Here is a 230,686-nt window from a genome sequence, read left to right as displayed (position 1 = left end):
AATAATCATATTCAAATTAATTTAGTAGAAAATGCAGCAAGTATGGGGGCAAAAGTCACTGTAGAAACGCCAACGAAAAAACTAACAGATTGGTTGGTTACTGGAGAAGGTCTTGCTAGTGATCAAACTGCGTTATTAAATTTTGGATTAGGAGATGAAACTACGGTGAATAAAATTACAATCCAATATTCTAATGGTAAGGTAGATGAGCTTCTGAATCCTAAGGTAAATACCATTGTAGATGTTGAAAAAGAAAAATTGCTAGTACTGAAAATGATGCTAAAAGATACTATAAATCAATAGTATGAAAACTCTTTTAAAATCACTTTTCAATAAAAGACCAGATGCGTTTGATGAAACTCCAGCATCAGTATGTCCTAATTGTTGGGGAGACCAAGAATATGGGAATGTTATTCGCGAAAAATATAAGGACATTCAAATAGAGGTTAATAATAAAGAACGTAAGCACGCTTTTATCCAAGATTTTATAGTCACAAATTTAAGTGGTATACGATTAAAAAGTACGGTTAATGGTTTAGAGTGCCCAACCTGTCAATTGCGTAATGAAGATTAATAGTTATAGCCTAATTCTATTGTTACTTATTATAGGAACTATAGGAGTCGGAGGGCTTGTTCTAGAAGAAGTGCAAACAGGAAATGGCTGTCCTAAAATAGGAATGGTACCAGCATGTATTATTGTCTTGTTTTGTTTTTTAGTTCCTCTTGTAGCGCATTTAAAAAAGAAATGGAATGTGTTGTATTTCCTTTTTACAGGCTTAGCTTTTGTAATTGCAATAATCGCTTCGGTGATGCAATATTTAGGACATAGTGAGTGCCCTAAAACAGATGGGGGTATCCCTATGTGTTATTTGTCTTTTGCAATTTTTTCACTTTTAATTACGCTTAAAATTATTCAGCTTAAAAAATATTAAATTAATAACCAACGGTTCAAAAATGAAAACTTTTAAAATACGCAACCTTTTGTTATCGCTAACTGCGATACTAAGTTCCAGTTTAGTTTTTTCACAAGAAATTGAAAAAACTATTTACATGACAGGGAACACTTCAGATGTAACAAATACACATGTCCTTACTCAAATAGCGCTAGCGGCAAAAGCTGCAGAAAACCCTATGCTTCTTTTATTGGGTAACGAAGCTCCTAAAGAAAATTATGAAGCCTCACTTAATGAGCAACTCTTAATTATAAATGATTTTAAGAAAGAAGCCATATTTATAGGTGGCAATCAAGAATGGTCAAAAGAAGGCTACAAGCGTTTAAAGGATATTGAAAAGCATATCAATAAAAATAGTAAAGCTAAATTTTATCCTGATAATGATGAGCCTATAGATGCTTATGACATTTCTGAAAATGTGGTTTTAATTACCGTAGACTCTCAATGGTATTTAGAAGATTGGAATCAGAATGTATATATCAATGAAGATGCTGAAATTAAGAATAGAAATTTATTCTTTTTAGAATTCGAAAACAGAATTAAAAAAGCACAAGGGAAAATTATTCTTATAGCGATGCACCATCCTATAGAAACCAATACAAGACAAGGCTTATGGGCGAATATAGGTGGTTTTGATGTTAATGATTTTCAGAACGCACAATATAGAAGTTTAAGACAAAGGCTTAAAACTATAGCTAGAGGAGCAGATGATGTTATTTTTCTTTCTGGCCATGGTAAAAACCTACAATACCTTAATGCTGCAGTTCCTCAAATTATTAGTGGAGCGGCGGGGGATTTAGAAGCGGTAAGAAAAGAAGATAATGGGCAGTTTGCACTAGCAAAAAATGGCTACGCACGTTTAGATATTGGAGTGAACGGAAAAGTTGTCGTACATTTTTTTACACTTGAAAACGGAGTTTCAAAACAAGTTTTTACATCTACTATTTTAAAAGGTGGTTTGGAAGAAGAGACGGAGGCATATGCAACCAAAAGTAATTTTCCTTCTAAAAAATCTGCTGCAGTGTATACCAAGGAAGAAACAACTAAGAGTGGTGTGTATAAAGCACTTTGGGGAGATCATTATAGAGAATATTACGGGAAAGAAGTACATGTTCCTGTGGTTCTTTTAGATACGTTAAAAGGTGGATTAACACCTGTGAAACGTGGAGGTGGACAACAATCAAAATCACTTAGATTAGAAGATAAAAACGGACAACAGTTTGTAATGCGGGCTTTAAAAAAGAGTACCACTAAATTTTTACAAGCCAATGCTTTTCAAGACACGTATATTGGTGATGCTTTAGATGGTACCGTTGTAGATAAATTTCTTTCAGATTTTTATACCACTTCGCATCCATACACTCCTTTTGCTATTGGGGGCTTATCAGATGCTGTAGGGGTTTTTCATACCAACCCAGAGATTTATTACATTCCTAAGCAAAAAAGATTAGCAGAGTTTAATGATGATTTTGGTGATGAATTGTATATGATAGAAGAGCATGTAGGAGATACCCAATTAGCGTCAGAATCTTTTGGTACACCCGTTAAAATTTTAAGCACTGCTGATGTCTTACAAGAGATTAATAAATCTGGTAAATCTGTTGTAGATGAACCTTCTTATATTAAAGCCCGTCTTTTTGATATGCTTTTAGGAGATTGGGACAGACATGAAGATCAATGGCGTTGGGCACTTTTTAAAAATGAAGATGGTACAGAATACTGTAAGCCTATTCCAAGAGATCGGGATCAAGCTTTTTCAAAGTATGACGGTGCGCTTATAAGTTTTTTAACTAGAGCAATACCAGGTTTGCGTAAAATGCAAACCTATGATGATGATTTAAGAAGCGTAAAATGGTTTGCGTCATCTCCTTACCATTTAGATCTAACATTGATCAATGCTTCTGGTTGGAAAGAGTGGGAAAAACAGGCAAAAGCAATTCAAGAAGGGCTTTCTGATGCTGATATAGAAAAGGCTTTTGAAAATATCCCGGCAGAAATTAAAGGGGCTACAATAGAAGATATAAAAGAAAAGCTAAAAGGAAGACGTGAAAATCTTCTAAAAATTGCCAATGCATATTATTTGTATTTAAATAAATTTGAGGTAGTCACTGGAACACAAAAATCAGACGATTTTAAAATTACTAGGCTACCAAATGGTCAGACAAACATAAGAATAGACCGTAAAGATTTAGGAATTCTAAACCGTACTTTTTCCAGAGATGTTACTAAAGAAATATGGATATATGGTCTTGATGGTAGTGACACATTTGTCGTAGAAGGCGAAGGAGATCACCTTGTGAATATAAAAATAATTGGAGGTAAGAAGAATGATACCTATGACTTTAAAAACACCAAGAAAGTAAAAATATACGATTATAAGAGTAAGGAAAATACCATCGTCAATAAAAAATCTAAAAAATGGCTTGTAGATGATTATAGTATCAACAACTATGATCACAAGAAAGTAAAATATAGTTTTGATCAACTCTTGCCCATAATTGCGGTTAATCCAGATGATGGTCTTAAGGTGGGTGTACTAAGTAATCATACCTTTTATGGTTTACAAAGAAATCCATTTACCTATAAGCATAGTATTAATGCCGCTTATTATACAAGCACATCGGGTTTTGATGTTTCGTATAAAGGAGAGTTTTCTAATATTTTCAAGCACTGGAATTTTGGAATAGAAGGTTTGTATACGAGTCCAAATTTTGCTGAAAATTTCTTTGGGTTTGGTAATGAAACGGAGTATGATAAAGATGTTAATGATTTAGATTTTAATAGAGTTAGAATTCGTAAGTGGAATGCAGCTGTCTCTTTAAATTGGAGAGGTGCAAACGGAGGATACTTCCAGTTTAAACCTCTTGTAGAATCATTTGATGTTGAAAATACCGAAGACCGTTTTGTAGCAAACCTTCCAGAAGGCAATACAATTTTTGAGCATCAGATTTATGGCGGAGCTGAAGCCACCTACAGTTATGAGAATAAGGATAGCGCCGCTTTTCCTACCTTAGGATTAAATATGGGCTTAACAGCAGGATACAAAACAAATATTGATGATACCACAGCAGAAAATAGTTTTGGATACCTACAACCAGAATTAGCAATAAACCATAAGCTTACAAAAAGTGGGAGTTTAGTATTGGCTACCAAATTAGGCGGTGAAGTTATTATTGGTGATGATTTTGAATTTTATCATGGTGCTACAATAGGAGGAAACAATAGCCTTAGAGGGTTTAGAAATGAACGTTTTACAGGGAAACAATCTTTTTATCAGAATACGGATTTAAGAATACCCTTAGGAGGTTTAAAAACAAGTGTTATTCCTATTCGTTTTGGCGTAACAGGAAGTTTTGATTATGGTCGTGTTTGGACAACTGATGATAACTCTAACGTTTGGCATAACTCTGTTGGAGGGTCATTATGGGTCGTTGGAGCAGAAGCTTTAACAGCTAATCTTGGCTATTTTAATAGTACAGATGGTGGTAGAATTGTCTTTGTACTCGGATTCTCATTTTAATACTAAAAACCAATATACATATGAAAAAACCAATTGTTATTGCGCAAGTAAAATCATTAGAAAACAAAAAACCGGCTCACGCCTTAATCAATGGTCTTGATTTGGTCATTGTTAAGTTTGATGATGTGATATCGGTACTATACGGAAGGTGCTTGCATCGTGGGGCATTAATGTCTGATGGGCACATGGATGGTCATAACCTTATCTGTGGGGTTCATGGTTGGGATTATCGGTATGATACCGGTGTTTCTGAATATAATAATAACGAAGTGCTGCATAAGTTTACAACAAAAGTTGAAAACGGAGAGCTCTTCGTAGATGAGGTAGAAATTGATGCCTATTTAGAAAAGCATGCACAACCTTTTAATCGGGATGAATATTTAGGGGCTTACGCAGATACGCACCCTGAAGAAACAGAACCTTATACAGGGTATATAAAAGAATTGGCAAAAAACGGATTAAAAAATCTTGGACATCATGGTTTCTCTGCGTCTATGGGGGTAGATAGAAATACACTTCCAAAATGGAGTGATATTCAGTTTTTACCTGCACAATTAGCGAGTCGCCCTTTGTTAGATGAAGAAGATGTGGCTACTAAGGTGGTTATTGGTCCTAATGCCAAAAAACCATTGAGCTTAGATATTCCTTTGTTTGTTAGTGATATGAGTTTTGGTGCATTATCAAGAGAAGCAAAAATTGCATTATCAAAAGGAGCAGAACTTGCAGGTACGGGTATTTGCTCAGGAGAAGGGGGTATGCTTCCTAAAGAACAAGAAAATAACAGCAAATATTTTTACGAGCTTGCCTCTGCACAGTTTGGTTTTTCTTGGGATAAATTAGATCATGTACAAGCGTTTCATTTCAAAGGCGGTCAAGGAGCAAAAACAGGTACAGGAGGTCATTTGCCAGGAAGTAAAGTAAGTAAAGAAATTGCTGAGGTAAGAGGCTTAAAAGAAGGTGAAACAGCAATATCACCAGCAACCTTTCCAGATTTTCATGGCGTGAAAGATTTTAAAGCCTTTGCAGATAAAGTAAGAGTGCGTACAGGCGGAATTCCAATAGGATTTAAAATAGCGGCAAGTCATATAGAAAAAGACATTCAATTTGCCTTAGATGTGGGAGTAGATTATATTATTCTTGATGGCCGCGGAGGAGGTACAGGCTCTGCTCCTACCATTTTACGAGACAATATAAATGTACCCACTATTGCGGCTTTAGCAAGAGCACGTAAATATTTAGATAAAGTAAATGCTACGGGGGTAACCTTAATAATTACAGGCGGACTGCGAATTGCAGAAGATTATGGAAAAGCATTAATGTTGGGTGCAGATGCTGTTGCGGTTTCTAATGCTGCATTACAAGCTATTGGCTGTTTGGGAATGAGAGCTTGTGGAAGCAATAACTGCCCTGTAGGAATAGCCACCCAGAAAGAATCATTAAGAAGCCGATTAATTATTGATGCTTCGGCCAAACAATTGCATAATTATTTTGATGCGACCAATAATCTAATCAAAGTAATTGCAAGAGCATGTGGTTATGATGATATCTCTAAATTTAATCAGGAAGACTTATCAACCTTTAATAGAGAAATGCACCATTTAACAGGGATACCGTATGCTGGTACTAATCTTTAAAATTTACTCATGACAAATCAAATTCATATTGCAGCCCAATACCTAGCAACAGCCGGGATTAATTTCTTAGATAAAAAGGCAGATGATAGCCATACCAACCTCGGATTCAATACAGAAAAAGGTTCTTTGGAAACATGGCCTTTAAATGATAATGGCTATAGAATAGCGCTAGATTATCAGAATTTTTCACTCAGTTGGTTGCGCAATGAAGAGCAACTGGGGGTTATTTTTCTAGACGGTAAAACGCATAAAGAAATAGTGACATGGATACAGCATGTAACGGAAGTTTTAGAACGCAATGCAACCTATACCTATGCCTTGCATTATGACTTGCCTTATGAAAAAATAACAGCTGACTTTACATTTAAAAAACCAGCACAAGAAGAGCTTAATAGTTTGGTAAAGCTACGTACCATTGCTCAAAATTCTTTAGAGGCTGTTGTTAAAGAGCTAAATTTAGATACTACCATTCGAATTTGGCCGCATCACTTTGATAGTGGAGGTTTTATTACCTTGGATAAACCTGAAAATGTTAGTGTAGGTTTTGGTATGGCCATACCAGATACGCTAGTAGATGATTTTTATTTGTACACTAGTGGATACAGCGGGCATGATGGTATTAGTACGGAAGAATTTAAAAAATTATCTTTAGGAAATTGGAAAAATGAAGGTTTTAAAGGAGCTATAAACCCTATGAAAGATTTAGATGAACAAAAAGCAGGCGCATTTTTTAAAGAAACAATCTTAACGTATAAGGCATTATAATTTTGATAGAAAATCATTTTAAAGCTACAGAAGCGTTATCACTAGCTTCTTTTAAGGAGATGGATTACCTAGCGGTAGCGAAGTATAACTTGCCTATACCTTTAATGATGGAAAGTGCAGGTTTGCAATTAGCTAATTTGATTGCATTATCAGCTACTAAAACTTCTGCTATTTTAATAGGAGTAGGTAATGGTAATAATGGGGGTGGCGGTTTAGTTGCCGCGCGTAGGTTGGCAGCTTGGGGTTTTAAAGTGTATTTAGATATCCCTGTTGCAATTACCAAAGACTTGCCTGCAGCGCAATTAGAGCGTGCACTGCTGTTTGGAGCGAAAAAAGAAGTAATAGCAACACCTGATATTTGGGTTGATGCCTATTTGGGTTTCTCACAAAGGCTTCCATTGAGTGACGTATTTTTAAGTAGAATGCAAGCAGCTAATAGTTCTAATGCTTTTAAAATTTCATTAGATATTCCTATGGGGATTTCAGAGGATAGTACACAACCAATGTTCCAGGCTCATCAAGTGCTTACCTTGGCGGCTCCTAAGCAAATTCTTAATATACTTTCTCTTAAAACCGAAATTTTTATTGCAGATATAGGGATACCCTATGGTATCTACGAGAAATTTAATATTTCAATGCCTTCTTTTTTTAAATTATAAAATAGCTAATTTTAATCCTTATGGAGCCAAAAGATAAAAAAACACAAAAAGCAGAAAGTAAATATTTAATGGAAGAGCTCGATATTGATATGGACGGCTTAAAGGCATTAAAGAAGAAACTTGCGAAAGTAGAGCCAAGGTCAGAACGTGGTGCGGAAACCTTATTTCGCTTAGTTTCTAAAAATCAATACACGCTCAATACGATGATTGATAGAAAATCAAACATATTGATTTCTATAAATGCACTTATCCTTTCTATAATTTTAGGTACCGTCTATGGGCAACTAGATAAAGACCCTCATTTAATATATCCTGTGGTAATGATGTTGCTTACCAACATCATATCCATTGCATTTGCAATTTTTGCCACAAGGCCAGAATTAAAACACGGGGAGAAGCATACCAACAACTTATTGTTTTATGGGAATTTCAATACCATGAATGAAGAAGAGTATGTAACGCAGATGACGGGCTTAATGTATAAGGGAGATGAGTTATATGAAACTATAGCAAAAGACACCTATCACTTAGGTAAAACAATAGATCAAAAATTTAGACTCCTTCGTAAATCGTTTCATGTTTTTTTAATCGGAATTATTCTTTCGGTGATAGCGTTCATTCTTTGTCATTTATTATTCGGAACAATGGTTTAATACTAGGATTTTTCTGAATTTTATATATTTTTTTTCTAAACGGAAAAATAATATATACCCAAACTTTTATGCGTTATTTTACTGGTAATTAGCACCTAACGTTTTATAGTACAACCCAAGGAACATCTGTTTCCTTGGGTTTTTTAGTTTAGGTTAAAAAAAAATGATTTTTTTTCAGGAGTTTTAAAGAGATGGTTGTTTTATTAATATAACTGACGAAAAAGAAAAGATGATGAATGTACATGAACAAACCTACGGACTAAAAACAAATGGAATGGAAGAAATTAATGCAATCTTCACGAACTGTAATAAATTTATAATTGGTATTGGAGTAATTGCTATTATTCAATTTTCAATTCTATTTGTGATACTATAAATCTTGTAATTCTTAAACGGGCTGTATTTTGTTTCCCCCAACTTAATTTAGCCCTTATAAATTACAAGTGAATAGCTTTTAATTTTTTTGAAGATGAAAATTTTGGTTTTGTAATCCCCAAATTACGACATCAAGATGAGTAATTAATTTTTTGGTAATAACATTGAACAGACGGCATTATGAAAATAAATGAACGAATCTCTGCTCTAAAAATTACTCAAAATGAAGAAATGAAAACTATACTAGTTAAGTATAAAAAATTTCTAATTGGATTAGGCATTTTTGCTCTTATCCAATTCTTAATCCTACTTATGATATTATAAGATTGACAACTATTTATTAGGCTACACCGCTATTGTCCCCCCACAATGTGTGGCCTAATTTTATGGTCTTAAAAAATTAATTTCACTGTGGCATTAGGAGTCAAACCAAGAGAGCTTTGGTCTACTTTTTGTATGTTTTCAGAGGTGTCTAACCTATAATAAGAGGTCATAGAATTATCTCTGTTTAATATATTCCATAACGCTACACCTATTTCTAATTTTGTTTTTTCACGCCAATTAAATTGGTACCTGCTTGATACATCTAAGCGCAAATAATCACTTTGTTTATTGCTATTTGCTCCCCCGTAATTTATAGCCCCATTTTCCACTTCATTGCCCGCAATGGGTCTCGTAAACGGCTTTCCTGTGCGCCAGTTTAATCCCATAGCTAATAATAGGCTTTTTATCGTATAATTAGAACCGGCCGTAATGGTGTTTGTGATGTCAAAATTACTTGGAAAGCTTTCCTCTTGTAAAGTCTCAAAAGTATAGTCACTTCTAAGATAAGAGTAACTTATCCAGCTGCTAGAATTTTTTAATTGTTTTCTAAGCAAAATGTCTACTCCGCTTGCATCATAATCTCCAGGTTCTCTAGAGAATTCATATTCGCCTTTAAAACCTTGGCTTTGTGTGGTTATGCCTTGTACCTCTTTATAAAATGGAACAAAGTTTACCAACCATCCTTTTTGATTATGACTTAGGCCTAAAGATAGTTGTTTGCTTCTAATAACAGGAATAGTACTGTCATTGGATAATTGCCAACGTCTTTTTTCAATTCCTAAAAAATCGTTTTGAAAATTAATGATCTGTGAAGTATTTTGATGTTTAAATTCTCCTAGAACTTCTATATTAAAAGTGCTCCAAAAATCATGGTTAAAACTAATTCTCGGTTCCCAGAGTGTCTTATTAAATTTAGTGAGGTAGTTGTATCTAAGTCCTAAATTAAGATGGGTTCCCTTGTTTTTGGACGACACATTTAAGGTGCTAAAAACCCCGTGAGCTCTAAGAACCTCGGCCTCTAATAATATATATCTAGGGTCATCTACATCATCGAGATTAGAAACTTTGGTTTCTGCAAAATCATATCCATTGGTAACTGATAATTGAGGAGATAATTTTAATCTAGTTATAAGTTTTGCTCCAGTTTCAGAAACGGTGTTTTTTTGGAGGAAGCGTTGATTTTCTTGAATGTTTACATTGTTTCCTTTTAACAGATAGTCCGTTTCGTAAACGCTTAGTTCAGTTTTAAAAGCATCGGTCCAATTTCTATGGTAGTGTATGCCGCCAGCAATACTACTTTGCCTTAGATTACTTTGTTGTATTTCTTGAGCACCAAATGAATTTTCGGTTTCATTAAACACAACATTATTGGCAGTATGTATAAAATTAAATTGTAGTTGGTCTTTTTCAGAAGGCTTCACAAGTAAACGAAAAGAAGTGTCGTAAAAATCAAATATAATATCAGAATTGGTTCTAACAGATGCTTCATTTTCTATTTCTGTATCTTGAGAAATACGTTGGTAATATTTAGAGTAGGTGGGAGTCTCAATGAGATCACTAATAGATTTTCTTGCGGCAATTTGCAAGGATGCATTTTGCCCTAATGGGGTATCAATGTAGCCATTAACATCTAATAGATTTGCAGCAATACTTCCCTTAAATTTCTGATTGATGTATTTATCAGTACCCATAGAAATGGTTCCAGAAACCCCATCAGTATCTGATGCATTGCTGCCATTTTTACGAAGTTCTACTTTCTGGGTAATGTTGGGATTATACATAGAAATTAACCCAAAGAAATGACCAGATTGGTACATTTTAATACCATCCCAAGTAATTAGGTTTTGATCGTTACTGCCTCCGCGTATGTTTATATTGGATACGGTTTCATCTATACTTTGTACGCCAGGTAAGGCTTGTACCGCCTGTAATACGTCATTATCAATAAGGCCAGGAAGTATTGAAAATTTATTAAAATCTATTTGAAAGGTACCATTGTCTAATTTATCTACACCCCTAATTAAATAATCATAAACAACAATTTCTACTAATTGCTCGTGGTTGGTGACTAGGTAGATGTTCTCACAGGTATCACTTTTACTAAAATACCGTACCTGTCTTTGTAGAATTTTATACCCAAAATGGCGAATAAAAATTAGGTCATCATCAGAATTAACTTCTATCTCAAAATACCCCGCTTCATTGGTGAGTGTTCCTGCGCTTCCATTTTGGATGGTCACATAGGGCAATAGTTCACCAGTATCTTTATCTGTAATATAGCCACAGAGTTTCCTCTTTTTTTTTCTAATGGAGATGATTTTTTTTGAAACAAAGACAAAATCCAAATTAGCGTCGAGTCTTAAAGTAGCAATTGTTTCTTTTAATGATAGAGTAGTATCAATAGCATGGACAGTTACATTTTCTACCAGAGAAGATGCGTAGTTAAATTGTACATTAAAGCGAGGTTCTAGGGAACTTAGGATGCTATCAAGAGCTTGTTTTGTATTTGTTTCTTGAGCATATGTAGGTATACTATTGAAAAATAGCAGGATTATTCCTAAACAAAGAAAAGACTTCTTACTCACTAATAAGCAAACGTACTTTGTTTTGCTTTAGTATTTCATAGTGTAATCCTAGTGGCTCAGCTATAGCCATAAGTGCATCTTCTAAATTATCATGAACAAAACCACCTGTAAATAATTGTTCTGTATCTATATCTTGAGATGTTATTTGAATACCATATTGTCTTTCCAGTTCTGCAAGCACTTCATATACAGGAACGCGTTCAAACTGGCTCATATTGTCTACCCATTGCGGACTAGGCACCGTATGTTTACTTGTTTTAATCGTCTTGTTAATTTCAAGAAATTTATCTCCTACTTTCAATATTTCTGTTCCCGTTTCTGTAACTACACGTACGGTACCTTCGTAGCAGGTAACTTCAAAAATAGCACCTCTTTGTTTTACATTAAACTCAGTACCTAATACAGATACGGTTCCTGAAGGAGTAATGACATCAAATTTAGATCCTCTGGCAACATCAAAAAATGCTTCACCCTGTAATTCAATTTCTCTTTTTTCATCCCATTCACTAGCATTATATTTTACTTCAGAAAGTGCATTTAATACTACTCTTGAGGAATCTGGTAATTCTATAGTTAATTTTTGGGCAACACTAGTTTCAATATCCGTAAGGTTGTTATAAAAGAAACTATAGTAAAGACCAAAAAGGATGGTAAAAGCACTTGCTATTTTTAGTATAGGTGCAAACCATTGCAATTTTTTAACGGGAGTTTTGTCTTCTTCCACACGAGCTTTAAAAGTCTCGAAATCGGGCATTTTAGAAAAATTTGAAGCCTTGAAAACAGTAGCATCCTCGATAATTTTTGTATAGAAAGGAGCTTCGTCTAAGGCAGCGAAAACATTGTTTTCTTCTTCCGTTAGTTCGTCAGCCAACCATTTCTGTATCAATTTATTTTTATCCATGAGATATACTCGTTTATTATAAAACAACTAAGAAGCCAAAACTCCTGACTATTTTATCTTAAAATTTTCTAATTCTTTTTTTAATTGATCAAAAGCCGAATATATACGGTATTCTACAACTTTTCTTGTTACCCCTAGTAGTTGGGCAATTTCTTCATGCTTTTTACCTTCTACTTTATTAAGCATAAATGCAGTACGTTGATCTTCGGATAATTTAGCCAGCGCATTTTGATATTTTTTATAGTATTCATCTTGCTCAAGAAGAAATTCAGGAGTTTCATTGGTGTAGTCTTTTGGGGCTTCATTCTGATATTTTAGAACTACTTTCTGGTGCTTGTATTCATTCAGCATTAAATTATTGGCAACAGTATATAAAAAAGATTTAGCCTTCTCTAGGGTTACTTTTTTGCAATTTTCCCATAATTTTATAAACGCTTCTTGCGCTTTATCACTAGGATTTAAATTCTCTCCATACTTATAGTATAGGAAATCATGAAGACTTTTGGAGTATTTATTGTAGATATTGGCATATAATGTTTCATTACAAATATCTGCGTGGAGGTCTTTTTTCAATACAATATTTTTTTATTAGAAAATCTCAAAAACTTTTTTCTAAAATTTTCAGGAGTTTTTAACGTTGAGGTGTTATAGTAGTACACAAAACACATTAATTTTTCCTAACCATGAAAAACAGTAACGTATTAATAGGATTTTTATTACTTTTTCTAAGCCTACTAAATACCTCCTGTAGAAAAGAAGAGTCCGTCTTCGAGGGGGCTACTCCACAAGATAGGTTGCTTGTTGGCTCAAATGCTTACACGCTACTTACACAAACGGCCTTACATGATGGCTCTTATGATAATATTTTAGACCAAGCAAGTTGTATCGCTATGAAACTTCCCGTAGATGTTGTTGTTAATGGCGTAGCTATAGAAGTATTGAGTATTGAAGATTTGGATCTTATCAATGATGTTTTTAGTCTAGATGATGCTGATGAAGATAGCTTAGAAATAGTATACCCTGCCACCGTAATTTTTGCAGATTATTCAGAAGCTATAGTTTCAAATACAGCCGAGCTTGAAGTTTATAGGAATGCCTGTGGAGATGAAAACAGTAGTGATGAGGATATTGAATGTATTGATATTAAGTACCCCATAGGTATTTCTTTATTTAATACCATTACAGAAGTTCTGAGTGCAAATACGGTAAAGAATGATCATGAGTTGCTAGATTTTTTAGATAGTTTGACGGATAATCATGTGGTGAATATAGATTTTCCGATACAGGTCTTGTTAAAGGATGGTTCCGAATTAGAAGTCAACACTATGGAGCAATTAGAAGCCATTATTGAGAGCTCTAAGGATAGCTGTGATGAGGAAGATAATAATGTAGAAGATACGGAATGTGATGATTGTTCTGAGGAAGAAGTTGCAACTATTTGGTCTACCTGTGATGCCTGGGAAGTAGATAAGCTTTTAATTTTTGGCATCAATAAGACGGACGATTACGAAGATTTTTCATTCAATTTTAAAGCAGATGGCAGTGTTGAGGTGAGTACGGCTACATCAGAAACTTATACGGGTACTTGGGTTACTACGGAGTTAACGATCTTCACCTATTTAGAAATTACTATTCCGGAGTTATCAGATATTAGTGGTATCTGGACCATAATTGATCTATCTATCTTTGCGAATGATGAAGCAAGAAATAAGATAGAATTACTAAGTGGTTTAAGAAGTCTTAGGTTTAAAGATGATTGTAATGATGATGAAGATGATGATGAAGATGATGATGAAGATGATGATGAAGATGATGATGAAGATGATGATGAAGATGATGATGAAGAGGAGGATTAGTATCCCAACAAAATAGATAATAGAACAAAGATTCTTTACGAGTTGTCTCCAATAAATTAGAAAGCTCCATAAAATAAATTATGGAGCTTTCGGTGTAAAAAAACTAGTAAAAAAACTAAACTTAGTACCCGTTATTCTGTGTAAATTCTTTGGTGACATCCATAGTTTCCTGTGGAATAGGAAAAATTCTTCTATAGGGTTCTGTTGCTGGTTTAGCCGTGTATGCACTATCAAAAGTACCAAAGCGGATCATTTGAGGTCTTCTTTGCAACTCCCAATACAATTCAAATCCTATTTCTTTATACAGTTGTTCTTCATCTAAAGCCGTTAAGACTTCGCCAGGAGCATTGCTAAAAAGCGATTCTCTAGTTCGGCTTGTTCTCAACAGATTCACATCGGTTAACGCAGCTCCTGTTTGTCCGTTTCTAAAATAGGCTTCTGCGCGCATAGCATACATTCCTCCCAAACGGTATAGTGGAATATCAACCTTACTGCTACCATTTCCATTTTCTGGATCGTATTCAAACTTAAAAATACGTACCCCTCTGTTGATTTGATTTTGTGCAAAAACAGCCTGAGTGGGATTATCAAAGTTAAGTTCAGGAGTAAAATCCATGGGAGTAGCAGTACTTTTTTCCATCACTAATGGAGAGACTTCAATTCTACCATCGGCAGTCATAATAAAGCCTCCATTGCCATCTAAAATAGGTCCGTACTGAGGTCCGTTTAAGAAACCACTATTAAAATGAAACCAAGCATTGCTTTCTGAATCAGGAACAAAATCTTCAGCAGGAACACTTACATCTGTGCCATCATTCATAAACCAAGTGCCGTCACCGTATTGATATTTTCTAGAAAAACGAGGATCACTTTCATTACCGCTCCAAGTAGCAAAAAACTCCGGAGTAGTACAGGCCGCATTGGTTCCTCTATTTGCCGGAGAAGGTCTTTGATTTCTGGCTACAGAAACATACCCAAAATCATTATCTCCAGAACGCACTGCTTCAATTTCTTGAACAACAGCAAAAATCATTTCAGTACTTGAGCCATTATCAATTGAGAAATTAGAAAAGTAGTTGCTTTCCAAAGCAAATTTTCCAGAATTGATTAATAATGAAGTGTACTTAATTACTTGCTCCATATCATTACTGCCAGCAGTTAATGATGTTTCCGTAAAATCATAAGAAGAGCCGCTATTGTAGCGGTCTTTAAACACCGCTCTATTTAAGTACATAGTGGCTAGCAAACCGTAAGCAGCCTCTTTAGTAAAACGGCCATTATACGTAGCTTGTTCTCCTAAAGTAGCTAAATCTGGGATAATAGCTTCTACTTCAATGATTAAATCATCAATGGCATCTCCCGCTTGTAAAATTTGTATGGTTTGGTCTCCTCCATAAGGATCTCTATAGGGTGCTTGCCCGTAAAGATCTAAGGTGGTATAGGTATAGAATGCTAATAAACCCCGAGCTTCGGCTAAAAATAAATCTCTAGTACTTGCATCAGAAGTATAGATGCTTTCAACGGCGGTTAAAGAACGTGTAATTCCATTGGTAAGGTAATTCCAGTTGCCAGTGATGATACTATTGTCTGGTGCCCATGTAAACTCATGCATAGACCTCCATTTACCACCATCTCCCCAGTCACTACCTCGTGTAGGCAGCATGGCAATATCTGTAGTGTATTCTTGTAGTGCAAAAACACCACCATGATCTACAAAAGTTTTGTCGCCTAAACGGTCATAAGCAGAAGCCAATACTCCTTCTGGATCTGCTGTTTGTTCTCCTAATTCTTCATCAAGAACAACTTCTTCTAAATCTGTGCAACTACTAAAGAGTAGACTTAGCACTACAAAAGTAATGCTGAATATATTTAATTTTTTCTGCGTGTTCATAGTCTGTTATAATTTAAAAATTGCGCCTAAAATAAATGTTCGAGAACCTGGGTAGCTAGAATAGTCAATCCCTAAAGATTGATTTCCACCACTAGATTTTGGACTATTAATTAGTGGGTCATAACCAGAATAATTTGATATCGTTAAAAGATTTTGCCCTGTGATGTATAGATTTAATCCTTCTAACCAATTCACGTTATTCATTTGTAAATTGTACCCTAAACGAGCGGTATTCAATCGAATAAAATCTGATTTTTCTAAATAGAACGTAGATAGTTGAGGTGAGTTTGCTGGGTTTGCACCTGTTTCATAATAGGCCGTAGAAACATTCCTGTCTGACGCCAAATTATTAATGTTTAATGCGTTTAAGCCCGTGTTGTTTATTAAATAACCACCTGCTTGGCCAATTAAAGAGAACGAGAAATCAAAATTCTTATACTTCATTTGACTGTTGAAACCGTAAGTAAATTTTGGTAAAGCACCTTCTATAATGATACGATCATCTGCCGTAATATTACCGTCATTATTAGTGTCGTTAAAAACATCAAATCCGTCTTCATCAAAACCTGTATGCTCTAATAGATAAAAAGACCCAGCAGCATAACCACTTTTATATATGTTGGCTAAAACGCCAGATTGACCAGGTCCAGAAATAGAACCAGAAAGTATTTCTGATACGGGTAGGTTTTTAATTTCATTGGCTAATGTTGCGCCATTAACATCTACGTCCCAACTAAAATTTGTATTAGAAATAAGGTTAGAGCCTATCATAAATTCTAAACCAGAGTTTACAATTTCGCCATCTATATTTACCCAAATATTATCTGTTGGACTCAATACTTGAGAAGGGATGTTTAAAATTGCATCCGTAGTCGTTTTTTGGAAATAATCTAAGGAACCATATAGTTTTCTATTCCATAAGCTAAAATCTAAACCAATATTGTACTGCTCAACAACTTCCCATTTAAGATCCGGATTTGGAGTTCTTAATACGGATATTCCATTAATTAAAGCATCATTGCCATATAAGTAATACCCGTCTGCTCCAGAGAGTGCATAGCTAGCTTGCGTTATTTTGTTTTGTACTTCTTGGTTTCCTGTTTGGCCCCAACTTGCTCTTAACTTAAGACTTTCTACAGGACTATCTGCTAAAAAGTTCTCCTCAGAAATATTCCATCCTAAAGCAAAAGAAGGAAAATAACCATACTTGCTATTTTCGCCAAAGCGTGTAGAACCGTCAGCACGCATAGAAGCTGTTAGTAAATACTTGCTATCAAAAGAATAATTAAACCTTCCAAAATAAGACTGTAGTTCATTCTCTTGAGCAAAACCACCAACATTAATCTGTGAATTATTAGAAGTAGGACTGTATACAGGTTTAACGCCGTTGTCTTTTTCAGGAATATTATCTAAGCTAAAATTAGTTCCTGAACGTTCAAACTTCTGATAAGAAAAACCACCTAAAACTTCTAGTTTATGCTTTTCTCCTGCCAATAGAGTATAGGTTAAATAGTGCTCTAATAAAGTACTCTTAGATTCTAAATTATTTTGAACATACATTCCTAGCGGGTTCAAATCCGTAAGGTTAGGATATATAGTAGTGTTACGTTCCGCAATAGAGCGGTCTATTCCGTAATTCAGTTTATACTCCAAACCTTTAAAAAGGCGCAAAGAAGCTTCTATGTTTCCCAGAATACGAACTGTTCTGGTTTCGTCTTCATAAATGCTCAGCAAGTATGCTGGGTTATAATGCGCATTCATATTAAAATTGGTATACTCCCCATTTTCATCAAATACAGGTCTTGTAGGGTTTGCCATTAATGTATGTATGATCAATTGCCCGTTAGAACCACCATCATCACTAGTAGGTACTCCGTTATCTACAGTTTCACTGGCAGTAAGGTTTACTTTAATTTTTAAACGCTTATCGTCTAAAAAACTCTCAGCAACATTTATTCTCCCAGAGGTTCGGCTAAATTCACTGTTTCTCACAATACCTTCTTGATCCATGTTTCCTAAGGAAACATAGTAGTTTCCGCTCTCATTTGCTTTGGAGTAGGATAAGACATTACTTTTTGTAATAGCTGTTCTATAAATTTCATCTTGCCAATCTGTTGTGGCACCATGGTCAAAAGCATCATCAGTAATAGCAGTTCTATAGTCATCCGCATTTAGAAGATCCATTTTATTCGCTACCGTAGACATTCCTAAATAAGTATCTAAGGTTAAAGAGGCTTTTCCTGTTTTTCCTTTCTTTGTAGTGATGATTACGACCCCATTAGATCCTCTTGCACCATAAATTGCAGCAGCAGAAGCATCTTTCAATACATTTATAGATTCAATATCACTTGTATTTAAGAAATTTAAAGGGTTTTTGGCACTTGAAGAACCAAACCCCACATTAGATCCAGAAGGGCTTACATCATCATTGGTTAAGGGCACACCGTCAATAACGAATAATGGACTACTACCACTACGGATAGAGCCAACACCACGAATACTTACATCTATACCGGCACCAGGTTCTCCGCTTGTATTTACGACACGTACCCCAGCTACTTTACCTTGTAATAACCCATCAGGAGAAGTATTGATACCTTGTCTAAAGCTAGATTCTTTTAATTGCGTAACGGCTCCAGTTACATCTGCTTTGGTTTGGCTACCATAACCAATTACGACTACTTCATTAAGCTCTGCTGCATCTGGGGAAAGTTGTGCTCTAATAGTGGTAGAAGAAACAGTAACCTCTTCTGTTTTATATCCAATATAAGAGATTTTTAAAATACTTCCGATACTAGTTGCTATCTGAAACTCTCCATCAAAATTGGTAACCACCCCATTAGAAGTTCCTTTAACTTGTACGCTTGCACCGGGTAATGGAGCGTTGTTCTCATCCAAGACAACACCGGAGATGGTTTGCTGTGCTACTGTATTGGTGGTTTCAGGAGTTATTTTCTTTAAGAGTATTACCTTGTTTGTAATACGATAAGAGAAACCAGCCTTTGCCCCTAAATCTTTTAAAGCAGTAGCTAAGGAAGTATTGTGATAAGAAACCGTATACTTTTTAGCATCTTTTAGGATGTCTTCTCCATAACTAAAGTTATAGGAAGATTGTGCGCTTACTTCATTTAATAGTGTAATTAAATCTGCATTTGTATAATTAACCGTTATCGTGTTTTGGTTTTTTAGGGCATCATTTGACCATCCTATTTGGATGAAAAATGAACTTAATACTAAAAAAAGTATTGGTTTTAATTTAAAAGGAATATTTTTAAAATACATTTATTTAAGTGTTAGTGAATAATGCTTGAACATTTGCCGCAATTGTTCGTAGCAATTGCGGTTTTTTTAATTTTAATCAGTAGTAATTATTTCATTTTCATAGCGCAGATTTAAATTGGTTATATAGTTTATTTGACTTATAATTTCTTCAACACTAGCCTTTTTGCCGATAAATAGCGTGAGTTTTAGGTTGTTTATTTTGCTGTTTTTGATCGTATTTTTTACACCATATTTTAGCTGAATTAAGTGCAACACCTCATTAAGTTTTATCGCCTTCAGGGGTACATCTTGGTTATACCAATTAAGGCTCATAATACTTTTTAGCATTTCTTTTTTCAGCGCGTTACCCTTGGTGTGTACTTCTTCTCCAGGAATTAAATTTTCAATGTTGTTTTGGTAGCGCACTTCAACTTTACCTGTAACTACAGCTACGCTACATTCTTTTTCCTCCATTCGAATATGAAAAGACGTGCCCAGTACCTTCGTCTTTATTTTTCCTGATTGGATAATAAAAGGATGGTCAGGGTCTTTGGCGATATCAAAAAAAGCATTTCCTTTTAAAAGGGTTACATTTCGTTGCTTTCCTTTAAATGTTTCAGGATATTCTAAACTAGAGTTTGGGGCTAAATAGACCAGTGAACCATCGTTTAAGACAATAGAATCTAGGACGTTCGTTGTTGTGGCAACCAGCATATTGGAAGAAATAGTTTTGTATTGAAATACAATAATAAGAGAGGTGATGATGGCTATGGCCGCAGCATATTTTAAAAAAGTAAGGTTTATGGTTTTTACAGGAGTAATGGGGATTCCAGATCTAATCTCATCTTTAATCTCATTTTTGTTTCCCATGGTCTTTTCATCCCATGAAACAGTATGGTATATTTTTCTGAGAAGAATAGTGAGTAGTTTATCCTCTGAGGCATTCGTTTTTTTATGAATACTTTTCGAGAATAATTTTTTGAGAATAGATGTAGATTCTTGATGCATAAACTTGTTTTCTACTAGTAAGTACCAGAAAACAGCAATGCGTACTATCGCCAAATGTTACGATAAGTTTAAGCAAACATTAAGTAAAAAAGAAAATGAGATTAGTCCTAAAAATAACCAACTCAACTGTGTCAATTCCACTCTAATTTGTCTTAGAGCAGATGATAATTGATTTTTTACAGTTTGCTTAGAAAGTTGTAATTCTTCTGCAATCTGATCAATATTCATTTCCTGTAGCTTGTTCATTAAAAGAATTTCTCTCCGTTTTTCTGGTAGCTTGTCCAAGAGTGGATTTAAATATTCTACATAGTCTGATGGGGAATATTCAGGAGTGTCTTCTATAAGTTTTTCAAGGGTCTCATCAAGTGTCGTAGCATTGAATTTTTGTTCTCGATAAAATTTTAGAACCTGATTTTTTACCGCTCTAAATAGAAAACTTTCAATAGAAATAATCTTGACCTCACCTCTTCGTTCCCATAAGTTGGTGAAAACATCTTGGATTATGTTTTTCGAAAGGTTCGTATCTCCCGTCATTTTAAAAGCGAAAACATAGAGTTTTTCCCAGTAATTAGAATATATTTTTTCAAATTCTTGGGTTGTTTTCATTTGTGCGGTATAAGATTATATGGATACTGCAAAAGAAGAAAATCAAATTTCAATTTATTTTATGTGAATGTTATCTTATAATTAAATCAAAATTTTAATACCGCCTAATGTGCACTTTATTGCATTGTATTTTACATAAACTTAAAGTAATGATTATGGTTTTTTTGATAATTTATACCAACAAATTCTTTTAATTTACGGATTGTTTATACTGTAATTAACACCTTTCCGATTGGAATACAATAGTCTTTGAATTATGAGAATTGTTTACTTATTTTTATTTTTTATTGCTGCAGCTCATGTTACGGCTCAACCTTCACTTAAAAAAATTAATCAGGTTCAGGTCATAGGATCACATAACAGTTATAAGCAAGCAATACAACCTAAGCTTTATGAGTTTCTGGAAAATAGAGATACTACCAATTCTTTGAAAGGGTTGGAGTATGCCCATATTCCTATTCCTGAACAGCTAGATTTAGGTTTACGAAACCTGGAAATTGATGTTCATGCAGATCCCGAAGGAGGAAAATATGCAAGCCCCAAAGGGCTTACAGTAGCTTCTGATACTGAAGTATATGACAAGGACGGTAAAATGAATGCTGCGGGTTTTAAAGTCTTTCATATTATTGATATTGACTTTAGAACATCATTTTATACGTTAAAAGAATGCTTGTTGGCATTGCGTAAGTGGTCCAATGATCATCCAGATCATACTACTGTATTTATTACCTTAGAACCAAAGGATAGCGATATATCTGTTTTTGGTACACTAACAGAAGAATTTACGTTTGAACTTTTTGAAGCTTTAGATGCCGAGATATTTATGTATCTGGGAAAAGATAAAATTATAACTCCAGATATTGTACGAGAAGATTATACCACATTAGAAGAAGCTGTTCTTGATCATAATTGGCCCAGTATTGAAAGTGGGAAAGGAAAATTTCTTTTTATTCTAGATGATAATGATAGAAAAAAGGAGCTGTATAAAAAAGGACATCCTAATTTGAAAGGGAGGGTTGCATTTGTTAATGAAGCTGCCGGAAGCCCTTTAGCAGCTGCAATGATTTTAAATGACCCCAACAATCCTTTAATACCAAAGCTGGTTGAAAAAGGATACCTCATTAGAACCAGAGCAGATGCGGGCACAAAACAGGCGAGGACCAATGATTATTCTAATTTTGAAGCCGCTAAAAAATCTGGAGCGCAAATTATAACTACAGACTATTATTTCCCAAGTACACTGTTTAATTCTACCTATCAAGTACGTTTTGATGATGCTACTTATGAGAGAGTAAACCCCGTTACCAGCCTAAAGGAATAAAGGTTTTTTTCTTTTAATTTTAAAACAAATATAACAGTCAATTTTTGAATAGAAGGAGGAAGTATTTTAACTTCACTAAAAAATAGATATTATGGATTTAAAAGATAAGGTAGTTTATATAACAGGAGGTTCAAAAGGTATTGGTTATGGTACAGCTAAAGTATTATTAGCAGCAGGGATGAAAGTTGCTATCAGCGGCAGAACCTCAAAGTCGGTAGAAGATGCGGCGAAGAGTTTGGGAAAAGATAGTCATGTTATGGCATTAGAATCTGATGTTACTAAATTGATAGATGAAGAAAAAGCAGTGGCAACTATTCTTGCCAAATGGGGACAATTAGATGTGGTTTTGGCTAATGCTGGAGTTGGTAATTTTGCTCCGGTTGATAAAATGACAGAAGAGGAGTGGCATCAAATGATCAATACCAATTTAAACGGTGTTTTTCACACTTTGAAAGCCTCAGTAGAAGCGCTTAAAAGGTCAGAAGGCTATTATATTACACTTGCCAGCTTAGCTGGAACAAACTTTTTTGCCAATGGAGCAGGATATAATGCTACTAAATTTGGAGTAGTTGGGTTTACGCAAGCGGCCATGTTAGATTTAAGACAATATGGAATTAAGGTTTCTACCATAATGCCTGGTTCTGTTGCTTCAGAGTTTAATAATCATGTGCCATCAAAAGACGATGCATGGAAAATACAACCTGAAGATATTGGGGAGCTTGTTCTAGATGTTTTAAAAATGAATCCTAGAACATTACCGAGTAAAATAGAAGTACGTCCTACAAGACCTGATTTAAAATAGGTTATACTTCTTTTTCAATAAAAGGAATTTCAGGGTTAAAAATCTCCTGAACTAAAATATCTAGCACGCTTTTAAATTCTAAGAGCGTGCTTTTATTTATCTCCTCTGTTTTTGCTTCAGAGAAATATAAGGTTCCGCTATTTAAATTTTTAAAAGAAATAATACCTGCTTTTATAGTTTCTATGGGTTTCATGGTGTCTATCATGATGGCATAGCACAGCAATTGAAATGCTTTGCTCTTATCGTAATTTTCAATTACTTCATTCCAATCCGTGATTTTTACATTTCTAGACTCTACCTTTCCTGTTTTGTAATCTATAATTCTTGTTACCCCATTTACTTCATCTACACGATCTAATTTTCCTTTCAATCTTATTTTATTTGGAATTCCAGGTATCTCTAATTCTACATTTAACATCTGTTCTAAAGAGACTATCTTTATTTTTTGATGTTTAATTTCTTTTAATTCTAGTTTTATAAAATTTTCAATATAACGTAGAATAACCGTGTAAGCGATTAAGTTTTTACCCCTGGTAATATCTCCGTCGGCATAGGTCTTGGCAAAATTATGTTTTACGGTGCCTTCTATCTTTGGCAGTAGTGCTTCTAAAGATTCTTTATTTAAAAATTCACCAACAAAGGGTTGGTATAAGTCTTCCAGGGTATCATGTACAATGGTTCCAAAAGTATTTGCCGCTAAACTTTCCTCAACTTCATTGATGTCATTAATTCTTAAAATACTTTTTTTATAAAAATCGATTGGGTTTCTCACATAATTAGAGAGAGATGTTGGTGAAAAGCCTTTTTCAGATAAGGCTTTTAGTTGCGCTATAAGAGCTTTGCTTTTCTCAATGCGTTCAACAGGTACTGTAGGAGAGGATACCGCAGCAGAACCCGTAATTTCTTTTATGTTTTGTGATATCGTATCGTCTGTTAATAGTTGTGTTAAGAGCCTGCTTTTTTCATTTCCTTCAAGAACGTTTGGCTCTGTATTGTAAATTAAATAAACATTTTTAGCGCGTTGAAGTAACCTATAAAAGTGATAAGTATAGACGGCATCTTTTTCCTTATACGTAGGTAGTCCGTATATTTTTTTTAAGTCGAATGGTATAAATGAATTATTTGATTTTCCTGAAGGTAAGATTCCCTCATTCACAGAGGTAATAATGACGGTTTCAAAATCTAGGTTCCTACTTTCTAACATTCCCATGATCTGAGTTCCTTGTAAAGGCTCTCCTTGAAAATCTAAGGTTTCTGTACCAATTAATTCTTTATAGAGTGATTGTAAAGATTTTATATCCGTAATAAAAGCATGTTCATTAACCATTAATTCTAACTGATTGAACAGCGTATGGAAACGAAATAAATACTCTAAGCCTAAACTATTGCCTGATTCTTGAAATTTTTGTTTTAAAACATTAATCAGTTGTAAACTTCTTTTAATGAAGCTTTTTGGAGTTAAGGCAGTATCATCAAATAAAATGCCCGTCAATTCTTTTACGTCAGGAGCAGCTTTTTCTATTTGTTCTGTTTTTACAAAGATCCAGTTTCTAGCTTTTATTTTATTAGCTATAGCGCTGGCATTATTATTTTTTTCTGTTTGATAATATATTTGAAGGTAAGGATGTGCTAGTAGATTTAATAATTGTTGGTAAAACCACCCATTTGGTTCTTTGGTGAGCCATACTTCAAAATATAAATTGAAGAGTACAGCTATTGGTGTTTTATGAATAGGATACCCCATAGTAATATTGATACGGGCTATTTTTTCTGGAATAGCATTCAATATTGGATTTAAAAGATTTTCATCTCCTAAAACAATGGCAGTTTCTTTTAATAATAGGGGTTGTTTTTTTTGAATTTTTTCTAATAGGTTTCCTACGTATTTTGCTTGAGATACATTTTTAGGAACCCCTATAAGTTGAATATTTTTTTTAGTCTTGAAGTGTGCGCTAATTCCTTTAAAGGAATGTTCTTTAAAATAGCTCCAAGTTTTTTTATGTTGGCGAATAAATAGACTGGCATCATGCAGCGTATCGTTTAAAAAATAAGTGTCTATATCCCAGTAAATATCAGCATTCGATTTTTCTAGTAGCTGTTGTATGATATTTTCCTCCGCTTTGTTTAATGCGTTAAAACCTATGAAAACAAATTTCTTGTCTGAGGTCTTATCTATGTAATCAGCTATAGCTGTATTTGCTGTACGATAAGCATAACCTTGCGATGCTAAGTTTTTATCAATTAATGTTTGGTTAAAATTGGTATAGAGAGCCTCTAGATTGTTCCAAAATTTCACATAATCAGCAATCATCTGAGTAGGTTCATCTTGAAAATGGGTATTTAATTCTTGGATTGCAGATAAATGCGAAAATATAGATGCGGTATCCACCAAGTAACGATCTATTTCGTTAAAATCTTGTAATACTGTTTGTCCCCATTTTGAGAAGCTTAAAAAACTGTCTTTGTCTTTTTCGGGACTTGTTGCTAGGTATGACTTGTACAGGGTAAAGAGTTGCTCCGTACTTGAAGCATAATTAAGTCCTGATATTTGCTCAATAAAACTTTCAATACTATAGATGTCTGGAGCAAAAATTGTTTTCTGTAAATTTTTAGAAATAGTATTTTTTAAAAAAGTACCTGCCCTTTTACTAGGGAGTATGAAGATGGTTTCTGTAAAATCAGTACCGTTTTCTATTAATTCTTGAACTACTTCTTCTATGAAACTTTGCATCATATAAAAATAGAAAAAGCTCCGCAATTGCGGAGCTTTTAAAAATATATTTGAAGATAACTTTTAGTTATTATTTAACTAAGTTAATTTCAACTCTTCTATTTTGAGTTCTACCAGCTCTTGTACTGTTAGAAGCGATAGGCTTCTCTTCACCGTAACCAATTGCAGATAATCTAAATTCTTCGATTCCTTTTTCTACTAAAAATTCTTTTACAGAAAGAGCACGAGACTCAGATAAACTTTGGTTCAATTTAGCAGAACCAACGCTATCAGTATGACCTTCTACTGTAAATTTAGCATTAGGGTATTCTTTTAAGATTGTAATAATGTCAACCATAACAGAAGTAGACTCAGCTTTGATAGAAGATTTACCAGTATCAAATAAGATAGTTCTAGCATAATCATTCAATTGTTTCTGAACTTCTTCAGTAACTTCTGGACAACCTTTGTTAGCTACAGTACCAGCAACATCTGGACACATATCATCTTTGTCTAATACACCATCACCGTCTTTATCTAAGAAAGGACAACCTTTGTTAGAAGCAGGACCAGCTTCAGCAGGACACTCATCATCTTTATCAGCAACACCGTCACCATCAGCATCTGGACAACCTTTTAAGGCAGCAGTACCAGCTTCGTTAGGACAAGCATCATCTTTATCAGCAACACCATCACCATCAGCATCTGGACATCCGTTCATTTCTTTAGAACCAGCTTCATTAGGACAAGCATCTTTGCTATCTTCGATACCATCACCGTCAGCATCAGGACAACCATTGAAAGCTTCTAAACCAGCAACTTCTGGACAAGCATCATCTTTGTCATAAATACCATCACCATCTGTATCAGTACCACCAAATTTGATGCTAAGACCAGCTAAGTGCTGCATGTGAGGAGCTAAATAATCCTCGAAAGAATGCTTGTATTGAGTTTGTAAAGTTAAACCGATGTTCTCAGTAAACCATATGTTAACACCAATACCACCGTTAGCTGTACCAGCTCCGATTTCATCAATCCAAGTATAACCACCACCGATTTCAACGAAAGGATCAACTACTGTATTTTTTAAAATGTTGTATTTAATAGTACCATCAAGAGCGTAGTGAGATAAATCATCAACAGATACGTCACCTAACTTGTCGATTCTGTTTAAAGAACCTCTAGCTCCAACAGAAAATCCGTCACCTACGTATCTAGAAACAGATACATAAGAAATAGAAGGAAGGATATTCCAGTGATCAGTAGCGTTGAAATATTCATTTCCAAAAGAACTTACATCACTAGTTGGATAAACATCAACTGCGTTTACACCAAAACCAACTTGCCATGGATTATTCTCGTCTTGCGCTTGAATGCTGTTAAATCCTACAAAAAGTAGGGCAACAACCAATAATTTGCTAAGATGTTTCATTTTATTATATTTAAGTTTAAGGGTTTATTAGCTGCAAATGTAAGTTGTTAAGAATTATTAACAAAATCAATTTGTTATTTTTTTTAACACAAATAAAGCATTAAATGATGCATTTAGACGATTTTCAGCGTTTTTCCTACCTCCGTGAAGGCAGAAATTGCTTTATCTAAGTGTTTTTTTGTGTGTGCTGCGGACAATTGTACCCTAATTCTAGCCTTATCTTTAGGTACAACAGGGTAGAAGAAGCCTATTACATAGATGCCTTTCTCTAATAATAGGTCTGCCATTTGTTGTGATAACTTGGCATCATAGAGCATTACAGGTACTATTGCAGAATCTCCTTCTATAATATCAAACCCAGCGGCTTTCATCCCTTTTTTAAAGTAGCGTGTGTTTTCTTCAAGCTTATCTCTTAAAGAAGTATCTCTTTTTAACATTTCAAACACTTTAATAGAAGCACCTACAATCGCAGGGGCTAAGGAGTTTGAAAATAAATAAGGTCTGGAACGTTGGCGTAACATTTCTATAATCTCTTTTTTCCCAGTAGTATAACCGCCCATGGCACCACCTAATGCCTTACCAAGTGTTCCTGTAATAATATCTATTCTTCCTAAAACACCTTTTTCTTCTAAGGTACCTCTTCCGGTAGCTCCAATATATCCCGCAGAATGACATTCATCAATCATCACTAAGGCATCGTACTTATCTGCTAAATCACATATTTTATCTAAAGGCGCTAGAACACCATCCATAGAGAATACTCCATCGGTAACTATTATTTTAAAACGAGCTCCGTCTTTATTTGCTTTTTTTAATTGTTCCTCTAAATCGGCCATGTCATTATTTGCATATCGATAACGCATTGCTTTACACAATCTAACACCATCAATAATAGAAGCATGGTTTAAAGAATCTGAAATTATAGCATCTTCCGCACCAAGTAAAGGTTCAAAAACACCACCGTTAGCATCAAATGCAGCAGCATATAATATGGTATCTTCTGTTTGGTAAAAATCGGCTATCGTACTTTCTAGCGTTTTGTGTATGTCCTGAGTTCCGCAGATGAAACGTACAGAAGACATTCCAAAACCATGACTATCTAAAGTGTCTTTTGCTGCTTGCACTACTTCTGGGTGTGATGATAAGCCTAGATAATTGTTGGCGCAAAAGTTAATGACTTCTTCTCCAGTACTAATTGTGATCACTGCGTCTTGAGGAGAGGTAATTATTCTTTCTTTTTTAAACAAACCAGATTCTTTAATATTCTCTAGTTCTTCTGTTAAGTAATTTTTAATGTTTCCGTACATGTTTTAATTTTAAATAAATTCAGGTATTATATCTTTATTTATGTAAATGATAATTTTTTTATCAATGAGATACCCCATTTCTTTTATCGCATGAGCATACGTATCTACTTGGTCTTTATAAGATATGTTTCTTGAGCCCGTTTTATAGTCGATAATGCTCGCTTTATTGTTTTTAATTACTAAGCGATCTGGCCGCAAAATTATGCCATTTTTTGTGATTATATCGGTTTCATTTTTAACGATAGCATCTTTGGTATAGAATTCTTTTAAATCTTTATGTTCAATTATTGCTCTTATTTTTAATTCTAATGCAGGAACTTCTTCGGTATTTAAAGATCCTTTTTTTACCAATATTTCAAAGCACTCCGTAATATCGTCTGCTGTTTCTATTAAACTTAATATTTGATGTATCGTGTTTCCTTTTGAAAGCGCAGCTTCTGCAGAGGTATCCCATAGCATTCCAGATTTAGTAACTATGTTAAAACTAGTACGCTCTTTATAAGAGTATTGAAATTTTATTTCTTCTTGGTCGTTTGTTAGTTGGTTGTTGTTGCTGTTTTCATTGAGCTGCCCAAATTGATAGTGTAACTGCTCATCTTGCCAAACACCTCGTTGTTTTAAGTAACTCATAAAAAGTCCAGAATAGTAATCTGTTTTAGGGTTTTCTGTTTTTCCTTCGTATTCTTTCTTGGTAAAAACAAACAAACACTTTACTGCTCTGGTCAAAGCAACGTACAATACATTAAAGGCGTCTAACTCTAATTTTTCATGCTCTTCATTATAGATACTTTCTGCAGCTTCGCCATAATTTACAATTTCTTTATTTTTATTAATTAATAAATCCGTGAAGCCATTAAATTCCTCAGCTGCTACGGGCAACCAGGTTTTAGGTTTTATCTCCTTATATATATGGCTATTGGCATAGGGGAACAATACGACCTCAAATTCTAATCCTTTTGATTTGTGAACCGTCATTATTTGTACCGCATCCATTTCTAAGGGAGCACTAATGCTTAGTACATCTTGTTTTTTTTCCCAGTAATCTAGGAATAATGTAGCGCTGGCGCCTTGTTTGTACTCTACATCTAAGACTTCATCTAAAAAATAGGTGATGTATGCATCAGATTCATGAACTAAATTAAAATGTTTAACCGCTTGCTCAAACCCGTCATAAACACTAGATTGTTTTAAGGTGTTTATTTCAAAAGTATAGCGATTGGAAAGATGGCTTTCTAACTGATTGAGATTTTCAGAGATGTATTCATGTTTAGGTTGCCCTGATTGTTCTGATAAGTAAAACAAAATAGCATAAGCAGCTTCAAAATCTTCACTATCCACGCTAAATTTTAAAAGGTTGACGAGGAAGTTTACTTTTGGATTGTTTTTTAGTAATAGTGTTTCAGATGAAATGATCGGAATTTTGTTTGCGCTCAAAAAATCTGCCAATAAAATTCCATGTTTTTTATCCCGCACTAAAATGCAAATATCTTTTAGGGGGTATTTTTTCTCCGAGAGCGTCTCAATAGTTTGCAATACTTCATTACAATATAATTCATCTTCATTTTTATCTTCTTCCGTTATAAATGAAATTTGAATAAAACCACCCTCTTTGTGATTTACTTTTTGCTTGTTGCCCTCTTCAAAAAGTTCTTTATAAACCGCATTAGTAATATTGGCACTAATGGTAGAAAAGAAGCTATTGTTAAAATTAATTACCTCATGATAACTTCTATAATTAGCAGGGAGGTTTTCTACATTGGGAAAATGAACAAACGGATTTTTAGTTTGATTTACTAAATTTAGAAATTGTTCAGCTTTACCACCTCGCCAACGGTAAATGGCTTGTTTGGCATCGCCGACCAATAATAAGGAGCCATTATTGCCTTTTTCATCCTGACTTTCTAATGCGTTTCCAATCAGAGGAATTAGATTGCTCCACTGCAATTCAGAAGTATCCTGAAATTCATCAATAAAATAATGACGGTATTTTTCTCCTAGGCGTTCATATATAAAAGGAACAGGTTGGTTTTTTATTTCTTTAGAAATGATGCTATTAAAAGTTGCTAATGGAATTTCGTCCCGCTCTAATTCTAAATTTTTTAATTCTTTCTGTAAAGCATTCAATACCGTAAGTGGTACAATGTTTTTGTAGGCATTTTTTAAGAAAGACAATTCAAAAAAGCTACTTTTTATACTTTGAAAGTGCTGATTAAATGTTGGGTGTAACCCGTCAATAGTTGCTTTCTTATCCTCAGCTAGTGTTTTGGTGTATAAAGCGGTATTTTCAAAGTCTTGTTTCCAAGCGGCATTAAAGTTTATGGTTGGTTTTAATTCAGATACATCAATCATGAATTTTGAAAAATAAGAACTTTTAAAATCCTTAATCTCTAATCCGTTATCAGACATTAGCTGCAAGTTTGTTTTCCCCGCAAGCTGAATGTTGTCTTCTGCTCTTTTAATCTTTGTTTTTAATAGCTTTTTTAAAGCGTTAAAATCGCCAATATTTTTTTGTTCAATTGCTTCCAGTGCATCCTCGTACTTTTCTTTGAAAAGAAGTTCTCTCCCCATATCAAAAATATCTCTGGAAATGTCCCAGCTTTTATCTTCATTGGCTTTTTCTAAAGCAAATGCGATTAATACTTTTGTAAGTTCTGGCTCAGTACCAGCTTTATTGACCAAACGGTCTACGGCCTCGCTTAATAGTAAGTTTGTATCTAGAATGACTTCAAAGTTCTGTGGCAATTTAAGATCCTTGGCAAAAGTTCTTATCAATCGATGGGTAAACTTATCGATGGTAGAAACATCAAAAAATGCATAGTTGTGAAGAATCTCTTTGAGCCTTGTTTTTGACCTTTTTTGTAAAGTTTCAGTAGGGATACTTAATTCTTTTACAAGATCTAAAAACATAGAAGGGGCATCCTCGGCAGTTTTAACTTTTCCGAAATCGTATAAACTATGTATAATACGCTCCTTCATCTCCGCTACCGCTTTATTGGTAAAGGTGATGGCTAAAATCTCTCTGTAATTAGCAGATGTTGCGCTGGAAAGAATAATTTTCAAGTATGATTTTGTAAGCGTGTATGTCTTTCCGGACCCTGCTGAGGCATTGTAAATATTATACGATGTGTTTTTCACCTACTTTTTACTTGCAAATTACGTAATCTTATACAGTTCTTAACAAATTATTAGTGGAATTAGTTTCTTAAAACCTTAACTTTGTTAGACAACATTTTATTAACTTAAATACAAATATATTATGGCCTTTGATTTACCAAAATTACCATATGCATATGATGCACTAGAACCAAATATTGATGCTAGAACTATGGAAATTCACCATACGAAACATCATAATGGATATACAAATAATTTAAATAACGCTATCGCAGGTACAGATTTAGAGAACAAATCTATTGAAGTTATCTTAGATACTTTAGATATGAACAACGCTGCAGTTAGAAATAATGGTGGTGGTTTTTATAACCATTCTCTTTTCTGGGAAGTAATGTCTCCAAATGGTGGCGGTGAACCAACAGGAGAATTAGCAACTGCTATTGTAGCAGCTTTTGGTTCAGTAGAAGCTTTTAAAGATGCTTTTTCTAAAGCAGCAGCTACGAGATTCGGATCTGGATGGGCATGGTTATGTGTGCAAAAAGGTGGTAAGGTTGAAATTTGTTCAACACCAAACCAAGATAACCCATTAATGCCTGGTGTAGGTTGTGGTGGTTTCCCAATCTTAGGATTAGATGTTTGGGAGCATGCTTACTATTTAAACTATCAAAATAGAAGACCTGATTACATTAATGCATTCTTTAATGTTATTAATTGGGATAAAGTTTCTGAATTATATGCTGCAAACAAGTAGTAGAAAGTAAAATATTTTTTTTGAGTATAAAACCCACTAGTGAACGCTGGTGGGTTTTTTGGTTTATAAAAACAGAAAAGGATGGAGAAGTCTCCATCCTTTTCATCCCAAATCTTACCATAAACTTAACCTACTTATGCTATGGCTTTGCTAAGTTACTGGTATTGTGAGAAATATCAAAAGATATATGAAGATTTTATAGTGTAGAAGCTATAAGTTTTACGATAAAGAATCGATTAAATGCTATTTTTTGGGATAAAGTGCTGAGTATCAGAAATGAAAAAGGCGGAATATTATTCCGCCTTTTTCCCCCAAATCTTACCATGAACTTAACCTACTTATGCTATGGTCCTACAAAAGTAGGTTGAGATAGTATATTTTAAAGAAACTTTTAGATGAACGCCGTTAATCTAAGTTGAAATGCTCTTTTTAACTTTTTAGAAGTGTTTGCTGTGTTTTTTATGGCAAAAAAGTATAAAAAACAAAAAGGTGGAGTTAGACTCCACCTTTTATCCCCAAATCTTACCATGAACTTAACCTACTTATGCTATGGTTCTTCAAAGGTATGTTAACTATAGTGTTGTGCCCTAAAGTTTTAGATGAACACGCTATTATAAAAGCTGAAAGGTAATGAGTGGCGGAAGTTTTTTTGAAGTAATGATATAGTGTGGTTGGATTCGGAAAAGTCTAGAAATAAAAAAGGCGGAGTTAGACTCCACCTTTTTCCCCAAATCTTACCATAAACTTAACCTACTTATGCTATGGCTTTCTAAAATTACTCTTGCCACTCGTTGAAACGACTAATTTTACGCCAATCGGTTAATATTATCGATGAACTACACAATTTGGTGTATTTCGTCGATACTTATGGGTTAATATGCACGTTCGTTCTTTCCTTCGTAAAAATTAATAAATGCTCTGTTTACCACTCTATTTCCTCCTGGGGTTGGATAATCTCCTGTAAAATACCAATCTCCTAAGTTTTGCGGGCAAGCTTGATGCAAATTAGATATCGTTTGATAAATGATTTGTACCTCTGCATTAATCTCAGGGGAACTTAATAGCTCTCCAATTTTGTTTGATATCTCTGTAGCGGTAAAAGGTAAATAGAATTCTTTTACATAGTTGATTACATCTTTGTCTTTAGAATTTACCTGTGGTAGACATTTTTGATAGATTTCATCTACAATATGCATCGTGTTTCTGTCCTTGTGTAATTCTAGTGCTGCTCTAAAAGCAATGAAATCTTCAAGCTTCGCCATATCAATACCATAGCAATCTGGATATCTAATTTGTGGCGCAGAAGATACCACTACAATTTTCTTAGGATGTAGCCTATCTAATATTTTAAGGATACTTTTCTTCAGTGTAGTACCACGTACAATACTATCATCAATGATTACAAGGTTGTCTCCTTTTTTAACTGAACCGTATGAGATGTCATAAACATGCGCAACTAAGTCGTCTCTCCCGCTATCTTGTGCTATAAAGGTTCTAAGCTTCGCATCTTTAATTGCTACTTTTTCAATTCGAGGACGAACATCTAAAATTTCATGCAATTCTTCTTTAGTAATGTTTGAACCGATAGAAAGAATTTGTTCTTCTTTCTTTTTGTTCATATAATTTTGAGCCTCTTTCACCATTCCGTAAAATGAGGTTTCCGCGGTATTTGGAATGTATGAGAATACCGTGTTTTTTATATCTCCATCAATACACTTTAGTATTTGAGGGAATATAAGTTTTCCTAATTCTTTACGTTCTTGGTAGATTTCTTTATCACTACCTCTTGAGAAATAAATACGTTCAAAAGAACAAGCTTTACGTTCTGTAGGTTCTAAAATTTCTTTGATAATGGTGCTCCCATTCTTTTTTACAAGAATTGCATGTCCAGGATCTAATTCTTTTATATCTTCAAATTGAACGTTGAATACGGTTTGTATTGCGGGTCTTTCTGAGGCAACCACAACAACTTCATCATCCTGATAATAGTAAGCAGGTCTAATTCCTGCAGGATCACGTAATACAAAGGCATCACCGTGACCTAACAAGCCGGCCATAGTATAACCACCATCCCAGTTTTTTGCTGCTCTGCGCAAGATCTTAGCAACATTTAAGCGCTCTGCTATTAATGGAGAAGCTTCTTGCTTGCTAAAACCTTCTTTTTTTATTTGCTTGTATAGCTTGGCAACGGCATCATCTAAAAAGTGACCGATTTTTTCCATAACGGTTACCGTGTCTGCCATCTCTTTTGGATGTTGCCCTATTTGAATCAAATTATCAAAAAGCTCATCAACATTGGTCATGTTAAAATTTCCAGCAACAATAAGATTACGATGCATCCAATTATTTTGTCTTAAAAAAGGATGTACACTTTCAATACTATTTTTACCAAAAGTACCATAACGTACATGCCCTAGTAAAACTTCCCCGATATATGGAATGTGTTTTTTTTGAAGTGCAACATTGTTTTCATACTCCGGATTTTCTTTAATGGCGGTATTAACTCTGTCATTAATTTGAGCAAATATATCTTGAATAGGTTGCTGTGCGATAGAGCGTACTCTGCTCATGTAACGTTCGCCAGCCGCCATGTCTAATTTTATACTTGCAAAACCAGCACCGTCTTGACCTCGATTGTGCTGTTTTTCCATCATAAGGTACATTTTGTTTACGCCGTAAAAAGCGGTACCGTATTTTTCTTGATAATATTCTAGCGGTTTTAATAAACGTATTAAAGAAATTCCGCATTCGTGTTTAATGGCATCACTCATTTTCTTGTCGAAGTATATTAAAAAAGCCCTGAAAAGACAGGGCGTAGGTTTTTTTATTGTAATTCAATATCAAATTGGCTTAACTCTTTGAATTGATGTAATCTCTTCGTGGTTTCTTCCTTTGTTAATTTTTTCATGCGCTCGGTGCCAAATTTTTCTACACAAAACGATGCTAAGTTAGAGCCCTGTATAATAGCATTTTTCATATTATTGAAAGAGATATTTTGTGTCTGTGCTAAATATCCCGCAAAACCACCGGCAAAAGTATCACCAGCGCCAGTTGGGTCAAAAACTTCTTCTAACGGAAGCGCAGGAGCAAAGAAGACATTCTTCTCATGGAACAATAGTGCGCCATGTTCTCCTTTTTTAATCACTACATATTTTGGCCCCATTTTTTCAATTACAGCTGCTGCTTTAACTAAGGAGTACTCTCCGCTTAATTGGCGTGCCTCTTCATCATTAATGGTAATCACATCAATATGTTTAATCACCTCTAATAATTCAGGTAAGCTATTGTCCATCCAAAAATTCATAGTATCCAATACTATTAATTTTGGTCGTTTTTCCATCTGATTAATTACACTTAGTTGAACACTAGGGTGTAAGTTTCCTAACATAACAACATCGGCATCTTTAAAGCTATTTGGTACTACAGGATTAAAGTCTGCTAATACATTAAGTTCTGTTGCTAGCGTGTCTCTAGAATTTAAATCATTATGATATTTACCCTTCCAATAAAAGGTCTTGCCTCCTTTTACAATCTCTAAACCAGAAAGATCAATGTTTTTATCTTTTAAGAGAGTTAAGTACTCCTCTGGCATATCATCGCCAACAATAGAAACAATTGCAGATGCAACATTAAATTGAGATGCTGCTAAGCCAATATACGTTGCAGCTCCTCCTAATATTTTATCCGTTTTTCCAAAAGGTGTTTCAATAGCATCAAAAGCAACCGTTCCAACAATTAATAATTTACCCATTATGGTCTGTAATTTTGTGCAAATATAAGGGTAACTTTTGAGGTATGTAAAGCAGAATTAAAAAAGTATGAACAGTTTAACTAAGTTATTTAGAATGTAAATTTTAGGAGCATTGTGTGTTTTATGGGGTATGGTCTGCATCTATTTTAAAGCTTACGAACAGCATATCTGTAAAATTGATTATTTTTAGAATTCAATTTTTATAAATACGTGTATGAAAGCTATAAGTTGTCTTTTCCTGATTTCATTTTTATTTATTAATGCTGCTGCTTTTGGTCAAAGTAGAAAAATCCCTGTAGATACAATTATCACTACCAAAAACAAGGTGACTATAAATGGAACCTTAGTTAATTATACGGTACAAGCGGGAATGCAACCTGTTTGGGATGAAAGCGGAAAACCAATAGCGAGTTTGCAGTATACCTATTATACTAGAGATAATATAAAAGACCGTGCGTCAAGGCCATTGCTTATTTCGTTTAATGGGGGCCCGGGCTCTGCGTCTGTTTGGATGCACTTGGCTTATACGGGGCCTAGAGTGTTAAAGATTGATGACGAAGGATATCCAGTACAACCTTATGGGATAAATGAAAATCCCTATTCTATTTTAGATGTAACGGATATTGTATATGTAAATCCTGTAAATACCGGCTACAGTAGAACTATTCCTGAAACGGGAGATGATGTAGATCGTAAAAAGTTTTTTGGGATTAATGCCGATATAAAATACTTAGCAGAATGGCTAAACACGTTCGTAACAAGGAGCAATCGTTGGCGTTCTCCTAAATATATTATTGGAGAAAGTTATGGAGGTACTAGAGTTATGGGTTTAGCTCTGGCTTTGCAAGACCAACAATGGATGTATTTAAATGGTGTTATTATGGTTTCACCGGCTGATTATAAGGTTTTAAGAGAAGACGGACCTGTTTCAGGGGCTTTAAACTTACCGTATTACACGGCTGCGGCGTGGCATCATAAAGCGTTACCGGCAGAATTACAAAACAAAGACTTGAATGATATCTTGCCTGCTACAGAAGCGTATACCATAAATACTTTACTGCCTGCAATTGCTAAAGGCGGTTTTATTTCTGAAACCGAAAAGAATGATGTGGCTGAAAAGATGGCCTTTTATTCTGGCTTGTCTAAGAAAGAAATAATGGATCAAAACCTTATCGTGCCTACACAATATTTCTGGAAGAATTTATTAAAGGAGAAAAGTGGCCATACTATAGGAAGGCTAGATGGTCGGTATTTAGGAATAGATAAACAGTTGTCTGGAGATAAACCAGATTATAATGCCGAAATTACCTCTTGGTTGCACAGTTTTACTCCTGCAATTAATTACTACTTGCAAGAAGAGTTAAATTTTAAGACAGATGTTAAGTACAATATGTTTGGTCCAGTGCATCCTTGGGATAATAGTAAGGATAATACCCGTGATAATCTAAGACAGGCTATGGCCCAAAATCCATACTTAAATGTATTGGTGCAGAGTGGGTATTATGATGGCGCAACAACCTATTTTAATGCTAAATATACCATGTGGCAAGTAGATCCTAGTGGCCGTATGAAAGATCGGTTTGAGTTTAAGGGGTATAGAAGCGGACATATGATGTATTTGCGTAAAGAAGATTTAAAAAGTGCAAATGATGATATTCGTGCTTTTATCAGTAAAACTCAGGCTAAAGGTAAAAGCGCAAAATATTAATTGGTTATAAAGCCAGTGTCTTCTTTTAGATTACGTTCTTTTGATGCGGCAACAGCTAATGTGTCGCATCTTTCATTTTGTCGGTGGTTATTATGGCCTTTAATCCATTGGAAAGACACCTTTTGTTTTCTATACTCAATAAGGAAGAGTTTCCAGAGGTCTGGATTCTTTTTTCCTTTAAAATTGGTTTTCTCCCATTTTACGTACCATTTTTTTTCAACGGTGTCTACTACATATTTAGAATCTGTGAAGACTTTTACTGTAGTGCCCTCATTTTTAAGCTTTTTTAATGCTTCAATCACAGCAAGAAGTTCCATTCTGTTGTTTGTGGTGTGTTTAAAGCCTTCAGAAAATTCCTTTTTATAAGGTTTTCCTACCCATTCCATAACAATACCATACCCTCCAGGACCAGGATTGCCTCTTGCAGCGCCATCGGTATAAATATGTACTTGTTCGTTATCCATGTAATATTTGATCTATAACTTTAGGAAAGTGTTCGTATTCTAATTCGTGAATTTTTTTAGCGATATCATCCGGATTATCTTCGGGTGAAATATCCGTTTTTATCTGTTTTATAATCGCACCTTCGTCGTAATTTTCGTTCACAAAATGGATTGTAATGCCAGTTTCTTGCTCATTATTGTCTTTTACGGCATTATGAACATTCATTCCATACATTCCCTTACCTCCGTATTTTGGGAGTAGTGCTGGGTGAATATTTACAATCTTATTCGGGAAGTTTTTAACTAGTTTTTCAGGAATTTTCCAGAGGAATCCTGCCAATATAATTAAGTCGGGATTCATCCCTTTCAATATATCTAAGATACAATCAGTATCATAAAACGAGGTTTTATTAAAATATAAACCACTTATTTTCAGTCTATTACATCGTTCTAAAACTTTGGCATCGCTTTTGTTAGTAAATACAGAGGCGATAGTAACCTCGGAATTATCTTGAAAATAATGTACTATGTTTTCAACATTAGATCCAGAACCAGAAGCAAAAAGAACAATACGTTTCATAAGGTATTTTGGGGTTATTAAAGAGATAAAATCTTAGGCGAAAATAACACTCTTGTAATTAATTTGGTTAAAATCTGATACATTTTAACGACAAATAGTGTTATTAATCCAAAGTTTTTTATTTTTGCCACCAGTTAAATTTTTAAAACAAGAATAATTATGTCAGATATTGCATCAAGAGTTAAAGCTATCATCGTTGATAAATTAGGAGTTGATGAGAACGAAGTTGTTACTGAAGCAAGCTTCACAAACGACTTAGGAGCAGATTCATTGGATACTGTTGAGTTAATCATGGAATTCGAAAAAGAATTTGATATCCAAATTCCAGATGATCAAGCAGAGAATATTGCTACTGTTGGTCAAGCTATAAGTTATATAGAAGAAGCAAAGTAATTTTATGATATCTTAATTAAGATTATAAAATATCCATGTGGTAATTACTCCGCATGGATATTTTTTTTTAATTTACACCTACTTTTGATAAAGTTGTTTACTTAAATAAAATGAAATCAATGCAGTTAAAGCGAGTTGTAGTTACAGGAATTGGGGCATTAACCCCAATTGGTAATACTATTGAAGAGTATTGGGATGGTTTGGTGAATGGTAAAAGCGGTTCGGCTCCAATAACCTATTATGATAGTGAGAAATTCAAGACCAAATTTGCTTGCGAGCTAAAAAACTTCAATGCTGAAGATTTTTTTGATCGAAAAGAAGCAAGAAAATTAGACCGGTTTGCACAGTATGCAATAGTGTCTTCAGATGAGGCAATCAAAGACAGTGGTATCGATTTTGATACGGTTGATAAATTTAGGGTTGGTGTAATCTGGGGAGCTGGTATAGGAGGTTTAGAGACATTTCAAAATGAAGTACTAAATTTTGCTGCAGGTGATGGTACCCCAAGGTTTAATCCTTTCTTTATTCCTAAGATGATTGCAGATATTGCCCCAGGTAATATTTCAATTAGACATGGTTTTATGGGGCCTAATTATACTACAGTTTCTGCATGTGCATCATCTGCAAATGCAATTATTGATGCTTTAAATACGATTAGACTAGGGCATTGTGATGTTGTAGTTACTGGTGGTAGTGAGGCAGCAGTTACAATTGCTGGTATGGGTGGTTTTGGTGCAATGCATGCATTATCAACCAGAAATGATGAAATGGAAACGGCCTCGAGGCCTTTTGATGCTACTCGAGATGGTTTTGTACTTGGTGAAGGCGCTGGAGCGTTAATCCTTGAAGAATATGAACATGCAATAGCTAGAGGTGCAAAAATTTATGCAGAGGTTGCTGGTGGCGGACTTTCGAGTGATGCTTACCATATGACTGCTCCACATCCTGATGGAATTGGAGTTGTTCGTGTAATGCAAAACTGTTTGAAAGACGCAGGTCTTAAGCCAGAAGATGTTGATGCTATTAATACACACGGTACTTCTACACCACTTGGTGATGTTGCAGAATTAAAAGCAATATCTAAAGTTTTTGGTGAACATGCCCATAAAATTAATATCAACTCTACAAAGTCCATGACTGGGCATTTGTTAGGTGCAGCAGGAGCTATTGAAGCTATTGCCGCTATTTTGTCTATGGAACACGGAATAGTACCTCCGACGATTAATCACACACACGTTGATGAAAACATTGATCCAAAATTAAACTTAACGTTGAATAAGGCTCAAAAAAGAGATGTGAAAGTTGCATTAAGTAATACTTTTGGTTTTGGTGGACACAATGCATGTGTTATCTTTAAAAAAATAAGTTAATCAATTGATGAATTTTCCCTCAAATATATTTAATTCCCATTCTAAGGAGGATGGGGATTTTTTTTTAGGGATGACCCGAATTTTAGGTTTTAGACCTAAAAACCTGGCTGTTTATAAGAAAGCTTTTTTACATAGATCTGCTAATATTAAGGATGAAAATGGTACTCCTATGAACTATGAGCGCCTTGAATTTTTAGGCGATTCTATGTTGGGAACCATCATTTCTAAATATCTGTATAGTGAAGTTCCCTCTGGTGATGAGGGGTACTTAACTAAAATGCGCTCTAAAATTGTTAGTAGGGAGCATTTAAATGAGTTGGGTAAAGATTTAAATTTAATTCATTTTGTAGAAAGTAGAATACCTAAGTCGCATTTTGGAGACAATATCCACGGAAATGTTTTTGAAGCCTTGGTAGGTGCTGTTTATTTAGATCGTGGCTACAAGTACTGTCAAAAATTTATAGATAAGACAGTTATAGACCCTTATGTTGATATAGAACAATTAGAAGGCAAGGTTATTAGCTACAAAAGCCTTTTGATAGAGTGGTGTCAAAAGCAAAAAAAATCATTTTACTATGATATTTATGAAGATTCAGGTAATGATTCGGTAAAGCATTTTGCAGTTAAACTTCACATAAATAAAAAAATAGTTTCTAAGGCTAGAGCAACTTCAAAAAAGAAGGCCGAAGAAATTGCTTCCAAAAGAGCTTATTATGCGTTACAAAATAAAATAGATAAAGAATAGTGTTATTTTTTTAAATCTATAACGTTTTCGCAACTTTTCGCACTTTAAAAAAATGTTATCTACTAGTATTAGAGGAGTAGAAATCATATATTTACAACTTGATTTTTTTACTAGGCTATGGTCGCAATGCATAAAATGTCGTTGGATTTTTACGAAGATTCTTTTGCTTTGATTGCTTTGCATTGTAGTATGGAAGACTATAAATTAGCCTACACCATAAATAAATTTCTTAAATGTGGTTTTAAAAGGCGCAAGGATAATTTAGTGTTTTCTGATACAATTTCGCTTCCCGTTTTTGAATGGAAGGATACTATAAATGATCGCTATTGGATGCTGATTTCAAACAGCGGACAATCTGAAGAGAGTAATGATAATACAGGATTGTTTAATGATATGCCTTCTATTAAAAAACAACACTTAATTCCGGAATATAAAAACGTTGATTATTTCATAAAGTTAGAACAAGAAGATTTAAACGCAGAGACTGCTATCTTAAAATCAATATTGGCCATACCTAAAATAATTACCGCTTATACCATAAACACAGATACCTTAAAATCTAAAAATAATTTAATATTTTAAAATAATGCTGACTAAAAAAAAGACAAAGATTGTTGCTACATTAGGACCTGCTACAAGTAAGAAAGAAGTTCTAAGAGATATGATTAATGCTGGAGTAGATGTCTTTAGGATTAATTTTTCTCATGCAGATTATGAAGATGTTGCAGAGCGTATTAAAATGATTCGCGAGCTTAATGATGAGTTAGGATTAAACATATCTATTTTAGGAGATTTACAAGGCCCTAAATTAAGAGTAGGTGTGATGGCGGGAGAAGTTGTTGTTGCTCCCGGAGATGAAATTACATTCGTTACAGGAGAACCATTTGAAGGTACTGCTGAGCGTGTTTATATGAACTATGCTTCGTTTCCAAAAGATGTAAACCCAGGAGAGCGTATTCTTTTGGATGATGGTAAACTTATGTTTCAGGTAATCTCTACAAATAGAGAGAATGAAGTTTTAGCAAAAGTGATACAAGGTGGTCCACTTAAATCTAAAAAAGGAGTAAACCTACCAAATACGAATATATCGCTTCCAGCGCTTACAGAAAAAGATATCAAGGATGCCATCTTTGCAGTCTCTCAAAAAGTAGATTGGATTGCTTTATCATTTGTTCGTTTTAGTCAAGATTTAATAGATCTTCAGAATTTAATCAAAGAACATACGGATGAAAAAATTCCGATCATTGCTAAAATAGAAAAGCCAGAAGCTGTTGAAAATATTGATTCTATAGTTGCTTATTGTGATGGTTTAATGGTTGCTCGTGGAGATTTAGGTGTAGAAATTCCTGCACAAGAAGTTCCATTAATTCAAAAACAATTAGTGTTACGTGCAAAAAGAGCTAGAATTCCTGTAATTATTGCAACTCAGATGATGGAGACAATGATTACAAGTTTAACACCAACAAGAGCAGAAGTAAATGATGTTGCGAACTCTGTAATGGATGGTGCAGATGCTGTGATGTTATCTGGAGAGACTTCCGTAGGTAATTATCCAGTACAAGTAATTGAAAAAATGTCTAGCATCTTAGAGACGGTAGAAAATTCAAGCTTAATTAAAGTGCCACACGAAGCGCCACATGTAAGAACAAAACGTTTTATAACAAAATCTGTTTGTTACCATGCAGCTTTAATGGCTAATGATATTAAAGCAAAAGCAATATCTACATTGACAAATAGTGGGTACACCGCGTTCCAAATTTCTGCTTGGAGACCAAGTGCACACATTTTAGTTTTTACATCAAACAGAAGAATCTTAACGCAGCTTAACTTATTGTGGGGTGTTAAAGCATTCTATTATGATAAGTATGTGACTACCGATGAAACAATCGAAGATGTAAATAAAATGGCTTGTGAAAAAGGATATTTAGAAATAGGCGATATGCTTGTGAGTCTTGCAGCAATGCCAATGAAAGATAAAGGTATGGTGAATACGTTAAGAGTTACAGAAATAGAGGCTTCTCACATGTAACCACAAAATTATATATTTAAAAAACCTCAATCTTATTTATTTAAGATTGAGGTTTTTTGTTTTTATGCTTTATAAGGTGAAATTAAAATTGAACCATATTAATAGGTTTCAATTTAGTTATTGTTTGTGATCATTTGATTGGCAATACTTTTTGCAGAATAGATAGGCCAGTCATTTTGATGTAAGTAGCTTTCAGAAATAGCACTCTCATAGAGTAAATAAATGGCATTTGACAAACGTTCAGATTCCGCATTTGAGTTTTGCGGTATGTTTTTCTGAACTAAATCTTTTAAAAACTGCAAGAGATTATTTTTCTGATGCTGAATTTCTTCTCGAATGGTTTTATTTTCTTTTCCTATTTCAGAGATGCACTTACAGGCCCAGCAACCATTAAAATTTGAAGCCCTATAAAGCTCTCTTAGGTAATCAAAAATACCTAAAAGTTTAAGTCTTACATTATCTTGCGTTTCGATAAAAAGCGCTAATTCTTGCATAAACTTTGAGTTCATATCTTTTAGATATTCAATACAAAGTTCTTCTTTAGATTTAAAATGATTGTATAAAGTAGCTTTTGCAATATGTGCATTTTCAATAATTTCATTTATTCCGGTAGCGTTATATCCTTTTGAGTAGAATAGATCAGACGCAACTTTAATAATATGATTTCGTAATTCTAATTTTTTCATAAAAAAGAAACTGCTTTGAATGTTTTTATGGGGGGCTATCTTATAAATATAGGTAGGTTTTTATAAATTTAGATACACTTTTGTATATGTTTTTTAGGGTGGTATTAAAATTCAATACTAGGATGTATTTTAGAGGTGTAAGATTATTTTTAATTTCTGACTAATTAACCTACACTGCAAAATCAACTTCTATGAAATATGAATTCTATGATACTAATTTAGGTTCTATATTTGGGTTAACAGATGATATTAAGAAAGATGAAAAATCATTCAGAATTAATTCTTCTACCATTAGTTTTTTGTGGAATAGGAATAGTACAGCTTTAGAGCTTACCATTGATGATGCAAGCATCTTATTATTGCCCAATCAAATAGTAACCACGACCTACTTACATCATGTTTCCTTTTCTAAAACACAATTACCTTTAACTAGTTTCTTATTCAATAGGGAGTTTTATTGTATTGCAGATCATGATAGTGAGGTGTCATGTAACGGAATCTTATTTTTCGGCACACAAGACTTACCTATCATATCTATTCCCGAATCTCAGGAGAAAAAATTTGAAACACTTTATGAAATTTTCCAGGATGAGTTCACTACACCTGATAAAATTCAAGGAGATATGCTGCAAATGCTTTTAAAGCGATTAATTATTATTTGTACTCGTTTAGCTAAAGATCAACTTATCTTAAAAGATTTTGACAATGAACAAGTAGATGTCATTAGAAAATTTAATGTTTTAGTAGATACCCATTATAAAACAAAACGAAAAGTGGCTCAGTATGCAGATTTACTTTTTAAGAGTCCTAAAACATTATCTAATCTTTTTGCGAAATACAATCAAAAATCTCCTCAGCAAATTATTTTAGAACGGATAACATTAGAAGCAAAACGCTTAATGCAGTTTACAGACAAACAAAATCAAGAGATTGCTTTTGAACTTGGTTTTAATGATTCTGCCCATTTTAGTAGTTTTTTTAAAAAAATGACGAGTATCTCTCCTACACAATATCGTGAAAACAAGTCTATTTTAGGCTAAGGGGAAATTTCTACAACTCGTCGGGAAATTAGTGATAACAAAAAGCTTGATTCTCTCCGCATCTTTGTACTGTAATTAAAAAACAGCTAAAAGATGAAAACAAAAAATAAATCACTTTTCAATTTAATAGAGATATTCCGTAGCACACCAAAACAGCGTTTAGCACTTAATGCTATTCCGCAAACGCATTGTTCGGAGAAATTCCATCATGATTTTTATTGTGATACAGAGAAGCCTTTTATATCAATTTAATTAAAAAAAACATACTAGTATGAGCACATTTAATGTCCCTAAAAGAGAAGAAGTATCAAGTACTAATCAAGCGTTATTTGACAATTTAGAAAAAGGAGTAGGGTTTGTACCTAATCTATATGCAACCTACGCTTATAGTGAGAATGCTTTGCAAAATTATTTAGCCCTGAGTGGTGCAAAGACGTCACTTAAAGCAAAAGAAAAAGAAGTTGTAAACCTAGCAGTGAGTCAAGTTAATGAATGTTCTTATTGTTTAGCGGCACACACGGCAATAGGTAAAATGAATGGTTTTACAGATGATCAAGTTCTAGAGCTACGAGCAGGAAAAGCATCTTTTGACGCTAAATTAAATGCTTTAGCAGCATTATCTAAAAACATAACAGAAAACAGAGGTGGTACAGATGCTGCTGTTGTAGATAGTTTTTTTGCAGCAGGGTGGACAAAAGAAAACCTAGTAGACACCATTGTTTTAGTAGGCGATAAAACAATTTCTAACTATTTACACAAAACTACAGACGTACCTGTAGATTTTCCAGAAGTAACTATAGCACTTTAATATAAAATCATTTTAATAAAAATTAAGTAATCATTTAAATAAAACAAAAAAGCATGAAAAATTTAGTAGTAGTATTAGCCGTAGCATTAGGATCATTATTTTCAGTAAATGCACAAGACATGAAAATGGATAAAACAATTTCACTTGAGCAGACCAAAGGAGAGTTTACGCAAAAGCAAATTACCGTAGATGAAGGTACCTATACTTTTGAAATTGCAAACAATGCAGTAGGACATGATGTAGGATTTGTATTAGTTAAAAAAGGAGAAGATATTTCTAAACCAGAAAACCACATACAAACAGCATATGTTACAAAAGCTGTAGGTACAGGTCTAAAAGGAACGTCTAAGCCAACAACATTAACCAAAGGAGAATATGTTTATTTCTGTCCATTAAACCCAACGGCTACAGATAACATATTAACTGTAAAATAATTATTTAGTGTTTCTGCACAAAGCTCATAAATTAAGTTTTATGAGCTTTGTGTATTAAAAATCGAATTGTAATTGAATGGTCACCATTTTTTTCTCTTCGGTTTTTTCTTTTTTATCCGTATTTAAGTTTGCTAATGAAATCCCTAATAAGCGTACAGAGTTTTCTAATTTTTCCTGGTATAGAAGTTCTTTGGCCGTTTCTAATATTAAATGCTTATCCGCGATATAATAGCGTAACGTTTTACTCCGGGTTTGTAAGGTAAAATCACTGTACTTTATTTTTAGCGTAATTGTTTTTCCAGAAATAGTCGACTTTTTTAATCGCCGTTCTAGTTCTGTGGCGATATGCTCTAATCGCTCTAACATAAAAATTTCACTACTTAAGTTTTCACTAAAGGTTCGTTCTGCACCCACAGATTTGGGAATACGATGTGGTTTTACGGTACTGTTATGTATGCCGCGTACCACATGATAATAATACCCACCACTTTTACCGAAATTGTCAATTAAGAAAGCCTCTGATTTCTGTTTTAAATCAAAACCCGTAAAGATGCCTAATTTGTACATCTTTTCAGTAGTAACCTTTCCTACGCCATAAAATTTTCTAATTTCTAGCTTTTCTAAAAATTCAATGACCTCTTCTGGGTTCACCGTTTTTTGTCCGTTCGGTTTGTTATAATCACTAGCAACTTTAGCAATAAATTTATTGATAGAAATACCTGCGGATGCTACGAGTCCTAATTCATCAAAAATCCGTTGCCTAATTTCTTTTGCTATTAAGGAAGCAGAAGGATTGCCTTTCTTATTCACCGTTACATCTAAGTAGGCTTCATCTAATGATAATGGCTCCACCAAGTCTGTATAGTCATAAAATATTTTTCTAATTTCTTGAGAGATCTCTTTGTAGCGTTCAAACCTAGGTTTTACAAAGGTAAGCTGCGGGCAGTTGCGTTTTGCCATCACACCGCTCATAGCGCTGCGCACGCCGTACTTTCTTGCTTCATAGTTTGCAGCAGAAACAACACCTCTAATTTCACTGCCGCCAACGGCTAAAGGCTTCCCTTTCAAATCCGGATTATCCAATTCTTCCACAGAGGCATAAAAGGCGTCCATATCTACATGAATAATTTTTCTATTGGGCAAATCAATTGGCATACTGCAAAATTAAACTATATTTAGGTTGATGAAAAGAAAAGATAAGACAGCAATTATACTTGGGGCTACGGGGCTAACAGGAGGACTCTTGCTAGACCGGTTGTTGCATGATGAGCGTTATGAAAAAATTAAATTATTTTCAAGATCATCAGTAAAAATAAGCAACCCTAAAATTGAAGAACATTTAATAGATCTTCTAAAGCTTGAAGAACATAAGGCTAACTTTACAGCAGATGAGGTTTTTTGTTGTATTGGCACTACGAAGAAAAAAACTCCAGATAACGAAATCTATAAAAAGATAGATTATGGAATTCCTGTTGCTGCCGCAAAAGTAGCAAAGAGTAATGGAGTAAACACGTTTATAGTTATTTCAGCCTTAGGGGCAAGTGCTAAAAGTACTGTGTTTTATAACAAAGTAAAAGGAGAGATGGAAGATGCCGTTTTGGAGCAGAAATTTCCTAAGGTTTTTATTTTACAGCCTTCTTTAATTGGGGGAGAGAGATTAGAAAAAAGAACAGGGGAATGGATTTTTAAGAAAGTAATGAAAGTGGTTGATTTGGTCCTTGTTGGCTCGTTAAAAAAGTATAGAACTATCGCGCCAGAAACCATTGCAGAAGCAATGATCTGGTTAGCAAATAATGAATATGCCCAAACCAAAATAGAATCTGATAAAATAAAGGCCTTAGGGCAGTAATATGCTTGAAATAGAACGAAAATTTTTAGTGTTGTCTGATGATTATAAAAAAGAAGCAAGCACTAAGATTAGAATAGTACAAGGCTTTTTAAATACAGCTCCTGAGCGTACTGTAAGAGTTAGAATTAAAGGAGAGCTAGGTTTTTTAACCGTAAAAGGAAAGGGAAATGACACTGGTGTTTCTCGTTTTGAATGGGAAAAGGAGATTGCTGTTTCAGAAGCAGAAGCCTTGCTCAAAATTGCAGAGCCTGGTAGTATTGATAAATTTAGATACGAGGTGCAAGTAGGGAAACATACTTTTGAGGTTGATGAGTTTTTTGGTGAAAATGAAGGTTTGACAGTTGCTGAGGTTGAGTTGAACTCAGAGGGCGAAGTTTTTGAAAAGCCAGTTTGGTTAGGAGAAGAGGTATCAGGAATAACAAAATATTACAATTCTCAGTTGAGTAAGCATCCGTTTAAGGAGTGGTAGAAGTGAGTATATAATTGTTACCAAACATTGCCTATAATTGGACTAAGTTAAACGGTGAATTGTACCTCTATTTTCAGCAGATTTTCACGGTAATTAAATCAAAACTTCAAAAGGATTTTTGCCTATTGGTATGCGAAAGATTTTTACCCTTAAAACTAATAGTAATCACCAATCTTTACCATAGATAAAACCGGAAGCGTTACGTAGTCTTACGTTAGAATAAAAAACGTGTGGTAATAAACACTATCAGTAAAGTGGAGGTCTGGTGCATGATTAAATGATTTGTGTATATTTACTATGTCGCCAAAACAGTTTAATTCGACATTTAGAACGAAATAAAATTAAATACAAGTTCGATTCCGCACTACTCATAACTAATCGTTATTAAAAGCATAAATCCGAAGAATGAAGATAAGAACAAAAAAAGATGTTGAAAAATTAGATAATAAGATAAAAGAGGAACTTGGAATTGATGTGCAAAAGTACCGTAATGAAGAAGTTATCGAAAACTTTGTAGAATTATTAGTTTTCCCAAAATACATATTCAATTGCCTATTTCGACCAATTTTAATTTCGATTCTAATTTTCATCATTGGGTTCTTTGTTTTTGATTTAGTTCACATTGAAAATGTGATTTATGGAACGGTAGGCTTAATTCTCTTTTTAATTACTGGAATCTTAGTTGGATTACTTTTACTGATGTGGAAAATGAAATCCGATATGTGGGGAGTTGTAAACTATTCATTAGATATCATGAAATCGGCCGTGACTGATATGATTCAAGTTAATAGTCAGGTTAATAAAGAAAATAGAAAAGATGTGCTTGGTTTACTTTTCAAAGGGATAATTCATATTGTTACAATTCCTATGATTTCAAAAGTAATATCGGATAAAGTACCATTTGTTGGAGGGATTATTAAAAGGATAGTAAAAAAGATTTTAACCCTATTTTCAGATAAAGTTAAATTTGATGAAGAAAAGCTATCACAAGAACTTAATGAAAAAGAAGGTGAATCAAATGCGCTAAGAATTTATTCAAATTCAATTTCATCTGCTACAAAAGGATTAGAAAAAATCATGAATTTTACTTTTGGTGTTGCGCAATTTCCATTAAAAATAGTATTTGGAATTATATTATCAATTCTAATTCTATTTCTTTATCTAATAAATTAAAATAATTAGCAACATTTAAAAATTTAGCTTTTGTTTTATCCGAGTTGTTATCGCTTATGTTAAGCGCTACTAATCTTATATAAGATGTAGGCTTCCCTAATTAGGGGAAGCTTACAAAACCAATAAAAAGATCTATATTGAAAATTCAGTATTTTTAATAAATAGACTACTAGCCGTCGCGTTGCGTATTATTAAAAATTAGATAAATGAAAGATTTTAGTATTGAAACTTTTCCAAACATTGGATCGGTAATGTGCTAAAAAATGGTTGTGGAAGAAAACTATAAACCGATGTTTGTTTTTAGAGAAAAACAATCTAGCGAAAATGACAGTGGATGGAGGTTATTTTTGGGGTTTGAAAGTGAGGGTTATTCTGAAAATTCAGATAATTTTGGAATCTATGACCCAAAAAAAATTCTAAAACTGGGTAACAGTAGCTCAAAATTATTAGTATACAAAGGTATTGAAACAGTTTGGTAAAGAACAACAAACGCTGAATGGAATCAGGTTTTCGATTATCTGTTAGAGGATGATTTCATGACCAATTATCAACTGACGGAGCTTAAGAATTAAAAATCACTCTCTTTTAAATAGTCTTCAGTAACAATACCTCTTAAATGGGTGATAACAAGGTGTTCTAAAATTTCATCGATGGTATATGCTTCAAACAAATTAGAGGATATTGAACTTAGATTTTCTAAATTACCAAAGTATAGATTACAAGTAAGATCAATATTTATAGTAGATTGTATTAGATTTCTTTTTTGGGCTTTTACCAACAAATCCTTAATGTATTTATGTGTAAAACGTAGTTTGAAATCAGAATATAGCGTATTGGATTTTGGATAGTATTTTTTTAATCCGTTGATGTAAGCTGGACTAATGTTTTTTACAAAAAGAAACCCAATCCTGTAAATCTCAATAATAGACAGGATTGGGTTTGCTTCTTTATTAGTTGTAATTGCTATAATTTCAAGTTCAGTCTTCTTTAGCAGAAAATCTAAACTATCATTTACTATCGTTTCTTTTGTGTCAAAAGTTTCATAAATCGTTTTTTTAGAAATTCCCAGTTCATGAGCTAAATCATCTAAGGTGAATCTCTTGCATCCAAATCTGGTGAATTTTGATATGGCTATTTCTAAAAAACGATCTTTATTTATCATGTTTTGATAGCTGCTTATTTATTTCCATCCGCCACCAAGAGCTTCATATAAATCTACAATAGAAACTAATTGTTGTAGTTTACTATCTATGATATTAAGCTCTGCACTTAATGCGCTTTGTCTTGCAGTTAATAAATCTAAATAGTTTGCATATCCGTTTTTAAGTAACTCTTCAGAGTTTGCTTCTGCTGTTCGTAAAGCTTCAACTTCATTCTTTCTAAATTCGAATTTTTTAGTTTCAGCCTCATAAGTGTATAAAGCATTAGATACTTCACTACCTGCAACTAATAAGGTTTTTTTGAAATTTAATAAAGAGCTTTCTTGATTAGCTAGGGCAACTTCCTTTTGAGTTTGTAATTTTCTTTGATTTAGAAGTGGTTGTGTTAATCCACCTACTATCGTCGCAAATAATGAGTTGGCATTAAACAATTTATCTAACTCTAAACTTTGTAACCCACCAGAAGCGGTTAACGTTAGCGATGGATAAAAACTACTATTAGCTACATTGGTTAACTCAAAATCTTTAATTAAAGCATATTCTGCAGCCATAACGTCTGGTCTGTTTCTCAGTAATGTTGTTGGTACGCCCAGCTTCATTTCTTGATCAATGCTTTGAGTGTCTAGGCTACTTCTTTCAAACTCTTGAGGCGTTTTACCTAGTAAAATACTAAAAGTGTTTTCTGTTTTGAAGATAGCAGCTTCAATATCTACTTGCAGTGCTCTGGCACTATTATATTGCGCTACGTTTTGATCTACCGCAACTTGGGTTACTTGACCAGCATCTTTTAATGCTTTAATGGTTTCTACACCACTTTCTCTTGTTGCTATGGTTTCCTTAGTTACTTTTAATTGGGCGTCTAAAGCCAATAAGTTATAATAGGTATTTGCAATACTAGAAATCAATTGTGTTTTTACGGCTTGATGCCCTGCAACATTTTGTAAATAGTCTGCTTGTGATGCTCTTTTATTGCTTCTTATTTTTCCCCATATATCAGCTTCCCAAGATAAGTCTGCTGTTACGTCATACGTGTCTAAACCTCCAGTAAATAGAGACCCGAATTGGCTATTTTCTGAAAATTCTTGTCTTGTATAATTAGGTCCAACGCTTAATGTTGGAAAATACCCTGCTTTTCCTTGTTTTGCATATGCTTGGGCAGCTATCATTTGCTGAATAGCAATACGGACATCCATGTTGTTTTCAAGGCCCTCTTCAATATATTCACTCAGGTAGGAATCAGTGAACATCGTTTTCCAAGATACATCGGCCATAGAAATACTGTCCGTTGGTAAATTATCGGTGCGATAAAGTGCTTCAGTTTCTGCTAATTCTGGACGTTTGTAATCTTTTGCAACAAAGCAACCTTGAAGGGTTACTAAAACCACGCCCAAGAGCATGGTTTTAGTTATATTTTTACGGTTTATAATAGTTTTCATAATTTTTATTCTTCAATAGTTTGTACTTCGGGTTTACTAGAAATTTTTTCTTGCAACCACTGGAATAATATGAATAATATTGGGATTACAAAGACCCCTAAAAGGGTTCCTATAAGTAATCCTCCAACGGCACCTGTTCCAATAGATCTATTTCCTTCAGATCCCACACCTTTAGCTAATACTAATGGCATTAACCCTAGAATAAAGGCAAATGAGGTCATTAAAATAGGACGCAAACGAGATTTAGCGCCATCAATAGCTGCCTCAACGATACTTTCGCCAGCTTTCCGTTTCTGCAAGGCAATTTCAACAATAAGTATGGCATTTTTGGCGAGTAGTCCTATAAGCATAATTAAAGAAATCTGGAAATAGATGTTGTTTTCCAACCCTAATAATTTGGTACTTATATAGGCGCCAAATACTCCAAATGGCAATGATAAAATTACAGCAAATGGGAGTAAGTAACTTTCATATTGTGCACTTAATAAAAAGTATACGAAGAGAATACTTAAACCAAAAATGAAAATTGTTTGGCTTCCTGCACTTACTTCTTCTCGCGTTAAACCAGAATAAGCAATGGTGTAATTATTTGGTAAGTTGCTAACTTCCTCTTCAATAACTCTAATAGCATCACCTGTACTAAACCCATCATTGGTAGCACCAGTTATGGCTGTAGAATTAAATAGGTTGAAACGGGTAACTGATTGCGGCCCGTACACACGCTCTAGTTTTACAAATTGCGTAATAGGAGTCATCTCACCAGAATCTGTTCGCACATACATACTATTTAGATCATTAACATCAGCTCTGTCATCTGGTAACGCTTGAATATACACTCTAAATTGCTTCCCGAATCTAGAGAAATCCGAAGCATAAATACCACCTATATACCCTTGTAGTGTAGAGAAAATGCTGTTAATAGGTACCCCTTTTTCTTTTGCTAAAGGCACATTCACTTCCATTTCGTATTGTGGGTAATTTGTACTGAAAGAAGATTGCGCATATTTTATTTCTGGGTGCTTCATTAAAGCCATGGCAAAGTCTTTATTCGCTTGATCTAAATCTTTGAATTCTCCACCAAACTTATCTAATAAATTCACTTCAAAACCTGCCGAGTTACCAAAACCACGGATACTAGGAGGTGAGAAGAATATGATATTAGCTTCTTTTATTCCTGCAGCTACACCAAATAGTTTACCTGTAATGGCTTGTACTGAGGTTGCAGCATCTTCACGGTCTGCCCAATCTGCTAATTTTATAATTCCAAAACCATAGTTACTCCCTTGTCCATTAATTAAACTTCTACCCTTAATAAAGTTTACGGCAACAATACCTTCAATACCATTTATTTTACTGTACAAATCTCTAGAAACAGCATCTGTTCTATCTAAAGAAGCACCTTCTGGTAAGGCAATATTTGCAAAAATAATACCTCTGTCTTCATTAGGTACAAATCCTGTTGGTGTTGTTTGAGATGCCCAGTAAATACCTGCAACTGCAATCACTAATAATACCGGAGAGATCCATTTTCTTTTATATAAAAATTGAAGCGATTTTCCGTATCGGTCTATAGTAGCATTAAATCCGCGGTTAAAAAGCGTGTAAAATCGTTTTAATGGGCTTTTGCTTTTTAACTCTTCATCATCTTTATGTCCTTTTAATAATAATGCACATAAAGCAGGACTTAAAGTCAATGCATTTACTGCCGAAATTAAAATAGCTATAATTAAAGTAACCCCAAATTGCTCATAGAATACACCTGTAGGTCCTGTTATAAATGTTACAGGAATAAACACTGCTGCCATTACCAAAGTAATAGATATAATGGCGCCAGATATTTCATTCATGGCGACTAAGGTTGCCTTTTTAGGATTCTTTTCGCCTGCATCTAATTTGGCATGCACAGCTTCTACCACTACAATAGCATCATCTACCACAATACCAATGGCAAGAACTAACGCAAATAGTGTCAATAGGTTAATAGAGTATCCAAAAACATTCAAGAAAAAGAACGTACCTATAATAGAAACCGGAACCGCAATTGCTGGAATTAATGTAGACCTGAAATCTTGTAAGAATAGGAATACCACTAAGAACACTAATAGGAACGCTTCTAATAAAGTGCTAATTACCTTTTCTATAGAGGCATTTAAAAACAAACTAGTATCATAAGGCACAAAAATATCTAAACCTTCTGGAAGGTCTTTTTTTACATCTTCAAGTGTAACTTTGATATTCTCAATAATTTCTCTTGCATTAGAACCTTTGGTTTGGAAAATACCCATAAATACGGCAGGATTTCCCATACTCATAGCGTTAGCAGCATAAGATTGTGCATCTAACTCAATAGTTGCTACATCATTTAGTCGAAGAAACTCTCCATTACCTAAAGCTTTAATAACTATATCTGCATATTGTTGTTCATGTTTAAAACGTCCGCTATAGGTTAATGTATAGGAGAATGCTTCCCCATTATTCTGCCCTAAAGAACCTGCTGCAGCTTCTAAGTTTTGCTCGGCTAAAGCCGCAGTAATATCTGAAGGTATTAAACCGTATGTTGCTAATTTTTCAGGTTTCAACCAAATACGCATCGCATAATCTTGTTGTGAGAATAAACTAACATCTCCAACACCACTAATACGTTGCATTGCAGGTACCACATTTATTTTCAAGTAATTCTGAATGAATGTCGCATCGTAATTCTCATTTTCAGAATACATAGAGATAAACATTAACGCACTCGTTTCTTGCTTTTGTGTGATTACCCCGGTCTGTATAACCTCTTGTGGTAGTAATGCATTTGCTCTAGATACACGGTTTTGAACGTTAACCGCAGCTATATCTGCATCTACTTCTTGGTTAAAGTAGACGGTAATTTCTGCAGCACCTGTGTTAGATGCAGTAGAGGTAATATAACTCATACCTTCTACACCGTTAATTTGTTCTTCGATAGGGATAATTACACTCTCTAAAACGGTTTCTGCATTGGCTCCTGCATAAGACGCTGTTACCTTAATGGTAGGTGGCGCAATATCTGGATACTCCTCTATAGGTAAGCTTGATATACTGATGACACCAAGTATTACTATGATAATAGAGATTACTGTTGAAAGCACTGGTCTTTCAATAAATGTTTTTAACATAACTAAATAAGTTTATAATTTGTTAATTCTTAAATAAAACCTCTATTGGTTTAATAGCTTCATCAAATGGGGTGTCTTGTGGAGTAATGGCCATACCATCTCTTAATTTTCCAACTCCAGACACAACAAGTCTATCACCAGCTTTAAGTCCAGATTCTACCACATATAAATTACCCACTGTACCTTGTACTTTTAGAATAGTAGATTGTACTTTGTTGTCTTTATCAACTATAAAAGCAACAATGTCTTTTTGTTGTTCATATGTTGATGATTGGGGAAGCACAATAGCATCTTTATATTCTATTGGAAATCTAATTGTACCACTGTTTCCATTGGTTAAAATTTCATTTGGATTATTAAAAGCAGCTCTTATTTTTATAGTTCCCGTATTTTCATTGATCTGACCAGTACTGGTTTGAATACGTCCAGTCTCAGAATAAATTTTTCCGTTCGCTAAAACTAAGCTCAAATCTGGCGAGTTTTTAATACGTTCTGCTTTGGTAGTTCCTTCAGATCTTTGTAAAAGATCTATATACTGAGCTTCGTTAAAACTAAAAAAGGCATACACTTGACTAATTTCGCTAACTGTTGTTAATGGCATACTATCACTTGGACTAATTAAGGCACCTTCTCTAAAGTTAATAGCACCAACGTAGCCATCTACAGGACTTTTAATGGTTGCATAACCAACACTGGCAGATACACTGCTGTAATTTGCTTGTGCTTGTGCTAAATTTGCTTTAGCGGTTTCTAATTGTACAGGACTAATAATGTTTTTCTCTACAAGTGGAACTAATTTATCTACCTCAACTTGAGCGACATTAATACGTGCTTTTGCTGCACCTGCATCTTGACTTAAAGATTGTGTTTCTAATTTAAATAACACCTGACCTTTACGTACTTTTTGTCCTTCGTCTACTAATACTTTTTGAATATAACCAGATACTTTTGCTCTAACATCACTGTTTACAATACCTTCTATATTTGCTGGGTATTCTTGATATCCTGTTACGGTTTTAGTTTGCATTTCAACTACAGGGAAAGAAGGAGCAGGGCCTGCTGGCGCCGCAGCTTTTTGTTCTCCATTGCCTCCGCAACTTGAAACGACTAAAAGTAGGGTTATTGCTAGTATCGTTAATAGTTTATTATGTCTCATTTTGTGCTTAGTTTAAATATCGATTTGTTTGTTGTTTTTAACTTTAATTAATTTTACTCTTAATTCTTCAATAGAAGCAGAAGCGCCATCTATAAATTTTATATAATCGTTATGAAAATTTAAATCAAATTTTTCCTCTTTATTTTCAATACTTTTATTATTTTGATTGTCTTTGTAGTTTTTTATTTCTAGGTGTAATTCACGCACTTCTTTCCAATCAGTTATCATTTTATCAACATGCTGAATGATGGTGTCTGCGTTTATAATAAAATATTTTTTACGATCTCCGGTCTTTGTATAATACTCAATTTTTTTTAAATCCTGTAAGTGATTAATGTGTGTAGAAATAGTGCTCTTACTAGCACAAAGAATGGTTACCATGTCCTCAAACGTAGCTCCTTTTTTACCAGTTAAAATAATATAGGATAGGATACGTGCGGCAACCGGTGCCAGCTGTTCTCTATTTTCTAAATGCACCCCCAGTTTTTCAACTAAAGACATTTTTTCTTTACATATACTATTTGCCATTTTTAAATTTATTTCCTACTGTTTTTTGGGTATAAAAATCCATGGACAGTAAAATTCTGTGCAAATATATTTATTAGTTCGGAATAAACCGAACTAAAAGAACTTAAAAATGTATTTTTATGAAAATTTTAGGATTTACGGAGTGATTATCCCTTCTTTACCTATCAAAGGTATGGTTGTGAGTGCTTTACTGCTAATGGTATTTTTTTTGAAAATATATTTTTTGTCAAATAACCTATTATTGGAGAAAAAGGAAAGTGAAAAAATGTTGTCCAGAGCAAAGATTTCTTCTTGCAACGGTTCAAATTTTTTAAATGATTTGCCTTCTAAGGATCCTAAGCCATGTCTAATAGTGGCAGTCTTATCTGTATCATTAGAACCGTTTGAAACTATAATAGCCATTTCTATGGCAGTCTCTTTATTGTTGATTAAATAGGCGTTCCAAACTTTAGTCAACATTTCGTCATCCCATTCATAAACAATGGCAACGTAAACGTCTTCAACAACAGGGATATTAATATCTTTTTTCAAGAGTAGGTTCCTTTAGAAGGGTTTTTACTAAAAATATACTTTACTTTATGCTATAGTGCAGATTTAAATTGCTCTAAAAAGCGAACATCATTTTCACTTAAAAGTCGGATATCTGTAATTTGGTGTAGTAGCATTGCAATACGATCAATACCTACCCCAAATGCAAAACCAGAATATTCATTAGGATCTATGCCGCAATTGGTCAATACATTAGGATCTACCATACCGCAACCTCCAATTTCTAACCAGCCGGTTCCTTTGGTGATTCTGTAGTCTGCTTCTGTCTCTAATCCCCAGTACACATCTAGTTCTGCACTTGGTTCAGTAAAGGGGAAGTAAGAAGGTCTCAATCTAATCTTAGATTTACCAAAAAGCTCAGTAGTAAAAAACTGTAATGTTTGTTTAAGGTCTGCAAAAGAAACATTTTTATCAATATACAATCCTTCTATTTGATGAAAAAAACAATGAGAACGAGCGGAGATAGCTTCGTTTCTATATACTCTACCTGGAGAAATAGTTCTTATTGGAGGTTTATTATCTTCCATATAGCGTACTTGTACCGATGAGGTATGTGTACGTAGTAAAATATCAGGATTTGTTTGAATAAAGAAGGTGTCCTGCATATCACGTGCGGGGTGATACTCAGGAAGGTTCAATGCGGTGAAGTTATGCCAGTCATCCTCAATTTCTGGACCTTCAGAAACATTAAAACCTATTCTAGAGAAGATATCAATTATTTGATTTTTTACAATAGATATTGGATGTCTGGAACCTAATTCTACAGGTTCTCCAGGGCGTGTTAAGTCACCATAACCACCTTTGTCATCAACTTTATCTTCTATAGCTTCTTTAAGCTTGTTAATTTTTTCAGTAGCAATTGTCTTTAACTGATTGATGGTTTGCCCAAATTCTTTCTTCTGATCATTTGGTACATTTTTAAATTCCGTAAAAAAATCATTTAAAAGTCCTTTTTTACCAAGGTATTTAATTCTTAAGCTTTCTACCGCCTCTTTAGAGTCGGAAGTAAACTTTTCAATTTCAGCAATATGTTCTTTTATTTTATCAATCATAACAATGGACTAGCCGACAAATTTAAAACTTTTATGGGAGTAGTATAGCGAACTGCTTTAAAGTTTTTTAATCAGCAGTGAAATAGCGTGTTTTTAGTGTATTATTTTAAATAATTTAACTCTTAGAAAGGTAAGGGTTAAATGAAGTACTTTAATAGTGCGGTTTTTTAAGAAGTAACTGTAGTGTCTTTAATATTTTCTTTTACCCAAAGTAAACTTTCATTAAAGGTTTTGAAAATGTGTGCTTCAGGAATTAAATCTGGAATGACATCTACCCGCTCCATCATGTACCTTGGTTGTTTTAAAACTCCCACAAAGAGAATCGTTATATTAGATTTCTTTAAATCGATTAAAACATCTTCTAAGGTATATAATCCCGATTGATCCATATACTGCATACGGCCCATTCTAATAATTACGGTTGATGCTGTTTTTGGAATTTGGTTTGCTAGTTGCTGAAATTCACTTGTAGATCCAAAAAATAAAGGTCCCTTTAAATGTTTAATAAAAACTTCTTCTTTTAAGTTTTTAGGAAAATCAATTTCATCTGACCATGCTTTTTCTTCCTCTAACGATTTTACATCGGAACGTTCTGCCGTTAAATCACCCATTTTTTTCATGAACATTAATGAGGCAATTACCAAACCAATACCTACAGCATAAATTAAATTCCAGAATGTAGAAAGGAGCATTACTACGATCATAACAATAACTTCTGAACTTAATTTTATAGGTCCTATTTTAATATCTTTTGGTAAACTTGGGATTGCTTTTAATCCTTTATAATCCATAACGCTAATTCCAACTGTCACCAGTATACCCGCTAAAACTGCTGCGGGTATTTTTGAGGCTACTGGCCCTAAGGCTAATAGAATAAACAATAATAAAATCCCGGCCATCATTCCAGATAGCTTTGTTTTACCTCCAGAATTAATATTTACTACGGTTCTAATGGTGGCTCCAGCACCTGGTAACCCGCCAAAAAGTGCAGCAATACTATTTCCAATTCCTTGTCCTACCAATTCTTTATTTGGGATGTGTTTTGTCTTGGTCATGTTATCTGCTACCACCGAGGTTAACAATGAGTCAATAGCTCCAAGAAGAGCCAAGGTCAATGCAGAAAAGAAATACGGCATAACGCTCCCTAAACTAAATTCTGTGAAAATTTTAAAATTAGGCATAGGAAATCCTGCAGGGATCTGCTCTATTGGCCTATAATTCAAATCAAAGCCAAAGGCAATACCAGAAACTACGAGCAAAGCCACTAGCGTACTTGGTACTACTGTTGTTATTCGCTTAAAACCGTAAATAATAAATATAGTTGCTAATGCCAGACCAAATTCTAGCCAATTAATATTTTGTAATGCACGGGGGATAACCTTTAAAGCACCTAATGCACCTTTAGTTTCTGAATTAGCTAAAGTCTGTGCCTCTTTCTGAATACTTTCTGGTGTAATTTCATTAGATCTGTTGATCGTTTCTTCAAAGTTTTCTAAAACTAAAATACCTTCACCAGCTTCTTCTTTTAAAATATTTTTTAAAATAAATTCTTCTGCTTGTGGCTTATATTGATCTACAAATGCTATGTCATCTTTTGGATAATACCCCAAGGTAGGCAGTGTTTGCGTAATGATAATGATAAGACCTATGGCGGTCATAAAACCAGACACTACTGGATAGGGTATATAACGAATGTATTTACCGAGACCAAGTACCCCTAAACCTATCTGCATGATACCTCCTAAAAGGAAAACCGTTAGAATGGCGGGTAGCGCTTTTTCAACACTCCCATCATTAATTGCAATGATTCCTGCAATTATAACCATGCTTACGGCTGTCATTGGTGCAGTAGGACCAGATATTTGCGTATTTGTTCCTCCAAATATTGCAGCAAAGAAGCTAATAAATATAGCGCCATACAAACCTGCACTAGGCCCTAAACCAGAGCTGACACCAAAAGCTAGTGCTAACGGTAGTGCAACTATACCCGCAGTAATGCCTCCAAAAAGATCTCCTTTAAAATTAGAAAATAAATTCTTCATAGAAATAAATTTTGTGAAACTATAATGGCTTTATTTATAAACAATTTTGAAGTTTTCCCAGCGCTAATTATTTTTAAATTAAATACTTAGCTAATATTAGTCTAAGTGGTAAATCTCCATAATATTACCGAGAATACCTTCAAAATCAATTTTTAAATCGATTAATTTCCCTGTATGAATATCAAACACCCAGCCATGTACCTTTAAACCATGATCTCTATAAGCCTTTTGTACCGCTGCAGTTTTAATAAGATTTACGCATTGTTCTTCAACATTTAATTCTACTAGACGTTCATATTTTTCTAGTTCATTTTTAATCGCATTTAGCTCTTTTTTATGAATACGATATACATCTCTTATGTTTCTAAGCCATGGGTTAAGAATGCCTAAATCTTTAGACTGCATAGCAGCCTTAACTCCACCACAACCATAATGACCGCATACTACAATATGTTCCACGCCTAAATGCATTACTGCATATTCAACCACAGACATGGCATTTAAATCTGTTCCTATAACCATATTTGCAATATTTCTATGCACAAATACTTCACCAGGTTCTAGGCCCATTAAGTCTTCTGCGCTTACCCTACTGTCTGAGCAGCCAATGTATAATAATTCTGGGTTTTGACCTTTTCCCATTTCATCAAAATAATTGCTGTTCTCGCTTAACTTATCGTTAACCCATTTTTTATTGTTTTCGAATACAAAATCAAGATTCATTTGTTCAGGATTTATTGGTTGGAAAGATACTTTATTACATAAAATGACCTACCACAAACAAGGTAAGCCATTTTCAAATTACGAAGGTGTACTTAAGACTAATAAAAATCTACTTCACCTGTTGAAATATCATACATAGCACCAATTATTTTTATTTCGCCTTGCTTTTCCATTTCGTCTAAAATTTCACTGCGCTCTCTAACATTTTTAATAGTTTGTAAAACGTTTTCAGCAGAAACAGCATCTACAAACTCTAGATTTTTAGAATTTCTTAAACTTTCGTCTAGTGGTTCTTTAACGGCAGCTACAGCAGGCTCTATTTTATTTATCAAAGCGGTTAAGTTCCCCATTCTTGCATGGTCACAGGCTCCTTTTATCGCGCCACAACTGGTATGGCCAAGAACTACAATAAGTTTTGTTCCAGCTAATTTACTAGCAAATTCCATACTTCCTAGAATATCTTCATTTACAAAATTCCCAGCAATACGGATACTAAAAACATCTCCTAGTCCTTGATCAAAAACTAACTCGGCAGAAACACGAGAATCAATGCAACTTAATATGGTTGCAAAAGGAAATTGGCCTTCACTGGTATCATTTACTTGTTCTAGTAAATTACGATTTGCTTTTAAATTATTTTGAAACCGCTGATTACCTTCTTTTAAAAAATCCAATGCTTTTTGAGGAGTCATTGTGGATTGTGTTTCTCTGGTATGTGCTTTCATATTTTTTTATTATTAATTAATATCTTGTTGAAATAGGATTAAGGTAAATGAAGCTCTTTACTTCCTGTAAACAGTAAAGGCACGTTTATACTATTTATAATATCTTTTAAATTGGCTTGAATAGTATTAGATTTTTCGCCTTTGTTAGTCCTTCCAATACACAATAAATTTACATCATTTATAGCTACATATTTAGCGAGTGTTTCCGGTACATTTTCACAGGCATCGAAAACAAAATCAACCGTATTTAAAGTGTCTGTTTGTTGTCCTTCCGCAGCCTTTTCATTGTTTCTCATTTTAAATGATTTTAAAGGCTTTTTTATATGTGCCATTAATTCAGGAAGAAAACTTATGGAAGTTGGTAACTGTTCATAATTGAATAAACCTAAAGATAATTCGTTATTAGGCTCAAAACTATTTTTGAAATCTGCTATTAAAATAGCTCCTTTATGCTTTTGTAGCATGAAGGAAGTAAAGTTATCGCCTAAGGGTTTTAAAATTTTCTTTTTCTTTTTCCCCAAGACTACAATATCAGGATTTGTATCTTTTAAGTATTGTTTAATTTCACGCTTTACATTTCCGGAAGTAAACGAGTATTCAATAGCAATGTCATACGTCTGTGCAAGTTCCGCTGCTAAACCTTTTAGTTTATTTTCAGTAACTCTATATGCATCATTAATAGCTCTTTTTGCTGATAACTGACTTTCCATATCGACTAATTCGGTCGATTTTTGAACATGAAACAATTCAATTTTTGCGTTGATTATTTTTGCTAAACTTGCCGTACTTTTCAATGCTGCGGTATTAGAACTTTTTAAATCTAACAGCACAGAAATTTTATAGGTGGTCTTTTTCATAATAGTCTAGCTTAAACTTAAATCAGATTTTGGTCTTTCATTAAAGAACTCAATATAGCTCGTAGGGTTTTCTACAACGCCACGTTTCGAAATTAGCTTTATATCAATGCCTCTTTCTTTTGCCTTAATAGAAAAGTCTTCTAAAATTTCAATAATATCGTTATCTAAATAACGTGTTTTGAGAAGGTCTAATTCTAAATAGGTGTCTCTTGGTAAACTATCCAATTCTTTTAAAATGGCACCTTTATTAAAGAAGGTAACCTCTTCGGCTAGGGTCATTTTAATTTTATGCTTTCCATTACTATTGTCTTCAATATGTAAGAAGTGAGAATTCTGGTAGCTTTTTAAAAGAATAACGATGATACCTACAGCTAGGCCTAAACTTATCCCTACCAATAAATCTGTAAATACAATTCCAAAGACAGTCACGAAAAAGGGTATAGATTGTTTCCAGCCCATTCTATACATTTTTATAAATAAAGATGGTTTTGCTAATTTAAAACCAACAATAAATAAAATTGATGCCAATACAGAAAGCGGAATCATATTTAATAGGGTCGGAATAAGAATTACAGATATAAGGAGCAATAAGCCATGAATAATGGCAGATAATTTTGTTCTTCCTCCAGATTGAATATTAGCAGAACTACGAACAATTACTTGCGTTATTGGTAAACCTCCTATAAGTCCTGAAATGATGTTACCTGTACCCTGTGCTAACAACTCACGGTTGGTAGGTGTTACATTTTTGTTAGGATCTATTTTATCTGATGCTTCTACACATAATAATGTTTCTAAACTTGCTACCAGTGCAATGGTAAACCCAGTGATCCAAACTTCAGGATTTGTAATTGCTGAAAAGTTAGGAAATTTAAACTGCGCCAAGAATGATGCTGCATCTTCAGGAATAGGTACACTTACTAAATGTTTGGCAGAAATACCAAATGTCTCGCTATCCTTTGTGAATACAAAGTATAAAATACCAAGAACTACAGCGACCAATGGGCCCTGAATAATTTGGAAAAATTTACCTTTTTTAGAGAATACTTTATCCCATAATATAAGGATGGCTAAACCTGTGATCGCAATGATTGTTGCGCCTAAACTAATGTTATTAATTGCATTGAAAATTTCGGAAAAAGTATTTTCTCCATCTACTTGAAAGAAGGCAAAATCTCCCTCTGGATCTGGATCATAGCCAAAAAAGTGCGGAATCTGTTTCAAAATGATGATGATACCAATACCTGTTAGCATTCCTTTAATCACAGATGAAGGAAAATAGTACCCAATTATTCCCGCTTTAAGGAGTCCAAATATGATTTGAATCGCACCACCAATAACTACAGCGACTAAAAAGTTTTGATATCCGCCAAGCGTGCCTATCGCTGTTAGTACTATGGCTGCTAATCCAGCAGCAGGACCACTAACTCCAATTTTAGAGCCTGATAATGCTCCTACAACAATACCTCCTACGATACCGGCAATAATCCCAGCGAATAAAGGAGCTCCACTAGCGAGAGCAATACCTAAACATAAAGGTAAAGCAACGAAAAATACAACGACACTTGCAGGCAAGTCGTTTTTTAATGTTTTAAACATACATAATAAATTATGCCTTTATTCAGATTTGGAAAAGGCAGGTTGATAAAATAAAAAAATACTCGTGATTAAATAGAAGTTACCTCGGGAGGCGGGAGTATAATTTTAGCTGTATTTAGGGAATTGTTTAGTGTAGTTCTGTCATTGACAGAGGTATTTCTTTGATCAGAAATATAAAGACGATAAGAAAAATCAGAAGCGATAAATTTTTCTACTTCATTGATTTTTTTGCATTGATGCTGTTCTTGTTGCTCTTCTTCGCTCATATTATTCACAAGAATAGAAGATTCATCATCAAGAAAAGTAATAACAGTAGGTGCCGTCAAGGCTACAAGCCAAAATACGAGCAATATAAACTGAATAGTATTTCTTGAGATTCTTAACATAGCAGTTGCAAATATAATAGTAATACTATTAAAAAGTGTTAAGAAATGTTTAAAAATCTTTTAACAATTTAATTTCTTCAGAAGCAATCCACCCTGTTTTTCCGTCTGCAATCTTTATTTTGTACCAGTCATTTAAAGATTCTAAAACCATCACTTTAGTACCTTCGTGTAACTTAAAGGTCTCCGCGCTCCTAGAATTTGGCTCAGCTTGTATGCTACTTTCTTTTTCAAAAACAATAGCAGGTTTGTCGTCCTTAAATTCTCCATATTTTATATAGGCAAAAGCAATAGCAGCTATTGCAATGCATAAAAACACTAAGGAACTTATAAAGGAAATTCTCTTTAAAGTCGCACTAGCTGTAAAGTAATATGCTAGATAGGTTAGCACAAAAAGAATCATTAAAAGAACACTGACATAAGCCCATTGCTCAAAAGAAAAAAATGATGTTGTATTCTTAATATATTTTTTTAAGACCGGTTTCAGGTGCGCGGGAGTGATTGCATCTAAGGTCATATTTTGGGCGTAAGCCAAATTATTTTTTATATCAGAATCGTTAGGTTTTAGGAGCAATGCTTTCTCATAATAATAAATACTAGGGGCAATCTTGTTTTCTTTGTAATAGACATTTCCTAGATTAAAATAAAGCTCGGAGGATGCTTCGCCATTCGCTATTATTTTCAGGTACGTTTTTTCTGCTACTTCATATTTTCCATCATTATATGCCGTATTTGCTGCATCAAATAATTCTGCATTCTGGGAAAATCCTAGAAAATTAAAGAATAAAATGAATAGGAATAGTATTTTTTTCACTTTTATATATTTTATAATTGCTTATCCATTGATGAGATTACTTCACTTGCTGTGTTGTAATCTTGTTGCATCTGAACATTAGAAAAAGGGCTATATCGTGCCATTTCACAGTTTTTTAATAAGGCCATAAATCCATCTGTTGTAGATTGGTTTACTTGTTTCTCCTTTAGGAGTAGTGAAATTTTATCTTTACTAAATTCTGATGTTTCAATTTTCAATTTTGCTTTTAAATAATTATGCAATGCTTTCTCTAAGGCAACATAAAAAGCTTCTTTTTCTCCTAATGTTTTCTTTGCTGCAGATAAATATTTTCTAGAGAGTTTATTTGCTTTTTTAACCTTGTTTCCTTCAATATCTCCACGTATTGCTTCTCTTTTTTTACCAAATAAAATAGCTAAAGGAATCAAGATTAATGGCAGTAAAAGCCACAATAAATACCCTGTAGAACCAAAGAAATAGGTGTCTTCTTTTGGTTTCAATGTTGTTTTTAGTTTGATGAATTTAAATTGATTTCCCGTACTTACTACCTCTTGGCGGTTGGATGGGGTAGCGGAGTTATTTGAAGCATTTCCGTCAGTGGGTCCTTCAATAACATTTATTAATATTTCTTTAGACGCTAAGCTTACATATTTTTCCGCTTTTGGATCAAAATAACTAAAATTGATACTTGGTATAGGATACTTTCCTTTGTAGCTAGGTACAATGGTATAATTATTCTTTACACTTCCCTGCATTCCTGCAATGGTAGTTTTAATACTTTCATCAAACTCTGGTTCGTAAACTTCTAAGGCACTTGGAAGAATAGGTTCAGGTAGTTGGAAAAGTTTTAAATTACCCGCACCACTTACTTTTACTGAGGCCTGTAACGATTCTGATGCATTCAGGGCTTTTTTACTTGTGGTTACTGTAAAATCAAATGTACCAACAGCACCGCCAAAGTTTTCAGGTTTCCCTGCTAAAGGCAATTCTTTTACATTTAAGGTTCTACTACCCGCTGAAACAGTTTTATTAGTAGAAGTATACAATGGGCGACCAAAAAAGTCGCGTCTACTCGTGGGTACTTCTACAGAGACATCTAATGAAAGGGGTTCAATAGCTAACTTTCCGGTTTTTTGCGGATAGAGTACAATACGTTTTAAGATGACATATTGATAAGGTTTTCCTTGAAAAGTTCCTTCTTGTGCGCTATACTGCTGTACAGGCATATCTTGACTCCAGAAATTATTGTATTTAGGGCTGTCTATTGGTCTAAAGTTTGTTACTCTAATGGAGTTACTTACATAGAGTTTGTACACCACACTAACCGCTTCGTTGAGATAAGGATTGTTGTTAGAAACTTCAGCTACTAAATGAAGATTGTCATCTGCAATAGATGCTGCAGAAGGCGGTGCATTTGGATCTTCAACAGCTGCATTTACTTCTATATTTTTTGTAAGTGATTTATACGTTTTTCCGGCTACAACAATACTTGCTTGACCAATAGTAAAGGTGCCTCTTTCCGTAGGCATTAAGGTGTAGGAGTAACTTTTAGAATATGATCTTACGCCATTCGTCCAAGAATTTCTTATAGATTGCGCGGGACCCATAACGACACGAAATCCTGCAAAATCTGGAGGGTTAAAATTATCACCATCACGATTCATGGTAAAATCTACCCGTAGTCTTTCGTTTAAACCGAGCTTATCCTTGCTAACGGCCATTTCAAAAGTTACTTCATCTTCTTGAGCTTTTACTGCAAAAGTTAAGAATAGTAGTGTTAGTAACGTAATATATTTCTTAAGTGTAAATACCATTACCAGTCTTTTTCGTTTCTTGTTTTAACGCCTTTTACTTTTTGAGCGTCCATCTTTTCCTGTACTTTTTTCTCTTCATTTTGCATCGCTTCTAAGAGATTCTGTACTTGTTGTTTAGATAGTTGACTTGGTTTTTTTTGCTGCTCTCCTTTTTTATCTTCAGGTTTATCGCCTTTACTAGGGTCTTTCTTCTCTTCTTCCTTTTTATCTCCTTCTCCTTCTTTGTTGTCTTCTTTTTCGTCCCCTTTATCTCCTTCGTCTCCTTGATCTTTGTCTTTATCGTCTTTTTGGTCTCCTTCGTTTTTATCTTTATTATCTCCTTCTTTCTTGTCTTCGTCTTTATCTTTTTTATCGTCCTTATCCTTGTCTTGGTTCTTTTTGTCTTCGTCTTGTTGCTTTTTTAGCATTTCTTGTGCTAAAGCCAAATTGTACCGCGTTTCTTCGTCTGTTGGATTGTTACGAAGTGCTTGTTTGTAGGCTTCAACAGCCTTTTCGTATTGTTTTTCTTTCATGAAGACATTCCCCATGTTGTGGTAAGCTTTGTGTTTATCTTCTTTACTACTTGCCGTTTCTCCAGCTTGTTTGTAGCGGGTAAAGGCCTCACCGAAGCTTTCATTAGAATAATATGCATTTCCTAAATTATAGGGTGCAGAGCTATTCTCTGTGCTTTTGGCAATAGCTTTCCGGTACTCTACTTCAGCATTTATAAAATCTTTTTCGGATAATGCTTTATTTGCATCCCAGGTATAATTTACCGATTCCTGTAGCTGTTTTATTCGTAATTTTTCTTTCTCTTCCTTGTCTTCTTGTGCGTAAGAAAAAGTCGCAACAAGAAGTAATAGGTATACTAAGTTTTTCATGTTACTCTTTTTTATTTTCATTAAACAAATTCAATTTTCTCAACCATTTGGTTTTTTGATCCAATACAAATAAATCTAAAAACAATAATAGAAAACCACCTGCAACAAACCATTGAAACTGATCTTTGTATTCAGCAAATTGTTTTGCTTCAAACTCTTTTTTATCCATTTGGTTTAACTGTTCTTTTATATACTCAACAGCCTCATTCGTGTTATCTCCGTTAATGTATTCGCCGTTACCTTCTTCTGCAATTTCTTTTAGAATAACTTCATTGAGTTTTGTAATTACGACTTCACCATTCATGTCTTTTTTTAGACTCTCTACAATTCCATTACGTTTAATAGGGATGGGAGCTCCTTTAGCTTTACCTACGCCTATCGTAAAGATTCTAATACCTTCCTCAGTGGCTTTTTCTACAGCTTCTTCTGTCGTTCCTTCGGCATGGTCTTCCCCGTCTGAGATGATAAAAAGCACTCTATTGGTTTGTGTTTCATCGTCATAGTACGTAGATGCCAATTCTATGGCTTCATTTATTGCTGTTCCTTGTGAAGAAAGCATATCCGTATTCATACTTTGCAAGAACATTTTTGCAGCACTATAATCTGTAGTAATAGGAAGCTGAGGATAAGCTTGTGCAGCATAAGCTATAATACCAATACGGTCACTGCCCAAATGATTGATAATTTCTGAAACCAATCGTTTTCCTTTTTCCAATCTATTAGGCGCAATATCTTCTGCCAACATACTTTTGGATACGTCTAAGGCAAAGACAATATCTACACCTTCTCGTTTAACCGTTTCAAGTTTTGTTCCAATTTTTGGGTTTACCAAACCTACAATTAATAAGGCTAGTCCCGCTAAAAAGAGTACAAGTTTTAGGGTAGATTTAAAAATAGATCTTGAAGGCGTTAACCTTTTTAAAAGGCTAAGATCTCCAAATCTTTTCTGTGCTTTTCTTTTCCAGAACTGTAACAGCACAAAAACCACCACCAGTACTGGAATGGCAAACAACAGATAAAAATATATTTTTTCTTCTAATTGAATCATTTTAAAATTCTTGTTGTGCTAAAATTTACACTTATATAAAACTTCTAAATAGTGTGTTTCTCAATAACCACTCTACGAGTAATAAAATACCGGCTAGAAATAACCAAGGCCTGTATTTTTCTTCAAATCTGGTGTATTTAAACTCTTCTATTTCTGTTTTTTCTAATTTATTTATTTCGTCATAAATAGACGCTAAACTTTGATTATTTGTAGCCCTAAAGTAGGCTCCACCAGTTGTTTTAGCTATTTGCTCTAAAAGTGCTTCGTCTATTTCTACGGGTTTCATTCCGTATCTAAAAGAGCCATCACTATTAATTGCTATTGGAGAAAGTGCATTTCCATTTGTACCCAGTCCTATCGTATAGGTTTTAATATCATATTCTACCGCAAGCTCAGCCGCTGTTTGTGGCTCTATAAAACCAGAGTTATTTATTCCATCGGTAAGTAGAATAATAACCTTACTTAAGGCTTTACTTTCTTTTAATCTGTTAACAGAAGTAGCTAAACCCATACCTATAGCTGTACCATCTTCTAAACTACCATAGGTAATTTCTTTTAATGCATTTAGCACTATGCCTTTATCGCTAGTAATTGGTGTTTTAGTATAACTTTCACCAGCGTAGACCACTAAGCCTATACGGTCATTTGGTCTTTTTTTGATAAAGTCTGCAGCTACTTTCTTTAATGAGGCTAAACGATTTGGTTTTAAATCTCTAGCAAGCATACTAGAAGAAACATCAATCGCCATGACAATGTCTATACCTTTTGTTGTTTTTGTTTTTGTAGAAATGTCTTCTGTTTGTGGTCTTGCAAGGGCTACAATAATTGCAGCCAATGCTAACAAACGAAGTACAAATAGTAACGGCTTTAATTTAGGCAACAGACTAGAGGTAGAAAAACCTTTAATTGTTGCAATTTTTAATGAAGCTGTTTCTTGTCTACGCTTAAAAAAATACCAAAGCACAGCTACTGGAAGTAGTAAAAACAACCAAAAAAATTGTGGATTAGCAAATTGTATATTCTCAAGCATTTATTATTCTGTTTTTACATCTATGGTTGATAAAATACGGTCTACTATGTCTTTAGCGTACTGGTCATCTTCCAGCCAAGTAAGTATAATTTGCTGTTGAAAACCTTTGCCGCCAAATGTGATAATAGCGTATTCGCCATTTACAAGTTCTTTTGATCCGGATACTGAAAATTTGCCCGTACCATATGTCTTTATTCCTTTTACCGCACTTGCTGTAGTGAATTCTTCGGTCTTGGTAATAATATTTTTTGCGCCTTGTGTTTCAAATTGTTGTATTAAGGCATTTACAGACAATTCTGTATTTGGTTCTACGGGTTTAGTAAACGTAGTAGAAGATACTCCAACGCTAAATAGTCCAATAGAACTTCTATACATAAAAACCTGTACATTTTTAATGTCAGCTTTTAATTCAGGAGTTATCTCAAATTCTTGTCGGATTAAAACTTTAGGGGTCTCTATCGTAATAGGAGGGTAGCCATAAGTGCTTGTTATCCATTCCGTTTCTAATAACTCTTTTGTAGGATGCCCTAAAATGCTATCCTTTACATAACTAAACCCAAAATAACTTACTGCAGCTACCGTTGAAATTATTAAAACAGAGACCGCAACAACTACAGTAATAATAATTTTATTACGATGTTTTTTACGTGCTAATTCTTCTAGGTACTCTTCGCGTTGTAATAATTCTTCTTCTGTTGGAGGAGGAATTGCATCCTTTGTTTTTGTAACGATATTTTCAATAGCCTTTCTATCCTGTTCGGCAACCGAAGTATCTGGTTTAGATTTAGCGAATTTCACTAAATCTGATGTCTGTAATATATTTTTAAATTGTCGGATAGTGTCTTCCTCTAATTTCAAGTTTCCTGCATCTTTAAGCATCTCTAACTTGCTTATCAACTGGTCAGTAGTACTTTCTAAAGCAGATATATGAACATCTTCTTCTAAATAAGAACGAACAATATCCGTTAATTCAGAATAATACTGTTTGTACTCATCTTGAATTAAATACTTAGAATTCTCTAATTTTTTTAATTCAAGCATTGCTCTATCGTAGGGTGGCAATAACGCAACCTTTTCTTCTTCTGTTAAAGTCTTTTTTCTCCAGATAAAGAAATATAACAATCCGACTATTATTAAAATAGCTCCGATAATTATAAGCGTCCAAAACCATGGGAAACTACTTTCTTTTTCCACATTAATAATATCCTTGATATCAAATAGCTGTTGTGCTAGAGTATCTACAGGTATTGTGTTTACATAAATATTGACAGAATCTGTAGGAAATATTTTGTTGTTAATAATTATTTTTTGCTGTGGTAACGTATAGGAACCAGAATCAAACTGGGTTAGTGCATATTTCTTTATCAGTGTAAGTTTGCCATTTTCTGGAATGGTATCTGTAGCAAAAGCTTCTACCATTTCTAAAGGAGCAAAGGATTGTCCTTCAGGAAAGGTTACTTGGTCTATGCTATCAATACTTACATTAACAGTAAAATTTATTTGCTCTCCAATTTTGATGTCTTTTATATCAACATCAGAAGCTACCTTCGGATTAGATTGTGAGATTCCAATGGTGCTAACCAATAATAGGCATAGCACTAAGTTTCGTTTACACAACGAAAAGCAAGAAATAAGTATGTAATTAAAGTTTATCATTTTATCCTCTTCGCTTAAAATAGCCTAATAATTTTTTAACATAGCTTTCATCTACTCGGCATGCCAATACCCCGCAACCTGATTTTGAAAACGTATTTTGAAAATAGTCCACGCGTTCTTGGTAGTATTTGCCATAGCTAAGGCGCACTTTCTTAGATTGTGTGTTTACCAATTGTAATTGACCCGTTTCTGCGTCTTCCATTTGTACCATTCCAATGTTTGGTATGGTTTCTTCTCTTTCATCATAAACACGAATTCCGGTAACATCGTGTTTTTTTCCTGTGATGCGTAAGGTTTGCAGGTAGTCTTCCGTAATAAAATCAGAAAGAACAAAAACGATTGCTTTCTTCTTCATAACACTGGTCAAATATTTCAGTGCTACCGCTAAATCGGTTTTTTTACTTTTAGGCGTAAATTCTATTAATTCTCTGATGATTCTTAAAACATGACTTTTACCTTTTTTAGGCGGAATAAAAAGTTCTATTTGATCTGAAAATAAGATCAATCCAATTTTGTCATTATTCTGTAATGCAGAGAAAGCAAGGGTTGCAGAGATCTCCGTAATTATTTCATTTTTGAATTGATTAGAAGAGCCAAAAAGCTCAGAGGCACTCACATCTACCATAAGCATCATGGTGAGCTCTCTTTCTTCTTCAAAAACTTTTATGTAGGGTTCGTTATATCTTGCAGTTACATTCCAATCGATAGCACGTACGTCATCCCCAAATTGGTATTGACGTACTTCGCTAAACGTCATACCTCTACCTTTAAAAGTGGAATGGTATTCCCCTCCAAAAATATGGTCAGAAAGACGACGCGTCTTTATCTCAATTTTACGAACTTTTTTTAATAACTCTTTGGTATCCATTTTCCTCTCTCCCAACCCTCTCTCTAAATGAGAAAGGTCTTTTAAAAAATATAATTTTTAGCACCTCTTATAAAGTTCTTCCTTTTTTGAGGAAGAATTTAGGATGAGATTTAAGGCACTTCTATTTCATTTACAATTTTATTAATGATATCTACCGAGGTTACGTTTTCTGCTTCTGCTTCATACGTAATTCCAATTCTATGCCTTAAAACATCATGTACTACAGCTCTAACATCTTCAGGAACAACATATCCTCTTCTTTTTATAAAGGCGTAACATTTAGCGGCATTTGCTAAGTTGATACTCCCTCTTGGAGAGGCTCCAAAACTAATCAATGGTTTTAAATCTTCTAGCTTATATTTTTCTGGGTAACGTGTAGCAAATATGATATCTAAGATATATTTTTCAATCTTTTCATCCATATATACTTCTCTTACCGCTTTTTGAGCACTAAGGATTTGTGCGGTAGTAACTACTGCATTTACCGTTTCATAACTTCCCGTTAGATTCTGACGCATAATTAATTGCTCTTCATTCATTTTAGGGTAGTCAATTACCGTTTTTAGCATAAAACGGTCAATCTGAGCTTCTGGTAAAGGGTATGTACCTTCTTGTTCAATCGGGTTTTGCGTAGCCATTACTAAAAATGGTTTGTCTAAAACAAAAGTTTGATCACCAATAGTTACTTGCTTTTCTTGCATTGCTTCTAAAAGGGCCGATTGCACTTTTGCAGGCGCACGGTTAATTTCATCTGCTAAAACAAAGTTGGCGAAAATTGGACCTTTTTTAATAGAAAAATCATTCTCTTTCATATTAAAGATCATGGTACCAACAACATCCGCAGGTAATAAATCTGGTGTAAACTGTATTCTGCTAAAACTGCCTTTTACCGCTTTTGCTAAAGTGTTAATCGCTAAAGTTTTTGCTAATCCAGGTACACCTTCTAATAAAATGTGACCTTGACCTAAAAGACCAATTAGTAATCGTTCTACCATATACTTTTGACCAACAATCACTTTGTTCATCTCTAGCATTAATAAATCTATAAAAGCACTTTCTTGCGCAATTTTCTCGTTGATAGCACTAATATCGATTGAAGTATTTTCTTCCATATGTATTATATATTTGGACAAGCTAATAAATTGATACGCAAATTGAAAATTTATTTAGATATGGGCTGTTAACAATTGGTTAAAAATTAACAAAAGGGCTAAGTTTTATGAAGGCTTTAAGGTATTTATTTTTTAATTTCACATTCTGATGGCAAATACGACAAATTATTCGAAAATTATAGCGGGCACGATGACTTGGGGAAGTTGGGGGAAACAACTTTCTACAGAAGAAATGGTCGCTTTAATGGAGCAATGTTCAAGCCTTGGGATCACCACATTTGATCATGCAGATATTTATGGGGATTACGGAACGGAAATAGCTTTTGGGAAAGCATTTAAAGCGAGTAATCTTGATAGGTCTAAAGTGCAATTCATAAGTAAATGTGGAATTCAAATGACTTCTGGACGGGAAAATAAGGTAAAGCATTATCAATATGATAAAGATTACATTATTTCTTCAACAGAACAATCTTTAAAAAAGCTAAATACTGAATATTTAGATGTTTTATTATTGCATAGACCAAGTCCATTATTACAGCCAGAGGAGGTGGCGGAAGCTATTTTGAGTCTTAAGAATTCTGGGAAAATAAAAAAATTTGGTGTTTCTAATTTTTCACCCTCTCAAATAGCATTATTAGAAACGGCGGTTCCTGTTTCTGCAAATCAGGTAGAATTCTCCTTGACGCAAAATGAGGTAATGACCAATGGTACTTTGGATGATTGTATGGTACATAGAAGGTTTACCATGTGTTGGAGTCCTTTGGGGAGTTATTTTAGGAAGAAAGATGCTAAAACAGCTAGGATAAAGAAAATACTTATATCCCTTATAGAAAAATATAGTGCCACCGAAAGTCAAATTTTATTGGCTTGGTCGTTAAAACATCCAGCATCCATTTTTCCGGTAGTTGGCACAACAAATTTTGAGCGATTATCAGAATCAGTAGCCGCGATAGAACTAAATTTAGAAATACAAGATTGGTTTTTATTATTAGAAGCAAGCCAAGGAAAAGAAGTAGCATAATAAAAAAATAGAGATAAGCATGAATAAAACAGTATTGATAACAGGGGCAACCAGTGGTATAGGGAAATCTACGGCTATTTTATTCGCAGCAAATAACTATAATGTGGTGCTGTGTGGTAGAAGACAAGAGCGTCTTGATATTTTAAAACAAGAGTTGAGTAAAGAAACCAAAGTATATACGTTGAATTTTGATGTTCGGGATAAGAATGCTGTATTTGAAGCTATTGAGTCATTACCTTCAGATTTCTCAGATATTGATATCTTAATTAATAATGCAGGAAATGCACATGGTTTAGAGACTATCGATAAAGGAAATACGGACGATTGGGATGCTATGTTAGATATTAATGTAAAAGGTCTTTTGTATGTGTCAAAGGCTGTTATTCCTAAGATGACTGCAAAAAAAGCCGGCCATATTATTAATATAGGCTCTACAGCGGGCAAAGAAGTATATCCGAAAGGAAATGTGTATTGTGCAAGCAAACATGCGGTAGATGCTATAACAAAAGGAATGTTGATGGATTTGAATCCTTATGGAATACGGGTTGGAGCGGTGAATCCAGGTTTGGTGGAAACCGAGTTTAGTACCGTACGGTTCAAAGGAGATGAAAGTAAGGCAGAAAATGTATATAAAGGGTTTGAACCTTTAAAACCGGAAGATATTGCAGATATTATTTATTTTGTAGTGACAAGGCCTTATCATGTGAATATTGCTGATTTAATAGTGATGCCAACAGCTCAAGCAAGTGCTACCATCGTAAATAAAAATCTATGATTAATAAACGCTTGCTTGTAAAAAATCTTCTTGCTCATAATGACGAGAATAGTTTTTATGATAAAAAGCGTTTTATAACGATTGGGGAGCGTGAAGGGAAAGCTAAATTTCTAAAACATGTTTGTGCGTTAGCAAATAGTAATCCTAAAAACAATTCTTTTATCGTAATTGGGGTCGAGGATGAAGACAATAAAATAGTAGGAGTTGATTTTTTTGATGATAGTAAAATTCAAAACCTTGTCAACGCGTACCTAGATAACCCCCCTTTAATTTCTTATGAAAATATTCCTTTCCCACATTTGCCAGAAGGTAAAGTGGTCGGATTGGTGACTATAAAATCTGCAGGAAAAGTTTGCTCACTCCGTAAAAATATCTGGAAATATTATGGAGGATCTGTTTTTTTTAGAGAAGGGAGTATAAGTTTACCTAAAGCGTATGACATTGAATTAAAAGATCTAAATTCAGAAGCGGTGGCTACGATAGAGTTACATGCAAGGAATAATATTGAATTAACGCTAGATGGGGTTATCGACTTTATAAACAATCGTCATAAAGATTTAGGCAGTAACTATAAAGTATTTAAAGAGCAGTTTGTTGTATGTTGGGCGGGAAATAAGAAAAAGGTATCAAATGAAACCTATTATTCGCGGGTAGATATTGAGTTGATTAACGAACAAGTAAAACTTTTTTATTCCGCATTAGATGAAATAACAATTAGCTATGATGAGGATTCCTTCAGTACTGTAGAATATGTTCAATTGGGGTTGGGAGAACAGCAAAAGTATTATCCTTTAGAAAAGGTTAAAATAACGTTTCATGAAAACGGCACGTACACCATCCAGAGTAAATTGGTTTTTGAAGCGCCGCAGTATGACAAAAAGGTTTTGCATCATATTTATAATGGCAATGGCGTGTTGTTGAAAAAACTAGAAAAAAACAGCAAGTTGTCGGTTTCAGAAATGAATGATCTTGAGTTGTTACCGGCAACGTATTTAATTTGTTTTTTAAACGGATTTGAAGATGCAAAGGAGAAAATGGAACATGCACGACCACTCCTGAAAACAAGAAATGGAAAGGTGTATCAATCCCTGAAAGATTCGTTGCGGATTATGAGAAAAGTAAAGTATAATTAATAAGTACAAGAATTGGTGCTTTTTAAGGAATTAGGTATCTTGATAAAAATTAAATAAACACAAACCAAAATGGGACTATTTGACGAAATAAAGAAAAAACTGAGTCACGAATTTATAGATATAATTGAGTGGCTTGATGCTACAGATGATACGATTGTTCATAGGTTTGAACGCTATCAGAATGAAATAAAAAATAATGCAAAACTAATTGTTCGTGAAGGTCAGGTTGCAGTTTTTATAAATGAAGGGCAGCTCGCAGATGTTTTTAAACCAGGTACTTATACTTTGAGTACGCAAAATTTACCAATTCTTACTACTTTAAAAGGATGGAAATACGGATTTGATAGTCCGTTTAAAGCAGAAGTATATTTTGTAAATACCCATTTGTTTACGGATGAAAAATGGGGTACTAAAAATGCGATTATTTTAAATGATGAACGTTTTGGGTTAACAGAAATTAGAGCTTTTGGAACCTATAGTTTCCGTATTCAAGATGCGGGTAAATTTGTGGTAGATGTTGTAGGAACAGATGCTAATTTTACCAACTATGAGATAAACGAACATTTAAAAAGTTTAATTGTTACCCGTTTTACGGATACTGTTGGCGAAGCTAAATTGCCTATTGAACTTTATGCCGCCAATACCTCAGAATTATCAGAAACATGCCAAGAGGTAATGCAGCCAGAATTTGGTCGTGTTGGGATTTTATTAGAGAAATTCTATATCGAAAATGTATCGATGCCAGAAGAGCTCAAAAAAGAAATCTTCGAGTACTCTAGATTGGATAAGCTGGATATGGGTAAACTTACACAGTTTAAAACAGCAAAAGCTATTGAAGAAGCGGCTAAGAATGAAGGAGGTACCGCTGGTGCAGGCATGGGTATGGGAATGGGCTTTGTTTTGGCGCAACAAATGGGCGGAATGATGAGTCCGCAAATGACGCAACAGACAAGCCCTAATATGCAACAAGCTGCTGTACCACCACCAATGCCTATGCAGGTTATGTATCATTATGCAGTAAGTAGTTCTCAAATGGGGCCTGTGCCTTTTGAAAAATTACAAGAACTTTTTGCGAGCAGAGTGATAAATAAAGATTCGCTAATCTGGAAACAAGGAATGGCAACCTGGAAAGCCTTGCATGAAATTGAAGAACTTAAAACATTCTTAGGAGGAAATACACCTCCGCCGTTACCACACTAAAAATATATTTTGTACGAAATAAATTGTTGGCGTACAGTAGAGCAAATTTATCAATTAATGGTGATTCATGGAAGAAGCGTTTTCAACGGAACATAAAAAATCATGTGCTAATTGTGGTGCGGAGCTTAAATTTAAACCAGGTTCTAACCAGTTAAAATGTGAATATTGTGGCTATGAGGAATTTATAGAACAAGCCAAGAGTAGTTTTGAGGAATTAGAACTTCAGCACTATTTAAAAGTTGTTGGAGATAATGCCTATACCGAAACTATAGAATTACTTCACTGTAAAAACTGTGGTGCCAATCAACATGTAGAAGAAAATTATAAATCTTTAGATTGCGTGTATTGCGGAGACCCATTAATTAGAGAGGACATTGTAAAAGAAGGGTGGATTTTACCTGGGGCACTTGTGCCCTTTCAGATAGATGCAAAGAAAGCAAAAACTATATTCAAGAGTTGGGTTAATAGTCTTTGGTTTGCGCCAGACAAGCTTAAAAAAGCAGCTATAGATGCAGAGGGTTTGCATGGGTTATATGTTCCCCACTGGACTTTCGATGCTAATTTGTATGCTACTTATCAAGGGCAACGAGGAGATTATTATTATGTGACAGAGCGCTATAAAACAAAAAACGGAACACAAACAAGACAAGTGCGTAAAACGCGATGGTCAAGTGCATCGGGAGCAGTTAATGGTTTTGTTGATGACATTTTAATAAATGCTTCAGAGAAAAAAAGGAGAGACATACCCAGTAAAATAGCACAATGGAATTTAAAAGAATTGGTGGTTTTTAATTCGAAATATTTGTCCGGTTTTGTTACAGAAAAATATACGATATCCTTAAAAGAAGGACACCATCAATCTTTTCAAGAAGCAAAGAGAATAGCATATAGCTGGATAAATAAGGATATAGGAGGAGATGCACAAAGAATAGATCACACGGATATTAAATTATCAGAAGAAACTTTTAAACATATTTTAGTGCCTGTTTATATAAGTTCATATAAGTATAATGGTAAAGAATATCAATTTTATGTGAACGGGCAAACAGGGGCAATTAGCGGAATACGACCTTACTCTTTTTGGAAAATATTTTTTTTAGTTCTTTTTATCATCATTATTATAGCAGTTATAGCGATTTTTACACAATCATGAGAGTATTAGCCATAGGAGATATCCATTCAGGATTAAAAGCATTAGAGCAAGTTTTAGCCAAAGCAAAGGTAACTACAGAAGATCAATTGATCTTTTTGGGGGACTATGTAGATGGGTGGAGCCAAGCTACGGAGACCATAAATTTTTTAATTGAATTAAAAAAGACACATCATTGTATTTTCATTAGAGGTAATCATGATGAATTGTGTAGGTCTTGGTTAACAGAAGGAAAAGATAACCCTACGTGGTACCAACACGGTGGCGAGGCTACTGCAAATTCTTATGCGAAGTTAGATGAGCAAACCAAAAAGGCACACATAGATTTTTTCACTAAATTAGACGATTATTATTTGGATGAAGACAAGCGTTTGTTTCTTCATGCAGGATTTACTAACTTAAAGGGTGTAGATTTTGAATATTTTTCGAAAACTTTTTATTGGGATAGGACATTGTGGGAATTGGTCCTTTCTTTGAATCCTGATTTAACGCCAGGACATAAATATTACCCGCAGCGGTTAACACATTATTCGGAAATTTATATAGGACATACACCCGTGACAAGAATAGATAAAACAACACCTCAAAATGCAGCTAATGTATGGAATGTAGATACAGGCGCAGCATTTAAAGGTCCACTTTCAGTGATTGATGTTGCCACAAAACAAGTATGGCAAAGTGATCCAGTGTACACGTTTTACCCTGATGAAAAAGGAAGAAACTGATTGTTTAAAAATTGGAAAGGATTATACCCTAATTATAAGTATTATTATGAACTTTGAAAAAAAATAAAATATGTCAGCTAAAAATATTAGAATAGAAGTAATGCGGGCGATTGAGGATAAGGTGAATGGTTTTATTGATCAATACTTGATTCCAATTCAGGATATTTGGCAACCAACAGATTTTTTGCCGGATCCGCAAAGCGATGATTTTCTTGATGCTGTAAAGCAAATACAAGAAGAATCTAAAGATTTAGGATACGATTTTTGGGTAACTATGGTTGCCGATACCATTACGGAGGAAGCATTGCCAACATACGAATCTTGGTTGATGGATGTTGAAGGAGTGGATCAACATGGTGAGAATAAAAATGGATGGTCTAAATGGGTGCGTCATTGGACTGCAGAAGAAAACCGCCATGGAGATGTGCTAAATAAATACTTGTATTTATCCGGTAGAGTAAACATGCGTGAGGTTGAAATTACTACGCAATATTTAATTGCAGATGGTTTTGATATTGGTACCGATAGGGATCCATACAAAAACTTTATTTATACCTCATTTCAAGAATTAGCGACCAACATTTCACACAAGAGAGTTGGACAAATGGCTAAGAAAAAAGGAAATGTTTTGTTAGGTAAAATGTGTACTATCATTGCTGGTGATGAAATGCGTCATCATTTAGCGTATAGAGAGTTTGTAAAATCGATATTTGAGCACGATCCAAATCAAATGATGATGGCATTTGCTGATATGATGAAAAAGAAAATTGTTATGCCAGCGCACTTTTTACGTGAGTCTGGGGGCACAATTGGTTCTGCTTTTGAAAATTTTTCAAATTGTGCACAGCGTTTAGGAGTGTATACAGCTTTGGATTATATAGATATTCTTAGAAAATTAAATACGTATTGGGAGCTAGATAATATTCGTGCTTTGAATGATGATGGTGAGCGTGCAAGAGATTATTTAATGAAATTACCAGATAGATTAGAACGTATAGCTACAAGGATGAAGTTTCCAGAGGATCAATATCACTTTAAGTGGGTTGATGCGAATGGTAGGTTATAATAATAATAAAGGCGGTATTTGTAATACCGCCTTTATTATTTAATGTAGTTTGTGTCGCATGTGCTATTACAACTTACCATGTTTGTGTTCATCTTGCCATTTGGTCAATTCAGTCCATTTACCTTCGTAGCACATTTTGGCTTGCATAGGCCATGAGGCTGGATCGTGTATTTTATACCTATTCCCTCCACCATCAAGTATTTTTTGACAATCGCCAACAGAGGCATCAGAAAGTGCTTTCCATGTTTTTATACCTCCTTCTTTAAACATAGATTCAATCTTAGGACCAATGCCTTCCACTAATTTTAAATCATCTTGTTTAATCGTTTTACCAAATGCAGCTTTTGCAGCAGAAGCATCAAAGGCAACAATAGGTATTACAGGAGCTATTGGTGTTACGGGTATGCTTTCAGTAGTAACTGCAGCAGGAGCTTCGGGAGCAGCAAAATTAGAAACAGGAGCTGCCGTTGGCTTAGCTGTTAATTTCTGCTGGCAAGCATATAAATCTGCTTTTAAGTCTGCGTTTTTCTCTTCACACATTTTTAAATCTGCAGCGTTGTCAATGGTTGTGTTGCCTGATTTCCCTAAAAGGTAACCAAGGATTGCACAAATAATTCCTACTAAAGCAGGGATAATCCAACACCAAATATTTAAGTTTTCAAAGTTCATTTTAATATGTATTTAAGGTTTAGGTGATTATTTAGTTTAAAGTGATGACCGTTCTTCTGTTTTGACTGCGGCCTTCTTCTGTATTATTATCTGAGATAGGGGTATCTGGTCCTTTTGATGTTGCAATAATTTTTGATGCCATGATACCGTTATCAATAAGATATTGTTTTGCAAAATCTGCCCGCTCTTGTCCTAAGCCAATATTTGTTATTCTATTTCCTTGGCTATCCGTATGTCCAACAACACTGCAACTAGCATTTGCTACCTTATCAAGATATTTAGAAATAGCTACAATTTTTTGGCGCTCTTCTGAGGTAAGATTTATTGAGGCTTGTCCAGTGTTAAAGTTGAGAACTAATGGATCGGCTTTAATTTTATTATACAAAGCTTTCATCTCATCTTCGAGGTCTTCATGTTCATTTGAAATAGCGTAACTCGCAGGGCCTAAAAATACATTTTCAGGAGAACTAATCATATCATCATTTAATTCGCCTAAAATGTTTAGTGAGGAAGAAGGTATCCCTTGTGCTACTAAATGATTTTTAATTGCATTTGCTCTTGCAATTCCTAGATTTGGAAAAGCAGATTTGTTTGCTTCATCGCTTTTATAAAAACCAGTAATATCAAAAACTTTACCTGTATTTTGCTCTAAGTAAGATTTTGTACTTGTAATTCCTTCAGTAATGCTTGTAGATAAAGGCATTAGAATAGAAGAGGAAGATCGGTTGAAATTAAAATTATCATTGCTTTCGTAGGCAAAAGACCCATCAGAGAATTTAAATGGATACGCTGTTGCCTCAGGTAAGGTTTCTTCAATTATAATTTCAGTTTCGGTAATTTCGGAACTCGCCCCGCAACAACTGCAACAAGTAATAAAGAAATAGGTCCCGAGAAGAATCGTAATGATTATTCCTAAGAGGTAAATGGTTTTTTTTGTCATTGTTAATGGTTATTTAGTGTTAATCACACCAAAGTATTAAAAAAAACCTTAAAATAATGAATATTTCTATATTAAATATTCATTATCAAATAGATAACTGATGGAGAATGTTTTTAAAAGAGGTATTCCTAAAGCCTTAAAATTGTCAATTTATACAGTTTTTCCTACCAGTTGTACGAAAATAGAGCTATGTATCGTCTTTTTTTTAGAAATTAGAAAGGCAAAAAGAAACCCTTATTTCTCCCGACAAAGTTCCGGCATTGAAATAAGGGTTTTATAAAATAAATTATTAAGTGCTGTAAAGTGCCGCACTAAATATTTTGATTAGTTAGTTTTAAACCACGTTGTATTGCTTGAAGGTGCAACGTGGTTTTTTAGTATTTAAAGGTCAAATTTAATACCTTGAGCAAGTGGGAGCTCTGTAGTGTAATTTATTGTGTTCGTTTGTCTGCGCATGTATACTTTCCAAGCATCAGAACCAGATTCACGTCCTCCGCCAGTTTCTTTTTCACCTCCAAAAGCACCACCAATCTCAGCGCCAGAGGTTCCAATATTTACATTTGCGATACCGCAATCTGAACCTTGTACAGATAAGAAAGCTTCTGCTTCGCGAAGGTTATTTGTCATTACTGCTGAAGACAAGCCTTGGGCAACTCCGTTTTGAAGTTTTAATGCGTCATGGATATCTCCTGAGTATTTTAATAAGTATAATATCGGAGCGAATGTTTCGTGTTGAACAATTTCAAAAGAATTTTTAGCTTCTGCAATGGCGGGTTTTACATAGCATCCAGATTCGTATCCTTCACCAGAAAGTACGCCTCCTTCAACAACAATAGTTCCACCTTCTTCTACGACCTTCGCTAAAGCTCCTTCGTACATTTTTACAGCATCGGTATCAATGATAGGTCCTACATGATTATTTTCATCTAATGGGTTTCCAATACGTAATTGTCCGTATGCTTTTACAACAGCATTTTTAACCGTATCATAAACAGATTCATGTATGATTAAACGTCTTGTAGACGTACAGCGTTGTCCTGCGGTACCTACAGCACCAAAAACAGCACCAATAACGGTCATTTTAATATCTGCATCTGGAGTTACAATAATAGCATTGTTGCCTCCTAATTCTAATAAAGTTTTACCTAAACGGCCAGCAACTTCTTTTGCTACAATTTTACCCATACGAGTAGATCCTGTCGCAGAAATTAAAGGTACGCGAGTATCTTTAGTCATCATTTCTCCAACGGTATGATCGCCATTTATAAGGTTACAAATACCCTCTGGTAAACCGTTTGCTGCAAATACTTCTGCTGCTATGTTTTGGCATGCTATTCCGCACATTGGTGTTTTTTCACTAGGCTTCCAGATACAAACGTCTCCACAAATCCAAGCCAAAGCTGTATTCCAAGCCCAAACAGCAACAGGAAAGTTAAAGGCAGAAATAATTCCAACCACTCCTAAAGGATGGTACTGTTCGTACATTCTATGTCCTGGACGTTCAGAATGCATTGTTAAGCCATGTAGTTGTCTAGATAATCCAACTGCGAAATCACAGATATCAATCATTTCTTGTACTTCGCCTAAGCCTTCTTGATAGGATTTTCCCATTTCATAAGAAACCAGTTTTCCTAAAGCTTCTTTCTTTTCTCTTAGTTTGTCTCCAAACTGTCTTACAACTTCTCCTCTTAAAGGAGCTGGCTTTGTTCTCCATTCTTGAAAGGCCGCAGTTGCTTTCTCCATCACTTTAGCGTAATCTTCTTGCGTAGTTGCTTTTACTTTGCCAATTAATTTACCGTCCACTGGAGAATATGAAGCTATTTCTTCGCCTGAAGCAAAAAACTTTGATCCTGTTGAGGTGCCTAAATTATTAGCTGATACTCCTAAAGTCTTTAAGGCAGAATCAATACCGAAGTCTGTTGTTGTTTTTGACATTTTATAACTTTTTATTAGTTAAATGTTATATTTATTCAAAGTTACAATTAATAATTGTATCTCTGAACAACCAAAAAAATATGTTTATAAAAGTATGAGCGCAATAGTTAGTAGTGCAGGAACAGTCTGAACGAATAAAATTTTTCTAGAAACAGTCATTGCACCATAGCCACCTGCAATAGCTACACATGCAAGAAAAAATAGGGCAATATTGTTGCTCCACTCTAGGTTTGTGATAAAGAAAGTCCATAGCAACCCTGCTGCCAAAAAGCCATTGTATAAACCTTGATTGGCGGCCATAGATTTAGTGGGTTCAAATAAATCCTTAGGAAAGTTATTAAAAACTTTTTTTCCTTTGGTTGTCCAGGCGAACATTTCAAAATACATGATGTAGAGGTGTAAAAAAGCAATTACTCCTATTAAAATCTTAATTGTAATTTCCATAAATTATTCTTTTGCAATAAAACGTTCATCAACAGGCATTACGGTTCCGCAATTATCACACGTTCGCAAGGCCTCGGAACTATAAAAATGTTTAAAATGGGATAAAAAATCTTTTTCTATATCATTAAGCGTAAAGTATGCTTCGTATAGTTTGTGATTACAATTATCGCAAAACCAGAGTAAGCCATCATCTACATTCATATGATTGCGCTTTCTTTCAATCACAAGACCAATAGAATTCTCATGCCGTTCGGGAGAATGCGGAATTTTAGCAGGGTGTAAATACATGTCTCCTGGTCCTAAGGTCATTGTTTTTTTTATACCATCTTCCTGTACATGTACCTCTATATTACCTTCTAATTGGTAAAACAATTCTTCGGTTTCATTATAATGGTAATCTTTACGGGCGTTAGGTCCGGCAACAATCATTACAATATAGTCACCGGCATCTTTATATAGATTCTTATTGCCAACGGGTGGCTTTAAAGAAGCTCTGTTTTCTGCAATCCATTTGGTTAAATTAAATGGTGGAGTAATTGCCATAGTATAGTTTTTTACGAAAGTTAAAAAAACTATACTAAAACGGTACTAAAATCATAAATATAATCTTTTAGGTGCATCTTATTTTAAGATACGAAATGAACAAAGAGATCTTTGTGTACAGCGAAAACTATGGATGAGATTACTTGTAAAACAATTCGGTACAATAATATATGCCATTAACGTCTGCCTTGACACTTACCGCCGAATGAGTGAAATCTCCCTCAATAGCTTTTTTATGAATATTACTATTCATCCATGCCTTGAAAGTGGCTAGGGCATCTGCATAATTTTTTGCTACATTTTCGGATACTAAAGTAGCATTAACCTCAGATGTAAAACTAGAAGCTCTAGAACTAAAATCATCATGATTGGTGGTGCCTTTTGCGATCATGTAATCTGTATGCAAATTCGCATATTTGTATGCAATACTGCTGTATTCTAGTGTATTCAATCCATTTTCAATTCTGTAGTCGTTCACTATTGCCAGTAGTTCATTTTCAATCTCAGTGGCATTCTTAGACTCTAGGATTACTGTATTGTTTAATGACTCTGTATTGCAAGAGTAAATAACGAATACAAATAAAACCAAGATTGCCTGATGCATTCTCATTTTCATATAAGTGTTCTATTTGTAAGTAGTAAGAGGTAGAAAAGGGGGGTTTTCTAGTGTTCTATTGGTTCTCGTAAACCGTTCTTCTAAGATTGTTAAAATAAATTGAACAAGCAGTATAGAATTTCTTTTTTTCGATGAAATACAGTGTTTTTGGGTAATACTGCATTTTTTGTCATAAATAGTTGAAAGAAATGTAATAGAAGTTAAATTCTTATGTTTTAGTAATAGTCAATGCGGTAAATTTTCTAAAATTTCACGGTTTTCAGTGATTTAAGAACCTCATAAACGAAGTATATTTACAAGTAGTAAAAACCAACCTATGAAACTAAAGTATTTTCAAATTATTAGCTTACTTTTTCTTTTCCTTACAGGGTGTAATGAAAAAGTAAATACACTAGAGGATCAATCTGATAATCTTAATAAGTATCAGGAGTATGTGAGTGAAGTTACTCACGGAATTATTTCAGCAAGAAGTGATGTGAGGCTTGTTTTAAAGCAACCTGTAACTTCTTGGGAAAGTGGCACAGAATTGACAAATGTGTTATCGGTTTCTCCAAAAGTTGCTGGTAAGGTTGTGGTGTTAGACAGTCGTACGATTTCTTTTGTACCAGAAAAAGCATTTAAGCAAAATACAGAATATGCTTTTACCTTTAATTTAGGTGAAGTAATAAAAGAGGTTCCTGCGGATTTAGAAGAATTGACTTTTGTAATAAAAACCTTGGAGCAGCAATTTTCAGTGTATACCAATCCAATCCAGTCTTATTCCAAAGAAAAACAATATATAGAAGGGCAATTGAGGAGTGCAGACATCCTTTCGTTAGCTATAGCCAAGGACCTGGTGAACGTAACGCAAAATGGAAAAGATATAAAAGTGAAGTTTGATACTTCGGTAAAAGAAGGAACACTATTTCAGTTCAAAATTGATAGCATACAACGTTTTGAAGAAGATAGCGAGTTACAAATAGCATGGGATGGTACTAAGCATGATATAGATAATAAGGGAGAAAATAAAATAGTGATACCAGGAAAGAACAATTTTGTAGTTCTTGATGTGGTGGTAAAAGATACGCGGCAAAATCAAGTATTAATTAACTTTTCTGATCCACTGAAAAAAGATCAAAATTTTAAAGGGCTTGTTGTTTTAGAAGGTGATAATAATTTAAAATATAGTGTATCAGGGAATACATTAAAAGTATATCCTTCAATTGAAATAGAGGGTACCGCTTTGTTAGAGGTATTTGACGGAATATCGAGCACTAGCGGATTTAAATTAAAAAGTAAGTTTGAAGAAAAAATTGCCTTTGAGCAAATAAAACCAGAAGTAAGATTACTTTCTAATGGAACAATTTTGCCTTCTTCAAATAATCTAAAAATTAATTTTGAAGCGGTAAATTTAAAGTATGTTGATGTATCTGTATTGCGTGTTTATGAAGATAATGTTCTTCAATTTTTACAGAACAATAATTTAAACGGAAGCAGTTCTTTAAAACAAGTAGCAAGACCAATTGCAACTAAAAAACTAGAACTGGTTAATAATTTAAGTGCCAATACGGGGAAATGGTCTGCCCATGCCTTAGACCTAAAAGAATTGATAACTCCGCAAAAGGGAGCGATCTACAGGGTTGAATTTTCGTTTAAGCCATCGTATAGTACTTATAAGTGTGATGATACAGACTTTGAGACAGAAGAGGGTACAGAAGAAAATTATGATGAAGAGTCAGAGTCTAGTTCTTGGGATGGTGTAGAAGATTATTATGAGGACTACTATTATGATTATAATTGGAGTGAACGTGAAAATCCATGTCATTCTTCTTATTATTACGATAAAAAAGTAGGCGTAAATATTTTAGCTAGTGACCTTGGGGTTACGGTAAAAAAAGGATTAAATAAAAGTTACTTTGTGGCGGTGAGTGATCTTGTCTCTACAAGCCCAGTATCAGGAGCTAAAGTTACTTTTTACAACTACCAACAACAGGCAGTAGGTACTGTAACAACAGATGCAAAAGGGACTTCGTTTTTCGATGCCGAAAATAACCAAGCTTATTTTGTGGTAGCAGAGAATAACGGGCAAAAAACGTATGTAAAGATCAACGATGGTAATGTGTTATCGGTAAGTAAATTTGATGTTTCAGGCGTTTCTTTACAGAAAGGTATCAAAGGATATATTTTTGGAGAACGTGGTGTTTGGAGGCCAGGAGATAATATCTTCTTATCTTTTATGCTGAATGATAATGCAAATAAGTTGCCAGCAAATCACCCTGTTAAATTAGAATTAATGGATCCATATAATAAAGTCGTTCACCGTGAAGTGAAGACTTATGGACTGGATAATTTTTATAATTTTAATTTAAAGACAGATGAAAATGCACCTACAGGTAATTGGTTGGTGAAAATATCAGTGGGTGGGGCATCATTTACTCAAACCATAAAAATTGAAACGATTAAGCCGAATCGATTAAAAATTAAAACGGAATTTGATAGTGAGATTTTAGGAGGTTCAAGTCCTATTTATGGTGCAATGGAAGTGAAATGGCTGCATGGCGCCATTGCTAAAAATTTAAAGGCGGATATTACAGCAAAATTTAATGCCAAAACAACTACGTTTAAATCTTTTCCAGGCTACATATTTGACGATCCAACGCGTAGTTTTTCATCAGAAGATCAAGTTGTTTTTGATGGTAAAATAGATGGTGAAGGGAAAGCAAGTTTTAGTATTAATCCACAATTAAATGGAAATGCACCAGGAATGCTAAATGCCGCTTTTATTACTAAGGTCTATGAAAATGGAGGCGATTTTAGTACTGATGTATTTACAAAAACCTATGCCCCGTTTAAAACCTATGTTGGTTTAAATGTGCCTAAAGGAGATAAATCTAAAGGCATGCTTCTTACCGATGTTAAACATAAGTTTGAAGTGGTTACCGTAGATGAAAATGGAAAACCAAAAGCAACTAAAAACCTTAAGGTTTCCATACATAAAATAAGCTGGAGATGGTGGTGGGATAACTCAGCCGATAATTTATCATCATATAGCAGTAGCGAATATCATGAAAAAGTTTTTGAAGAAACGATAAGCACTTCATCCAATGGAAAAGGAACGTTTAATTTTGAATTAAAATATCCAGATTGGGGGCGTTACTTAGTTCGCGTTGAAGATGAATATGGCGGTCATGCAACCGGAAAAGCAGTTTATATAGATTGGCCAGGATGGGCAGGTAAGTCGCGTAAAAACGATCCGTCTGCGGCAACGATGTTGTTATTTTCAACAGACAAAGAAAAGTACAATGTAGGTGATGATGCTACCATTACTTTTCCAAGTTCAGAAGGTGGAAGAGCATTGGTTACGATAGAAAACGGAAGCGAAGTTTTAGAATCTTTATGGGTAGAGACCACAAAAGGAGAGACTAAATTTAAATTACCAATAAAGGAAATTTATACGCCTAATGTATATATTAATATTGCATTGTTACAACCACATGCTTCTACCTTAAATGACGCTCCTATTCGTATGTATGGTGTGGTAGGTATTGGCGTTGAAGACCCAAAAACGAAACTGGAGCCTCAGATAATGATGCCAGAAGTGCTGCGTCCAGAGGAAAGTATTACCGTAAAAATAGGAGAAAAGAATAGTAAGGCAATGACCTATACGATTGCCATTGTAGATGAAGGTCTTTTAGATTTAACACGTTTTAAAACTCCGGATGCATGGAGCACCTTTTATGCGAAGGAAGCATTAGGCGTAAAAACTTGGGATATTTATGATGATGTTATCGGTGCCTTTGGCGGAAAAATCAATCAAGTATTTGCCATTGGTGGTGATGATGAACTAGCAGGAGCAAAGAATAAAAAAGCCAATCGGTTTGAGCCTATGGTGGTTCATTTAGGACCTTTTACGTTAAAGGCAGGAGAAACCAAATCACATAAAATAGCAATTCCTAAATATGTAGGTTCTGTACGTACAATGGTAATTGCAGGAAATGCAGAAAGTGAGGCATATGGAATGGCAGAAAAAACAACTCCTGTTCGTAAGCCGCTAATGATATTGGCCTCATTGCCAAGAAAAATAACTCCAGGAGAAAAAGTAACGCTCCCTGTGACAGTATTCGCAATGGAGTCTAAAGTGAAAAATGTAACGATTAAAATAAAGAAAGACAAAGCATTTACCGTTTCTGGAGAGGCTACAAAATCACTTACATTTAGTCAGCCAGATGAGAAAATGGTGTATTTTGATTTAGATGTTGCCGATTTTAAAGGAATTGGAAAAGTAATTGTGGAGGCTTCGGGAGGAGGAGAAACAGCATCTTTTGAAATACCTATTGATGTGGTAAACCCGAATCCTATGACCTCAGAGATTCAAGATATAGTTCTTGATGCAAATGCAAGTCAGCAATTGAATTTGGAAACCTTTGGTATTGGGGGTAGTAATTCTGTTCAGGTAGAATTCTCAACCCTACCGCCAATGAGTTTTAATGGTCGTATGCAATATTTAATTAGGTACCCTCATGGGTGTGTGGAACAAACAACATCTGCAGCATTTCCGCAATTGTACTTGAGTGATATATTTGATTTGAGTTCAGCTAAAAAATCTGAAACACAGAAGAATATTGAAAATGCAATTAAACGATTAGGAGGCTTTCAGCGTCCTGGTGGCGGATTTTCTTATTGGCCAGGGTTAAATTCTACGGATGATTGGGGAACTACCTATGCAGGACACTTTTTGTTAGAAGCAGAGAAAAAGGGATATGTGATGCCTATTTCTTTTAAAACTAATTGGGTAAAATACCAACAAAGCACTGCTAAAAACTGGCGTTCAGGAAGTTCTTATTCAGATTTGGCACAAGCGTACAGGTTGTATACGTTGGCACTTTCAGGTAATGCAGACATTGCTTCAATGAACCGTTTGCGTGAAACAAGTGGAATTTCAGATGAAGGCAAATTTAGATTGGCTGCGGCTTATGGTTTAATTGGTCAGGCGAGTGTGGCACAACAAATTCTGAAAACAGCTTCGATTGATTTTCAAGCTAGTAAATATGATTATTATAGCTATGGCTCAATAGAGAGAAATAGAGCGATGGCATTAGAAACATATATTCTATTAAAAGACAAAGCAAAAGCTCAGGAATTAGCTAAAACTATTGCGGCAAGTTTAAAAGAACAACGTTGGATGAGCACGCAAAGTACTGCATACAGTCTTTTAGCCATGGGGAAATTTGCCGAAATGGTAGGAGGCAAAGGGATAAAAGCTTCAGTAACTGTTAATGGAAAAACGGAAAATGTTTCCACTAGTAAAACCTTAGCGAGTAGAACCTTAGAAATAAAGAAAGGAACGAACAGCATTAGTTTAAAAAACCAAGAAGGCAATGTGGTTTATGTTAGTATTATAAACAACGGAATTTTACCAGTAGGAAGTGAGAAAGAAATTCAACGAAATCTTGGGCTTCAAACGGTATTTAAAGGTCGTGATGGTTCGCGAATTGATGTTTCTTCAATTACACAGGGAACAGATTTTGTTGCAGAGGTTACTTTAACAAATACCACAAGTAGCGCTGTTAAGAATATGGCGCTATCGGAAATTTTTCCAAGTGGTTGGGAAATTGTCAATACGCGATTTACAGACTTCGGAGATTTTGCTCAGAATAATGTTACACATACAGACCTAAGAGATGATCGTGCTAATTTCTATTTCGATTTGAAAAAGAATGAAACCAAAACGTTTAGAATATTACTGAATGCATCGTATTTAGGAACGTATTACTTGCCGGGCATTCAGGTAGAGGCAATGTATGATAACGATTATGTTGCTAGAACAAAAGGACAATGGGTAAAAGTGATTCAATAGCAGAATACTTTTAAAGTATTTAAAAATGATATAAAAAGTGTATGTATAAAGTGTCTATTATTTTTAATAGGCACTTTTTTTTTGCTAAAGGATAAAAAATAGTTTGATAGCTAAAGACCTTCTTGGATTAATGCTAATCAGCGTCTTTGACTTATTGAACTGGTCTACTACATTGAAGAGAATAATGCTTAAGACATGCAGTAATACGCCTTTTTCGCAATTTAATTTCTAGAAGAGACTAAGCATTCTTTTTTAGCCCATTCAATAGCATCTGTTAAGTCAGTATAACGATAAATATTGGCGTTCATAAACAGCTTTTCTAATAAAGTATTGGAGTATCCTTTTTTAGAATACGTAACAATAACATAGGCTTTTAGCCTGTAACTACTTTTAAAATATTGTAACCATCCTACAGGATTTACAGAATATTTTTCCACTCTATTAGTAATATAAATTAATCCAGAACCATTTTCATCGTACAAATTTCCAATATCTTCGGTAACTGTTTTTCCATGATCTTCCCAAGAGAAAACAACACCTTCATTTATCTCAGCAACAACAAAACCAGCAAACAGATAAAACGTACCAAATGGGTAGGAAAGTTCATTAAAGGCTTCTTTGTAGTAGGGGCTGTTTTTGAGTTTTTGCAATATTTATGTTTTAGAAATTATCATATTAATAAAACAAAGGTACTTTGCAAGCCCTCTATTAACATAAAAGTTTCGTTGAAAGACAGGTTTACATGCCTGAAATCACCAAATTCTTAACTGGGACAGCATTTTTTGAAGAAAATTCGTACAAATTTAACTTAAACACTTAGCTTTCAGAAGGTTCTATTTTGAGTATTTTACTGAAAATTAATGCCCCAATAGCTTTTATAGGTTCATATAATTTTGACTCTTTTTTGGTTTCTTCGTTTATAAGATTAGCAGTTTCATTCATGGAATTAAGAAATAGTAGTAAGGCTCCCAAAATGATAGAAATTTTTAGCGCTCCAAAAATTCCTCCAGCTATTTTATTCAAAAGGCCGAGCATGGCAAAATCTGCTATTTTAGTGAGTAATTTTGCCGATAAATGTATCAATATAATAATCAGAATAAATGTGATCACAAACGAAGCGATGTTCATGTATTGTTCATTCCAGTCCATGTGCTCCGCTAAATACGCTCCAGTGAGGTACGAAAAATGAATGGCCCCATAGATACCGGCAATAAGAGCGATAATAGAAGCTATTTCAACAAATAATCCGTTTTTAAACCCGATGTAAAATCCCCAAAGAAGGATTAATCCAAAAACTATATCTAAAAAATTCATATTGTTCGCTTTAGCGCAAATATAAAACTTTGATTTGTACCTTTGAAAAGAATTGAAAATACTGTTTAATTATTAAAGGATGCGATTTTAATAGTTGAGATATGAAGTGCTATTTTTATTCAAAGGGATAAATTGAAATATAATGTCAAGAGATATACAATTAAAAGAACGCTGGGACGTGTTAATAGAAAAACTTTCAGCTCAGTTTGCTGATGGTGACGTTTTAGAATTAGATGCAATCATTTATTTGGTGGGCGTACAAGAATTAGGAAAATATCATAGAACCTATAAAAAAGACGAAAAATTAGACTTAATGCATATTGCAATTTGTCGTTTATTAGAACCTTATGGTTTTTATACGTTTGATTATTTTGATGAAGATGGTTGGCCTCACTATATTATGAAAGAAGAGTTGCCTCCGTTAAAAGCTGGTGAGCAGTCCGTTTTAATGAAAGAAGCCATTGTGAGTTATTTTATAGAAAAAGAATATATAAAATAATAAACATGGAAAAGCCTTATTATGCTGTAATATTTACATCGACAAGAACTGAAGGTGATAATGGATATGGAGAGATGGCTTATGATATGGAAGTTCTTGCAAAAAAAGAGCAGGGCTTTATTGGAATCGAAAGTGCACGCGAAGAAGTGGGTATCACCGTAAGCTATTGGGAAACCTTAGCGGCTATAACTAGTTGGAAAAAGAATATGGACCACGTATTTGCACAAAATAAAGGTCAAAAAGAATGGTATTCCTGGTATAAGGTGCGTATCTGTTTGGTGGAAAGAGAATACGAATTCAATACCCTTACTCCTTGAAAGAAAGAGTGATAAAGGTTCTAAAAAAGCATCCTAAAAAACTGTTAGTCTTAGCAGTGCTTTTAATTGCTTATTATTTTTGTTTACCCAAAGTGTTATTTAAAACCCCTACTGCTACCGTAATTGAAAGCATGCAGGGAGAATTGTTGGGTGCAAAGATAGCGGAAGATGGTCAATGGCGTTTTCCTGTAGTAGATAGTGTTCCTTTCAAATTTAAAATTTGTCTGCTCAATTTTGAAGATGCCCACTTTTATAGGCATCCTGGATTTAACCCTGTATCAATGTCTAAAGCTATCGGTGCTAACATTGTAGCAGGAAAAACAGTTCGTGGTGGGAGCACACTTACACAGCAAGTAATACGCTTATCTCGAGAAAATAAAAGAAGGTCCTATGCTGAAAAGTTCATAGAATTAATTCTAGCCACACGATTAGAGCTGAGGTATTCTAAAGAAGAAATCCTAGACCTTTATGCTAGCCATGCGCCTTTTGGTGGTAATGTAGTGGGCTTAGAAGTTGCTTCATGGCGCTATTTTGGGTTATTACCTTATCAATTATCGTGGGCAGAAGCAGCAACCTTAGCTGTATTGCCTAATGCGCCAAGTTTAATATACCCAGGAAAAAATCAGTCTAAATTATTATTGAAGAGAAATAGATTGCTGTTGAAACTTTTTAATCAAGGCCTCTTAGATAAAACAACTTATGAACTGGCATTACTAGAAGATCTACCTCAAAAACCATATGCCTTACCCAATTATGCATCGCATTTTGTTCAACACGTATCAAAAACAAAAAAAGGGGAACGTATTAAAAGTAGCATCAATCAAGAGTTACAGAAAAATGTAAATGCCATTGTTAAAAGGCAATACAACAATCTAAAGCAAAACCAAGTATATAATGCTGCTGTTTTGGTCCTAGATGTAAAAACAAGGAAAGTATTAGCGTATGTAGGTAATGCACCTACTGATAAATACCATGAGAAAGATGTAGACATGGTGCAAGCGAATAGAAGTACAGGGAGCGTTTTAAAACCTTTACTGTATTCGGCTATGCTTGATGCTGGAGAATTGTTGCCAGATATGTTAGTGCCAGATGTGCCCACGCAAATTGCAGGATATTCGCCAGAAAATTTTAATGAATCGTATAGCGGTGCTATTGAGGCGAAAAAGGCATTGGCCCGTTCGTTAAATATTCCGGCGGTTCGTTTATTGCAGTCTTATGGTCTAGAAAAATTTAGGGACCAATTGAATGTGTTTGAGTTAGGGGGACTTAATAAATCTGCAAATTATTATGGACTGACTTTAATTTTAGGCGGAGCAGAAAGTAACTTATGGGATCTATGCAAGACGTATGCAAATTTAGCAGCTACGGTAAATCATTTTAATGAAAGCTCAAGCGAATATTATGAGAAAGAATTTATAGCGCCTACTTACCTTCAGAATACAACGATAGATTTTGGCGCTAAATCTTTGAACAAGACTGTTTTTGATGCGGGAAGTATCTACTTAACCTTTGAAGCAATGAAAGAAGTGAATCGCCCAGAAGGGAGTGAGTCATGGGAATTTTATGATTCTAGCAAAGAAATAGCATGGAAAACAGGAACTAGTTTTGGCAATAAAGATGCTTGGGCAATTGGAATAACCACAGACTATGTGGTAGGTGTTTGGGTAGGTAATGCTGATGGGGAAGGTAGACCTAATGTTACTGGTGTATCTAGTGCGGCACCTATTTTATTTGATGTTTTTGATGTATTGCCAAAATCTGCTTGGTTCTCAAAACCCTTAGATGAGTTTGTTGCTGTTGATGTTTGTGCTCAAAGCGGCTATTTAGCCACCGAAAACTGTCCTATAAAAACAATTGACATTCCTAAAAAACAAAATTATGTAAAGGCTTGTGGATATCACAGGATAATACATCTAGATAAAAATAAGCAGTTTCAGATAAACTCATCCTGCGAAGAGTTGTCTAATACAATAGCTGAATCTTGGTTTGTTTTACCTCCTTTACTGGAATTTTATTATAAACGTACGCACCCAACTTATAAATCGTTACCCGAATTTAGAAGTGATTGTGTGAGCGTTTTAGTGCCAACAATGGAGTTTATTTATCCTAAAGATAGGAGTAGAATTATTCTAGCTAAGAATTTTGAAGGAAAAACAAATGAACTTATTTTAAAATTAGCACATGCTAAACCAGAAACAAAAGTGTTCTGGTATTTAGACAGTACCTTCATTAAGGAGACAAAAGATTTTCATGAAGCAGCTATTTTGCCAGACAAAGGTGATCATACTATTTCTGTGGTTGATGAATTTGGCAACGAGGCTAGTATTGTAATCAACATTCAATAGCTCCTCAATTAATCCAATTTATCAGTTAAATCTTTAAATACTTTCTTAGCGTTTTTATCATTATAAAGTATCTCATATACAGCATCTAAAATAGGTGTTTTAGACTTCTTTTTACGATCATTATTTAATTTATATGCACTTTTAGTAGCGTAATACCCTTCGGCAACCATTTTCATTTCCATCATAGCGCTTTTTACCGTGTAGCCTTTTCCTATCATGTTTCCGAACATTCGGTTTCTACTAAAAACAGAATAACCCGTCACTAATAAATCGCCTAGATAGGCAGAGTTGTTAATGTTGCGTTTCATGCTGTGTACTCTTTTTATATAGCGCTTCATTTCCCGAATAGCATTACTCATAAGGACACTTTGGAAATTATCACCATAACCTAAACCATGTGCAATTCCAGCAGCAATAGCATAGATGTTTTTCAACATAGCAGCATATTCTGTACCGATAATATCATCAGAAATTTTTGTTTTAATGTAGTCGCTACTCAAATGTTCTGCAACAATTTCAGCTTTACTTAAATCACCACAGGCAATGGTTAAGTAAGATAAACGTTCTAAAGCAACTTCTTCTGCATGACAAGGGCCACTAATTACACCTATATTTTTGTATGCAATTCCATACTTTTTATGCAGATGCTCTCCTACGATTAATCCAGTTTCAGGGACAATTCCTTTAATAGCGGAAAATAAAGTCTTACCTTTTAAGGAAACGGTAAGTTTAGACAGTTCCGTTTCTAGGAAAGCAGACGGAATTACAAAGATGATAATATCAGCATTGGTAACCGCTGTATTAATATCGTTGGTTAAGTGCAATTGCTTTGTATTAAACTCTACAGAACTTAGATAATTAGGATTGTGTCCCTGAGTTTCAATATGCTCAATAGCATCAGTATTTCGCATAAACCACTGAAGGCTATCCACGTTTTCTGTTAACATTTTTACAATTGCAGTTGCCCAACTACCACCACCCAAAACGGCAAATTTCAAATCTCTATTCATAATTCAATCTTTAAAAAATTAAAGTATTGTATTTTTCCAAGGTTTTAAAAAACCTTTCTGTCTCCTGCAAAATTAGTCAAAATCAGGATAATATAACATGATGATAATCAGGGTTGTGAAAATCTTGGCACGAGAATTGTTTTATGCTTAGCAACCATAAAATATTAAATTATGAAAATAAAATTACTATTCGGATTTGTATTCCTAGGATTATTAGCTTCTTCATGTTATACAGAAGTAATTGTAGAAGATGGTTTTATTGAAGAACCAGTTTTTAATGTTAACCAGGTTCTTGCATCAAAAGATTTGTGGTATGTAGATATTAACGCTACCCTAGGAAATGGAGAAATTTCATTTTTACAGCGAGCATTTACCGTTTCTTTTGTTAATGGAACACTGTACGCTAATAATAACCTAGTAGGTATTGGTAAATCTGGAAACGGATTTGGTATAGATGTTGGGGTCTATAATGGCGTTCGTGGTGTGTTAGAAATAGATCATGATGTAGATGGTTATTGGGATCTAGATGTTTTTGTAGTAGATAGCGCTACCATAGAACTATATCATAGAGGCACAGATACTTCTTATTTCTTAAAAGGGTATCAGCGTAGTAATTTTGATTACGATATGGTTTTCTACGAGAATATTCAGTATTTCTTACAGGAGTATGTTGCATGGGAAAAAGTATATACGAGTCAGGTTGGAGCAATAAATGATTTTGATAATGAGAATTTTTTACAATTTTTATCAGGCGATAATGGAGATTTCTTTAGGTCGTCTATAGATGGTCCTGGTACTAATTTTAATAATTTACAATGGGATTTTGAAGGAGATTACCAAGTGTATGATGTAGCAAATGATGCTTCACTTAAAGCATTAACCTTGAGTTATGATTTTATTGGAGATGATTATTTTGAGTTGTATGTAATAAATGATGGCACTATAGAATTATACCACCCTGATAGTGGAACCACTTATGAATTTAAAGGAAAAGGATATATAGAATACTTAAAGTCTAGTGATGCCGCAAAGACCAAAAAGAGAGTCAAGGTTTCAAACCCTGTAATGAATGTAACAAGACAGAAAAAATAGAAGAATTTTTAGTTGGTAGGTTGTTTAAACCGCTGTAAGGATAAGCCTTTGCAGCGGTTTTTTTCATATATTTCTTTCAGATTTATTTAGGAATTATTAAAAAGAAAAGGGCTAATCTGTTAATAATGTTATAATTAGTGATAGGTAGTATTGCGCAGTTGAAAAGTGGTACTTTTGCAACTTCAAAAAAATTAGTACAAGAAATGAATTTTATTAAAAAACTTACTTCAAATCCTAAAAACGATTTTTTCGCAGGAGTTACTGTGTCTCTAGCGATGATTCCAGAAGTGGTTGCTTTTGCTTTTGTGGCAAACATAGATCCTTTAGTTGCATTATCAGGAGCATTTATAATAGGATTAATTACTGCAATATTTGGAGGTAGACCAGGGTTAATTTCTGGAGCTGCGGGTGCTGTAGCTGTAATTTTCGTGAACCTAATTAAAGAAGGTCATGTAAGAGGTTTAGAGTTTGATATCCCTGTGGAAAATATGGGCTACTATTATTTATTAGGAGCCGTTATTTTAATGGGGTTAATACAAATATTTGCCGGAGTTTTAAAATTAGGCCGCTTTGTTCGTCTAATACCGCATTCCGTAATGATGGGATTTGTAAACGGTTTAGCCATTGTAATATTTATGGCTCAAGTTAAAATGTTTAGTCATAAGGTGCCAAATACAGACCCTGATGCCGTTGAGAAATATATGAGTGTATTTATGCACGGTCCTGAGTTATTCCTAATGATTGGGCTGGTGCTTTTTACGATGGGTATAATTCATTTTTTACCTAAGCTTACCACAAAAATTCCTGCTGCACTAACGGCTATTTTGATAACTACGTTTGGAGCTATTCTTTTAGATTTAGATGTAACCACTGTAGGTTCTTATATTAGAGAAGGTGGTGGAGATGGTTTAAGTGGTGAATTTCCGACTCCGAATAAAGAGTTATGGCAATTGTTACCCTTTGATTTAGATACTTTTACCTTCATTTTGCCTTATGCTTTCTTAGCCGCTAGCGTTGGATTAATTGAAAGTTTAATGACCTTGAATTTGGTCGATGAATTAACAGATAGTCGCGGTAGAGGTAATAAAGAATGTGTCGCACAAGGAATGGGGAACATCGCTAGTGGATTACTAGGAGGTACTGGTGGTTGTGGTATGATTGGCCAAACGGTAATTAACATCAACGCTAAGGGTAGAGGCCGTTTGTCAGGTATTGTAATGGCATTAACCTTACTTTCTTTTATTTTGTTTGCAGATACCTATATTGAACAAGTTCCAATAGCAGCATTGATTGGGGTGATGTTTATGATGGTTATAGAAACGTTTGCATGGTCTAGTTTTAGAATATTGAAGAAAATTCCTAGATCTGATGCCTTTGTTCTAATAGCAGTATCAGCAATAACTGTGTTTTTCGATTTAGCAATAGCGGTATTTATCGGAGTTATTATATCTGCTCTTGCTTTCTCTTGGGAAAATGCAAAACGAATTAGAGCTAGAAAAAGTACAGATGAAAACGGTGTTAAAACCTATGAAATATTTGGCCCATTATTCTTTGGCTCTACCACTGGTTTTACAGAAAAGTTTGATGTTGCAAATGACCCTGAAGAAGTAGTTATAGATTTTAAAGACAGCCGTATTGCAGATATGTCTGGGATTGAAGCAGTCAACAAACTTTCAGAACGTTATAAAAATGCTGGGAAGAAATTACATTTAAAGCACTTGAGTAAAGATTGTATTAAACTATTAGCTACGGCAGATGATATTGTAGATGTGAATGTTTTAGAAGACCCTAAATACAAAGTAGTTGCAGATGGTTTTAATTATGATGAATAAAGATTACCAGAATTCATAAAAATGATGTAGTGGGCCATATCCTTTTCCAAGGATATGGCTTCTACTTTTTATAATGGCAAGCTCTAAATAATTCTTTCCTTTTTTTACGGCATCTTCTAAAGAATTTCCTTGCGCTAAAAAAGTGGCAATAGCAGACGAAAGTGTGCAACCAGTTCCATGGGTGTTTTTAGAAGCTACTTTTTTTGAACTTAACATAAGTAGGGAGTCATTTTCATTGTTGTAAAAAACATCAGTTAAGAGGTCTAATTGCAAATGACCGGCCTTTAATAAAACAGAGGTGTTATGTTGTCTGCCTAATGCTTTAGCTAATGCTTTTAAATCTGATTTTTCATTTATTTGTTCGTCTAGTAATAACTCACATTCTGGAATGTTAGGAGTAATTAGCCTAGCCATTGGGAAGAGTTTTTTTTTCAAGACGGCAATGGCGTTATCCTCTAATAAGGAATCTCCTGAGCTGGCAACCATTACAGGGTCTACAACAATATTTTTTATAGGGTACTTTTTTAAGCAATGAACTACAGTTCGTATAGATTCTGAGCCGTGAAGCATACCAATTTTAACGGCATCGGCTCCAATGTCATCAAGAATGGCTTCAATTTGTTTTTTTAAATGTAGTGTAGGAATGGGGTGAATGTCAAAAACGCCAAGGGTGTTTTGTGCCGTGAGTGCTGTTATTGCAGAGGTACCGTAACCGCCACAAGCACTAATCGTTTTTAAATCTGCTTGGATGCCAGCACCGGCTCCTGAATCGCTTCCTGCAATGGATAGTACCGTGTTAAATTTTTTTAGAGCCATTGTTGTGCAAAGGTTTTGTCACAAAAGGAACGGCTGCTTAAATAACAGGTATGTTGTTATTTAGCATTACTCGTTTCCCTTCGTTGTAATTAAACAAATCAGGTTCAAAGGGTAATTTCTCAGCCCATAAAGAGCACCCCTAACGAACATGTATATAGCTAATAAGGTATATTATAAAGTTCTTAAATACTCGGCAATAGCTCGTGTATCGTCTTCAGATAATTTATTATCAAGCATTATAGCATTGTTATATTCTTTAAGTAATGCTTTTGCGATTGGATCTTCTTTTATCATTTCTGTTGGGTTGATGATCATGTTCATGACCCAAGAAGGATTTCTTCTTTCGTAAACACCAGATAAAGCAGGGCCTATTAATCGTTGATTGGGCATATGACATGCCGTACAAATTCCACTATATTTAGCTTCACCTTTGGCAGCCAATTCAGTATCTATCTCTGCAGGGAAAGAAATATTTTTAAAAGGACCAATACCGTCATTGTCCATATCTACAGGAACTTCTTCCTTTGTAACTTCAGTTTTCTTTTCTGTTTTGGCTCGGTTCATTTCAAAACCATCTTTTTTTTCTTCTTTTTTTTCACCACAACTAGCTAAAAGTACTGATAACGCTAAAATGCCAACTATTCTTTTCATTTCTAAACTGAGTTAATTAATGTACTAAGATAAGTATTCTAACTTATTATTAAAGTTCATTCAAAAAATTTAAACATCTTTTCTCTGTGTAGGTCGTATTTTTAACGCCATAAAAACCTACGTGACCACCAAAATTTGGGGTTTCTAGAAAAAGTTTTTTATTTTTTTCAGCTTCGGTATATGGGTAGCATTCTGGACCTAAAAAGGAATCATTTTTGCTATTTATAATCAGTGTTGGAATTTTAATATTGGGTAAAAATTGTAGGCAACTAGATTTGGTATAATAATCTATAGCGTCTGTAAACCCATGGGCTCTACTCGTATAAATGTCATCAAAATCTTTTAGTGTCTTAATACTAGCAATATCTATATCTGAAATTTTATCAGGGAAAAGTGCTTGCTTTGCCCGTAGTTTTTCTACCAAATGTTTTTTAAATCTCGCAGCATATAATGCATTCTTAGGGCGCAATAATTGCTTTAATGAACTATAGAGGTCACAGGGAACAGAAACAGCTACTGCTCCTTTAATTTCTTTGGGGATGATGCGATCTTCTCCTAAGTATTTTAAAGTCAAATTTCCACCAAGACTAAAGCCATTAATGTAAATGTCTGTGTATGATTTATTCTTTAATAGATGTTGAATTACAGCTTCTAGGTCTTCTGTTGCTCCAGAATGATATGATCGGAATAAGTTATTGGGGACACCGCTACAGCTTCTCAAGTTAATAGCGCAAGCATCATAACCGTTTTGATTAAAAAGCTTAGCGCTACCGGTTATATACGGTCTTTGAGCACTGCCTTCCAAGCCATGAATTAGAATAATAACTTTAGTGGATTTTTGTGCGGTAAAGCTCCAATCAAGATCTAGAAAATCATCATCAAATAAAGTAATGCGTTCTCTTTCCTGTACAACCCCATCTATCTTTCTAAAAATACCAGAATAAATGGTGGATAAATGTCCGTTTTTAAATAAAATGGGTGGGTTGTACGTAGAGGTTACTAAGGGCATATTTTTTTATTTCGGATATACTTCTAGAACTTTAATTTGTTCTTCAATGGCAGCTTTAAATTCAGTTTTAAGTTTAGAAATTAGTTCTGCTACAGGTTCAACATCATCAATCATGGCTGCACCTTGGCCTGCAGACCATATTGTTTTCCAAGCTTTAGCCTCAGTATCTAATTCTTTTCCAAAATCAATTTTTACATCTTTCTTTAAATCTTCTTCTGTAATCCCAGCAGCTTTTAAACTAGCGGCTAAAAAGTTGGCATGTACCCCAGAAATAGATGCAGTATAAACCACATCACTGGCGCCAGCATCAATAATCATTTTTCGGTATTCATCAGTAGCTTTGCTTTCCGTAGTATTAATAAAACGGGTGCCCATATAGGCCAGATCTGCTCCCATTTGTAATGCTGATGCAACATCTCTTCCGGTACTAATGCAGCCAGAAAGTAAAATAGTTTTATGAAAGAATTTTTTTATTTCGGCAACTAAAGTCATCGGATTGATGGTTCCTGCATGACCCCCTGCGCCAGCAGACACAAGAATTAACCCGTCTACACCTGCTTCTGCTGCTTTTTCTGCATGCCTCTTTTTAATAATATCATGAAATACAATTCCACCATAACTATGAATGGCATCTACAACTTGAGATACAGCTCCTAAGGAAGTTATGATTAATGGAACTTTATGTTTTACGCACAATTTTACATCAGCTTCTAACCTTGGATTGGTTGGGTGTACAATAAGGTTAACGCCAAAAGGGGCTGCTTTTTTTCCAGTTTCTTTTTCAAAATCTGCTAAAGCTGTCTTTATTTCTATTATCCATTCTTCGAATCCTTCACTGGTTCTTTGGTTTAATGCAGGAAAAGTACCTACAACACCATTTTTACAACATTCGATGACTAATTGCGGTCCAGATATTAAAAACATTGGGGCAGCAACAATTGGTAGCGATAAATTTTTGATGAACGACGGCTTTTGATCCATAAGATTAGATTTTGATACTATAAAAATACTACAATATTTTAGGACTTTTTTTCCTTGATTTATCAAAACTATGGTATTTTTACGATTATTATGCATGCATAACAAAAAAACTTTACAGGATGTATTTAAAAGATTTTGAAATTCGATGGAGTGACGTAGATGCCAATAGACATCTTGCGAACTCGGCATATTTAAACTTTATGAGTCATACGCGTATGGCGTATTTGATGGAATTAGGTTTTACACATAAAACAATGGCAGCACATGAAATTGGTCCTGTAGTGTTTTATGAGCATATTTATTATTTTAAAGAGGCTTTTATAGGAAAACCTGTTAGGGTTTCAATGGAAGTGGTAGGGATGAGTGAAGATGGAAAATTTTTCGAATTTCATCATAATTTCTATGATGATAAGGGAAGGAATTTTGCACATTGTGAAATGATGGGGGCTTGGATAAATTTAAAAACAAGAAGCCTAACAGCACTTTCGGATGACTTCTTAGCCGCTTTTAATAATGCAGAAAAGCCAGATAACTTTAGAGTTTTGACAAAAGAGGATACGCGGAAATTTGTAAAAATTCCTAAAGACTTGGTTTAACTTTTTTGCTTACCAAGTACACCCCTAAAAGCACTAATACCATTGCTGTAAGCTTAAGCATGTTTAATTTGTCTTTGCCAGATACAATGGCAAAGACTACGCCAATAAGTGGTTGTAAATATGCAAATGCACCTACCGTGGTCGCTTTTAATTGTGTCAATGCAAATCCATTAAATAAGTAGGTGCAAAAAGTAGTTCCTAGAATTACGAAAGCAATTGCTCCTAGAATATTAAAAGGAAGATCGGCCCATTGTATTTCTAAAAAGTCTGGTAAGGTTAAGGGTAAACTGATGAGTGTTCCTATTAGAAACAACCATTTTAGAACGCCAAAAGGATGGTATTTTGTGAGTAGTTTTTTTACTAGAATAAGGTAAATTCCGTAAGAAAGTGAATTTATAATAAACAGGAAATTACCTAAAGGGATATTTTTAGCATCGGTTCTATTTTCTGCTCCAAAAAGCACTAAGGTGAGCGCACCAATTAAGCCAATAAAAATTCCTACTCCTTTTTGCCACGTTATTTTTTCTTTGATAAATAATGCCGATAATACTACAACAATAATAGGTGTAACGGTGATCAGTACAGCGCTATTTATTGGTGTAGATAGCTCTAAGCCCTTAAAAAAGGAAAGCATGTTAATCCCCATTCCGGCAATAGCGCAAATAAGAAACCGGCCCCAATCACTTCGTTCAATTTTTTCATTAGGTATGAAAGGTGTCATGCACCAAAATAAAAAGGTGGCGCCTATCAATCTTAAAAAAATAAAACCAAAAGGTTGCACATAAGTAGGCATTACTTCTTTTGCAATCGTATGGTTAATTCCATAGATAAAAGTAGCGCCAAAAGCGGCTAATAATGCTAATGTTCTTTTACTCAATGGTGTATGTATTCAGAGGCAGCGGCTACTACTTTTTTACTGTTGCCAACAAAAATCTTATCATCCACGATGATTACGGGGCGTTTTAGAAAAGTATACTGTTCAAGAATTAGATTTTTATAATCTGTTTCTGTTACTACTTTTTCATTTAAACCTCTTTCTCGGTATAAGCGAGCTCTTTTACTAAACAGTGCTTCGTAGCTTTGAGTTAGAGAGTACATGTCTTCTAGTTGCTCTGGGGTGATGGCTTCTGTTTTAATGTCCTGAAAAGTAAAACCCTCTAAAGGTTGTAATTCCTTTATAATTCTTTGACAAGTATCACAGGTACTTAAGTGGTATATTTTCTTCATCGCCTTCTAAACAATTAAATTGATGTTAATCTTACTGCAAAGAAACCCAATTCTATAGAAATGTTCTATTTTTAAAACATAATTAAACAGAACATTTTGGAAAAGCTTTTTGATATTACCCTTCAGAACAGAAAAATCTTATATAAATTTTTAAAAGATACCCCTAGAGAGCAACTATTAAAAATACCAAAAGGTTTTCGTAATAATATATGGTGGAATATTGCGCACGTGGTGGTTACGCAGCAAGTATTAATCTATAAATTAAGTGGTGTGCCAATGCGTGTTTCTGATGAACTTGTGGAAAAGTTTAGGAAAGGAAGCGTTCCTGATGGAAATGCAACAGATGAGGAAATAGATCTAATTTCGGGTTTTCTATTTTCTACTGTAGAATGGATGCAAGAAGATTATGATAAAGGCGTTTTTAAGTCGTTTGCAGCATATACCACTAGTGTAAATATTACATTGAGTACAGTGGAAGATGCCATTGCTTTTAATGTATACCACGAAGGTTTACATATGGGGGCAATACTAGCTTTATTAAAAGTACAGCTGTAATCTACTTTTCTTTTTTTATTTTAATAGTGATGTAATTTTTAATCTCGTCATAAGGAAGTAACAATGTGATTGGCCCATCTGCATAAGAAGCTACTTCGTATTGGTTGTACACCAATAACATGCCTTTTTTAGTGAAGCCCATGTTGTTTGGAAGGTAGAAGATATCATTCTCGAACATAAATCCGGTACTGTTGATGTATCCATTTTGAGGAATATCTTCTTGGATTTTAAATTTTATTTCAGCCAAATGAATAAAACGATCTTTGTCTTTTATAAGTTGCCAGTTCTCTAATTGGTCTCCTTTTTTCTTGTCAAAATTTAGAAGTCTAGTAGCGCTATATCCGTGTGCTCCTCCTGTGAAAATATAGGTTTCTAATTTGATGGTAAGAATATCTTTGTTTTCAAAAATAATGTCTCCTTTGATAGATGCTTCCCAACTTAAAGTTTCTTCAGGATACATTTTTTTCAAATCTAAATATCCATTTTTAAAAGAGGTAATGGCTTCTTCAACGGTAGCCACTTTTACATCATCATCGTACAATAGTTCATTGATGACTTCTTTTTTGAGGCTTTCGTTTATATTTTTAGATAAATCGGAGTCGTCTTTAAATTCAAAAATATCAATAAGAACCTCTGGGCAGTCAGCACAATTCTCGCTTTTGTAGCTTAAGGGGCTAATGGTTAATTCATCTTTTTTTTTACATCCCACAACAAGTATGGAAAAGATTAAAATGGTTAACTTTAGTTTCATATTTATAAGAATTTTTTCTAAATCAGTACTGTGAATGCTGCGGCAAAGATAACAGTACATTTGTAAGTACAATCATGAGTTATGAACGAAAATAAAATAAAATTTAATACTAAGGTAATTCACGGAGGCCAAGAGCCAGATAAAGCGTATGGCGCTGTAATGCCTCCTATCTATCAAACTTCTACATATGCTCAAACCAGTCCTGGTGAGCATCAGGGTTTTGCTTACTCTCGTAGTGCAAACCCAACAAGATCTGCTCTTGAAAAATCATTGGCAAGCATTGAAAATGGAACCTATGGAGTAGCATTCGGGAGTGGTTTGGCTGCTATTGATGCGGTGTTGAAATTATTAGGGCCTGGTGATGAAGTTGTTTCTACAAATGATCTGTATGGTGGTAGTTACAGGTTGTTTAAGAAAATATTTGAAAAATACGGAATCGTATTTCATTTTATAGGAATGCAAAATCCAGAAGGGATTGAAGCCTATATAAATGAAAATACAAAATTGATTTGGGTAGAAACACCGACCAATCCAATGATGAATATTTTAGATATCAAGGAAATTGGGGTACTCGCAAAAAAGCATAAGGTGTTGCTAGCGGTAGATAACACCTTTGCAAGTCCTTTTTTACAGCAGCCCTTAGACCTTGGGGCAGATATTGTGATGCATTCTGCTACCAAGTATTTAAGCGGACATAGTGATGTTGTTTTAGGGGGCTTAGTAGTAAAGGACAAAGAATTAGCAGATCAGCTCTATTTTATTCAGAATGCGAGTGGTGCCATTTGTGGTCCTATGGATAGTTTTTTGGTGTTAAGAGGCATAAAAACACTCCATGTTAGAATGCAAAGGCATTGTGAAAATGGAGCGGCTGTTGCTCGTTTCTTAGATAAACATCCTAAAATAGAAAAAGTATACTGGCCCGGTTTTGAAAATCACCCTAATCATAGTGTTGCCAAAGCTCAAATGAATGGTTTTGGTGGGATGCTATCTTTTGTTCCTAAAGGGGGTGAAATGAAAAATGCTATGAAAATTATTGAGCAGCTTAAAATATTTACCATAGCAGAGTCGTTAGGAGGAGTAGAGAGCTTAGTGGGGCATCCTGCAAGTATGACGCATGCAAGTATTCCAAAAGAGGACCGTGAAAAGGTGGGCGTTGTCGATGCATTAATCCGATTAAGTGTTGGTATTGAGGATGTAAATGATCTAATTGCTGATTTAGACCATGCTTTACGATAAATATTTATTAAATTTTTAAAAAAAAAGGGTTCTAATTATGATAATAGTATAATTTTGCCGTTATATTTTAAATTCAATAAAATTGACCTTTAACGAGTCGAAGTTAGCAACAGAATCTATTTAAAGATATGGACGAAAAAATTAGAGTATTTATGGATGAGGTAAAGGCCAGAAACGGTCATGAACCAGAATTCATTCAAGCAGTGCAAGAAGTAGCGGAAACTGTAATCCCGTATATTGCAAATCAAAAAATCTACAATGGCAAGAACATCTTGTTACGCATGGTAGAACCTGAACGATTAATTTCTTTTAGAGTTGCCTGGGTAGATGATAAAGGAGAAATACATGTAAACAGAGGATATAGAATTCAGATGAATTCTGCAATAGGACCTTATAAAGGAGGATTGCGTTTTCATCCATCTGTAAATGCAAGTATCCTTAAATTCTTAGCTTTTGAGCAAGTATTTAAAAATAGCTTAACCACATTACCAATGGGTGGTGGTAAAGGAGGGTCAGATTTTGATCCTAAAGGAAAATCTGATGATGAAGTGATGCGTTTTTGTCACGCTTTTATGTTAGAATTAAACCGTCATATTGGGCCAAATACAGATGTGCCTGCGGGAGATATTGGTGTTGGCGCAAGAGAGATTGGTTTCTTATTCGGAATGTACAAGAAGATTAGAAATGAATTTACCGGAGTATTAACGGGTAAAGGGCGTTCTTGGGGTGGTTCATTAATCCGTCCTGAAGCAACTGGTTATGGTACAGTGTACTTTGCACAAAGTATGTTGCAAACGCAAGGAAAAGATTTTGCAGGTAAGAACGTAGTAATTTCTGGTTCTGGTAACGTTGCACAATTTGCTGCAGAAAAAGCATTGCAATTAGGGGCTAAAATATTAACCCTTTCAGATTCTCAAGGATATATCTATGATAAAGATGGTATTGATACAGAGAAGTTGGAATTTGTAATGGATCTTAAGAACAACCAAAGAGGTCGTATTTCTGAATATGCGGATAAATATGCTTCGGCAACTTTTCATGCAGGAAAAACACCATGGGAGGTTAGTTGTGATATAGCATTGCCATGTGCTACTCAAAATGAATTGAGTGGTGATGATGCAAAAACATTAATTAAGAATGGATGTATTTGTGTAGCAGAAGGTGCAAACATGCCTTCTACTCCAGAAGCGATACATGAGTTTCATGAAGCTCAAATATTATTTGCACCAGGAAAAGCGTCTAACGCAGGTGGAGTAGCAACTTCAGGATTAGAAATGTCTCAGAATTCATTACGTATAAGCTGGACAAGAGAAGAGGTTGATGGTCGTTTAAAAGATATTATGAGCGATATTCACGATTCTTGTATTCAATACGGAAAAGATGAAAATGGCTATTGCAACTATGTAAAAGGAGCAAATATTGCTGGTTTCGTTAAAGTTGCAGATGCTATGTTAGCACAAGGAGTAATATAATAGTAAAACCTTTATATATTTAAAAAGCGAAGTTTCTGTGAGGAAGCTTCGCTTTTTTTATGTCATTTTTTAAGTGAAATTTACTCGATACTAATTTCTCTTAAAAGAACACGTTTTTCAGCACCATCTATAACACCATCTGTACTTGAAATTTCTAAAGGATAGTAGTTGTCTAAAATTTCACTTAAATTAATCGTTGGATGATATTTACAGCTAATCTGCTCAGTTACATATAATATTTGTTCAGAGGTTGGCTCTAAGAAATTTATATATTTAGCTTTAATTTCAGAAGAAATTTCGACTTCCATCATTTCAAGGTCTTTTAAAAAATTCTCGTTTTTAATTACAATTATTTTAAAACAATCAAAACCAAGTATATTTTTTCGTATGTCTCTATATTCATAAATTCGAATATTTTTATTGCTTTGTTTAATAGGCATCGAAAATTTATAACTGTTTAAGGTCATAACGGAATCTTCTAAAGTATAATGGCTTAATTTTCCATTGGATCTATTTATTACTTCTATTTCATTCAATGTTTCTAGAATTGAATTTTGTTCTTGATATTTAATTATTGAATCTTCAAAAACATAAATATGTTTTATTGGCTCTCGAAAAGTATTTCTAGGATCAAGAACTAAATCTATGTATGGAATGAAATTAGTTTCTAAACTTAGATTTATAGCACTAGAGTCTATTTCAAGACCTTTTTGTCGATGTAAATCAAATGTCATGTCTCTAAATAAATTTAGTATCACAGGTTTTTTTAATTGTAAAGAAGAATCTAATTTTTGTTCATTGACAACAACCAATTGTTCCGTAAAAATCATTTTTCCTTTTTTAGGAGTAATTACTTGGGTTTGCCCACTTGCAAACCATGTAAGGAAGTAAAGTGAAACTATTAAAAAATTTATTTTCATGCTTATAGAGCCACAAGCCAGATTACAAAATAATCAGGCAAATATGGAAGTTATTTAATATTTGTTGTTCTAAATATAGCGATTAGAACGTTGTAATTATTTATTGAGTTCTTTACTAAAGCGGGCTATCCAACCATTTTCATGATAAATCTCTGATGTAAGCATTTCACTAATTTCAACTAAATTTATCTGTTCCCCGCTGGCGCAAGTGTCATGCATGTGCCCATGCAGTTTTTTCATAACTTACTAAAACATTCAAACAAGACTGATTTATATTTTTTAATTATTACTGTAAATAAGTTACGGGTATGAGCGAGACGCTCGCACTAGCGGGAGACTTTGCGGAGCGGGTTTATCAACCTTGTATTTTATGATAAAAAATTTAAAAACACTAGTGACACCTAATATACAATATAACTATGACTGGTCTTAAAAACATAATTCTTATTTTTTTCTTGATTAACTAAAATGATATAATATTCGTTTGCATAGTTAAAAGGTTTTTCATTGAATAAATGTACTATAGAGTCAAAAGATGTTTTTTTTATCTTTTTTAACTCTTCATCACTAATATCTCTTGAACCTTCAAGTTCAAAATTAATTTCTTCACTTTCAGATAATCTAATCCCAAAAACTTTTTTTTCTTCATTTAGAAATATGAATTTTTTCGGATAAATTAAGTTATCAAATTCATTTGTAGTATTCAAATAATCTTCTTTTAAATTAAAAACAAAATACACCTTTTTACCAGTAAATTCATCTTTGATATTCCCCCAATAAATTATTAACAATCCTATAAAGATTAGTGTCACGAAATAAAATAGCTTTTTTTTCATCTTTCGTATTTAATCTGTTGTTAGGCCTCGAGCTCTAAATATAATTATAGCGTCATTTATCATTTGATCTGTAATACTTGGGTCTCTTAGATTTACTGGAATTCCACGCCAAGCTAAATAAGTATATAATATATCGTCTTCCTGGTTATTATCAAAACTTTTCAGTGCATTTGCCATAGGAATTATATATTCTTGCGCCATTATTGTATGATGTATATCTTCCCCTTTTTCAATTTTCAAATATGCCTTAAAAATTTCATAAAAGGATTCTGAACTTGTTACTTGGTGCATCATTGTGTATGCATGTATACTTTCGTGTAAAATTGTTCTTGCAATTTCTATTGGTGCTCTATCATAAATATGTTCAGAATTAATAGTAATAATGTAACTAGTATTCGAAGTCTCACTACGTTTAGTACTTCCAGTTACATTTAATCTTTGTTTAGCTAATTTGTATTTCACATTGTTTTCGCGATATGAGTTTCCAAAAAACAAATGAATGTTTTGTAAAATACTAGATGTTCCAATAGTTTTGTAATCAAGATAGTTAAATATATCTTTAACAGGACCAGTAAGTTCATTAATAATCTGATCTTCAAAATTAATATTATCTTTTTCTAAACCATTCTTCAAAGCCTCCAAAGCCAATTTCGCAAACTCTATAGCCTTTGTACTATTGTTATTATTGGTTACATAGGTATCAATACTTTTTGCAATTTGCCAATTTTCGGGAGTTAACAAAAATATAATTCCTTCCTGGCTCAGTGGGTCAGAAGATAGTGTAAATGTGTTTAGTTTATTAATAAGTAGATTACTTTGTGTAGGAATATTAATGCCTGCGCCACCTAAAGTGGGGCATTTTTCTTCAAAAACTATATTTCTAGATGAAAGGCCATTGAGAGGGTTGCTATCTTCAATAATGTTAAATATTCTATTACTTTTAAGTATCCCATCATCATCAATATAAAGATCAAAATCATCACATCCTTCAGCAGGAGGACTGGTTTGATTCAAATAAAAGTTTAGTTTGCCTAAAAAATCTTTATCCTCAGAAGATAGTTTGTTTTGTTTTCTGCTCATTTCCATAGCTTCTCTGCCCAATGATAACATGCAATAATTTTTTCCTTTAAATTCTTCGATGCTATTTGAATAATCCTGAACTGAAAGATAGACTCCACTTACTATTTCTACCTCTATTTGGTAGCAGGCTTGGCCAACAATGTACCCGCCTCCAGAGCCTCCAAAATTTGTAGAACTATCTCCGCAAGAATTATCTTCACTATCACCAGAGTTGGGCCCAGCAGGATGATCAGTATCTGAATTGGGGCCGTTACATTCATAAGTGGTAGTTTTTATGGTAGGTGAACATATTTCAAGAATAGCTGTATTTTTACTTCCACCTATTGGGCTAGAAGGTGAAGAAGGCTCTTCTCTATCTTTGTTCTTAATTAGCGTAATTGTTGGGTTGAAGGAGCCACTATTACCTGAATTTGATAGAGGTAGAACAGCACAAGGATCTTCTTCTTTTTCATGATATCTTGCTGTTTTGGGTGTAATTTTTAATGGCAAAACCGTAGCTTCCCATGATATATTATTTATTGACTTTCCTAGAAGAGAATTTAAGGTTAGTTCATTTTCGTACCGGACTAAAAAAGGAGTTTCGTATGTGCCATCTGTCCTCTTTTTAATTACAACGTTGTAAAAATAAGGAAGTTCAAAATCAATTTTACCATAGAGCATACTATAAGACTTTGTTCCATTAGAGTCGGTGCGCTCCATAATGGGGTTCTGGTTCATCTCTAGGTTTATATCTTTTTTAGAATATCCAAATTTTGATAATTGATTTGTTAAGAGATTGGTTAGTTCTTTTTTTTCTGCATCATCAGCATATTGATAGTGGATTCTTTCAGGTATAAGACTTTCTTCAGCGCTAGTAGTCTCTGTAATTGTGTTTTCCTCATACTTTTGACAAGAGAAATTAAAAGCAATGAAAAGGAGTGTAAATGTTCTAAAAAGAGTAAAATTGCTCCACATTTAAGTTTTTTCTGTAAATATATGAATTATATTCTATATTTAATCTGCGCATGTAGTTCTCTTCACTTAAGTAGTGTTTTACTCTTGTGGTTATCTGAATATTCTAACCATTCAAAACCCTATCTTTGTGCTACTTTAAAAAGCAAGATGCAAGTCACCACCAAAGCCATAGTTTTATCCGCTTTAAAATATGGAGATACCAGTCTGATTGTGAAAATATTTACAGCATCAGACGGGCTGAAGTCGTATTTGCTTAAAGGGGTCTTGGCGTCTAAAAAAGGAAAATTAAAAACAGCTTATTTTCAGCCATTGATGCAATTAGAGTTAGTCGCGTATCATAAAAACAAAGGTACTTTGGAAACGGTTAGAGAAGCAAAGCCTAGTTATCATTACCAGAGTTTACATACTGATATCACTAAAAATGCTTTAACTTTTTTCTTGGCAGAAATGTTAAGTAATAGCATTCAAGAAGAAGAAGATAATGCTAATTTATTTGAATTCTTAGAAGCTTCGCTGCAATGGTTAGATACTAATGATGAAATCTCAAATTTTCACCTTTATTTTTTGATCCTTCTGACGAAGTATTTTGGTTTTTATCCAGATGCCACTGAAAGTAACGCCCCTTATTTTGATTTGTTAGAAGGAGCTTTCTCGTATTCAATATCGCTAAACCCAATGTTATTAGGGGAAAATTTATATTTCTTTAAACAGTTTTTGGGCATAAATTTTGATGCAATACACGCAATAAAGATGAATAAAAAGAAGCGTCAAGAGCTTTTGAAATCAATAATTCTTTATTATGAATTACATTTGCACGGATTTAGAAAACCTAAGTCACTTGCTATTTTAAATGAAGTTTTTAGTTAGCATGTATAAAACCATTGCAATTCTATTGTTCCTTATTTCGGTGCCTGTGCTGGGGCAGGAGATTACTATTATAGATATTGAATCTAAAGAGCCAATTGTAAATGTTGCTGTTTATAATGCTGATAAATCTAAAACGAGTATTACAGATTTTGATGGAAAATGTGATTTAAGCATTTTTGATGATAATGAACGTATTTCTTTTAAGCATCTAGCATATGACATTTTTAAGACGTCAAAGGCTGCGGTTTTAAAGAAAGACAATAAATTATATCTTTTTCCTAAAGCGCAAGAGCTCAATGAAGTTGTTATGTCTATTTCTAAATGGGAGCAACAAAAGAAAGATATTCCTCAAAAAATTGTATCTATAGATGCAAAATCAATTGCTTTTTCGGCACCACAAACCGCTGCCGATTTACTTCAAAATAGCGGAAAGGTATTTGTTCAAAAAAGTCAGTTAGGAGGAGGTAGTCCTATGATTAGGGGGTTTTCTACCAATAGATTGTTACTTTCTGTAGATGGGGTGCGCATGAATAATGCAATTTTTAGAGGTGGAAATATCCAAAATGTAATCTCCATAGATCCTTTTTCTATAAAAAATACTGAAATCATTTTTGGTCCAGGTTCCGTAATATATGGGAGTGATGCAATTGGTGGTGTCATGAATTTTTTAACTAAAAAAGTAGAGTTTTCTGAAACTGACGAAATGCTTTTTAAAGGGACTTCAAACTATAGGTATGCCACGGCAAATACAGAAAACACGGCACATGTCGATTTTAATATCGGTAAAAAGCAATGGGCTTTTTTAACGAGTGCTTCTTACAGTGATTTTGGAGATTTAAAAATGGGCAAACATGGCGAGGACTCTTATTTGCGCAAAAATTATGTGCAAACTATAAATGGTGAAGATGTTTTAGTAGCGAATACAAATGATAGGTTGCAAGTGCCAACAGGGTATAATCAAATCAACTTGCTCCAAAAAATTGCGTTTAAGCCAAATACAAATTGGGATATAAATTGGAGCAATTATTACTCAGAAACTTCAGATTATTCTCGGTATGATCGTTTGATTAGGCCAAATAGTGCGGGAGATGGTTTGCGTTCTGCAGAATGGTATTATGGGCCTCAAAAATGGTTGATGAGTAATTTGCAGTTTAATAAAAATGGAAAAGGTAAGTTTTATGATGGTTTAAAGGTTACTACTGCTTATCAGCATTTTGAAGAAAGCAGACACGATAGAGGTTTTCAAGATGAAATACGCTATAGCACGGAAGAAAAAGTAGATGCGTTATCCACAAATATAGATTTTGAAAATAAACGTATTGGAGATTTGCGTTTGTATTACGGTGGGGAATATATTTTTAACAAAGTGCATTCTTCTGGCAGTCAGGTAAACATTAATACTAATGAAACGGCAGAAACTGCGAGTCGGTATCCTGACGGTGCTACTTGGCAAACGCTGGCAGGCTATCTAAGTGCAGAATATAAAGCAAAACCTAATCTTTCCTTGCTTTCAGGAATACGCTATAGTCATGTGTGGGTAAATGCAGAATTTGAAGACACTTACTATAGTTTTCCATTTGATAATGCAGATTTGAGCACAGGTGCACTTACGGGTAGTTTGGGTTTAAGTTGGTTTCCTAAAGCAGATTTGCAAATAACAGCAAATGCCTCTACCGGTTTCAGAGCACCTAATATTGATGATGTGGGTAAGATATTTGATTCCGAACCAGGGTCTGTTGTAGTTCCTAATCCTGATTTAGAACCGGAATATGCCTATAATATGGAGTTGGGTATTCAGAAAAATATAAACGATAAAGTAATGTTGAAAGGAGCTACTTTCTATACGTATATGGTAGATGCTTTGGTGCGTAGAGATTTTGAGTTTAATGGCATGACTGAAATTGAATATAATGGCGAATTAAGCAATGTGCAGGCAATTCAGAATGCAGCTAAGGCGTATGTGTATGGTTTTGAGTTTGGTGTAGATGTAACGTTCTCTGAGCAGATGTCTTTGGTTTCTAACCTTACGATCACTAAAGGAATAGAGGAAGAAGATGATGGTACTGATTCTCCGGGAAGGCATGTGGCACCAACATTTGGAGATATTCATTACATCTGGAAAAATCAGAAATTTAAAACCGATGTATTTTTAAACTTTAATGGCGAAGTAGCTTTTGATGATCTAGCAGTTTCAGAACGAAGTAAAGAATATATCTACGCGACAGATGCTAATGGTGATCCTTTTTCACCGTCATGGTATACTTTAAATTTTAGATCTCAGTATTCGCTTTCTAATGCCTTGAAAACAACAATTAACTTAGAGAATATTACAAATCAAAGATATCGTAGTTATTCATCCGGAATCGTTGCGCCAGGAATAAATCTTATTTTGGCCCTAGAATATACTTTTTAAACGAAAAAATCCCTAACAAATAGTTTGCTAGGGATTTTCTAATGTATTGTAACTTATGCTTATTGCTTAATTTTAGCAGCAGCTTCTTCTGCACTTGTCTTAATTTCAGTACCTGCAGCTTTTGCGCCATCAACCGCCTTAGTACCTAATTCCTTAGCACCATCAACAGTTTTTGTTCCTAATTCTTTAGCTCCGTCTACTGCTTTTGTTCCAGCTTCTTTAACTTCCGTACCCGCCTCTTTAACTTTGTTTGCAGCGTCTTCGCCCATTTCTTTAGTACCTTCGATAGCTTTATCTCCAGCATCTTTCATATCTGTACCTATTTCGTCTGCTTTGTTAGCAGCATCTTCACCCATTTCCTTTAATTCGTCGCCAGTGTTTTCCATAGCATCTTCTGTAGCTTCTGTAGCCTCTTTTGCTTTGTCTGCAGCATCTCTACAAGAAACAAAACTTGTACTCAATGCAACCATCATTACGGCACTTAAAATAACTTTTTTCATGATTTAAATTTTTGTATTTATAATAGTTAATGGCTTGCAAGTTAACCATAATAATTAAGCTTTACTTTTTGCTGCTGGTTACCAAAATGTTGTCTTTTAAATTATTCGTGCATATCATTTGAAAGGAACACCTATTTATTCAATCTAAATTTATAATTTTGCAGGCTTAAAATGTAGTACCAGAAGTAGTTATTATGAAGTTTGCGGAATACAAAGGATTAGATTTACCAGTAGTTGCAGAAGAGATTTTAAAATACTGGAAAGAGAACGATATTTTTGAAAAAAGTATTGCTACTCGTGAGGGGAAAGAAAGCTATGTGTTTTTTGAAGGGCCACCTTCTGCAAACGGTATGCCTGGTATTCACCATGTAATGGCAAGAACGATAAAAGATATTTTTCCGCGTTACAAAACGATGAAGGGTTTTCAAGTAAAGCGTAAAGCCGGTTGGGATACTCATGGTTTGCCTATAGAACTTGGTGTTGAAAAAGAACTTGGGATTACTAAAGAAGATATTGGCACCAAAATATCAGTAGAAGATTACAATGCCGCTTGTAAAAAAGCAGTAATGCGATATACTGATGTTTGGAATAAAATGACTGAACAAGTTGGGTATTGGGTAGATATGGAAGATCCATATATTACGTATAAGTCCAAATACATGGAAACTGTTTGGTGGTTGCTAAAAGAAATTTACAATAAAGGCCTTATTTATAAGGGATATACTATACAACCGTATTCTCCAAAAGCAGGTACGGGATTAAGTTCTCATGAGCTTAACCAACCAGGTACTTATCAAGATGTTACAGATACTACGGTTACAGCGCAATTTAAAGCGGTAAAAGAAACATTACCCTCATTTTTTGATGAGATTGAAGGCGATATTTACTTTATTGCTTGGACGACTACGCCTTGGACCTTACCGTCAAATACGGCGTTAACTGTTGGGCCAAAGATTGAATATGTGCTTGTAAAAACATATAATCAATATACTTTTGATCCCATAAACGTGGTTTTAGCGAAGCCTTTAGTTGGAAAGCAATTTGCTGGTAAATTTAAAGCTGTAGAAACTGAAGCAGAATTAGTTAGCTATAAGGAAGGCGATAAAAAAATACCATATCTAGTTTTAGATACTATTGTAGGTAAGGATTTAGTAGGTGTAAAATATGAGCAGCTATTAGATTATGTATTGCCATATCAAAATCCAGAAAATGCATTTAGAATTATTGCAGGCGATTTTGTAACTACAGAAGATGGTACTGGTATTGTTCATACCGCACCTACTTTTGGTGCAGATGATGCTTTGGTAGCCAAACAGGCCGTACCAGAAATTCCACCAATGTTGGTGTTAGATGAAAATAATAATCCTGTGCCTTTAGTAGATTTGCAAGGTAAGTTTCGTCCAGAATTAAAAGAATTTGGTGGTAAGTATGTAAAGAATGAATATTATGATGATGGTGAAGCGCCGGAACGTTCTATAGATGTTGAGCTTGCTATTAAATTAAAAGAGGAGAATAAAGCTTTTAAAGTAGAAAAGTATGTGCACAGTTATCCTAACTGCTGGCGTACCGATAAGCCTATTTTATATTACCCATTAGACTCTTGGTTTATAAAGGTTACGGAAGTTAAAGACAGAATGTTTGAACTAAATAAAACCATTAACTGGAAGCCTAAGGCTACAGGTGAGGGTAGATTTGGTAACTGGCTAGCCAATGCAAACGACTGGAATTTATCGCGTTCTCGTTATTGGGGCATTCCTTTACCTATCTGGAGAACAGAAGATGGTAAAGAAGAAATTATGATTGGTTCTGTTGCAGAATTGAAAGGAGAAATGCAAAAAGCATTAGCAGCAGGAGTTCTTGAAAAAGATATTTTTGATGGTTTTGAGGTCGGTAATATGACTGATGAAAATTATGATAAAATAGATCTGCATAAGAATATCGTAGATCAGATTACGTTAGTTTCCGCTTCAGGAAAACCAATGAAACGCGAAAGCGATTTGATAGATGTATGGTTTGATTCTGGATCTATGCCGTATGCTCAATGGCATTATCCTTTTGAAAATAAAGAACTGATCGATGAGAATAAAACCTTTCCAGCAGATTTTATTGCAGAGGGTGTAGATCAAACGCGTGGATGGTTTTATACCTTACATGCGATAGCTACGATGGTTTTTGACTCCGTAGCTTACAAGAATGTGGTATCAAACGGATTGGTGTTAGATAAAGAAGGGAAAAAAATGTCTAAGCGTTTAGGAAATGCTGCAGACCCTTTTGACACGATGGATAAACACGGTGCAGATGCTACACGTTGGTACATGATATCCAATGCAAACCCTTGGGATAATTTAAAGTTTGATGTAGAAGGTATTGCTGAGGTGAAGCGTAAATTTTTCGGAACGCTTTATAATACTTATTCCTTCTTTGCACTATATACCAATATTGATAATTTCCAATATAAAGAGGAAGATATTCCTTTAAAAGATAGACCGGAAATAGATCAGTGGGTGCTCTCTGAGTTGCACACCTTAATTAAAACGGTAGATGAAGCTTATGCGGATTATGAGCCAACACGTGCCACACGTGCCATATCTGAATATGTACAAGAGAATTTAAGTAATTGGTACGTGCGTTTGTGTAGAAGACGTTTCTGGAAAGGCGATTACCAACAAGATAAAATTTCGGCATACCAAACATTATATACTTGTTTGTTAACGGTGGCGAAATTATCGGCTCCAGTAGCTCCATTTTTTATGGATAGACTTTACAAGGACTTAACCAATACAACACATACAGAAAACTTTGATAGTGTACATTTGGCCGACTTCCCAGTTTACGATGAAAACATTGTAAACAAAGAGTTAGAGAGCAAAATGGCAAAAGCACAAACAATTTCATCCTTAGTACTTTCTATTCGTCAGAAAGAAAAGATTAAAGTGCGTCAGCCTTTACAGAAAATTATGATTCCTGTTTTAGATGAAAAACAGAAGAATGAGATTTTAGCGGTATCAGATTTAATTAAGTCAGAAGTGAATGTAAAAGAAATTGAGCTTTTAGATGATGCTTCTGGGATATTAGTGAAACAAATAAAGCCAAATTTTAAAGTTTTAGGACCAAAATTTGGTAAAGATATGAAGCTGGTTGCCAGTGAAGTAGCTAAATTTACACAGGAGGATATCCAAAAAATTGAGCAACAAGGCGAAATTTCAATAGAAATTAATAATAAAAGTAGTATTTTACAGCTGCAAGACGTAGAGATTTCTTCTCAAGATATAGAAGGTTGGCTAGTGGCTACTTCTGGTCCGTTAACTGTTGCATTAGATGTGACAATTAATGAGGATTTAAGAAAAGAAGGAATTGCGAGAGAGCTGGTGAATAGAATTCAGAATTTAAGAAAAGACTCTGGTTTTGAAGTAACTGATAGAATTAATATTAAGATTTTGAAAGGTAGTTTGGTCGAGGATGCTGTTGCGAGTAATCTTGATTATATAAAAACAGAAACATTAACTGCTGAGCTAACTTTTGAAGAAAAATTAGAAAATGGTACGGAAATTGCCTTTGATGAGGTAAACACCAAATTGTTTATCCAAAAACACTAAAAACTATGGTTGAAGATTTAAAAGTTAGATACTCTGATAAAGACTTAGCAGAATTTAAGGTCCTTATTTCAGACAAAATTGAAAAAGCTAAAAGTCATTTAGATCTTTTGAAAAGTTCATATATGAATGATAGTGATAATGGTACTGATGATACCTCTCCTACATTTAAAGCTTTTGAAGAAGGTTCTGCGACAATGAGTAAAGAAGCAAATACGCAATTAGCTATTCGTCAAGAAAAATTTATTCGCGATTTAAAAAATGCAATGCTACGTATTGAGAATAAGACATACGGGATTTGTAGAGTAACTGGGAAATTGATTAATAAAGAACGTTTAAAATTAGTGCCGCATGCTACGTTGAGCATCGAAGCTAAGAATATGCAATAATTTTTTCTTCAATAAAAATATAAAACCTGTGTAATGTTACTTTAAGAGTGCATTGACATGGGTTTTTTTGTTTATATGAAAACTTAAAATGAGAGTTCTATTTGTTCTTTTTTTATTGGCATCAATGCAGCTATTACATGCCCAAAAAATAGTTCAGAAAACTATTTTTAATACTGAGGATACGGCAATTGAAATAGATGCTAGTAATTGCTATGCCATATTTGTTGAAACTACAAAAACCAATAAGGTGGTGGTTGAAGCAAAAATGGCGGGAGAATACAGTGATAATCTGGGGCTAAACATACATGAGGAAGGTAGTACGTTATTAATTGATACTAGTTTTAATTTAACTTTTGAAGCTCCTAATGATAAATTAAGTGCGCATAAGGTGGTATCAATTTCATTGCATATTAGTGTACCAGAGCATTTAAAAGTAAGAATTTTTGGCACCTATAGTAATGCAGATGTTTCAGGGTTGTATAGCAATTTAGAGATTTCGTTAAACGATGGTAATTGTGTGCTGAGGGATACAAGTTTAGAGACCAGTGTTCAAACGCAAAGTGGAGCAATAACAGTATTTGCTACATCAGGAAAATTTAGTGCCATTAGTAAATACGGAACATTGGATGCTGATGATATTAAGCTCGGAGAGGCTGTTTATAATCTGAAATCTGTTACAGGAAATATACATCTTAAGAAAATCAATTAATATAACTATTTTTGCACCACGTTTATAAAATAAGCATGAGTTTAAAAAAATCAATTCTACTAGTTCTAATAATTCTAGTTGTAGATCAAATAAGTAAAATATATGTGAAAACACATTTCACCTATAATGAAACCCTTGAAGTTTTTAGTTGGTTTAAACTCGTGTTTATAGAAAACTCAGGAGCTGCATGGGGCACTAAGCTTAGTGACTTTTTACCTATTTCGGAAGAAACAGGTAAACTTATCTTAACTGTTTTTAGATTATTTGCAGTAGTAGGTATTGGATATTGGTTGTATGATACGGTAAAGAAAAATTTATCAAATACCCTAGCAATAGCGGTTTCTCTAATATTTGCAGGGGCTCTGGGGAATATTCTAGATTCTGTTTTTTATGGTATGATTTTTAGTGAAAGCGTTTATGGTGGTGACCTAGCTACAGCTTTTTCTGGAGAACCTTATGGTAGTATTTTTCATGGTAAAGTAGTAGATATGCTTCATTTTCCATTTATAGAAAATGCTATTTGGCCAGAATGGGTTCCTTATTTTGGGGGTAATACTTTTAGTTTCTTTGAGCCTGTATTTAACATTGCAGATATGGCGATTAGTACTGGTGTAGGTATATTGCTTGTTTTTAATAAAAAAGCATTTTCTAAAACAGACGAAGAAGAAGCTATTGAGGCATCACAATCTCAAGAGGAGACTGTTTAAAACGTATACGTCTTATTTGGAGTAACACAATAGTCTAGCTTAATATCTGTAGGTAGCATGTCTGTGATTGTTTCTGTAGCTTCAAAAAAAGAAAGACCAATCTTTATGCAATTTTCTTTACAATCTGCCAGAAATTTATCGTAATACCCTTTACCGTAGCCTACTCTATTACCAAAAGCATCAAAAGCTAATAAAGGAATAAAAACAATATTTATAGTTGATGCAGGTATTTCTATCCCGTCTACAGGTTCAGGTACATTCCATTTATTTTTTTTGATTAAGGTATTGTCTGTAAGTAAAAAATGTTGGAGCGAATTTGTAGCTATCATTTTTGATAAAATGACGTTTTTATCTTTTCCTTGTAAAATAGAAAGTATAAAACTAGTGTCTATCTCTTTTTTCTCTGAGATAGAGAGGTATAAATGAAAATTAGTATTAGACCAAATGGGTAATTGAAGTAGATTATTCGCAATGGAAATGCTGTAATCTGTAATTTCTTCAGGGGAAAGTTTTTCGCGCTTAGCAGTGTGTATTAACCGAAGATCATTTTTATTCATGTGAAATCTTGATTAGTACGCAGTAATTAGGTTTAATTCAATGACTATTCTTTAGCTGAAACAGCTACATAAATTTTAAAGAAAAGCATCAATATTAAATAAGTTCCTAGAGTTATAATGTAATTATCCATAGCAGTATTAATTTTCTATGTCCTAAATGTAAAGAAAAAAACAACATGACTCTGCGAAGTGCAATGATAAATCGATGAAATGCACTCTTTTAATAAAAATTTATGATTTTGTAGGAAGTGTAGGAAGTTTTTCTCATTTAAAAATAGTGTTTAAAATATTGATAATCAAATTTTTAATAGAACTTTAAGGGGTGAATCTTATAGTGACACTATTTTTTTGAATTTTGCATTTTAATTTACAATTCCTTAATTGGAATCATAACATGCTAAAGTTTAGGAATAGTTTCCTCTTGAATAGGGTTTTAGGCTTAAGAATTTCAAGTTAAAACCTTTTAAAAATTATAGCTTTTGCTAAAAACAGAGTAATTTAACCGTCTTTACAAGAGATCCAAATTTTCAGATTAATTTAATGGAAGAACCTTCTTTAGAATTACAGCTAAGTACACTGCCTAATAACCCAGGAGTATATCAGTTTTATGATGCTGAAGATAAAATCTTATATGTTGGAAAGGCAAAAAACCTAAAAAAAAGAGTAAGCTCCTATTTTACGAAGAACCATGAAATTGGTAAAACAAGGGTTCTGGTAAAAAAGATTAGGAGTATTAAGCATATTGTGGTTGCTACAGAGTCTGATGCGCTTCTTTTAGAGAATAATTTGATTAAGAAATATCAGCCGCGGTATAACGTACTCTTAAAGGATGATAAATCATACCCATGGATTTGTATTAAGAACGAACGTTTTCCGAGGATTTTTCCAACCAGAAGACATATCAAGGATGGATCGGAATATTTTGGCCCATATACAAGTATGAAGACTGTTAAGACGCTTTTAGATTTAATAAAAAGTGTATACCCTTTGCGTACGTGTAATTACGATCTATCAAAAGAAAAAATAGAAGCGGGTAAATATAAAGTCTGTCTTGAGTATCACCTAAAAAACTGTAAGGGACCTTGTGAAGATCATCAAGATGTAGAAGAGTACCACAGACAAATAGAAGAGATTCGTGAAATTTTGAAGGGTAATTTTAAATCATCACTTCAGTATTTTAAAAATCAAATGAAAATTTTTGCTGAGGACATGCGCTTTGAAGAGGCCCAGGACATTAAAGAGAAGGTAGCTGTTCTCGAGAATTACCAAGTGAGAACAACGATTGTTAATCCTAAAATTAATAACGTTGACGTTTTTACAATAATATCAGATGAAGCTTTTGCGTATGTTAACTATTTGCAGCTCTCGCATGGTTCTATTATCCGATCCCATACCTTGGAGATGAAAAAGAAACTGGACGAATCTGATGTTGATTTGTTGGCATTAGCTATTGTTGAAATTCGTCAAAGATTTAAATCCCTAACAAGAGAAATATATGTTCCTTTTCAGGTAGAGGTGGCAGAAGATTTAAAAATTACAATCCCAAAATTGGGAGATAAAAAAAGAATATTAGAACTGTCTGAGCGTAATGCGAAACTTCAACGGCAAGAGCGCTTTAATCAGATAAAAATTATGGATCCAGAGCGTCATACCAATAGGTTAATGGCGCAGATGAAAAAAGATCTTAGATTGTCTGAAGAGCCTAGGCATATAGAGTGTTTTGATAACTCAAATATTCAAGGTACCCATCCTGTTGCTGCTTGTGTAGTTTTTAAAAATGGGAAACCATCAAAAAAAGAATACCGCCACTATAATATAAAAACAGTAGATGGCCCTGATGATTTTGCTTCTATGGAAGAAGTTGTTTTTAGGCGTTACAAAAGACTTTTGGATGAAGATGAGTCTCTACCACAGTTAATCGTTATTGATGGTGGTAAAGGGCAGTTGTCCTCTGCTTTAAAAAGTTTAGATATACTAGGCTTGCGAGGTAAAATAGCAATTGTCGGAATTGCGAAGCGTTTAGAGGAAATTTATTTCCCAGGAGATTCAATTCCCTTATATTTAGATAAAAAGTCAGAAAGCCTTAAAGTCATTCAATTTTTAAGAAATGAAGCGCACCGTTTTGGAATTACCTTTCATCGTAATAAAAGAAGTGCTAGTGCAATTTCCTCAGAATTAGAGGCCATTGAAGGTATAGGTGGTAAAACAATAGAAGATCTGCTGAAAAAATTTAAATCGGTAAAAAGAGTTAAAGAAGCTTCATTAGAACATTTAGCAGAAATAGTAGGGATGGCTAGAGCTAAAAAAATATACGAGAGTTTTCATTAATTTGAAAAGCAACACTATGAATAGAATTTTATTTTTGTCGGTTTTTCTGTTTTCTATTTTTGCAGTTGTAGCACAAGACAACCAAAAAATGGAAGATGTAAAAGTAGGACTTGTGCTTAGTGGTGGTGGTGCAAAAGGGTTTGCGCATATTGGGGCATTAAAAGTCATCGAGGAAGCTGGGGTGCAGATAGATTATATAGGAGGTACAAGTATGGGGGCAATTGTCGGTGCGCTTTATGCTTCAGGGTACTCAGCAAATGAGTTAGATTCAATTTTCAGGAACACAGATTTCACTAAATTAATTCAGGATAACTTACCCCGAAGTTCTAAAACTTTTTATGAGAAGGATGATTCTGAGCGGTATGCTTTAACCTTGCCATTTAATAATTTTAAAATATCGTTTCCTTCTGCAATTTCTAGTGGTCAGAGTATCTATAATGAGTTGGTAAGATTGCTATACCATGTAGATAATGTAGATGATTTTAGCAAATTACCTATTCCATTTTTTTGTATTGCCACAGATGTGGAGACAGGAAATGAAATCATACTTAATAAAGGGTACCTTCCGGAAACAATAATGGCAAGTGGAACTTTTCCATCCCTATTTGAGCCTACTGAAATTGATGGCAGAGTGCTAATTGATGGTGGTGTTATTAATAATTATCCCGTAGATGGGGTGTTAAAGATGGGTGCCGATGTAATTATTGGTGTAGATGTGCAGCACGGGCTTTCAAGTAGAGAAAATTTAGGATCTGCAACAGAAGTATTACTGCAAATAAACAACTACAGAACCGTCAAGGATATGGTAAAGAAAGTTGAGAAAACAGATATCTATATAAAACCAAATATAGATAAATACTCAGTAATAGATTTTGCTTTCTTATCGGAAATTGTAAATAGCGGAGAACTTGCTGCAAGAGAAAATTACATTGCGTTAAAAGAATTAGCAATCAAACAAAATAGAAAAGTTGTAAAAAGAATTCCTATAGTTTGTAAAGATACTTTACAATTAAATAACCTGATTATTAATGGGAGTGATAATTATTCTAGAGGATTTGTAAAAGGTAAATTGAGATTTCCATTAGATAATAACGTCGCTTTTGATAAACTGCAACAAGGTATCGGTAATTTATCTGCAACAGGAAATTTTAAAACAATTCGATACCGCCTGGAACCTAACGGTAAAAAAACAGATTTAGTCTTAGATTTAAGAGAGAGTAAAATTAAAACCTTTATTAAAATGGGGGTGCATTATGATGATTTATTCAATACTGCAGCAATTTTGAACTTGACAAAAAAGAATTTATTTTTTGATGATGATGTTGTTTCGTTCGATTTTATATTGGGAGATAATGTTAGGTATAATTTAGATTATTATATAGATAAAGGTACCTACTGGAGTTTTGGTTTTAATTCTAGATTTGTTGGGTTTGGTCAAACTATCGATTATCAAAATTTTGAATCTAATTTTGATGCACCTGCAGATCCTAATATTAAGACTATAAATATGGATGTGTCTGATGTAACTAATCAGCTTTACTTGCAAACAGTGGTTAAAGAAGAGTTTGCGTTTGCATTGGGTGTAGAGCATAAGTTTTTAAAATATAGCACAGAAACCATAAGTCAGCTATCTGATTCAGATGAAGTCTCAAGTGATGATCGGCTGTATTTTGAAAAAAGCAACTTTTTTAGTGGATATGGGAAGTTAACCTTAGATACTTATAATAGTAAGTATTTTCCGAGTAAAGGCTTGTATTTTGATGGAGATTTTCATTTCTATCTAGCGTCATCAGATTTTACCAATAATTTTAAAGAATTTTCTGTAGCAAAATCTAAAATGGGAGCCGCATTTCCTATTTTTAAAAACCTATCTCTGAATATTGAAACAGAGGGCGGGTTTAAATTGGGAACATCATCGGTGACTTCATTTGATTTTGTATTAGGGGGTTTTGGAGCGGCTAGAGTAAATAATTTTATTCCTTTTTATGGCTATGATTTTTTAAGTCTTCCTGGAAACAGTTTTGTAAAAGGTATGATGAGATTGGATTATGAATTTACGCCAAAAAATCATTTAATCTTTGCTGCAAATTATGCCAATGTAGATGATGATCTTTTTAGAACAGGACAATGGTTTAAAGAACCAACTTTTTCAGGGTATGGTGTTGGTTGTGGATGGGAATCTTTTGTTGGCCCGCTTCAGGTTATTTATTCTTGGTCCCCGGAGAAATCGCAATCAAATTTATTTTTTAGTGTGGGCTATTGGTTTTAATTCGGCACCCATTGGTTTGTTGTTAATTTAATATAAAAGTTATAGTTTAATTGCGATATTTGTAAAATGCTACAATACAGAGTTGATATTACGGCGCACCTTCGTGCCATGTGGTAATGCCATTTTAATTCTTTCTTATTCTTAAGGAGGAAACTTGTGTACACCTTACTTTTTATTAATCATTTCAAGAAAAATATCATGGCAGCAGAAATAAAAAATTTAAAAGACTTAAAGAACACGGAATATTCTCTAAAAAAACTTTTTAAAGAGGCAGAAGATTTTCTTCCGTTATTAGGCACGGATTACGTAGAACTTTACGTAGGTAATGCAAAGCAATCAGCGCATTTTTATAAAACAGCTTTTGGTTTTCAATCAGAAGCATATGCGGGTTTAGAAACAGGAATTAAAGATCGCGTGTCTTATGTTTTAAAGCAAGATAAGATTCGTTTGGTATTAACAACGCCATTACAAAAAGATGGTGAGATTAATAGGCATATTAATGAACATGGCGATGGTGTAAAAATTGTTGCTTTGTGGGTAGACGATGCGACTAAAGCTTTTGAAGAAACAACAAAGCGTGGAGCAAAACCTTATTTAGTGCCTACTAAAGAAGAAGATGAAAATGGGCATGTAATACGTTCTGGAGTTTACACGTATGGCGAAACAGTCCATTTGTTTGTAGAACGCAAAAACTACAAGGGTGTTTTCTTGCCTGGATTTAGAAAATGGGAATCTCATTATAACCCAGAACCAACAGGGATTAAATTTATAGACCATATTGTGGGTAATGTCGGTTGGAATGAAATGAATACCTGGTGTAAATTTTACGGAGAAGTAATGGGCTTTGCTCAAATTGTTTCTTTTGTAGACAATGATATTGCTACAGAATATACGGCATTGATGAGTAAGGTGATGAGTAATGGCAATGGTCGCGTAAAGTTTCCTGTAAATGAGCCCGCAAAAGGGAAAAAGAAATCTCAAATAGAAGAGTATCTAGATTTTTATAATGGGCCAGGAGTGCAACACTTGGCATTAGCTACAGATGATATTGTAGCTACGGTATCTGCAATGAGAGACCGTGGCGTAGAATTTTTATATGTGCCTGAAGAATACTATGATGATTTATTGGAGCGCGTAGGAGCTATTGACGAAGATATTGAGGTGCTTAAAAAACATGGAATTTTAATTGATAGAGATGAGGAAGGTTATCTTTTACAATTATTTACCAAGACAATTGTAGATAGACCCACACTGTTTTTTGAAATTATTCAAAGAAAAGGAGCGCAATCGTTTGGAGTAGGAAACTTTAAAGCCTTATTTGAGGCTATAGAAAGGGAGCAAGAAGCTAGAGGAACACTCTAGATATGCTCAATTTTCTTAATGAATTATTAATTTTTATCTAACTTCTATAAATTACTGTTAAGACTATAGTTAAAGTACGTTAAAACTAATTTTAAAATAAAAGGTTTGGTTTAACTTTGTCATCAAATAAGGGGTGGTTCCCTTATTGACTTTAAGTATTGGTTTTTCATAATTTAAAGTTTGGTTGGTTATTTAGGGAAAGCCCAGTGGAAACACTGGGCTTTTTTTTATTCTTTTTTTCGGAATGCAATAGTTTGGAATAAATTTTGTTTATCTAAATGTAAAGTTGGTTCTGTGATATTTGTTTTTTACTATTTTTACAGTGTTTGCTTTAAATTAATCTCTTATGGAAACTATATTCTTTAGGGCAACACATAAAGTATGAAAAATTTAGTACTACTCATATTCGCTATAGCTACTACTGCAATAACTGCGCAGGAGGAAAATGCACCTTTCAAGTCAGGAGAATGGCTCAAATTTCGTATTCATTATGGTATTTTTAATGCAAGTAGTGCAACGCTGCACCTTACTAATGATAATGTAAATGGTAAAAACGTGTACAAGGTCCGTGGAGAAGGAAAAACAACCGGCGCTGCAAGGGTATTCTATAAGGTAGATGATGTTTATGAAAGTTATTTTGATAAAGAAGATGGTAAGCCTTATAAGTTTGTTCGTAAGATAGATGAGGGAGGATATACTAAAGATATTGAAATCAATTTTGATTACAATAAGAAAAAAGCGGAGCTTAATGATAAAAAACACGATAAGAAGCAAAACTTTACCATCACCAATAAAGTTCAAGATTTAATTTCAGCTTTTTACTACATTAGAAAGAATTATGATTTTAATGATTTGACGGAAGGGGAGTTTATTAAATTAGATATGCTGTATGATGATGATGGAGTGTATCAATTTAAATTAAAGTATGTTGGTATAGATACCTTAAAAACGAAATATGGAAAGGTGGCTTGTTTAAGGTTTAGACCTTATGTGCAATCAGGTAGAGTTTTTAAAGAAGAAGAGAGTTTGTCTCTTTGGGTGTCTAATGATCAGAACAAAATACCAATTCGGATTAAGGCAGATATTGCAGTAGGATCTATAAAGGCAGATTTAGATGGCTATAATGGGTTGAATAATCAGTTTAAAATTATTATGGATTAAAATTTTAAGTACTATTTTGTTAAATAAGGTAGTATTATGGAGGCTGATTAAAAGTTGACTTGAATAAAGAATTCTATTTTAATTCTTTATTCTATTTTTGTGAAAACATTGTTTTTTCAACGTATTCAGTTAATCTAAATTTATTCCATTTTGAAAAGTAAAGAAGATATCGATATGCAAATATCGAAGCTTGAAGAAAAATATAAAAATTCAGGTCAAGATTTAAGTTCTTATTTAGATGGTCTTCTTTATCAGCGCTACCTAACTTATTGGGATTATATCCACTTAGATACGCTTTTAAGTCTTCAGATACCTAGAACACACTTTCCTGATGAAGAAATTTTCATCATGTATCATCAAATTACAGAATTGTATTTTAAGCTTATACTTCATGAGCAAAAACAATTGGTAGATGATAAAACTCAAAGTGTCCCTTTTTTTATTGAAAAAGCAAATAGAATTAACGGCTACTATAGGGTTTTGATTTCATCTTTCAGTATTATGATAAATGGAATGGAGCGAGAGCAGTTCTTGCAATATAGAATGGCTTTGTTGCCAGCCAGTGGGTTTCAGTCAGCACAATATAGGATGATAGAAATTTATGCTACTTCTATGGAAAACTTAGTCCACCATACGGAGCGAGAGAGTTTTTCTTCAGAGCATGGAATAGAAGAATTGTATGAGCATATTTATTGGAAAAAAGGAGCTACAGATAAGGATACGGGTGAGAAAACATTAACCTTAAAGCAATTTGAATATAGGTATACACCTCGGTTAATTCGTATTGCAAAGCAAGTAGAAAACAATAGTATTTATTCAAAATACCTTCAGTTACCAGAAAAAGAGAAGCAAAACCCATTACTTATTAAGGCATTAAAAGAATTAGATATTAATGCGAATGTTAATTGGCCTTTAATGCATATGGGTTCTGCATACCGCTATCTTGCTAAAGATAAAAAGCCAATTGACGCAACAGGTGGTACAAACTGGAAAGAATATTTACCTCCTAGTTTTCAGAAAGTTATATTTTTTCCGGCGTTATATTCTAAAGAGGAGTTAAATGATTGGGGAAAACAATGGGTAGACCATATCTTTAACCCTGAAAAAAGTACACATTGAGAATGCAAAAAATTTGTTTGATTATTTTGACTTGCCTTTTTTTAAGCTCCTGCGGAGATGAAAAGAAAGAGAAAGATACTGTTGAGAAAGTAGAAGTTATAGAAAAACCAATTGTGGAAGCCTATGGTTTTAATCTAGATGATTTTGTTGTTTTAAAAGATACCGTTCGTAATGGCGATAGTTTTGGCGACCTAATGATTAAGAACAAGGTAGATTATCAGAAAATTTTTAAAATATCAACAGAGTTTAAAGATACTTTTGATGTTCGAAGAATAAAGATTGGTAAACCGTATGCGATATTAAAATCTAAAGATACTTCAGAAATAGCTCAATTTTTCATCTATGAAGATGATCGTATTAATTATACTGTTGTAGATCTGCGCGATTCGGTTATTGCTTATCGGGGTAAGAAAAATGTAAAATATGTTGAACGAGTAGCTTCAGGAGTAATAAATTCAAATTTATCTACAGCTATAAACGAGCAAGGAATAGATTATGGCGTTACAAATAACTTATCCGAAATCTATGCATGGTCAATAGATTTCTTTCGACTACAGAAAGGGGATAGGTTTAAAGTGCTTTATAAGGAGAAATATATTAATGATAGCATTTATGCAGGTGCAGAACCTATAGAAGCGGCCTTTTTTGAGCATAATGGCGAATCTTTTTATGCTTTTGCATATCAGACAGATTCCCTTAACAATGTTACCGATTATTACAATGAAGAGGCTAAAAATCTGCGTCGTACCTTTTTAAAAGCTCCGGTAGAATTTAGTAGAATATCTTCTCGTTATAATCTCAATAGAAGAATAGCTTATTATGGGTATAAAGTTAGGCCTCATAAAGGTACAGATTATGCAGCACCTATAGGAACACCTATTTTAGCGACTGCAAACGGTACTGTTGTAGAATCTACGCGTAGAGGTGGTAATGGTAAGTTTGTTAAGATTCAGCACAATGGAACGTATAGTACGCAGTACTTGCACATGAAAAATCAGAACGTTAAAAAAGGCCAATATGTGCATCAAGGTGATGTTATTGGTTGGATTGGGATGACGGGAAATTCGGGAGGTCCGCATGTGTGTTATCGTTTTTGGAAGAATGGTCAGCAAGTAGATCCTTTAAGAGAAAAGTTACCTGCGGCAGAACCATTAGCAGATTCCTTAAGAGTAGGGTATTTTGATTTTATGAATCCTATTAAGGCAAAATTAGATAGCGTACCCTATACTGAAGTAAAAACAGAAGTAGAAGTTAAAGAACAAGAACAAGAACAACAGTTAACACGTAAATAAAAATGGCACTACAAAATATTAATCCTACCAGTACAAAAGCATGGAAGCAATTAACAGATCATTTCAATGCAAATAAGAATCAAGAAATAAAAGAATATTTTAAATCGGATTCTGACCGTGCTGATGCGTTTAGTATTACCTGGAACGATTTTTTAGTAGATTTTTCAAAAAATAGACTTTCTAAAGAAACTTTAGACTTGTTGCTTAGCTTAGCGGAAGAAGTAAAATTAAAAGATGCTATAGGAAAGTATTTTGGGGGTGATATTATTAATCAAACGGAAGGTAGAGCAGTGCTTCATACGGCATTAAGAGCTAAGAAATCTGATACTGTATTGGTGGATGGTGAAAATGTAATGCCAGAAATTTACGAGGTTAAAGAAAAGATAAAAGGGTTTACCGAATCTGTTATTTCGGGTGCTAAAAAGGGGTTCACGGGAAAGAAGTTTACAGATGTTGTAAATATAGGTATTGGAGGATCAGATTTAGGTCCGGAAATGGTTGTTAAAGCGTTACAGTTTTACGGCAATCATTTAAAAATGCATTTTGTGAGTAATGTAGATGGTGATCACGTATATGAAACTTTACGCCATTTAGATCCAGAAACAACATTGTTTGTGGTAGTTTCTAAGACTTTCACAACACAAGAAACATTGAGTAATGCAACAACCATTAAAAAATGGTTTTTAAAACACGCTACACAAGCAGATGTTGCTAAGCATTTTGCTGCAGTTTCTACCAATACAGAAAAAATAGCGGAGTTTGGTATTGCTTCTGAGAACGTGTTCCCGATGTGGGATTGGGTTGGTGGTCGTTTTTCATTGTGGAGTGCGGTAGGTTTATCTATTGCATTAGCAGTAGGCTTTGAAAATTTTGATGCTTTATTAAAAGGAGCAAATGAAATGGATGAGCATTTTAAGAATGAAGATTTTGATCAAAACATTCCGGTAGTTTTAGCATTAATAAGTGTTTGGTATAATAATTTTTATGAAGCAGAAACAGAAGCCATAATTCCGTATACACAATACCTGAGTCGTTTTTCGGCATATTTACAACAAGGTATTATGGAAAGTAATGGAAAAAGTGTTGATAGAGGAGGGAATCCTGTTACGTATCAAACAGGTACAATTATCTGGGGAGAACCAGGAACAAACTCTCAACATGCGTTTTTTCAATTAATACATCAAGGAACAAAATTAATCCCTACAGATTTTATTGGGTATAGAGAATCTCTTCATGGTGATGTTGATCATCATAATAAGCTTATGGCAAATTTCTTTGCTCAAACGGAGGCATTAATGAATGGGAAGGATGCTGCTGAGGTAGAGAAAGAGCTGGTAGAAAAAGGAATGGATGAAAAAACTTTAAAAGAATTGATTCCTTTCAAAGTTTTTCAAGGTAACAATCCTACAAATAGTTTATTGATAGACAAGTTAACTCCAGAAAGTTTAGGAGCTTTAATTGCCATGTATGAGCACAAAATATTTGTTCAAGGCGTTGTTTGGAATATATTTAGTTACGATCAGTGGGGGGTAGAATTAGGAAAACAACTAGCAACCACTATTCTTAAGGATATAGAGAATTCCGAAATTGCTAAGCATGATTCCTCTACATTAAATCTTTTGCAGAATTTTAAGAAATAATTGGCCTTTTTCTCTTTTTCTTAATAAAAGTTGATAAGTTCTTGTTCTACAGGTGTTAGACACGTGTTTTTATGTTAATTTTAGCAAAGCTAATTTAACGTTTTGTTAATATACAAGTGCAATTAAAGTTTCACTTTTGCAGCAAAACTAAAACTAAAATAACACTTAGAAAAATGAGAAAATTTTATTTCACAATTGTCGCATTATTGTTTTCGGCAGTTGCTTTTTCACAGGGGACAATTACCGGTATTATTGTCGGTAGTGATTCAAACGAGCCACTTCCAGGGGCTAATGTTCTGGTAAAAGGAACAAAAAATGGTACAGTAACGGATTTTGATGGTAACTTTTCAATAAATGCTTCAGCTTCAAGTGGGTCTTTAGTTGTTTCTTATATTGGATATAAAAGTAAAGAGGTGTCATTTTCAATTACTAGTGGTTCTACTAGCTTAGGAAGTATTTCTTTAGATGCTGATGCAAGTGCTTTAGATGAAGTAATTGTAACAACATATTCTTTAGCTGTAGATCGTAAAACTCCTGTTGCCGTTTCTACTATTAAAGCAGGTGATATTGAATTGAAATTAGGAACTCAAGAATTTCCTGAAATTTTAAAATCAACACCGGGTATATATGCTACAAAATCAGGTGGTGGTTATGGTGATGGTAGGGTAAATATTAGAGGATTTAGTTCTGAAAACGTTGCTGTAATGATCAACGGTATTCCTGTAAACGATATGGAGAACGGTGCTGTCTATTGGTCTAACTGGGCTGGTTTAGGTGACGTTACTAGCGCAATGCAAGTACAAAGAGGTTTAGGTGCTTCAAAAATTGCCGTGCCTTCTATTGGTGGTACAATTAATATCGTAACAAAAACTACAGATGTTGAAGAAGGTGGTAGTATTTACGCTTCTTTGGCAAATGATGGTTATGAAAAATATGGTTTTACGTATTCTACAGGATTGTCTGATAAAGGTTTAGCAGTTACAGTATCGGGCTCTTCTACTCAAGGTGATGGTTATGTAGATGGTACTGAATTTAAAGGTATCTCTTACTTCTTAAATATATCTAAGCAGATTAACGATGCTCATAAAATATCTTTTACAGGATTTGGATCTACTCAAAGACATGGTCAAAGACAAAATAGACAGTTAATTCAAACATATCAAGCTTCTGAATCAGGAATAAGATATAATTCTGATTGGGGATATGATAATGGTCAGGTTAAACATATAGAAGATAACTTTTATAATAAACCTCAAATGTCATTAAACCATTATTGGGATATTAATGAGAAAACTAACTTATCAACAGTTGCTTATGTATCCTTCGGATCAGGTGGTGGTGGTGGTACTGCTGGCGATGATACTAGTAAATTTAGTAGTTCAGAATATAAGATAGGTAACTTTGGTCCTGTTGATATTGACCGTATAGTAGATGAAAATATTGCGAATGGAGCAAATGGTTCTACTTCAGCTTTAAGAGCTTCATTTAATAATCATAATTGGTACGGTGTTTTATCTACTTTAAAAGTAGATTTAACTGATGATTTAGTGTTTTTGGGTGGTGTAGATTTAAGAAGCTATAAAGGAAAGCATTACAGAGAAGTAACAGATTTGTTAGGTGGTCAATATTTATATGATGATTCTAATGTAAATAATCCAGATGCGGGATTGCAGGTAGGAGACAAATTAAGCTATAATAACGATGGTTTAGTAGGTTGGTATGGTTTATTTACTCAATTAGAGTATGATGTTACTGAAGATATTAATACGTACTTATCTTTATCAGGTTCTAATACAGGTTATAAAAGAGTTGATTATTTTCAATATTTAGAGTCTGATAATTTACGAGAGACAGATTGGTACAACTTTTTTGGTTACAGTGTTAAAGGTGGTGGTAACTACAGGATTGATGGTAACCACAATGTATTTATTAATGCAGGTTATTTTGAAAAAGCTCCAGATTTTGATGCGGTTTTCCCGAATTTTAATAATGAAGATATTTTTAGTGATGCAGCTAATGAAAAAGTAATCAGTTTTGAATTGGGTTACGGCTATAGATCAGAAAAATTAAGTGCAAACGTAAACTTGTATAGAACATCTTGGAAGGATAGATCTGAAAGTGTTTCTTACACAGAGCCTGATGGTACTTTTAATAGTGCTAACGTACTTGGGGTAAATGCAGTTCACCAAGGACTTGAAATTGATTTCAACTATAGAGTTACTGATAAACTTACCATTACAGCGATGTCTTCAATAGGAGATTGGAAATGGGATAATAATGTAACAGGTGTTCAAATTTTTGATGAAGATCAAACATTAGTAGATACAGTTGATTTATATATTGAAGGTTTACATGTAGGTGATGCTGCTCAAACAACATTAGCTGTAGGTACAAACTATAAATTAACAGACAAAACAACATTCACGGTAGATTATAATTACTACGCAGATTTATATGCGTCTTTTGACCCTAGTGATAGAGGAGAAGTTGCGCCTGAGGCATGGGAATTGCCAGCTTATGGTTTATTTGATACAGCAATCTCTCATAACTTCGAATTTGGTGGTTTTGATGCAAGGTTGACTGGTAGAATGAATAATGTTTTAAATACGGAGTACGTTTCTGAAGGTAATGATGGTGACGGTTCTGTAGCTAATACAGCTTTAGTATACTATGGTTTCGGAAGAACATTTAGTTTAGGATTAAAACTTAACTTTTAAAAAAAAATCAAAATGAAAAAGGCAATATATTACTTATTAATTTTAGGAGCTACGTTGTTTACTTCGTGTGATCCTATGGATGAAATCTATGATGACATAGATGCAAATGGTGGAATAGAAGGTGTAGATTTTATATCAGGATCACTTGATTATACACTTACTGAAGATGATTATGAATTAGTTGCAACAGAAATTGATTCTGTAGAATACTTTGCATCTGAAGAGTTAGCACAAGAAGTTATACCAATAATCTTAGCTTCTACTCATCCAGTATTAGGTGAGGGTTCTTTAATAAATGTTACTTATGATTTATTTAGTCCTTCAGAAGTAGAAACACTATCGACTTCAGAGACTTTAAGTAATGTTTATGGTATAGATGATTATTTATCTACTAGTTATGAAACAGCGAGTGAAGGAACTTTTGTTGCTTTAACTTATAATGCTGCAGTAGATTTTTATACTCTAACTAGCGATGATTTCGTGACTATAGGGAATGCCTTAAGTTCAAAATATCCTGATGCTGCAGACAGTGCAAGTAGCTTTTCAAATTTTGAAAGAAGAGAAGATAATGACTCATATTGGTCTAATAGTATGATTGTTGAGGGCCTTAGTATTCTTTTTGGAGATGATTATACTTCTGGTGAAGTTCTTTCAGTTTCGTTTGCAATATATAATGGATCTAGTGGAACAGAGTCTTTAGTTGTTCAGTACAATGGTTATTCATTTTTAGAATTAGAAGATGTTACGGTTGATGTTGCGGATGCTCTAGGAACAGAATATACATTTACTGGTGATGATTATGACACAGTTGGTACAGAATTGGCTTCTACATATCCTGAGCCAGCTGCGAGTGTCGGATCATATAGTAATTTTGAAAGAAGAACTGATAATGATGCTTACTGGAGTGATGATATGATTCTTGAAGCTGTTAATCTTGTATTACCTGCATCAACTGAAGGTGATATTTATGTTGTTACTTATGATATATATAATGGTTCAGCTGTTACTGAAACTATTACTTTAGAGTATAGCTCAGGTGTTTATATATATTCTGATATTGTATCTGAAGAATCAACAGCAGAAATTGAAGCTATCGTTGCAAAAAATAATGGAGAATGGGAGTTCCCTTATTTAGTAACAGAAAGTGATTATGAACTTTTAGATTTAAGTTATGGAAATTTTGATAGTAGCTCTATTTACAAGTTAGAAATTTTCTTAAAATCATTATTACCATATGCTCAGTCAGGTGATACTGTTAGTGTTCAATATGAATATTATGATGGTTCAACAAATGAAAAGTATAGTATAGCCAATTTTGATGGTACAAATTGGTCTATACCAGAAGATGTTGAGGCTACAACTTTTCAATATGGTTTTGAAGATGGTGAATGGTTACCTGATAATACTATTGTTTATACATTGTTGTCAGCTGATTATACATTAATTGCTGATGCATTTTCAGATGTATATCCTGATGCTACAGGTAGTGTTGCAAACTATAGTAACTTCGATAGGAGAGTTGGTAATGCAGCTGAATGGACTGATGAGATGTTAGTTGAAGCTTTTAACGTGTTGCTGGATAGTATTGATCCAAGTGCAGAAGAAGGTCAAAAATACGATGTGGTATTTGTTATTTACAATGGTTCAACTACTGCTGAGACATTTAGTTTAATTAAAACAGGCGGTGTTTGGGTTGATAATAATTAAATCTAAGTACTAGTTATTTTAATATATAATTTAAAACCGCTTCGAAAGAAGCGGTTTTTTTAACTTAAATAAATTTAAATTATTATGAAGTATATATATGCAATCTTTATATCATTACTACTATATGGTTGTAGCTCTGTTGAAACTGTAGTTGACCCACCTGTAGCTTTTAATGATAGTGCAATAAGTATAGAAAATACTACAATTACTTTATTAATATTAGAGAATGATGAGTTAAATAATCAAGCAACAATTACAAGCTATGATGCTGAATCTGAGAATGGAGGTACAATAGTTGAAAGACTAAGTAGTTCTTTTGTTTATACACCTCCAACTAATTTTGTTGGCACAGATAGTTTTACTTACACAATTTGTGATGTTCTGTCAACACCGAATTGTTCAACTGCTACGGTTACTATTACTGTTAATGATGAAGGAGAAGCAGTAGCTGTTGATGATGAATTTGAAACCGTTGAGAATTCTACGTTAGAAATTACATCTTTATTAGAAAATGATATAATAGTAGATGGAGCAGTTTTAGAAAGTATAAATACTGATGGAATCACTGGAACTATTATACTAAATGATGATAATTCTATTAGTTATACAGCACTAAATGGTTTTGTAGGTAACGAAGTTTTTACATATACCATTTGTGATAATGATGATACGCCAACTTGTTCAACAGCTGTAGTTACTATAACTGTTGTTGATGATGGTGAACCTGTTGCTGATGATGATACTTTTTTTATATCAGAAAACACATCAGGTAATATATTAGATGTTTTGTCTAATGATGGTATTTTTGACGAAGCTGAAATTAGTTCAATTGATGATTCAACTGCCCAAGGAACAGTTACTTTAAATGCAGATGGAACTGTAAGTTACTCTACATTAACAGATTTTGAAGGTGATGATACATTTACTTATACACTTTGTGATGATGATTCTCCAAGTGCCACATGTGTTACAGCAACGGTTACAGTTACAGTAATAAAATCGTTAAGTTTTAATATTAGTGAAGACTTGCAAGAATATTATGATGGAGTATTATTTACAGATAATGCAGATGTAATGTATGATGAAATTGAAACTCATACAAAATCAATGCACACTACAATATTATCGTATTCTCAACGTCATTTATATTTATATAATGCTGATGCTGATTTAGTTAATCAAGATAATGTAACTCTTATGTATTCAGGTGAAAGTAGATATTGGGAAGAATACACCTCGGGAATTAATTCATATTCTCCACAAACCTTTAATACGGAACATATATATCCGCAGTCACTACTAACTTCTACAGATGCTGTTACAGATTTACATCATTTAAGAGCGGCAGACGATGCTGTTAATTCTGAAAGATTAAATTACCCATATACTGATAGCTCTGGTGGTTATGCATTAGTTAATAATAATTCTTGGTACCCTGGTGATGATTGGAGGGGAGATGTAGCTAGAATGGTAATGTATTTAAACATTCGTTATGGAGAATCTTTTAGTCGTGTTGGTGAATTAGAGCTTTTTCTATCTTGGAATATTGCAGATCCAGTATCTGAATTTGAAGAGCAGCGTAATAATGTTATTTATGCTGCACAAGGCAATAGAAACCCTTTTATAGATAATCCATATTTGGCCACCCTTATCTGGGGAGGTGCCTCTGCTCAAAATAAATGGTAATATTTTTAAAACCCTGCTATTCAGCAGGGTTTTTTTGTGCTTAAATTTTAGTATTTTTAGGGGAACTAATTAAAATTAAAAATATGTACGAAATTATTTATAACCTGCACTCCTTTTTTGCTTATATCGTTCTGATAGTGTTGGTGATAGCCGTAATTAATGCCATAATTGGTTTTACGGGTAACAAGATGTTTACTTTAGAAAAAGATTTTAGAATTAGTCTTTTTGCACTTATTCTAGCACACATACAACTATTGATCGGTATCATCCTATACTTTGTGTCGCCTAAAGGTTTTTATGCCATTAGCGAATTTGGAATGGGTGGCTTAACTTCTGCAGCACGTTTATTGGCCGTGGAACATCCGTTTATTAATATTATAGCCTTAGTGTTTATTACTATAGGATGGTCTAAGCATAAGAAAATTATGGAAGCAAAACGTAAGTTTAAAACTATTGCAATTTTCTACGGAATAGGATTGGTTTTAATATTAAGTCGCCTTCCTTGGGCGCAATGGTTTGCTTAAAAATAGTTGACATTAAACGGAGTAAAATCCCAATAAAGAAAGCTTTGAGGATAACCTTAAAGCTTTCTTTATTTCCCGAACTCATTGATTAAGGGCGGGTTTAATCAAATACATGTATACGGGAAAATGATCACTATACCCGCCTACATAATTACCACCGGCATAGGTGCGTAATGGGTATCCTTTATATCTTCCTGATGGATCTAATAAATAAGTAGGTGTGAATACTCCTGCTTTCCAAAATGAAAAATGTCCTTTTTTGTCTGAAATTAAATTACTGGTAAAAAAGAACTGATCGAATAAATTCCATTTATCTCTGTAGGCCAATGAGCCTATTCCTTTTTTTAGCAACTTTTCCATGGGATTGTAAAGGTCCTTTTCTTCTAGCTTGTTTATGTCTCCTTTGGCTTTAAGTATTTTTTTTAAACTATCGCTTGTTGGGTCGTCATTTAAATCGCCCATACTTATAATTTTAGCATTCGCATCATTCCTTGTAATAGAGTCTATGATGCGTTTATTTAGTTTTGCAGCTTCTATCCTGTTTGGTTTACTTCTAGCCTCTCCACCGCTTCTAGAAGGCCAGTGGTTAATAATAAAATAGATTTGTTCATTGTCTAATAAGCCCCCAACCACTAATTGGTCTCTTGTATAGTCTCTAAAACCTTCATTATTTTGTAATAACAAGCGTTGGCTTTTAAATGACGTAGGGATAAATGCATTTTTCTTATAGAGTAGTGCTACATCAATTCCTCTTTCGTCGGGGGAATCAAAATGTATAATCCCATAGTTTTTGTCTTGTAAATTTTTATGATATACTAAATCTTCTACTACCTGTTGGTTTTCTACTTCGCACAAACCTATAATGTCTGGCGAGTTTTTGGAAACGCTGCGACCTATTTCTGATAATACTTTAGAAACATTTGTTAGTTTTTTTTGGTAGCGATCCATCGTCCAGTGATCTTTACCTTCAGGTGTTCTATCATCGTCATAGGTAAGACTGTCATTCTTCAGGTCGAATAAATTCTCTACATTGTAAAATGCGATAGTTCGTATTTTATAGCTCTTTTTCTGAGCGTGTAGATTGAAGTATATAAGCAGTAAAAATACAAAAAGTAGTTTATTCATTTCTTGACTTAGTATTTAAAACAGGTATTCGTTAATCGAATTTAGTTTAATTATTTTGTAATATTAACAATAATATTCTTATATTACTCCGTAAATACCTGTAATTGTATCTATTAACATGCGAAAAATTTATTTATTTATTTTAATTTTCGCAGTATATAACTTGTGCTCTTCACAAGGCAATAGTACGGTAACCGCTCAGGTTTTAGACAAGCATCAGAAGAACGCTCTGGTTGGTATTCGTATTATAGTCGAAAAAACTAGTACTTATTCCTTTACGGATAAAGATGGTATTTTCTCAATAATACTTCCTGATTCGAGTGATTATATTCTAAGTTTTCAATCTTCAGATTATATTGTAAAAAGGGTGCCCATTAGTGTTGGCGTACAAAATATCGATTTAGGAATTTTATATTTAGAGAAGGATATAAGGACAGAATTAACAGATAATTTAATAACGCTAACAGAGGCAGAGATTCATGATGATGAACAAAGTGCAAGTTCTGTGGGATTGTTGCAGGCAACCAAGGATATTTTTCTGCAACGCGCAGCATTTGATTTTGGCCAAGCATTTTTTAGAGTTAGAGGCTATGATTCACAAAACGGAAAAGTATTGCTGAATGGAATAACCATGAATAAATTTTATGATGGCAGACCACAATGGAACAACTGGGGTGGTTTAAATGATGTAACTAGAAATCAGCAATTTAGCAATGGGCTGTCAGCATCCGCATATAATTTTGGAGGTACTTTAGGTACCACAAATATTTCAACAAGACCATCAACATTTCGTCCAGGAATTAGGATATCATCTTCCGCATCCAATAGAACTTATGGGGCAAGGATTATGGCTACATATACTTCTAAAGTTTCAGAAAAAGGACTCAGTTATAGTGTTTCTGGTTCTAGAAGATGGTCTAAAGAGGGATATGTTGAAGGTACACTTTATGATGCTTATTCTTTCTTTGGAGCTGTGGAATACCAGATCAATTCAAAGAATAGCTTATTGTTTACTGGCATAATGGCGTCTAATAGAAGAGGAAGGTCTTCTGCTGTTACGGAAGAAGTTTTTAATCTTATTGGGAGTAGGTATAACCCCTATTGGGGCAAACAGGAGGGTGAAATTAGAAATTCTAGAGAACGTAAAATAGCAGAACCAATTCTAATGTTTAATCATAATTTTGAGACCAGTCATTTTAAATTAAACACAGGAGTAAGCTATCAGTGGGGAATTAATTCTAGATCTAGATTAGGATATTATAATGCGCCAAATCCGGATCCTACATATTATAGATATCTGCCAAGTTATTATATCAATAGTACCATTGGTGCAAACTTTTTAAGTGCAAATACTGCGAAAGAAGGATTTCTTATAAATCCACAACTTAATTGGGATCAGCTCTATAAAGCGAATGAGAATGATAAAGCTGCGTATGTTTTGTATGATGATGTGGTAAAAGATACACAGTTGTCGGTAAATTCAATAGCAAATATTACATATGGTGAGCAATTTAAAATGGATATCGGGTTTGGTTATAAATCCTTGTCTTCTATGAATTACGCGGAGATTAATGATTTGTTAGGGGCTAATTATCATGAGGATGTAGATGTTTTTTCAAATACGCAAAACAATAGCAATGGCTCGCTGCAAAAATATGAAAATGATATTTTTAATTACCATTATAAAATGGAAGCGGAACAATTAGAAACTTTTGCACAGCTTAATTATGAGGAGAATGGGTGGAAGGGATTTATAGCTGCTCATTGGGAGTCTATAAAATATGGTAGAAATGGGCTGTTCAAAAATCAACGTTATGAAAACGATTCTTTTGGAAAAAGTGCTGACGTTCATTTTTCAAATTTTAGTTTTAAAGGTGGCGTTTCCTATAAGATTAACGGTCGTAACTGGATAGAATCCAATGCTATGCTGCAACATAAGCCACCAGTGTTGCAGAATGTTTTTATTAATCCTAGAGAAAACAATCAAATTGTTCCAGAATTAAATTCAGAAAAGATTACCAGTATTGATGGATCCTATTTTTTCCGATATCCAAAATTAACAGGTCGGGTTAGTGGCTTTTATACAAGATTTCAAGATGCAACGGATGTAAATTTCTTTTTTGTGGATGCAGGGGTAGGATCAGATTTTGTCCAAGAAGTTTTAACTAATGTAGATAAGCTACAATTGGGCACAGAGCTTGGACTAGAGTATCAAATTTCTTCTTCCGTACAACTAACAGCGGTTGCTGCAATAGGTAAATATGTTTTTGCAAATAACCCTAATGTTACTATAAATTTTGATACCGCAGATGCAGAGGAAGAACTTATAAATTTGGAAGGGAGTAAAGATTTAGGCTTAGCGAACATTAAAGATTACAAATTAGCGCAAGGTCCACAAAAAGCATTTGCTCTTGGAATAAATTATCGCGATCCTAAATATTGGTGGATCGGGGCAACGGCAAATTATTTAGCGAATAACTATTCCAATATATCTACGATTACTAGAACAAAGAGTTTTTATATAGACCCAGAAACGGGAATAAACTTCCCGGACGCCACCGATGAAAATGTTGCAGCGTTACTAAAGCAAAAACCATTAGATAATTTTTATTTACTCAATTTGGTGGGTGGTAAATCGTGGTTAAAAAGTGGAAAGTATATTAGTGTTTTTGCTAGTGTAAATAATGTTTTTGATACTGCTTTTAGATCAGGGGGGTATGAACAAAGTAGGAATGGAAATTATGGGCAGCTGAAACAAGATGCTTTGAGTGGCACTCCGTCTTTTGCACCAAAATATTGGTATGGTTACGGAAGGACCTATTTTTTAAATTTTGCAATAAGTTTTTAATTATACTATGGCAAATACATCAATTTTATTTAAGTATATATTCTGGATAATTTTATTTATAATGCTGCCTTCATCATGCGTAAAAAATAGAGATTTTGATGAAATTCAATCCACTAGTGATAAAGAACTGGTAGCAAATAGTACGTTTCTCGAAGTTTTTAGCTTGTATAAAGAGGGAACGGTACAAATACAAGACGATTTAGTCATTGAAGGGTATGTGATTTCATCAGATGAAGCCGGTAATTTCTTTGGGACCCTTTATTTTCAAGATAAATCTTTGAATCCTACCCTAGGGTTACAGGTAGAACTAGATGTTCGAGATAGTCATTTGTTTTACCCTGTAGGGAGTAAAATTTTAATTAAATTAAAAGGATTGTATCTAGGGAAAAGTAAGGATGTTTATAAAATAGGAGGTGTATTTACTTCTTTTGGGAACGCTTCCGTGGGGAGATTGCCAGCATCAATCGTGAATCAACATATATTTCCTTCCTGTGAGGATACTGTGGAAATTGAGCCTACTGTAATCTCTTTAGAAGATGATCTGACAAATTATCGAAATACATTAGTGCGTATAGCTCAAATTGAGTTTTCTAATTCAGAATTAGGTCAAACATATGCTGTAAAAGAAGAGGAGACAGATAAGATTTTAATAGATTGCTTAGATCATGAAATTAGATTGCGAAATAGTGGGTATTCAGATTTTCAACATGTAATGTTACCTGAAGGAAGCGGAGCAATTACCGGATTGCTTCTTCATGAAAATGAAGACTATTTTTTAGTGATTAGAGATGAAAAAGATGTAACATTAAGCAATGAGCGCTGTGAGGATTTTATTGATGAATTTAGCTCAAATAGTGTTTTTATTAGTGAAATAGCCGATCCAGATAATAATTCAGGAGCTCGTTTTATTGAACTATACAATTCAGGACCGGCTATAAGTTTAAAAAATTGGCAGCTACTTAGGCATACCAATGAAAATACAACTGTTGGTGCTGCGGTAGACTTGACCGGGACTATTTTAGAATCTCGAGCTACTTTGGTTATTTCTCCGAATGAAGAAGAATTTACTTTAGTGTATGGTTTTGCTCCAGATATAGTTGTAAACACGGGTAGTGCAGCAGATTCTAATGGTGATGATACTCTGGTTTTGGTAGATCCTTTTGGTGCTGTTATTGATGTTTTTGGAATTATAGGGGAAGATGGTTCTGGCACCCAACATGAATTTGAAGATGGTAAAGCCTTACGTAATCAAGAAATAACCAGGGGGAATCCGGTATTCGTATTTTTGGAATGGGATGTGTATAATGATACAGGTGATTCTGGGACAATTAACATGCCCCAAAATGCCCCAGAGGATTTTACTCCTGGGATTCGTTAACCAAACACTCTTTTATTTTATTAAGATCTGCAGGTGTAATAGGTTTTACAACATAATCATGAACAACCGAGTAATTTTTAATCATATCTATTTCTAAGGGGTTGATAGAAGAACTCATGACTACTATTTTAATTTTTTCCTTATTATTAATTGGTGCTGCTTGAAAACTATCAAGAAATTCCCAGCCATTCATAACGGGCATACTAATGTCCAGAAAAATTACGGTAGGCAGTAGATCATTTTTCTGATCACAGTCTAGTAACGCTTCAATAGCTCCCTTTCCATGTTCAAACGCAACTATGGAAGCACCAAATTGTTCTTCTTTCATTAATTTTTTTGAAATGAAGGTAAAAATAGGGTCATCATCTACAAAGTAGATTTTTTTTAAAAAAGAAATCATACTTAAATTGTTTTAAAATTAATGGTGAATTTGGTCCCAATATTTACTTCGCTTGTTACAGAGATAGTACCGCCCATAGCTTCTATTTGGTTTTTAATAATATATAAGCCTACTCCTCTTGCATCTTTATTTCTGTGAAAAGTTTTATTCATTCCAAAAATGGTTTTTCCAAACTTAGCCATATCAATTCCTTTTCCATTATCTTCAAAAGTCAATTGTAGTTGTTTGTCAAGTAATAGTGTGCAAATTTTAATGATTGGAGTCCTATTTGGAGCACAGTATTTTAAACTATTGGTGAATAAATTAAGTAGAATGCTATCTAAATAAGCAGGGACTACAGGAACAAAATAATCGGGATTAACATCTAGAACGCACATTCCTTTTTTATCTTGAAATAAAGTGCTAATATTATTTTGTACGGTTGTTATTGCTTTTAGAATATTGACTTGGACTAATTTTGTATGAATATTAGTATCGCTTGATTGTACAACCTCGTTAAGGTTATACACGGTACTATTTAAGCTATTTGTAGCGCTTTTTAACATCTCTAAAATCTGTTTGCGCTCTTCAGGATCTTTCTCATCTTCAATAAGTGAAGTCAAAACAGAAAGGTTCGTAGAATGTGAACGCAAATCATGAGAAACCATATGGGCAAAATTAGTAAGGCTATTATTTTGCTGGCCTGTAATTTCTGCAAATTTTTTCAGTTTTATCTCGGCATTTTTCTCTTTAGTTATGTCTTGACAAATACCTAAAGCTCTAAATTTATTATTTTTTGGACCTGTTAATATGGTGACACTTGCCTTAATATTGCGAATGTTATTGTCAGGCAAAAGCACTCGGTATTCAACAACTCTTGAGCCATTGCCATTATAATAAGAAACTACTTCTTTATGTACGCGTTTGACATCCTCGGGGTGTACTGATTTTTTCCAATTTCGGTAAAGACTTCCAGTATAATTTTCTTTATCTATATTGTGGAGCTGATAATTAATATCGTCCCACAAAGTGTGTCCATTATTTAAATTATATTCCCAAGTACCTACATTAGATGCTGAAATGGCACTTTTTAATTTTTCTGCGGATTCTATATAATCTTGTTGTGATCGTTTGTAACAATCAATATCTTGACAAATACCATAAATGCGCACGCACTTGCCGTCTATAAATTCTGCATGACCTTTAGTTCTTATCCAGACTTCTTTACCTGTTCCCGTGATCATGATGACCTCTTCATCCCATGGTGTTCCGTGTTCAATTGCCTCGTGAGTAGCTTTAAGAATTAGATCTCGGTAAATGCCTTCTTTAAAATGCACAAAGCATTCGTCAAAAGTTTGCGGAACATAATCTAAAGGCATTTCATGAATGATATTTACCATTTTGGTCCATTGCGCCTTATAGGTGAGTAGATTGAGTTGCCAGCCTCCTGTTCTTGCTACTTCCTGAGCTTCTTTAATTAATTCATCAATATTCTTGGTATCTGTAATATCCTCTAAAACTACCACAAGCCCGCCTACAGTCCCATCTTCTTTAGTCCATGGGTTTATTTTCCATTTAAGCCAAATGTTTGAACCGTTTTCTAAGAGGTACTTTTTACCTTCATTTTCACAAGGGTTATCTAATAAACACTGCTCTAAAACTTCTTTGAAGGCTTTGGGAAAATCAGGGAGTACGTCAAAAAAATAGGCATCTATAATTTTGTCATTATTTATGTTGTGTTCTTTTAAAAACAGATTAGAAAATGACAAAAAATTACAGTTTTTATCTAAATTCGCTACAGAAATTGGGGCATCTTTTATTAAAGATTCGTTGACTTTAATCTGTGAAAAAAAAGATCCCATAAGGAGTACTTAATGATTGGTTATTAAATTTAAGAAAAGAAATCAATAAAAAATTGAAAGTCCAAGATATTATAACAAGAAAACAGCTGTTTTATTGTGATATTTCGTGGATTACTTTTTCTAAATCATTGGTGGTAATGGGCTTTACAAAGAAATTGTTTACGGTGGTATAGCTTTTTGCTTTTAATAAATCTCTAGGATCAACAGAAGAACTTATGATGTATATTCTTACATTTTGTCTGTTGTATTCTGGTATTTTTATAAAATCTTCTAAAAAATCCCAACCATCCATGATAGGCATATTTAAATCGAGGAAGATCACTGGTGGCAGACTTTTTTTTGCTTCCAATAATTCTTTCAAACCATGTATGGCTTCAAATCCATTTTGGTATACGGTAATTTCTTTACAAAAATTAGTTTCTCGAAATGTTTTTCGTAAACCAAAAACAGAAATAGGATCGTCATCTATCACACAGGCATTTTCTACATATTCTATCATTGAGTTAAGCTTTTTCAAATGTTAATATAAAAGTTGTTCCTTTGTTTACGGTACTATGTACATCTATAGATCCGTTCATGGCTTCAACTTGATTTTTTGTTATAAAGAGCCCTATTCCTTTGGCATCTTTGTGTTTATGGAAGGTTTTATACATTCCAAATAATTTTTCTCCATGTCTTTTTAGATCTATTCCTTGACCGTTATCAGAGAAATGTAGGATGACTTGATCTTTACTAAATTTGTGATCTATGTGTATTTCTAAATTTCTATCTTCCGAAGAATATTTTACACTATTGGTAAATAGGTTTAGTAATATACTGTCTAAATAGGCAGGTACTGCTTTAATGATAACGTCATTTGCTACAAGAATCTTACAACTGGCATTTTTTTCTTTAAGAAGTGCCATTATATTTTTTTCAACACGTTTAATGGAGTCAAACAGATTAACCTTACTTAGGTTCTCTTGGGTATTGGTGGTAATGTGTACCACCTCATTAAGGTGATGTACGGTTTCACTTAGGCTTTCAGAAGCATCACTCAACATTCTTTCTAAATGTACTTTTTCATTAGGATCAGACTCTTCTTTTAAAAAGTTAGTCAACATGGATAAATTTGTAGAATGTGAGCGTAAATTATGGGAAACGATATGTGCAAAATTTAACAGACTATCATTTTGATGCTTTGTTATCTCTAATAGTGCTTTTGTTTTATTATCTGATGCAATCATTGCTGTAACATCACTTACTTGCGCTATAAAATGGGATAGATTGCCGTTTACCTTATGAACTGTTGTTACGGTGAGTAATGCATTTACAATACTGCCGTCTTTATGGAAAAAACGTTTTTCTATGGTGTAATTTGTCAGTTGGCCTTCATGCATTTTTTTTAAGAAATGTGAATCTTTCGTCCAATCATGAGGATGGGTAATTTCAATGATTTTTTTCTGAATCATTTCTTCTCTAGTGTACCCAACACTATTGCATAAACTCGTGTTTACATCAATCCAATTACCTTCTAAGCCTATGAGCGCCATTCCTACGGAAGAGTTTTCAAATGCCTGTTGCATAGATTCCTCACTTTTTGTAAGTTGTAATTGCGTGTGAATTAGTTCTGTGATGTCCCAGTTTGCGCCAACCAGTTTTTTAACCTCTCCTAAGGTATCCAATTCTGCATAAGCTATAGATTTGATATTTCTAATTTTCCCATTAGGCAAAACGATTCTAAAATCTATTTCTAAATCTTTTTTCAACTCAAAAGCCTCTTCCACCTTTTGAGAGCATAATTCTTTGTCTTCAGGGTGTAAACTTTGGTCCCAAAAACTTTTGTGTCCATCAAAATCGGCTTTTTGTATTTTGTAGAGATCAAACATCTCATCACTCCAAAAAAGATTTCTGTTTGTATAGTTGTATTCCCAGATTCCAATTTTAGCAGTTTTGGTGGCTATCTTTAGTCGTTCTGTTAAACGCGTATAAGCTGTGTCTTTAAGTTTTTGTTCATGAATATCTTGAAATATGCCATAGACTCTAATGCATTTGCCATTAACAATTTCAGTTTCTCCCTTTGTTCTGACCCATTTTTCAGTATTATTTGCGGTAGTAATGATCAATTCGGTATCCCATGACTCACCATCGGTTATGGCATTACTAACTAAAGAGGTAATCAAATCACGGTAATGTCCCTGTTTGTAAAAAAGGATCGCTTTTTCTAATGTGGGTACGTAGTCACTAGAAACCTCGTGAATCACTTTTGTAGTTTCAGTCCACAAAATTCTATTCGTAATTAGGTCTAATTCCCAGGCACCTATGAGTGCTACTTTTTTAGCATTCCTTAGGAGTTGGTTTTCTCGCTTCTCATCAGTTATATCATCAGCAATAATAATTACTCCAGAAAACTTATGTTCATCGTTAAAAGAAGGGGCTAGTTTCCAGCGATGCCATAAATTTAAATTATTTTTAAGCTCTAAGTTAATGGCAGTTTGATTGTGATTGCTAACCATTTTAAAGGCTTCTGTTTTTACTGCTTCAGGTATGGATAGAACATCTAAAAAAGAAATAGGACTAGAGTTAATAGTACAAGGAAACTCCTTCAGCCATTTATTGGAATGATTTTTTATTTTAAAGTTTAAATCAATTACTGTTATAGCAATAGGTAAATCTTGGAGATAATTTAGGGAGGATAATATACTCAAAATTTTGCGTGATTATGGGTTATAAGCTCATGAAGCTCAATAAATTAAGGAAAAAAGAGTGATAATTGACAATATAATGTACAAATTATTATTTAAATCGATTTATTAATTTAAAGAACACTGCTCTTGGTCTATCAGAATTATTAGTGCTAACATGATTATACTTACGTGTTTACGTGTAAAAATAGATGTAAAAGTACATATACTTGTAAGATTTAACTTCATTTAATTGCAAATATTCACATTTCCCTTATTATTTTTGGGTACAATCAGGTGGTTTGTAGATGGGTTTTGTGAAAATAGGCCACTTATTTTATACCTTTAAATACCAAATTTGATCTTATGAATGAATTTTTTTTTAATGAAATAAGAAGCGGTAATTTTACAGAAGTAAATGCTATGCTTGAACAGAATCCAGTTTTATTGCATAGTAAAGATCAGCGCGGCTCTTCTCCATTAATATTAGCAACGTATTATGATCATTTAGAGATTGTAACGCTTTTGCTTAATAGTGGAGCAAAAATAGACATGAAAGATGCATCTGGGAATACGGCCTTGATGGGGGTGTGTTTTAAAGGGTATGAAGATATTGCTAAAATGCTAATTGATAGAGGAGCTAATATTAATGAACAAAATTCTATGGGTGCTACGGCATTAATCTATTCTGCGACTTTTAATAGGACAGAAATTGCTAAATTACTATTAGAAAAAGGAGCAGATAAGACTATAAAAGATGTACGGGGTAAAGATGCCCTTGAGCATGCAAAAATGCAAGGAGTTCAATCTCTTATTGCAATTTTAGAAAATGATTAAAGCCCTAAGATGTCTAATAATTTAAATATAGCCATAGTACAAACTGAATTGGTTTGGGAGCAACCAGAAAAAAACAGGAATCATATTTCTAAGCTTATAGAGGCTCTAGAGCCAAATGTAGATTTGGTATTGCTGCCTGAGATGTTTACGACGGGGTTTACCATGCATCCAGAAAATATTGATGCTACGGAAGGAACAAAAACTTTAGATTGGATGCGTAATTTGGCCATTGAGAAACAAATTGCTATATCAGGAAGTATTGTTTTCAATGAAAATGGTATTTATTACAATCGGCTTTTTTTTGTAGAACCAGACAACGTATCTGTCTATGACAAACGGCATACTTTTACGCTTGCAGGAGAAAGTGAGGTCTATACGGCTGGGACAACAAAAATGGTAATTGATTTTAAGGGGTTTAAAATCTGCCCATTAATTTGTTATGATTTACGCTTTCCTGTTTGGTCTAGGAATGTAGAAAGTTATGATGTATTAATCTATGTTGCCAATTGGCCTAAGCCAAGGATAAAAGCTTGGGATGTACTTTTAAAAGCCCGTGCTATTGAAAATATGGCGTATTGCGTGGGTGTAAATAGAATTGGTATAGATCAATTGGGGCATGAATATCCAGGGCATTCTGCGGTATACAATGCCTTAGGAGAAGAACTATTGTTTACTAAAAACCCAGAAATTGGTTATGTAACCTTACATAAAGACCATATTCATACAACCAGAGAAAAGCTCAAATTTTTAGCTGATCAGGATACATTTAGTCTAGAAGAATAAAATCAAATTTTTCTTCCCAGTTTGCACGCATTTCTATAAGTTTTGGAGAATGACTCACACGTTCTGGTTGTATTTTCTTTAAATAATTACCAGTATCCCATTTTCCATTACCATTACTATCTGAAATAACACGAACCAAATATTTACCAGGGCTTATGTTGTTAAATTTAATATCATCCGGTTCCGTAACATACAGTTCTCGCTTGATACTTCCTTTTTCATCTGTTAATTGAACAATCGCAGGGTAGGTAACATTTCCACTTAAGGTTAATACAAAATTACCATAATCTGTATATTTATTTGTTTTCAAATTAAAGACGATAGTATCGTTCTTGTTTGCAAAAAAATCTTCAATAAGTCCGGGGTAGATGGCAAGTCTATATGCTTCTTCAGGTTCTTTTTCAAAATTTATTTCAAGACTATTTTTTACACTATCTAAGGAAGCAGTGTATTTAACGGCGATGGAGTCTTTATTAATGAAGGTGATTTTTGTCGTATCAATTTTAGTAATAGGGGTGTTTGCTTCAAGAGCAAAATTATCTTCAAAACCTATAGTACCACTAAAATTAGGTTTAATCACTAAAGAATCTAAGGCTAGTTTTCTTTTTTTAACGACAAACGTATCTATTACTTTTTGTTTTTCATTGGTTACGGTAAATTGTAATGAATCCATTTCAAAAGGCGTAAACCAATAATTTAAGGTATCCTTATCTCGCAGTTTTGTCACAACTGTTTTTACCGTATCAGGCAATTGTGTTAAAGTATTTATTTTGATGTCTTTATAATTTCCTTGGTACCCAAAAATAATTTTATTTTTTGCTTCAAATTTGGGAACACTAATGCTATAATTAGGTTCTTCTTTAAATAAGGTTAGCAAGTAAATTTCTTCTGTTGGTAGTACTACTGTATCCTTTATAAATGCTATTTGATCTACTTTTTGATCAAATACATTATTCTTTCCTTTGTCCTTAAGGCCAAATAACGCGTAAGTACCTTTTTTAAGATTTTTGAGCTCAAATAATACCGTACTATCTAAAGTATTGGTAATGTAATTGGGGGGTCTTTTGTATACCGTAGAATCTGTGTAGGTGCTATCCATTTCATACAGCATTATGCTTACAAAAGAAGCGGCTTCTTTATCAAAGGCATCTTCCACAACCCCTTTTAGGTTTAAAGAATCTATATAGGTTCCTGTAGAGAAAACATAGGTATAAAAACTATTGGGATTTCCTTCATTATTATCAACGATGCTTTGTCCAAAATTTAAGGTATAGGTTGTATTTTCTTTTAAGGTATCTTTTAGTTGTATTTCTACATATTTACTAGCAGATCCTGCTGGCGTTATAACAGGAGTGTTTTTTAAAGGAGGAGAAACAATTAATTGGTTCTGAACATCATTTAGCTTTATATATTCATCAAAATAAAGGCGAATTTTATTCCCCTTAAAATTCACCGTCATGTTTGCGGGCTCAGCACTTGTTAATTTAGGCGGAATAATATCCTTAATACCGCCAGATGGAGTTCCTCTTCTTGCGCATTGATAAAAAGAAATTGATGCTAATAGTAAAAACAAGCAAGCAAGTAATCGTCTGATCATAATAAAAGTCAAATTCTGAATAACAAAGAAACAACTAATTTACTAAAACTACATTTTGATACGCTAGTAAAAACTAAAACAAAATGTTAAGGTTATAAGACTATAGCCATGGTTAGTATGTAGATAGAAATGCCTTCTTCAGCATCAAAAGCTTTTACACAAGACTCTAAAGTAGCACCCGTAGTGACTACATCATCTACAAGAAGTATGTTTTTATTTGCAATTGTATGTTTAGGGTTTAGTTGAAATAAATCTTGATTGCTTTGCCATCTAAAAAAACGATCTTTTTTGGTTTGCGTTTTTGTGTTTTTAGTTTTTATCAGCACATCTTCAAGATAGGTACTATTTAAATGGGTTGCAATTTTCTGAGCAAATAAGCTAACCTGATTGTATCCGCGTTTTTTAAGCTTTTTTTTATGTAAAGGCACCGGAATGACAAGGTCAATCTTAGGGATATTTCCTTTTTCGCGAAGAATACTTCCGCACCAATCTCCCAGAAAATCACCAATATGTTCTTGATTTTTGTATTTTAAGTGATGAATAAGGTTTTTGACAATCCCATTATCAGTAAAAAAAAGGAAGGAGTTAGATTTTTTTACAGAAACTCTTCCGTAAAAAATACTATCAAATGGGTTTTCTACGTTATAGGTGTATTCGGTAAGCGGCAATTGGTTTCGACAAACGGTACATATTAATCGTTCACCTTTACTCAAGTGTGCATTACATCCAAAACACCCCCTAGGTACTAGGATGCTGTTGATATCATTTAGTATCTTTGAAAACCTTATACGCATATATTTGATTGACTAAAACCGAATTACATAAACCTACTTAACCTTACATGAATTATCAAGATACTAAATTCAATTACAAAATACTGCTTTCGGCATTAATTGCTGTCGTGATAGGTGTTCTAATTGCATTTTACTATAGCTATGCCCAATCTCAAAATAAAATAGATTATTTAGAGGATGAAAAGGCTATTTTGGTTAAAGATTTAACCATGATGAAAGCAGAGGTTAATAGACTTTCTACCTCTAATGAGGTCAATGAAATTGAAATGGAACACGCTCAGTATCGTATTGATCAATTGCTTGATTCTGTTGGGGTTTTAAATTTCGACATTGAAAAACTTCGTGAATACCGTAAGGAACTTCGTCAGATGGAGTTGATGCATGATACGCTTAGGCTTAAAAATAATTCGTTGCGGTATAATAATTCTATCTTGGTAAAGAAGTATAATGAGACGAAATCTAAAATGGAAATTTTAGAAAGTAAAACAGGAAAATTAGAAGAAGCAGAAGCTACATTAATAAAACAAAATAAAATTATTAGCGAGAAGCTAAAAATTAAAAGTTACCTGCGTTTACAAGGCCCTGAAGGTATAGGGTATAGAATTCGTGGTGGTGATCCAATTATTACCAATAAAGCATCAACCATTTCTAGACTTAGGGCTTGTGTTGCGGTTGCTGCAGATATAGATGTAGTAAAGGAAGAAAAAGTAATTTATTTACAATTTTTAGATCCACAGAAAAAAGTAATTTCGCATAATGCTTCTACAGTGAATGTAAATGGAAATACCTATAGTAAAAGGGTCGATTTTATTTTTGAAGGAAAAAAAGAAGATATTTGTGATGCTATAATAGTGCCAGAAGGATCGCTAGGACAAGGTACTTATACCTTAAATATTTTCGAAAATGAAAAATTGCTTACTTCTACTGAATTTCAGTTGAAATAAATTATTCATTTTTAGGGTAATATTCTATTTTTGCCACATGGCAAATCAAGAAGATAAATTTAAAAAAGTAATATCGCATGCTAAGGAGTATGGGTATGTTTTTCAATCCAGTGAAATTTACGATGGGTTAAGTGCTGTTTATGACTATGCTCAAAATGGTGCTGAACTAAAAAAGAACATTCGAGAATATTGGTGGAAAGCCATGGTTCAAATGAATGATAATATTGTGGGGATTGATACTGCAATTTTTATGCACCCTACCGTATGGAAAGCATCGGGACATGTAGATGCTTTCAATGATCCGTTAATAGATAACAAAGATTCTAAAAAAAGATATCGTGCCGATGTTTTGGTAGAAGATTATACTTCTAAAATTGAAGCTAAAATAGATAAAGAAGTGGCCAAAGCAGGTAAGCGTTTTGGAGATTCTTTTGATAAAGAGCAATTTTTAGCTACAAACCAACGTGTTGTAGATTATCAAGAAAAGATTAATACAATATTAAAACGTTTAGGCAAATCTTTAGAAAATGAAGATTTAGTAGATGTTCGTAACCTTATTGATGAGTTAGATATTGTTTGCCCAATTTCTGGTTCAAAAAACTGGACAGATGTAAAGCAATTTAATCTAATGTTTGGCACCAAATTAGGTGCGTCTGCAGATAGTGCAATGGACTTATACCTAAGACCAGAGACTGCCCAAGGAATATTTGTAAATTTCTTAAACGTTCAGAAAACAGGACGTATGAAAATTCCTTTCGGAATTGCGCAAGTAGGTAAAGCTTTCCGAAATGAAATTGTTGCACGTCAGTTTATTTTCCGTCAACGCGAGTTTGAACAAATGGAAATGCAATTTTTTATCCAACCAGGAACACAGCAAGAATGGTATGAAAAATGGAAAGAAAACCGCATGAAATGGCACCTTTCTTTAGGAATGGGTCAAGATAACTACCGTTTTCATGATCATGAAAAGTTGGCACATTATGCCGATGCAGCAGCAGATATTGAATTTAAATTCCCATTCGGGTTTAAAGAATTAGAAGGGATACATTCCAGAACTGATTTTGATTTATCACAGCATGAGAAATTTTCTGGTAAAAAATTACAATATTTTGATAACGATTTAAAAAAGAACTATGTCCCTTACGTTGTAGAAACCTCTATAGGTTTAGATCGTATGTTCTTAGCAGTTTTCTCTAATTCTTTAGAAGAAGAAGAACTAGAAAATGGCACAACAAGAACGGTATTAAAATTGCCTGCAGTTTTAGCACCTACCAAAGCGGCTGTTTTTCCTCTAGTAAAAAAAGATGGACTTCCAGAATTGGCTCATGAAATTATAGATGAATTAAAGTGGGAGTTTAATGTTTTTTATGATGAAAAAGATGCCGTAGGGAAACGTTATAGAAGACAAGATGCCAATGGTACACCATTTTGTATTACCGTAGATCATCAGTCTTTAGAAGATAAAACGGTTACTATTCGTCATCGTGATACTATGGAGCAAGAAAGAGTTGCCATCAGTGATTTAAAAGCTATAATAAATAAAGCTGTTGCCATGAAAGAATGGTTAATGAAAATCTAAGAGTAGGTTCTTTTGAATATAAAAAGGGTGGTCTAGAAATAGACCACCCTTTTTTTTTGAATAGTAAGACCTAGCAGGTTTAAAACAGAACCGTTTTACCGCAGAGCTACAGTTTTATTTCATGATATTTTCTTCAAAATACTTTTTGAGCTTAGTTAGCGTACTGTTTTTTAAAGTTTTAGTTTTTTTGCCTTTTTTGAACATGGTAGCGTTGTAATTTTCGCCTTGTTCTTCTATAAGCATACCTGTATAGGGCACTCCTTTATTGTTATATTGGATGAATGATACTGCGCTAGAATCATCATCACTAGTAAGGTTTTCAAGTTTTGAAAATATGCCATTTGCTTCATATTCAGAAGGAGCTAGTTTTGTGTAAAACCCGCCTAAGAAATCATTTTTATAATTTTCGTGATACTCATCTGCGTAAGTGAAATCTTGATCCCATTCTTTCGTAGGGATTATGGAGTCGCCTGATATTATATAGGTAACTCTCATATTAGCCATCTCATTTTTGTTTTTTTGATGAACAACCTTATCATCATAAATAAATGAAATGGTTCCATTCTTAGCACTGATTTTTGCTTTGGGGTATTTTGCTTCAGTTATAGTATAGCCTGTTTCTGTGGCGGTAATGTTAATGATGTTGCCGTAATGCATGGCAAATACATATAAACTCAAAGCTTTAGTCACTCCTTCTTTTACTGTTTTCTTAGAGAAACTGTTACCTGAAGCGTCAAATTCTAAACCAGTATAAATTTTATCATTTTTGTAGATAGATTTTTGGGCCGGTTCTAACGCTTGTTCTTCTTCATAGCGCTCTGCGGTTTCTTCGCGATCGTATTGAGCCATAGATGCTGAATATTGGTATTTTTTTACACCAGCTTCGTAAAAGTCCAAAATATAGAGCTCAGCCTTAGGCCTAGCGATATATCCTTGATATGGCACGCCATTTTTATATGTACCATACAGTTTTTCTTCGCCTTCTATAAGGAAATTAGGATGCTCTTCTGCAAATAGCTCCTCATTGTAATTGTAATATTCCCAGTAGGTTTGGCCTTGACGCCTCTGGTCAAGTCGCTTGCCAAATATGTTACCTTCTTTATAAACTAAAGCTTCTCCTGAGTCTTCATGTTCCACAATTGCCCCCTCATAAGGTTGCCCGTTTTTATATATAATGCGGTATAATATTTCAGGATAGTCATCATAGACCACTTTTTCACCATTTAATATGCCATTTTCGGCATGGTAATAACCTAGTAAGTTATACTCGTGTATGCCAGCGTAATTATAGTAAGACTGTTTTCCTTCTTCTTTTCCGTTGGCAACAGTAACTAATTTTAGGTACTCAGAACCTCTAAATTCTTCTTCGGTAATAAAGGTTCCACTGGTTCTTTTCCCTTGTATGTAATCTCCTTTTGTAATTAAATCTCCGTCTTTAAATGTAGTTTCTGTGCCCTCTTTTTTGCCGTTTTTATAAGACGTAAAATATTCAAAGCCATGATCTTCTATGTAGAAAGTCCCTGAGTATGGTTCGTCATTTTTGTATTGCCCGGTGTGCAAAACATTTTCATTCTCATCAAAAAATAAAGCCTCACCTTCTTTTTTTCCGCCTTTATAGGTTGTCAGATTTTTTAATGCTACGGCAGTACTACAAGATGTTGAATAGTACTCTGGTAAAAGGCCCTCTAAAAATTTTTTTTCAACAACAAATTCACTGAGTAATTTTCCTTTTATATTGTAAACAAGAAAAGTACATTTTCCATCCAAGCATGTTTTTTTGTAGGCCAGTTTTTTTGTGCTTTCATACATAATTTTGCGATCAAACGGATTCCCATTTTTATAAAGTGTTAGGCATTCGGTATACCCATTGTATGGTTGTCCATTTTTATTCGTGTATTCGTAGGCTAATGCACCATCTTCATTGTATATTTTGGCCTCGCCATTTAAAAAATCATCTTCAAAATTTAGTTCTTTTTTTATTTGCCCCGAAGGATAGTATTCAACAGATGCTCCATTTAGGCTACCATATTCGTAGTTGCGAACAGCTTCTTTTTTCCCATTTTCATAATACCAAGTTACTTCCCCACTATAGTCATCTTCACGATATTCATCTGCCCATCCAGCAAATTGAAGATTGCCATTCATATAGTAGTCTTTTACAAGTACTAAGTCATCTTTTTTCTCTAAAGGTCTGTTTCTGTAAAAAGAGGCTTCCTCTTTAGTGGTTTCATTCCAGTCAGCATCATAGTATGTTGTAGTTTGCTCTTGTGCAGTTAGTATTGAAAATATGAAGAAGAGAAGTAGCGAGATTTTATTTTGAAGCATAGTTTTATTAATATATTCTATTAAAAGGAAAGGTATTAGTCAAATATATAAACTATAATAGTAAAATAAGATAAATTGTATTCGCTTGAAATTTTTTCCTGCTGGATGTCCTTTTAAAACGGAACGAAGTTCAAAATAGAACAGGTGCTATAATGACGCTCTAAATAGGATTAAAAATAAAAATCCCTTTACAAAGAAGTCTTGCAAAGGGATTTAATATCAAAAAAAAACTTTACTCTACAGTTACGCTATATGATACTAAGATATCTGTTTCTCCGCCAGCACTTTCAATACCATCATTTGGTTTTGTTGGCTCATGACGTAATGTAAAAGTTATAGTTCCTGTGCTTGCTGCACCTGCAGTTAATGTAAATTCTGTTCCTAGAGGATTTCCATCACTGTCATTATTACTATACTCAGTTGTAACGTCAAGTCCAGAACTAATGGTATAGAAAAATTGGTGCTCATCGCTTTCTTCTTCTACTTCTTCCGTGATATCTTCTGCAGGACTTTCAGTTTCATTTAATAAAACGATAGCACCATCGTAGGTTGTTCCAGAAGCTAAGTTTCCTGAAATAGTAATTACAGGGGCATCTGATCCTTCACCGTCCAAATCTCTAGATTGTAAGGTGATGACCTCACTACCGTCATTTGGAGTAAGTGTTACTGTCATAGTTGTAATTACTTCTTCTTCGTTTACTATTTCTGGAGTATCGTCATCATCTGAACATGATGCGAATGATAATGCTGCCACTACTGCTAAACTTAAGGTTTTGATTGTCTTCATTTTAATTTTTGTTTTAATAGATTAATAATTGAATTTAAGATTGAATAAAAAGTTTCTACCTAAATCATCAGCGTAATAACGCAGGCTGTTTAGGTAATTTCTGTATCGAGTATTTAAAAGATTGGTAACGCTAAAACCCAATGTTAGGTTTGATTTTTTAGTAATAGGAAAATCTATGCTTGACTTAAAGTTTAACAAGTGATACGCATCAGGAGGCGTACTTACATCAACAAGTTCATAAGTTTCTGACTGAGCAATGTATACTTCAAAATTATTATTTGGATACTCGTTTTGACGAAAAACATATTCGCTCTGTATGGCAAGTTTTAAATGGTTAGCCTTTAAATTCTGATAAGTAATTTCATTGGTAGTATTTACAGGAGGCATACTAATTAAAGCAGCTTTATTGTTGCGGTCATAGCCTTTCACGAATGAAAATTGATGTTTAAAATCTAAATTTTTCGTAAATGCATATGTGGCATCAACATCAACACCCAACAATTGAGCATTTGTTTGCCTGTATTCCCATACTTGAAAATTCCCCCGTATCGTTTGTTCGACATCAGTAGGCTCAATAACAATAAAATTGTTAATAGTATTTATGAAAGGTTGAATTGAGAAACCAAAAACAGTACCTTGTTTTTGAAAAGTTAAGGCAACTTTGTTAGCAATTTCACTTGAAAAATTTAAATCTCCTAACTCAATTCTAGAAGCAGAATGGTGCAGTCCCTCGCTAAATAGCTCTGACGGATTAGGCACACGAGAAGCTAATGAGTAATTTAAAAATAGTTTGTAATTATCATTAAAGGAATACGTAGAACCTATTGTTCCTGATGCATTATAAAAATTGTATTGTGGATTGGTAAGAAGTTGATTATCGAATTCTTCTACCACAATTTCAGGAAATAGTTCATCGTAGTTTCTGGATTCCCAGAATGATGTTCGGTAGAACTTATAAACATCCATATAGCTGTAATCAAACCTAGCACCTGCTTCTACAAACCAATTATCTTGTAATTGAAAAGTGCCAATTCCGTAAATTCCTAAATCGTATTTTTCGTAATCAGGAATTAACCTACGAACACCAGTACTGGGGTCTGCAAAATTATCTTGATACCTAGCCATAATACCAGATTTTAGGGTGCTATTTTCAGATAATTTGCTGTCAATATCTACTAATAACGTATGTGTTTTTAACACTAAATCTAATGATGGTTTGTCAGAATCGTCACCAACACGAATGTCATATTCAAGCCTATGATTTTGTTGAAAATCATATTGAAGGGTTACTTTTCCTAAACCAGCGAACTTTTTGAAGGCTTTTAACCGGGCTAAATGGTGCGTAATATCTTGTTTTGGGTCACCAATGTCATAGGTAAAATCATTGATAATCAATGGGATATTGCTATTAATGGCCCTGACTTGATCTTCTGCACCGCCAATGTGTGATGCGGACAAAATCCCTATTTTATTTTTGTAGAAAGAGTAATACCCTTCAATACCATAGTTAAACTTATTAAGTCCAAAACGTAAAGACGCGCTACTTTCAGATGTGCCAGTATTGCTTAAGATATAATCAGGAGCTTCAAAATCTCCATATCGTTTTCTAGTACCTTGTACTGTGCCAAACCAACCGGTCGCAGAGCTTTTAGTTAGTTTAGATGTTAGCGTAGAACCTCTTCCATTAGAACTTGCAGAAACTATAGTTTTTCCGTACAAACTATCTTTAATAAATATGGCCTGTGGCTCAGTGATAATAACACCAGCGATAGCATCTCCGCTATATTGAATGGCTCCAGCACCTTTAATTAGTGTTATATGATCTGCAGTATTCACATCTATGTTAGGTGCATGTTCTACGCCCCACTCTTGATCTTCCATCCGTACACCATTATTTATGAGCACGACACGGCTACTGTGTAAACCATTAATCATGGGTTTAACAACGGTACTTCCTGTATTTAAAGAGCTTACGCCAGATAAACTATTTAGCGCATCACCTAATGACCCATTGCTATACGCTTCAATGGCTTCTTGGGTTAATTTGTTTTCAGCTATGGTATTGATTTTTTTGTTCTCCTTGTGACCTTTAAGAACTATTTCATTTAATTCCTCTAAATGATGTTCTAGCTGAAAATCCTTAATAGTATTTCCTTCTACTTTTACTTTATAACCATTGGTTAAGCAGTACGGATGAGAAATTTGAATAGCATAGGTTTGATCACAAAGATTTTGGATGTTAAAATACCCATTAATATCAGTGACTACCGTTTGTTCTGTTCCTGCAATAATAACCATCGCTCCAACTAAAGCGGTACCATCATGTGAGTCTGTTATTTTACCCGATAGTGTATTATTGCAATTTTGCGAAATTGATGAAATGCTAAAAAATAACAGTCCCATCAGTGCATAAATGCGCATAAAGATTCTTGATTAAATTTAAAAAAAATGTTTTTTTTAATTAAGCAAGAAAACTTGGAGGACCTCTTAAAGCGTTATTGTTGTTCTTTAATAAACTGATGAATTGAGCAGTGAAAGCAACGACCACTTTTGAAGATATGGTAGCTTTTACAAACTCAGGATAGGATAGAATATCGTAATTGGAAGAAAAAAAATGAAAATCACAGATATCGCAATCGGTCACTTTTTGATGAACGTGTGTGCTTTTATCTTTGCAAGTAATGTGCTCATGTCCTTCAAAAGCATGAATGAATTGGATCGCTGTTGGAAATAGCAATACAGCCAGTAAAAATACTGACGATACAATTTTGCTAATTTTACGGCTTTGATTCATTGCTTATTACGAAACAACAAAACTAAAAAACAATCTTACGTGGCAAAACTTTATATTGATATAAGGTTTTTTTTAACTTTTTATTATGGTTTAGTCCTTTTTAGAGTTTACCTCAATATTATTTTTATATGTGACTACTTCTGCTAAAGATTGGTTTTTATTGTAATAGGTGGTCTCACCGTTTAATTGACCGTTTTTCCATTTAGAGGAAGACTTTAATTCTCCAGTATCATAATATTCAAGTGTCGTACCCTCTTGTGCGCCATCTTTCCATTTGGAAACAATTCTAGCTTGACCATTGTTATAATACTCGGTACATTTTCCAAATTGCTTTCCGTTTGTGCTACCACAACGATCACCCATAGATAATGCAGCGCCAATTTTTTTGTAGTTTTCAAATACGCGATTTGGTTTTAATTTGGCTTCAATAACCTCCCCATCTTTTTCAATTTCTATAAATTTCACCAATACATGGTTCGCATTATAGCTATAGTTGTAGGCTTCATAAATGGCCGAAGAACCCGCGTAATTACCATATCCGTTGTAATAATTTGTTCTTCCAACCTCTTGCTGTCCTACACCGTGTCCCACAAATTCTAAATTGCATTGAATGTAGTACTTTCCAGGTTTCATTTTGTGAAAAGTAAAGTTTCCGTTTTGATCTGTTTCCGTTTCGAGGCGATAACTAAATGCTTTTTCGGTCATGATTACACGGCCAGCACCTCCTATAACTTTTTGTAATTTGGATACTTCTATTAAATATTCAGTTACGGGGAAAAGTAGCACTTTGGTGTGTTCTTTTGCCTTGTGTTTTTTTCTTCCAGCATAGGCTTGGTTTATTTCATAAGTAAAAGCACTTCCTGTTATAGTGCCACTTCCTTCGGTTAGTTTAGTACCGGCATCTTTTTCATCGAACCAGACTTGTGGGTATAAAACATTTGATTGCGCGCTGAGCTTATTAGAGAAATTAAGCATGCAGCAAATTACAATAAAGGCGAGGTTAGAATTTCTCATAGGACCTGAAAAGTTTAAAAATCAGCGCCAATTTACTGAATAGCTTTGAGTTACAGCTAAATTTTGTTTTATTTTTTATAGAGGATTGCTTTGTAGTAAAATTTTACAGGAACGTAGTGCATGTAATCTTGAATACAAGACTCTCAGCTCATTATGTATTTATATTTTCACTAATTCTACCCGTCTATTTTTGGCCTTGTTTTCTTCGGTATCATTGGGTGAAATCGGGTTTTTAGCACCAAAACCTTTCGCTTGTAAACGATTAATGGCAATCCCTTTTCCTGCAAGGGCATATAGTACGGTGTTTGCTCGGTCTATAGAAAGTTGCTGGTTTCTTTCTGCATTTCCAGTAGCATCCGTATGTCCTTCAATAGATAACTTTAAACTTTCGTTTTCTTTTAATAATGTGAATATTTCAGTCACCAATTTTTCGCCATCGGGTTTTAAAGTGGCCTTATCAGAATCAAAATTAATGTGTAGAATAGCTTTACCTGTTTTATCAATCTCAGATTTCATTTCGCTAGCTGTTGGGGCTTTTATGGTTTGTTTAAAACCCTCTAATTCAACGACGCCAATTTCAGCTCGTGCGGAATTACTCCATACTTGAAAAACTATTTTTCCGTTTGAATGATTCAGCACATAGTGCTTTACAGGGGAACTATTATAGGGGTCTCCTTGAATATATTTAAAAACGGTCTTATCGTCTTCTTTATTTAGATCCTCTATTTTTTCACGTGGAATTTGACCTTTAAAAAGTAATTGTGCGCCAATGCTTTCTAAATAACGTTCAATACTTTGGTCAAATTTGTACTGATTAAATTCGGCATTACGGTCAGTCATCGCAAAGTCTAGTGCTGCTTTTTTTCCTTCAGCATTAAAAAAAGTAGTGCCAGAATACGTGATTAATTTGCTGAAATCAGAAAATTTTGTCATTCCATTTTCTGCAATTTCGTTATGTCCATCCTTCCAAATGATAAAATTTTCAGGAGCAGTTATATATGGAAATTCACCAATTTCAGTATTGGAAACAGGAATTGTAGACCAATCAAAATCTTCAAACGCTGCTTGAGTTTTGTTCGTTTCTACAACTTTTGGTGTGGTTGTTTCTTCTTGTATCTCTACTTCGTTATCTGTTTTCTTATCACTTTTGCAAGACAGCAGCGCGAGGTTTAATACCGTTATAAAAAGTAGTTTTCTCATCAGTGTTTAGATTAAAATTAGGCTCTAAAATTATTTTTTTAGGGATTAAAATACATGATGAAAAGTTACATACTTAGTGGGTAAGGAAAAGGTTAAGAAATTTTAAAGTTAGCGTTGCGAACTCTTAATGTATTAAAACCTGAAACCTACAGAAACTCCTGCTCGGTACATAAATGTATTTTGGTATTCTTGCGGATTCACATTTCGGCCTAATCCGGCATTAAATTCAAGTGTAAATTTTTGAGTGTACGTGGCAAATTTATGACCCAGACCAATACCAATTGCCGCGGTGTTATAGCGCTCAATATAGGAACTGCTTTCATAGTTAGGATCTTCTACTTCTCCGGAATAATACAATCCAAATGCTTCTGCAAAAAAGCCGCTGCGTGGTGCATAGCCAAAATAGGCTCTGAAATTGGGTCCTATTCCAAAATCACCATTATAATTCAGTGGTGTATTATCAAAATAAATAGTACCACCTATACTGGTATCTTCATTTAAAAAATACTCATAACTTCCCTCAACCGTAGTTGAGGCTAAAAACAAACCAATATTAAATTTTAATTCTTGGTTCTGGTTGTATTCACGATATGCTTGTGCGGAAGCAAGTCCGCTACTTAAAACAAGCAGTAGTACTAATGTTTTTTTCATTTGAATAGTATTTGGGTATGAAAATCAATTAGTATACCAAAAATGAAAACCCTTGTATTCTATGATCTTTTGGAAGACGCTAAACTTGCATGCTATAGCAAACATTATGTATTTTCGGCAACTAGTAAGATTCATAAAAGATATACTGCCATATGCTCCAGAGTACTGTAGGTGTTCCTTTGAAAAGTGTATACTGAGCATGGTAAAAGCATAATCTTTAAAAAATTAAATAGCTACAGATGAAAATTGTTTCGTACAACGTAAATGGAATTAGAGCAGCAATAAATAAGGGGTTTATAGATTGGTTGAAAGCCGTAAATCCAGATGTGGTTTGTTTGCAGGAGATTAAAGCAATGGAAGAGCAGTTAGATTTATCGCTGTTTGAAGAAGCGGGGTATGCGTATAATTATTGGTACAGTGCTCAGAAAAAAGGGTATAGTGGGGTTGCTATATTATCTAAAACAAAACCAAACCATGTGGAGTATGGAACTGGAATTGATTATATGGATTTTGAAGGGCGTAATATCCGTGCAGATTATAACGGTGTGTCTATTATGAGTATGTATTTACCTTCGGGAACCAATATGGATCGCTTGGATTTTAAGTTGAAATATATGGCTGAATTTCAGGAGTATGTTACTGAATTAAAGCTTGAGTATCCTAATTTAATCATTTTAGGAGATTACAATATTTGCCATGAGGCTATTGATATTCATAACCCCGTTGGTTTAAAAAATACTTCTGGATTTTTACCTGTAGAGCGGGAGTGGATTGGCGCTTTTATGGATACTGGTTTTATAGATAGCTTTCGTTATTTTAATGAGGAGCCTGATAATTATACATGGTGGAGTTACAGAGCTAATGCGAGAAATAACAATAAAGGCTGGCGTTTAGATTATGCTTTAGTGAGTACACCGCTAGAAGATAGATTAAAAAGAGCGGTGATATTGGCGGAAGCAAAACACAGTGATCACTGCCCTATTTTAGTCGAATTGAGTTAATTTTTATTTCAATAGAAAAGGAAAAGGCCGTTGATATGTGTATTTTTGGTTTTTTTAAATTTCAACCTCTTTCTTATGCTTTATACCAAATTACCACACACCGATATAGAAGTTAGTAAAATTTGTCTGGGAACAATGACTTGGGGAAACCAGAATACGGAAGCCGAAGGTCACGAGCAGATGGATTATGCGGTGGAGCAAGGTGTTAATTTCTTTGATACGGCAGAATTGTATCCTATTCCTGCGCATCCAGATCGTAAATCGGCAACAGAAAAGGTAATTGGTACTTGGTTTGAGAAAAAGAAGAATAGAGATCAAATAATTTTAGGGTCAAAAATTGCAGGAAGAGCAGAATTTACAAAGTTTATACGTACCACAGGTTTTGATAGAGCTTCACTTGTCGATGCTGTAGAAGGAAGTTTAGAGCGTTTACAGACAGATTATATAGATCTGTATCAACTACACTGGCCAGAACGCAATACTAATTATTTTGGGCAACGTGGGTATGCCCATGATGCGGCAGATTTTTGGGAAGATAATCTTCATCAAGTTTTAGAAACATTACGTGATTTAAAGAAAGAAGGGAAAATTAGAGAGGTAGGCATTTCTAATGAAACTCCTTGGGGAGCTATGCGGTATTTAGAAGAAAGTAAAGTACATGCTACTTTGCCTCGAATGATTACGATTCAAAATGCGTACAGTTTATTAAACAGGCAGTTTGAAACAGGGTTGTCTGAAATTGCACACCGTGAAAATCTTGGTCTTTTAGCGTATTCTCCTTTAGGCTTCGGGGTCTTAAGTGGTAAATATTTAGGCGATAGATTGCCAGATAATTCTCGTTTAAAATTATTCCCTAATTACAAAAGATATAGTGGGGAAACAGCCGTGGCAGCTACGCAGAAATATTATGAGTTAGCGCAAGCAAATGACCTAACATTAGCACAAATGTCTTTGGCTTTTGTAAATACAAGGCCTTTTTTAGCGAGTAATATTATTGGAGCAACCAGTATGCGCCAATTAACAGAAAATATTGCGAGTATAGATGTGGAATTAAGTGCTGAGGTGTTGGAAGGCATTGAAAAAATTCATAATGAAATTCCTAACCCTGCACCTTAATTTTTATCCAAACAAATAGTTCGCTACATCTTCAATTTTGGCTACAAGCTGAATTTTTATTTGCGTATTTTTTAGACTGATTTTGTTGTTTTTAGAAACGAAAATGGTGTCGAAACCTAATTTTTCAGCTTCTAGAATACGTTGCTCTACGCGTTGTACCGGACGTATTTCTCCTGCTAAACCAACTTCAGCGGCAAAACAAACTCCTTTTTCTATAGCGATATCTTCATTACTAGAAAGAATAGCGGCAATCACTGCTAAATCTATCGCAGGATCGTCTACAGAAATTCCACCTGTAATGTTTAGGAAGACATCTTTTGCAGCTAATTTAAATCCAGCACGTTTTTCTAAAACTGCTAAGAGCATATTTAAACGTTTTGCATTATATCCAGTAGTAGAACGTTGCGGTGTACCATAAACAGCAGTACTTACTAGAGCTTGAATTTCAATCATAAGAGGGCGCATGCCTTCTACCGTAGAAGCAATTGCAGTACCACTTAAGCCTTCGTCATTTTTAGAAATTAATATTTCTGATGGGTTGTTCACTTCACGGAGGCCACTCCCTTGCATTTCATAAATTCCTAATTCTGAAGTAGAGCCAAATCTGTTTTTTAAAGAGCGCAATATCCGATATACATAATTACGATCGCCCTCAAATTGAAGGACGCTATCTACCATGTGTTCTAAAATTTTTGGTCCAGCAATAGAGCCATCTTTAGTAATATGGCCAATTAAGATAACAGGAGTATTTGTTTCTTTAGCAAATTTTATAAGCTCAGCGGTACACTCTCTAATTTGAGAAATACTTCCTGCAGCAGATTCAATATAATCAGAATGCAAGGTTTGTATAGAATCGATAACCACAATATCAGGCTCGGTATCTTCTATTTGCTTAAAAATATTTTGAGTTTTTGTTTCTGTTAAAATAAAGCAGGTGTCGCTGTTTGGGTGAATACGATCGGCACGCATTTTAATTTGTTTCTGACTCTCTTCTCCGGAAACATACAATGTTTTATAGGGTAGCTTTAGCGCAATTTGAAGCAGTAAGGTACTTTTTCCTATTCCAGGTTCTCCCCCTAAAAGCGTTAAAGATCCAGGAACGAGGCCGCCACCTAAAACGCGATTAAATTCGAGGTCAAAGGTATTTAAACGCAGCTCTTTTTCTGTGCTAATTTCATTAACACGTAAGGGCTTAGAAACTTTTTTTGCCGTATTTGTTGGGGTTTTCCAGCTGGACTTTTCTTCTTTCTGGACCACTTCTTCCACTACGGTATTCCATTCTTTGCAGGCGGTACATTGTCCTACCCATTTTGCATATTGTGTGCCGCAATTCTGACAAAAAAATGTTGTTTTTGTTTTAGCCATTCCCTCTTTTAGGTTTTGGATAAAGGTACTAAATAAGGGGTAATTAAAGTGGGAAAAATTTAAGAGTAAAAAATTCCGTATGTGATCTTTAAACGATCAGAAATCTCGTTTTTATATCAAGATAGGTATCCTAATTTTCCTTAAATAGTTAGGTTGAAGATTAAATTAAAATAAATAAGTGCGATAGAAAATATAAAAATACTGATAAGAATAAGGTCTGTTATTAAGATGGCTTTATAGCGGAATTTAAAGACAAGAAATAGGCTTACGGCTATTCTAGATATAAAAAAAGTACTGAGTACTTTGAAGTATACTAAAGATTGCGTGTTAATTAAATGCGCTGTTCTAAAATTTAAAATAGACTTAAAATCTCGTGTAAATCCGCAGGTGGGGCATTCTAGCCCGTAATTTGTTTTGTAATAGCAGGTTAATGTATCCTTCGAGATAAAAATGTAGAGTAGTGCTACGGCGAAAAATAGAATAAAGAGTAGGTTAAAGAAAAGATGATTTCTACGATGTATAGCATCTGAGATTTCCATAAACTAAGGGGGCTGATTCTATTTCTGATTGCAGTTTTAAATCTATTTAGTTAAAGGAATTTTCCTCTGGTAATTCTTCCGGAATTACTTCTGGTTCTTCTATCTCTTCCAGTTCTTCTGTGTTTTCTATCTCTTCAATTTCTTCGAACTCTTGTAATTCTATTTGGTCAAAAAATACTTTTGAGGTTAGGTAAAACTGAAGCCCAATAGAGGCAACGCCTAGCAAAGAAACGGCCATAGCGATAATGGCGAGTGCTTTTACTTGTTCTAACATAAACACCCTAATCACTGCTATAATTGACAGGATGATTGCTATAGAACCAAAGATGATTGCGAAAATGCCTAAACAAGGAATTATAGAAAATATTAAACTTGAAATTCCAAATACAATTGCGACAATAGATAGAATATTAGAATTTGATTTGTTGGGTTGGTTCTCCATTTTTTAAAGTAATGTGTTGGTTGTGGTGTGCAATTTAAACCTATTTATAAAATATACCCTAAATTTAATACCCAAAATCAGCTTTTAAAGCATCAATTTTCTCTAGCGCCATATCTTTAGTCAAGAAATCTATTTCTTCCATTCCAAATGCTTTTTCAAAAGTTCTTAATGCTTTTTTAGGTTCGCCCATTTGTTCTAGGTATTCGCCTTCAAAATAAAAACCTAGCATAGTGTCTGGGTATTCTTTTTTACACAAATCGGCCAATGGTTTTAGCGATTCAAAATCTTCTTTTTTGCGAGAAGCAGCATAAATAGCCATCACATCATTTAAGTCCACATTCTTTTTAAAGCCAAATAATTTTTCAATCATATCATATTTGGTTGATAAATAATCAAAAACAGGCGCTTCAGACGTTAGTATTTGTGTCTTGTACTCTGTTGGACTAATAGGTTTAAACATTCTAAAAACATTGTCAAATGCTTTTCCTAATGCATAGGTAGGCACAGCAATATGATCTGCGTCTAGATATTCATCATAAAAGTAATGTATGTTTTCTTTATCGATAGCTTTAATAGCGGTGTTTAATATTGGTGTCTGAGTGTCTCTTTTTGCCTTTTCGCCATCTGTTATTAGATGGTAAAAAATAGTTTGCTCCATAGCACCTAATCGGGCAGGAACTCTTGTTTCCATCTCTGGAGCTAAAGTTGGAGAAATACTTACGTATGAATTAAAAAGAGAGTCTTCTTTAAAAAGGTAATAATTACTAAAATTTGCAGTAACGTCATAGCCCACAATCATTTTAAACGGAGCGGTACTGTAACTATTTTCTAAAAAAGGAATAAGTTCCATTCCTAAAAATTCAAAAAATAATTTTGCTTTATCTGTAGGCAAGCCAGATACTTCATCAAAGGCACAATCTTCTGCTCTTAAATTATCCTTAGATTGGTGTACGCCGGCAATAATAGCTGGTGGCATTCCATGAAATCCGCTATAAAATTTTGAAGTAGCAACCACATTATCAAATAGATAATCGGCATCTAAAACTATAATTATTGGGTACTTTTTCTCTGGAGTATACTCTTCAGGGATATAGTATTGTACATCTCTTCGCTCTTGAAGTTTAAAAGATTCAAAGATTTCTTGGGTAACTTGTGCGTTCGTTCCAAGGTATAAGAAGAAAGCCAATACGGTAAGTATGCGTTTCATGACAGAAAGATTTAGGTGCTTGTAGTTATTTGTTTCTGTTTAATAACGGTAATACAAGAAAAGATATTGCACCAAAAACCACAACCATTAAAGTTTGTGAAATCCACATGATCCAACCAAAAGCATCTCCGGAGACACTACTGATTCCGAAAATGGCTAAAGCACTACTAACTACAATAGGGTAAAGTCCTATGCCTCCATTAGTTGCTGTCATTGCAAAAGCACCAAAAACAAAGGCTACAAGCAATTGGCTAATGGTTAAACTTATCGTTTCTGGAACGGTAAATTTAATCACCCAAAACATGGAAATGTATATAAACCAAATGAATAACGTGTGGAATATAAATGCCCATTTGTGTTTCATTCTAAAAATACTAGTAACTCCTTGAAGTAATCCTAGTCCAAAGTTTTTGATTTTTAAAAGAAACGGATTCGATGATTTTTTTAGAAAGAAAAAGGCTAGGCTAGCAATGAATACACCAATAGCTAGGAGTATGAACAACTTATTTAAGTTAAAACCTTTCTCTTCAAAAAAGGCTAATATAATATCTGTTTGAAGGAAGAAGGTAATGGTGACAATGGTTAATAGCATAATTAAATCTACCACTCTTTCGGTAACAATAGTGCCAAATCCTTTTTCAAAAGGAACATTTTCATAGCTTGCTAGTGCGGTTGCTCGTAGGATTTCTCCAGATCTAGGGATTCCTAAATTTGCAAAATAGGAGGTGAGAATAATAAAAATATTATTCAATATTTTTGGTTTGTAACCTAAGGGTTCTAAAAGGTAGTTCCAACGAATAGCTCTTGAAACATGGCTTAGAATTCCCATAATTACAGAGATTCCTACCCAGAATAGGTCGGCTTCTTTTATATAAAATATAATTTGTGCTCTATCTTCTTCTGAGGTGGCATTATAAGAATACCAAACTAAAAAAACTCCCAAGCTTATTGGGAGTACTGTTTTTAGTGTTTTTTTTAAAGATTTCTTCAAGAGATTAATTCAGTAGGTTAGTTTCCTCATTAGGGAATACTAAAGATGGATTGAATTTTTTTGCTTCTTCAATGTCCATTTGGCCATAGGTAATTAAGATAAGGATGTCTCCTACTGCAACTTTTCTAGAAGCAGCCCCGTTAAGAGTTATTTCTCCACTTTTTCTAGGTCCAGGAATGGCGTACGTTTCTAAACGCTCTCCATTATTGTTATTCACAATCTGAACTTTCTCTCCTCTAATAATATTAGCAGCATCCATTAAGTCTTCATCAATAGTGATGCTTCCTATGTAGTTAAGGTCTGCTCCGGTAACTTTTACGCGGTGTATTTTAGATTTTACAACTTCTATTTGCATGGTACAAAGATAATAATTTACAAAGCAATGTTATCAATTAGTCGTATATCGTCAACAAAAATTGCGATAAAGGCTCTGTATTTTTTGTTACTTAATTTTTCTTTTATTGGTTTTAAGGTTTCGATATCAGCAATTTGAAAATATTCTATGTTTAAGAATGTATTATTTTTAAACTGATTCTCAACCCATTCTATTACCTCTAACGCACTTTTTGTGCCAAACATTTCTTTGGCATCTTTTAGGGTGCTGTAGATTAATGCCGCTTCTTTGCGCATAGGTGTAGATAGCCTTTCATTCCTTGAGCTCATGGCTAAACCACTTTCTTCACGGACAATTGGGCAGCCAATAATTTCTACAGGAATATTTTTTAATTGTACAAGTTTTCTAATGATTTGCAATTGTTGGTAATCTTTTTCACCAAAATAAGCCTTGTTTGGGGAGATGCTTGTCAGTAATTCTTCAACAATAGTGCCTACGCCATTGAAGTGATTGTCTCTAAATTCTCCTTCCATTACGGTGTCAAGTCCATCAAAATTATAAACTTCTGCAGCAATGTTGTTTTTATAGATTTCTTCGATAGATGGGGTGTACACAATTATAGAATCGGACACTGTTTTTATCAAATTTAAATCGTTTTCTAAAGTTTTTGGGTATTTTTCGAGGTCTTTTTGGTTATTAAACTGCGTTGGGTTCACAAAAATGCTCACAACGACCTGATCATTTTCTTTTGAAGCTTTTTCAATTAAAGAAAGGTGTCCAGCGTGCAAAGCGCCCATGGTTGGTACAAGTCCGAGGGATTTTGAATTTGAAAAAAACGCTGACAATTTGTCTTTTAGCTCTTTTTTTGTTTCTATTACTAGCATTAGTTTGTTTTTTACAGCTCGCAAACTTATATAATTACTGCTAATCTGCATAATTTTTGTAATTTTGCAGCCACGCCAATAAAAAAATTAAAAATAGCTTTTATGGATGGTAAAAAGATATTGTTTGTATCTTCTGAATTAGTACCTTACTTGCCAGAGAATGAGGTTTCCCTGATGTCATACGAAACGCCTAAAATGGTAAATAGCAATGGAGGTCAAATACGGATCTTTATGCCAAGGTATGGTAATATCAATGAGAGACGTCATCAACTGCACGAGGTAATTCGTTTATCAGGGATGAATTTAGTCATCAATGATATGGATATGCCTTTGATTATTAAAGTAGCTTCTATACCTAAAGAACGTATTCAGGTTTATTTTATTGATAACGAAGAGTATTTCAAAAGGAAAGCAACTTTTGCTGATGAAAACGGAGCTCTTTTTCCGGATAACGATGAACGTGCAATATTTTTTGCAAAGGGTATCGTAGAAACAGTGAAAAAATTAAACTGGTCTCCAGATATTATCCATGTTCATGGTTGGTTGGCTTCTTTAGTGCCTCTTTATTTAAAAAAATATTATGCAGATGAACCACTTTTCTCAGAAAGTAAAGTAGTTACATCGGTATATACAAAAGCGTTTGATGAGGAGTTAAACCCTGACATCGTTAAGAAAATAGAATTTGATGGAATTTCTAGTGATGCTATTGCGCCACTTGCAAAACCAGACTATAATAATTTGTTAAAAGTAGCAGTAAATTATTCAGATGCAGTTATTTTAGCATCAGAGGAAATTTCGGAGGACTTAACTACACATATTGCAAACCTTCAAAAACCAGTGCTTCCGTATGTTCCCTTCCATGAGTTTGAAGAAGCTTACGCAAATTTTTATAACACTGAAGTTCTAAAGTAAATTACATGACATTTATTAAAAAAATAAGCTTTTCTGTTCTTGCAGGAGTAGTAATAGCTGGATTGTTTTCATCGTGTGAAGATGATGTTTCTACAATCGGTTCAACTGTGATTGCGGGTGAACCTTTCGAAACAGGAAAGGCCGTTTTTGATGTTTATGCTTATAATAATAAAATAAATGCGGTTAAATCTAACCGATTGCCTATTTATCAATTGGGTAATTTTAATGATCCGCTTTACGGGAAAACTTCGGCTACGATTACTTCTCAGCTTCAGCTTTCAACAGTAAGTCCAACTTTTGGGACGTATTCAAAAACAACAGAGGATGGTGCCGTAGCAGATACGATACCCGCAACAGTTGTAGAAAATGAGACGGTAAAGAGTGTTTATTTATATATTCCTTATTTACAAGACGTTAAAGATACTGATGGTGATGGTGTTCCAGATGATCTAGATATAGATGCTGCAGATGCCAACAGTGATACTGATGGTGATGGTATTACGGATAATCAAGAACGAATTTCTGGTTTAAACCCATTAAGTAATGATACTGACGGAGATGGTATTTTAGATGCTGAAGATGGAGAGAATGGCGTAAGTGCTTATCCTAAGAAGTTTATTTTAGACAGTATTTATGGTTCAGGAAAAGCGGCGCCTTTTAATATTAAGGTGCAACATTCTACCTTTTTTTTAAGAGATCTAGATCCTGATACGAATTTTGAGCAATCTCAAGATTTTTATTCAGACCATGATTTTACACCTTTCCTTACAGATGTTTTGTATGACGGAACAGAGACGGTTCGTGATACAGAAATTATCACCTATCTTGAAGATGATCCGGATACGGAAGATGTTGATGAAACGGGTACTGTAGACCAAACGATAGGCGCGGGTATTTGGGTGCCTTTGACAAATCAGTTTTTTCAAGAAAATATTTTGGATAAAGAAGGTTCTCAGGAACTTTTGAATAATACTAATTTTAAAAATTTCTTACGCGGAATCAATATTTCTATTGATGCCAATGATGATATTTTTATGTTATTAAATTTAGCGGGAGCTAATATTACCATTACCTATACGTATGATGCTGTTGATGTTAATGGTACTACGGATGATACTTCTGATGATGAGAACGTAGTTTTAGAAAATCGTTTTGTTATTAATCTAGTAACAGGAGATGGTATTACTACGGCAATTGCAGGTAATGCTGTAAATACATTTGTGAATGAGGCGTATACTCCAGAAGTGTCGGATGCTCTGAGTGCTACAGGAAATGCGGAAAAAATTTATTTAAAAGGTGGGGCAGGAGCTTATGCAGAACTTAAATTGTTTGCAGAAGAGACCGCATTAAGTGCTAGTGTAATTAGTGAGATTAAAGCTAATAATTGGATTGTTAACGAGGCTAACTTAGTATTTTATGTAGATAGAACAAGTTTAGATGCTGCTCCGGGAGTTATAGAGCCTATGCGTCTTTATTTGTACAATGCAGAAACGAATGAAGAGTTGTATAATATCTTTACGGAATTTACAGTAACTACTCCTACTGCATTATCTGTTTTTCCTTTTTATGATGGAGTATTACAGAAGGAAAGCGAAAAAGGAATCAAGTATAAAATTCGAATAACAGATTATATTAATGACTTGTTAAGTGGTGATGAAACGGTGACTACACTGGGTCTTACTGTTACTTCAGACATTAGAATTGTAGTTACTGGAGCTGCAAAATTAGAAGATTCAGAAGTTAATATTCCGTTAATGTCAACTATTAACCCCTTCGGGACCGTACTTTATGGTAGTAACGTTAGTGTAGCCGACGAAGATAAAAAACTTCAACTAGAGATTTTATACACTCAAGTAGACTAATATAAGGGGTAGAAGTATACCACTTAAAGTTTTTATTCGTTGTACGTCTATAGTTAGCTTAGAAATATTTGCAGAATTCGTAATTTTGCACAGAATTTTTAAGCATTAACCAAATTATTTATTTAATATGTGTGGAATTGTAGGATATATAGGGCATAGAGATGCTTATCCGATCATAATAAAAGGACTTCAGAGATTAGAATATAGAGGCTATGATAGTGCAGGAGTTGCTGTTTATGATGGTGCTACTATAAATCTATGTAAGACAAAAGGTAAAGTAGAAGATTTAAAAAATAAAGCAGAGGCAAGTATGTCTTTGGAGGGTAAACTAGGAATTGGTCATACAAGATGGGCTACCCATGGCGTACCTAATGATGCAAATTCTCATCCGCATTATTCAAATTCAGGAGATTTAGTAATTATCCATAACGGAATTATAGAAAATTACGACTCTATTAAAAAAGAGTTGATCAACCGTGGATACGTATTTCATTCAGATACGGATACGGAAGTATTGGTTAATCTTATTGAAGAGGTAAAAAAGAAAGAAAATGTAAAGCTAGGAAAGGCAGTTCAGATTGCATTAAACCAAGTTGTTGGTGCCTATGCTATTGCTGTTTTTGATAAGCATAAGCCAGATGAAATTGTAGTGGCTAAATTAGGAAGTCCTTTGGCTATCGGTATTGGGGAAAATGAATTTTTTATCGCTTCTGATGCTACGCCTTTTATTGAGTTTACCAATAACGCAATGTATTTGGACGACGAAGAAATGGCGATTATCCGTTTGGGTAAAGAGATTAAACTTCGTAAGATCAATGATGATTCTGTGGTATATCCTATTATAAAGGAATTACAACTGAATATTGAAGAGATTGAAAAAGGGGGTTACGATCACTTTATGTTAAAAGAAATTTATGAGCAGCCAAGAGCTATTCAAGATTCTTATAGAGGTCGTTTATTGGCAGATAAAGGGCTGATAAAAATGGCTGGTGTTGATGATAATTTAGAAAAATTCATGAATGCGAATAGGATTATTATCGTAGCCTGTGGTACTTCATGGCATGCAGGTCTTGTCGCAGAATATATTTTTGAAGATTTAGCGAGAATTCCTGTAGAAGTAGAATATGCTTCAGAATTTAGATACAGAAACCCTGTTATAACAGATAAAGATGTTGTGATTGCTATTTCGCAATCCGGAGAAACGGCAGATACTTTGGCGGCTATAAAATTAGCTAAAGAAAAAGGAGCTTTTGTATTTGGTGTTTGCAATGTTGTAGGGTCTACTATTTCTAGAGAGACAGATGCGGGTGCATATACACATGCGGGTCCTGAAATAGGAGTTGCTTCAACAAAAGCATTTACCACTCAGATTACGGTATTAACGTTAATTGCATTAAAATTAGCGAAAGAGAAAGGTGTTTTCTCACAAAGTAAATACCATGAGTTTTTAGCAGAATTAGAAAATATTCCAGCTAAAGTAGAAAGAGCTTTGTTGTCTAATGAATTAATAGAGCAAGTAGCAGAAGTATATAAAGATGCTACAAATTGTCTTTATTTAGGAAGAGGGTATAATTTCCCTGTAGCATTGGAAGGCGCACTTAAATTAAAAGAGATTAGTTATATTCATGCAGAAGGGTATCCTGCTGCGGAAATGAAACACGGTCCTATCGCACTTATTGATGAGCATATGCCAGTCTTTGTTATTGCAACAAAAAGAGGTCATTATGAAAAAGTGGTAAGTAACATTCAAGAAATTAAATCTCGTAAGGGAAAAATAATAGCAATTGTTACAGAGGGCGATGAAACGGTTAAGGAACTTGCAGATCATGTGATTGAAGTACCGGAAACGTTTGAAAGCCTTACGCCATTATTAACTACAATTCCTTTACAGTTGTTGTCTTATCATATTGCATTGATGAGAGGTTGTAATGTAGATCAGCCAAGGAATTTAGCGAAGTCTGTTACGGTAGAATAAAAATACGTACTATAAGGTATAAAAGGGGAAGATGTTTACATCTTCCCCTTTTTTTTTGTCGTAAACTATTGGGTTTGTATTCTTTCGTATTACAAAATATTCAATTTTTTGGCTATCTAATTATCAAAATAGTACTATGCATGCATAATTTTTTTTATTTTCTTAGAAATCATATAAAAAAATCTGTATCTTCGATTTTAAACTAATTAAACTTAACTCCCTCGAATGAAAACAACAATGTATGTATTCTTCCTTTTAGTGGGAACATTGGGATTCTCTCAAACCACAGTAAAAGGAAATGTAGTAGATCAAGATGGGCAACCAATTCCTGGTTCAAATGTAGTAATCGTCGGTAAAACTGTAGGAACAGTAACGGACTTTGATGGTAACTTTGTTCTAGAGACTTCAGAAGTACCCCCTTTTAAACTAAAGATTTCAAGTATTGGCTATTCAGAAAGTATGGCCAGCATTACAAAAAACAATCAAAGTGTTTCTGTCTCTTTAAATGAATCTCAAACACTTTTAGATGAGATTGTAATTTCCGCGTCTAGAACACCAGAGCGTATTTTTGAATCTCCAGTAACCGTGGAGCGTTTTGGTATAGAGCAAATTAAGAATACTACGGCTGCCGATTTTTACGGGGGTTTAGAAAACTTAAAAGGTGTAGATGTAAATACCAATAGTTTAACCTTTAAATCTGTAAACACAAGAGGTTTTGCAACCTTCGCGAATACTAGATTTATGCAATTGGTAGATGGAATGGATAATTCTACGCCGGCATTAAATTTTCCTATTGGAAATTTAGTGGGGATGGTAGAAACAGATGTTCAGAGTGTAGAGTTACTGCCAGGAGCATCTTCTGCGCTTTATGGTGCCAATGCCTTTAATGGTATTCTTTTTATGCGAAGCAAAAGTGCCTTCGATCATGAGGGGATTAGCGTTTCTATTAAAAGAGGGATTACCTCACAAGAAGCATCAGGAGATAATGCGTATACCGATTTTGGTATTCGTGCAGCACATAAATTTTCAGACAAATTTGCAGCTAAAGTTAATTTTGGATATTTAAAAGGTACAGATTGGGCCGCTACAAGTGAAGTAGATAAGTTTGATCCTACCAGAACAAGAGCCAATTATAACTATGATGGAATCAATGTGTATGGAGATGAAGTTTCCACAAATATTAGATCTGCTTCTGGCCTTGGTATCGTTCCAAACGTTGTTGTAAGTAGAACAGGATATAATGAAAGTGATTTAACGAATTACAATGCGGAAAGTATCAAAGCAGATTGGGGTTTATATTACCGTCCTATAGAAGGTAATAGTCTTGAGTTGTCTTATGTAGGTAAAGTAGGTACAGGATCTACTATCTATCAAGGAACGAATAGATATAACATCAATGGCTTTTTTCAAGAGCAACATAAATTAGAGGTTAAAAATGATAACTTTTTCGTAAGAGGTTATGTTGTTGGTGATAAAGCGGGAGACTCTTATGATATGGTCTTTACGGGAATTAACATCAACAGATCATGGAAATCAGATGAACAGTGGTTCGGAGAGTATATTCAAACCTATGCAGGAATAGAACTTAGTGGTAATCCATCGGGTTTAACAGACGATCAAAAACATGCTGCAGCAAGAGCCGTGGCAGATACGGGTCGTTATTTACCAGGGACTACGGAATTTCAGACTGCTTTTGATAGGGTAATCAAGGATCCAGATTTAACTACAGGTTCTCAATTTAAAGATGCTTCAAAATATTACCATGCAGATGCGAATTATAATTTTGGGCATTTGACAGATTTCGCTGAGATCCAATTAGGAGGTTCCTTTAGAAGGTATGATTTAAATTCTTCCGGAACTATTTATACGGATTTTGACGGACCAATAGGCTATTCAGAATATGGCGTGTATACTCAAATACAGAAGAAGTTTGATTTTTCAGACGATAAGAGTTTAAAATTAACGGGTTCTATTCGTTTTGATAAATCAGAATTTTTCGATGGTTTCTTTTCTCCGCGTCTTTCTGCGGGGTATAGCTTAAACAGAGATCATAATATTAGAGCATCTGTACAAACGGGTTTTAGAAATCCAACAACACAAGATTTATTTATTGGCTTAGATGCGGGTAGAGCTATTTTAATAGGATCGGCTGCAGATAACTTAGACCGTTATACGAGAACTTTTGCCGTTAGTGAGAGTGGTCAATTAGATGGTAATCCGGCGGAAGTAGTACAAACAGGAGCAGTTGCTTACGGAGATACCTATTCTTCTCAATCGGTAGAAACGTTTAAGGTTACAGGAGATGCTAGTGATTTAAGAGTTTCTAATGCAGATTTGGTAAAAGCAGAACAGGTTACTTCTTTTGAAGTTGGGTATAGAGGTAAAGTGGATAAACTGGTTATAGATTTTAGTGCTTATTATAATAACTACAAAGATTTTATTTCTCAAGAAGTTGTAGATGCGCCATTTTACGGTGTTGCAGGTGATGGTGGTTCTTCTGTGGATGCAATTAGAAATGATGATTTTCAACGGTATAGTGCTTACACAAACTCAGATGTAGCTATTAATTCTTACGGAGCTTCATTAGGTTTAACAATGAAAGTGATGGGCAATTACAATTTAGGAGGTAGTTATACCTTTACAAAACAAGATTTTGATCAAGAGGCGAATCCAGATTTTATGTCTAGTTTCAATACTCCTGAGCATAAGTTCAAAGCTAATTTTGGTAATGATGCCTTATTTGAAAATTTTGGTTTCAACTTGGCGTATAGATTTAGTGATGATTATTTCTGGGAGGCTACTTTCGGTAATGGTGTTGTTCCTGAGTTCCATACGTTAGATGCTCAAATAAGCTACGCAGTTCCAAGTATTAAATCTTCTTTCAAATTAGGAGGCACCAATATTCTAGGTGATGAGTACTTCACGGCTTTCGGTACAGGATTTATAGGATCTATGTACTACCTATCTTGGACAATTAATAACTAATAAACTAAAAAATTAAGATGAAGAATATAAAATATATCCTGTTGTCTGCGGTGTCACTTACTTTTTTTGCCTGTAATGATATTGAAGATGTAGATAGAATAGAGGCAGAATTAATGGTGGATGCTCCTGCTCTTGTAGCGGGTTCTGCAGACTTTTCTAATTTTGTAGCTATAGGAAATTCATTAACAGCGGGTTTTACAGATAATGCCTTGTTTATTGCATCGCAGGAAAATTCATTGCCAAATATGCTGTCTCAGAAATTTGCTTTAATAGGCGGTGGAGATTTTACGCAGCCCTTAATGAATGATAATTTTGGAGGAATTGCTGTTGGTGGTACGCGTATTTTAGAACCGCGCTTGGTATTTGGTGGGGCCGGTCCGGTTTCATTAGAGTCTATTATAGGGCCAGTTACGGTAAGTACAGATTTAGCCTTTAATAATCCAACGGGTCCCTTTAATAACATGGGAGTTCCTGGGGCAAAAAGTTTTCATTTACTAGCACCAGGTTATGGTAACATTGCAAATTTGGCGCCGCAATTAGCGAATCCGTATTTTGTTCGTATGACTGGAACAACACCAAATGCTAGCATGTTAGATTTAACATTAGCACAACAGCCAACATTCTTTTCATTATGGATTGGTAATAATGATGTGTTGGGCTATGCTTTGTCTGGTGGTGATGGTACTGATCCATTAACTCCGGTAGATGGTGCTGTAGGAGTAGGGTTTAGTGCAACGTATGCTACATTAATTGGAGCTTTAACAGCTGGCGGAGCTCAAGGCGTTGTGGCTAATATTCCTAATGTAACCAGTATTCCGCATTTTACAACAGTACCTTATAATCCAGTTCCTTTAGATGCAGCCACTGCTGACGCTTTAAATGGTGGGTATGCTACCTACAATGGCGGCTTACAGTTTGCCTTTGCAAATGGCCTGTTAACTCAAGAAGAAGTAGATCAAAGAACAATTAATTTCGCAGAAGGGCTAAATAATGCATTGGTTATAATAGATGAGGATTTGACGGATTTAAGTGCATTTGCTATTCCTAGTTATAGACAGGGTACAGCAGCAGATTTATTTGTTTTGCCCTTGTCTTCACAAATACCATTAGGGTATGGTACTCAAATTCCTTTAGAAGATAAATGGGTATTATTGCCTAGTGAGCAAGAAGAAATAGCTACAGCGATAAGCGCATTTAATAGCATCATAGCTGCTAATGCTAGTCAGGCTGGTTTGGCTTTGGTAGATGTAAATAGTATTTTAAGTGAGTTGGCTTCTTCGGGAATTTCAACGGGAGACTTTATATTAACATCAAGTTTAGCTACGGGTGGTGCTTTTTCTTTAGATGGGGTGCATCCAACAGCTAGAGGGTATTCATTTTTAGCGAATGAATTTATGAAAGCAATAGATGTTACTTATGGTTCTAACTTTGAGGCTTCGGGTTCTTTATTAGATCCTGCAGCGTATCCAACAAACTATGCTGCTGGTTTACAGTAGGTATAGCATAAAGTATCGTTTTTAAAGGCACCTTTTTTAGGGTGCTTTTTTTATGTGGATAAAAAAGAAAAAAACAATTTCTAATTAAAAGTTAAAAACATATCTTTGCAGCCTGAAAAACACAGGAAGCTAAAACATAGCGGATTGTATTTCTCAGACGCTTTAATTCTAAACATAAATACTTAGGTAATGTCTAAAGTTACAGGTAAAGTTTCCCAAATAATCGGGCCGGTTGTTGATGTTGAATTTCAATCAGGTTCAGAACTTCCAAAAATCTATGATTCTCTAGAGATCAAGAAAAAGGATGGTTCTCTTTTAGTATTAGAAGTTCAATCTCACATTGGTGAAAATTCAGTTAGAACTATTTCTATGGATTCTACCGATGGTTTAAGTAGAGGAACAGAAGTTGTTGCTACCGGTAGTGCAATACAAATGCCAGTTGGTGATGATGTATACGGCCGTTTGTTCAACGTAATCGGAGATGCTATCGATGGTCTTGGAAATCTACCTAAAGCAGGTAAAGATGGTCTTCCAATACACAGAGAAGCTCCAAAATTCGAAGATCTATCAACGTCTACTGAAGTACTTTTTACAGGTATCAAAGTAATCGATTTAATTGAGCCTTATGCAAAAGGTGGTAAAATTGGATTATTTGGTGGTGCAGGTGTTGGTAAAACAGTATTAATCCAAGAACTTATTAACAACATTGCAAAAGGTCACGGTGGTCTTTCTGTATTTGCTGGAGTAGGAGAACGTACTCGTGAGGGTAATGATTTACTTCGTGAGATGTTAGAGTCAGGGATTATAAAATACGGTGATGATTTCATGCACTCTATGGAAGAAGGTGGATGGGATTTATCTAAAGTAGATAAAAAAATAATGAAAGATTCAAAAGCGACTTTCGTTTTTGGTCAGATGAATGAACCTCCTGGAGCACGTGCGCGTGTTGCTTTATCTGGTTTAACTATCGCAGAATATTTCCGTGATGGTGCAGGTGAAGGTCAAGGGAAAGATGTTTTATTCTTCGTAGATAATATTTTCCGTTTTACGCAAGCAGGATCAGAGGTATCGGCACTTTTAGGTCGTATGCCATCTGCAGTAGGGTACCAACCAACTTTGGCAACAGAGATGGGAGCTATGCAAGAGCGTATTACATCAACAAAAAGAGGTTCTATTACTTCAGTACAGGCGGTTTACGTTCCTGCAGATGATTTAACAGATCCAGCACCAGCAACTACGTTCGCGCATTTAGATGCAACAACCGTACTTTCTCGTAAAATTGCAGAGTTAGGTATTTACCCAGCGGTAGATCCTTTAGATTCTACCTCTAGAATTTTAACGGCAGACATTTTAGGAAAAGAACATTATGCATGTGCTCAAAATGTAAAAGAGTTATTACAACGTTATAAAGAGCTTCAAGATATTATTGCCATCTTAGGGATGGAAGAATTATCTGAAGAAGATAAATTAGCCGTAGGTAGAGCGCGTCGTGTACAACGTTTCTTATCACAACCTTTCCACGTAGCAGAACAGTTTACTGGTCTAAAAGGGGTATTGGTAGATATTAAAGAAACCATCAAAGGATTTAATATGATTATGGATGGTGAGTTAGATCACTTACCAGAATCTGCATTTAACCTTAAAGGTACTATCGAAGAAGCTATTGAAGCTGGTGAGAAAATGCTAGCGGAAGCTTAAATAATATAAGTAAAACGTATTAAGGAAGCTTAATACGTTTTACTAACTACTTAATACTAAAAAAATGTATTTAGAAATCGTATCACCAGAAGCCACCTTATTTTCAGGAGAAGTTACTTCGGTAACTGTACCTGGTATCAATGGTGAGTTTCAAATGTTAGCGAATCACGCCCCGATTGTTTCTTTGTTACAAGACGGTGTAGTTAAAATTCAAGGGAGCAATGTTGTTGTTGCAGAGGCTTATAAAACTAAATTTTCTAAGTCGGTTACTGGAGCAATAACATTAGCAATTTCTAGCGGTACTGTTGAGATGAAAGACAACAAAGTAATCGTTCTAGCAGACTAAGCTTAAAAATTTTATACTAAAAAAAAGCCATACTGAAACGTATGGCTTTTTTTATGCGGTATGTTTTTAGTTTATGCTTTTAAAGAAATGACCACCCATTCTTGGTCATTTGCAGTATATCTCGCAATTGCTACAAAACCAACAGCATTATGTGCTTGTATAGATCGGGTGTTTTTTGCATCTACTTCGGTAATAATAGCTTCAAATTCTGGAGCCACCTGCTTTTGCATGTGTTGGTATAGCCCTCTAAATACCCCTTGTTTTCTGTGATTTTTAGAAACGCAAATTTGCCCCATAAGCATGTATTTTTCTTCTGGAGCTATCAATGGGTCTATTACTTCAAACATGGGCTTAAGAACGTCTATTTTGTCTTTAAACGATGGATGCATGCTTAAGGCGTACCCCGCTAAATTTCCTTGTTCATCTATGGCTATCGTATGTGGGCAAACGTCATTCATTTCTTTTAAAAGTTCAAAAGAATGTTCAACGGTAACAAAGCCTTCTGCCAATTTTTCTTCGTTTGAGACGTTACGGTAGAGGTTTGCTTGCTGTAAAACTAATATTTGTGTTAGTTCTTCCGTGGTTTTTGATGTTGTATAGGAAATTTTCATTGGAATAAGACGCATTTTTGGACAGTAAAAATAAAGAATTCTTGGGTGTAATTCTGAAGATTAAGTACAATTTCTAATTGTATCAAATTTTACAATTGTTGCTATCACTAAAATATTCGTAGTAGGTAACTTACTACTTTCTTATCTCTTTCTAGAATGAGATAGTACCTTTCAATCTATTTTTATTATATGCAATTGATTTTTCCATGATGACACTTATTCCATCATCTGATTAATTTGTAGCATGATTTTTCTCTTGACTCTTTTTAGGCTCAATGGATAGTAAAAGATAAATAAATACTAAATAAATAGATTCCTCAAAATGATGTATTGGTCAAAAGAATAAAAAAAGTGACGTATTTTTAATTAAAGAAATTATTTTCTTGTTCAAACCAAGCACCACCTAATAAAGAAGTGCCAATGTTTCCGTCAGAACCAAAATAAGAACCGTCCATATAACTATTTTTTGCCGGATAACCTATACTATTATTGTATATGTAAAAATCTTTAATGTCGTTGTCTTTATAGTAGATATTTGCTATTGCTTGTGGTACGGAATAATCTCTTTCGCAAGTTCCGGTCATATCTATAGGTCTTCCATTATAATACCGCACATCATTCCAACCGCCGTTGGCTGTATTTCTATAGTAATTACTTTGTCCTTTTATAAAAGTTTTTAACGATTTTTTGGTAATACCATCTGTGGTGCTTCCTCCTAAATATTGTGAAGATGTAAGATTAGTTGAACCTTGAACTATCCCCTCTGTAGTTTCGTAGTCGTAAAGCTTATCATTTGGATAATTATTAGCCATTGCATCTCTGTGAGCTATATGAACCATTGCGGAAAGTGTTGAAAAAGAATATAAAACACCTAGTCCATTTATGTTGTAATCATTTTTATTTCTCATGGTTTCAAAAAAAGTACCGTTACTCCATAATCCATATTTTATAACAATCTTAAAAAACTGTCTAGTTGTTAATTCGGCCTCTACATCATTATTACTTATCGCCCAGCCGTGTAAAAAATTTACAGTTTCAATGTTTCTATTATTAAAAACATTTTGTCTTCCTGAAACTGCATATTCTGTTAATTTATTACCTTCACTATCTTCAATTGGATATGCCGTTTGGGAATCTATCTCAGTAGCAAGTGCGCCATTACCAAAATTTGAAACACCGTTTAGTTCCCACCCTGAACCAAAATATTGGTCGTAGTAAAAATCAACCCAGTTTTTGGCATAAGCAGCATATTTATTAATAAAGGTTTCAATAGTTGATTTATCAGTATCACTTAATGTAGTTTGAATGTTTTTAATCAGATGATAAGATTTCATCATCTTTAACATTGATGCTGATTGTAGCCATAAATCAGAATCAACACCAAAATTTGGATTAGTAGACCACCAAATGTCAGATAAGTCATTAGTGTTAACTTCTGCTAAAAATTCCGTAGCCACTAAATTTGCTAAACTGACGTCTTCAAACACATACGCTTTCAAGGCAGCATAATATATTATCTGTCTTTCTGAACTAATATTTGGGCTCTGACCGTAAGTTGGCCTACCTAAGGATGGGTTGGCTGTAAAAGTAGCAACACCTAGTTTTGCTCTTACGAAATCACTTGTAAATCCTGTACCTGTTGTATAGTCACTTTCAAACCTTTCTTTTAGTATGTTTTTAGCTGTGTCAGTAAATAGATAGTTTAAGTTGTCACTTTGTTTAGATTCTGTATCCTGAGTAATTATAATGGTTACATTCCCCGTATTTGAGGTCAGTTTTCCAGCAGTGTTTTTAGATTGAGTAGTGTACGTAAACGTATCAGAGATTTCTGAGGAACTCTCTGGTGCACTATATTCAATAGTATTATCTTCATTTACTGTAACATTACCATTGGATGGTTGAGATACCTGCGTTATACTTACCGCCTCCATATCAGAAAAGGTGTCATTCTCTAAAACGTCAAGGGCTTCTACAGCGCCAGGTACTACTGAGAAATTATCATCAACAATTATATTGATTTCACTACTGTCATCTACTACTTGGGCCAGTAGATTATCAGTATCATTAGAGCAGGCCAATAGCATAGTAGATAGTACAACTCCTGTTACTAGGAGATTTGCTAAACGAGGGTTCAAGTTTAATATCATAAATAGGTAGGTATAGGTAACTTAATTTGGGTTTGACAAAACTATTTATTTTTTCCAGTTAAGGGATGTAATGTTATATTTATTCGTTGAAATACCTAAATTTATTTGATTTTAACTTTTTTGAGCGGGTTTTCTGAGATTTAATGCAAAAAGTGACACCTATAACTAGGATACTGATAGAAATAAATCGCGTAAAACTCTTTGAAATTAAGGAAGTTATGGTTGGGTAAAGGATTGAATCATAAATATTTTAATAAACTTTTCTGTCTTAATGAATAACTAAAAAAGGGTGTACTATATTGTTAGTACACCCTTTTTTAGTTTAGTTATTTGCTCCTTAGTCCCCGTAGGAATATCCGTATTTATTGCCATAGGCGAAATTATTTAACTTCAGGTCATTAATGACAAAACTTACATTTTTCAATTTCCCTGTTTTTTTGGAATCATTTACAAATTTCAAGGCTTCTTTTTTAGTCACTTCAGAACGCACCACATATAAGGTAACCAAAGCAAACCTGTTGATTAAAAAAGTATCCGCAACGAGTAGTGCTGGTGCGGTATCTACTACGATATAATCAAACTCTTCTTGCAATTGCTCAAACATGGCTCCTAAGCGTTCCATTTGAAATAATTCTGCTGGGTTGGGAGGGATCGTGCCTGAAGGTAAGATTTTTAAACTTTCATGTAAGTCCGTAGCTCGATACAATTCTGATAATTCTAAATTCCTATTCACCAAATAATCGCTCACTCCAAACACTTTTTTTAAATTAGTGTCAAAACGATGAAATTGGGGGTTTCTTAAATCCCCACCCATTAGAAGTACTTTTTTTCCAGATAATGCGAGCGTAATGGCAAGATTCACTGCCACAAAAGTTTTTCCTTCTCCCTTAGTTGTAGAGGTTACAAAAATGGTTTTTCCACCATTATCGCCCATATTGTTAATCATCGCATACTGCAAGTTGGCAGAGAGGATCCTAAAGGATTCTGCCAATACCGAACGATCATTTTTTAGAATGAACTCATTGTCTTTTTTGTTGAGTTTAGGCAATTCTGCTAAAATGGGAATGTCTTTAGAACCTTTTTCTACATCGGCTCTACTTTCTATTTTATTGTTCCACAATTCTCGGCCTCTAATAAATACAACAGGAATTAGTAAAGCTAGTATAAGTGCTCCTCCTAAGACAATTTTAGGACTAGGGGAGATGCTATTTCGTGTGCTAAAGGCCTCATCAACAATTTTTGCTTTGGGCGCAGAAACCGATAAGGCTAAGGTGTTTTCTTCTCGTTTTTGGAGTAAGTACAAGTACAAGGCTTCTTTAATCCCCTGTTGTCGTTCAATACCCCTTACCTGACGTTCTTGGCCAGGAATTTGCGACATTTGAAAGCCTAAGGAACCAGATTTTCTTCGTAGATTATCTTGCGAAATCATTAAATTGTTGCGCGTACCTTCTAGATTGGACTTTAAATTGTATTTTAATCGGTTAATTTGGTCTGACATGCCTTTTACGACAGGGTTTTGTTCTGTAGAACTTGCGGCCAACCTATTCCGTTCAATGACTAAGGCATTGTATTCAGAAATAAGTTCATTAGATGAAGAATTATCCAAGCCTAAATTGGAAGGGAATAAGTTATAGCTATCATTATCGGCATAACTTAAAATCGACTGCGTCAATTCTAATTGGGTTTGTATTTGTTGCTGTTCTTTATTAAACTCACTTACATTTTGGATTAGCATAGAAGATTCTACCCCAATATCAGTAAGTCTATTTTGTTCTTTATAATTTTCCTTGCCAGATTCTACAGAATCTAATTCCCCGTTAATGATTTGTAAACGTTCGTCAATAAAATCAGCCGTATTTTTCGCAATTAAATTTTTATCTTCAATGGCTTCCTTGTTGTATTCGTAGACCAGTTGATTTAAAATATCTTCGGCTTTTTGGCTTACCCTATCTTCTAGCCCTAATTCTAGTAAGGTAGATTTTTCCTCGACGATGTTTACGGCTAACTTTTTAGAATAATTTTCGGCAACATTATTCAATGGAATAAAGGTTACCAGTACACTTTCCCATGTGCTGGAAAACAAAGAATTTTCATTATTAGCTTTTACAGTGAAATCAGCAAAATCTAATTCAACTGGAGTATCGTATTTTATGGTCTTTGTACTCTTTTTGGTTTCATTAATTAGTTCAAAATTTTCTGTTCCTTTTTTACGGATCCTAAACGTGTTGTTTTCAGCGGCAATAGCCTTCTCTAAGAGTTTTTCATCAAAACGAAGCATTTGAATGATTACAGGAGTCTGGTCGTATAATTCATTGACCGTAAAACCAGAATCATCTAAATAAACCACATTTAAATTTAAAGCTTTCGCCGTATTAAACATTAAACGTTTGGAACGCAATAAGCCCAATTCATTGGCAATACTATTGGTTTTTAAGCCACTTAAAAGATCTATTTGCATTCCAGAAGAAGATGCTCCTGAAGAACTGCCATTTTCTTCATCATTAATGATAATACTAGATACGGTCTGAAAGGTTTTGGGGGCATATTTCAGGTAAGTGATTGCGGCTCCTAAGCTTAGGCATAATAAAATTAGAAACCATGGCCAGTACCGTAAATATTTGCTTAGAATCTCGCGTACATTTAAAGTGCTTTCATCTTCCGAAACAGGCAAATATCTGTATTGTTCCTTTTCCATAAATTGAGGGTAATTTAATAAGTGTTTAATATACTATTTTTTTTATATGTTTATTGGGTACTTTAGGTCTTCTGACGAATATAGAATTTAATAGGCACGTTCTTCGCCACGGATGGCATTAAGTACCGTATAATAAATTATTCTTAAGTCTAATTGTAGGGACCATTTTTCCATGTAAAAGATATCATAACGTACTCGGTTTACAATATCAGAATTTTCTACAATCTCGCCTCGATAGCCTTTTATTTGCGCCAGCCCAGTAATTCCGGGTTTTAAAAAGTGGCGGACTAAATATTTATCGACAGATTTTTCATATTGCTCTGTATGTAACTGCATATGGGGTCTTGGGCCTACTACACTCATGTTGCCTTGAAGTACATTAAAAAATTGGGGCAATTCATCAATACTAGTTTTGCGTAAGATACGGCCCAACTTTGTAATCCGCATGTCTCCCTTAGTCGCCATCTGCGTATCACTGTCTTCATTCTTTGTCATTGATCTAAACTTATAACATAAGAATGTATTTCTATTGACTCCATGCCTTTTTTGTTTAAAAAACAACGGTCCCTTAGAATCAATTTTCATTAAAACCCAAACCAATGGAGTTAACCAAGAAAGTATAAATAGGATGGCGAGACTAGAAAACATAATATCAAAAATACGTTTTACCACATTGGCGTATTCTAATTCTAGGGGGGAGGCTCTTAAATTTAAAACAGGTACTTCGCCATACAATTCAATAGACATGGCTCTGGAAAATAACTCTTTATTATCAGGGACTATTTTAATTTTTTTAAAACTATTGTCTGCAATGCGCATCAAGGCTTGGATTTCATCTTTAGATAATCTCGAAGCCATACAATAGACTTCCTCTACATTATTTTCGAAAATGTAGTTATATGATTCTTCAATAGAGCCCAAATAGGTCTTACTTTTAGATTTCGAATTGTCAAAATACCCCATATAAGTATAGCCATACTCTGGAGTATCAAAAATGCGTCTTAATTTTTTTAAATTTTTATCTCTTCCTATGACGGCAACCCTCACCCCTTGGCTATATCCCTTAGCGCGGTATAAATTTCGAGCCCAATAAAATAGCAAACGATAGGCCGTTAGCATCAGACAAATGAGAACATAGATAAGCACCAAATAGGGTACCGGATAAGATTGATCTCCTAAAAAAGTAAAAGAGGTAAAATAGACCAAACCAAACAAGATAAAAAGAATGATAAAGTTCTTTAAATTGGTGCCAAAACCTTCTCTTCGTGCAGTGGGATAAAAATCAATACTATAAGTAACAATCAACCAAGAGATATTGTAATACAATATACTATACCCATGATCGTAGACCTTTGGTACTGATAAGAACAGGATAAGGTTCAGGGAGATAATATGAAATACAAACGATAATGGAATGACAAAATATGACTTCTTCATTAATTTTTTTGCTATGCTCTGTATTTAAAAATTATTTTTTTAGTGGAGAAAAATACATACCGTATTTTTTAAGTAGTAATGATAAGGCGGTAATAGTGTTTTAGTTTTCAACTTCAATTTCAATTGCAGTCTTAATTTTAGCCTTAGTTTCTGTCTTAGGAGCATTTTTTGCTTCTGTTTCAAGTTCTGGGCCTTTAAGTTTCGCTTGGAGTAGGTAGCCTAAATATATAAAACCATGAGTGACATATCGGGTCCACATTCTTCTGGGTTCTTTAATTAATCTGCCCAACCATTCTAGCCCTAATTTTTGCCAAACTTCACTGGGCCGGGCAACGGTGCCTGCATAAAAATCAAATACAGCACCTATGGCACAAATATACCCAGTGTTTAAGGCGTCTTTATGGTCAAAACTCCATTTTTCTTGTTTTGGAGCTGTCATACCAATAAAGAGTACATCGGGATTAAAATTATTTACTGCTGTAATCATTTGAGCATTATCTACCGTGGAAAATGTTTTCTTAAATGGCGGAGAATATGCCCCAACCTTAATATTTGGATATTCCTGTTGCATTTTAATTTTTATCTTCTCTAAGGTTTCTGGAGAAGCGCCTAAATAAAAACAAGAACCTCCTTTTTTTTCTAAGGAATTTAGAAAATAAGCATGTAAATCTGCACCTGCAATTTTCTTTATTTTTTTTCCATATAAAAACTTGGCTGCAAAAGTAATACCGATACCATCCGGTAAAAGCACATCTGAGGCATGCAATGTTTTTTTAAATAGGGCATCCTTTTTTGCCATACAGTACGAGTACTGATTGATGGTATTAATTACCGTATTTTTTGTTTTGGGTAAATGATCAAGATGATCGGTAAACACGCGGTATCCTAAACAGGATGTGGTTGAAAATGTATTCATAAATTTGGTTTTTATGAGTTACTAAAATGGTTAATTTGGAAATCAAAAAAAGTAAATAGGTTCGCATTTTAATGGGTTTGGGACATTGAGGATGCGACCCTTGGACTAGTAATTATTTTTGAACAGGAATTCCTTGAACACCTGTATACGAACGATTTTGGTTTAAAAAATCGTTCTCTAATGTTATATGTTTTTTTAAATCCTCATCCGTATCAAAACGGGAGCATATTTTTTTAGCAGGGTTGCCTCCAAAGATGCTATAAGGCTCAGTATCTTTAGTGACTACGGCACCTGCAGCAATTATAGAACCTTTTTTAAGGATTACTCCGCTCATAATAATAGCACCATAGCCTATCCAAACATCATCTTCGATGATGGTTTTACTGGTTAGTCCTTTCCAATTATAAGCATCATCTCTTATTCTTGAAGCCATACGTATAGGAACCCCAATTTGCTGATAATGATGATCATATTTACCTACAATGGCCACTTTATTACCAAATATTACATTATCACCAATACTACAGTCTGTTTCTATTTGTGAATCCCTTCCGATATAGAAATTTTTTCCAATGACTAATGAATTTTTAGCCCAAAGATGCACGCGCATTCCTGCGTAGAAATTTTCACCAATGGTGTACTTCTTCCATTTTACTTTTTGGAGGTAATAAAACCGTAATTTTCGAACAGCATCTTTTATCATGATTTTACTTATTTAAGAAGGGTTTCAATTTTAGATCTAATGCGCGCCATAAGGCCCATTTTAGATTGAAATTTTTTTTGGTATTCGTGACTTATACTTACAGTCTCAGGAAAATCAAAATTCAAGCTGTGTTCTTTATCTAAATAGGGGAGGTATCTTTTTTCTGATCCATTGGTATGTGTCGCAAATTCATCAAAACCATCATTGTATATTTTTGAGCCTAAGGGATATAATGTTAAGCCTCCTATTTTAAATTGATGGTAGAACCAGCGTATGGCCCAAGAATCTAACTTGCCTGTCATCTGTTTGTCTAACATCGCATTTAAATCAGAACCTCCTTTGGCAAATTCTTTACGTTCTTTTTTGTTTTCTGAAAATTCAGCATAAGAAGCTACGTCCCAATCTACTTTCTCCCAGCGATCGCGCCATGTGGCCCAACCCCAAGACCAACCGCGGTTTAGTAAATAAGTCGTGTTTGGGTTTTGATCTTTAATACGCAAATCAAAGGAATACCCAGAAATGGAAAATATCTTTTCTTCGGTGGTATATTTTGATAAGGCTTGGTTCATATAAGTCAAAAAATTTGGTGTAGTGAGCAAGTCATCTTCTAAAACAATTACGGTTTCGGATTGTTCCATTACCCTGCTTACACCACCAATTATGGAATTTGCTAACCCTTTGTTGGTAGGGGAAGCACTAATAGTTACCGATTTAAAACCATCAATAGTTTTTAAATACACCCTTATATCTTCTATAATCTTTTTATCCTTTTCTTGTTTTGGCCCGTCTGAAAATATGAATAAATCTGAATCTGAGGCTAATTCATTTTTCTTTAAAGCATCAATAGTGTTTTTTAAAGCATCTAGCCTCTTATAGGTAAATAGGAGTATTGGAGCGGGTTTAATCATCTAAATAAAATTAGGGTTCTATTCTTTTTTTTAAAAAGAATGTTGTGTTAAGGGGTACTTATATTTATCGGTTGTACTTTTCAAAGCCTAATTTGGCCAATATACTCTTGAATTTATATTTTAATTTTACTTTGGGTGTTTCGGGGTTTATAGGTTCTAGTAATACTTCTGGCCATAAGGTTTTCATAGTGTCTTTATACAAAGTGTAATCTGGTTTTGATCGGTACTTGGTGTCAATATGAAGCATGAGGTCTAATAACTCCCGATTGTTAAATGGGGTAAAAGTGTCGTGTACAATATCCCATTCTAACTGGCTCTGTGTTTGCCAACTGCCAGTGCTTACTTCCCAATGAAACAAGTCTAAAATGTTATAGCCTTTATTGGTATTAGGATCTTTAACCTCGTCATACCAAGCTGCAATTTGGTTTTCTATAAACGGTATCCCCTTCCATTTAGGATTAATACTCATGATGTCTTGGCTAGACTTCAATTCTGGATGAATGCCATTTTTATAAAAGAAACATCTTCCTGTTTCGGAACAACTCCCTTTTACAGACATGGTTCCTTCTGGTAAGTTTTGTGAAATACCATAGGCGATATGACCCCAATCATTCAAGTGTGCCATGTCAGAATTAGCAAGGTATATTTTTTTAAACTGGTTGGTAGTCTGTAACCTACAGTCCATTACTTCATGTGAGAAGCCTGTTTTTTTTGATAAGGATATCGGAATCCTGATATCATTGGAGTGCTGGTCTAAATTTCTATACTGCAAGGTGTAAAAAAGCATGTTTTCTGTTACTTTTTTACTGGCACTTAATAATATTCTACTATCAAATCCACTAGTTAAGCCTAGTCCTAGATTATATTTTCTACTACCGGTTTCTACCGTAAGTTTTAAAAGTTCTGCAAATTTTTGTCTGGCTTCCTCGTAATTGTCAATTTCTAATTTTTTAACAGGCCAGTACCTAGTTTGTTTTAGGGTTTCACTTTTTAAATAATGATTGGCTACTAAATGATAGACATCTGGATATAGCGAGGTACCACTAGGGAACCAGTTTTCTTTACTGCTTTTTACATAATCAGAATTACGATAGCTATCAAAGCGCTCCCCCTTAACAATTACATTTTCTGTAACGAGTTTTAAAAGCAAGGGTTGTGATGCTGCATAAAATTCATTTTTCTGCTGGGTATAAAAAAATGATTTTAGACCACAGGCATCGTTAAAAAAAGTGAAATTATTTTCTTCCTCTATGATGAGTACAAACCTACCGACTAAGCCATATAACACTTTTGCAATACCATTTTTATCAGTTTGTTGCAGTAGTATTTCTAGAATGTCATTAGGTGATAATTCTGGTTTTCGGGGATCCAAAACATGGCCAAGCAAGACGCCTTTTTTATTAGTATTGGTCGCTGAGGTTTGTAAACAATCAGGGTGTACGTGCAAATGGTGTTTGCCCAATTCATGGTTGTTCCAATAGTCCAGTTCAGGACATGCTTTAGGGGACAATAAAAACTGTCTTCTAAATTTTAAATTTTTTAAACTCATACTTTTGATTACACATGTTTGGTACATGTGTAATTAATTTGGTTAATATTTGGTTCAAAATGAATTTACGAGAGGATCAATTTTACTGGAGGGAGATTGTTGAAATTGATTGCCCGTTATTTATCATTGGTAAAACCGTTCGGAGACAAGTTTTATTTTCTTTGGCCATGTCTGGTCTTTTGCGTATAAATAAGCATTTTCAGACAATCTTAATAATTCATCTCTATTGTGATCTAGTTTAACTATGAAGTTGGTTAATTCTTCAATAGTTTTTTCTGGTTTTTGAACACTTACCTTAATACCCTTGTCAGAATTTACCATTAAACTTTGTCCATGAAGGTCTAAGGTAATTATAGGCAAGCCAAATGCCATGGCTTCAATGAGTTGAGCTGGCGAAGAATCTCGCAATGAAGTAAAGAAAAAGGCGTCATGACTTGCGTAGTAAGATTTTACCTGAGCAAAAGGTACTTTACCTACCCAATTTATTTGATTCTCTAATTCATACTCTTTGCACTTAGTTAAAAATGCGTCTCTCATTTCTCCATCGCCTACAACGGTCAAGGTGATATTCGGATGTTTTTTAAGCTCATTCATTACTTCAAGTACTAATAAAATACCTTTGCGAGGTAAAAAACGACCAACCCAAAGTAACTTTAATTCTGTTTTATTATTCCTAGTTGGCATTTCCGTGTCTTCGAAAAATGTACTTGGTAAAGCAGCATCTAAAATGTGTTCAACATTTTTAGCACCCATAGCCTTGGCCATATTCAATGTATCTAAATTGGTAGCCAACACAATTTTGGCTCGCCTTATCATCGCTTTACACGCAGGGTTCAATTTTTGTAGTAATACACTTATTTTTTCTCTTTTTATTTCAGTAGTCCAGTGTTGATTAAAATAATGTTTAAAGGCCTCAGGAGCTTTTTGACCCCCACCAGCGGGGCCAAAAATAAATGGTATCGGTAATTTGTACATAAACGAACCTTGTTGTAAACTTCCCCAAGTGACATGATGTGTTAAATCAAAATTCATTTTTTTATGGGCCTGTTTCGCATGTCTGTACGCCAACCATTGCCATGTTAAATAATGCATGTACATGCCCAGTTGGGTCCAGTAGTACATTTTATCTAAGCCGAAAGGCAAATCAACATAGGCAACCTCTAAGTTAGGATTGTTTTTCCTCGCTTCTTCTATGGCTTCTTTACCCTTACTTGTGGTAATGCAATAAACCTGATGCCCATATTTACTCAATTGATCTGCCCAATTAAAACCATTACCAGGTTCAGACCCTTTTGAAGGATCACAGGAGTATGCAGACAAAATAACTTTCTTATTTACCATGAGAATTCTTACCTAAATTTACTTACTTTTATTAATACCTTGCTTTTTTCTCTATCAACTTCTTTTTAAATCGATTTATGACCGTTACACCTACAGTATTGATTGTTTTTAACCAACCATCAATGCTTACGGAAAAAAGAAAAGGATGGTATTCTTTCTTAGAAAGTGCGATTAACTGTTCTTTATCTAATTTTAAAACATGACCTAAATTATGTCTTAAAAAAGGGAAGCCATGGTTAGCAGTTTTAAAGGGTACTCTTAAAATTTCTTCTTTTTTGTGAAAGCCTGCATACTGATTAATGTCGAACGAAGATTTACTGGATTGAAAATAAAAATAATCGGTTCCCTTATTTATAAAGTTGTCAATTAAATAATATTTGGCGCGCTCTGTATCTTTATATTTATACAATAAAGGGTCTGTAATAGGGTTCGAGTTTTGCACGATTAAATTTAAATTTAACTGAGCATTAAAGGCATATACACGTTCCGCTTTTAATAATCCACCATAAAGCATTGCTGCAAAACCTCCCGCAGAACTACCAATAGTATAGACCCTAAAACCTTTAGTCAATTCTTGAAATAATTCAAATAGTTTATCTGGGGTGTTATTGGTTGCACTAATACCTTCTATATACCATTGCTTTTGAATATCGCGAATAAAAATATGCTTGTGTGCGATTCTTAGAAAATTACGTTGCCATTCAAATTTATCCTTTACCAAAATACTATTTTCAAAAGCTTTAGCCGTATTTGGGTAATATAATTCATTACTACTAAAATACAGTATACACAGGTCTTTTTGCACATTCTCTCCTTCATGTAATTTCACTTTGAAATTATCAGTATTGGTGTAAGTAGCTTTTACTTTAGGATTGTCTATTTGGAAAATAGTGTTGTCTACTGTTTCCATAAATTAGGTATTAAAAGTCTGAGGTGAATAGATAGCATATGTTTTAAGGCTAAGCCTAAACCAAAATGTCTTTTTATATAAATAAAATAATATTTAGGGTGGCTATTGCCTAAAGGGGAGTACAAGGCTTTAAGTCTTTCTTTAAAGGGTACATTGCTGTAACACCATTTGGGTAAATAGTCATTACTTTCACAAGTGCCTAAATAGCGTTTAGTGGTTATTAGTTTAAAGCCGTTAGCCATAGCGCGTTGGCCATAATCAAAATCGCCAATGGCATGCGGAAAAATAGGATCTAAGTTGCCGACACTATCGTGCACTTTTTTAGGGACTAACAAGCAGTTACCATTAATGCTATGGCATTCTTGAATGGTGCCATTAGGTATTACGGGCTCCCCTTTTTTCGTTTGACCTCCATAGGTGAATTTTTTGGTTTCTTCGCTACAGAAAGCAGCACAAACTACTACATTATTATCCTTCTCGATCGCACACGTTAAAACTTCTTCTAGTGCGTTTGGATATAAGAAGGTGTCATCATTTAATAAGATGTAATAGTCAAATTCATCGGTATTCGCTGCCGTATCCCAGGCTAAATGCATTCCTCTGTTCCAGTACAAACTGCCTGTACCTTGAATAACCTGTACTTGTGGAAATTTTTCACGAACGCTAACTCCTGTTCCATCGGTAGACCCATCGTCTACTAAAAAAACCTTTAGCACCATATTATCTGGAACAGAAGCGAATAAATTCTCCAGACAAGCCAAGGTTTTATCTACCCTATTAAAACAGGTAAGTAATACCGCTATTTTATACATAAAAATTAAGATTGTTTAATAACACGCACCCTTTTAAGGGTTGCTTTACGGTAGCGGATATCAAAAATACCGCGTACCCAATATTTAAATTCCCCATCGGTCATATTTCTAAATGAGGACGAATAACACATGCCTATTATAATCCACAAGAAAATATAGGAAAGATCAAAACGACTAAAATCTTCTACCCAACCATAGGTCCAACGGAAGCAGACATATATGGATAATATTTTCATATACCAACTTTTAGATGTATATAAAGCCAAATAAGAGGCTCTTAAAAAGACTAAAAAATATAAGAATACACCAACAAGGCCTGTCCAGGTAAACACATTTAAGATGGATACTTCGTTAGCATAACGTTCAAATTTTCCTGTTCCTGTTTGTGCTTCTATTTCAGCACCAAACAAGACGGAATCATTACCGCGCGCAGGAGTTCTACCCCACCAAACATAATCATTTATAATTGAAGAAGCGATTACCTCAATATATAAACCCGTTCTAGTATCCGCTGTCAAATCTTCTTCTTCGCCACTACTACTTTGTGTTGAATACTCACCCTTTACGTAATCACTGATTTTAAAAACATTAAATTGACCTGTAAGCCCTAGAATAAATAGGACAATCGGTAAACCTAGTAACAAAATACGACCCAAACCTAGAATTTGTTTTTCCACAAATGGGCGCAAGTAATACAACAAGCCAAAGGCGAAAGGCACAATAAATTTGATGACATTACTACGTGCCGCAAAACTTGCCGTTATTCCTAATATAGCAAAACACAACATGGCTATTCTCCATTTTTTGGTAAGTAAAGGTAAAAATAGTAGTGTAAAACTTATTGGGATAAGGTATACACCGTAGGCACCTCTACTCATTAAAACAGCAAAAAGAAAAAACGCTGGCAAAATGTATTTCATATACGTATTAAAAATATTTTGTACCATTTGACGGTTGGTGCTAATATAAATCGTTAATGGTAATAAGAGTACAAAACCCATGGTTACTAAATTTTTCCATTCCCAATAGTTTTCAGCAACAAAACAACCACGAACGATAGAGCTGATGTTCCATGTTAAATATACAAATACGATTGTAGCATTGCGATTATTAGAGGTGTCGTAAAATTGATTTTTAATTAGAAGAATAGCAATTAAAGCGATAGTATTCATGGCCCACCAAATGACTGTTGTACCTACTGGTACAAAAGTCCATGGAGAAATGGTCTGAACCGCAATTAAGAACATTATAATGGTTAGATATTTCCTATTTTCTTTTTGCATTATAAAACTAAACTTGAATTAATTATATAATTTCATAATACCTTCAACGCCTTTTTCTACAGAAAAATACTGTTCAACATATTTGTTGGCATTCTTACCCATGAGTGCGTTAAGTTTTTTATCCTCGTACAATTTAATTACTGCTCTTGCTAATTCCTCATAACTAGGTTCAATTAAAAAACCATTATCATTATTTACAATTAAGTCCCGCAAGCCTGGGGCATTATATAATACTGAGGGTATTCCACTTGCCATAGCTTCAATAGCCGCGATGCTTAAGCCCTCAAATTGTGAGGGCATCACATAGACATCTGAGGCTATCAAATAATCTCTAACGTTAGGCCGATTGCCTAAAAATTGAATTTTATCGAATACATTTAATTCTCTAGCTAAACTATGTTCTTCTTCTTCTGTATGTCCTTGTCCTAAATGCAAATAGATGCACTCAAGATTTTTATTTAGTATAGCCAGTGCTTTTATTACATCATGATGATTCTTTACATGGCTACATCCCCCCGTTGAAATAATTACAAAAGAATCTTTGGGTATTTCTAAAATTTCGCGGTAACGTTGTTTTTCTATTTCATCTTGAATGGGAAAAAATTTAGTACTGTCATACCAATTATTAACAACTATGGAGTCATTTTTATAATAATTTAATTCATTCTCGTAAACACTTTTTCCTATGGTTTGAAACTTTACTTTAAAAATTTTAGATGCAGTAAATCTTTCTAAGAACCCTTTAATCCAAGTCCAACTTCTGTGCTTAAAAACATTATGTACGGTACGTACTACTCTTTTTCCTGATAAATAACCGACTAATGAAAAAAACCAAAAATGTTTTGAACGATGTATATGAATTACATCTATTTTGTAGGTTTTAATAAATTTATAAACTTTTATAAAATAACGTATTAAGAATATAGGATTATATGTGTTAATAGGAAGTTTCATATAATGAACTTCAATAGCTTCAGTTTTGAATCTAGGAAGAAAATCACCAACTTTCTCACCTGTGCTTAATGCTAGCATTTCCACACCTCTAGCCTGAAATAAAGGCGCAGCGTTTGCATACATAATTTCCGCGCCAGAAAATTTTAATTCGTTAAAAATGTGTAGTACACGCATAATTCTATACTTATGAAATATTAGTATTCATTGGTCCAACGGACATTTTCTTTGATCACTTTATTTGGAATACCTACTGAAATAGTTTTCGATGGAATGTTTCTTGAAACAATTGTTCCCATTCCTATAATGGCGCCATCACTTATTTCAATCCCTTTCAAAATAATTACGCGACTACCTACCCAGACATTATCCCCAATGAACACGGGTTGTTCTTTATTAATTTTTTGATTATCCTCGTTAAATATGCTATGAGTGTCACTAGCCCAAATTTCAATTTGATCAGAAAACAAACAATTTTCTCCTATTTCTACCAAGTTGTCAGTACCAACATTTACCATTCTAACACCGCCAAAAGTTGTTCCACTGCCTATTGTAATATGACAATTAGAGCCTCTAATAATAATATTTGCTTTTCGCAATTTTACACCTTTAGCAATCTTGAGTGAATTATTTTGTCCATTGATTACAATTTGAGATTCTTCAATCAGCTCAGCTTCTGATATTATACTATTGCCCGTGCCTGTAATCTGAAATATACTTTTAGATGTTTTAGCGCCAGTAATTTTTATGGTATTATTTTCCTCTTTAAGAATACGCACGAGTAAAAAAATACCAGAATAAATATCTTTCCAATCATTTCTAGAATGTAGCAACAATTTATTTAATACAGATGCGATAGTCTTTATCATAGTAGTTGTTAATTTATTCTTACTGAAGTTTTACTTTCCTTTTAGCAGGTAACTTTAATGATGAAAAATTGATATATTTTAATTAAAACATTATCTATTTGCCATCATAAAAGTAACAATGTCTTTTAAATCCATGTTCCACCATTCTGAATTTAATAACATATTTATTTTTTCGTTATTGAATCTATAACGAATAATTTTTGCAGGAACACCACCTACAATGGCATAAGCTGGTACATTTTTAGTGACTACTGCACCTGCGGCTACTACCACTCCATGACCAATAGTTACTCCATCCATTATTAATGATTCCGCACCAATCCATACATCATGTCCAATAGTGATTTTTTGGTTTTGTTTAAATTCTACATCTTTGTCAATTAATTTATAATTGAAGGCATTTTGAACCTTGTAAAACAATGGAGAGGTAGAAATTAAATTTGTTGGGTGTGCACCTAAACCGATGCGCACACCATGCGAAATAGAACAAAAATTTCCTATTTCTGCGTGTTGTATTAAACTTCCGTAATTAATATAAGTAAATGTGCCAATCGAGGCATGATTGATAACTACATTTTCACAAACTCTAGAATTTTCACCTATACATACATCATCATTGAAACAAGCCCCATTTTCAATCTTAGAATTAGAAAAACGCTTCGTATTTTGTATATCTCGAGCATTTTTATTTGCCAAAACAAATAAGCCCTTCAGCAATCCGACAGGGAACAACATTAAACGCGCAATTTTTTTAATAAACGTCATATAGATACCATTTACCAATAACAAGCCCCTTCTACGGCATTGGCATTTTTAGGTTTTTCGTTTTCACCTGGACGTACCCAATGTTCATTAAATAAGTTCATGTAAGGCCATACCACATAGTTTTCCCACCGCTTCCCTTTAATACCAAACAACAGTTGTGTAGCTCCGGCCATATGTACAGCTTTTTTACCGCTACGCTTAACATGTGCAGCTAAAGGGAAACCATAAGCACCACAGCCAATTATACAAATATCATAAGCAGTAGCATCAATTTGCAATTTCATGTGGTTCAGAGCATCAAACCAATCTTCGAATTCAGTTTCTACTCCTGCAACACTTTGTACCGCTTTGATTGTTTTCAATTCAAATTCTGGAAGTAAGCCATTATCAAAAAGCAGTTCTCTTTTTAGATATTGTTTTTCAATTGTTTCTGCAAAAGGGTGTACCACTAATACCTTTTTACCTGCTAGAGCTTTTGTCCACGGATTTTTGGTGAAAAAAGGTTCTAAATCTTCTAATATTACTCTTTTAGCATTTACTAAACCCTGCGCAACATTCTGTTCTTCCGTTAGCCAAGAGCCCAAGATATCCACTTGTGGTGTATCATGTAGCATCAGATCACAAAATGCTTCTATTTTTTCTTGCGTAGGAGGGAAGAAACCACTCCACACTTGCATTTGTTTTAATATTGCTGGTTCCCACCACCATTTTAAACTTTTGCCTGTGATAAAATCTTGTTTATTCTGATTGTTTATTCTGATTCCAATATAATTAGTTAATGTCGTTAACTCAGTAGATCCAAAACGCGCAATCATACAAGGTTTATCTGCCATTAAAGCTTCATAAACCAATTGGTTTGCATACTCTTTATGTGAGAACATTTTCCAGTTTCTACCCTCTACATGCGCATTGGGGAAAAGTGTTTTATGCCCTTTTTTTAATAATTTTAAAATTGCTTTCATTGACGTAATATTGTTATGACCTTTTAAATACATATTTTTTTATATATAAAAAAATATGTATTCGTATTTGTTAATATTTGATTCTTGGATATTTTCTTAAACGCCATCTTAATTTACTACTATAAATTAGTGCTTTAGCTAAAGGTTTTAAATATTCGTTTTTAAAAAAATATCTCTCTAAACCAGAAAATTGAGTAATTATTCCTTGATCTAAACCATCAATAAATTTCTGTAATAAATTATATTTATTTTGATTGATAAGTATTAAAAAGGTGTGTCTTAATTCATATTTCATAAAGATTACAAAACTCTTATTACTTTTACTTTGACTATTGTACGCTTTGAAAACTAAATTATATCGTTTTATGATATCAGACATTACCTCTTCAAAGGTGGCAGTAGTAGCCTGCCCTTGCACATCACCAACATAAATACTCAAGGGATAACCACAGTAAACAACCGTGCTTAATAAACCTAACAAGAAAAAAAGCGCATAATCTTCATTCTGTTTCATCCCTACTGGAAAACCAGAAGTAGTATTAAAAATAGTTTTAGTTACCACGGTAGCACTCGAGTGCAAAAATACATGTGGATTTTGAAAAAAATCTATTTCAACTATTTGATCACTATATTTATCAGCTAATCTAAGATAATCTCTACCACCAGATCTCACTTTACCCGCACAACAAATAAAACCGGCATTGGGAAATTCAGTAATTGCAGCATACATGGTTTCTAAATAAGTGGGCAACCACTCATCATCACCATCTAAGAAAGCAATATATTCATATTTAGCATGTAAAACCCCTTGATTACGGGCAACACTTACCCCTTGATTTACTTGATCTATTATGCGTACACGCTTATCATTAGTGTAATTCGATATTACATCAGTACCCTTGTCAGTACTACCGTCATTAATAATAACAATTTCGAATTCAGAAAAAGTTTGTTCAAGTACCGTTGACAAGGTTCTTGTTATGGTATGTGCTTTATTATATAGTGGAATTACGACACTGATCATGACTTTTGGTATGCTAAATTATTTATACTTTATCGCGTTTTCTTGTCTTTATTGACATTATTGAGATACTTTTCAGATACTGAGCGCAACGCTGCTAACTTAGTATTTACTGCAGGCCAATCTATAGGTGCATGAATCAAGTCTTTTGTAAGTTCTTTTTTATCTAAAATTAATCTTCCTTCTAAACCAAATAATTTCAGCATAGATGTAAATCTTGTTAACCCTCTTTCCTTATTACCATAAGCAACAAACGGTTTATTAAACAATATGGAAAAAACACAGCCATGAAACGAATCTACTACTACGTACTTCGCATCCATAAACCCTTTTAGCCAACTTGTAATTGTTGGGTATATTGCATCTTTAAGGTCATAGTCTAAATTAGAAGATTTTTTATTGGCCATGAATGCTTTACCGTGCAGCTCTTTTTCAATAGCACTAATTACTTCCTGACGATCACCAGTTACGTCTAACATGTAAACTAGTATGTCGCCAGGACTTTTTGGTTCATTTTCTTTTTCAACCAGGGTAATATAATCTTCCTTTTGAAGTAACATGGTAGGGTCTACGTGTTGTATTGCATCAACATCAAATACATTTTCACAAATCATCACGCCAGAGTCTTCTCTTACCGAAATTTCATCAAATGATTTCAATAAGGTCTTTACCTTCGTTGTTACATCTACGGGATGTTTCCAATTATCTACTCCGAAGGATGCTGCGTAAGACATCTTTTTTGTTTTCGGATTTTTAATAAAATCTAGAAATAAATTATACTTAATACTATCTGAATACTCTAACCGCCAAACTTGATCACTACCCACGATAACAGCGTCAAAGTCAGTAACACCAATCACTTGCTTTAGTTGTTTTTCAGAAGTAATTCGTGCAGTTTTTGGTTGCATGTACGTATGAATAAATTGAGTTGGATTTGCATTAATAAGTTCTTTTTGTTTCTTACTCTTAAACTTAGTTTTATCACTAAGTCGCTTGATCGCATATTTTAAATTAAGCAAAAGGTTGTCATCATACTGCCTATCTATCAGTATAACGTTATGCCCCTTTTTCGTCAAAAAAGACTGTAAAGCATACGACTGCAGAATTCCTCCAAAATTATTGTGAAGCGGTAAAGTTAAAATACCTATTGTTTTCATTTAGTTATTTTTTAGAACGTTTAATTTTTTATTTTACCTTTTACAAAACTTACTAATGAAGCCACAATTTGTTTTTCTTCTTTATACAATCCAAAGAAATATATTGATGTAAATAACACTAATGCCGAAACTACTCCCGTAACCAAAAAACGTAAAGACATTTGAACCATTGTGGTAATAAAATAGCATGCAATCACTGAAAATAAGACTGGTAATATTATTCGAAATAAGACCCGGTCTAAATAGTGCTTTATAGATAACCCAGCTATATTTTTCAGAAACATTATTCGAAAACAACAAGCTAAAGCCTCAATCGCGATATAACTTATTAGTGCCGAATATGCAGGAAAACCCATTTTTAAAAGAAAGTAGGCTATGGGTAAATTCACAAGTAGTAATAAACCAACCACTGTCTGATACAGTTTTATTTTACCTGTTGCCTGCAAAGCGGAAGCGAGACCTATTGTTAATTGATTTGTCATAGCGGCAATTAAAATCAGGTTACAAAAAATAACAGTATACTCTGGGACTTCTTTTAGCCATAAGGTTAATATATTATTCATCTCGAAAATACATGGTATGGCAAATAGTGCTAATAAGAGAAAACTTAATTTACTTGAGGTCATTGCAATACGTAACATTCTGAATCGGTCACTTGCACCTTCGCTCTTCATTATTTGTGGGTTCACCGCTTTTAACATCATAGATGAAAAAGCATTTAACTGTCCTGCCACTTGATTTGCTACCCCATAGGCGGCATTAACAACTGCCCCAAAAAATAAGTTTAAAATCAATGCTAAGCCTTGATTTCTTCCAATACCAGCTAAAGAACCGATCAAATTCCAACTTGCAAAGTTCAGCATCTCATTAAATAGAGGTTTATCCAAATTCTCTTTAAAATCAATTTTACATTCTGGATATTTTCTGATACAATAAACACTTTTTACAATCCGAATAAAGATGGTTAGACTAGCCACTAATATTGCGTAAAGCAAAAGCCTATCCGCATCATAATAAATTAACCAAATTGCAATGCCAAGTTTTAAGAAAGATTCAAAAATACCTACAATTGCATCAAATAACATGTTCTCGTGAGAATTTATAACAGCATCAAAGGGCACTGAATTCATTGTAAAAAATGCACTAAAAATCATAAATTGGTATACCCATTTTGCAGTGGTAATTCTATCGGATGGAATATTTAAAAATCCGTCAAAAATGAAAACTCCTAAAATTTCAAGGATTAAAACAACAACAAAGCCAATTAGGAGATGCAAATAAGTACTTGATTTAAAAATATCTTTTAATCGTGACGAATTATTTTTACCCAACTCTACTGAAAAATAACGTTGTGAAGACACTGTCATGGAGGCATTCAAAAAAGATAACATGGCTATTACGCCACCAACCAAATTGAATATACCATAATCAACAATCCCCAAAGCATTTAAAACTAACCTAGTGGCGTATAAGGAAATTACCATAGATATTAACATCTTGGCATATAAAAATCCAGTATTTTTTGCTACGCGTTTTGCTTGATCCAATCTTTATTTATTTTAATTATTATAGTTAATAGGGCTTTGATAATTTCAATCAAATTGTTTTAGTCCCCTTTATATGTTAATGAAATTTTAAATTATATTTTGCGTTGAAACACACTTTTAAATTATAAACGAATCAATTGTTTAAAATTCCAATCTTTACTTGAAAACAATTGTAAAAATATATTTGTTAAAACTCTTAAAATATAGGCTACAGAAAGTATGAGCCCAAAAACAATTATGGTATTTAACGGATACCATTTATTATAGGCATCAGTAATCACACTAAATTGCACAATGTAAATTTCATACGTTAAAGAGGATACGAAAAATATAAACGGCCAGATTTTATAGCTGGCTAATTTACTACACCATTTATAGCTTACAACTTTGTAAGAATAATAAAGAAAAGACAATAGCGGAAGTGCAGCAAGTAATTGTATGTAATACCAATTATCTGTTTTTCCTTTTCCAAAAATCATTATAACAAAATACATAAGAAAAGATACCGCGCAAAGTATAAAATCAACAAACAAGTTTTTAGTAATTATCCTTTCTTTATACAGGCTTATATTGACTCCTAACATCATTGAACTGAAATAACAGATATAGTGGAATGAATGATAAATACTCCCGTTTTGTTTGGGTAATATTAAAATTAAAATTGCGGTGAGTATAATAGTAATTGCTAAAATCTGTTTTGTGTATTTTTTAAAATATTTAATTATAAAATATATTATTGAAAAACTAATAATAAAGCATCTAACAAACCAATATTCACCTGCCAACAAAAAATCATACCAATTAATATTTTTAGCAAATATTAAGTTAGCAAAGACAAAAAAGACTATAAGTGTAGGCCATAACCGTATTATTTTTTTCTTAATCCAATAATCAAACCTCACGTATTTACCGTCTTTATTCTCAATGTTTGTTAAGAAAAACCCAGAAACAAAAAAGAATAACGCGTTGCCATGAACACCCAATGTTGCAAAACTAATGTTGTGATTCTCATAAAGCGGTATATAATGGCTGTTAGTTATCATTATTGCCGCAATAAATTTTAAAATATCAATACCATAATTACGGTCTTTCATATTAAAGTTTATTTTATTCAATGTTTATAATTAAGGTTTATTCTAATCAGTCTTGTAAATATTTTTATGTGAGATATTGTATAGCTTAAAATGCAGGTAGACCAAATTATTCTTGAAAATTTAACAAATGAAAGATGCCAATCAATGAGTTCCAATAAAATTTTAATTCCGATTTATACTTGAAATCCCTTCAAAAGTCTACTTATTGTTTTATTATTGAAAATATGTCTCAGTGCATAAAAGGCTATTGCGCTTCTATTTTTTTAAATAAATAGAGTTTTTTATGCTTGCTTCAAGTACCAGTCATACACTTTTTGCACACCTTCTTGCAATTCTATCTTATGTTTCCATCCTAAGCCGTGAAGTTTAGACGGATCGGTTAATTTTTTCATGGTTCCATCAGGTTTATCCGCATTGAAATATAATTTCCCTTTAAACCCAATAGTCTCTTTAACTAATTTTGCTAAATCTTTGATAGAAATATCTACCCCTGTACCAATATTAATATGAGTATTTCTAATCTCTTTGGCTTTTGTATCGTAACAATCTTTAAAATCGCGTTCTTCCATTAAGAACACACAAGCATCTGCCATATCTTCACTCCATAGAAATTCGCGCATAGGTTTACCAGAACCCCAAATTTCTAAATGTACAGTGTCTCCTTTTTTCTGAATGCCGTATTTATCTAGGATAGAGTAGATGTCTTCATCCATAGACGCCCCATTGATTCCTTCAATAGGAAGCTTGTTTAAATCTTTGCGTAGCGTATTCCAATCTTGATTTTCTAAAGCTTTACCCAAATGCATTTTACGAATTAATGCTGGTAATACATGCGATTTCTCTAAATCGAAATTGTCATTAGGACCGTATAAATTGGTAGGCATTACCGAAATAAAGTTACGGTCATACTGCAGGTTGTAACTCTCACACATTTTAATCCCTGCAATTTTAGCAATAGCATAGGGCTCATTAGTGTACTCTAGGGTATCTGTTAAGAGATAGTCCTCTTTCATGGGTTGCGGACAGTTTTTTGGGTAGATACACGTACTCCCTAAAAACATTAATTTTTTAACATCGTGCACATAACTTTGATGAATCACATTATTCTGTATCATTAAGTTGGCATAGATGAAATCTGCTCGGTAAGTATTATTGGCAACAATACCACCAACTTTAGCAGCAGCCAAAAACACATATTCTGGTTTTTCTGTAGCAAAAAATGTTTGTACCGCAGTGCTGTCTGTAAGGTCTAATTCTTTATGAGTGCGGGTAATAAAATTGGTATACCCTCTAGCTTCTAAGTTTTTTATAATGGCACTACCCACTAAACCTCTATGACCAGCTATGTATATTTTTGCGTCTTTCTCCATGTGTATTCGTTAAACTGAGATGAAACTTTATTATTTAGCACCAATACCTAAGTTGTGCTAAAGGCATTGGTGCTGTATTTTGAACTAAAAATTAGATTTATTCGAAGTAGTTAAAGGTGTTGTAACCACCTTCTTTTAAGAACTGATCTTTCTGCATTAATTTCACATCGTTCTTCATCATATCTTTTACCAAATCTTGTAAATCATACTCAGGAATCCACCCTAATTTGGTATTTGCTTTTGTAGCATCACCAATTAATAAATCTACTTCTGTAGGTCTAAAATATTTAGGATCTACGGCCAATACTTCTTTTCCTATTTCAATTTGGAATTCTGGATTGGTACATGCTTTTACATATCCTTTTTCATCAACGCCTTCACCTTTAAATTCTAATTCTACGCCAACTTCAGCAAAAGCCATACGTACAAATTCTCTAACAGGAGTTGTTTTTCCGGTAGCAATAACCCAGTCCTCAGCTTCTTCTGCTTGTAAGATCATCCACATCATACGCACATAATCTTTGGCATGACCCCAATCTCTTTTGGCATCTAAATTTCCTAAGTATATTTTGTCTTGTAAACCAAGAGCAATTCTAGAAGCAGCACGCGTAATTTTACGGGTTACAAAAGTTTCTCCTCTAATAGGCGATTCATGGTTAAACAAAATACCATTACAGGCATACATACCATACGCTTCTCTATAGTTTACGGTAATCCAATAGGCGTACATTTTAGCAACAGCATATGGGCTACGTGGGTAGAAAGGTGTAGTTTCTGATTGTGGCACTTCTTGTACTTTACCATATAATTCTGAAGTAGAGGCTTGGTAAATACGTGTTTTCTTTTCTAAACCTAATAAACGAACAGCATCTAAAATACGGAGTGTACCTAAACCATCTGCATTTCCTGTATATTCAGGAACTTCAAAAGACACTTGTACGTGACTCATTGCTGCAAGGTTGTAAATTTCGTCTGGTTGAATTTCTTGAATTAAACGGATAAGGTTGGTACTATCGGTCATATCCCCATAATGCAAAATAAAATTACGATTTTCTATATGTGGGTCTTGATACAGATGATCTATTCTATCTGTATTAAACATTGACGCTCTTCTTTTAAGGCCATGTACTTGGTATCCTTTTTTCAATAAAAATTCACTCAAGTAAGCGCCATCTTGTCCCGTTACTCCTGTGATAAATGCTACTTTCATATGTTGATTAAATTAAAGGTTATTAGATCAAAGTACGCCAATTAGTTTTTTGGAGAAGCTTTGATAGTTAAATTTTATGGAATTATTTTTAGAAAGGGAGGTTGTTTGCTATAAAACTTAAGTCTTTTTCAGCGCTCCGCGCCGTAAGCCACATAATTGGGTCACGGTTGTAAACTATTTTTTATAAGTATGCTAAGGTAAGTTAGCCTAATACTTAATCTCTGTGGTTTTCCACATAGAGTCAAAATAAATTCAACGGCAAAATTAAACGGGCAATCTTCATAGCACAAGATTTCTATAAAAAGTATGTTAAGATTTATGAAGTCGATAATAAAAAGGAGGTCTTTGTGTAAATATTCCATGCTCGTCCTTAACAATCTGAGATTAGTACAAGGACGTTTAAGTCGCCATAAAATGCCTCCTCAGGTGTATGGTAAATTTTACCGATAAAGTGTAATTCATCGATAAAGCGGTATCCTGTAAGGAGGAAATAATATGCAGATTATCGGCGTATTTTGTGCGATGAATAATAGAAGGGACACTATGGTTTTAGTTTGGCAGGGGTGTAGGTATATTAATTCTTATAGGATGTGTTTATTTAGTTTAGCTGCTACTATTAAAAGGTAAGAGATTTACGGCATCTTATTTTACTTTTTTCTCCTTTTTCTCCAAGGATAGAATATAGCGTACAACCCATTTGGTATCATTGCTTGAAAGTTTAATTTTCCAAGCCGGCATGCTGCCATGACCAGATCCGTTTTCTATGGTTTGTATAATGTTCTCTTTTCCATTGATCCATTCCTCATCAATTAAACTTGGTCCTATTGCACCTTGTCCTATCGCTCCGTGGCACATCTGGCAATTATTCTCGTAGATGGCTTTCCCTCCCCATAAAGAATTTATTTTCTTTTTTGGTTCGTTTTTACTATAATGTGCAAGTCTTTCAGGTTTCCATTCCGTGGGACGGAACAAGGTGATGGTTTTATTGCTGAATCCTGATACATAAATATTTCCTGTTGCGGTATCTTCCAAGACATCTAGGGGTTCGCCTTCTAATCCTAAGCCCATTTTTAATCCGTCATAATCTTGAGCAATATCATTTTCTTTGCCACCAGGTCTTAAGAATACCAAATCATTGTGTACCATTCGTGCCACAATTAAGCATCCTTTTAGTCTTCCATTAAAAGAATTACTTTTATATTCAGCAATACCCGTAGGAGCAACATGAGGTCCAAAATCGTAGGTAAACCCTTTAAAATTGGCATCTGCTTTTACTCCGTTGTATTCAGAATTATCTAAAGCAGCATCTCCATCATTCAATACATATTCTGCCCTAAGTGGGTTAGGATGCCCATAATAGCCGCCCTCCACTACACGTGCCAGAAAATCATTTTGATCTGGTTGTGCGCCAATTACAGCGGGGATATTTTTTGGACCCGTATATTGTATTGTTGCATTTGGCGGAATATAATAAGACGATTCAGGATCTGACGTTGGGGTGTTCTCATTGCCCCCTGAACCATTTATAGTGGTGTAAAGTTGGCCATTGCTATGCCATACTAGGTCATAACCATTACGTACACCTGTAGCATATATTTTTAATGGTGCCATTGCAGTATAGGGATCATAGTTTCCACCCCCGTCCAACGTCTTCACTGATAGGGGTAATTTTTTTGGTAATTTACCAAGATCAAGACATAAGATAGTAGCAGATAGTAAAGCCTCTCGAGTGGGTTCCTGGTTGGGTTCACAATCGCACCAACCCATTCCTGTATTGGCGCCTTGACCAAAATAAAGCTTTCCATCTGGTCCGAAGACGATAGAATTGGCAAAATTTTCATGGTTGGGTCCAAAACGAGGGAGATCTTTTAAGACCAAATCATTTTTTATGACTTGGGCGGACGAACTGCTTAACTGCATGCGTGCCATACAACCTGCCCAATTTTTGGTGCTAACCGGTTCTTGGATATCAGGAAACACGACCCAGCTGCTCGGAGTTTCCGAAAATGTAGTCCAAACGATTAAACTATCAGATGTTGCGGCAGGGTCAAAAGCCAAACCAATTGTAAATTTTGATGCATTACCATAAGGTTTAAATGTTTGCTCTAAAACCAACTCACCCGAAGGCAGAATTATAAAGCGTTTTATTTCTCCATTTATAGCACTTGCATACAATTTATGATCTGGGCCCATTACCAAACTGGTATATTGCCCTTTTACCCTGTCGTCTAATGTTATTTTTTGGAATTGGACTCCTGCTAACTCCCCTTTGGGCGTAGTGGCATATACTCGAAATGTTCTTCTCACATATCTATTTAGTCTGTTGGGGTAAAACACAAGAATAACTAAGGTAACGGATACAACTATTAAAAATATTTTTTTTAGTTTCATTTTTAACATTAGGGGTGCTATGTTATATATACTTTAAAGTTTTTAATTTGGACGTTTTGGAATTGAAATAAGTTCATACAATGCGATTTGTGTTTCTTTCACTCAAAAATTAAAAAAAATGAACTTCAGTACTAAAACCAACCGTCAGTTTTTCTTCGTTTCAGGCCTAATGAAATAGGATTACTTACTTTTTATCGCCTATTGATGCTTAATTATCCCTAATTTTTAATGCTATTTAGTTCAATTTTATTGATAATGGCATGATTTATATCATATAAAAATAACATATCCTTAAAATGGCTGGTATTCTTCAATAAATTAATGTGATAAAAACATGATAGTTGTTAGATTTTTGAGGTATTCTTTTTAAAGCCAAAAATAAAATGTGATGTTGGCAAATGTGCTAAAAATACATCTGATTGAGCACTTTAACCGTATATCTTTGCGTTATAACGATGAAATATTTTCTTTATAGGGAAATCCCCAATTATTTCTATAAGGAAAAACCTACAAAATTAATTAAAATGAATCGAAGTATGTTGAGTACCGTATTGATGGCGGTGTGCCTCCTTTTTTCTGGAGTTTCTTGTAAAAAAGATTCCGAATTTACCGAAACCGTATTACTTGCTGAAGAAGAAGTAATCATTGATGTTGAAAATGCTATCGTAATCCCTGTAGATTTTGATTGGACTACAATTCCTGATGAATATAAGGATGCGGTATGGGATATTCAATTTGATGTTGACCTTAATGGTGAGACCATTGTTTTACCAGAAAATGTTACCTTATATTTTACTGGGGGATCATTAAGTAATGGAACGGTAACTGGTGATGGTACTAGTACTATCGTTTCAAAAACAAAATACCAGGTGTTTGATGCTGTAGATTTAGCAGGAACTTTTGTAGAAGAACAGTATTTAATGCCTTATTGGTTTGGTGCGGTTATGAATGGTATCACGGATGATCGTGATGTTTTTGTAGCAACTTTGGCTCAAGCACATGCGGTATCTGCACGAGTAATGGTAGATAAAAATATATTCTTAGATGTTGAAGAAACGGGAACCAAATCTATTTTCTTAGAAGATAACACTTGGATAGAAGGAAAGAATGATGCCAATATTATTATTAATAATATGTTATCACCTGCATTTTATATAGTCCTATCTGAAAATTTAGTTTTTAAGAATATTACTTTATTGTGGGATAATAAATATGACGCTTCCATAAATGCTTTCGCAGATATAAATAGTGCCAATTTAACTAGATTGAAAGAATTCATGACATCTGAAAGAGGAGTCGTTTTCAATTCTAGTTATCCAATGTTTAGGGGTCCAACATCATTTTATGCAATATTTTCAATTGAGGCGTCAACTTACATCGAGTATGATAATGTCAAATTTGTAGCTAAAGGCGATACCGCTGATAGATTTATTCCTTGGGGAATCAAATTTAAGGAGCAATATACCTCAGATCAAATGGTTACAGGTACTTCTGGAGAAACCACTGTAAGTAAAAATATTTTACTTAATAATGTTGTGATGGATGGTGTTATTATGGGTATTCAAGGGATTGTTCAAGATTTAAAATCAGAAGGTTTAAAGTCATATAGGTACTCAGATGCCCAAAAGTTAGATGGGACTTATCTTGGGGGTTACAATGGAACTTTATATCATTTTCCTCCACCGCACTTAATTTATTTGAATAATGATAGTTCAAAAAATTATACGGTTACAAATGTTGAAATCAATAATACTATTGATGAGGGAGAATATGTGGGAGTAAATAATGTTAGGAAAACAGGAATAGAGAATAGTGGGTTTTGTAATTCTCTGAAGTTGGTAGGGGTGCAATATAATGTATCTGTAGATAATTACAAATCTTATAGAAGGGATGGTATTGCGGATATAGGTGATCTAAAAAATAGCGTAATAAAAAACTTATATTCTGAAAGTAGAACAGAAATTTTTGAGGAGGATGTTAAATATGCTTCTCTTAGATTTGTTGGAGAAGAAATGGAGAATACAATCTTTGAGAACATTGTTATTAAAGACAATTCAGCAGTTTCTACTTTTTATCCTATGGATTATACTTTCGGAAATCACATTTTATGGGATAATGTGAATGTATTTGTCAATGAATTGAATACAGATGATGCTGGATTTTTTGGAATTTTTGGTTCAAATAATACAATCGTTAATTCTAGTTTGTCTATAGAAAAACATACCTCTAGTCAATTAAATAGAGGGGTCATATTTCACAATGAAGAAACCTTAAGCAGTGGGGCTAATAATCATTATGAAGTAACAGTCAATGGTTGGAGAACTATAGATGGAGATTTTCGAGAAGAAAATTGTAGAATGTTGTTTGCTAATAGCGATAATCCAAATACAAATTATGCTAAAGTAATAGACACTAGTAATGATTATATTATTGAGCAAATTGATAATTTTCAACAGGATCAATGGACGCGTACGGAAGTGGTAGATTTAGGTCTAGGCAATAGTCAAAAACTGGATATAAATATTCCAGCTGGTTTTACCGTAGAACATGTAAGTGTAAATACCTTAGAAAGTTTAGTCTCTGGCTCAATTGTTAGTTTAGGAACAAGTAATACCTTCAAAGATAATTTGTTAGGCACTATATCTAAGACTACCGGTATTAAAACAAATTTAGTTAATGAAGTAATTGCCTCTGCAGGACATAGAGATGTTTATATTTATGGTAATGAAGATTTTAACAATACTGGCAAAATTGAGGTTACACTCAAATTGGTAAGAGGTAGTCAATATTAGTTATTTTTTATTTTCCATCTAGTTTTACTTTGGTTCGTAGGTACTTGTGTGATTACTCTATTGTTTTCTTGATTAGCTACGATTATTGAGCCAACGGTGATTACGGTATCTGTTCCAATTGTAACGTTAGGGCCAATAAAGCAACAAGCACCTACCCAAGAACCATCTTTTAACGTAATTGGACCATTTCTATAGGGCATAGCAGGGTTGCGGAAATCATGGTTTCCTCCGCATAAAAAGCTGCGTTGTGAAATACAAACATGGTTGCCAATGGTTAATAACTCAAAATTGAGTAAAAAGGCTTCTTCTCCAATCCATACATGATCGCCTACCTTCAGTTTCCATGGGAAATGGATGTTAACCCTAGGTTTGATGACCACACCGATCCCGATTTCTGCACCAAATTGCTTTAATAACCATACCTTTAATGCACTTGGGTAAGGTAAGGCACTTAAGAAAAAGAAGACTTTAATGATGTACCACAAGAGTTCTTTTATCCGGCTTGCTCCACGGTTTAAACCTAGTGTGGAGTCAAAATCATTTAACTGTACCTTTGATTTAAAATTGTCCATTTTAATTTGTCTTTAATCCGGCAAGTAGCGATTTAGCCCCTTGTGCTATTGTAAATTTTGTTGCGTATACTTTTTGGGCATTTTCGCTCATTTTAGATTTTTCTGAGGGAGCCAATGCTAACCATTGTTTTAAAAGCGTATAGGTGTCTGCTTCGGTATCATTTTGAACAAATCCTCCATTTTCAGAAGTAATTTCGCGCCATATGTTTACTTTATCGCTAATTAATACAGGTTTGCTACAAGCTAAGGCTTCTACGACAGCGATACCAAAATTTTCTTGATGACTGGGTAATATGAAAGCTTCACTTTCATAAAAAGCACCCCATTTGGCATCACCGCTGAGCATTCCGGGAAATAATATATTGGAAGAACTTGATGCTAATTTTAGTAGTTCTTTACCATATGCTTCTTCCAGACCTGGTCCAGCAATAATTAACTGCGGCAAATTCTCTAACTCTTCTTCAAGATTTAGGTAGGCCTTAATTAATAAATCAACTCCTTTTTTGGTGTGAATTCTGCTTAGGAAAATCAAGAAAGGTTTGTCGTTCCAAAGCGGTACTTTATCTTTTAAGACCTCTTTCATAGAAGCCGTATAGGATGGTGGTGCTTGAATACCATAGCCTACATTAATTTCACGTTGGGGTTTGTAATTCGGAAAAGTAGTGCGTGCTAATAATAATTCTTCCTCACAAGTAAATAAGACCCCATCTGCTTTATTAATAACATTATTTTCAAACATTTTCCAATACACATCATTTCGCAAGGCTTTAAGCTTTCTTTCTTTTGCTTTTTGAAAATAAGGATCTAGCATACCATGTGGCATAGCGTAAACTTTGGGCGAAATGGAATTTTCTTTTCTATACTTTAGAATAGCCTTAATAGTCCCATGACTATGATAGGTCCATAGACCATGAATTATGACCACATCAAACCTTTGAAAGTTTGATAAAAGCCAAGGGATTAAATTTTTATGATATTTCCAAGGTGTGGTACTTGATCCTAAAGTGTGAATAGGAAAAGGGTCTTTAATCCCATAATCAGAAATAGTTTCATCTAAACAAACTACCTCATTATGAATACCAAGTTTTTCTAGTTCAGGTATTGAATTTCTTATACCTTGGCAAGGCCCTCCTTGTTTAGGGTGCATACTAGGTATTACTCGAAGTATTTTCATTTTAAGATAATTTTTTATAAAGTTCAATATACTGCTTGGAGATATTTTTCACTGAGAATCGTTGGGCGTTTATTTGCCCATTTTTAATCGTTTCTTCTCGAAATAAATCGTCATTAATTATTTTAAGATATGTTCGTCTAATAGAAGCAACATCATCAGGTTGAACAAATGCAGCAGCTTCTTGCGCTACTTCAATCATGGGTTCAATTTTCGAGGTAACCACTATTCTTCCGGTTTGTTGCCCTTCTATGATAGGCATTCCAAAACCTTCATAGATAGAAGGGAAGTTCACTATATCACAGTTAAGATATTCGTTTTTTATATCTAAGTCAGTTAAATTTAGAGCGTTTGAGTATTCAACTCCGTGCTTATTTAAAAAATTTATTTGATCTTCTTTTATTTTTCCAATAATGCGAAGATGGCAAGGAATACCTTCTAGGGCTTCAATACTTTTTATTAAGTTTTTATTCCAGCCTGTTCCGATATGAAGAATGATCGGCTTCTTTTTATTAAATTCTTTTTCTTGAAAACTAAATATAGGATCTACTGCATTATGAATAACCAAAAGCTTATCAGTATTTATTTTGCTTAAAATGTTTTGTTTTGTTTGGTTAGAAATACAAACAACTTTATCCGCTATTTTCAAAGGCAGATATAGCCAAAAAAGCCACTTGTAAAACTTTTTAATTGGGTTTTTCACGTTATCTAAAAAAACGAGATCGTGAATGGTTAATACTGTTTTAACTCCTACTAGCGCTAAAAGTACATCATGAATATGACCTGTTACATGATGTATCTTATTTTTATCTCTGCTTTTGTAGGTGTAGATGTTATTCTTTAAAAGATCTAAAGGCATTGACCCTTTGTTGGGCATTTCTAAAATAGAAATTTCAGCAGATTTCTCTAATTCTTCTATTAGTGTTCTAAATACACGATGTATGGAATGACCTACTTTAGGATGTCTGAAATAATAATTAATTTTCATAAATTTCTTTATGGTTTGTTGTGGTTAGCTCAAAATGATTCGATGTCACCAATCATGACATTTTATATACGTAGCTTATTCCAGGCTAGATCTTTAAAACACGGGCCTTGACTAGCTTCTGAAAATTTAATATCATTGCTATAGCCATTCCATTCCATTACAATAGGTTCATTATTTGTATCTACAATAAGATCCCATCCAATGGCTTGCACCATAGGAACTCTCTTATGTAATCGTTCTACTAATTTTTTGCATTCTTCAAAATTAGGAATCAATTTATGATCAAATTTTTCTAAGGTATCTGGGTGTTGTTCAATTTTATGCCAATTAGGAAGATATCCCAAAGAGTTAAGAGCCCCATTGTCCATATTTATTGAAATACGAATATGATCCTCTGATGATACATGTGTGTTGTGTTTTCTTCCCAAACGAAGATATGCTGCTCGCAAGCTAACTTGAAAATTACAATCAATGACCGTAGTTAATCTTATGGTTGCAACAGAATCTGTTGTGAAAGCATTAAAAAAATGATGTTGTTGGATGTATTTTTGAATGACACAATTTCCTAATTCCAAAATTTTTGAAATTTCGAATTCCTTATATTGAAATACGTGAACACCCTTCCCTTGACAAGATTGATCTAACTTGCATATCACTTTGTCCGTATTCTTAAATAATAAATTCTTAAAATCTGCCTGCAGAACAGGATTATAATTATTATCAAAACACCGACAATTGATTAAATATCCTAAATCGGGGCAAGGTTTCTCTTCAAATAATTTGTGAGTTATCGGTTTTAAATAAGATATTTTGCCATAATCTCCTTGGATCTTAGGAATGACTACTTTTCCATAAAAATTGTCAGGAATCCAGCCTTCCTTGAACACTTCAGAAAAGTGGCTATACACATAAAGCCATGGGGAAAACCCTTTCCACCCTAAAATTTCTCTAGCGTAAGCATCAGATTTCTTTTTTAATGTGAGTGGAAATTTTCCTTTTTCTTTTTCTAGATTTTGGAGTGTATTTTGGGCAATAGTATTAGATATATGGTGGTAACGATACCAATCATATTTTTCTATTTGTTCTTTCACTAGGCTTTTTATAGGGCTCATAAAAAAAGGTAAACGTTATACCTATTTTAAATTACTTACAATTAAAGGTGTTTTTCTGCCTACTTGTTGTATTTTTTGTACTTCTTTGGGATATACTTTAATTTCTTGCCGCGAACGTTGCATGATTAATTCTGCCATATTCTGAATTTCTTTGCTATGATTATGATGCCCCCTAGGTACATATTCCATAGAAACCGAATAATCTGCCTCTTGGCGTAATTGTATTTCTTTAAAATTCTTCATATGCCCATTAAACATAGCCATCAAATGTTCCCCTCGAATTCTTAAACCAGAAGGTGTTTGAATATTATGTGCTTGTCTCCCTCGTACGTTCTCCATTAAAGGAAGTTGTTTACCACAACTACACATTTCATCCATAAACCTTCCTTCATCACCAATATCATAACGGATTAAAGGAAAGGCATAATTTGTCAAATCTGTTAATAATATTCTTCCGGTAGTATTTGGGGGTACCGGTTGGTTTTCTTTATCTACAAACTCAATATGTACGGTATCTTGCATAATGTGCAAGCCTTTCTGTTCAGGACATTCTGCTGCGATTAACATAATTTCGGTATTCCCATATTGATCGCAAACTGGTGCTCCAAAAGCCTTTTGCATTAACTCACGTTGTTCTTCAAATAATGGGGCAGAGGTTACCCATACCATTTTTGGAGGATGAATTTTTATATTGTTATCTAATAGATATAAGGCAAATTCAAAAACAACATCTACATAGCCTTGTAAAAGTGAAGGTTTTATGCTGTTAAAATCAGTTACGAATTTCTCTAAGTGTTCTTTAGTGGGATTAGCAGCCGCTAAAAAAATACGTTTTGTGGGCCACCATAATAAGGCATTACTGATACGCTCAGAAAATGGACGTTTATAACGATAAATGAAGGCTTGATTTTCCCATGGTTCTATGCCCCACCAATTTAATATGCGCCAGCGAATAGGAGTTTCTGGATTTCGTAAGTCTCTTAATATAGATATTGGATGCCCTGTACTTCCAGAAGTTTTTACTTTTTTAACACCAACAGAAGAAACATTTTTTATTTTAATATTTTCAAAATTTTCTACTAATTCTGCCCTTGTTAGAGGTGGTATCTTTAAAAAGTCTCCTGTTGTTATAGTTCCATTTTCAGGTAAATTTAGTTTGCCGTATTTTTTATTATAAAAGGTTGAATTTGTTATTGCATGATGAATAAGTTCTTGGCGTTTTTCTAAATTGTACTTATCTAAATTAGGTTCTTTTAGCCTTTTTTTGGTCTTTTGATGTAAGCGGTTTAGTTTTGGATTTAAAATTTTTGTTTTAAACGAAAAAACTGCTTTAGCGAAGCTATTCCCCATATGTTATTCGTTTTTAATATACCAACGTTTTAAGACAAGAAGTATTGCTTAGAATTCTCTGGTTTGGCTGAATCTGATAAAAAAAATTAGAAAATAAAGATACTGCGATAGTATTTATTTTCTCACAATTATAGATAAATAGTACTAATCATCGACCAAATGCATTCTTATAGTACATTGTGAATTAGAGCTGTTTTTCAAAAGCACTCATTATGTTTTCCATGGCTAAAAATTGTTGTGCATAAGCTCTAGCTGCATCGGTCATTTTTTTAGTGTTTGTGTCTTCAAAAGCTTTTAAAATCCCTGTATTTAGAGCGTCTTGATTTTCGGCATCTACCACGATGCCCATGCCATATCTATGTATTAATTTATGCAAACTTGCCGTCTTGTTTGCCGTAACCAACGCCAAGCCTCCAACGGCTAAAATAGTAGTTAATTTGGAAGGCATCACTAAGTCACTGGCCTTTTCTTTTTGTATGACCAAATGCAAATCGGCCATGTTTAAAAAAGCATTAAAAGCCTCCATAGGTTGTAAGGGTGAAAAATGAATATTAGTTAAGTTCATCTTTTGGGTCATGGTGATTAATTTTTCTTTGTAAGGACCAGTACCGCAGATGACAAACTGTATGGCTTGTTTTGTTTTTAAAGCATCCGCAGCGTGTAAAATTGCTTCTAAACCTTGTTTTTCGCCGATAGCTCCCGAATAGAGTACTACCCAGTCCGTAGCCTTATAGCCAAACTGTGCTTTTAAAGCAGCTTTATCGCTTAAAGGATGAAATGTTTTAGTATCCGTCCAATTTGGGAAGAACAGTAATGATTTTTTTGCTTTTCGTTCTATCCGTTCCATCATTCCATCAGAAATGCTGCTCACCACATCGGTATGTTTGAATATAAAGCGTTCGGTTCCGTATAATAATTTTAGAAGTGCGGGAGATTTAATTAGTCCTAAATCTTGTGCCGCTTCAATTTGAAGGTCTTGAATATGATGTAAATGTTTAGCTCCCTTAATTTTTTTATATAAAACACCTAAAAGACCAAACTGAAAAGAAGGCGCAATGGAAATTACCCAATCATATTTTTTTTGAAACAATTTAGGAAGTATTGCCATAAAAGCAGAAATAGAAAAGGATGTATCTAAAAGCATCCGTTTCAATCCGCTTGGATTTGTAGGTACATACATGGGACAACGTATTACGGTTAATTTCCCGCCAGAAGGATATTTTTTCACTTCCTTTTTATACCAAAAACGATTTTTCCGATAGGGTTCTTGAACTTTCCAATACGGATAATAGGGGTACGCAGTAAGTACGGTACATTTATGGCCATGTTCAGCCAGCCAATGCATCATTTCTCCAGAATATTTTCCAATACCAGTTAATTCAGGTGAAAAGTTATACCCTATAAATAAAATATTTTTTTTAAAAATTTGCTCCAAGGTGCTATTTTTTTAGTCGTTTTGTTATTTTGTAAAATATAAAAATTGGTAGTAAACCAAGACCTGCGCCAATACTTCCCCAAAGTACATCTTTAAGGTCAGGGCTTCTAGAGGGGATGAAGTATTGTCCGAGTTCTGCAATGATAACGGTAAGTACTAAAATTATTCCCGTTAAAATCCAAAATCGAAGACTCTTTTTTTGGATATAGATTAGATAGATTCCCGCTAAAAAACCTAAGAAAACAAAAGGGACAGCTGTTCGTTTTCTACTGTTTCGATATTGATCCGCCCAATTGATAAGCCAATCAGGTAAAAAACTATACTCCCCTACATTTGGATTAGTTTTCCAACTGAATAGAAATATCAGTGCAATACCAATAGTAAATAAAGAAAATCCTATTATTTGCACGTATTTTTCAGGTTGTTTTTGCATTATTGAGTAAGGATTAACTAATTAAGAAAGACCTTTTATTTTTTAATTTAAGTTTTTTTAGCGCTCCCCTAAAAGATATTTTTTTGTAATGTTATTTCTTCGAAACACGTAATATAAACATGTCGGGATACTTATGGCAATTAATAGGAGTAGCCATTGGTTAAAGTTGGGGTAGAAATTCAGAATTAAGTAATTAATGGGTAAATGAAGATACATAATAACCATAGATGCTTTTCCGACAATATTAAGGCCAACATTTTTTTCAAAAGATTTAAAAAGTTTTATCATGCAAAATGCAGATAATATACTTAGAATAAAACTTAAAAATGGGATGCCATAATTTGCTAGCTTCATATTAATGTAGAGCTCATTGAAATAGAAAGTGCTGGCAATAAAAATAATTATTATTGATATTATCGGCACAATTTTAGCTAAATGTACTTCGCCAATTAATTTTTTAAATAAAAATCCCGTAAAGAATAAAGGACAAGAATATAAACAAATATTTAAGCTCAATGGAATATTTATTGTTTGAAAATACAGTTGATTTGTATATGCTAGAATTAAAAATAGGAACATTAAGAGTGCAATCTTTTGAATTTTCCACCCGTTTAGTAAATTGAATATTTGTTGCGTGAAGAATAGGCATGTAATAAACCAAAATACACCTGTCCAAGTGTATAAAAATGGCCCACCCAATACTAACCTTCCAAAATATTCTAAATAGCTTTTTTCTTCAAAATACATTTGCAGCGCTAAGATTGGAACTAGATATACAAAATAGGGTATAATTAGATGAATGAATTTATGCTTTAAATATTCTTTGTAAGGTTTAAATTTAAATAAGAAACCACTTATCATAAAAAATGTAGGCATTCTCATGATAGAATTAAAGGTGTTATCTATACTGCCATCTACTATGATATGCCCTAGGGCGACTAATATTATCATTAGACCTCTTATGTTATCTATCCATTCAAAACGTTTTTTCATTACTATCAGTTCATCAATTTTTAGTTAGCCATTATTTTTAAATAGATATTTTCAATATCGTTAACAAAAGTTTCATCTTGATATTTTTTTGCATTTAGAAGAGATTTTTGAATTAATTCTTCTCTAGTTTCTTTTGAATAATTTAATATAGTTTCAATGGCAAATGCACCTTTATTAACAATTGTTTTTTTATTCGTTGCTGATATGTATGTGGCAGCTTCACCGCCAATTTCGTTCATAGGCGCTTTATCTGTTGTTATTACAGGGCAACCGCATGCCATCGCTTCAATTATAGGAAATCCAAAACCTTCTAATAATGAAGGAAAAATAAAAACAGTAGCACCTTGATAGGCCTGAATTAGAATAGCATCTTCAACTCTAGTTAAAAAGTGAATATCTTCACTATATTGAGATTCTTCCCTTAACTTTAACATAGTTGCGGTAGCCGCAGAACCAATCATTATTAAGGGCGTCTTTTTTTTACTTAATTTTCGCCACTGGATATATATATTTAAAACGCCATTTCTATTTTTGTAAAATGTATTGCTGCCTATATGTAAGATATACCCTCCACTAACATCAGTGTTAATCTGTTCTCCAATGCTTATTCTAGCGTTATTAATAGATCCAATTTTAAATTTTTGATCTATAGCGTTATAAATTTGAGCGTTAATTATTGGTTTTTTATTTAAAAAACCTCCTAATTCTTTTTGAGTGTTTTTCGAAATTGAAATAAAATTTGAAGCTTTTCTAAAACCATTCAAAATCAGGTATTGATATATTCTACCAGTCCAAGCTGTCGGGTTTTCGGGTATTAATCCTTGTGCAGATTTTAAGGCTATAAAATCATGACAATGAACGACATGCTTTTTGTTTTTTACTAATGGAGTCCATATTCCTAAAGCTTGATCAATTAATACATAAATGGTGTTTTTATCTGTATTAATATTTTTCCACTTAAACGAGAATGGAAATAGAAGGTATTGATCAATATAACGTAACCATTTACCAAAGCCTTTATTTTTTCTATTTTTAGATAATATTAGTCTTGGTGCCCAGATTTGAGTTTGATATCCTTTATTACTGAGCTTATTAGCTAACGATTCTGTATAGCGCTTCATGCTGTACCCTAATGACCCTTCCTGATGTATTAAAAACACTATATTCATTAGTAAGCTTGAAAATTTATTTTTTAATATTTTTCACAAAACTTATTACTTGCCTAATCATATAAAATATAATTAAATACGTAACTAAGCCTTCTAAATATCCTCTTAAAATGAATTTGACATCTATAAGAATTCCTCCAGAATTTCTAAACATTCCTAAGAAGGTAAATACATTCATTAAGGCATAAGGAGCATATACCATAGTTTCATTAGCTAGATATACGAAAGAATTGAGTAATTTAAAAACAATGAAAAAAGTGATAAATTGAAGTATAAAATACCAATAACCAAAGGTTGCCAATCCATCACCAACATGACTAGTTACGCGATACATTCCATATCCCGATCCATATAAAAAATCTCCTCTTGAAAATTCCAATTCTGTTTTATCAAATTGAACTCCGAAAAATCCTAATATTGGCGTAGGTACTAAGGCGAGAATATTATTTTGAAATAACTCAAACATTTGCTTGTTCCCATATCCTCTTTTTTCGGCATAATATAAAGTTTCATCTGTAATACGCATATTGGCATAGCGCTCTAGCATGAAATTATCAACATAATCTTCTGTCCATCCTTGAGAATATTGGGTCTTTCGGACTTGTATTTTATCTTTTATTTCCTTTAGACGATCCATTAATTGTTCGTTTTGGACTGTCTCTATAGTTTCGTTAAACGCCTCCATTTTATTGGCATTGTTTCTTAGTTCCTGATTGTAAAGCATTGTTTCTCTGGTGTATAACATTGCTAATGAGACATTACTCAGGAAATTAAGACCTACAAATAATAAGATTCCGCCAATAATCATTTTGGTTGGTGATATAATGGTTGTTATCTTTTTATTATTAATAATTAAAAACAGCATAGACAGTACACCGAAAATTCCAAAAGGTGTTATAATAAGATGTCTTTTGTTGGACGCAATGTTTATTAAAAAGATTACCAGAGTATATAACCATAATAATTTTTTTTGATTAAATTTTACATTTAGAAAACTTGGAAAAAATAAGCATAGAGGAGCAAACATTAAATAATCTAATCCAACTAAAAATTTTCCTCCAACATCACCATATTCAACGGCTCCAGTACTTAAATTATATAATCTTACAACTAATCCTATTAGTCCCATTCCCCATAGTATCTCTGGGGTTATTTCAAAAAACTTTAATTTAAAGAGCGTTCTTTTTATTATGTTATTTTGATATGTTTTAGCATTATATCTGCAGGCAAGATAGAAAGCCAAGGATGATATTAGAAAAAGAATTATTTCATAGACAAACGTATCATAGGCTCTTTCAAAACCATAGGTTATTGGTTTGCCTTCTGCCAGTGTTGCGATTAAAGGTAGAAATCTATATAGGAACATAGATAAATACATGCAGAAGGCAAAAGGAAATAATTTTATATATTTTAATTTAAAAAAATATGAAAAAATAGCTAAACTTATAATTGCCATTACACAACCATAGAAGTTGGGTAGTGAAGGAAAAAAGATCATTTCCGCCACAACTCCTAAGATTAATAATAATCTTAAGATTTTTTTAATTAGAGTTATTGTATAGTTTTTATTTTCTACCATATGATAGATTTCTTAAAATCGATTATATATCGTTTTATTTTTTTATTTTTTTTGAAATTTTTTGAAATAATTCTTTAAAGTCATCCGCACCATGTGAAACTAAATCGCTGAGGGACATTTTCATTATTTTGCACCCATTTGGTACAACAAGAAATACTAATATTAGATCTAAGGATACGGCGCCAATAGCAGCTCCAGTAATGCCATAGAATGTTGCAAAAAGATACGTTAGTAATACAGATAGAATTGCTGCGATTATGCCATAGATCCCCATTCTTTTTGGTTGATTAACAGCTCGAAATACCATTTCAGAAGTATACCACAGAGCATTGAAAAGCATAGCCGAAATTAAAGTATACCACATTGCTCGTGGAAGTTCTAATTCATTATTGGTCCAGATATTATAAAACCATAAACCAAAAATAGCTAAGAATATTACGCCAATTAATGATAATAAGAACACACCAATTATTGAGACTCTAAATATTTGTTTAGCAGTTTTCCAATCATTTTTACCTATCGCAATTTGTAATTCAGGAAATACTGTGGGTTCAACCAAATACAATAATTGATTAAGTGACCTGCTCAAGGTTCGCGCAGTGTTAAATATAGCTACTGCCTCTGGTCCTAAAACAATCCGTACGACAAATGTAGTTCCCTGAAAGTAAATTATTTGCCAAACGGGTAGCATTAAATAACTTAATCCTTTTGTCGTAATTCCTTTTAATATTACAGCATCTTTCGTTCCTGTAAAGTTTTTATACAAGCCTAAAACAGATCTTCCCTTTAACCAATATAAAATGCTAAAAAGAACTGTTACCATTAATTGTGAAATTGCAAATGCAACAATACCGTATTCAAGCAATAATACTAATAAACCAGCGGCCAAATTTAGTGCAGCTCTTATAGTTAAAAGGTTTATGCTTAATGCAGCCCTTTGAGCTGCTCTATAAAATGATTCAATTAATTGATCGTAAAAGTTTAATAACCTAGCTATAATAAGAATTGAAACCGCTAAAATAGCATCTTGACTGTCTATTAATGACTTATCAAAAACATGGAATATATCTAGCACATATATTGCTATAGCCCCTAGTACTATTGCAATAAATACCATTATGGTAATAATATAAAAACCTGTCTTACTTATGTCTGCGGCCTTTTGTTTGTCTCCTGAAGCATATGTTAATACTAGGCTATTTGCTGCTGCAGAACCAAATCCTAAATTAGAAAAGGCCATTACGCTAGGGATTATGGTTAAAGTAATCCACTCACCATAATATGCGGCTCCCCAAGCAGCAATAAAAAAGGGTACTAAAAATAGTTGCTCTAATACACGGACTCCTTTTGAAAGTATTGAGGCCAAGCCATTATTTACTAATCTTTTTTTTAAGGACATAATTTTAGTAAAGCCAAGTAAAGTTTATTATTAAATGTTTAAAAAATTTATCCTTTAATTGAGCCGTACCCATAAGAGGCTGCAGCTTTTGTATCATTAAAAACGACCATAGTATTTTTTAAACGATCATTTTCATAGATAGAATTGATAACTTTTAAAGATTGTTTTTTTGTTTTGTCTTTACGAACCACATAAATTGTACTATCTATATAGGTATTCAAAGCAAAGGCATCAGAAATAAGACCTATTGGGGCCGTATCAATAATGATACGATCGTACTCTTGTTTTAAAACATCCATAAGTACGCCTATTCTATTACTGACCATTAAGCGACCGACTTGATTCATCGTACTTCCCGAGCCTACCAAATAGAAATCATCGATACTAGGATGTTTTTGAATAATTTGATCTACATCTAAGCCTTTTTTGACAATAAAATCCGTAATTCCAGGAGAGTTAGGAAGATTGAAATTTTCCATTAATTTAGGCTCTCGTAAATCGAAAGTTAAAACGACTACTTTTTCGCCGTTTGAAGCAAAGGTCAAGGCTAGATTAGAGGCGATAAAAGTTTTTCCTTCACCCTTTTCTGTGGAGGTTACTAAAATAGTTTGATTCTTCTCTGTTTTCTTTAGGAAATTTAAATTGAAAAGTAACAGCCTGAATAATTCGGCCTCTGGTGAAGTTGCCCGATCTTCAGTGACCACTATAGTGTTATTTTTGCTGCGTGCAATTTCTCCAAGAAAAGGAGCTGCTGAATTTTGAGTTAGCTCTTCTACGCTCGAAATTTTATTGTTTAAAGCATCTT

General features: G+C 34.0%; 190 protein-coding genes and 1 riboswitch (2 of these 191 only partly in view). Of the genes, 76 read left to right on the top strand and 114 right to left on the bottom strand.

The genetic code is table 11. The annotated features are described in order from the left end of the window. The 9 genes from GQR94_RS07100 to GQR94_RS07060 all read left to right on the top strand — a co-directional run. A protein-coding gene (locus GQR94_RS07100; protein WP_233268654.1) for a CRTAC1 family protein crosses the window boundary here: on the top strand, positions 1 to 303 show its final stretch. 1,350 nt of this gene lie to the left of the window's left edge; 303 of the gene's 1,653 nt are visible here — the last part of the coding sequence; its start codon lies beyond the left edge, outside the window; its stop codon occupies positions 301 to 303. Position 304: 1 nt separating this feature from the next. Next, positions 305 to 574, top strand: a complete 270-nt coding sequence (locus GQR94_RS07095) for a hypothetical protein (protein WP_158974832.1) — start codon at positions 305 to 307, stop codon at positions 572 to 574. Then, positions 564 to 932 carry a hypothetical protein gene (locus GQR94_RS07090; RefSeq protein ID WP_158974831.1) on the top strand — a complete coding sequence of 123 codons (369 nt, stop codon included), beginning with the start codon at positions 564 to 566 and terminating at the stop codon, positions 930 to 932. Before GQR94_RS07095 ends, GQR94_RS07090 begins: the two co-directional genes overlap by 11 nt. A gap of 118 nt (positions 933 to 1,050) precedes the next feature. Continuing rightward, on the top strand, positions 1,051 to 4,473 hold the full coding sequence (locus tag GQR94_RS07085) for a metallophosphatase (protein WP_158974830.1): 3,423 nt from the start codon (positions 1,051 to 1,053) through the stop codon (positions 4,471 to 4,473). A 20-nt stretch (positions 4,474 to 4,493) separates the two neighbouring features. After that, complete coding sequence (locus GQR94_RS07080) at positions 4,494 to 6,107, top strand: glutamate synthase-related protein (protein WP_158974829.1); 1,614 nt, start codon at positions 4,494 to 4,496, stop codon at positions 6,105 to 6,107. 9 nt (positions 6,108 to 6,116) lie between these two features. Continuing rightward, complete coding sequence (locus tag GQR94_RS07075; RefSeq protein ID WP_158974828.1) at positions 6,117 to 6,872, top strand: hypothetical protein; 756 nt, start codon at positions 6,117 to 6,119, stop codon at positions 6,870 to 6,872. A gap of 2 nt (positions 6,873 to 6,874) precedes the next feature. Next, entirely contained in the window at positions 6,875 to 7,531 is a 657-nt protein-coding gene (locus GQR94_RS07070) for an NAD(P)H-hydrate epimerase (RefSeq protein ID WP_158974827.1), read from the top strand. A 20-nt stretch (positions 7,532 to 7,551) separates the two neighbouring features. After that, on the top strand, positions 7,552 to 8,184 hold the full coding sequence (locus GQR94_RS07065; protein WP_158974826.1) for a Pycsar system effector family protein: 633 nt from the start codon (positions 7,552 to 7,554) through the stop codon (positions 8,182 to 8,184). Between the two features lie 229 nt (positions 8,185 to 8,413). Then, the gene (locus tag GQR94_RS07060) at positions 8,414 to 8,560 is read left to right on the top strand and encodes a hypothetical protein (protein WP_158974825.1); all 147 of its coding nucleotides are present in this window, start codon (positions 8,414 to 8,416) and stop codon (positions 8,558 to 8,560) included. Positions 8,561 to 8,951: 391 nt separating this feature from the next. On the opposite strand, the gene GQR94_RS07055 is transcribed toward GQR94_RS07060, so the two are convergent. From GQR94_RS07055 to GQR94_RS07045, 3 genes are read right to left on the bottom strand one after another with little or no spacing between them, the layout of a single operon-like run. Further along, positions 8,952 to 11,468 carry a carboxypeptidase-like regulatory domain-containing protein gene (locus GQR94_RS07055; RefSeq protein ID WP_233268653.1) on the bottom strand — a complete coding sequence of 839 codons (2,517 nt, stop codon included), beginning with the start codon at positions 11,466 to 11,468 and terminating at the stop codon, positions 8,952 to 8,954. Next, a complete protein-coding gene (locus GQR94_RS07050; RefSeq protein ID WP_158974824.1) occupies positions 11,461 to 12,369 on the bottom strand; it encodes a FecR family protein in 909 nt (302 codons plus the stop codon). The genes GQR94_RS07055 and GQR94_RS07050 overlap by 8 nt, the downstream gene beginning before the upstream one ends. A gap of 48 nt (positions 12,370 to 12,417) precedes the next feature. Then, on the bottom strand, positions 12,418 to 12,942 hold the full coding sequence (locus GQR94_RS07045) for an RNA polymerase sigma factor (protein WP_158974823.1): 525 nt from the start codon (positions 12,940 to 12,942) through the stop codon (positions 12,418 to 12,420). Positions 12,943 to 13,052: 110 nt separating this feature from the next. Here GQR94_RS07045 and GQR94_RS07040 point away from each other — a divergent pair, with 110 nt between their 5' ends. Further along, the gene (locus tag GQR94_RS07040; RefSeq protein WP_158974822.1) at positions 13,053 to 14,225 is read left to right on the top strand and encodes a hypothetical protein; all 1,173 of its coding nucleotides are present in this window, start codon (positions 13,053 to 13,055) and stop codon (positions 14,223 to 14,225) included. A 121-nt stretch (positions 14,226 to 14,346) separates the two neighbouring features. On the opposite strand, the gene GQR94_RS07035 is transcribed toward GQR94_RS07040, so the two are convergent. The 4 genes from GQR94_RS07035 to GQR94_RS07020 all read right to left on the bottom strand — a co-directional run bounded on the left by GQR94_RS07035 (position 14,347) and on the right by GQR94_RS07020 (position 20,991). Next, entirely contained in the window at positions 14,347 to 16,116 is a 1,770-nt protein-coding gene (locus GQR94_RS07035; RefSeq protein ID WP_158974821.1) for a RagB/SusD family nutrient uptake outer membrane protein, read from the bottom strand. A 6-nt stretch (positions 16,117 to 16,122) separates the two neighbouring features. After that, positions 16,123 to 19,398 (bottom strand): TonB-dependent receptor, encoded by a 3,276-nt coding sequence (locus GQR94_RS07030; RefSeq protein WP_158974820.1) that lies wholly within the window; start codon positions 19,396 to 19,398, stop codon positions 16,123 to 16,125. A gap of 72 nt (positions 19,399 to 19,470) precedes the next feature. After that, on the bottom strand, positions 19,471 to 20,439 hold the full coding sequence (locus tag GQR94_RS07025) for a FecR family protein (protein WP_233268652.1): 969 nt from the start codon (positions 20,437 to 20,439) through the stop codon (positions 19,471 to 19,473). 3 nt (positions 20,440 to 20,442) lie between these two features. Next, positions 20,443 to 20,991 (bottom strand): RNA polymerase sigma-70 factor, encoded by a 549-nt coding sequence (locus GQR94_RS07020; RefSeq protein WP_158974819.1) that lies wholly within the window; start codon positions 20,989 to 20,991, stop codon positions 20,443 to 20,445. A 256-nt stretch (positions 20,992 to 21,247) separates the two neighbouring features. On the opposite strand from GQR94_RS07020, the gene GQR94_RS07015 reads away from it, so the two are divergent. Both GQR94_RS07015 and GQR94_RS07010 read left to right on the top strand, forming a co-directional pair. Beyond that, entirely contained in the window at positions 21,248 to 22,312 is a 1,065-nt protein-coding gene (locus GQR94_RS07015) for a phosphatidylinositol-specific phospholipase C1-like protein (RefSeq protein WP_158974818.1), read from the top strand. Between the two features lie 91 nt (positions 22,313 to 22,403). After that, entirely contained in the window at positions 22,404 to 23,114 is a 711-nt protein-coding gene (locus GQR94_RS07010; RefSeq protein ID WP_158974817.1) for an SDR family oxidoreductase, read from the top strand. A gap of 1 nt (position 23,115) precedes the next feature. On the opposite strand, the gene GQR94_RS07005 is transcribed toward GQR94_RS07010, so the two are convergent. The 4 genes from GQR94_RS07005 to GQR94_RS06990 form a co-directional block, all read right to left on the bottom strand. Beyond that, positions 23,116 to 25,848 carry a PD-(D/E)XK nuclease family protein gene (locus GQR94_RS07005; RefSeq protein ID WP_233268651.1) on the bottom strand — a complete coding sequence of 911 codons (2,733 nt, stop codon included), beginning with the start codon at positions 25,846 to 25,848 and terminating at the stop codon, positions 23,116 to 23,118. 67 nt (positions 25,849 to 25,915) lie between these two features. Then, positions 25,916 to 27,256: an OmpA family protein gene (locus GQR94_RS07000; RefSeq protein ID WP_158974815.1), complete on the bottom strand. Its 1,341-nt coding sequence runs from the start codon at positions 27,254 to 27,256 to the stop codon at positions 25,916 to 25,918. Between the two features lie 113 nt (positions 27,257 to 27,369). Next, complete coding sequence (gene kbl, locus GQR94_RS06995) at positions 27,370 to 28,563, bottom strand: glycine C-acetyltransferase (RefSeq protein WP_158974814.1); 1,194 nt, start codon at positions 28,561 to 28,563, stop codon at positions 27,370 to 27,372. A gap of 9 nt (positions 28,564 to 28,572) precedes the next feature. After that, on the bottom strand, positions 28,573 to 31,698 hold the full coding sequence (locus GQR94_RS06990; RefSeq protein WP_158974813.1) for an exodeoxyribonuclease V subunit beta: 3,126 nt from the start codon (positions 31,696 to 31,698) through the stop codon (positions 28,573 to 28,575). Between the two features lie 121 nt (positions 31,699 to 31,819). On the opposite strand from GQR94_RS06990, the gene GQR94_RS06985 reads away from it, so the two are divergent. After that, positions 31,820 to 32,428 (top strand): superoxide dismutase, encoded by a 609-nt coding sequence (locus GQR94_RS06985; RefSeq protein WP_158974812.1) that lies wholly within the window; start codon positions 31,820 to 31,822, stop codon positions 32,426 to 32,428. Between the two features lie 872 nt (positions 32,429 to 33,300). Here GQR94_RS06985 and GQR94_RS06980 read toward each other — a convergent pair. Next, entirely contained in the window at positions 33,301 to 35,199 is a 1,899-nt protein-coding gene (locus GQR94_RS06980) for an amidophosphoribosyltransferase (RefSeq protein ID WP_158974811.1), read from the bottom strand. Between the two features lie 53 nt (positions 35,200 to 35,252). Continuing rightward, the gene (locus tag GQR94_RS06975) at positions 35,253 to 36,179 is read right to left on the bottom strand and encodes a PfkB family carbohydrate kinase (RefSeq protein WP_158974810.1); all 927 of its coding nucleotides are present in this window, start codon (positions 36,177 to 36,179) and stop codon (positions 35,253 to 35,255) included. A 214-nt stretch (positions 36,180 to 36,393) separates the two neighbouring features. On the opposite strand from GQR94_RS06975, the gene GQR94_RS06970 reads away from it, so the two are divergent. Further along, a complete protein-coding gene (locus tag GQR94_RS06970; RefSeq protein ID WP_158974809.1) occupies positions 36,394 to 37,887 on the top strand; it encodes a S10 family peptidase in 1,494 nt (497 codons plus the stop codon). Here the strand turns inward: GQR94_RS06970 and rnhA are convergent. Continuing rightward, a complete protein-coding gene (rnhA, locus tag GQR94_RS06965; RefSeq protein WP_158974808.1) occupies positions 37,884 to 38,351 on the bottom strand; it encodes a ribonuclease HI in 468 nt (155 codons plus the stop codon). The genes GQR94_RS06970 and rnhA overlap by 4 nt on opposite strands. Then, entirely contained in the window at positions 38,344 to 38,910 is a 567-nt protein-coding gene (locus GQR94_RS06960) for a phosphoribosylglycinamide formyltransferase (protein ID WP_158974807.1), read from the bottom strand. The genes rnhA and GQR94_RS06960 overlap by 8 nt, the downstream gene beginning before the upstream one ends. Before the next feature lie 159 nt (positions 38,911 to 39,069). On the opposite strand from GQR94_RS06960, the gene GQR94_RS06955 reads away from it, so the two are divergent. The 5 genes from GQR94_RS06955 (at position 39,070) to pyk (ending at position 43,447) form a co-directional block, all read left to right on the top strand. Continuing rightward, entirely contained in the window at positions 39,070 to 39,303 is a 234-nt protein-coding gene (locus GQR94_RS06955) for an acyl carrier protein (RefSeq protein ID WP_008269813.1), read from the top strand. A gap of 119 nt (positions 39,304 to 39,422) precedes the next feature. After that, the gene (gene fabF, locus GQR94_RS06950; RefSeq protein ID WP_158974806.1) at positions 39,423 to 40,673 is read left to right on the top strand and encodes a beta-ketoacyl-ACP synthase II; all 1,251 of its coding nucleotides are present in this window, start codon (positions 39,423 to 39,425) and stop codon (positions 40,671 to 40,673) included. A gap of 7 nt (positions 40,674 to 40,680) precedes the next feature. Then, complete coding sequence (gene rnc, locus GQR94_RS06945) at positions 40,681 to 41,418, top strand: ribonuclease III (protein ID WP_158974805.1); 738 nt, start codon at positions 40,681 to 40,683, stop codon at positions 41,416 to 41,418. 135 nt (positions 41,419 to 41,553) lie between these two features. Then, a complete protein-coding gene (locus GQR94_RS06940) occupies positions 41,554 to 42,000 on the top strand; it encodes an IPExxxVDY family protein (RefSeq protein WP_233268649.1) in 447 nt (148 codons plus the stop codon). Between the two features lie 4 nt (positions 42,001 to 42,004). After that, positions 42,005 to 43,447, top strand: a complete 1,443-nt coding sequence (gene pyk / locus GQR94_RS06935) for a pyruvate kinase (protein WP_158974803.1) — start codon at positions 42,005 to 42,007, stop codon at positions 43,445 to 43,447. 113 nt (positions 43,448 to 43,560) lie between these two features. On the opposite strand, the gene GQR94_RS06930 is transcribed toward pyk, so the two are convergent. Beyond that, positions 43,561 to 44,133, bottom strand: a complete 573-nt coding sequence (locus GQR94_RS06930) for a TetR/AcrR family transcriptional regulator (protein WP_158974802.1) — start codon at positions 44,131 to 44,133, stop codon at positions 43,561 to 43,563. Between the two features lie 191 nt (positions 44,134 to 44,324). On the opposite strand from GQR94_RS06930, the gene GQR94_RS06925 reads away from it, so the two are divergent. The 3 genes from GQR94_RS06925 (at position 44,325) to GQR94_RS06915 (ending at position 46,415) form a co-directional block, all read left to right on the top strand. After that, on the top strand, positions 44,325 to 45,173 hold the full coding sequence (locus GQR94_RS06925) for an AraC family transcriptional regulator (protein ID WP_158974801.1): 849 nt from the start codon (positions 44,325 to 44,327) through the stop codon (positions 45,171 to 45,173). Positions 45,174 to 45,444: 271 nt separating this feature from the next. Then, entirely contained in the window at positions 45,445 to 45,981 is a 537-nt protein-coding gene (locus GQR94_RS06920) for a carboxymuconolactone decarboxylase family protein (RefSeq protein ID WP_158974800.1), read from the top strand. Positions 45,982 to 46,034: 53 nt separating this feature from the next. Further along, on the top strand, positions 46,035 to 46,415 hold the full coding sequence (locus GQR94_RS06915; protein WP_158974799.1) for a plastocyanin/azurin family copper-binding protein: 381 nt from the start codon (positions 46,035 to 46,037) through the stop codon (positions 46,413 to 46,415). 54 nt (positions 46,416 to 46,469) lie between these two features. On the opposite strand, the gene dinB is transcribed toward GQR94_RS06915, so the two are convergent. Then, a complete protein-coding gene (dinB, locus tag GQR94_RS06910) occupies positions 46,470 to 47,570 on the bottom strand; it encodes a DNA polymerase IV (protein ID WP_158974798.1) in 1,101 nt (366 codons plus the stop codon). 28 nt (positions 47,571 to 47,598) lie between these two features. Between dinB and GQR94_RS06905 the strand changes: the two genes are divergently transcribed. From GQR94_RS06905 to GQR94_RS06890, 4 genes are all read left to right on the top strand, one after another. Continuing rightward, a complete protein-coding gene (locus tag GQR94_RS06905; protein WP_158974797.1) occupies positions 47,599 to 48,264 on the top strand; it encodes an NAD(P)H-binding protein in 666 nt (221 codons plus the stop codon). A 1-nt stretch (position 48,265) separates the two neighbouring features. Beyond that, entirely contained in the window at positions 48,266 to 48,733 is a 468-nt protein-coding gene (locus tag GQR94_RS06900; protein WP_158974796.1) for a CYTH domain-containing protein, read from the top strand. Positions 48,734 to 49,138: 405 nt separating this feature from the next. Then, the gene (locus GQR94_RS06895; protein WP_158974795.1) at positions 49,139 to 49,906 is read left to right on the top strand and encodes a hypothetical protein; all 768 of its coding nucleotides are present in this window, start codon (positions 49,139 to 49,141) and stop codon (positions 49,904 to 49,906) included. A 269-nt stretch (positions 49,907 to 50,175) separates the two neighbouring features. Next, positions 50,176 to 50,385: a DUF2185 domain-containing protein gene (locus tag GQR94_RS06890; protein WP_199271547.1), complete on the top strand. Its 210-nt coding sequence runs from the start codon at positions 50,176 to 50,178 to the stop codon at positions 50,383 to 50,385. 89 nt (positions 50,386 to 50,474) lie between these two features. On the opposite strand, the gene GQR94_RS06885 is transcribed toward GQR94_RS06890, so the two are convergent. The 21 genes from GQR94_RS06885 to GQR94_RS06785 form a co-directional block, all read right to left on the bottom strand. Beyond that, positions 50,475 to 51,068, bottom strand: a complete 594-nt coding sequence (locus tag GQR94_RS06885) for a TetR/AcrR family transcriptional regulator (RefSeq protein WP_158974793.1) — start codon at positions 51,066 to 51,068, stop codon at positions 50,475 to 50,477. Between the two features lie 18 nt (positions 51,069 to 51,086). Then, entirely contained in the window at positions 51,087 to 52,502 is a 1,416-nt protein-coding gene (locus tag GQR94_RS06880) for an efflux transporter outer membrane subunit (protein ID WP_158974792.1), read from the bottom strand. 5 nt (positions 52,503 to 52,507) lie between these two features. Then, positions 52,508 to 55,645 carry an efflux RND transporter permease subunit gene (locus GQR94_RS06875; protein WP_158974791.1) on the bottom strand — a complete coding sequence of 1,046 codons (3,138 nt, stop codon included), beginning with the start codon at positions 55,643 to 55,645 and terminating at the stop codon, positions 52,508 to 52,510. A gap of 22 nt (positions 55,646 to 55,667) precedes the next feature. Beyond that, positions 55,668 to 56,801, bottom strand: coding sequence for an efflux RND transporter periplasmic adaptor subunit (locus GQR94_RS06870; protein ID WP_158974790.1), 1,134 nt, complete (start codon positions 56,799 to 56,801; stop codon positions 55,668 to 55,670). Between the two features lie 12 nt (positions 56,802 to 56,813). Continuing rightward, positions 56,814 to 57,329 carry a GbsR/MarR family transcriptional regulator gene (locus tag GQR94_RS06865; RefSeq protein ID WP_158974789.1) on the bottom strand — a complete coding sequence of 172 codons (516 nt, stop codon included), beginning with the start codon at positions 57,327 to 57,329 and terminating at the stop codon, positions 56,814 to 56,816. Positions 57,330 to 57,464: 135 nt separating this feature from the next. After that, complete coding sequence (locus GQR94_RS06860; protein ID WP_158974788.1) at positions 57,465 to 57,860, bottom strand: hypothetical protein; 396 nt, start codon at positions 57,858 to 57,860, stop codon at positions 57,465 to 57,467. Between the two features lie 50 nt (positions 57,861 to 57,910). Then, the gene (gene pheS / locus GQR94_RS06855; protein WP_013550053.1) at positions 57,911 to 58,930 is read right to left on the bottom strand and encodes a phenylalanine--tRNA ligase subunit alpha; all 1,020 of its coding nucleotides are present in this window, start codon (positions 58,928 to 58,930) and stop codon (positions 57,911 to 57,913) included. Between the two features lie 167 nt (positions 58,931 to 59,097). Then, complete coding sequence (locus GQR94_RS06850) at positions 59,098 to 60,972, bottom strand: SulP family inorganic anion transporter (RefSeq protein ID WP_158974787.1); 1,875 nt, start codon at positions 60,970 to 60,972, stop codon at positions 59,098 to 59,100. A 96-nt stretch (positions 60,973 to 61,068) separates the two neighbouring features. Next, positions 61,069 to 61,695 carry a carbonic anhydrase gene (locus tag GQR94_RS06845; RefSeq protein ID WP_158974786.1) on the bottom strand — a complete coding sequence of 209 codons (627 nt, stop codon included), beginning with the start codon at positions 61,693 to 61,695 and terminating at the stop codon, positions 61,069 to 61,071. A gap of 98 nt (positions 61,696 to 61,793) precedes the next feature. Next, complete coding sequence (locus GQR94_RS06840) at positions 61,794 to 62,420, bottom strand: carbonic anhydrase family protein (RefSeq protein ID WP_158974785.1); 627 nt, start codon at positions 62,418 to 62,420, stop codon at positions 61,794 to 61,796. A gap of 38 nt (positions 62,421 to 62,458) precedes the next feature. Then, positions 62,459 to 63,277 (bottom strand): universal stress protein, encoded by an 819-nt coding sequence (locus GQR94_RS06835; protein WP_158974784.1) that lies wholly within the window; start codon positions 63,275 to 63,277, stop codon positions 62,459 to 62,461. 6 nt (positions 63,278 to 63,283) lie between these two features. Next, positions 63,284 to 64,876 (bottom strand): SulP family inorganic anion transporter, encoded by a 1,593-nt coding sequence (locus GQR94_RS06830; RefSeq protein ID WP_158974783.1) that lies wholly within the window; start codon positions 64,874 to 64,876, stop codon positions 63,284 to 63,286. A 68-nt stretch (positions 64,877 to 64,944) separates the two neighbouring features. Then, positions 64,945 to 65,262 (bottom strand): hypothetical protein, encoded by a 318-nt coding sequence (locus GQR94_RS06825; protein WP_158974782.1) that lies wholly within the window; start codon positions 65,260 to 65,262, stop codon positions 64,945 to 64,947. 49 nt (positions 65,263 to 65,311) lie between these two features. After that, positions 65,312 to 66,073, bottom strand: coding sequence for an SH3 domain-containing protein (locus tag GQR94_RS06820; RefSeq protein ID WP_158974781.1), 762 nt, complete (start codon positions 66,071 to 66,073; stop codon positions 65,312 to 65,314). 11 nt (positions 66,074 to 66,084) lie between these two features. Beyond that, the gene (locus GQR94_RS06815) at positions 66,085 to 67,866 is read right to left on the bottom strand and encodes a BatD family protein (protein ID WP_158974780.1); all 1,782 of its coding nucleotides are present in this window, start codon (positions 67,864 to 67,866) and stop codon (positions 66,085 to 66,087) included. Then, positions 67,866 to 68,726 (bottom strand): tetratricopeptide repeat protein, encoded by an 861-nt coding sequence (locus GQR94_RS06810; protein ID WP_158974779.1) that lies wholly within the window; start codon positions 68,724 to 68,726, stop codon positions 67,866 to 67,868. Before GQR94_RS06810 ends, GQR94_RS06815 begins: the two co-directional genes overlap by 1 nt. Before the next feature lies 1 nt (position 68,727). Then, positions 68,728 to 69,774, bottom strand: coding sequence for a VWA domain-containing protein (locus GQR94_RS06805; protein ID WP_158974778.1), 1,047 nt, complete (start codon positions 69,772 to 69,774; stop codon positions 68,728 to 68,730). A gap of 31 nt (positions 69,775 to 69,805) precedes the next feature. After that, positions 69,806 to 70,804 (bottom strand): VWA domain-containing protein, encoded by a 999-nt coding sequence (locus GQR94_RS06800; RefSeq protein ID WP_158974777.1) that lies wholly within the window; start codon positions 70,802 to 70,804, stop codon positions 69,806 to 69,808. Positions 70,805 to 70,807: 3 nt separating this feature from the next. Then, the gene (locus GQR94_RS06795; protein ID WP_370458277.1) at positions 70,808 to 72,403 is read right to left on the bottom strand and encodes a hypothetical protein; all 1,596 of its coding nucleotides are present in this window, start codon (positions 72,401 to 72,403) and stop codon (positions 70,808 to 70,810) included. Between the two features lie 58 nt (positions 72,404 to 72,461). Next, a complete protein-coding gene (locus GQR94_RS06790) occupies positions 72,462 to 73,328 on the bottom strand; it encodes a DUF58 domain-containing protein (protein WP_158974775.1) in 867 nt (288 codons plus the stop codon). 110 nt (positions 73,329 to 73,438) lie between these two features. Beyond that, a complete protein-coding gene (locus GQR94_RS06785) occupies positions 73,439 to 74,440 on the bottom strand; it encodes a MoxR family ATPase (RefSeq protein WP_158974774.1) in 1,002 nt (333 codons plus the stop codon). Between the two features lie 148 nt (positions 74,441 to 74,588). On the opposite strand from GQR94_RS06785, the gene GQR94_RS06780 reads away from it, so the two are divergent. The 7 genes from GQR94_RS06780 (at position 74,589) to GQR94_RS06750 (ending at position 81,510) form a co-directional block, all read left to right on the top strand. Beyond that, the gene (locus tag GQR94_RS06780) at positions 74,589 to 75,461 is read left to right on the top strand and encodes an aldo/keto reductase family oxidoreductase (RefSeq protein WP_158974773.1); all 873 of its coding nucleotides are present in this window, start codon (positions 74,589 to 74,591) and stop codon (positions 75,459 to 75,461) included. A 19-nt stretch (positions 75,462 to 75,480) separates the two neighbouring features. Beyond that, positions 75,481 to 76,236 (top strand): SDR family NAD(P)-dependent oxidoreductase, encoded by a 756-nt coding sequence (locus tag GQR94_RS06775; protein WP_158974772.1) that lies wholly within the window; start codon positions 75,481 to 75,483, stop codon positions 76,234 to 76,236. Further along, positions 76,233 to 77,369 carry an ATP-binding protein gene (locus GQR94_RS06770; protein WP_158974771.1) on the top strand — a complete coding sequence of 379 codons (1,137 nt, stop codon included), beginning with the start codon at positions 76,233 to 76,235 and terminating at the stop codon, positions 77,367 to 77,369. The genes GQR94_RS06775 and GQR94_RS06770 overlap by 4 nt, the downstream gene beginning before the upstream one ends. Before the next feature lie 69 nt (positions 77,370 to 77,438). Then, complete coding sequence (locus tag GQR94_RS06765; protein WP_158974770.1) at positions 77,439 to 78,569, top strand: SPFH domain-containing protein; 1,131 nt, start codon at positions 77,439 to 77,441, stop codon at positions 78,567 to 78,569. Positions 78,570 to 78,636: 67 nt separating this feature from the next. Next, on the top strand, positions 78,637 to 79,722 hold the full coding sequence (locus tag GQR94_RS06760) for a DNA helicase PriA (protein WP_158974769.1): 1,086 nt from the start codon (positions 78,637 to 78,639) through the stop codon (positions 79,720 to 79,722). After that, positions 79,719 to 80,444: a metallophosphoesterase family protein gene (locus GQR94_RS06755; protein WP_158974768.1), complete on the top strand. Its 726-nt coding sequence runs from the start codon at positions 79,719 to 79,721 to the stop codon at positions 80,442 to 80,444. The genes GQR94_RS06760 and GQR94_RS06755 overlap by 4 nt, the downstream gene beginning before the upstream one ends. A gap of 70 nt (positions 80,445 to 80,514) precedes the next feature. Next, positions 80,515 to 81,510 (top strand): acyl-ACP desaturase, encoded by a 996-nt coding sequence (locus GQR94_RS06750; protein WP_158974767.1) that lies wholly within the window; start codon positions 80,515 to 80,517, stop codon positions 81,508 to 81,510. Positions 81,511 to 81,576: 66 nt separating this feature from the next. Here the strand turns inward: GQR94_RS06750 and GQR94_RS06745 are convergent, their stop codons facing one another. The 6 genes from GQR94_RS06745 to GQR94_RS06720 form a co-directional block, all read right to left on the bottom strand. Further along, positions 81,577 to 82,179, bottom strand: a complete 603-nt coding sequence (locus GQR94_RS06745; RefSeq protein WP_158974766.1) for a hypothetical protein — start codon at positions 82,177 to 82,179, stop codon at positions 81,577 to 81,579. Between the two features lie 31 nt (positions 82,180 to 82,210). Further along, the gene (locus GQR94_RS06740) at positions 82,211 to 83,119 is read right to left on the bottom strand and encodes an OmpA family protein (protein ID WP_158974765.1); all 909 of its coding nucleotides are present in this window, start codon (positions 83,117 to 83,119) and stop codon (positions 82,211 to 82,213) included. A gap of 381 nt (positions 83,120 to 83,500) precedes the next feature. After that, complete coding sequence (locus GQR94_RS06735) at positions 83,501 to 85,054, bottom strand: aldehyde dehydrogenase family protein (RefSeq protein WP_158974764.1); 1,554 nt, start codon at positions 85,052 to 85,054, stop codon at positions 83,501 to 83,503. 84 nt (positions 85,055 to 85,138) lie between these two features. Further along, positions 85,139 to 85,498 carry a DUF1304 domain-containing protein gene (locus tag GQR94_RS06730; protein WP_158974763.1) on the bottom strand — a complete coding sequence of 120 codons (360 nt, stop codon included), beginning with the start codon at positions 85,496 to 85,498 and terminating at the stop codon, positions 85,139 to 85,141. Positions 85,499 to 85,501: 3 nt separating this feature from the next. Further along, complete coding sequence (locus tag GQR94_RS06725; RefSeq protein ID WP_158974762.1) at positions 85,502 to 86,041, bottom strand: 3-hydroxyanthranilate 3,4-dioxygenase; 540 nt, start codon at positions 86,039 to 86,041, stop codon at positions 85,502 to 85,504. Between the two features lie 139 nt (positions 86,042 to 86,180). Continuing rightward, complete coding sequence (locus GQR94_RS06720; protein WP_158974761.1) at positions 86,181 to 86,657, bottom strand: CAP domain-containing protein; 477 nt, start codon at positions 86,655 to 86,657, stop codon at positions 86,181 to 86,183. Between the two features lie 316 nt (positions 86,658 to 86,973). Here GQR94_RS06720 and GQR94_RS06715 point away from each other — a divergent pair, with 316 nt between their 5' ends. Continuing rightward, positions 86,974 to 92,493 (top strand): alpha-2-macroglobulin, encoded by a 5,520-nt coding sequence (locus GQR94_RS06715; RefSeq protein ID WP_158974760.1) that lies wholly within the window; start codon positions 86,974 to 86,976, stop codon positions 92,491 to 92,493. Positions 92,494 to 92,714: 221 nt separating this feature from the next. Here the strand turns inward: GQR94_RS06715 and GQR94_RS06710 are convergent, their stop codons facing one another. Both GQR94_RS06710 and GQR94_RS06705 read right to left on the bottom strand, forming a co-directional pair. Further along, a complete protein-coding gene (locus GQR94_RS06710; protein ID WP_233268648.1) occupies positions 92,715 to 93,143 on the bottom strand; it encodes a hypothetical protein in 429 nt (142 codons plus the stop codon). Between the two features lie 166 nt (positions 93,144 to 93,309). Continuing rightward, on the bottom strand, positions 93,310 to 93,807 hold the full coding sequence (locus GQR94_RS06705; protein ID WP_158974759.1) for a CvpA family protein: 498 nt from the start codon (positions 93,805 to 93,807) through the stop codon (positions 93,310 to 93,312). Positions 93,808 to 93,949: 142 nt separating this feature from the next. Here GQR94_RS06705 and GQR94_RS06700 point away from each other — a divergent pair, with 142 nt between their 5' ends. Genes GQR94_RS06700 through pbpC form a run of 3 tightly spaced genes read left to right on the top strand, consistent with a single transcriptional unit; the run spans position 93,950 to position 96,968 of the window. Beyond that, positions 93,950 to 94,306: a hypothetical protein gene (locus GQR94_RS06700; protein ID WP_158974758.1), complete on the top strand. Its 357-nt coding sequence runs from the start codon at positions 93,950 to 93,952 to the stop codon at positions 94,304 to 94,306. Positions 94,307 to 94,311: 5 nt separating this feature from the next. After that, positions 94,312 to 94,623 (top strand): antibiotic biosynthesis monooxygenase, encoded by a 312-nt coding sequence (locus GQR94_RS06695; RefSeq protein ID WP_158974757.1) that lies wholly within the window; start codon positions 94,312 to 94,314, stop codon positions 94,621 to 94,623. Beyond that, positions 94,620 to 96,968 (top strand): penicillin-binding protein 1C, encoded by a 2,349-nt coding sequence (gene pbpC / locus GQR94_RS06690; RefSeq protein WP_158974756.1) that lies wholly within the window; start codon positions 94,620 to 94,622, stop codon positions 96,966 to 96,968. Before GQR94_RS06695 ends, pbpC begins: the two co-directional genes overlap by 4 nt. Positions 96,969 to 96,976: 8 nt before the next feature. Here pbpC and GQR94_RS06685 read toward each other — a convergent pair whose 3' ends face one another. Then, positions 96,977 to 97,978 (bottom strand): NAD(P)H-dependent glycerol-3-phosphate dehydrogenase, encoded by a 1,002-nt coding sequence (locus GQR94_RS06685; protein ID WP_158974755.1) that lies wholly within the window; start codon positions 97,976 to 97,978, stop codon positions 96,977 to 96,979. 171 nt (positions 97,979 to 98,149) lie between these two features. Here GQR94_RS06685 and GQR94_RS06680 point away from each other — a divergent pair, with 171 nt between their 5' ends. Both GQR94_RS06680 and GQR94_RS06675 read left to right on the top strand, forming a co-directional pair. Beyond that, a complete protein-coding gene (locus GQR94_RS06680; RefSeq protein ID WP_158974754.1) occupies positions 98,150 to 99,070 on the top strand; it encodes a nicotinic acid mononucleotide adenyltransferase in 921 nt (306 codons plus the stop codon). A 203-nt stretch (positions 99,071 to 99,273) separates the two neighbouring features. After that, complete coding sequence (locus GQR94_RS06675) at positions 99,274 to 100,902, top strand: SulP family inorganic anion transporter (RefSeq protein ID WP_158979526.1); 1,629 nt, start codon at positions 99,274 to 99,276, stop codon at positions 100,900 to 100,902. 3 nt (positions 100,903 to 100,905) lie between these two features. Here the strand turns inward: GQR94_RS06675 and thiD are convergent, their stop codons facing one another. The 4 genes from thiD to GQR94_RS06655 form a co-directional block, all read right to left on the bottom strand. Next, a complete protein-coding gene (gene thiD / locus GQR94_RS06670) occupies positions 100,906 to 101,718 on the bottom strand; it encodes a bifunctional hydroxymethylpyrimidine kinase/phosphomethylpyrimidine kinase (RefSeq protein ID WP_158974753.1) in 813 nt (270 codons plus the stop codon). Positions 101,719 to 101,776: 58 nt separating this feature from the next. Next, a riboswitch (TPP riboswitch) is annotated at positions 101,777 to 101,869 on the bottom strand. A 20-nt stretch (positions 101,870 to 101,889) separates the two neighbouring features. Continuing rightward, positions 101,890 to 102,369, bottom strand: a complete 480-nt coding sequence (locus GQR94_RS06665; protein ID WP_158974752.1) for a cytochrome c — start codon at positions 102,367 to 102,369, stop codon at positions 101,890 to 101,892. A gap of 49 nt (positions 102,370 to 102,418) precedes the next feature. Beyond that, a complete protein-coding gene (locus tag GQR94_RS06660) occupies positions 102,419 to 103,378 on the bottom strand; it encodes a YheT family hydrolase (protein ID WP_158974751.1) in 960 nt (319 codons plus the stop codon). A 6-nt stretch (positions 103,379 to 103,384) separates the two neighbouring features. Then, positions 103,385 to 104,359, bottom strand: coding sequence for a nitronate monooxygenase family protein (locus tag GQR94_RS06655; protein WP_158974750.1), 975 nt, complete (start codon positions 104,357 to 104,359; stop codon positions 103,385 to 103,387). A gap of 119 nt (positions 104,360 to 104,478) precedes the next feature. On the opposite strand from GQR94_RS06655, the gene GQR94_RS06650 reads away from it, so the two are divergent. Continuing rightward, the gene (locus GQR94_RS06650) at positions 104,479 to 104,955 is read left to right on the top strand and encodes a thioesterase family protein (RefSeq protein WP_158974749.1); all 477 of its coding nucleotides are present in this window, start codon (positions 104,479 to 104,481) and stop codon (positions 104,953 to 104,955) included. Here the strand turns inward: GQR94_RS06650 and GQR94_RS06645 are convergent. Then, complete coding sequence (locus GQR94_RS06645) at positions 104,939 to 105,832, bottom strand: DMT family transporter (RefSeq protein ID WP_158974748.1); 894 nt, start codon at positions 105,830 to 105,832, stop codon at positions 104,939 to 104,941. The genes GQR94_RS06650 and GQR94_RS06645 overlap by 17 nt on opposite strands. Continuing rightward, the gene (locus GQR94_RS06640; RefSeq protein ID WP_158974747.1) at positions 105,829 to 106,182 is read right to left on the bottom strand and encodes an arsenate reductase family protein; all 354 of its coding nucleotides are present in this window, start codon (positions 106,180 to 106,182) and stop codon (positions 105,829 to 105,831) included. Before GQR94_RS06640 ends, GQR94_RS06645 begins: the two co-directional genes overlap by 4 nt. Before the next feature lie 96 nt (positions 106,183 to 106,278). Between GQR94_RS06640 and GQR94_RS06635 the strand changes: the two genes are divergently transcribed. Next, entirely contained in the window at positions 106,279 to 106,737 is a 459-nt protein-coding gene (locus GQR94_RS06635; RefSeq protein WP_158974746.1) for a DinB family protein, read from the top strand. Between the two features lies 1 nt (position 106,738). On the opposite strand, the gene GQR94_RS06630 is transcribed toward GQR94_RS06635, so the two are convergent. Then, the gene (locus GQR94_RS06630) at positions 106,739 to 107,488 is read right to left on the bottom strand and encodes a DUF3298 and DUF4163 domain-containing protein (RefSeq protein WP_158974745.1); all 750 of its coding nucleotides are present in this window, start codon (positions 107,486 to 107,488) and stop codon (positions 106,739 to 106,741) included. A gap of 81 nt (positions 107,489 to 107,569) precedes the next feature. Between GQR94_RS06630 and GQR94_RS06625 the strand changes: the two genes are divergently transcribed. Next, entirely contained in the window at positions 107,570 to 108,724 is a 1,155-nt protein-coding gene (locus tag GQR94_RS06625) for a cystathionine gamma-synthase (RefSeq protein ID WP_158974744.1), read from the top strand. Positions 108,725 to 108,852: 128 nt separating this feature from the next. Then, positions 108,853 to 110,196, top strand: coding sequence for an NADP-specific glutamate dehydrogenase (gene gdhA / locus GQR94_RS06620; protein WP_158974743.1), 1,344 nt, complete (start codon positions 108,853 to 108,855; stop codon positions 110,194 to 110,196). Positions 110,197 to 110,276: 80 nt separating this feature from the next. Here the strand turns inward: gdhA and GQR94_RS06615 are convergent, their stop codons facing one another. From GQR94_RS06615 to GQR94_RS06605, 3 genes are all read right to left on the bottom strand, one after another. Next, complete coding sequence (locus GQR94_RS06615; protein ID WP_158974742.1) at positions 110,277 to 111,116, bottom strand: hypothetical protein; 840 nt, start codon at positions 111,114 to 111,116, stop codon at positions 110,277 to 110,279. Between the two features lie 401 nt (positions 111,117 to 111,517). Beyond that, entirely contained in the window at positions 111,518 to 111,952 is a 435-nt protein-coding gene (locus GQR94_RS06610) for a hypothetical protein (RefSeq protein ID WP_158974741.1), read from the bottom strand. 9 nt (positions 111,953 to 111,961) lie between these two features. Continuing rightward, positions 111,962 to 113,986, bottom strand: a complete 2,025-nt coding sequence (locus tag GQR94_RS06605; protein WP_158974740.1) for a hypothetical protein — start codon at positions 113,984 to 113,986, stop codon at positions 111,962 to 111,964. A gap of 147 nt (positions 113,987 to 114,133) precedes the next feature. On the opposite strand from GQR94_RS06605, the gene recO reads away from it, so the two are divergent. After that, positions 114,134 to 114,853, top strand: a complete 720-nt coding sequence (gene recO, locus GQR94_RS06600; protein ID WP_158974739.1) for a DNA repair protein RecO — start codon at positions 114,134 to 114,136, stop codon at positions 114,851 to 114,853. Beyond that, positions 114,837 to 117,266, top strand: coding sequence for a TonB-dependent receptor (locus GQR94_RS06595; RefSeq protein ID WP_158974738.1), 2,430 nt, complete (start codon positions 114,837 to 114,839; stop codon positions 117,264 to 117,266). Before recO ends, GQR94_RS06595 begins: the two co-directional genes overlap by 17 nt. A 59-nt stretch (positions 117,267 to 117,325) precedes the next feature. Here the strand turns inward: GQR94_RS06595 and GQR94_RS06590 are convergent, their stop codons facing one another. Beyond that, positions 117,326 to 117,766: a hypothetical protein gene (locus GQR94_RS06590; RefSeq protein ID WP_158974737.1), complete on the bottom strand. Its 441-nt coding sequence runs from the start codon at positions 117,764 to 117,766 to the stop codon at positions 117,326 to 117,328. 194 nt (positions 117,767 to 117,960) lie between these two features. On the opposite strand from GQR94_RS06590, the gene ileS reads away from it, so the two are divergent. The 4 genes from ileS (at position 117,961) to GQR94_RS06570 (ending at position 123,164) form a co-directional block, all read left to right on the top strand. Continuing rightward, positions 117,961 to 121,362 (top strand): isoleucine--tRNA ligase, encoded by a 3,402-nt coding sequence (gene ileS, locus GQR94_RS06585; protein WP_158974736.1) that lies wholly within the window; start codon positions 117,961 to 117,963, stop codon positions 121,360 to 121,362. 5 nt (positions 121,363 to 121,367) lie between these two features. Then, positions 121,368 to 121,748 carry a TraR/DksA C4-type zinc finger protein gene (locus GQR94_RS06580; RefSeq protein ID WP_158974735.1) on the top strand — a complete coding sequence of 127 codons (381 nt, stop codon included), beginning with the start codon at positions 121,368 to 121,370 and terminating at the stop codon, positions 121,746 to 121,748. Positions 121,749 to 121,836: 88 nt separating this feature from the next. Further along, positions 121,837 to 122,457: a hypothetical protein gene (locus tag GQR94_RS06575; protein WP_158974734.1), complete on the top strand. Its 621-nt coding sequence runs from the start codon at positions 121,837 to 121,839 to the stop codon at positions 122,455 to 122,457. A gap of 35 nt (positions 122,458 to 122,492) precedes the next feature. Beyond that, positions 122,493 to 123,164, top strand: coding sequence for a lipoprotein signal peptidase (locus GQR94_RS06570; RefSeq protein WP_158974733.1), 672 nt, complete (start codon positions 122,493 to 122,495; stop codon positions 123,162 to 123,164). Here GQR94_RS06570 and GQR94_RS06565 read toward each other — a convergent pair. Next, positions 123,161 to 123,721 carry a 5-formyltetrahydrofolate cyclo-ligase gene (locus tag GQR94_RS06565; RefSeq protein WP_158974732.1) on the bottom strand — a complete coding sequence of 187 codons (561 nt, stop codon included), beginning with the start codon at positions 123,719 to 123,721 and terminating at the stop codon, positions 123,161 to 123,163. The two genes, GQR94_RS06570 and GQR94_RS06565, sit on opposite strands and share 4 nt — an antisense overlap. A 540-nt stretch (positions 123,722 to 124,261) precedes the next feature. On the opposite strand from GQR94_RS06565, the gene uvrC reads away from it, so the two are divergent. The 11 genes from uvrC (at position 124,262) to GQR94_RS06510 (ending at position 141,526) form a co-directional block, all read left to right on the top strand. Further along, the gene (uvrC, locus tag GQR94_RS06560) at positions 124,262 to 126,049 is read left to right on the top strand and encodes an excinuclease ABC subunit UvrC (RefSeq protein ID WP_158974731.1); all 1,788 of its coding nucleotides are present in this window, start codon (positions 124,262 to 124,264) and stop codon (positions 126,047 to 126,049) included. 16 nt (positions 126,050 to 126,065) lie between these two features. Next, positions 126,066 to 128,318, top strand: a complete 2,253-nt coding sequence (locus GQR94_RS06555) for a patatin-like phospholipase family protein (protein ID WP_158974730.1) — start codon at positions 126,066 to 126,068, stop codon at positions 128,316 to 128,318. Between the two features lie 198 nt (positions 128,319 to 128,516). Continuing rightward, on the top strand, positions 128,517 to 129,680 hold the full coding sequence (gene hppD, locus GQR94_RS06550; RefSeq protein ID WP_158974729.1) for a 4-hydroxyphenylpyruvate dioxygenase: 1,164 nt from the start codon (positions 128,517 to 128,519) through the stop codon (positions 129,678 to 129,680). Between the two features lie 381 nt (positions 129,681 to 130,061). Next, positions 130,062 to 130,841 (top strand): DUF3108 domain-containing protein, encoded by a 780-nt coding sequence (locus tag GQR94_RS06545; protein WP_158974728.1) that lies wholly within the window; start codon positions 130,062 to 130,064, stop codon positions 130,839 to 130,841. Between the two features lie 150 nt (positions 130,842 to 130,991). Next, entirely contained in the window at positions 130,992 to 131,960 is a 969-nt protein-coding gene (locus tag GQR94_RS06540; protein WP_233268647.1) for a tryptophan 2,3-dioxygenase family protein, read from the top strand. Positions 131,961 to 131,962: 2 nt separating this feature from the next. Beyond that, positions 131,963 to 133,252, top strand: coding sequence for a peptidoglycan DD-metalloendopeptidase family protein (locus GQR94_RS06535; RefSeq protein WP_158974727.1), 1,290 nt, complete (start codon positions 131,963 to 131,965; stop codon positions 133,250 to 133,252). Between the two features lie 2 nt (positions 133,253 to 133,254). After that, a complete protein-coding gene (gene pgi / locus GQR94_RS06530) occupies positions 133,255 to 134,892 on the top strand; it encodes a glucose-6-phosphate isomerase (protein WP_158974726.1) in 1,638 nt (545 codons plus the stop codon). Positions 134,893 to 135,065: 173 nt separating this feature from the next. Beyond that, positions 135,066 to 137,609, top strand: coding sequence for a TonB-dependent receptor (locus tag GQR94_RS06525; RefSeq protein ID WP_158974725.1), 2,544 nt, complete (start codon positions 135,066 to 135,068; stop codon positions 137,607 to 137,609). Between the two features lie 12 nt (positions 137,610 to 137,621). After that, a complete protein-coding gene (locus GQR94_RS06520; protein WP_158974724.1) occupies positions 137,622 to 139,316 on the top strand; it encodes a hypothetical protein in 1,695 nt (564 codons plus the stop codon). Positions 139,317 to 139,400: 84 nt separating this feature from the next. After that, positions 139,401 to 141,002 (top strand): Ig-like domain-containing protein, encoded by a 1,602-nt coding sequence (locus GQR94_RS06515; RefSeq protein ID WP_158974723.1) that lies wholly within the window; start codon positions 139,401 to 139,403, stop codon positions 141,000 to 141,002. 83 nt (positions 141,003 to 141,085) lie between these two features. Further along, positions 141,086 to 141,526 (top strand): hypothetical protein, encoded by a 441-nt coding sequence (locus GQR94_RS06510; RefSeq protein WP_158974722.1) that lies wholly within the window; start codon positions 141,086 to 141,088, stop codon positions 141,524 to 141,526. 81 nt (positions 141,527 to 141,607) lie between these two features. Here the strand turns inward: GQR94_RS06510 and GQR94_RS06505 are convergent, their stop codons facing one another. Further along, positions 141,608 to 142,651 (bottom strand): endonuclease/exonuclease/phosphatase family protein, encoded by a 1,044-nt coding sequence (locus GQR94_RS06505; protein ID WP_158974721.1) that lies wholly within the window; start codon positions 142,649 to 142,651, stop codon positions 141,608 to 141,610. A 118-nt stretch (positions 142,652 to 142,769) separates the two neighbouring features. Between GQR94_RS06505 and GQR94_RS06500 the strand changes: the two genes are divergently transcribed. Next, a complete protein-coding gene (locus tag GQR94_RS06500) occupies positions 142,770 to 145,499 on the top strand; it encodes a TonB-dependent receptor (RefSeq protein ID WP_158974720.1) in 2,730 nt (909 codons plus the stop codon). Between the two features lie 7 nt (positions 145,500 to 145,506). Then, entirely contained in the window at positions 145,507 to 146,877 is a 1,371-nt protein-coding gene (locus tag GQR94_RS06495) for a DUF5689 domain-containing protein (protein ID WP_158974719.1), read from the top strand. Here the strand turns inward: GQR94_RS06495 and GQR94_RS06490 are convergent. The 4 genes from GQR94_RS06490 to GQR94_RS06475 form a co-directional block, all read right to left on the bottom strand. After that, complete coding sequence (locus GQR94_RS06490) at positions 146,858 to 147,277, bottom strand: response regulator (RefSeq protein ID WP_158974718.1); 420 nt, start codon at positions 147,275 to 147,277, stop codon at positions 146,858 to 146,860. The two genes, GQR94_RS06495 and GQR94_RS06490, sit on opposite strands and share 20 nt — an antisense overlap. 2 nt (positions 147,278 to 147,279) lie before the next feature. Beyond that, complete coding sequence (locus GQR94_RS06485; RefSeq protein ID WP_158974717.1) at positions 147,280 to 149,118, bottom strand: PAS domain-containing sensor histidine kinase; 1,839 nt, start codon at positions 149,116 to 149,118, stop codon at positions 147,280 to 147,282. Between the two features lie 91 nt (positions 149,119 to 149,209). After that, entirely contained in the window at positions 149,210 to 149,617 is a 408-nt protein-coding gene (locus tag GQR94_RS06480) for a response regulator (RefSeq protein ID WP_158974716.1), read from the bottom strand. A gap of 4 nt (positions 149,618 to 149,621) precedes the next feature. Then, positions 149,622 to 151,805, bottom strand: a complete 2,184-nt coding sequence (locus GQR94_RS06475; protein ID WP_158974715.1) for a HAMP domain-containing sensor histidine kinase — start codon at positions 151,803 to 151,805, stop codon at positions 149,622 to 149,624. Between the two features lie 342 nt (positions 151,806 to 152,147). Between GQR94_RS06475 and GQR94_RS06470 the strand changes: the two genes are divergently transcribed. Together GQR94_RS06470 and GQR94_RS06465 are read left to right on the top strand one after the other, a co-directional pair. Beyond that, a complete protein-coding gene (locus GQR94_RS06470) occupies positions 152,148 to 152,618 on the top strand; it encodes an ankyrin repeat domain-containing protein (RefSeq protein ID WP_158974714.1) in 471 nt (156 codons plus the stop codon). A gap of 9 nt (positions 152,619 to 152,627) precedes the next feature. After that, positions 152,628 to 153,401: a nitrilase family protein gene (locus tag GQR94_RS06465; RefSeq protein WP_158974713.1), complete on the top strand. Its 774-nt coding sequence runs from the start codon at positions 152,628 to 152,630 to the stop codon at positions 153,399 to 153,401. Here GQR94_RS06465 and GQR94_RS06460 read toward each other — a convergent pair. Both GQR94_RS06460 and GQR94_RS06455 read right to left on the bottom strand, forming a co-directional pair. Then, positions 153,385 to 154,998 carry an Ig-like domain-containing protein gene (locus GQR94_RS06460; protein ID WP_158974712.1) on the bottom strand — a complete coding sequence of 538 codons (1,614 nt, stop codon included), beginning with the start codon at positions 154,996 to 154,998 and terminating at the stop codon, positions 153,385 to 153,387. The two genes, GQR94_RS06465 and GQR94_RS06460, sit on opposite strands and share 17 nt — an antisense overlap. Positions 154,999 to 155,090: 92 nt before the next feature. After that, on the bottom strand, positions 155,091 to 155,711 hold the full coding sequence (locus GQR94_RS06455; RefSeq protein ID WP_370458274.1) for a ComF family protein: 621 nt from the start codon (positions 155,709 to 155,711) through the stop codon (positions 155,091 to 155,093). Between the two features lie 128 nt (positions 155,712 to 155,839). Between GQR94_RS06455 and GQR94_RS06450 the strand changes: the two genes are divergently transcribed. Both GQR94_RS06450 and GQR94_RS06445 read left to right on the top strand, forming a co-directional pair. Beyond that, complete coding sequence (locus tag GQR94_RS06450) at positions 155,840 to 156,736, top strand: hypothetical protein (protein ID WP_158974710.1); 897 nt, start codon at positions 155,840 to 155,842, stop codon at positions 156,734 to 156,736. A 37-nt stretch (positions 156,737 to 156,773) separates the two neighbouring features. Beyond that, positions 156,774 to 158,315, top strand: a complete 1,542-nt coding sequence (locus GQR94_RS06445; RefSeq protein WP_158974709.1) for a glycine--tRNA ligase — start codon at positions 156,774 to 156,776, stop codon at positions 158,313 to 158,315. Positions 158,316 to 158,429: 114 nt separating this feature from the next. On the opposite strand, the gene GQR94_RS06440 is transcribed toward GQR94_RS06445, so the two are convergent. The 7 genes from GQR94_RS06440 to GQR94_RS06410 all read right to left on the bottom strand — a co-directional run bounded on the left by GQR94_RS06440 (position 158,430) and on the right by GQR94_RS06410 (position 167,086). Continuing rightward, positions 158,430 to 160,640: a toxin-antitoxin system YwqK family antitoxin gene (locus GQR94_RS06440; protein ID WP_158974708.1), complete on the bottom strand. Its 2,211-nt coding sequence runs from the start codon at positions 160,638 to 160,640 to the stop codon at positions 158,430 to 158,432. A 232-nt stretch (positions 160,641 to 160,872) separates the two neighbouring features. Then, entirely contained in the window at positions 160,873 to 161,427 is a 555-nt protein-coding gene (locus GQR94_RS06435; RefSeq protein WP_158974707.1) for a type 1 periplasmic binding fold superfamily protein, read from the bottom strand. Between the two features lie 21 nt (positions 161,428 to 161,448). Next, positions 161,449 to 163,848 carry a TonB-dependent receptor domain-containing protein gene (locus GQR94_RS06430; RefSeq protein ID WP_158974706.1) on the bottom strand — a complete coding sequence of 800 codons (2,400 nt, stop codon included), beginning with the start codon at positions 163,846 to 163,848 and terminating at the stop codon, positions 161,449 to 161,451. 40 nt (positions 163,849 to 163,888) lie between these two features. Beyond that, a complete protein-coding gene (locus GQR94_RS06425; RefSeq protein ID WP_158974705.1) occupies positions 163,889 to 164,221 on the bottom strand; it encodes a hypothetical protein in 333 nt (110 codons plus the stop codon). Between the two features lie 90 nt (positions 164,222 to 164,311). Then, positions 164,312 to 165,235: a toxin-antitoxin system YwqK family antitoxin gene (locus GQR94_RS06420; RefSeq protein ID WP_158974704.1), complete on the bottom strand. Its 924-nt coding sequence runs from the start codon at positions 165,233 to 165,235 to the stop codon at positions 164,312 to 164,314. 159 nt (positions 165,236 to 165,394) lie between these two features. Beyond that, a complete protein-coding gene (locus GQR94_RS06415; protein ID WP_158974703.1) occupies positions 165,395 to 166,435 on the bottom strand; it encodes an OmpA family protein in 1,041 nt (346 codons plus the stop codon). Between the two features lie 132 nt (positions 166,436 to 166,567). Continuing rightward, the gene (locus GQR94_RS06410) at positions 166,568 to 167,086 is read right to left on the bottom strand and encodes a hypothetical protein (protein ID WP_158974702.1); all 519 of its coding nucleotides are present in this window, start codon (positions 167,084 to 167,086) and stop codon (positions 166,568 to 166,570) included. Positions 167,087 to 167,325: 239 nt separating this feature from the next. On the opposite strand from GQR94_RS06410, the gene GQR94_RS06405 reads away from it, so the two are divergent. Continuing rightward, positions 167,326 to 168,087, top strand: coding sequence for an exodeoxyribonuclease III (locus GQR94_RS06405; RefSeq protein WP_158974701.1), 762 nt, complete (start codon positions 167,326 to 167,328; stop codon positions 168,085 to 168,087). Between the two features lie 75 nt (positions 168,088 to 168,162). Next, positions 168,163 to 169,203, top strand: a complete 1,041-nt coding sequence (locus GQR94_RS06400) for an aldo/keto reductase (RefSeq protein ID WP_158974700.1) — start codon at positions 168,163 to 168,165, stop codon at positions 169,201 to 169,203. Positions 169,204 to 169,206: 3 nt separating this feature from the next. Here the strand turns inward: GQR94_RS06400 and radA are convergent, their stop codons facing one another. The 6 genes from radA to panC form a co-directional block, all read right to left on the bottom strand. Next, positions 169,207 to 170,568, bottom strand: coding sequence for a DNA repair protein RadA (gene radA / locus GQR94_RS06395; protein ID WP_158974699.1), 1,362 nt, complete (start codon positions 170,566 to 170,568; stop codon positions 169,207 to 169,209). Positions 170,569 to 171,153: 585 nt separating this feature from the next. After that, positions 171,154 to 171,549 (bottom strand): hypothetical protein, encoded by a 396-nt coding sequence (locus GQR94_RS06385; RefSeq protein WP_158974697.1) that lies wholly within the window; start codon positions 171,547 to 171,549, stop codon positions 171,154 to 171,156. Between the two features lie 64 nt (positions 171,550 to 171,613). Further along, a complete protein-coding gene (locus GQR94_RS06380) occupies positions 171,614 to 172,756 on the bottom strand; it encodes an alpha/beta hydrolase (RefSeq protein WP_158974696.1) in 1,143 nt (380 codons plus the stop codon). Positions 172,757 to 172,781: 25 nt separating this feature from the next. After that, a complete protein-coding gene (locus GQR94_RS06375; protein ID WP_158974695.1) occupies positions 172,782 to 173,747 on the bottom strand; it encodes a lysylphosphatidylglycerol synthase transmembrane domain-containing protein in 966 nt (321 codons plus the stop codon). 4 nt (positions 173,748 to 173,751) lie between these two features. Continuing rightward, a complete protein-coding gene (gene panD / locus GQR94_RS06370; protein WP_013549960.1) occupies positions 173,752 to 174,102 on the bottom strand; it encodes an aspartate 1-decarboxylase in 351 nt (116 codons plus the stop codon). A 17-nt stretch (positions 174,103 to 174,119) separates the two neighbouring features. Further along, the gene (panC, locus tag GQR94_RS06365; RefSeq protein WP_233268646.1) at positions 174,120 to 174,965 is read right to left on the bottom strand and encodes a pantoate--beta-alanine ligase; all 846 of its coding nucleotides are present in this window, start codon (positions 174,963 to 174,965) and stop codon (positions 174,120 to 174,122) included. Positions 174,966 to 175,067: 102 nt separating this feature from the next. Here panC and GQR94_RS06360 point away from each other — a divergent pair, with 102 nt between their 5' ends. The 7 genes from GQR94_RS06360 to GQR94_RS06330 all read left to right on the top strand — a co-directional run bounded on the left by GQR94_RS06360 (position 175,068) and on the right by GQR94_RS06330 (position 186,239). Further along, positions 175,068 to 175,877, top strand: coding sequence for a glycogen/starch synthase (locus tag GQR94_RS06360; RefSeq protein WP_158974693.1), 810 nt, complete (start codon positions 175,068 to 175,070; stop codon positions 175,875 to 175,877). Positions 175,878 to 175,882: 5 nt separating this feature from the next. Then, positions 175,883 to 177,739: a DUF4270 domain-containing protein gene (locus GQR94_RS06355; protein ID WP_158974692.1), complete on the top strand. Its 1,857-nt coding sequence runs from the start codon at positions 175,883 to 175,885 to the stop codon at positions 177,737 to 177,739. A 127-nt stretch (positions 177,740 to 177,866) separates the two neighbouring features. Next, positions 177,867 to 179,714 (top strand): glutamine--fructose-6-phosphate transaminase (isomerizing), encoded by a 1,848-nt coding sequence (glmS, locus tag GQR94_RS06350; protein ID WP_158974691.1) that lies wholly within the window; start codon positions 177,867 to 177,869, stop codon positions 179,712 to 179,714. Positions 179,715 to 179,939: 225 nt separating this feature from the next. Further along, positions 179,940 to 182,699 carry a TonB-dependent receptor gene (locus tag GQR94_RS06345; RefSeq protein ID WP_199271546.1) on the top strand — a complete coding sequence of 920 codons (2,760 nt, stop codon included), beginning with the start codon at positions 179,940 to 179,942 and terminating at the stop codon, positions 182,697 to 182,699. Between the two features lie 17 nt (positions 182,700 to 182,716). Further along, positions 182,717 to 184,195 carry a G-D-S-L family lipolytic protein gene (locus GQR94_RS06340; protein WP_158974690.1) on the top strand — a complete coding sequence of 493 codons (1,479 nt, stop codon included), beginning with the start codon at positions 182,717 to 182,719 and terminating at the stop codon, positions 184,193 to 184,195. 189 nt (positions 184,196 to 184,384) lie between these two features. Then, the gene (gene atpD / locus GQR94_RS06335) at positions 184,385 to 185,893 is read left to right on the top strand and encodes a F0F1 ATP synthase subunit beta (protein WP_158974689.1); all 1,509 of its coding nucleotides are present in this window, start codon (positions 184,385 to 184,387) and stop codon (positions 185,891 to 185,893) included. Positions 185,894 to 185,957: 64 nt separating this feature from the next. After that, entirely contained in the window at positions 185,958 to 186,239 is a 282-nt protein-coding gene (locus GQR94_RS06330) for a F0F1 ATP synthase subunit epsilon (RefSeq protein ID WP_158974688.1), read from the top strand. Between the two features lie 71 nt (positions 186,240 to 186,310). On the opposite strand, the gene GQR94_RS06325 is transcribed toward GQR94_RS06330, so the two are convergent. From GQR94_RS06325 to GQR94_RS06215, 23 genes are all read right to left on the bottom strand, one after another. After that, the gene (locus GQR94_RS06325) at positions 186,311 to 186,850 is read right to left on the bottom strand and encodes a GNAT family N-acetyltransferase (RefSeq protein WP_158974687.1); all 540 of its coding nucleotides are present in this window, start codon (positions 186,848 to 186,850) and stop codon (positions 186,311 to 186,313) included. A gap of 362 nt (positions 186,851 to 187,212) precedes the next feature. Then, complete coding sequence (locus GQR94_RS06320; protein WP_158974686.1) at positions 187,213 to 188,997, bottom strand: Ig-like domain-containing protein; 1,785 nt, start codon at positions 188,995 to 188,997, stop codon at positions 187,213 to 187,215. Between the two features lie 337 nt (positions 188,998 to 189,334). Next, on the bottom strand, positions 189,335 to 191,692 hold the full coding sequence (locus tag GQR94_RS06315; protein ID WP_158974685.1) for a tyrosine-protein kinase domain-containing protein: 2,358 nt from the start codon (positions 191,690 to 191,692) through the stop codon (positions 189,335 to 189,337). Between the two features lie 87 nt (positions 191,693 to 191,779). Continuing rightward, positions 191,780 to 193,129, bottom strand: coding sequence for an undecaprenyl-phosphate glucose phosphotransferase (locus tag GQR94_RS06310; protein WP_158974684.1), 1,350 nt, complete (start codon positions 193,127 to 193,129; stop codon positions 191,780 to 191,782). A 100-nt stretch (positions 193,130 to 193,229) separates the two neighbouring features. Beyond that, complete coding sequence (locus GQR94_RS06305) at positions 193,230 to 194,045, bottom strand: WecB/TagA/CpsF family glycosyltransferase (RefSeq protein ID WP_158974683.1); 816 nt, start codon at positions 194,043 to 194,045, stop codon at positions 193,230 to 193,232. Between the two features lie 112 nt (positions 194,046 to 194,157). Continuing rightward, entirely contained in the window at positions 194,158 to 194,748 is a 591-nt protein-coding gene (locus tag GQR94_RS06300; RefSeq protein WP_199271545.1) for a DapH/DapD/GlmU-related protein, read from the bottom strand. Between the two features lie 8 nt (positions 194,749 to 194,756). Continuing rightward, positions 194,757 to 195,656: a glycosyltransferase gene (locus tag GQR94_RS06295; protein ID WP_158974682.1), complete on the bottom strand. Its 900-nt coding sequence runs from the start codon at positions 195,654 to 195,656 to the stop codon at positions 194,757 to 194,759. Between the two features lie 64 nt (positions 195,657 to 195,720). Next, a complete protein-coding gene (locus tag GQR94_RS06290) occupies positions 195,721 to 197,205 on the bottom strand; it encodes a hypothetical protein (protein WP_158974681.1) in 1,485 nt (494 codons plus the stop codon). 123 nt (positions 197,206 to 197,328) lie between these two features. Continuing rightward, the gene (locus tag GQR94_RS06285; protein ID WP_158974680.1) at positions 197,329 to 198,546 is read right to left on the bottom strand and encodes a glycosyltransferase family 4 protein; all 1,218 of its coding nucleotides are present in this window, start codon (positions 198,544 to 198,546) and stop codon (positions 197,329 to 197,331) included. Positions 198,547 to 198,577: 31 nt separating this feature from the next. Further along, positions 198,578 to 199,456 carry a hypothetical protein gene (locus GQR94_RS06280; protein WP_158974679.1) on the bottom strand — a complete coding sequence of 293 codons (879 nt, stop codon included), beginning with the start codon at positions 199,454 to 199,456 and terminating at the stop codon, positions 198,578 to 198,580. Continuing rightward, complete coding sequence (locus GQR94_RS06275) at positions 199,444 to 200,268, bottom strand: glycosyltransferase family 2 protein (RefSeq protein WP_158974678.1); 825 nt, start codon at positions 200,266 to 200,268, stop codon at positions 199,444 to 199,446. Before GQR94_RS06275 ends, GQR94_RS06280 begins: the two co-directional genes overlap by 13 nt. 5 nt (positions 200,269 to 200,273) lie before the next feature. Next, positions 200,274 to 201,551, bottom strand: coding sequence for a hypothetical protein (locus GQR94_RS06270; RefSeq protein ID WP_158974677.1), 1,278 nt, complete (start codon positions 201,549 to 201,551; stop codon positions 200,274 to 200,276). 18 nt (positions 201,552 to 201,569) lie between these two features. Continuing rightward, positions 201,570 to 202,679, bottom strand: a complete 1,110-nt coding sequence (locus tag GQR94_RS06265) for a glycosyltransferase family 4 protein (protein ID WP_158974676.1) — start codon at positions 202,677 to 202,679, stop codon at positions 201,570 to 201,572. A 20-nt stretch (positions 202,680 to 202,699) separates the two neighbouring features. Then, entirely contained in the window at positions 202,700 to 203,371 is a 672-nt protein-coding gene (locus GQR94_RS06260) for a DapH/DapD/GlmU-related protein (RefSeq protein ID WP_158974675.1), read from the bottom strand. Between the two features lie 90 nt (positions 203,372 to 203,461). Continuing rightward, entirely contained in the window at positions 203,462 to 204,136 is a 675-nt protein-coding gene (locus tag GQR94_RS06255) for a CatB-related O-acetyltransferase (RefSeq protein WP_158974674.1), read from the bottom strand. An 11-nt stretch (positions 204,137 to 204,147) separates the two neighbouring features. Next, positions 204,148 to 205,098 carry a hypothetical protein gene (locus GQR94_RS06250; RefSeq protein ID WP_158974673.1) on the bottom strand — a complete coding sequence of 317 codons (951 nt, stop codon included), beginning with the start codon at positions 205,096 to 205,098 and terminating at the stop codon, positions 204,148 to 204,150. 70 nt (positions 205,099 to 205,168) lie between these two features. Next, complete coding sequence (locus tag GQR94_RS06245; protein ID WP_158974672.1) at positions 205,169 to 206,122, bottom strand: glycosyltransferase family A protein; 954 nt, start codon at positions 206,120 to 206,122, stop codon at positions 205,169 to 205,171. 29 nt (positions 206,123 to 206,151) lie between these two features. Continuing rightward, the gene (locus GQR94_RS06240) at positions 206,152 to 207,276 is read right to left on the bottom strand and encodes a polysaccharide pyruvyl transferase family protein (RefSeq protein WP_158974671.1); all 1,125 of its coding nucleotides are present in this window, start codon (positions 207,274 to 207,276) and stop codon (positions 206,152 to 206,154) included. A 20-nt stretch (positions 207,277 to 207,296) separates the two neighbouring features. Beyond that, positions 207,297 to 208,823: an MATE family efflux transporter gene (locus GQR94_RS06235; protein ID WP_199271544.1), complete on the bottom strand. Its 1,527-nt coding sequence runs from the start codon at positions 208,821 to 208,823 to the stop codon at positions 207,297 to 207,299. Between the two features lie 122 nt (positions 208,824 to 208,945). Beyond that, positions 208,946 to 209,917, bottom strand: a complete 972-nt coding sequence (locus GQR94_RS06230) for an acyltransferase family protein (protein ID WP_158974670.1) — start codon at positions 209,915 to 209,917, stop codon at positions 208,946 to 208,948. A gap of 281 nt (positions 209,918 to 210,198) precedes the next feature. Continuing rightward, on the bottom strand, positions 210,199 to 211,287 hold the full coding sequence (locus GQR94_RS06225) for a GDP-L-fucose synthase (RefSeq protein WP_158974669.1): 1,089 nt from the start codon (positions 211,285 to 211,287) through the stop codon (positions 210,199 to 210,201). Between the two features lie 97 nt (positions 211,288 to 211,384). Next, positions 211,385 to 212,497, bottom strand: coding sequence for a GDP-mannose 4,6-dehydratase (gene gmd / locus GQR94_RS06220; protein WP_158974652.1), 1,113 nt, complete (start codon positions 212,495 to 212,497; stop codon positions 211,385 to 211,387). 642 nt (positions 212,498 to 213,139) lie between these two features. Beyond that, entirely contained in the window at positions 213,140 to 214,888 is a 1,749-nt protein-coding gene (locus GQR94_RS06215; protein WP_158974668.1) for a c-type cytochrome, read from the bottom strand. Between the two features lie 455 nt (positions 214,889 to 215,343). On the opposite strand from GQR94_RS06215, the gene GQR94_RS06210 reads away from it, so the two are divergent. After that, positions 215,344 to 217,680, top strand: coding sequence for a hypothetical protein (locus GQR94_RS06210; RefSeq protein WP_158974667.1), 2,337 nt, complete (start codon positions 215,344 to 215,346; stop codon positions 217,678 to 217,680). Here GQR94_RS06210 and GQR94_RS06205 read toward each other — a convergent pair. The 12 genes from GQR94_RS06205 to GQR94_RS06150 form a co-directional block, all read right to left on the bottom strand. Then, positions 217,677 to 218,252, bottom strand: coding sequence for a WcaF family extracellular polysaccharide biosynthesis acetyltransferase (locus tag GQR94_RS06205; RefSeq protein WP_158974666.1), 576 nt, complete (start codon positions 218,250 to 218,252; stop codon positions 217,677 to 217,679). The genes GQR94_RS06210 and GQR94_RS06205 overlap by 4 nt on opposite strands. Before the next feature lies 1 nt (position 218,253). Then, the gene (locus GQR94_RS06200; RefSeq protein WP_158974665.1) at positions 218,254 to 219,426 is read right to left on the bottom strand and encodes a glycosyltransferase; all 1,173 of its coding nucleotides are present in this window, start codon (positions 219,424 to 219,426) and stop codon (positions 218,254 to 218,256) included. 1 nt (position 219,427) lies between these two features. After that, entirely contained in the window at positions 219,428 to 220,411 is a 984-nt protein-coding gene (locus GQR94_RS06195; RefSeq protein WP_158974664.1) for a glycosyltransferase, read from the bottom strand. Between the two features lie 62 nt (positions 220,412 to 220,473). Continuing rightward, the gene (locus GQR94_RS06190; RefSeq protein ID WP_158974663.1) at positions 220,474 to 221,523 is read right to left on the bottom strand and encodes a sugar-transfer associated ATP-grasp domain-containing protein; all 1,050 of its coding nucleotides are present in this window, start codon (positions 221,521 to 221,523) and stop codon (positions 220,474 to 220,476) included. A gap of 21 nt (positions 221,524 to 221,544) precedes the next feature. Further along, on the bottom strand, positions 221,545 to 222,873 hold the full coding sequence (locus GQR94_RS06185) for a phenylacetate--CoA ligase family protein (protein WP_158974662.1): 1,329 nt from the start codon (positions 222,871 to 222,873) through the stop codon (positions 221,545 to 221,547). A gap of 184 nt (positions 222,874 to 223,057) precedes the next feature. After that, on the bottom strand, positions 223,058 to 224,308 hold the full coding sequence (locus GQR94_RS06180; RefSeq protein ID WP_158974661.1) for a WcaI family glycosyltransferase: 1,251 nt from the start codon (positions 224,306 to 224,308) through the stop codon (positions 223,058 to 223,060). A 4-nt stretch (positions 224,309 to 224,312) separates the two neighbouring features. Further along, the gene (locus GQR94_RS06175; RefSeq protein ID WP_158974660.1) at positions 224,313 to 224,741 is read right to left on the bottom strand and encodes a VanZ family protein; all 429 of its coding nucleotides are present in this window, start codon (positions 224,739 to 224,741) and stop codon (positions 224,313 to 224,315) included. Positions 224,742 to 224,798: 57 nt separating this feature from the next. After that, entirely contained in the window at positions 224,799 to 225,734 is a 936-nt protein-coding gene (locus tag GQR94_RS06170) for an acyltransferase family protein (RefSeq protein ID WP_158974659.1), read from the bottom strand. A gap of 20 nt (positions 225,735 to 225,754) precedes the next feature. After that, positions 225,755 to 226,903, bottom strand: coding sequence for a glycosyltransferase family 1 protein (locus GQR94_RS06165; RefSeq protein ID WP_158974658.1), 1,149 nt, complete (start codon positions 226,901 to 226,903; stop codon positions 225,755 to 225,757). Positions 226,904 to 226,919: 16 nt separating this feature from the next. Next, a complete protein-coding gene (locus GQR94_RS06160; protein ID WP_158974657.1) occupies positions 226,920 to 228,269 on the bottom strand; it encodes a hypothetical protein in 1,350 nt (449 codons plus the stop codon). Positions 228,270 to 228,516: 247 nt separating this feature from the next. Continuing rightward, on the bottom strand, positions 228,517 to 229,881 hold the full coding sequence (locus GQR94_RS06155; protein WP_158974656.1) for a lipopolysaccharide biosynthesis protein: 1,365 nt from the start codon (positions 229,879 to 229,881) through the stop codon (positions 228,517 to 228,519). A 47-nt stretch (positions 229,882 to 229,928) separates the two neighbouring features. After that, a protein-coding gene (locus GQR94_RS06150) for a tyrosine-protein kinase domain-containing protein (RefSeq protein WP_158974655.1) crosses the window boundary here: on the bottom strand, positions 229,929 to 230,686 show its 3' portion. The gene runs 1,543 nt beyond the window's last position; the window shows 758 of its 2,301 coding nt (coding positions 1,544–2,301); its start codon lies off the right edge, out of view — the gene reads right to left on this strand; its stop codon occupies positions 229,929 to 229,931.

The organism is Cellulophaga sp. L1A9 (genome assembly GCF_009797025.1).
Taxonomy (GTDB): domain Bacteria; phylum Bacteroidota; class Bacteroidia; order Flavobacteriales; family Flavobacteriaceae; genus Cellulophaga.
Note: the sequence above shows the minus strand (reverse complement) of the source record. Positions and strands in the feature narration are given on the sequence as shown.

Coding starts and splice junctions, on each gene's coding strand:
- GQR94_RS07095 (WP_158974832.1), top strand. CDS start 305: ATGAAAACTCTTTTAAAATCACTTTTCAATAAAAGACCAGATGCGTTT.
- GQR94_RS07090 (WP_158974831.1), top strand. CDS start 564: ATGAAGATTAATAGTTATAGCCTAATTCTATTGTTACTTATTATAGGA.
- GQR94_RS07085 (WP_158974830.1), top strand. CDS start 1,051: ATGACAGGGAACACTTCAGATGTAACAAATACACATGTCCTTACTCAA.
- GQR94_RS07080 (WP_158974829.1), top strand. CDS start 4,494: ATGAAAAAACCAATTGTTATTGCGCAAGTAAAATCATTAGAAAACAAA.
- GQR94_RS07075 (WP_158974828.1), top strand. CDS start 6,117: ATGACAAATCAAATTCATATTGCAGCCCAATACCTAGCAACAGCCGGG.
- GQR94_RS07065 (WP_158974826.1), top strand. CDS start 7,552: ATGGAGCCAAAAGATAAAAAAACACAAAAAGCAGAAAGTAAATATTTA.
- GQR94_RS07060 (WP_158974825.1), top strand. CDS start 8,414: ATGATGAATGTACATGAACAAACCTACGGACTAAAAACAAATGGAATG.
- GQR94_RS07050 (WP_158974824.1), bottom strand. CDS start 12,369: ATGGATAAAAATAAATTGATACAGAAATGGTTGGCTGACGAACTAACG.
- GQR94_RS07040 (WP_158974822.1), top strand. CDS start 13,053: ATGAAAAACAGTAACGTATTAATAGGATTTTTATTACTTTTTCTAAGC.
- GQR94_RS07035 (WP_158974821.1), bottom strand. CDS start 16,116: ATGAACACGCAGAAAAAATTAAATATATTCAGCATTACTTTTGTAGTG.
- GQR94_RS07030 (WP_158974820.1), bottom strand. CDS start 19,398: ATGTATTTTAAAAATATTCCTTTTAAATTAAAACCAATACTTTTTTTA.
- GQR94_RS07020 (WP_158974819.1), bottom strand. CDS start 20,991: ATGAAAACAACCCAAGAATTTGAAAAAATATATTCTAATTACTGGGAA.
- GQR94_RS07015 (WP_158974818.1), top strand. CDS start 21,248: ATGAGAATTGTTTACTTATTTTTATTTTTTATTGCTGCAGCTCATGTT.
- GQR94_RS07010 (WP_158974817.1), top strand. CDS start 22,404: ATGGATTTAAAAGATAAGGTAGTTTATATAACAGGAGGTTCAAAAGGT.
- GQR94_RS07005 (WP_233268651.1), bottom strand. CDS start 25,848: ATGATGCAAAGTTTCATAGAAGAAGTAGTTCAAGAATTAATAGAAAAC.
- GQR94_RS07000 (WP_158974815.1), bottom strand. CDS start 27,256: ATGAAACATCTTAGCAAATTATTGGTTGTTGCCCTACTTTTTGTAGGA.
- kbl (WP_158974814.1), bottom strand. CDS start 28,563: ATGTACGGAAACATTAAAAATTACTTAACAGAAGAACTAGAGAATATT.
- GQR94_RS06985 (WP_158974812.1), top strand. CDS start 31,820: ATGGCCTTTGATTTACCAAAATTACCATATGCATATGATGCACTAGAA.
- GQR94_RS06980 (WP_158974811.1), bottom strand. CDS start 35,199: ATGAGTGATGCCATTAAACACGAATGCGGAATTTCTTTAATACGTTTA.
- GQR94_RS06975 (WP_158974810.1), bottom strand. CDS start 36,179: ATGGGTAAATTATTAATTGTTGGAACGGTTGCTTTTGATGCTATTGAA.
- GQR94_RS06970 (WP_158974809.1), top strand. CDS start 36,394: ATGAAAGCTATAAGTTGTCTTTTCCTGATTTCATTTTTATTTATTAAT.
- rnhA (WP_158974808.1), bottom strand. CDS start 38,351: ATGGATAACGAACAAGTACATATTTATACCGATGGCGCTGCAAGAGGC.
- GQR94_RS06960 (WP_158974807.1), bottom strand. CDS start 38,910: ATGAAACGTATTGTTCTTTTTGCTTCTGGTTCTGGATCTAATGTTGAA.
- GQR94_RS06955 (WP_008269813.1), top strand. CDS start 39,070: ATGTCAGATATTGCATCAAGAGTTAAAGCTATCATCGTTGATAAATTA.
- fabF (WP_158974806.1), top strand. CDS start 39,423: ATGCAGTTAAAGCGAGTTGTAGTTACAGGAATTGGGGCATTAACCCCA.
- rnc (WP_158974805.1), top strand. CDS start 40,681: ATGAATTTTCCCTCAAATATATTTAATTCCCATTCTAAGGAGGATGGG.
- GQR94_RS06940 (WP_233268649.1), top strand. CDS start 41,554: ATGTCGTTGGATTTTTACGAAGATTCTTTTGCTTTGATTGCTTTGCAT.
- pyk (WP_158974803.1), top strand. CDS start 42,005: ATGCTGACTAAAAAAAAGACAAAGATTGTTGCTACATTAGGACCTGCT.
- GQR94_RS06930 (WP_158974802.1), bottom strand. CDS start 44,133: ATGAAAAAATTAGAATTACGAAATCATATTATTAAAGTTGCGTCTGAT.
- GQR94_RS06925 (WP_158974801.1), top strand. CDS start 44,325: ATGAAATATGAATTCTATGATACTAATTTAGGTTCTATATTTGGGTTA.
- GQR94_RS06920 (WP_158974800.1), top strand. CDS start 45,445: ATGAGCACATTTAATGTCCCTAAAAGAGAAGAAGTATCAAGTACTAAT.
- GQR94_RS06915 (WP_158974799.1), top strand. CDS start 46,035: ATGAAAAATTTAGTAGTAGTATTAGCCGTAGCATTAGGATCATTATTT.
- dinB (WP_158974798.1), bottom strand. CDS start 47,570: ATGCCAATTGATTTGCCCAATAGAAAAATTATTCATGTAGATATGGAC.
- GQR94_RS06905 (WP_158974797.1), top strand. CDS start 47,599: ATGAAAAGAAAAGATAAGACAGCAATTATACTTGGGGCTACGGGGCTA.
- GQR94_RS06900 (WP_158974796.1), top strand. CDS start 48,266: ATGCTTGAAATAGAACGAAAATTTTTAGTGTTGTCTGATGATTATAAA.
- GQR94_RS06895 (WP_158974795.1), top strand. CDS start 49,139: ATGAAGATAAGAACAAAAAAAGATGTTGAAAAATTAGATAATAAGATA.
- GQR94_RS06885 (WP_158974793.1), bottom strand. CDS start 51,068: ATGATAAATAAAGATCGTTTTTTAGAAATAGCCATATCAAAATTCACC.
- GQR94_RS06880 (WP_158974792.1), bottom strand. CDS start 52,502: ATGAAAACTATTATAAACCGTAAAAATATAACTAAAACCATGCTCTTG.
- GQR94_RS06875 (WP_158974791.1), bottom strand. CDS start 55,645: ATGTTAAAAACATTTATTGAAAGACCAGTGCTTTCAACAGTAATCTCT.
- GQR94_RS06870 (WP_158974790.1), bottom strand. CDS start 56,801: ATGAGACATAATAAACTATTAACGATACTAGCAATAACCCTACTTTTA.
- GQR94_RS06865 (WP_158974789.1), bottom strand. CDS start 57,329: ATGGCAAATAGTATATGTAAAGAAAAAATGTCTTTAGTTGAAAAACTG.
- pheS (WP_013550053.1), bottom strand. CDS start 58,930: ATGATTGATAAAATAAAAGAACATATTGCTGAAATTGAAAAGTTTACT.
- GQR94_RS06850 (WP_158974787.1), bottom strand. CDS start 60,972: ATGAAGAATTTATTTTCTAATTTTAAAGGAGATCTTTTTGGAGGCATT.
- GQR94_RS06845 (WP_158974786.1), bottom strand. CDS start 61,695: ATGAATCTTGATTTTGTATTCGAAAACAATAAAAAATGGGTTAACGAT.
- GQR94_RS06840 (WP_158974785.1), bottom strand. CDS start 62,420: ATGAAAGCACATACCAGAGAAACACAATCCACAATGACTCCTCAAAAA.
- GQR94_RS06835 (WP_158974784.1), bottom strand. CDS start 63,277: ATGAAAAAGACCACCTATAAAATTTCTGTGCTGTTAGATTTAAAAAGT.
- GQR94_RS06830 (WP_158974783.1), bottom strand. CDS start 64,876: ATGTTTAAAACATTAAAAAACGACTTGCCTGCAAGTGTCGTTGTATTT.
- GQR94_RS06825 (WP_158974782.1), bottom strand. CDS start 65,262: ATGTTAAGAATCTCAAGAAATACTATTCAGTTTATATTGCTCGTATTT.
- GQR94_RS06815 (WP_158974780.1), bottom strand. CDS start 67,866: ATGGTATTTACACTTAAGAAATATATTACGTTACTAACACTACTATTC.
- GQR94_RS06810 (WP_158974779.1), bottom strand. CDS start 68,726: ATGAAAAACTTAGTATACCTATTACTTCTTGTTGCGACTTTTTCTTAC.
- GQR94_RS06805 (WP_158974778.1), bottom strand. CDS start 69,774: ATGATTCAATTAGAAGAAAAAATATATTTTTATCTGTTGTTTGCCATT.
- GQR94_RS06800 (WP_158974777.1), bottom strand. CDS start 70,804: ATGCTTGAGAATATACAATTTGCTAATCCACAATTTTTTTGGTTGTTT.
- GQR94_RS06790 (WP_158974775.1), bottom strand. CDS start 73,328: ATGGATACCAAAGAGTTATTAAAAAAAGTTCGTAAAATTGAGATAAAG.
- GQR94_RS06785 (WP_158974774.1), bottom strand. CDS start 74,440: ATGGAAGAAAATACTTCAATCGATATTAGTGCTATCAACGAGAAAATT.
- GQR94_RS06780 (WP_158974773.1), top strand. CDS start 74,589: ATGGCAAATACGACAAATTATTCGAAAATTATAGCGGGCACGATGACT.
- GQR94_RS06775 (WP_158974772.1), top strand. CDS start 75,481: ATGAATAAAACAGTATTGATAACAGGGGCAACCAGTGGTATAGGGAAA.
- GQR94_RS06770 (WP_158974771.1), top strand. CDS start 76,233: ATGATTAATAAACGCTTGCTTGTAAAAAATCTTCTTGCTCATAATGAC.
- GQR94_RS06765 (WP_158974770.1), top strand. CDS start 77,439: ATGGGACTATTTGACGAAATAAAGAAAAAACTGAGTCACGAATTTATA.
- GQR94_RS06760 (WP_158974769.1), top strand. CDS start 78,637: ATGGAAGAAGCGTTTTCAACGGAACATAAAAAATCATGTGCTAATTGT.
- GQR94_RS06755 (WP_158974768.1), top strand. CDS start 79,719: ATGAGAGTATTAGCCATAGGAGATATCCATTCAGGATTAAAAGCATTA.
- GQR94_RS06750 (WP_158974767.1), top strand. CDS start 80,515: ATGTCAGCTAAAAATATTAGAATAGAAGTAATGCGGGCGATTGAGGAT.
- GQR94_RS06745 (WP_158974766.1), bottom strand. CDS start 82,179: ATGAACTTTGAAAACTTAAATATTTGGTGTTGGATTATCCCTGCTTTA.
- GQR94_RS06740 (WP_158974765.1), bottom strand. CDS start 83,119: ATGACAAAAAAAACCATTTACCTCTTAGGAATAATCATTACGATTCTT.
- GQR94_RS06735 (WP_158974764.1), bottom strand. CDS start 85,054: ATGTCAAAAACAACAACAGACTTCGGTATTGATTCTGCCTTAAAGACT.
- GQR94_RS06730 (WP_158974763.1), bottom strand. CDS start 85,498: ATGGAAATTACAATTAAGATTTTAATAGGAGTAATTGCTTTTTTACAC.
- GQR94_RS06725 (WP_158974762.1), bottom strand. CDS start 86,041: ATGGCAATTACTCCACCATTTAATTTAACCAAATGGATTGCAGAAAAC.
- GQR94_RS06720 (WP_158974761.1), bottom strand. CDS start 86,657: ATGAAAATGAGAATGCATCAGGCAATCTTGGTTTTATTTGTATTCGTT.
- GQR94_RS06715 (WP_158974760.1), top strand. CDS start 86,974: ATGAAACTAAAGTATTTTCAAATTATTAGCTTACTTTTTCTTTTCCTT.
- GQR94_RS06705 (WP_158974759.1), bottom strand. CDS start 93,807: ATGAATTTTTTAGATATAGTTTTTGGATTAATCCTTCTTTGGGGATTT.
- GQR94_RS06700 (WP_158974758.1), top strand. CDS start 93,950: ATGTCAAGAGATATACAATTAAAAGAACGCTGGGACGTGTTAATAGAA.
- GQR94_RS06695 (WP_158974757.1), top strand. CDS start 94,312: ATGGAAAAGCCTTATTATGCTGTAATATTTACATCGACAAGAACTGAA.
- GQR94_RS06685 (WP_158974755.1), bottom strand. CDS start 97,978: ATGAATAGAGATTTGAAATTTGCCGTTTTGGGTGGTGGTAGTTGGGCA.
- GQR94_RS06680 (WP_158974754.1), top strand. CDS start 98,150: ATGAAAATAAAATTACTATTCGGATTTGTATTCCTAGGATTATTAGCT.
- GQR94_RS06675 (WP_158979526.1), top strand. CDS start 99,274: ATGAATTTTATTAAAAAACTTACTTCAAATCCTAAAAACGATTTTTTC.
- thiD (WP_158974753.1), bottom strand. CDS start 101,718: ATGGCTCTAAAAAAATTTAACACGGTACTATCCATTGCAGGAAGCGAT.
- GQR94_RS06665 (WP_158974752.1), bottom strand. CDS start 102,369: ATGAAAAGAATAGTTGGCATTTTAGCGTTATCAGTACTTTTAGCTAGT.
- GQR94_RS06660 (WP_158974751.1), bottom strand. CDS start 103,378: ATGCCCTTAGTAACCTCTACGTACAACCCACCCATTTTATTTAAAAAC.
- GQR94_RS06655 (WP_158974750.1), bottom strand. CDS start 104,359: ATGGATCAAAAGCCGTCGTTCATCAAAAATTTATCGCTACCAATTGTT.
- GQR94_RS06650 (WP_158974749.1), top strand. CDS start 104,479: ATGTATTTAAAAGATTTTGAAATTCGATGGAGTGACGTAGATGCCAAT.
- GQR94_RS06640 (WP_158974747.1), bottom strand. CDS start 106,182: ATGAAGAAAATATACCACTTAAGTACCTGTGATACTTGTCAAAGAATT.
- GQR94_RS06630 (WP_158974745.1), bottom strand. CDS start 107,488: ATGAAACTAAAGTTAACCATTTTAATCTTTTCCATACTTGTTGTGGGA.
- GQR94_RS06625 (WP_158974744.1), top strand. CDS start 107,570: ATGAACGAAAATAAAATAAAATTTAATACTAAGGTAATTCACGGAGGC.
- gdhA (WP_158974743.1), top strand. CDS start 108,853: ATGGACGAAAAAATTAGAGTATTTATGGATGAGGTAAAGGCCAGAAAC.
- GQR94_RS06615 (WP_158974742.1), bottom strand. CDS start 111,116: ATGAAAATAAATTTTTTAATAGTTTCACTTTACTTCCTTACATGGTTT.
- GQR94_RS06610 (WP_158974741.1), bottom strand. CDS start 111,952: ATGAAAAAAAAGCTATTTTATTTCGTGACACTAATCTTTATAGGATTG.
- GQR94_RS06605 (WP_158974740.1), bottom strand. CDS start 113,986: ATGTGGAGCAATTTTACTCTTTTTAGAACATTTACACTCCTTTTCATT.
- recO (WP_158974739.1), top strand. CDS start 114,134: ATGCAAGTCACCACCAAAGCCATAGTTTTATCCGCTTTAAAATATGGA.
- GQR94_RS06595 (WP_158974738.1), top strand. CDS start 114,837: ATGAAGTTTTTAGTTAGCATGTATAAAACCATTGCAATTCTATTGTTC.
- GQR94_RS06590 (WP_158974737.1), bottom strand. CDS start 117,766: ATGAAAAAAGTTATTTTAAGTGCCGTAATGATGGTTGCATTGAGTACA.
- ileS (WP_158974736.1), top strand. CDS start 117,961: ATGAAGTTTGCGGAATACAAAGGATTAGATTTACCAGTAGTTGCAGAA.
- GQR94_RS06580 (WP_158974735.1), top strand. CDS start 121,368: ATGGTTGAAGATTTAAAAGTTAGATACTCTGATAAAGACTTAGCAGAA.
- GQR94_RS06575 (WP_158974734.1), top strand. CDS start 121,837: ATGAGAGTTCTATTTGTTCTTTTTTTATTGGCATCAATGCAGCTATTA.
- GQR94_RS06570 (WP_158974733.1), top strand. CDS start 122,493: ATGAGTTTAAAAAAATCAATTCTACTAGTTCTAATAATTCTAGTTGTA.
- GQR94_RS06565 (WP_158974732.1), bottom strand. CDS start 123,721: ATGAATAAAAATGATCTTCGGTTAATACACACTGCTAAGCGCGAAAAA.
- uvrC (WP_158974731.1), top strand. CDS start 124,262: ATGGAAGAACCTTCTTTAGAATTACAGCTAAGTACACTGCCTAATAAC.
- GQR94_RS06555 (WP_158974730.1), top strand. CDS start 126,066: ATGAATAGAATTTTATTTTTGTCGGTTTTTCTGTTTTCTATTTTTGCA.
- hppD (WP_158974729.1), top strand. CDS start 128,517: ATGGCAGCAGAAATAAAAAATTTAAAAGACTTAAAGAACACGGAATAT.
- GQR94_RS06545 (WP_158974728.1), top strand. CDS start 130,062: ATGAAAAATTTAGTACTACTCATATTCGCTATAGCTACTACTGCAATA.
- GQR94_RS06535 (WP_158974727.1), top strand. CDS start 131,963: ATGCAAAAAATTTGTTTGATTATTTTGACTTGCCTTTTTTTAAGCTCC.
- pgi (WP_158974726.1), top strand. CDS start 133,255: ATGGCACTACAAAATATTAATCCTACCAGTACAAAAGCATGGAAGCAA.
- GQR94_RS06525 (WP_158974725.1), top strand. CDS start 135,066: ATGAGAAAATTTTATTTCACAATTGTCGCATTATTGTTTTCGGCAGTT.
- GQR94_RS06520 (WP_158974724.1), top strand. CDS start 137,622: ATGAAAAAGGCAATATATTACTTATTAATTTTAGGAGCTACGTTGTTT.
- GQR94_RS06515 (WP_158974723.1), top strand. CDS start 139,401: ATGAAGTATATATATGCAATCTTTATATCATTACTACTATATGGTTGT.
- GQR94_RS06510 (WP_158974722.1), top strand. CDS start 141,086: ATGTACGAAATTATTTATAACCTGCACTCCTTTTTTGCTTATATCGTT.
- GQR94_RS06505 (WP_158974721.1), bottom strand. CDS start 142,651: ATGAATAAACTACTTTTTGTATTTTTACTGCTTATATACTTCAATCTA.
- GQR94_RS06500 (WP_158974720.1), top strand. CDS start 142,770: ATGCGAAAAATTTATTTATTTATTTTAATTTTCGCAGTATATAACTTG.
- GQR94_RS06495 (WP_158974719.1), top strand. CDS start 145,507: ATGGCAAATACATCAATTTTATTTAAGTATATATTCTGGATAATTTTA.
- GQR94_RS06490 (WP_158974718.1), bottom strand. CDS start 147,277: ATGATTTCTTTTTTAAAAAAAATCTACTTTGTAGATGATGACCCTATT.
- GQR94_RS06485 (WP_158974717.1), bottom strand. CDS start 149,118: ATGGGATCTTTTTTTTCACAGATTAAAGTCAACGAATCTTTAATAAAA.
- GQR94_RS06480 (WP_158974716.1), bottom strand. CDS start 149,617: ATGATAGAATATGTAGAAAATGCCTGTGTGATAGATGACGATCCTATT.
- GQR94_RS06470 (WP_158974714.1), top strand. CDS start 152,148: ATGAATGAATTTTTTTTTAATGAAATAAGAAGCGGTAATTTTACAGAA.
- GQR94_RS06465 (WP_158974713.1), top strand. CDS start 152,628: ATGTCTAATAATTTAAATATAGCCATAGTACAAACTGAATTGGTTTGG.
- GQR94_RS06460 (WP_158974712.1), bottom strand. CDS start 154,998: ATGATCAGACGATTACTTGCTTGCTTGTTTTTACTATTAGCATCAATT.
- GQR94_RS06450 (WP_158974710.1), top strand. CDS start 155,840: ATGAATTATCAAGATACTAAATTCAATTACAAAATACTGCTTTCGGCA.
- GQR94_RS06445 (WP_158974709.1), top strand. CDS start 156,774: ATGGCAAATCAAGAAGATAAATTTAAAAAAGTAATATCGCATGCTAAG.
- GQR94_RS06440 (WP_158974708.1), bottom strand. CDS start 160,640: ATGCTTCAAAATAAAATCTCGCTACTTCTCTTCTTCATATTTTCAATA.
- GQR94_RS06435 (WP_158974707.1), bottom strand. CDS start 161,427: ATGAAGACAATCAAAACCTTAAGTTTAGCAGTAGTGGCAGCATTATCA.
- GQR94_RS06430 (WP_158974706.1), bottom strand. CDS start 163,848: ATGCGCATTTATGCACTGATGGGACTGTTATTTTTTAGCATTTCATCA.
- GQR94_RS06425 (WP_158974705.1), bottom strand. CDS start 164,221: ATGAATCAAAGCCGTAAAATTAGCAAAATTGTATCGTCAGTATTTTTA.
- GQR94_RS06420 (WP_158974704.1), bottom strand. CDS start 165,235: ATGAGAAATTCTAACCTCGCCTTTATTGTAATTTGCTGCATGCTTAAT.
- GQR94_RS06415 (WP_158974703.1), bottom strand. CDS start 166,435: ATGAGAAAACTACTTTTTATAACGGTATTAAACCTCGCGCTGCTGTCT.
- GQR94_RS06410 (WP_158974702.1), bottom strand. CDS start 167,086: ATGAAAAAAACATTAGTACTACTGCTTGTTTTAAGTAGCGGACTTGCT.
- GQR94_RS06405 (WP_158974701.1), top strand. CDS start 167,326: ATGAAAATTGTTTCGTACAACGTAAATGGAATTAGAGCAGCAATAAAT.
- GQR94_RS06400 (WP_158974700.1), top strand. CDS start 168,163: ATGCTTTATACCAAATTACCACACACCGATATAGAAGTTAGTAAAATT.
- radA (WP_158974699.1), bottom strand. CDS start 170,568: ATGGCTAAAACAAAAACAACATTTTTTTGTCAGAATTGCGGCACACAA.
- GQR94_RS06385 (WP_158974697.1), bottom strand. CDS start 171,549: ATGGAGAACCAACCCAACAAATCAAATTCTAATATTCTATCTATTGTC.
- GQR94_RS06380 (WP_158974696.1), bottom strand. CDS start 172,756: ATGAAACGCATACTTACCGTATTGGCTTTCTTCTTATACCTTGGAACG.
- panD (WP_013549960.1), bottom strand. CDS start 174,102: ATGCAAATAGAAGTTGTAAAATCTAAAATACACCGCGTAAAAGTTACC.
- panC (WP_233268646.1), bottom strand. CDS start 174,965: ATGCTAGTAATAGAAACAAAAAAAGAGCTAAAAGACAAATTGTCAGCG.
- GQR94_RS06360 (WP_158974693.1), top strand. CDS start 175,068: ATGGATGGTAAAAAGATATTGTTTGTATCTTCTGAATTAGTACCTTAC.
- GQR94_RS06355 (WP_158974692.1), top strand. CDS start 175,883: ATGACATTTATTAAAAAAATAAGCTTTTCTGTTCTTGCAGGAGTAGTA.
- glmS (WP_158974691.1), top strand. CDS start 177,867: ATGTGTGGAATTGTAGGATATATAGGGCATAGAGATGCTTATCCGATC.
- GQR94_RS06345 (WP_199271546.1), top strand. CDS start 179,940: ATGAAAACAACAATGTATGTATTCTTCCTTTTAGTGGGAACATTGGGA.
- GQR94_RS06340 (WP_158974690.1), top strand. CDS start 182,717: ATGAAGAATATAAAATATATCCTGTTGTCTGCGGTGTCACTTACTTTT.
- atpD (WP_158974689.1), top strand. CDS start 184,385: ATGTCTAAAGTTACAGGTAAAGTTTCCCAAATAATCGGGCCGGTTGTT.
- GQR94_RS06330 (WP_158974688.1), top strand. CDS start 185,958: ATGTATTTAGAAATCGTATCACCAGAAGCCACCTTATTTTCAGGAGAA.
- GQR94_RS06325 (WP_158974687.1), bottom strand. CDS start 186,850: ATGAAAATTTCCTATACAACATCAAAAACCACGGAAGAACTAACACAA.
- GQR94_RS06320 (WP_158974686.1), bottom strand. CDS start 188,997: ATGATATTAAACTTGAACCCTCGTTTAGCAAATCTCCTAGTAACAGGA.
- GQR94_RS06315 (WP_158974685.1), bottom strand. CDS start 191,692: ATGGAAAAGGAACAATACAGATATTTGCCTGTTTCGGAAGATGAAAGC.
- GQR94_RS06310 (WP_158974684.1), bottom strand. CDS start 193,129: ATGAAGAAGTCATATTTTGTCATTCCATTATCGTTTGTATTTCATATT.
- GQR94_RS06305 (WP_158974683.1), bottom strand. CDS start 194,045: ATGAATACATTTTCAACCACATCCTGTTTAGGATACCGCGTGTTTACC.
- GQR94_RS06300 (WP_199271545.1), bottom strand. CDS start 194,748: ATGATAAAAGATGCTGTTCGAAAATTACGGTTTTATTACCTCCAAAAA.
- GQR94_RS06295 (WP_158974682.1), bottom strand. CDS start 195,656: ATGATTAAACCCGCTCCAATACTCCTATTTACCTATAAGAGGCTAGAT.
- GQR94_RS06290 (WP_158974681.1), bottom strand. CDS start 197,205: ATGAGTTTAAAAAATTTAAAATTTAGAAGACAGTTTTTATTGTCCCCT.
- GQR94_RS06285 (WP_158974680.1), bottom strand. CDS start 198,546: ATGGTAAATAAGAAAGTTATTTTGTCTGCATACTCCTGTGATCCTTCA.
- GQR94_RS06280 (WP_158974679.1), bottom strand. CDS start 199,456: ATGGAAACAGTAGACAACACTATTTTCCAAATAGACAATCCTAAAGTA.
- GQR94_RS06275 (WP_158974678.1), bottom strand. CDS start 200,268: ATGTATAAAATAGCGGTATTACTTACCTGTTTTAATAGGGTAGATAAA.
- GQR94_RS06270 (WP_158974677.1), bottom strand. CDS start 201,551: ATGCAAAAAGAAAATAGGAAATATCTAACCATTATAATGTTCTTAATT.
- GQR94_RS06265 (WP_158974676.1), bottom strand. CDS start 202,679: ATGCGTGTACTACACATTTTTAACGAATTAAAATTTTCTGGCGCGGAA.
- GQR94_RS06260 (WP_158974675.1), bottom strand. CDS start 203,371: ATGATAAAGACTATCGCATCTGTATTAAATAAATTGTTGCTACATTCT.
- GQR94_RS06255 (WP_158974674.1), bottom strand. CDS start 204,136: ATGACGTTTATTAAAAAAATTGCGCGTTTAATGTTGTTCCCTGTCGGA.
- GQR94_RS06250 (WP_158974673.1), bottom strand. CDS start 205,098: ATGAAAGCAATTTTAAAATTATTAAAAAAAGGGCATAAAACACTTTTC.
- GQR94_RS06245 (WP_158974672.1), bottom strand. CDS start 206,122: ATGATCAGTGTCGTAATTCCACTATATAATAAAGCACATACCATAACA.
- GQR94_RS06240 (WP_158974671.1), bottom strand. CDS start 207,276: ATGAAAACAATAGGTATTTTAACTTTACCGCTTCACAATAATTTTGGA.
- GQR94_RS06230 (WP_158974670.1), bottom strand. CDS start 209,917: ATGAAAGACCGTAATTATGGTATTGATATTTTAAAATTTATTGCGGCA.
- GQR94_RS06225 (WP_158974669.1), bottom strand. CDS start 211,287: ATGGAGAAAGACGCAAAAATATACATAGCTGGTCATAGAGGTTTAGTG.
- gmd (WP_158974652.1), bottom strand. CDS start 212,497: ATGAAAGTAGCATTTATCACAGGAGTAACGGGACAAGATGGCGCTTAC.
- GQR94_RS06215 (WP_158974668.1), bottom strand. CDS start 214,888: ATGAAACTAAAAAAAATATTTTTAATAGTTGTATCCGTTACCTTAGTT.
- GQR94_RS06210 (WP_158974667.1), top strand. CDS start 215,344: ATGAAATATTTTCTTTATAGGGAAATCCCCAATTATTTCTATAAGGAA.
- GQR94_RS06205 (WP_158974666.1), bottom strand. CDS start 218,252: ATGGACAATTTTAAATCAAAGGTACAGTTAAATGATTTTGACTCCACA.
- GQR94_RS06200 (WP_158974665.1), bottom strand. CDS start 219,426: ATGAAAATACTTCGAGTAATACCTAGTATGCACCCTAAACAAGGAGGG.
- GQR94_RS06195 (WP_158974664.1), bottom strand. CDS start 220,411: ATGAAAATTAATTATTATTTCAGACATCCTAAAGTAGGTCATTCCATA.
- GQR94_RS06190 (WP_158974663.1), bottom strand. CDS start 221,523: ATGAGCCCTATAAAAAGCCTAGTGAAAGAACAAATAGAAAAATATGAT.
- GQR94_RS06185 (WP_158974662.1), bottom strand. CDS start 222,873: ATGGGGAATAGCTTCGCTAAAGCAGTTTTTTCGTTTAAAACAAAAATT.
- GQR94_RS06175 (WP_158974660.1), bottom strand. CDS start 224,741: ATGCAAAAACAACCTGAAAAATACGTGCAAATAATAGGATTTTCTTTA.
- GQR94_RS06170 (WP_158974659.1), bottom strand. CDS start 225,734: ATGAAAAAACGTTTTGAATGGATAGATAACATAAGAGGTCTAATGATA.
- GQR94_RS06165 (WP_158974658.1), bottom strand. CDS start 226,903: ATGAATATAGTGTTTTTAATACATCAGGAAGGGTCATTAGGGTACAGC.
- GQR94_RS06160 (WP_158974657.1), bottom strand. CDS start 228,269: ATGTTCCTATATAGATTTCTACCTTTAATCGCAACACTGGCAGAAGGC.
- GQR94_RS06155 (WP_158974656.1), bottom strand. CDS start 229,881: ATGTCCTTAAAAAAAAGATTAGTAAATAATGGCTTGGCCTCAATACTT.